The sequence below is a fragment of the Pelotomaculum schinkii genome (assembly GCF_004369205.1).
Lineage (GTDB): Bacteria > Bacillota > Desulfotomaculia > Desulfotomaculales > Pelotomaculaceae > Pelotomaculum_C > Pelotomaculum_C schinkii.
Map to the genome: position 1 here is coordinate 1,672,473 of NZ_QFGA01000001.1, position 230,686 is coordinate 1,903,158.

A 230,686-nucleotide genomic window follows, 5' to 3' on the forward strand; every position below is an offset into this window, starting at 1 on the left:
TCTCGGCGCTGTTTAGGCCGGCCGCGGGTTCATCCAGTAAAAGCAGCTTGGGGCCGGAGGCAAGCGCCCTGGCAATTTCCAGGAGACGCTGCTTGCCGAAAGGAAGGGCCGCGGCAGGTGTGTCCTGATATTCCGACAGTCCCACCTCGCCCAAAAGAGTGATGGCGTCAAGCCTGGTCTTTTGTTCTTCAGCGGCAGAACCGGGCCAGCGTGCCAGACACTTTAAAAACCCGGTACGTCCCTTCAAATGAGCGCCTGCCATTACATTTTCCAGCGCCGACATGCTGCCGAAGAGCTGAAGATTCTGAAAGGTCCTGGCTATCCCGGCGGCGGCGATGCGGTGGGGCTTCAGGCCGGATATAGGCCGTCCGTCAAAAATGACCCTACCCTCGTCCGGCGCCAACATGCCGGTTATCAGGTTGAAAAGGGTAGTCTTACCCGCCCCGTTAGGACCGATCAGAGCAAAAATCTCCGCCTGGCATACCATAAAGTTTATATCTTTTACGGCAGCGACGCCACCGAAATATTTTGTAAGGCCGGCTACTTCCATCAGCATTGACTAACCCCCCTTTGTTTAAATCCGGAACGAAAAATCATCACCAATACCAGGATGATTCCATAAAATATGATCTGATACTCCCCGCCGGCCCCTGGTATGGCCAACGGGATCGCCCAGCGCAGCGCTTCCCCCAGGACAACCACCAGTCCCGCCCCCAGGAGCGGCCCCCACATCGTCCCCAAACCACCTACCACCGCCATAAGCACAAATTGTACAGAGGTTTGAAAACCAAAAGGGGATGGGCTTACAAAGGTTACGTAAAAAGCGTACAGTCCCCCCGCCAGGCCGGCCAGCACAGCGCTGAAGATAAAAGCTTGAAGTTTCAGGCCGGCTGTATTGATACCGGAGGTTTCAGCGGCATGCTCACTTTCCCGGATGGCCCGCATGGCCCTTCCCACCCTTGAGCCAATCAGGTTCCTGGCTCCGAGCAAAACAAGCGTTAGAACGGCCAGCGTCAGGTAGTAGAATTTGATATCCCGGTCAAAAACCAGACCTCCCAGGGAAAAGTAAGGAATTCCGGTTAGGCCGGATGGCCCCCCGGTCAAGGACTTAAGTTCGTTAAATAGAATATGTACCAAAATACCGAAAGCCAGGGTGGCCAGGACCAGGTGCAGTTCCTTCAGTTTTAAGGTGGGGGCGCCAATCAGGGCGGCAACCAGCCCGGGCAGTACCAGCGCAACCAGGAGGGCGAGCGGGGTGGGCCAGTGCCAGGCCGTGGTCAGCACTGCCACGGTATAACCACCCATCCCAAAAAACGCGGCATGGCCGAACGAAACCTGGCCGGCGTAACCCATCAGGAGACCCAGCCCCGTGACAACAATGGCGTACAGTCCGGTAACGATTAGAATGCCCAGGATGTAATTGCTTTTCAGCAAGAATGGCAGCAATAGAAGCAGCACAAGCCCCGCTAACATCAGCAGGTTTTTTCTTTTCATCTTTATTCTCCCGTAATAATTTTGGACGTGAGACGTGAGACGTGAGACGTGTGACGTGGGACGTGTGATACAGGTATTCCTTTCGGGTCAAAGATTAAGCTTATCGATGAATTAACGCTTCTCACATTTTACGTCAAATTATTAGCCTTTTTTATGCAGAATCGCACTTGCACTGCGAAGCAGTGCAATAGCCCTTATACAGCGTTTTCTTGGGGACGATGTGCGAATTAATTCGCATATCGTCTCACGTCTCACGTCTATACTTTTCTGACGGCGGGGCTGAACAGGCCTTCCGGTCTCATCAGCAGCACGGCCAGCAGGACCAAAAGAGCCAGAGCATCTTTCAGCCCGGAGGATACCAGGCCCGCCCCGTAAGCTTCCAGGAGCCCGAGGAGGAGGCCGCCCAGTACCGCTCCCCCCACATTCTGCATGCCGCCGAGAACAGCCGCGACAAAGCCCTTGACACCCAGTAAAAATCCCATATCATAGGTTGCCAGGGTGACCGGAGTGATAAAAATACCTGCTGCCGCTCCCAGGGCGCCGCTGGCGATGAAAGCGGCGAACGACATGGCGGACGGGTTAATACCCACCAGCCTGGCGGCGGTCCGGTTGATTACACAGGCCCGCACAGCCTTGCCGGCATAGGTCAGCTCAAAGAAAGCGTAGAGTCCGGCCAGGGCTGCCGCCAGCAGGCCTACTATCCATAAGCTCTGCAGGTTGATCGCGGCCCCCCCGGCCACCAGTGGTCCTCCCTCAGAAAAAGCCGGGAGCGAGACGGGATCAGTTCCCCAGATCAGGAGGGCCAGACCCCGCAGGGATATGGAAATGCCAACGGTGATCACCACCAGGGTCAACACCGAAGACTGTATAGCCGGCTTAACAGCCACCCGTTCCAGCAATCCGGCAAGTACCGCGACTGCCGCTACAGCAATCAAAAATGCCGCGGCAAGAGGGAGTCCGGCCGCATAAAGACTGGCGGCCAGCAGGGCGCCCAGGGCCAAAAACTCACCCAGAGCCAGATTGAGCACTCCCGTAATATTAAAGGTTAAAACCAGGGCCAGGGCAGTCAGCGCATAGATGCTGCCCATGGTAAGCCCTGAAATAAACAGCTGGAGCAGTTGACTGGATAAAGTCAATTTCAAAAGCCCCCGATCCGTAAATTATTCATAGATTAGAACTTTCATGTTGCACGTAGAACAAATTTAAAAGTTTTTGGCTAGTCGAGGCATTTGGACGTGAGACGTGAGACGTGGGTCGTGGGACGTGGGATCCTGGTATTTCTAACGGGTCAAAATGACATCTATTAAAGCTTGTTTTGATGGAGGTGCGATTTCAATCGCACAAGACCTGCTAAACAGTAGGTGTTGCATTCCTTTGGGGTCTTGTGCGAATGAATTCGCACCTACATACTTTAGACCTGGGTCGTGGGATCCTGGCTTTCTTATGAGTTCAAATACCTGTAGCCTTCTTACACCCACTTCTCACATCTCATTTCTCACGTCCCACGTCCCACGTCCCACGTCTCACTCCATCAGTTTCCACTGACCATTCTGGATCCGTACCAGGACCATGGAGTCTTCATCGAGGCCATTATGGTCGGTTGGCGTCAGGTTGAAGATCCCGGAGACTCCGGTGAAGTTGCTGGTTTTTTCCAACTGGTCGCGGATACCCGCCCGGTCCGGGCCTGCTGTTTCAATGGCATTCACCAGCAGGTAAAAGGCGTCCCAGGCATACCCGCCGAAAGAGTTGGGAGGAGAGTTATAACGCTTGCTGTAGTCGGCGATGTAGTCGTCGAGAACCTTCTTCTGCGGGTCGCTGTCAGGAATTTGCCCGCTCACGGTCAGTTTGCCGATTGGCAGCCGTACTCCGTCCGCCGCTCCCTGGGCCAGCTCAATAAAATTCTGGTTCCCTACACCATGGCTGTGCAGGAGCGGAATTTCCAGGCTCAGATCCCTGTAATTTTTAGTGATAATCGAGGCCGATGGCGGAATAGCCCATACAACCGTTGCCTGTGCCCCACTGGTTTTGACTCTGGTAAGCTGCGGGGTCATATCCTTGTCGGTCGCTTCAAATTTTTCTTCCGCCACTATTTCCAGGCCGCCTGCTCCGGCCGCCGCCTTAAAAGCGTTCCTTCCGTTGTCGCCGTACGAGTTGTTCATGTAGAGGAAAGCCACCCTGGTAAGGTTGTTTTCCTTCAGGTAATCTATCAGCCTGTTGACCACAACCAGGTCACTCTGGGCAGTTTTAAAGACCCACTTTCTTTCCTGTACCGGTTCTACAATGGCGCTGGCCGCGGCCATGGAGATCATGGGCACCTGCTCTTTTTGCACGGTATCAATCATCGACATGGAGGTTCCGCTGGCGCTGCACCCGATTACCGCCAGCACCTTTTGCTGGTCGATTAGCTTTTTAACTGCAAGTACGGCTTCAGTTTCGTCGCTCTTATTGTCAAGGATGGTTAACTCTAACGGATGGCCGTTAATTCCACCGCTTTCATTGACCTTGTCAGCCAGCATCTGGAGCGTATTTCGCTCGGGTACCCCCAATGATGAGGACGGGCCGCTAATGTCTACAACAGCTCCAATTTTATATGGTTCCTTTACCGCGCCGGCATTGCTGCCGGTAGAACTGCTGCCGGAACACCCGCCAAGCAGCAATAACACAACGGCCAAAACGCCTGCCAGCGCTGTAACCACGATCAACCTTGCCTTCGGCAACGCCTTTTCCCCCTTAATCATATTCATCTCATTTTCCTTAAGGTTTGTTGGGTAAATAAGCTGTATAAAGAAAGCGGCTCACCCCCTTTACGTAAAATATGCACAAAAAAACCGCAGCCTTCGCGGGGACGAAAGCTGCGGACTTCCGCGGTACCACCCCGGTTGGTTGTTATAGAACCCACTTCAAAAGGTACAGGTTATCCCATTACCTGCAGGCTTAATGTAAAATAAAAAAACTTTCCGCCCGATAGGGACGAAAAGAATTTCGCGTTACCACCCTAGTTGGCTCACAAAAAGAGCCCACTCCTTGCAGGGTACGGGAACAAATTCCTTATACCCCCTTCCTTTTAACGGTAGAAGTCTCCGTACGGGCCTACTTTCCTTCATGGTTTCAGTCCGTCAACTCGGGGGAGAACTTCAACGGCTCATACTGTAGAAGCGCTTTCAGTCGCGACGCTTCCTCCCTGAAAAGCTGTGTCCCGTCTACTTTTCCCCTTCATCGCTTTTGGCGATATATCCTTAGTGCTAATAATAGAGGAACCCCTCTCACAAGTCAAGAAGAAAATGGCGCAATGCCTGTCCTTTTTCATATGACTCCCAACAGGATTAAAACACCGAACACGGTGATAACCAGTCCGGAGATCTGGGTGATCCTGTGGAGGACATGACTGTTCAATTTTTTGCGCAGAAAGCTCGCTATCGAACTGATTGTAAACCACCAGATAATAGATCCGAGAAAAACACCGGTGACTACCAGGAACGCAAAGGCGTGTCCCTCGTCCGGGTTGATTAAGTCAAACCCAGCAAAAGCAGCGGCAAAAGCCAGGATGGTAATGGGGTTGGTTAAAGTGAGAAAAAAGCTCGAAATAAAGGCCTGGAAGCCTCCCCTACCGCGTCCTCCGTTCTTCTTTTCGGGCTTCCCGGATTCGTGTGAGAGCATGGACATCACGCCCAAAACGCATATAAAGATTCCGCCTCCAAATTGGAGCCATTTTTCCTCCTGGACATAGAAATTAGTAATGAAACTTAATCCAAAGGCTGCGGCAAAGGCGAAAAAAGTATCCGCCACGGCTGCTCCAAGCCCGGATATAAAACCAATAATCCTGCCTCCGAGCAGGGTCCTGCGGATACACAGTAAATTTACCGGCCCAATCGGTACGGCCAGAAAAAAACCAATAACAACTGCCTTTAGGAAAAGGATCTCCTTCACTTACAGTCCCTCGAAAACATTTCCCCACATACCACTGTGGACAAACAGCGTAAATGATAGGATTTTGTAGATATATAATAGCTCATTTTACCATGAAACTTGATTCTATTGCTAGATGGACCGGACTTTGTTATCAGGGGTTACAATAAAAAAACACAGGCAATTAAAACCTTAAATTAAAAAGCATCCTTAAACCCCTATCTTACGGTTTCAGACGCTTCTTTTATTACGCGCCGGCTTACGAATCCAACTCTTTTTTAGTCGCCTCTTGCACTTTAGGCTCTACTGTCACGGCTGCCGGCTGCTGGTTTTTCAAAGTTTTAATTTCCGCCTCCAACTGGCGTATATACATAGCTTTTTTAATCTGCCACCAAAAGCCTAAAAACATAACCATCACTGCGCCAACTGCCGCCGAGGCGAGGATTACGAGGACCTTGGAAATGCCCTGGTACTGCCAGAATAAAAATTTTATACTGATGCTCTCCGTGTTTTGGATAGCAAAGACTGCTACGCTGAGAGCAAATAAAAGAGCCACAATAAAGTATATTTGGGCTTTACTCACATTCGTAACCCTCCTTTAAGATAATGGTATCCAATGCAAGTATACCATTGTTTAGTTGTCAGGTTAACCACAACTAAAAAAATTGTCCACCTGCGTCCCCTTGTCAACCACCCACAAAAAAACAAAACCCCGCTTGGGGGGTTCGTATCAAAGCAAATCGTTAGCTCGTTCTCCTGCTTTCGGCCTTGGCCGGCAGGTACAGGTTTGGCAGGTTTTCGTGCTTGATGTTGCGGATGTGCAGGGTATGGGACCACTCTTTGTTCTTGCGCATGGCGAAACCGATGTAGGCGATGGGGATCCAGGTCAGGGCAAAGATTGGGTAAAACACCAGCCACCAGTATACTTTAAACCTGACCCGTTCCAGATATAGACCCAGGCCGAAGTAGAAAAACTGGGCAAAGAAACCGATATAGCCCCAAGCTGAATGTTCCAGCAGCAGCTCCGGACCAAGATATAAAACATTTACAATCACGCTCAGACCGATAAGCATCTGAAAAAAGGGCTGAATCAAATACAGGGCGCCGTCAATCATGGCAAAGTTCCTGGTGCGAATCCCCTCCCGCAACAACTTGCCCATATAGCGGCCGGCAACATTGGTGTGTCCCTGCATCCAGCGCCTGCGCTGGTTCCAGGACTGCCCCAGGGTCAGGGGCTTCTCGTCATAGACCTTGGCTTCATGAGCCCAGCAAACCTTGACGTTGTTCAATAGAGCCTTGGTCTGAAATTCCAGGTCTTCGGTGAGGGAAGTCATACCCCACCCATACTTTTTCAGCAGATCCACTGAAATGCACATACCGGTACCGCCCAAAGCACAGGTAAGGCCCAGGTTATACTTAGAAAGCTGCCAAAGGCGATTGGTTAGTGTGTAGCCGATATAAATAGACTTGGTAATCCAGGTATCGCTGGCGTTCTTGGTATCCAAATAGCCCTGGACGATTCTTTCTCCCTTGAGCAGGTGCGCGTTCATGATCCTTAAAAAATCATTGTCGACCAGGTTGTCCGCATCAAAGACAACCACCGCGTCGTAAGAAACGTTGCCCGCAAAAATTTGGTTGAAGGCATACTCAAGGGCATAGCCTTTGCCTATCTCTTTCTTGTTAAAACGCTCGATTACCTGAGCGCCATGCTCTCTTGCGATAGCGGCGGTACGATCGGTGCAATTGTCAGCGATAACATAGATGTCATAAAGCTCTTTCGGGTAGTTTAGTTCATGGAGGTTCCGGATTAATTCCCCAATAACCTTCTCTTCGTTGTGCGCAGCGCTCACTATAGCAAAACGGGAACTGGGCGGCAAAGAATAGTCTTCCGGCTTACGGAAGAACCCAAACAGAGAAATCACAAAGTAATAAAACGTAAAGCCAGTCAGGAAAATTTGGACACCGTAAAAAAGTACCTCCATGGCTATCCCCTTTGCAAACGTTAAAGTCTCATAAAAAAGTACACCAGAAGAATTTTCTGCTAAGAAAGCAAAAGTCCTTCTTTTTTTATAGTGAAAGGCCAAAAGAAAATATCTTTTGAAAAGATGCAATATTAAGGGGGCGTCCCTATACTAACCCGCATCTGGCGATTTTATACTCTTATCCAAGGTCCGGCCCCAACAGCTGCGGGCTGATAAATTCCGGAAATCATGCTCCCATCTCCCCCTGCTCCACTTCTTATTTAAATGTCATTATGTATATGCCGGTGGCGCTGCAAAGCTTACCGGAACTACTAGACATTATGACCCAGAACAAGAAAATATTACTAAAATATTGAGATTTACGCCTATTCACCTCCGCAGCTCAGTGCATTGCCAGGCATTTTTTCACAGGCAAGGTCGTGAACACATACCCGCTATAAAAAAACCTATCGTTCACAACGACAGGCTTTTTCATACCAGCGTGAGCAAGCTCATTCATTCCGGGCCGGTTCATTCAATCACTGAGTTATTTCTACGATGTCGCGATCCTGCAGCACGTAGTCGCGCATGACTGATTGACCCTCAAAACGGGCGGAACCCCAGATTCTGGCATTTTTCATCAGGCGCGGCAGATCCCGGTGGATAGACACGGCCAATTCCTGAATTGTGCTGCCCTGCTGCAATATAAACGGAGTTTTCAGATCAGGCTCTTTGCCGGGAACCTTGGTATAGACGCGAATGATCCCCAGTATCGTGAAAATCTTTTCCTTCAGCGCTTCCAGACCTACACCGGTGACAGCTGAAACAGGGTAAATCTCCAGACCGGCGGGGCCCAGTTCCCGCATGATCTCAATATTGTCACTGCTGTTCGGCATATCCGCGCGGGTGGCCAGCACCAGGCGCCGGCCGGGTGGTATCCCGCGAGTGTTGAGAGCCGCATCGTCCCGGACGATCTTTTTATCATTTAAATACTTCAAACAAAACTCCAACTGCTCGAGGCATTCGTCTGAGCCCGCATCGACCAGGACCAGCAACGCGTCTGCGTTGCGCAGGGCGCCGGCCAACCCGGGTGGTACAATCTCTTGCGTAATGGGTGGAGTATCAACCAGCTGGATGTAAATATCCTCGTAAGGCATCATACCGGCCAGAGGCACGGTAGTGGAAAAAGGATATCCGGCAATCTTCGGCCTGGCCCTGGTTACAGCGCCCACGAGGGCCGACTTGCCGGTATTCGGAAATCCAACCAGAGCCACCTGCCCGGCCCCCTGCTTCTCAATAAAGAAAGGGTCGATCCGGGCGGTTTTGCTTTTCTTTTGACCTTCCTCCCGAAGTTTGGAAAGACGCTTCTTTAAATCGGCCTGCATCTTTTCGGTACCCTTGTGCTTGGGAATAACCGCGAGCATCTCTTCTAAGGCGGCGATTTTTTCCTCAACAGTTACCGCTTTCTTGTAGGACTCTTCCGCGTCATAATACTGGGGTGTAAGATTGGCAGGCAAAAAATTGCACCCCCTAATGTTTTTTTTATACTATAAAACTAACACAAACGACAGCTAAAAGAAATCTCAAAAAAGAACCGGCCGGTATATCGGTAAAGAAGGTTATAATAATGTCGAGGGCTTGACCTGAAAAAGCAAGTCGTAGGTCGTAAGGCGTAGGGCGTAAAAAGTGGGATGTAAATTCCGGAATAAATGTTAAATTTGGCGGCAAGGGATGTAATTATGAAAATTATTGTTGACGCGGACGCCACGCCGAAGAAGGCGCTGGAAACCTGCAGGGCGGCTGCCGCAGAATTTGCAGTAAACCTGGTGACAGTGGCAAGCTTCAATCACCGGATTGAATCCGACCACCACATCACTGTGGGAAACGCGCCCCAGGAAGCCGACCTGCAAGTGGTCAACCTGACCGGTAAAGGAGACATTGTGGTCACCCAGGACTGGGGCCTGGCCGCTATCGTCCTCGGCAAGGGGGCCGCCGCTCTTTCTCCGGCCGGCCGGATTTTCCGGAAGGAGACAATTGACTTCCTATTGGAGGAGCGGGAGCTAAAGGCGAAATTCAGAAGAAGCGGGGGTAGAACCAGAGGACCCAGAAAAAGAACGGCCGCGGACGACGATCACTTTAAGAAATCCCTGTACCGGCTGCTGGAACAAAGATAATTAATATTTGATTGCATGAAAAAAGCGTCCCCCTCTACGACAATGGCGACGCTTTTTGCGTATTTCAGCTTTGTATGTAAAATTTCTACCACCTGTGGCCGGCGCCGGAGGCGATGACCAGGGAAAGAACCACTACCAGGCTGTATATCCAACGCATCTGTTTTTCCTCCTTTAGGTTTTAAAAGATTATCTTCACCATTTTGGTTTGTGACTGCTTTAAGCTCCTACCACCTGTGGCCGGCGCCGGAGGCGATAACCAGGGAAAGAACTACTACCAGGCTGTATATCCAACGCATCTGTTTTTCCTCCTTCAGATTTTAAAAGATTATCTTCACCATTTTGGTTTGTGACTGCTTTAAGCTCCTACCACCTGTGGCCGGCGCCGGAGGCGATGACCAGGGAGAGAACCACTACCAGGCTGTATATCCAACGCATCTGTTTTTCCTCCTTCAGATTTTAAAAGATTATCTTCACCATTTTGGTTTGTGACTGCTTTAAGCTCCTACCACCTGTGGCCAGCGCCGGAGGCGATGACCAGGGAGAGAACCACTACCAGGCTGTATACCCAACGCATCTGTTTTTCCTCCTTCCTGCAAACTTTTTAAATTATATCACAGATCTCAACATAGTAACGATAAATACCTCATAGTACACCGATGATACAATTATAAGCATCTTTAAATCCCATATTCTGATTACATTTATTATATATCAACATTAGCGACTTGTCTACAAAAACATTTCAATTTTTTTCAACAATTTGCAGCAAATCTTCACTTGCCACCCCTCTCATATTAAGATATCAAAAAAAGCAACAAAAAACTAAACCTACTACCCATTAGAGGTCTTTTTACTGAGCTTTACAGATATAGTGTCTTTTTTTATTAGCCAACACAGAGTATTTAGGCAATTTTACTTATTTGACCCTGACACCTTCCGCAACGATCAATTTTTCGGTGTAATCATCAAGACTTTGCTCCTGGCCCACATACCAGAAGTCTGTTTGCCGGCCTTCCCGCAGAGCCATAATTTTATGGCACAGCTTCAGCAGAGTCCTGGGTTCGTGACTTATGATGATAAACGCGACGCCGTTTTTCTTATTTAACTCAACCAATATTTGTTCCATCCTGGCCCTGCTCGATATATCCAGCGCTGAAAAAGGCTCGTCGCAGATAATCAACTTTGGCCTGGTGGTGATGGCGCGGGCCAGGCAAATACGCTGGAGTTGGCCAAGGCTGAACTGGTCGGGGTAATCATACCAACGGCCGTATTCCAGTCCCACCAACTTCAGCGCCTCAGCTGCCAGAGCCTCTCTGGTCCCCTTGTGGAATCCGCGGTAAGACAGCGGCTCGGCAACAATATCGAAGATGTTCCTGTACCTGTTGACCGAACTCCTGGGGTTTTGAAAAAGGTACTGGATACTGCGCCGGTACTCCCGGTAGTTTTTACTTTGAGCTATACTTAAGCTTCTAAATAAGACACGACCTGAAACGGGTCTTTCAAAGCCTGCCAGGACGAGGGACAGAGAGGTTTTTCCCGAGCCGCTTTCACCCAGTATCCCCAATATCTCCCCATCGTCCAAATTGAGGTTGATGTCCTGCAAAATCCTGCGCGCCGAACCCGGGTAGGAAAATGAAAGCTCCCTCGCAGCCAGCAGTGATCCCGTTCTCACTGGTTTTCGCCCCCATCGTAAAGCCAGCATGCCACCTGGCCGGTCCCTATCCGAATAAGAACCGGCTCTTGTACTTCGCATGCCGTTATACGCTCGCGGCAGCAGGCAAAATAACGGCAACCCGGCGCCCGGTCGTTGAGAACCGGCGGTTCGCCATGAAATAATGCGCTCTCCCGCCCCTTCATCTCATTAAAAAAGCAGCCAAACAGGTTTTTAGAATAGGGATGCCGGGGATAAAAACACAATTCCCTGGTGTCACCCATCTCCACCAGTCGACCACTGTAAAGAACAGCCAGTGTATTACAATATTTCAGAGCTATACCTAAGTCGTGGGTCACCAGGACCATGGCAAAATTGTATTCTTTCTGAGCTTTCCCCAGCAGTGTCATAATTTCGATTTTTGACAACAGATCCAGAGATGATGTAGGCTCATCCGCCAGTATGACTTCGGGCCTGCCTGCGATCGCCATGGCCACAGCAATTCGCTGGCACATACCCCCGCTCAACTGGTGAGGGAACATCCTTAAGATCCGGCCGGGCTCACTGAAGCCAACCTTAACCAGCAGTTCCGCGGCATAATTTGCCGCCTCTTTCCGCCGCAAACCGGTTGTTACGGCAATCACTTCTTGCATTTGGGCTTCTATCTTTCGCGTGGGGGTCAGCGACCCTTGCGGGTTCTGGGGAACATACCCGATTTTCTGACGCCTTAGTTGGCGAATTTCCTTCCGGCCGGCCTTGAGAAGGTTGCGGCAGCCACACACCGCTATATTTCCCTCCAGGCCGGCCGTATGGTTCAACAACCCCAGTAAGGTATAGGTGACCAGGCTTTTACCGCTGCCCGATTCACCGATAATACCCAAAGTTTCCCCCGGTCCCAGGCTGAAACTGACATCTTTCAGCAGAGGGATAACCGCCTTATCTTTACGAATGCTGACGCTAAGATCCGCTACGTCAATCATGTTCGAGCAATCCCTTCGCCTTGGAACTGTATGCCTCATGCAACGCGTCACCCAGTATGTTGAAACATAGCACAAGCATGGTCAGGGTCAGGACCGGAAAAAACCACTGCCACGGGTAAACTCTGAATGACTGTAGTCCGTCGGAAATCAATACGCCCAAGCTGGCGTTTGGCGCCTGTACGCCTAAGCCGACGATACTTAAAAAAGCTTCCGCCATAATCGCGTCCGGGATCGAAAAAGCTGCGGTGGTAAGAAGGACCGGAATGCAGTTGGGGAGAATGTGGCGAGCCATAATCTGAAAACTACCCGCCCCGTTCAGCCTGGCAAATTTGATAAAAGGCGAGTTTCTGATAACGCGGACTTCACCCCTGATCATCCTGGCGGTCGGTATCCACAATACCAGGCCCAGGGCGATAAAAATGTTCTTTATCCCCGGCTCCAGAACTACGGTAAGCATTACCACAATTAAGAAGGGCGGGATGCACCAAAAAATGTCAACCATACCAATAAGCAAGCGGTCAGCCAGTCCTCCCAGCAGGCCTGAAACGCTGCCCACCAGAAATCCGACTGTGATGTTGATAAGCGTGGCAAAGAAAGCAATCGTAAGTGAAATCCTGATTCCGTAGACGATCCTGGCCAGCAGGTCCCGGCCCAGGTAGTCGGTTCCCAGCCAATGGACGGCGCCGGGCCCGGTATTGGCCTGGAGCAAATCCTGGCTGTTGGGTTCATATTGAAAAAATAGCGTACCCCCGATGGATACGACCGCGTACAGCCCGATCAGGATTAAGCAGGCCAACACCAGCCTGTTTTTCAAGGTCTCGATGAGCATCATGTTACCTCATCCCTGACCCGGCTTTGGGGGTTAATTAAAAAAATCAGGACGTCTGCCAGAAAGGTTGAAACCAGCAATACAAAAGTATAAAAAATGGTTACCCCGGCCACCAGGTTATAATCACGGTTGCCCACGGACGTGACGTAGTACTGGCCGAGTCCCGGCAGGGCAAATATTTTCTCGACAATAAAACTTCCCGTCAGGAGGGTCGCAGCCAGCGGGCTCAAGTAATGGACCATACCGGAAAGGGCATTGGGCAGGGCATGTCTGAAAAGCACCGAGCAGGAGTTCAGTCCCCTGGCCCGGGCGGCGACAATATAGTCCCTATCCAGCGCCTCAATCATTTCCGTCCTTACCAGGCGTACGATTATAGCCGCCGGCAAAGCTGCGAGGGTAAGCGCCGGCAGAACCAGTCCTACGGGGCTGGTGGACATTGCTGCCGGCAGCCAACGGAGTTTCAGAGCAAAAATATAAATTAGGCCGGCTCCCAGGGCAAAATTAGGCACAGACATCCCCAGCGTCGCCAATACCAGCACCAAACGGTCCGGCCATTTGTTCCTGAGCGCCGCTGAGGCGACTCCCAGGCTCACACCCAGTACGATCGACAGCAATAGGGCCAGGAGGCCTACCGTTGCCGAAACGGGGAACGATTCCTTGATAATGTCATTGACCGAGCGCCCCGGATACTTAAGTGAAGGACCCAGGTCCAATCTGGCCAAATTGTAAAGGTAGCCGGTATACTGGGTCACCAGAGGCTGGTTTAGTCCATACCTGGCAAGGATATTATCCTTAATTTCGGGCGCAACCCGCCTGGTTGTAAAAGGATCCCCCGGCAATAGGCGCATCAGGAAGAAGGTGAGAGTCACCACCACAAACATGACTCCCAGGTTGAAAACAGCTCTTTTTAGTATATAGCCGGCCATTTAATTAACGGAAGCCCACTTAAAATCCGCGAAGAACGCAAAGCTGGGATGGATAACGCCCTGTATGTTGTCATTTTCCAGATAAGGATTGGTGTAGTAGTAAACAGGCATAACCGGCTGCTCATCCATAAGGATTTTTTCCGCCCTTAAAAAGGCGTCCATACGGGCCCCGGGGTCTTTGGCCAATCTGGCCTCTTCCAGCAAACGGTCATATTCTTCGTTGCTCCAGTCCGCCTGGTTATTGGGGCCGTCTGTCTCCCACAGGTCCAGGAAGGTCATGGGGTCATTGTAATCAGCGTTCCAGCCCACCCGGGCAACCTGGTAGTCCCTTTCGTCGAGGGTTCTGAAGTAGACTTTATACTCCTGCTCAATAATCTCCGCTTCGATGCCCAGGGTCTCCTTCCACATTCCCGTAAGGGCCTCGGCTACGGGCCTGTGGTTCTGGTTGTTGCTAAGAAGAAGTTTGACCTTGGGAAAACCACGGCCTTCGGGGTAACCCGCTTCTGCCAGCAGCTTCCTGGCTTCAGCCGGGTTGAACCCTGCGATCAGCTTTTCATCCAGGCTCCTGAATTCCTGGCCCGGGGCAGGCCCGTTTACTCCCGGAGGGACAAAGGCATAGGCAGCCTTTTCCCCGCCCATGGTCACTTTGCTGACCAGGGCTTCGCGGTCGATAGCCAAAGACAGCGCCTGGCGGACTCTGACATCGTCAAAGGGGGGTAGATTGGTATTGAACATGTAGAATTCATTGGAAAGGTCCGGGCTCAGCTTGAGCAGGTTGCTCTTGGCCAACCGCTCCACCTCGCGGTAGGGTGGCGTCTCGGCAATGTCTATCTGCCCGCTCTCAAACATGGCCAACTCGGTGTTGGAGTCGTCGACCAGGGTAACCACCAGGCTTTTCAGCCTCACGCTTTCCTGGTCCCAATAGCGCTCATTTTTCTCAAGTATAAATTGCTTATTGTGCTCCCATGCGGTCAATTTGAAAGGCCCGTTGCCGGTAAATGTAGCGGGATTTTGAGCCCAGCCTGCGCCGTCCTTATCAACAGCCTTTTTGTTGACGGGAAACAGGGTGGGAAACGCTGTTAACGATAGAAAATAGGGTACAGGCTCCGTTAGGGTGACGATCAGCTTGTCTTTTCCCTCGGCGCGGACACCAACTTCAGCCGGGTCTTTGACTTTGCCGGCGTTGAAGGCTTCGCCGTTGACCAGGTAATAAAGCTGATAGGCATAAGGTGAAGCGGTTTCCGGATCCAGCACCCGCCGCCAGGAGTAGACAAAGTCCTCGGCTGTAAGCGGCTCCCCGTCAGTCCAGGTGGACTCTCTCAGGGTAAAGATATAAGTCTTGCCGTCCTCTGAAACCTCCCAGCTCTTGGCTATGCCCGGGGAAGGGTTACCGTCGCGGTCCATCCGTACCAGACCTTCCAACAGGGCGTTCTCCAAAGTTTGCTCCGTAACTCCGTTAGAAAGGGCCGGGTCGAGAGTGGCCGGCTCGGCGCCGATGTTGTACCTGATGGTCTGCCGGACAGTCTGGTTTGGTGCGGGTTTCGAGGGGGAACAGCCGGCGGCCAGGACCACCAAGAAAATATAAATAAACAGCCTTGTAAGCTTGTTCAAAACCCTATACCCCCTGTATACGTTGTCCTTATTAAACTGGTTATTTCTCCATATTTTTGATAATTCCCTCCCGCATGAAGAAAATTTTTAAATATGATGTCGTTTGGGAAGGGATTTGCACATTTTGTCAGAAATATTCTCCTCGACCTACGTTAAAAGGAAGTAACATAATGTCAGTCGACAGCGTCAAAAAACATAAGTATTCGGGATTAATAAATCCTGCTGGCATATTTCAGTTCATTATCAATCTTTTAGGTTTATACCTTATCTTTAAAGCCGCCTTGGTCTGGAACACCGACATGCTTTGGGTTTATATCTTTTGGCTGCTGTTTAGTACGGCTACAGAACTTAAACCCATCTCCATGCCGAATAATGATCAGCTGACAGTATCATTCGCAGTCCATATTTCAGCCCTGATATTGTTTGGAGTTCCCATAGCCATCCTGTCTTCCACCGTCGCCAATATTATCACCGACATCGTCGGCCGCCGCGGTTGGAAAAAGATGCTGTTTAACGTCAACCAGTACGCTGTAACTATTTATTGTTCCTGGTTTATCTATCATCTTGTGCGATCGGGCTCCGGCCCCCTTGAATTAAAAGCGGATTTTCTTGCTATGGTCTTGAGCTGCCTGACTTATGTTGTCGTCAACTTCCTGCTGGTATCTACGGTAATTTCATTAAGCCAGGGGACCAGGTGGCTTCGTCAGTTGACCAACGACGTCAAGCTGGAGATGATCCATTTTGTCACTTTAGTCCCGGTAAGTCTTTTGATTGTCATCCTGTACAACTATGAACCACTTTCGATCATAATCCTGCTGCTTCCTTTGGCTATGGCTCATTTCAGTTTCGACAATTATATGACTTTGCGCACCGAAACCAAGAATACCATCGAAGTCCTGGCCGACATTATTGACAAAAGAGACGCCTATACCGCTCAGCACTCTTACCGGGTGGCCAATTACTGTGAAGCAATTGCCCACAAGCTAAAACTTAATCAAAGCGATTATGAAACCCTGATTACCGCGGCAAGGGTGCATGACCTGGGAAAGATTTCCGTGCCGGACTCAATCCTTTTGAAAAACCAGCGTCTTCAACCTGAAGAAAGAAACTTAATTATCGACCATGCCATGATCGGCTTTACAATTCTCAGCAACCTGCGATTTTACAAATCCGGCGCCAAGTTTGTCTTCCACCACCACGAAAGGTACGACGGGACAGGCTATCCGCACGGGCTAAAGGGGGATCAGATACCTCTGGGGGCAAGAATTATGGCTGTCGCGGACAGTTACGACGCCATGACTTCCGACCGCCCGTACCGTAAAGCAATGAGCGTTGAGGAAGCCCTTACAGAAATTATCAACAATTCAGGCACCCAGTTTGATCCCAGCATTGTAGAGGTCTTTGTGCAAATCGTCAGAAATGAGCTTGGAGTGAAATTAAAGAGTGATGCTATTTAGAGGAGGAAATATATGGCTTTTGTAATCGTGGTACTTTTAGCTGCTGCTGTCGCCTTGCTCACCGGCGGCAGGTTGAGCAACTTGAAAAACATACAGTTCAGGTTTCCATGGCTCGTTCTGGCGGCCGTAGCCCTAAAGATCGTTACGAATTCCAACCTGCGTTACACACTGGGCATCTCCGACCTGCTGGCTCCCAAATTATATATGCTCTCCTTAGGTCTGGTCGTTCTTTTTGTTATCCTCAACATAGGGCTGAGAGGGCTCGCCTTAATCGGCCTGGGCCTTTTAAGCAACCTGGCCGCGATATTTTTTAACGGCGGCTACATGCCCTTAAAGCGTGAATATTTCATGCTGATCGCTTCTGCCGAGGAACTGGAAAAAATCAACCAGGGGCTGCCGGCCTATAACTATATCGCCACCGGGCCGCAAACTAAGCTCTACTACCTGTCTGATATTTTTCTCATGCCGCACTGGATTTTTATAACCAAGGTGTTCAGCGTCGGGGATGTCCTGATTACCATTGGCGGCTGCATCTTCGTCTGGTTCTTTCTCAAGACTCCTGTTAAAAGGAAAAACGGTATCCTCACCAGCATCGGATACCGCAACAGCAACAACCCTTGATTAAGACAGACAATGGGACGGTCCTATGTCTTGTGTTCTCGAAAAGCCTCTGGGGTAGTGGTCAGGGGGTTGTCCTCCGCTCTCTTCGCAATTCTACATTTGTGTAAATAGAACATCATACCACCCGCATCTATAGACTGACCCCCGGCACCTACGCGCTATTTAAGCTTTTCTGCATGCAACGCACGCGCTAAGGACCGCATCCAAGTGCTCCGTTCACTCCGGACAACCCCCTGCCCGCTAGTCAAGCCTTTTCGAGAACACTCTTTGTGACAATGAAACAGGGGAAGGTTCTCTCTGTCCGTCGTTCTCGAAAAGCCTCTGGGGTAGTGGGTTTGGGGTTATCCTCCGCTCTCTTTGCAATTCTACATTTGTGCACCTAGAACATCATACCGCCCGCATCTACAGACAGCCCCCCGGCACCTACGCGCTATTTGAGCTTTTCTGCATGCAACGCACGCGCTAAGGAACGCATCCAGGTGCTCCGTTCGCTCCGGATAACCCCAAACCCGCAAGTCAAGCCTTTTCGAGAACACTCTTTGCGATCAGCGAAACAGACCGCCCCAAAACTTCTCTCACGCCGACCCCACAGAAATGCCTGCATCCTACGCCCTGCGACTCAGCTACGCAGTGCCAGAACCCATATCTCCTACGTCCCCGGTCCTCACGTCCCACGTCCCACGTCCCACGTCCCACGTCCCACGTCTCACTTCTCAAAATCCCGGCGCCCATTTGACCAGGGGCAGTTCCGTGTACGGAAAATCCGGGCTTGCCGGCCTCACCCGCACGGTATAGCCCAGGCCTCCCTGAGGGAGGACCAGGCTCCCGCTGAAACGATGCACACCGGAGCCGATCTCTTCAATATGGTCCAGGACAACCCTTTTGATACGCTTTAACCCGTAGTCCACGGCATTCCCGCAAACCAGTTCCACCGCGACGCTGCCGTGGTCAAGCTGCCCCAGGTCTATATCGACCTTGACTTCCAACTTTTGCCCGGTGTACATCTTGGGGGCGCCGTTGGTTTCGATCCGGACGAATTTGACCTGGTCCCAGTGCTCCCTGAGCAGCTGTTTTAAGCGGCTAACTCTTTCACCCTGCTCATAATTGTTGTTTCTGAAATCGTTCCCTCTGTGGGCGGCCGGGATATAAAACTTATTGGTGTATTCAGCCACCATCCGGTGGGTATTGAAAACCGGGACAATGGTCTTGATACTGTGTTTCATCATCCTGACCCACTCCCGGGGCAACCCGGCTTCCCTGCGGTAATACATCGGGATCAGCTTTTCTTCCAGGGTAACGAAGAGGGAATGGCAGTCCTCCTGGTCCTGGGTCTCTTCATTAAGGTAATTACATTCCGTCCCGACGGCAAAGCCGTTGTTGCCGTCGTAGGCTTCCGGCCACCATCCGTCCAGGGTACTGATATTTATGAGGCCGTTTAAGGCGGCCTTTTGGCCGCTGGTGCCGCTGGCCTCCATGGGCCGCCGCGGGGTATTCATCCACACATCGACGCCCTGCAGGAGGTGGCGGGCCATATGGATATCATAGTCCTCCAGGAGCAAAACCTTACCCCTGAAATCCGCTTCGTTGGATAAATCGTATATTCTCTTAATAAGGTCCTGGCCGGCCATGTCGGCCGGGTGCGCCTTGCCCGCGAAGACAAACCGCACGGGCCGCTCCGGATGGTTGATCAGCTGTTTTAGCCTTCCGGGATCGCGAAACAATAGCGCAGCCCTTTTATAGGTGGCAAAACGCCGGGCAAAACCAATTGTCAGCACATCCGGGCTTAAGTACTCGTCAACCTCGTGGATCCTCTTGGACAGCTCGTAATTGCGCATGCGTTGTCTTTTTAAAGAGGAGCGCGCGAAGTCAATCATTTGCACTTTGAGGAAACGGTGCACCCTCCAAAGCTCCTCGTCGGGTATATTTTCCACCTTTTCCCAGATTTCCGGCCCGACTTTTTCCACACATTCCTTACCAAGGTAGCGAAAGTACAAGTCCCTCAATTCTTTGGCCAGCCAGGTCTCAAGGTGCACTCCGTTGGTAATGGCGGTAATGGGTATTTCCTCCGGGTGCAGGCCGTCGTAATGCCCCAGGAACATTTTCCTGCTAACCTTGCCATGCAGCCGGCTAACCCCGTTGCAGAGGCAGGAATTGTTCAAGGCCAGCAGGGTCATATTAAAACCCTCCCGCTCACGATCCCAGGCCAGTTCCAGCAAGGTTTCCAGTTCAACGCCCATATCTTTTGCGGCCGGGGCGAAGAAATTTTCAATGGTTTCTTTGCTGAACACATCGTGACCGGCCGGTACCGGAGTGTGGGTGGTGAAAATGGTCGAGGCCCGCACCACTTCCCTGGCGGTGTTGAAGGTAAGCCCTTTGGCCACCAGTTCCCTGATCCGCTGCAGGATCAGGAAGGCCGCGTGACCTTCATTGATGTGCCAGACACGCGGCAATACGCCCATTTCATACAGGGCTTTGACCCCGCCGACCCCCAGCAGGATTTCCTGAGCAATACGGTATTGGTGGTCCCCCCCATAGAGCGTCCCGGTCAACCGGCGGTCATCGCCCGTGTTTTTGGGAGTGTCGGCATCCAAAAGGTAAATCCAGATCCTGCCCACTTTCACCTTCCATACCAGGATAAAAATATCCCGGCCCGGCAATTCCAATTTGACCGTGAGGTGGCCACCTTTTGCATCATACACAGGGGTAATGGGCAGTTCAATAAAATTCAGGTGGGGGTAAACCGCCTCCTGCCGCCCTTCAGCATTAATTTTCTGGGTAAAATAACCGTGTTTATACAAAAGTCCGACTCCCACGAAAGGGAGACCCAGATCGCTGGCCGATTTGCAATGATCCCCGGCCAGCAGCCCCAACCCCCCGGAATAAATCGGGTGGGACTCGTGCAGCCCAAATTCAGCGCTAAAATAGGCGACGACATCTTCCTTGTGCTCCGGGTAGTGTTCGGCAAACCAGGTTTCTTCCGACTTATAGCGGTCATAAAGCTCAAAAACCCGCCGGTACATGGCCAGGTAGTCATCGTCCCGCGCGACCCTTTCCAGGTCTTCGCTTGACACTTTGATCAGAAACCTGGCCGGGTTATGGCCTGCCTCGCGCCACAGGTCGGGCTTAACCGTCCTGAATAATTCAATAGCCTCCGGTTTCCAGGAAAACCAGAAATCATAAGCCAATTCTTTTAGCCTGCAGATTGACGCGGGCAGCTTGGGAGTCACGGAGACAACACGAAAAGGAAACATACGGCAACCTCCCTACAACTTAACAGCACACTATTCTTCCCTTCAGCTCATATTCCTTCTTAATATTTATATTTCGACAACATTTAAGACGCTCCGGGGTAAGGTAATAAATGGCGCACAAGAAAAAGCCCCCTACTTGGGAGCTGAGGATAACCCCTTCCCACTGCCCCAGAGGCTTTTAGGACGCATGACAACGAGAACCGTCCCCATTGTCACTAAGTCTAAGTTCGAAAAGGCTTGACTTGCGGGTCTGGGGTTTTCCGGAGCGAGCGGAGCACCTGGGTGCGTTCCTTAGCGCGTGCAGGCATGCAGCAAAGCCTAAATAGCGCGTAGCTGCCGGGCGGCCGTCTGTAGATGCGGTGGGCATGATGCTCTAGTTGCACAAAAGTAGAATTGGGTAGCGAGCGGAGGAAATCCCCGGACCCCCTACCCCAGAGACTTTTCGAACGCTTCTCAAGAGAAAGCGTGACAACGAGAACCGTCCCCATTGTCACTCATTGCCAAAGAATTTATTGTAACTCAACTCTTCTATTTTGGCATTTAAATAGTGGCGTTGATTTGCTCTCCTCCCGGCGGCTGCCTTTAGCTCCTCAATTAAATAAAACCATATCGCATCATGATCAAGTTTAGTCATGCTTCCGCCGCCGGGCAGCAAAGCCTCGTAAGCCCGGATCAGTGAGTTGCAAATTCTGTACTTCCAATTTTCAAACATTGGGTGGTTGTTTAATATGAACGCACATATTCCTCCCAGATCTCTCTCCGGGGGATAAAAACAAACGCTTTCAAAATCCAGGCCATAAAACTTTCGACCGTCAAAAATAAAATTACGCAAGTTTAAGTCAGACATGCACAAACATACCTGACTGGATATATTCATATACCCGTGCAACTTACGCAACCATTTCGCAAGCTCGCCAATCCATAACTCCTCTTCTATTTCGATGTCTATCAGTAAATCGACCAACAAAACGCCTTGAATATATGGCATAATAATGATGTTGTTATCATGCCATATAACGTCCGGCACATTGATCCCCTGTTTATTCAAAGCATTTAAAATAAATACCTCATTTCCTGTTGACGAGTTAACATGTTCCTTGATGATATACCGCTGGGTTACATTTGTTGCGGTAACCGCTTCAACAAAAAAAACATTATTGCGCCTGCTGAATCTCTTTTCACTGTATACAACCTTTACTCCCAGAGCTTGTTCCAGCTTATTGACGCTATCCTCCATTATCACTACTTCCTTATTGATATTTTTATTTGCTCGCTGAGATCGTAGTTATTCAATTTAGAAAAAAGAACCTCCAGAAAGGCCTCCAGTTTAGCCTGCAGCAATGAGTCAACCGCTATTTCCCTTTGACCGACAACGACGGTTGCCCTGTCCTTCACAAAGGCACACTCTTCCCGGGCCGCCTCACCTTTTAGGACCTTCGCAACAAAGTCCTTGCAATTGCTGCCGCAGGCGCCGCATTGTTCCAGCCCGTTGACAAACGGTATTATATCAGTAACTTTTTCCTCAATCAAGTCAACTAGTTTAGCCGCGTCAGACAATGTGTTTATCACCGGGACACCGTGATATGCCGATGTCTGATCGGAAATACGGCCTGAAATCGCAAAAACCAAATCATTCAACCGCTCGTCGATTTCCTCAGCGCTGCCGGCACAGAGTATTTTCGGCAGAATGGTATCGGCTACCCCCTCAATAACAACGTAATCGTGATCGAAATAGCGCAATATCTTGTCTATCCCCAAATGCCGCGGGATAAGGATATCTGTCTCCTTAAAGCCTCTTGCCACAATCATCTCCGAGCCCGCCTGTTTATGCCGCCAGGTGTTGCTCCCCGCCACATCAAGGATAAAGTCCTCATAATGAATATTTTTCACCGAACCTACACTATAACCTCTTTCTTTTAATTCTGCAATAATATTTTCAATAGTTGTCGTTTTACCGGACTGGGTAACCCCAAAAACTGAAAAAGCTTTCATGCAATTCTTCCTTTCCTAAGGTATTCCGTAACCCCCTATGTTCCTGTCATACAAGGACTTGTATACATACTTTGTTAACAGGCCGACATTGTATCCGGTTATCACAGCGGATATCATTAATACGGGCAGAAGAATGTAAATATGAAAATCCTGAGCCAGTACACTTGCTACAAATAATTGACCTATGTTATGGCATATAGCGCCAATCACGCTGATATTGACAATACTGACATATTTTTTTAGATAGCGCCACATGACGGACATGACCAGCGTGCTCAGCATACCTCCGGTAATACTAAATAAAAAACCGACCGGGTTGCCCCCCAATAAAGACCCCAAAATACACCTGACAGCGACAACAAAAAAGGCATCTTTGTACCCCAAAACTAATATTGACAATAAAGTTACGATATTGGCCAGTCCCAGCTTCACCCCGGGAGGTACACCGGGAATAATAACGGACCTTTCCACTATGCTAATAACCGTTGCCAATGCGACAAACATGGCAATCGTTACAATACGTTTTGTGCTAAACACCGGCAGTCCACCTTTACACTGAAGATTATCATTGCTTTATATACTGAATTTCTTACCGGTCAGTCATAGGGCGTAGGCTCATACTGATTTGTATCTGGGTCAGGCGTAGGGCGTAAGATTGTTTAAAAAGGTAGGGGGATAATCCCCTGCTATTATTTGTTACGCCTTGCGCCCTATGGCCTACGACCAAGCTCAGTAGGAAGTGGCGTCCACACCTGTAGACTTTCCTTTGATAACAACTTTCAGATTGTTTGGGGCACAAAAGGATATTTGACCGGGCTTGCTCAACCAGCCTGTCTTAACACAAATTTGATTGGGGCAATCGGCTTCTTGAACCCTGACCCGGCCGTCTTTTATCTCCACCACGTTATAATGTCCGTCTGAATCCGTAACCTTAATTTCCTCATCGGTGGCCTCAGACAGCGGTATTTGCCGGTACAACTGACCAAATTTGTATATTTCTACAGTTAAGCCTTCTCCCGCCGGTTGGCGCTGCGACAGGTACAAAAACACGAAACTAATCAGAGCCAGGGCTAAGAGGGCGGCAGTTATATAACGATTAAGGTTTTGCATTGTTATCTCCAAAGTTCATAGATGCTGAACTAGTATTTATTTTTTAAACAGCTTTATTTTATCTTGCAGCTTATTTGGACCCATTTTTTCAAGGTATTGTTAAATTGCTCAAACAGCTCCAGAGGTTTACCATGTGCTACTTTTTTATTAATATTATTAAATTAATGTTTTTTTATTTTGTTTCCACGCTTTAAAATTAATCGTAAAGCAAAGTCAGTCTTAAAGCAATCTTTTTTGGCAGGTCAAATAAAGGAAAAGGGTATCCCTCATATTTCACTTCCGGGATACCCCTTACATTTTCATTAGTTAGCGCAGTTTGTGCTGTATTTCTTTGTGGTCAATCGCGAATGAATTCGCGCAAAATTAAGGTTCGAGACGGGGAGCCTCTTTTTTGGGTTTCTTTAGCAGCAGGCTGTTCAGGGACCTTGACAACACCGCGAGAACAATGCCGATCCCCAGCGTCACCCCTGCCGCCGGCAGGTGGCCCAGGAAATACCAGAGCAACAGGTAGCCGGTGGAAATCGCGATGGACATCAGCATCAGGGGGAAGGCCAGTTTGAAAAATTCAATAAAGGTGACGCGGACGCCCCTCTTCTCCGCCATACCGATAACCACCACGTTGGCGGAGGCGCCGATGATGGTCCCGTTGCCACCCAGGCAGGCGCCCAGCGACAGCGCCCACCAGAGCAGGTTCAGGTCCGCAATACCGCCGAGGCGCCCCATGTCCTGGATAAGCGGGATCATGGTCGCGACAAAGGGGATATTGTCGACAAAGGCCGAGGCTATCGCCGACAGCCAGAGGATCAGCATGCCGGTCGGCAGCATGTTGCCGCCGGTCGTTTCCAGTGCCCACTTGGCCACTATCTCAATGACACCGACTTCTTCCAGAGCGCCGATGATTACAAACAGGCCGATGAAAAAGAACAAAACCGGCCACTCCACCACCTGCAGGGCGTGTTCGACATCTTCGCGGGTAACCAATAAGAGGAAACTCGCGCCCGCCAGGGCGATGACCGAGGATTCAAGGTGGACGTACTGGTGCAGGACAAAGCCCAAAATGGTCAACCCAAGGATAACCAGACACTTTTTAAGGAGGACGGCGTCCTTGATCTCATCCTGCTCGTTCATTTGCATAATATTTTCCTTCAGCTCTTCCGGCGTGTCCAGTTGATCCCGGTAGATGAACTGTAGTAAAAAGACCGTCACCACATATACAACGACAACAACCGGAGTCAGGTTAAGAACAAAGTCCATGAAGCCAAGTCCGGTGGCGCTGCCGATCATGATGTTCGGCGGGTCCCCGATCAGGGTGGAAGTGCCGCCGATGTTGGACGCTAAAATTTCGGTAAACAGGAACGGCCACGGGCTGATTTTGAGTTGGCTGGTGATGGCGAAGGTAACCGGTACAATTAAGAGGACGGTGGTCACATTGTCCAGTAACGCCGACAGGACCGCTGTAACCAGGGCGAGAGCGGCGAGGATCTTCAGCGGTTCGCCCCCGGACGCTCTGGCCGCCTTGATCGCCAGGTATTCAAATACACCGGTTTTTCTGGTGACGCCGACAATGATCATCATGCCCACCAGGAGGCCGATGGTGTTAAAGTCGATAGCATGCACCGCTGTCTCCAAGGAGAGTATCCCCAGCAAGATCACCACCATTGCCCCTACCAGGGCTATCACCGTACGGTGGATTTTTTCGGAGACGATGATCGCGTAGGTTATTAGAAAAACTGCTATGGCTACTATTGACTGGTACTGTTCGGGCATTAGATCACCTCATGTAAATGTTTTACGAATAAATATAAAAATAGCATACTCATCACAATGTGAGTGCAAATTCATTCGCACGAAGACCCCAAAGGAATGAACAAATCCCTTAAGCAGCTGCGCAGCTTTTATGCGATTAAAATCGCGTCCACATTGTTGGGGGAATAAAAAAAGATGGTGAAATCAGAAAAAACTGACTTCCCACCCCAGAAGCCTTAGGTTCCTTGAAAACGGATTTTGAGATCCGTCCAACACGTTAACACACGTTATGCGATTACCGGCAAATTTGATCATACACCCCCTATAGTCTATAGTAACATTTGCAGTCTGGTCAAGACGGTACCGGAAAAAATTTTTACAGTATTGCAGAGAAATGTACCTGCCGGTAGAGAAATAAGGTTACTATAACTATAGGTGTATGGTCTGAGCAAAAAATCTGATAGCTTACGGCAACCATATCATCTGTTGCGGATCCTGAGCTGCGCAGTAGCTGGAAAGGAAAATATTTAGTGATTAATGTTTTCAATTCTATTTCTATTTATCATGAAAGTCAATCGTAAAGCAATCTTTTGGCAGGTCAAAAAAAAGAAGAGGGTATCACGGAAATTTTGCTTCCGGGATACCCTCTTCTTTTTCAGTAATTATCCGGCGGTATACACTGCTTTCTTTGGAGTCAATGTCCGTATGAATTCACTCCTGTATTTATAACTCAACGGGCTGGGTGGCCTCTTTTTTGCCCCCCTTTAGCAGCAAGCCGTTCAGGGACCTTGACAGAACCAACAGGACTATTCCCAGACCCAGCGCCACTCCTGCCGCTACCAGGTGGCCGAAGAAATAAAAGAGCAGCAGGTAGCCGGTACAGATCAAGATGGACAACAGCATCAGGGGGAAGGCCACTTTCATAAATTCAACAAAGGTAACGCGGACGCCCCTCTTTTCCGCCATGCCGACGACTACCACGTTGGCGGAGGCGCCGATGAGGGTCCCGTTGCCGCCCAGGCAGGCGCCCAGCGACAGCGCCCACCAGAGAAAGTTCAGGTCCGCAATCCCACCCAGGCGTCCCATGTCCTGGATGAGCGGGATCATGGTCGCGACGAAGGGGATATTGTCAACAAAGGCCGATGCTATCGCCGATAACCAGAGGATCAACATGCCGGTCGGCAGCATGTTGCCGCCGGTTGTTTCCAGGGCCCACTTGGCCACCATCTCAATGACACCGACTTCTTCCAGCGCGCCGATGATTACGAACAGGCCGATGAAAAAGAACAGCACGGGCCACTCCACCGCCTGCAGGGCGTGTTCGACGTCTTCTCCGGAAATTAATAAGAGGAGGCTCGCGCCGGCCAGGGCGATGACCGAGGATTCAAGGTGGACGTACTGGTGCAGGACAAAGCCCAAAATGGTCAGCGCCAGGACCACCAGGCATTTTTTGAGGAGGACAGCATCCTTGATCTCATCCCGCTCGTTCATAAGCATAATATTTGCTTTCAGCTGTTCCGGCGCGTACAGTTTATCCCGGTAGAGGAACTGGAGCAAAAAGATCGTCGTAACATATACGACTATAATAACCGGGGTCAGGTTAAAAGCAAAGTCCATAAAGCCAAGTCCGGTGGCGCTGCCGATCATGATGTTCGGCGGGTCCCCGATCAGGGTGGCGGTGCCGCCGATGTTGGACGCTAAGATTTCGGTAAACAGAAACGGCCACGGGCTGATTTTGAGTTGGCTGGTGATGGCGAAGGTGACCGGTACAATTAAGAGGACGGTGGTCACATTATCCAGGAAAGCCGACAGGACTGCCGTGACCAGGGCGAGAGCCGCGAGGATCTTCAGCGGCGCTCCCCCGGACGCTTTGGCCGCCTTGATCGCCAGGTATTCAAAAACACCGGTTTTCCTGGTGACGCCGACAATGATCATCATGCCCACCAGGAGGCCGATGGTGTTAAAATCAATGGCCTCCACCGCTGTTTCCAAGTGGAGAATCCCCAGCAAAATCACCATTACCGCCCCTAGCAGGGCTATCACTGTACGGTGGATTTTTTCGGAAACGATGATCGCGTAGGTTATTAGAAAAATTGCTACGGCTATAACTGGCTGGTACTGTTCGGGCATTGTGTTCACCTCATAATGTAAAATTATTATATCTTAAGCTGCTCGTGAAAGCTTTTGTACGATTGAAATCGCACCAGCATTTGTTGGGGAATGAAACAAGGCAGTGAAATAAAAAATCTGACTTCATACCCCACCTTAAAAAGCCCAGGTTCCTTTTAAAAGGCGGTGAAATCAGAAAGCTGACTTCCCACCCCAGAAGCCTTAAGTTCCTTGAAAACGGACCCTCCAGGTCCGTCCAACACGTTAACACCCGTTATGCGCTTACCACGGTATACGCTATCATATTGCACTGCTATGGTTCGTTCATTGTGCTCACCTCTTGTAACAATTTAAATACCTAAAATCGCACCCATATTTACGGGAAATAAAACAAGATGGTAAAAATAAAAAATCTGATTCATACCCCACCTTAAAAAGCCCAGGTTCCTTTTAAAGGTGGTGAAATCAGAAAACTGACTTCCCACCCCAGAAGCCTTAGGTTCCTTGAAAACGGACCTTTCAGGTCCGTCCAACACGTTGCAACCCGTTATGCACTTACCACGATATACCTGATCATATGGCTCTGCTATACTTCAGTCATTGTACTCACCCATGTAAAAGTTCAAATACCTTAAGCCGCTGCGAAGCTTTTGTGCGATTGAAACGGCGCCCATATGCCGGGGGGGGTTATAACAGGGTGATAAAATAAAAAATCCGATTTCATATCCCCCCTAAAAAAGCCCTCAAGCCCCTTTAAAAGGCGGTGAAATCAGAAGCTGACCTCCCACCCCAGAAGCCTTGAGTTCCTTGAAAACGGACCTTTCAGGTCCGTCCAACACGTTAACAACCGATATGCGCTTAGTACGGTACACTTTATCATATATCTCCTATAGTCTATAGTAACATTTGTGGTCAGGTCAAGACATTACCGGAAAAAATTTTTAACATCTTGCAGGAAAATGTACCTGTCGGCAGCGAAATTAAAATTACTATGGACTATAGGAGGTGAGCAACATTGATCAAAAAAATTCTGGTCGCTTACGACAACGGAAGCAAGGCCAAAAAAGCCCTGGAAACCGCCATCGAGATTGCCAAGGGGAACAAGGCAGGGATTTACCTGCTGACTTCGGCAAAGATGACTGATTTTATTTCATCTGTTGCCAGTCCTGAGATGCTTAAGGATCTGGAAGAGAAAAGCCGCGATTATTTTGTGGAGGCGCTGAAGGAGCCGGTGGAAAGAGTTAAAAAAGAGGGTATCCCGGTCTTTTCTGTCATCCTGCAGGAGCGTCCCGGCGAGGCTATTGTCCGCTATGCTGACGAGGAAGGCATGGACCTGATCGTCATGGGTTCGGCCAACCGGGGTACCGTGGAAAGGTTCCTGCTGGGTCTGGGCAGCGTATCCAACTATGTCCTCCAACAAGCCCGGCAGCCGGTGCTGATCACCAAGGAATAGGGCGAATAAATTCACATCTTTATTGCTGTTTGCTGTATTTATAATTTATACTATATAAAATCATTATAAATAACTATCAAATTGCAAAATCGCAAACAACGGCTGGAGTGAATGGAAACCCCTGGTATGGGCTGCAAAGGTTAATCGTAATAGCACTTACCGGTAGTCAATGCCAATAAACTCAACAACTTCTTAATAAGAAGGCAGAAATCAGCTACCACAACAAATTCAAGAAATACTTGCTCTTTAGGTTGTTTTTCCATGCCCGATTTAAAGTTTTTGCTCTTCTCTTTCACATCTTTTGTGATATAATAGCGACGTGTCAAATATCGATTTTTTATGATCCGCTCACCCCGAACACGTTTAACTGTTTGGCGTGGCGGGTCAAAAATCGTAAGGAGAGAGGGAACGAATGAGCATTTTCAGCAAACATCTCCCGGCGATCCATGTAGAGCATTATAAGTATACCGCGGAAAGCCCTACGGAAAAAATGCCGGTGCCCGATAAGGTGTACATTTCCATGGTACAGCATATCGGCGCTCCCTGCCAGCCCAAGGTGGAGGTGGGAGATCTCGTCAAGGTGGGCCAGGTTATCGGCGACACCGATGCCTTTGTCAGCGCCCCCATTCATTCCAGTGTTTCAGGTAAAGTGACGGCCATCGACAAAAGCCTGACCATGTCAGGCGTCTGGGATCTGATCGTAACGATCACGACGGACAAAAAACAGGAAGTTCTGGAAGGACTCGCTCCCCCGCAAATCGACGACAAGGACAGCTTTATCAAGGCGGTCCGCGCTTCCGGCCTGGTAGGTCTGGGCGGCGCCGCTTTCCCAACGCACATCAAGTTCAACCCCAAGAACCTCGATGAAGTGGACAGCTTCATCATCAACGGCGCCGAATGTGAGCCTTACCTCACCGCCGACTACCGGACCATGATGGAAAACTCGGAACTGCTGATCAACGGCCTGAAAAACACGCTGAAATACCTCAAGATCAAGCGCGGAATCATCGGCATCGAATCCAACAAGGCTCCGGCGATCAACAAGCTGCGGGCAATGGTCAAGGATAACCCGGAGATCGAGGTAATGGAGCTCAGATCCGTTTATCCCCAGGGCGGGGAACGTGTTTTAATCTACGAGACCACAGGAAGAGAGATCCCGATAGGCAAGCTTCCCGCGGACATAGGCGCGATTGTTTCGAATATCAGCTCCGTGGTCGCTTTGCAGAACTTTATTGAAACAGGAATGCCTCTGGTCTCAAAGAAGGTCACAGTGAGCGGCAACGCCATCCGTATTCCCAAGAACGTGGAGGCTCCGATCGGAACGCCCATCAGTCAATTGATAACATTCTGCGGCGGATACAAAAGAACTCCCAAAAAGATCATCATGGGCGGGCCGATGATGGGGGCAGCCGTCTACGACGACGGGATGACCGTGAACAAGAACACCAGCGGCATCCTGACTTTTGACGAGGAATTAGCCACATTGCCTAAAGAAACACCCTGTATCAGCTGCGGCCGCTGTATCAAGGCCTGTCCAATGCTGCTCATGCCTACCCTGCTGGCAAAAGCCTACGACGCCAAGGATGTTGAGCAGCTGCAGAAGCTGAACGTGAATCTTTGTATGGAATGCGGCTGCTGCTCTTATGTCTGCCCCGCGAAAAAACAGCTGGCTTTCACCAATAAACTGGGCAAACGACTAGTTATGGAAGGAGGTAAAAAATAATGGGCCGTTATAATCAAGGAACTCTTATTGTATCTTCCTCCCCGCATATCGTGGACAATGTAACCACGACAAGAATTATGTTGGACGTATTGATCGCTCTCATTCCTGCCTTTATCATGTCCGGCGTCATCTTCGGCTCCAGAGCCATCCTTCTAACGGTCACCTGTGTCGCAGCCTGCGTCCTGTTCGAGGCCGGCTTCCAATATATCACCAAAAAGGACAGCACTATCACAGATTTAAGCGCCGTGGTGACCGGTGTGCTGCTTGGCTTCAATCTTCCGTCGTCTTTACCTTTTTGGATGGCGGTGGTCGGTTCCTTTGTGGCTATCGTGGTTGTCAAGCAAATCTTTGGAGGGATCGGCCAAAACTTTGCTAACCCGGCCATTACCGCCCGCGTCGTCCTGCTGGTATCGTTTGCAACTCCCATGACGACATGGCCCTTGCCCAGTAACCTCCTGGGAACTACCGACGCAGTGACCGGAGCGACACCCCTTGGTATTTTGAATATGGGGACAGATCTTAGCTCCCTGCCCTCCAATATGGACCTCTTCCTCGGATTTGTCGGCGGCTCTTTAGGTGAAACCAGCGCAATCGCGCTTTTAATTGGCGGCATCTATCTCTTATGGCGAAAAGTCATCGAGCCGTGGATCCCGCTGGCTTTTATCGGCACGGTATTCATCTTTGCCTTGTTGGCGGGTCAGGACCCGATCTTCCACATCTGCGCCGGCGGCGTGATGTTGGGCGCATTCTTTATGGCAACGGATTATACGACTTCTCCGCACCTCACAACGGGCAAAATCGTTTTCGGCATCGGCTGCGGTCTTATGACTATGATTATCCGGCTCTACGGCTCCTATCCGGAGGGCGTATCCTTTGCGATCCTGCTCATGAACATACTGACACCTCAAATCGACATGCTGTTTAGAAGAAAGACTTACGGAGGTGTGAAGATATGAAAACCGAAGATATGAAAGCTGAAGCCGTGCAGGTTGTGGCTGTAAAGACATCGAGTTTCGAAGAACTGATCAAGCCCTCACTGGTCCTGCTGCTCATCTGCCTGGTCGTAACCGCCGCCCTGGCGTTTACCTATCAGGTTACGGCGCCGGTCATAGCGGACATCAATACTCGCAACGCCAACATCGCCAGAGGTGAGGTACTGCCGCAAGGGCAAGGTTCCTTCTCTCAAGTAAATGCCCAGCTCCCGGAAAACGTGGCTGAGGTCTATAAGGCCGACAACGGCGCCGGTATGGTGTTTACCACGCTGGACAAAGGTTTCGGCGGACAGGTTACAGTCATGGTCGGGATCGACAGCGAGGGCGCCATCACGGGCGTTAAAGTGACCAAACACAGTGAAACTCCCGGTCTCGGCACCAAGGCCATGACCCCCGAATATCTCTCGCAATATAAGGGACAAAAAGCTATTACCAGGTCCGGTGAACCAAACGAGACCGAAATTGACGCTATTACCGGCGCAACGATCACATCCAATGCTGTATTCCGTGCGACGGAGACAGCCCTGGCCCAATACAAATCGTTAGGGGGTGCTAAATAATGAACAAGCTGAGCTTAATAACAAACGGAATCATTAAAGAAAACCCGGTGTTGATCCTGCTTTTGGGTACCTGCCCCACCCTGGCGGTTACCACTTCGGCCATCAACGGTCTGGGAATGGGCTTTTCTACCATGGCGGTCCTGGTTTCTTCCAACATCGTGATCGCTCTTTTGAAAAACATTATTCCGGACAAGGTCCGGATCCCCAGCTTTATCGTAGTCATCGCGGGTTTCGTCACCATAGTCGGCTTGCTGCTGCAGGCCTACGCCCCGGAGATCAATGAGGCCCTGGGCTTGTTCATACCTCTAATTGTAGTGAACTGTATCATCCTGGGACGGGCTGAAATGTTCGCAAGTAAGAATAAGGTCATTGACTCAGCTTTCGATGGTATTGGCATGGGCCTTGGATTCACTTTTGCTTTGTTTTTGATGGGTTCCATTCGTGAGTTCCTCGGTTCAGGCGCATGGATGGGCCTCAAGCTGACTGCCAATCTGTACGACCCTATTTCGGTCTTCATGCTGGCTCCCGGCGCTTTCTTTACCTATGGTTGCCTGGTGGCATTGATAAATTATGTTTCCAAAGGCAAAGCCATCAAGAAAACAGACTTCGGCTGCGAGGGCTGTCCTTCTGCCGCCGGCTGTCAGCAAATCGGAATGTCGGCAGATTGTAATAGGGGGTTGTAAGTAATGCAAGAAATGATGATCATTATATTAAGCGCCATACTGGTCAACAATTTCGTACTGGTCAAGTTCCTCGGCATTTGCCCCTTCCTGGGCGTTTCCAAGAAACTGGATTCCGCCGTCGGCATGAGTCTCGCGGTCATTTTCGTCATGGTCCTGGCCACGGCAGTGACCTATCCGATTCAGATGGGCCTGCTGGTGCCGCTGCAAATCGGCTACCTGCAGACCATCGTATTTATCCTGGTCATCGCCGCTTTGGTCCAGCTGGTGGAAATTTCCCTGAAAAAATATGTGCCTTCGCTGCACCAATCACTGGGCGTATATCTTCCTTTGATCACGACCAACTGCGCCGTCCTCGGCGTTACGATCCTCAACATCGACGAAAAATATACATTTTTTCAGTCACTGTTAAATTCCTTTGGCGCCGGTGTTGGCTTCCTGCTTGCCATGGTCCTTTTCTCCGGGATCCGGCAGCGCATAGAGAACAACGACTTTCCGGCAGCCTTCAAGGGTATCCCGGCAGTCCTCATCGCCGCTTCAATCGTTTCACTGTCTTTCATGGGCTTTTCCGGCGTGATTGACGGATTGTTCGGGCACTAAGAAAGGAGAATTAGACTATGCAATTCATCATACCGGTCGGCATTGTTACGGCTATGGGGCTCCTGGCAGGAGGCATTCTGACCATCGCCGACAAGTTTATGGCGGTCCAGATGGACGAGACCGCCGCAAAGGTCCTGGCCGCGCTCCCCGGAGCCAACTGCGGAGCCTGCGGCTTCGCCGGCTGCGCAGACTATGCCAATGCGCTGGCCAAGGACGAGGAACACGCCATCAAAGCCAATCTCTGTACCCCCGGAGGCGATGCTGTGGCGATGGAGGTCAGCAGCATTCTCGGGGTGGAGTTCGAGGGCGCTTCCAGCAAGATCGCCATCATGAAATGCTCCGGTTCCCGGGACAGGACCAGCTATGCTATGGATTATCAAGGCCACCAGACCTGTAAAGCGAACAAACTGTTCTTCCGGGGCAGGGGCGCATGTGAAATGGCCTGCCTGGGCTTCGGAGACTGTGTCAATGTGTGCGCATATGACGCGATCAGGATTGAAAACGGTCTCGCCGTGATCAACAAGTATAAATGCGTCGGTTGCGGGCTTTGCGCCAAGGCCTGCCCAAACGCCCTGATCGAGATTGTGCCGGACAAGACCCGTGTCGTGGTCGGGTGCAGTTCCGTCGATCCGGGAAAAGTTACCCGGGAAATCTGCGCCATCGGCTGCATCGCCTGCAAGCTCTGCGAAAAGACTTGCAAATTCGATGCAATCCATGTAATCAATAACCACGCGGTCATTGATTACACCAAGTGCAAAAATTGCACGGCATGCGCCAAGAAGTGTCCCACCAACGTCATCCATGTCTTTCCAAGGCCGGTCAGCGCGCCTCAGCAAAAGCCCAAACCGGTAGCTGCAGAAACGGCGCAGGTAGAGGCGCCTGCCCAGTAAACTTAGAAAAGACAGGACTCCTAAACGCGTGATGGGGGAACAGACGCAGTTTCCGGCACGGTTAAGAGGACTGGTAAGACGTTTACGCCGGGCAGGCTTGCCTTTCGCAAGCTGCCCGGCGTTTTTATAAGCTGATGAACAGGTATTGTTTTATAAGCGAAACTGGTGAGAATGAAAGCAAAACCTTATGGCAGACCCAAAACCGGGTTATAATGATTTAGACGTGTTTATAAAATACTTAAGGTGGTGATTAAACATATTTAAGTATATGGTTCTGCTTATTAGTTTTTGTATTACCCTGTTTAGTATGGGATGTGTGCAAAAGCCTGCCGCCATGCAGGGATTTTCAGGTGAAAAATTCATTATGGATACCTTGATCCAAATAACTGTATATAGTGAGGATAAAGAGAAAGGACAGCAGGCTTTGGAGCAAGCTTTCGGCGCTTTTGAAAGGATTCATCGTTTAACTGATAGATTTCAAAAGCAGGAACAAACCATAACCTCAAACGATGTAGTTAAGATCAACGAAAATGCCGGCACAAAACCCGTTGCGGTCAGCGCCGATACAATAAACATGATCGAGCGTTCACATTATTTTGCCAGTGCAACCGGCGGAGCTTTTGATGTTACCATAGGGCCGGTAATGGACCTGTGGGGTTTTGGAAAAAGTGAGCAGCATGTTCCGGCTGATCAGGAAATAAAAAGGGGACTAAGCCTGGTTGACTATAACAAAGTCCAGGTTGACCCTGATAATATGACGGTCTTTCTTGCGCAACCAGGGATGAGTTTAGATTTGGGCGGTGTGGCCAAAGGCTATGCCACAGATGAGGCGGTCAAGGCTCTTAGAGATATGGGGATACAACATGCCATTATTAATGCCGGGGGCAACGTTTACGCCCTTGGCGATAAGCCGGACGGCTCGCCCTGGCGGGTCGGCGTGCAGGACCCGCGCGGCGCCAAGGGCATCATCGGGATCTTGTACGTAAAGGATAGAGCTGTAGTAACATCAGGTGATTACCAGCGCTACTTTGAGCAGGACGGAGTCCGCTACCACCACATTGTAGATCCATCTACCGGAAAGCAAGCCAGGGGCGTAATGCAAGCCACAGTGGTTGCAGATTCAGCCACGGATGCGGATATTTTATCTACAACGCTGTTTGTGCTAGGGGCTCAAAAAGGCATGGGCTTTGTGCAGGAGCTGCCCGACACCGGGGCCATCTTTATCGATACGGACAAGCAAGTGTCCTACACTGAAAATCTGCATGGACAGCTGGAATTCACTGGTGACGGCGACTACCAGATTAAACAAAACTGATAAATGTGACAACGAGAAAGTCCCCATTGTTCAATATGTGACAATGGGGACTTTTCTTGTTGTTACTCTCTTTCTATGGTAGCAATGAGAAAAAAGCAGAGAATCGTCTCATGTGCAGACTGATAAAGACCCGACTTGCGGGTGTGGGGTTATCCGAAAGCGATGAGGAGCACCTGGGTGCGTTCCTTAGCGCGTGCGTTGCATGCAGCAAAGCCTGAATAGCGCGTAGGTTATGGGTGGCAGTCTGTAGATGCGGTCGTTATGATGTTCTTAGTACACAAATGGAGAATTGCGAAGAGAGCGGAGGATAACCCCACGCCCACTACCCAAGAGGCTTTTGAATTATCGATTGAGCGTTTTAGTTTTTATTTACAGCGGCAAACAATATTTTCTCGCCGGCCTCCAGTACTTCACTTGCACCTGAGTAGATATGATCATTGAGCCAGATTTCTGCTTCACTGTCTTTACCTGCAAGCTTCAGTTTCCACTGTCCCGGCGATGTATTGAGTTCTTCAAAAATCATATTGCCCCGCAAAACACTGCACCCGGTAGCTCCCTCTATTCCCTGGGCAAAGAAATGTCCGCCGGACACTTCCGCTCTGGCCGCTTCGCCGCGGCTGATACCCAAGGCCTGTAACGCCCTGGCGCCCGTCCTGAGCCCCAGAGCGAGCCCGACGTTGATGGTATCCCAGTGCAAACGCCGGGAGGTGGCGCTCAGTTCATTCCTCATACAACAATTTAATGGTGTTTCTGCTAATGGAAACGCGTCATAATGGGGAATATAGATTTTAATGTCCAGGACGGGAGTGCCGTCCAGGGCATCCAAACCCCTGACATAAAGACGGTTCTCTTCACATTTGATGAGCTCAACAACGCACGACCCCATCGCTGAAGGACGGGACGGAGACCGGGTGGAGTATACGCCCCGGCAGACCGGTTCGCCGGCGACAGGTAATGTTATTGGCGGCTGCTCCTTTTTCCATTCAACCAGTTCCAGCCAGTCTTGCCTGCGATGCTGGTGATAGATCACATGGATATGGGAAAAGTATTCGATCCCGATGAGAGCGTCCGTGAGATCTTCCCTCATATAAATTACGCTTTCTCTGTGATAATCATAAGTGCGGCTAACTTTTTTAAAGTCGGAAACAACAACGCCAACCGGCTGAATGGAAACCGGTTCCTTCGGAACTAAGACCACGCTTATCAGCCTCCCGTAAATCATAAATATTGGCCCTGACGCCGCCAACATTGCACCGGAGACGGATGAAAATCTATTTCAACCGGCCTGTTTCAAAAACAGCCTAACCCACATTGCGTTATCCTGTAGCCCAGTTCATCGCATACACTGCCGACCAGAAACAAACTAACCCCCAACTCCCCGGCCATTCTGTGGGCTGATGTACAGCTTATTTGCAGCTCCGGATGCCGTGAATTCAATATATCTTTGATTCTATTCCTTTTTTTTATATAATCAGCAAACAAAACCTCCAGGCTGACTTTTAGGTCATTCGACAAGCCTTCCTGGACCTTTTCTGAAAAAATGGGGATATCCGGACGAATTGTTTTCATTCCAGTTGCAAAATCCCTGGCTGCTTCACTTTCCGAATCAAGCAAAACAATGATATCCGCTTTTCGTATCCATTCCAGATCCTGCTCTAAAACCTTTACCGGCAGCTGAATCACAACGATTTGCACGGCCCACGGAAAGTCGGTTATGCCATCGCATCCTTCCAGTAAAACTTTTTCAAACTTCTTTTCCTCGTCGAAAAAAAACATATAACGCACCATTCTTTGCAGTTTAACCTTTGGGCCCCGGAGTTCCAGCAAGGATTGTGATGCGTTCCAGGACTTCTGAATATTCTTCAACAGATCTCCATACCCCTCAGGTTGACATAGTTGCAGCCGTCCTTCCTCTAAATCGCCACAGGGACTGAGCTTAACCACCATAAAATCATCGAATGACTTCATAAAAACAGGCCCAAATTTTTGCTCGTCTGTTAATCCCAGATAACTTGTCGCTACTGCCAGCATATTCATCAACTCACCTTTTCATTTGTTTAACCCATTATCCCTGTCAGCAATGGGGATTTCAACCGCACCCAGCGCGTCAGCCCCGGATTGCGGGGTATGCGCAACATTCGTTTTTAAGGAAAAAATGGTCCACCTGTACAATACTTTATCATGTATATTTCCTTTCGCCTTCCCCTATGCCATTTATTACAAAGCGCTCATATACGCTTAAGCCCGCTAATTAGCGGGCTTAAGCGCAATAGGTAGCAGCATTCATGATGAGTTAATCGGCTTTATACTCCAACGCGTTCACAATGACCGTCACAGCCTCAGCCCTGGTGGCGTTGCCCAAGGGCTTGACGGTATTGTCGGGGTATCCCTTCATGATCCCGCTCTCCGTCGCGGCGGCAATAGCTTCCCTGGCCCAACCGGAAATGCTGCCGTTGTCGGCAAACTGGGGCTCTCCTGCAACTGCTGGAAGCTTCGCGGCCTTTACAATCATCACAGCCATCTGCTCGCGGGTGATCAGGTCGTCCGGACCAAATGTACCGGAGTCATAGCCGTTGACTACCCCATTGGCCGCCGCCGCGGCAATGTAGTCCTTGGCCCAGTGCGCTGCGGTGTCGGCAAAAACTCCGCCGCCCTTGTTCTCGAGCTTGAACGCCTTAACCAGCACAGCAGCAAATTCGGCCCGGGTAATACTGTTGTCAGGCTTGAAAGTACCGTCGGGATAGCCGCTGATGGCGCCCAGGGCCACCAGTTGGTTGATGTTGTCCATTGCCCAGTGGCCGGTGATGTCTTTTAATGCCGCAGGGACTTGCCCTGACGGTACGGCTTCCGCTTTCCCGGCAATCATTACGGCAAACTTGGTGAAGTGGTCCACCTGCACGGTCACGGTATTGCCTGAGACAGTGCCGCCCAGGCTGACCCACTGGCCGGACGCCTCGTCGTAGTAGAATATTTCCGGTTTTTCACCGGGAGCCAGCGCTGACGGGTCGAAGCTCAGTGTTATGACCACGTCCTTGTTAAAGTTATAGCTGTTCTTGCCGTCCACACTGAACTCGTATACGCTGCCGGCCAGTTTGAAGCCTGCCGGAACGGCGGGAGGCGTGGTTACTTTCTGTACCTTTACTTCCACTGCGCTGCTTCCGGTCAGCGCGTTGGCCGGCACTTTAATGGTGGCTTCGCTGCCGAGGCTGATTTTGCCGCCGGCGCCGGGTTTGACTGTCGCTCTCCCGGTGGTGGAGGTAACTGCCTGCGACGATGAGCCACCGCCGCCGCTGCTACCGGTGGAATTTGAGCTTACCAACTCGATACTTACAATCTTTGATATCGATGTTGACCCGGTGACAGCCGCTCCAACAAGCCTGAGCGGCCAGTTATCATCGGACTCGGGTATCGGGGCGCCGTTCAGGGAATTGGCGATAATGTAGTTGCTGTTCCGGATGATATCCGCGCTATTGATAGTTACCGAATGGCCGTCGGAGGCGGTAATCACAACCTGGTACCCGTCCTCAGCCAGCGCATCGTTAAAGGCGTTATCGGTATGCTGGTCAGCGTCATCGACGAATCCTGCGAGGAACCACAGGGGCATGCCTTCCCAGACCTGTTCTTCAGAATCCGTGTAGGTTGCCTTGTGGTTGGCGCCGAACTGACAGGCGAGAGCCTGCTCAAAATAGGTTTTGCTTACATCATAGTTCAAACCACCGATATCCCGGCCATCGAGCTCCAGTGTCCAATCGCCCACAGGCAAGGAGTACATCTTGATGGTTTCAATAAGTTTTGATGATAAGCCGGCACAAGAAGGATACTGGATACCTCCATCGTAATAGTAGTGCCAGTAATTTGACGGAAGCGTCTCGTGCATATCCCACTGGCCGTAGACGTGGTCGTCCGGAGTAAAGAATAAACGGATACCATCTTTATAATTGGGAACGTATTCCCCGTCACCCCACCAGGCCAGAATGGCGTCTCCCTGGCGCGCCTGCACCGCAGGGTCGGTATATATGGAGGAATAGGGAAGCGTAGTCTCATAACCGTCTTTTGCAACCAGTACAATTTCAGTACCTGCTCCCATGCCGCCCACAAGCTCACAAAGATCTCTGATGCGTGTTCCCTTCACGGCATTTTCTATCTTGTAACCGCCGGGATATTCCTCGTCAGCATCCCATAAATCATTCGGGTCGTTGGTGATTCCCTCGTAGCGGTATACCGTTGTCCCGTCTCCAATCACTTCGAGGTTTTCCTGCGTCCATAGATAATCGACCGTGATCTCGTCAAGGATGGTGGTATGATCTTCAGCGTACTTGATGACACGGAGTTCGGGTATGGGTTGAGCAGTCGCAAAAGACGTTAATTCAATCTCCTCAATATTCCCAACGCTGGTACCGCTAAGGGCGCCTTCAGCGCTGGCGACACCGGCGCCGACCAGCCGCAGCGGCCATGCATCGGTAAGCGGCGCATCGTTGCATTTATTCGCAATGATATAGTCGTTGCTCCAGGCTACGTCCGCGCTGGCAAAATCCTTGGTGTAGCCGTCTCCGGCTTTCACCAGGATTGTGTAACCGGCAGTTGCCTGATTGGCGTCATAATCGTGTGGCTGCCGGTCGTCCACCCAGCCGGTCAGGAACCAGAGAGGTATACCTGACCAGACATTGCCGTCACCGTCAGTCCATTCTTGGAGGTGGCCCGAATTTGGGCAGGCCAGAGCGGCCTCAAACTCAGCCTGCGAAATAACATCACTGATCTTGCCGTTCAGAGCAAGGTTCCAGCTTCCGGGATCAGCCGGCGGCGTCTGCAGCTCGGGGATCTCTATCTTTACGATGTTACCGACAGCAGAGCCCCCGAGGGAGCCATCATCTTTGGTAACACCGGCCCCAACCAGGCGCAGTGGTCCTGCCTCGGTAAGCGGGGCGCCGTTGCATTTGTTTGCAACGATATAGTCGTTGCTCCCGGCTACATCCGCGCTATCAAAAGTCTTGTAAAAATCATCTCCGGCAACTACTTTCACAGTATAACCGTCTGCAGCTAATGCATCATTGAAAGTCCAGTGGCTGCCTGTCTCGATGTCGTCCACCGCGCCCAGGAGCACCCACAGGGGCACGCCGGACCAGACGTTATTTTCAATATCGATCCATTCCCTGTTGTGGCCTGAACCCGTGCAGGCAAGCCCGGCTTCAAACTCCTCCTGGGTGATGGTATCCCCTACCTCTCCGATCATCTCCAGGGTCCATCCTTCGGGTGGTTCAGGCAGACCCGACAGCTCGATCCGGACGATGTTGCCTACCTGTTGTCCGCCAAAAACAGCCGGACCTTTCAGATAGAGCGGCCAGCAGGCTTTTCCCGATTCGGTCTCGAGCGGAAGCGGTTCTCCGTTCAGTGTGTTGGCGACGATATATCCATCGTCGCGGGCGATTGCGGCGCTGTCAAGGGTTGCCGACCAATCGCCGGCTATAACATTCACTTCATAGTTCTGGGCGGCGAGGTCGTCGTTGAAGTTGAAGTGGTAAGGGCCAACATCCGGGTCGTCGTCAACCATGGCGACGAGCAGCCATAGCGGCACGCCTCCCCAGACATTACCGTCACCGTCGGTCCAGGTCACCTGGTGACCTGATGACGGGCAGGCAAGGGCATCCTCGAAGTAGGCCTTGGTTACGGAAGCATTCTTTGCCCCGGAGAGCTGAAGAGTCCAGTCCGTCGGCGCAATACCTGTAGCCACAACGGTTTTCACCGCGGCGGTAGCCGCTGCCTTAACAGCATCGAGGTCAGCCGGGGCAGCAATACCAGCGGCGTAGTAGTACTCAACCTTATCCCCGTCTACAAGCTCGATCAGGTTCAAGGCGTCATCGCCATTGTTGTAGCCGTCTTTATAGACGTCGTTTACGTATGCATACCACTTGCTACCCCCCTTTACATAAGGGTAGTCTCCTACATTGTCCAAAAGGAGAGCGCCCGACGCTGCGTAATTCTTGTCGGTGACGTCATAGGTGAAGCCACTGACAGTTGCGGCTGCCTGAAGCGCTCCAAGCGGTGTGTTCTTTTTGACAGTATACTCTTCCCCTGAGTTATAGGCGGTCACGCTAAAGGTCTCGCCGGGTGTCAAAACAACCGTCCCATCGTAGAGGACGTCAACTGCCGGCGTCCCTGCGTCCGCTTCTGTCGGGGTGAATACTACGGGCAGCATTGCCAGCAATGTTACCAGTAGAATTCCCAGCCCACGCTTCATCAGTCTCTTCATAAACATTTATCCCCGGAGCCTCCTTTAATTAATTAATAATGTGATCTACAAATCATTCTTACTGCTACAATTCAAAGCAAAGTCACATCACCATAATACTCACCTTCGTAGGATTTTCTCTAAAATTTCAAGGTTTCATCTTACTGGTCAGTTGACCAGTATAGGTCCAGTAAGAAAAAGAATATCTTGCAGAGTAAAAATGGAGAGTCTTTCCTTCCGCACATTACTGCAAAATAACAGGATTGACACCGGTGTCATTGGTCAAATTATCAACAATGTAGACCTTGATCACATCGCCCGGCTGTACATTAAAACCGGCCTGGGCGATTTCAACCTGGTCAAAATCAGCTCTGGTGGCGTTAAGTGCAAGTTGGCTGCCGTTTCTAAAATGAGTAAAGACTACTGTTTCATTACCGCTATGGGAGATCACCGGCGTAATGCTGACCGCGAAGTATTTAAACCCGGTCACACCGTCATCAACGGTCATGGTATTGATACCGTCCGGGGTTGTCCCGGCAGTATAAGCAGGATCAGGCTGGGAAGAAAGCCTGTAGACAGGTCCCGGCTCTGTGATGTCGCCTTTGTTGATCATGTATCTTTCAATCAGTTCACCGGTTGATTGTTCTGATGTCAGGGTCAAGACATCACCCTCAATATCAATAACCTGGTAGTTGCTGCCGGTCTGTTCCACAGCGATGTAGGGAAATTCTCCGCCCCCGCCGTAAGTCTTGGAACCGGCATTACCCATCACATAGACAATCCCGTACGAGGGTTCAGTCTGGACCTCCTCCTGGTAAATTGGATGGGTCCTCATATACTCATGCTGGTGCCCGACAAAAACCATATCCACCCGGTTCTGTTCCAGAACCGGCACCCAATTGGCCCGGATGGACTTATCTATCCCCTTATAATCATAAGTGGCTGGATACGCGGGAATGTGAAAAACAACAAACTTCCACTTTTTTGTTGTGCCTTGCAGATCATTTTGCAGCCATTGTTTTGCTCCCTCGTCAGTATTTTTATTGCTGTTGAGCACCACGAAATGAGCATTGCCGTAATCGAAGGAGTAAAACTCCTGCTTCAAACCTTCGGGACCGTTATCCGGCAAGGCAAAAAAATCTAAGTACATGTCTCCGTCGTGGTTGCCCATAGCCGGCATCACCGGGATCCTGGAGAACAAAACTGTGGCAGCAGCAAGAAACTGTCCCCACTCTTCTTCATCGCTGTCGTTATCCGTCAAATCCCCGCCTAAAAGGGCAAACTTGATTTGGGGATAGGACTGATAAACCGCATCCAGCGTACTGCCCCATTCAGCATATCCGGACTGCACGTCGCCCATATACAGAAATGAGAATTCTTGCGTGTCCGAGGCAGTTGTAAAGGATAAGGGCCCGCTCCAGGCCTCTTCCCGCCCTACCTGGTAAACATATTTTGTCTCCGGGGTCAATCCAGTTATATTTACTTTGAACCTGTAATGGGTACTGTCAAATGCCGAGCATTCTGCATTCATTTCCTGGGCGGCGTCAAAATTACCGGCAAATTCATCTGCGCTGATGTACTGCACCCGGGCCGGCGAATTATCCGGCGTTAACCAGGTAATGGTCTGAGATGCAGCCGGATCAAGCGTCCAGGTCAGAATAATTTGCTCCGGCGCTGCGCTTTCCTCAGCAAGGGCAACCGGAGACAGAAACCAGCAGAAAAAAACCGCTAATACCATTAAGACTGGACACATAATCTTGCTTCTTACTGCCATATTTCTTTGGGAGTATCCAAATCCAGGGCTCATATCAGCGTACTCCTTTTATCCCACAATTTTAGGACAACTTTGCGCATGGTTCTCATCTGTGAATTCCAGGGATAGCGGAAAAGGGTTTGACTTACTCCCCTTTCCGCTAAAGCCCCCGTTTTTAACTCCCTGTCCGCAAGTCCCAAGCATTCATTACTGTTTCTTATCGGTTCAGCGCATTGACTATAACTGTAACAGCTTCCGCCCTGGTGGCGTTACCCTGTGGCTGAATGGTGTTATCAGGATACCCTTTCATGATCCCGTTTTCCGTCACGGTGGCAATAGCCTCTCTGGCCCAGCCGGAAATGCTGCCGCTGTCGGAGAACTGAAGCTCTCCCGCAGCCGGGGCAAGTTTCGCGGCCTTGGCAATCATAACAGCCATCTGCTCGCGGGTAATCATATCATCCGGCCCGAAGGTATTGGAGTCATAGCCGTTGACCACGCCCGCAGCTGCCGCGGCCGCAATGTAATCTTTAGCCCAGTGCCCGGCTGTATCCGCAAATGTTTTACCGTCTTGAGACGTCAGTTGGAACGCTTTAACCAGCACAGTGGCAAATTCGGCCCGGGTTATCGCGTTGTCAGGCTTGAAGTTGCCGTCGCTATAACCGCTGATAGCGCCGAGCCTAACCAATTGATTGATATTGTTCTCAGCCCAGTGACCGGCGATATCATTTAATGTGGGCTGCAGCGTGGGCTGCTCCTCCTGCTTGCTGGAAGCCAGTACGGCAAATTTGGTGAAGTGGTCCACCTGCACGGTTATGGTATTGCCGGATACGGCGCCGCCGATGTTTACCCATTTGCCAAGGGTTTCGTCGTAGTAATGGACCGCCGGGGTCTCGCCCGGACTTAAGGAAGCTGGATCGAAAGTAAAAGTCAGGGTGACCGGCTTGTTGAAAGTATAAGTTTCATTGCCGTCTACTTTAAATTCGTAGACGGAGCCAAGCAGCTTGAAGCCTGCAGGAGTAGCTTGCGGGCTACTAACCTTCTGAATAGTAATGTCTACTTTAGCTGTGCCTGTTAAGGCGTTGGCCGGAATATTTACTGAAACATCACTGCCCAGGCTGATTTTTCCACCGGCACCCGGGCTTACAGAGGCTTCTCCGGTAGTGCTGTTAACCGGTTGCGGAGTAGTAGATCCACCACCAGAACCACCAGAACTACTGCTGCTGGCGCCTACGTTAAGTCTCTTGTTGTCTACGTTGTCGCCTTCACCGGCAACAACTGTTAATGTGCCTGCAGCGCCTCCCGGGACGATGAAGTCTATGCTGTAATTTCCGGTTGCATCTGATTTTGTTGTATCAAAATATACGATGTTTTTTGCCGCGTCTACTACTTTGAGGGGAACCCATGCGTTTGGTTCGGTTGTGCCTGAAGCTGTGACGCTTTTGTTAACTGACGCCGTAGTTTTACTTAACGACAGGGTGGTGTTTGGCGTGTTTGCCAGCGCCATAGCAGGAACACACATCAGCAGCATTAACGCTATTTGGAGATATGCTACTATTCTGAGCTTCATTTTCATCACTCCTTTTTACTTAAGCCTGTGCCGGGATAAGGCTAAGGGAAGTATCCAGCAAATCAACCAGCCGGCAATCCTCTTCGCCGTCACGAACACACGTGATTCGTTCTTTCATTAAATACTGTTCTTAAAATACTGTTCTTAAGGCTTTTTAAAGCCAATGGGTTTTTATCCAATTCTAAGACGGACACTTTTACAGTGGGAGCTTTTCCACGGTGAGGGCAGAGTCGTCCCCCACCGTGGTCTTGATGTCCAGTTTTAGCTGGACAAGTTCACTTGTTCTTTCTATAAACCGTTTTGCAGCTTATATATTTTTGCAAAGGAGCTCATTTTTTGACTACAATATCCCATAACAGGTATTTATTGTAAAATAATCGGGTTTAAGTCAATTGCGTTGGTTAAATTATCAACAATGTAAGCTTTGATCACGTCGCCCGATTGGACATTAAAACCGGCCTGGGCAATTTCAACCTGGTCAAAATCAGCTCTGGTGGCGTTAAGCCCGAGCTGGCTGCCGTTTCTAAAATGAGTAAAGATCACTGTTTCATTACCGCTATGGGAGACTACCGGCGCAATATTGACCGTGAAGTATTTAAACCCGGTCACACCGTCATTAACGGTCATGGTATTGATGCCTTCCTGGGTCGTCCCCGCGGTATATGCATCATCAGCCTCAGGTGTAACTGTGTAGACCGGATTTGGTCCAGACGTTTCCTCTATCGTCTGCACTACGGCAGCGTCTTCGTACCCTGCAGCCTTAACCACAACAGTGTAGTCTTTGGCTTCGGTAAACACATCTGCGGCAATGGTAATCACACCGGCAGAAACAGTATATTTACCGTCAGCCAGGGTTGCGCCGTCCACAGTGATTTCTGTGATGGCGCTACGCCAGTCAGCATCATCGGTAAAGGTGATATCTACCGCCTGGCCAACTGTATTGTCGCTGGTATCTGCCTTTAAGACAGGCGCGGCAGGCTCTCCTCCAGTATCTACCGTATAGGTAAAACTGACAACATCGCTATCTGCTCGGCCTGGCCCAATAGCAATGGCCTTGATGGTAGTGTCCGCGGTTATTTTAATCGGCACATTTAATTCAGGCTGGTAATAGCTGGCGCTCTTGTTATACATGTTGCTGTTTACATCCGGGGTACTGCCATCCAGGGTATAGTAAATCTTAACTCCATCAAAAGCTGTATGTCCCAGTGTAACCTCGGTTCCCGGTGCAACCACGCCTTCTGCTACATCTGCCGTAACATTATCCCACTTCAGGGGTTGTTCTGTGAAAACAATAATCTCATTAACTTTTTTTACAAACCACGGTTTATTCTGTTCGGTAACAGCCCGCTGACCCATGATCAACCGCAATCCGTTACTTTCCAGTGTATCCGTGGAGAGGATCGCCGGCACCAATACTTTACCGTTTGAAGAACCTTCCATCAAACCCGGGAAATAGTAACGGGGTTGTGCAAGCAGCTCATCTCTGGTAAAAGTCTTGGTAAGGCCGTCGGAGGCCTTGATGGTTATTAGTTTGGCTTCACCTTTTATTTGGGCCAGGTCCAGAATATCCTGCAGCTTTACTCCTTTAACATCAACAAACCCATTATCTTCAGCGGGATAGTTATTGATAGCGCTATAGCTGTGGGACACCTCCGGCAGCGCCAGGACCTGGCTTAGAGTAAGCTCAACGGCGGCAGGCACCCCATCACCGGTAATAGTAATAGCTAGCGCTTCTGCTGCGCCAATTGTCTGAGTCACTGTGGCATCATTGTATCCGGTGGCGCTGACCGTGATTTCGTAGTCTTCAGCCGCGGTGAACACGTCAGCGGTGATATTGATATTCCCTTCCGTAACCGTATACTGGTCGCTGGTTAAGGCACTACCGTTAACAGTGATACCGGTAATCGCCGCCCGCCAGGCCGCATCATCGGTGAAGGTCAGGTCGATGGAATTGCCTGCCTTGTTGTCGGTGGTGTCGGCTGCCAATACCGGCGGCGCCTCGGGCTGGCCTTGGACTTGCATAGTTACCACCGAATCCGCGTAGCCCGCAGCTTTGAACGTAATGTCAAATTCCCCGGCTGCGGAAAGAACGCCGGCTGCGATGGTAATCTTTCCTTCACCAACTGTATAATCGAACTCTGTGAGACTCTTATTGCCCACAATCACGCTGGTAATTGACTCTCTCCAGCCCGCAAAATCGGCAAAAGTCAGGTCTAAAGCTTCACCCGGGGCTATCACTCCGGCTGCCGGGGTAAGCGTCACGGGCGCCCGCTTAACCTGCGTGGGAACCAGCCTCTCAGAAGTTGTCCCATCGCCAAGTTTGCCTTTCGAATTATTCCCCCAGGCCCATGCGGTACCATCGGTCTTTAAAGCCTGCGAGTAGTTGGAACCGGCATTTAACATGGCAATACCGGCCTCTGGCCCGTAGAGCTTAATAGGTACTTTACTACCGTTATCATACCCCATCTTGCCGTTACCGAGTTGACCTTGACTATTGTTGCCCCAGACCCATAACGATCCGTCGGTCTGCAGGGCCATCGTGTGGTTATCCCCGGCCGTAATTGCTTTCACATCTGTTAGATCAGAAGCTTGAACCGGCACAAGACTTCTCATTATTTTAGTCAGGTCCAGATCTTTATTACCTAACTGTCCACTCGAAGCGAAGCCCCAGCCCCAGACCGTACCGTCCTCTTTAATTGCTAAAGAAAATCCGCTTCCGGCGGCAATGGCCTTGAAGACACCGGTAAGGCCGGTAGCCTGAACGGGCTTATTGCTATTCGTTTGGGTACCGTCACCCAATTGTCCTTCGCTATTTTTGCCCCAGGCCCAGACCGTGCCGTCGTTTTTAAGGGCCAGAGCATGCTCCTTACCGGCTGCAATAGCCTGGACATCAGTCAGGCCGTAGACCTGCTCCGCAACAGTTCTTGAACCTCCGGCGCCGATACCCAACTGTCCATAGCTATTTTTGCCCCAGGCCCAGACCGTACCGTCGTTTTTAAGGGCCAGAGAAAAACCGTCCCCGGCTGCAATAGCCTGGACCCCGGTCAATCCGTAAACCTGTTCCGGGACAGTCCTGGTTCCGGATGTACCGCTGACACCGTTGCCCAGCTGTCCATACAAATTATAGCCCCAGGCCCAAACCGTACCGTCGTCCTTCAGGGCCAAAGTATGGTTGTAACCGGGCGCCGCCGCCGTGACCTCCGTTAAGCTGGAGACCTGCACCGGTGTGTATTTAGTTTCAGTACTGCCGTCACCAAGCTTGCCCTGGGCGCCGTCACCCCAGGCCCAGACCGTACCGTCGTTCTTGATCGCGACAGTATGCCGATCTTTCCCGGCCACGTAAACCATGTCGCCTGCGCCGGCGGAGCCGAACGGGACCAGGTATTCTTTAGTGACGATCTCGCTGTCCGACCGGCCGGGACCGATGACGACGGCTTTGATGGTGGTGTCGCTGTTAAGGGGGCCGATTTTGTGGTTTATTTCGTCCAAATCATCGCTTCGCGACGACCACCAACGCATGGCAATCCAGTTATACATGGGGCTGTCTATGGTCGGGTCGCTGCCGTCCAGGGTGTAATGAACCTTGTCTTCATCGTCGAAGGGACTGTGCATTTCCACCATGGTCCCTGCGGGTACCTCTCCAGGCGCCGGATTGACCGTGGGATTATCCCATTTGGGCACGGGATCGGTGAGCACCTCGATTTTTACTACCAATTTGGCAAACCTGGCGTTGGTCTGCTGGGTTACCGCCCGCTGCCCGTACAGCAAATGGTTTGCGTCCGAACGGCTAAAGTTGTCCGCAACCAGGATATCGTTATAACTTTGAGCAGAGAAACTTCTGTGCGCGATGATGGTATCCACTAATACTTTACCCGACGGGTCACCGGGAAGATGGCCGGGAAGGCCGCTGCTCATAAAATTAGGGAAACGATACCGGGGGGCGTTTAATAACTCCTCCACCGTAAAGGTAACTCTAAAATTGTCTCCGGAAGTAAATCTGATCTGTGTGGCTTCCGGCTTGAGTCCCCCGGCTAAATCAAGCAGGTCGGTCAGTTTGACGCCCTGCCCCCTGTACCAGCTCTTGGTGGGCCAGGTGTTAATAGTGCTGTAGATTACGTCTTGTTGTTGTAAATAAACCCCTTCTGATACTGACTCCGTACCCCGGAGCTGGTTTTGGGTAATGGTTACGGGCACGGGGCCGTTCAGCCCGGGCCCCGATATTATAATGTCACCCCCGGCGGCCAGGGCGTCCGCGGGCGCCATCAGACTAACCGTACCGGCAAGCAACAGCACGCTGAAGACGGTCAGAAAAAGCTTAAATACCCAACTGCTCCTTATACGCATGGAATTCCCTCCTTGTTTCAACAAATAATAGTCACACTGCTGAGAAACATTTACAACAAACCACTTCTCCTCTCTCAACTCGCACATCAGAGTAGCCCCAAAGACTTAATAGTTTTCAGCCTCCGTTACACCATCTGCCATATGGCATCAGTCCAGCATTCTCAACACCCCCTTCGTCAAATGGCCTGTCGGCGCTGAACCCCTGTACTTTGGAGAAAAAACCGGTCACCTCCTGCTTGTCCCGGCTACGGGTAGCCGGAAAGATTTGTAAAGCAAAAAAGCTTTGTCCCATTGGTTGAAAGGGACAAAGCTTTAAAGTCCGGCAGCTTATGTTTCCTTTCCTCAATGGGAGGCACGGCAGTTTCCCGGCGTACCCTGTGAGGCCGATAACCATAGTCTCCCTTAGGTCATGCGGCTCGGAAAAACATACTTATTTTTGTGAACTCAGTCATGCATATTTACTTCTACTGCAGTTCCAGGCTTGTGAGAAAATTGGTAAAGCGCTGTCCGAACTCATCCTGGTAAATAATGATGCGCATAGCGCCCTCCCCGCCGGTCTTGGTTTTTAACGGTTCACCGTGGTCGGCGTAAACAATGAACACATTATTCGGCCGCAGGACTTCAGACATGTTCACCCCGGAGGTGTAGTTGTCGATGCCTCTGGTTATGATCCTGGTACATTTTTGGGACAGACCCGGATCGATGCTGTTTAAGGCGTCCAGCAGCGGGGCGCCTGTAAACTCATGTTTGGTCATGCCGGAGGTGGACTGAATCACCATTTTCTTCTGCGCCGCCGGCAGTTTCTGAAGATCGGCAACTGTCAGGACGCCGATAACATTATCTCCTGTCTTAACTAAGATTTGGCCTTCCTGCAGGTTTTCATCGCCGCGGTTCAAAAACGCAAATACCACAATAATAATGACCAGTAATGCAATCACCGCATAGAGGATCTTCTTTTGGTCAACAGCCTTACTCTCCATCAACAATACCCTCCCAAGCATAGCCGGTTTTGGCCGGATGAGACAGGAGAACCATCCCCTTGCCTGTCTTAAACCTTTGGTTACATCCTGAAGCCTTTATTCTGGTCCAGCTTTTTCTTTAGCCTAAGCGTTTTTTCGCCAATACCTGCCTTGATGCCCAACAGGCCGTCCCGGCAACCCGCAAAACACTGCATGCAGCGGACGCATTCCGGACTATTGGGGTTGTTGTATATGTCTATCCCCAACTCACATTGCTCTTGACAGCCTCCGCACTTTTTGCAGTTATCCCTATTGATTTCGAACCTCAGCAGGCTTAGCCGGTTCAGGAGGGCATAGACCGCTCCGAGCGGGCAAATAAACCTGCAAAAAGGCCTGAAGATGATCATGGACGGCAAAACCGCGACGGCAAGCAAAACCAGCTTCCACTTGAACAAGACACCTGCCGTTGTCATCAGGGAAGGTTGTAACGCCATTAAGGGCAGGTACGCTTCCAGCGTCTCCACCGGGCATAAATACTTGCAGAAGGTCGAGCCGCTCAAATAAGTCAGACCAAGGGCCGGGAACAGGAGCACAAACAGGACCAGCACGACGTATTTTAAATAGACGAGTTTTATTAACTTCCGGCCGGGCCGGTACTTGGGCAGCGGTATTTTATATAACAGTTCCTGCATGAAGCCAAAGGGACAGAGCCAGCCGCAAAGGAACCTGCCCAGCAGTCCCCCCAGCAAAAGCAGCAGCCCGGAGGTAACCATAAGGAGCAGATAATTGCCGAATATAAGCGAGCTCTGGATCAGTCCCAGCGGACACGAGCTAAAAGCGCCGGGGCAGGAAGTGCAGTTCAGTACCGGCACACAGAGCCTTTTCAGAGGCCCGTTGTACGCCGTACCCTGCAGAAAACCGGCAATATGTCCGTTTATAAGCGCCGCTGTAATGGTCTGGACAACCCTTCTTTTCAATCATCACACTCCCGGATTACGTGGTAGCGGTATCCTTCCCCTACTGTATTTCCGTGACAAACCCTTCTACCTTCAGGGGTACCGGCTCAGCTTCCTCCCCCAGGAGCAACTCGCGGTAGGTCCCCATTGCGGCGTTGACCCCGTTGATCACTGCCTGGGAGCTTACTGTAGCGCAGGTAATCTGGATAATATCATTTGGCCGGGACGGCTCCAGAACCACTCTGTTTAAATAGGCGCCGGCGCTTTTGTTGTTAAACCGGTCCAAAAACCATTCTTTGGTCAGACTATCTCCTCCGTACAAGGGTGTCTCATCATGCTGCAATACTCTGATCCCCAGCAACTCGTTTTTTTCGCCATCTATTAAAACAAATAGGTCTATCGCGCTCCTGTAGCCCAGAGGACTTGATAAAAAAGCATAATTTTTCTGCTCGCCGCAAGTTATTTCGTAAGCATTTTTTACGGCAGGAAACTTTTCTTTAACTTCCTCCGTCAGTTCGATGCCCTTTATAGCTTCGTCTGCGATTTCCTGCTCGCTTCCCAGCAACTCCTGCAGGGCTTCCTTCTGGGGAGGCGTCATTTTTTTTGAATTACCGGAAGAGCACCCGGTCACGGTTAAAACCAGGATAGCTGCAGCAGCAAACAGCAAGACTACGCATTTTCGCACGCTTTCACAACTCCCATCTGATACCTGAGTTTCGCGTCCTTGCTTCCTAGGGTGGTATACAGCTCTACCGATATGTACTTCTGCTCACCGGCTTACCCTTGATCGCCGCTCCCTTAGTTGGAGATACACCTGGCAAAATAGGTCTCCTACCCTGAGGTGCGAATTCATTCGCCCAAATGCAACATTGGCTGCCACAAGTGCGGCGCTGGCGCGCCGTGTGCGATTGAAATGGCGCCTACATCGGCTGGTATTTTCATGATACGTGGCGCCACTCTAGCGGCAGGTATATGCCCCTTTTCCGCTCATTCCACATCGTAATTAAATATTGCTACCTGGCTGTTGTGTTTCCCGAAACCAATTGCAATAGCTTTAATGGTAACAGTCTGGTTAACCTGAATTGGCTTATTCAATTCCGGCCGGAAGTAGGAAGTGCTGGGATTATAAAGCAAACTCTTCGCATCCGGCTCACTCCCGTCAAGGGTGTAATATATCTTGACGAGATCCTGTTCAGGATGGCTTAAAACGACCCCTGTGCCCGGCTTTACCTTCCCGGGCGCAGGTTCGGCCCGGACCGCGCCCCACTGGCCCGGCGGCGTTGTCAATACTTCGATGGTGGTCACACCTTTGACGAAAGCGGCGGTGGCCGCATCGTTCAATCCTGTCTGGCCAAAAAGCAGGCGAAGTTTACCACTGGCCGCCTCACTCAAATTACTGGTGTCCTCCTGATACCCCCAGGCCAGGATCATAGGAACTTCCACTGCTCCCTCCGCACTGCCTTTCAACAGATCCGGATAGCAAAAACGCTTTTCCTCCAGCTGCTCTCTGGTAAAACTGGCGTTATAACCGTCCGCGGCCTTGAAGATGATTGTTTGCGCATCCTCTTTGATCCCGGCCTTTTGCAGCAGGTGGGTGAGCTTCACACCCTTACCGACAATAAATTTTTTGGCCGGCCAGTTGTTTACGGCCGAGTAGCAGGCGCCGGCCAGAGCGTCTTCCATGCTCTTCAGTTCGTCGGGGGTAAATTTGGTTTCACGCTCTACACCGTTTCCCGTAATCGTCAGCATGTCCGGTTCACCGCCGGGGTTGCCGGTTTCAAGGCCGGTACTGCCCGGCGCTATACCGGCCGTCTGCGGGGTCGTTTCCCGCTTCTGGTCCTGACAGCCTGTGATCAGGCTTAAGCATGCGATCAGCAAAACCGCCGCGAATCCTATTGTTTTAAGCAGCCTATTCATCCATAGCACTGTCATCTCTCCTGAGGCAGTATTTTGGGGGAACTTTCTCGTGCGCATTTCATCTGGGACATTCTCTAATTGGGGACATTCCCCGGCAGAGGTGTGTCCCCTTCCCGCTGGCGGAGGTGTGTTCTTTTGTTGCGAAGAATGATGCTGCTACTATGTGAATTGTTCTTCTGACGTCTAAGGTCCGGCGTCCGAAACGTATCTTCTTTCCTTAAACAGAACGGATGCGCATCAAGTTATCAATGAGGCTCAGCCCTTCCCCTTCCGTCCAGACTACCGGATAGGAGCCGTCATCTTGGGTAAGCAGAATTCCTTTGTTAAGGTCCTGCCCGCTTACCTTAACGCTATTGCCGTCTGTACCTACTAGCTCGAACTGCTTATTGTCAATATCCGTCAGTCCGACTTCCTCCAGAATTGCCCGTAAAGAAATCCCTTTTTGAGCTTCTATCTGCTGTTGCCCGGTTAATTCCACTATTTCCTCAGGGAAAAATGCCGCGTCCGCATTGGTGGAAAACCAGGCGATATGCATGACGTTCATACCCAGCTTAATATTGGGCGCCATGTTCATCGGCGCGCCCTCACCTGTAACTTTGATGTAATAGCGCTGGCTGACCATGTTTATGGCTTCATTCTTCTTGAAGCCATCCGATGATTTCATCGTAAAGAAGGCCTTGCTGTTGACATTGTCAAAGCGGGAAAAGATCTGCGCCAGTTCAATGGCGTCGTCTTTACTGCCGTAATACTCATACTGGTAAGGTTCAATCCCTTCCGCTAGGTTTTTAAAAACCCAAACGGAATTGATATCTTTCTCCGGAATCTCTTTGTACAAAATAATCCTGTCGACCATCTTCACCCAGTAGGGGCCGAACTCCCCCTGCACGCAGAGCCGCGCGGGGCGCAATTCGTCCGGCAGTTCACTTTGCCCGTCGATGGTTAAAGCCAGGATCAGCTGGCGTTCAGCCATGATCTCCGGCGTTACCAGACAATAATAATCATCCTTTCCGGCAAAGCCGATGCCCTTATAATCCTGATAATTGATGCCCGCGTGTTCCAGCACATCCTTGACCTCAGGACCGGTTGCTTTAAACTCTTCCAGAAGCCCGGTGGTACGGGTGAGACTGGCGTCAAGTTTTTGTTGGGGAAGCGCCCGCATTTCTCCTACAGTGATCTCTTTAGGCTGGTCTATGTCGCCCTCGACGATAACATTCTGGCTTTCATATTCCGGATTGCGGGTAGGAGTGTTCTGCTGGGCGCATCCGGTCAGGGTGATCCATATCAGGAGCAAAACCAGATAAAGATATATACCCTTTCCGCTCTTAAGCAACACATTACCCCCCCTTTACGACTCTGAAAATATTGTTGGGCTGCAAGTTTTCCTCCTTTTGCCGGCGTCGTACTGAGCGGCAGCGAAGGGGTTCACACCAAGATTCTTCATTATCGTTCAGAATGACATTGAAAAATGGCTTTTATCCTCTAATGGCGCCGTGATAGCGGCATCGCTGTCTATTGAATTCTGTATCGAAACTCAGCTATATCACTGTCATATTTGCCGAAACCCTTAACTAAAACCTTGATGGTCGTGTCCCGCTCGATTTTGATGGGCTTGTTCAATTCAGGCTGGTATGTGCTGGGATTATAGAGCGTGCTTTGTTCGGTCGGCGTGGAGCCGTCCAGCGTATAATACATCTTCACCTTGCCGGTTTCCTTATGCTGCAGTTTTACCGTATCCCCGGCGGCAACATATTCCGTCTGGGGAAAGACGGTAGCTTTCTCCCATTTTCCGGGGTCTTCCACAGTCACCAGGATCTCCCTGACGCCTTTGACAAAAGTGTGATTGGCCTGCTCGTTAACACATGCCTGCGGCATGATCAGGCATAAATCGTCCGCCCTGGCCTCGCTTAGATTATCGCTGTTTTCCACGTACTCATAAGCGATAACCGGCTCAACCGGCTGGGCGCCGGCCGGATCTCCCGCCATTACTTCCGGAAAATAATACCGCGGGGTATCCAACAACTGCTCCCGTGTAAAGGACCACTCGAAATCGTCTTTGCCCTTAACCGTAATGCATTTTGCCTCATCTTTAATGCCGGCGGCTTGCAGTACTGCCGCTAATTTGACTCCCCTGACCGCATACTTCTTTGCTGCCGGCCAGTTGTTGATGGTGGAATAGACGTGATCAAAGCGGGCGCCCGGCAACTTCAGCATCTCTTCCAGAGTCAGCCGGGGTTCTTTCGTCACACCGTTGCCGGTAACCACAACCGCCTTGTCGCTCTCATTGCTGCTGACCTTATCCTGCTGCGCACCCCCATTATTGCAGGCGGCAGTCAGGAGAATGCACAGCATGAGAAGAAGGCCAACCGGAAGGTAAATTTTTTTAGAGAGAAAACTTTTCACTTTCATTGATTTCACTTCCCGTCACGCCATAATAAAGCTGCAGAATGATAAGCGCCGGCATACGTTTGAGGACATTCTTCAACTATTTATTCAACGCATTTATAATTACCGTCACAGCCTCGGCTCTCGTCGCACTGCCTCCGGGCCGGATGGTGTTATCCGAGTAACCCTTCATAATCCCGTTTTCAGTAGCGGCGGCAATGGCCTCCCCGGCCCATGCGGAAATACTGCCGCTGTCGGCAAACCGGGGCGCTTCCGCGGCCGGCGCCAATTTGGCGGCCTTCACGATCATCACGGCCATCTGTTCGCGGGTAATCAGGTCGTCCGGACCAAAAGCACCATTGGCATAACCATTGACAAGACTGTTTGCCGCTGCCGAGGCAATGTAGTCCTTGGCCCAGTGCGCCGCTGTATCAGTAAAAGTCTTGCCGTCATTATCCTCGAGCTTGAACGCCTTCACCAGCACGGCGGCGAACTCGGCCCTGGTAATGGTGCTGTCGGGCTTGAAACTGCCGTCGGGATAGCCGCTGATGCAGCCCTGCGCCACCAGCTTATGAATGTTGTCCAGGGCCCAGTGGCCTGCGACGTCATTTAAGTTTACTGTCTGCTGCGGCTCTTCTTCTTTATTTTGCTCTCCTGTACCGGGTGCGGGTCCTTCTGTTCCGGGTTCAGACTCAGCCCCTGCGACCTGATAGGTGAAGGTGACGACATCGCTGTCGTACTTACCGGGACCAATCGTTATTGCCTTGATGACTGTATCTTCATTAATAGGTCCTACCGGGCAATTCACTTTGCCCAAATCATCCGCCCGCGCCGACCACCACCGTCTGGCAATCCAGTTATACATCGGGCTGTTCAAGGTCGGGGTGCTGCCGTCCGTGGTGTAATAAACCTTATCGTCATCCATGTGGGCGTTGCTCAGCGCTATCATAGAACCTGCGGGCGCCTCTCCACTAACCGGATTCGCCTGCGGAGCGTCCCATTTTTCCGGTTCTGCTGTGAGCACCTCGATCTTATTGACATATTTGCTGAACAAATTACCATTCTGCTCGGTAACTGCCCGCTGCCCCAGCATCAGCAGCAGTGCATTCAAGTCGTTCATATAGTCCGGGTTATCACTGCCTTCAACACTTTCCAGAGCGAGTATAGGCTCCACCTCTTTTGGGTTCGCTGCAGAGCCGGGAATATGCCCGTCGCCATCTTTTGCGGTATTACCCTTAAGGCCAGGGAAATAGTACCTTTTATCCTCCAGTAATTCTTTTACGGTCAGGTTTACTACGTAACCGTCGCTCGAAGTAAATCTAATCAGCCTGGCCTCCTCGGTCATACCCGCCTGCTTAAACAGGTCTCTCAACTTGACTCCCTTCCCGACATACCATTTCTTGGTAGGCCAGGTGTTGATGGCGCTGTACACATGCTGGTATTGTTTCATTGACTCAAGCTGTTCCCTGGTTAAGGTCAAAGGCGTGGTTACACCATCGCCCGTGATTTCGAGGGTATCCGTACCGGCGGCCAGGGCCGTTGCGGGCGTCATCATGTTAGCCATACAGAAAAGTAAAAGACCCAGTATGATTATTAAACAACCATAAAACCAATTCTTCCGCTGCAGACTTATAGCTTGCACTGTTAAACTCTCCTTTCTGTTGTATGCCAGCAAGATCCCGGGCGGTTACATCACGAATACGGACGAACCGGATTATTCACCGGTCAGCATAAACAGCTGCCCCGTAGCGGGATCCTTGTAAACCGTGCCCATCTTTTCGTAAAGTTTGCCCTCCCCTTGCGTTTCGATCAAATCGTCCCTGATCTCCGGTGTCCCGGTCACCTCCTGACCGCGATTAAGGTTGATGCGCTCCCCTACCCGGCTCAGGTCTACGTTCCAGTGTATGACCAGAGAAAGCATCAGACCGCAGGCAAAAACCAGCATGGCATCTACAATATTGATGGCGCCCTCGAGGGGACTGACATCTTCAGGTACTCTGCGTCTACTGCTCCTCAATCCGCCGTCCACGGGCAAACACCTCCAGCAAGCTTTCCATCAAGGCCTCAAGAGAACTCAAGTATCCCTCATACCATCTTTTCCGCAGCCGGGAGACGGCATAGGCGACGCCGGCGGCTGCCAGGCCGATCACGGTCGCGTCAAAGGCGGTGAGCAGTGATTCCGCCAGGGTCTTGGTGTCGCCCTGGCCCAGGGCGATCATACCGGGTCCCAGTGGAATCAGAGTAGCCATCAACCCCAACATGGGTCCCAACCGCGCCACCAGGTCAGTTCTGTTGGTGATCCTGGCATAATGCAGCTCCTCGGCGGCAAGCAGCTTGCGGGCCAGCGCCTGCAAGGAAGCGGCCGGTAAACTGCCGTGCCTGATTAGCTCGCCGAGAGCTGCTTTCTGTCGCCTGAACAGGCCGCTGCTCTCAATACCGCGCATGATCGCCCCGGCATCCTTACCCTGGAAGAATTCCACCATCTCCGGCACATTGACCTTCATCTTGCGCCGCTCGGTGAGGACCTCCACCAGCAGGCCGCCCAACTCTATTACCGAAACCGCCAACAACAATAGCAGAATGACAATGGCAGGCGCCAGTAAACCGGACGAAATAGTATGCATCGTATCTCTGAGCGGCGTCAACATATCAAGGGTCACATTTCAACCTCCCTCGCGTATTCCAGGTACCTTCTGCTTGCTCCGAAAAGAAACAGGAAAGCAAACACCCCTGCTGTATAAATGTCCATGTCATTATGCTCCAACTGCAGCTGCGCGGGTCCGGCATCGACCGACATCTCGTACACCTGAACAGGCTGGCTGTCCGGCGGCGCCGCAGAGACCTCCGGAGTTGTTGAAGCGGCGGCTAAAGCCTCCTTCTCCGCCAGATACTGCCCGTTTTCGACCGGCTTCTCCGGCTCGTCAGGCTCTTTCGGTTCAACAGGCTCCTCCTGGATTTCGTCGGCGCTTTTTGGCTCAGCTGCGGCCATATCCGTTTCCGCCGGAGCTTGCTCAACCGGCCCGGCCTGTTCCTCCTGCGCTTCAGGCTCTTCCTCAAGCGCAACAATCTGCCCATTACCAGCCTGCTCCTGGTTTGGCCCATTCACAACGCAGCTGGCCGTCAAGCCCCCAACTACCGTCTTTACGGTGATGACGGCCGTGCCCGGCCCGACAACCGTCACCAGGCCGGTGTTATCCACCGTGGCCACACTGGTGTCGCTGGAACTCCAGAGCACGCTCTTGTCGACGGCATTGCTGGGGCCTACGGTCGCCGACAGCTCGTAGGTGCTGCCGATTTTGAGGTTGACTGCGTTCTGATCCAGGGTCACCCCGGTGGGCGGTCCGCCGGGCAGCTTAGCCCGCTCGGCGGCCCGGCCCGTGAAATCAGCTTTGTAGGTGAAGGTGACGACGTCGCTGTTCAGCTTGCCGGGCCCAATGGTTATGGCCTTGATAATTGTGTCCTCGTTAATTTCTATCGGTTTGTTGACGCGGTCCAAATCATCCCGCAGCGGCCACCACCGGCTGGCGCTCGCGTTAAACACGGGACTGTTCAAGGTCGGGGTGCTGCCGTCCGTGGTGTAATAAATCTTATCCATGTCATTACGCTTGGTGCTCAGTCTGATCAAGGCGCCTGCGGGCACTTCCCCTTCGTCTGTATCCGCCTTTGGATTCTCCCATTTTGGGGGAGGAGCGGTGAGTACTTCGATTCTATTGACATATTTTAAAAATAAAGGATTCGTCTGCTCGGTTACTACCCTCTGACCGAGCACCAGAAGCAATGAGTCCCTGTCGTTCATAGCGGCCGGATCGTTATTATCCTCGGCGCTGACCAGGGCGAGGATCGGCTCCACCTCTTCCGCATCCGCCGGAGAACCGGGAATACTCCCGTCAGTGGGGTGATGATCCATTAAGTATGGAAAATAATATCGCTTATCGCTTAACAGCTCCTGTACCGTAAGCGCCACTTCGAAACCGTCGTTCGATAGAAAGTTGACCAGCGCGGCATCTTCTTTGAGTCCCGCTAAATCAAACAGAGTCCGCAATTTGACCCCTTCCGCAACATACCATTTCTTGGTGGGCCAGGTATTTATCACACTATATACATGCTGGTATTGTTCCATTGCCTGAAGTTGTTCAAGGGTTAACGTTACGGGATTCGTTACCCCTTCGCCGGTAATTTCAACCGATTTCGACGGTTCAGCAAGGGCAACACCGGGCGCAGCTATGTGAAGCAAAGCGGCAAGCAGCAGTGAACCCAGGAAAGTCAGCAAAAGTTGGCAATATCTCTTTATTAAGCGGGGAGATACGGTGTGTCTTCTTTCCGCCACCGGTTTATCTCCTTTCCTTTTATCAGCCTGCATGTTACCCCCCTTTCACTACGCTGCCCTGATCAGCCGGCGTTTGCCATCCAATCACATAACGGCAGTCACAGCTTGATGCGGCGATACTCTATCAACTATTTGACGAGCTTATATTCAACGCATCTATAATAACCGTCACAGCCTCAGCCCTGGTTGCGTTGCCCTGAGGCCGGATGGTGTTATCGGGATACCCCTTCATAATTCCGCTCCCGGCCGCGGTGTTAACAGCTTCTGCGGCCCACCCGGAAATGCTGTCGCTGTCGTCAAACGAAGGATTTTCTGCTGCCGGAGCGATTTTGGCTGCTTTGACGATCATCACGGCCATCTGCTCGCGGGTAATCAGCTCGTCCGGACCAAAATTACCGCCGTCATAACCGTTTACTATCCCGCAGGCTGTGGCCGTAGCGATATATTCTTCGGCCCAGTGCCCGGCCGTGTCGGCAAAGCTTTTGCCTTTCTTATGCTCCAACCCGAACGCCTTCACCAGCACAGTGATAAATTCAGCCCTGGATATGGGGTTATCAGGCCTGAAAGTTCCGTCAGGATACCCTCCGATGGATCCCGTGGCCAGCAGCTTGTTGATGCTGTCAAAAGCCCAGTGGCCGGCAATATCTGTCAGAGCCGGTTCCTGCACGACGACCATTACGGCAAACATGGTGAAGTGGTCCACCTGGACTGTTATGCTATTGCCGGATACTTCACCACCGAGGTTTACCCACTGCTCCGACTTTTCGTCGTAGCAGTAGATGGCCGGAGTCTCGCCCCCGTTGATAGTATCGGGATCGAAGCTGAGCTTGATGGTTACGCTCTTGGCAAAGCTGTAGCTGCTCTTGCCGTCCACACTGAACGCATACGCACTGCCCGCCGGCTTGAACCCTGCGGGCGCGGCGGGCGGGGCGGCAACTTTCTCAATTTTTACCTCTACCGCACTGGATCCGGTCAGCGCGCCGGCCGGTATTTCTATGGCGGCTTCGCTGCCAAGACTTACGGTACCGCCTTCACCGGGCGTGATTAGCCCGGTCGCGACCCCGGGCTCACCGGCCACCATTACGGCAAACTTGGTGAAATGGTCCACCTGGATTGTTATGGTATTGCCGGATACTTCACCTCCGAGGTTCACCCACTGCTCCAATTCCTCGTCGTAGTAGTAGATGGACGGAATCTCACCCTCGCCTAGAGCGCCGGGATCGAAGTGAAGCGTGATGGTTACACTCTGAGCAAAGCTGTAGCTTTTCTCGCCGTCCACAAGGAACTCGTAAACACTTCCCAGCAGCTTGAAACCTGAAGGTACGGCAGGCGGGTTGCTTACTTTCCGAATGCCGACCTCCGCATCAGAGTTTGTCAGCGCTCCAGGCGGTATTTCAATGAGGGCTTCGCCGCTGCCGAACTCTACAGCGCCCCCTTGACTGGATGAAATTTTACTGCTCTCGGTTGGGTCTTCCTTCACCTTGTAGGTAAAAGTGACGACATTGCTGTTTCTCTTACCGGGACCAATCGTTACTGCCTTGATAGTCGTATCTTCTGTAATTTCGATCGGGTGATTAATACTGTCCACTTCACTCTCTCTTGACGACCACCACCGGCTGGCAATCCAGTTGTACATCGGGCTGTCTATGGTCGGGGGACTGCCGTCCGTGGTGTAATGGATTTTATCATCATCGTTTATCTCACTGCTCAGTTTTACCAGGGTCCCCGGGGCCACCTCGCCGCTATCCGGCTCCGCCTCCGGCTCATCCCACTTGTCCGGCGCTTCGGTCGAAACCTCAATTTTTACTACATACTTAAGAAACAATTGTAAATTTTGTTCGGTGACAGCCCGCTGCCCCAGCATCAGCAGCAAGGCGTTGATACCGTTCATATCGCCGGGAGCGACACTGCCTTCGGCACTTTCCAGAGCGAGGATAGGCTCTACCTCTTGCCTGCCTGCGGAAGAACCGGGTACCTGCCCGCCGTTTTCATCATTATCCTTTAATCCCGGGAAATAATAACGCCTGTCTTTAAGCAACTCCTGTACCGTAAGGGTCCTTGTAACGCCATCGCTGGCAGTAAATTTAATCAGGCTGGCGCTGCTTTTCATCCCCGCCTCATTGAGCAGGGTTCTCAATTTGACACCTTTTCCCACACACCATCTCTTACTGGGCCAGGTGTTGATTGCGCTGTACACCTGCTCATATTGGTCCATTGCCTGCAGCTGGGCCAGGGTATACGTCTTTTCAGCCGCCACCCCGTCCCCGGTGATTGTCAGTTTTACATCTCCGTCAGGATTGCCGCCACTGCCCGCCTTGATTGTCTGCGTCACGCAGGCGTCCTCGTACCCGGTTGCCTTAACCACAACAGTGTAATCTTTCGCTTTTGTAAATACAGTTGCGGCAATGGTAATCTTCCCGGCAGAAACCGTATATCCGCCGTCAACCAGGTCTGCGCCGTCCACGCTCACGCCGGTGATCGCCGCCCGCCAGGCCGCATCGTCCGTAAAGGTCAGCTCCACCGGCTGCCCCACTACGTTATCTGTAACATCAGCCGTCAGCAACGCAGAGTCAGGCACCTGGTAGGAAAAAGTGACGATGTCGCTGTCCGACCGGCCGGGACCGATGACAACGGCTTTGACGGTGGTGTCGCGGTTAAGGGGGCCGATTTTGTGGTTTATTTCGGCCAAATCATCAGGTCGTGACGACCACCACCGTTTGGCAATCCAGTTATACATGGGGCTGTCTATGGTCGGGTCGCTGCCGTCCAGGGTGTAGTGAACCTTATCTTCGTCGTCGAAGGGACTGTGCATTTCCACCATGGTCCCCGCGGGTACCACGCCAGGCGCCGGAGTGACCGTGGGATTGTCCCATTTGGGCACGGGATCGGTGAGTACCTCAATTTGTACTACCCATTTGGAAAACCTGGAATTGGTCTGCTGGGTTACCGCCCGCTGCCCGTACAGCAGAAGATTGGCGTCCGAACGGTTAAAGTTTTCCGCATCCAGGATATCGTCATAACTTTGCGCAGAGAAACTTCTATGGGCGATGATGGTATCTACCAATACTTTACCCGACGGGTTACCGGGGAGATGGCCGGGAAGGCCGCTGCTCATGAAATTAGGGAAACGATACTGGGGGGCGTTTAATAACTCATCCACCGTAAAGGTAACTTTAAACTTGTCTCCGGAAGTAAATCTGATCTGTGTGGCTTCCGGTTTGAGTCCCCCGGCTAAATCAAGCAGGTCGGTCAGTTTGACGCCCTGCCCCCTGTACCAGCTCTTGGTGGGCCAAGTGTTAATCGTGCTGTAGATTACATCTTGCTGTTGTAAATAAACCCCTTCTGATACTGACTCCGTACCCCGGAGCTGGTTTTGGGTAATGGTCACGGGCCCGGGGCCGTTCAGTCCGGGACCCGATATTGTAATGTCGCTCCCGGCGGCCAGGGCGTCCGCGGGCGCCGTCAGACTAACCGTACCAACAAGCATCAGCAAAACCAGGACAAGCATCAAGAGCTTATAGCGCCATTTCTTTTGCTTCATCGGTTACCTACCTCCATACCTCTGATATTTATTGGCCGGAGCTTATTACAGCTATCCGACAGCCTTTAATAAAGGAAATCCTGCGCCAGCACCGCGATCGTTGCTATAACAAAGAAACCCATTACCACATAGTCTGCGACTCTGTACTGTAAAAGGCGCAGGTAAGTCCGCCGCCGGTATACTCTAAACGCCCTCGCTTCCATAGTGATAGCCAGCTGGTAGGCCTTGAGCATCACGCTGGAGAGCAGGGGAGCAAAGAGATGCGTGTAAAATTTTATCTTGTGCCTCCATGGTATTCTTTGCAGGTCAACCCCCCGGAGCTGCATCGCCACGAGAGTGTCTTTGATTTCTTCTATAAAAACAGGCAGGAAGCGAAGCGCCACCAGGACCATAAAAGCTATTTCGTAAGGGATTTTTAACTGCACCAGGGCAAGGACATAGTCTTTGGAGTTGCTGGTCAGGATGATCATGGCCGAACTGAAAAAAGTAAGCAGCCTGAATAAAATAGAAAGAGAGGAATGAATACCGTTGGTCGTAAGGATATTAACGCCCTGAAAAGAAAGCATCACTTCACCGCCTGCTGTAAAAACGCTTTGAATTATCAGCATCAATAGGAGCAAAGGCAGCAATTTTTTAAACCGCATAACCATACGGAAAAAATTGATACGCATCAGTAATAAAACGACCAGCGTAAAAACGAACAATAAAAGCAACGGCCGGGGTTCATTAAGAAAAACAGCCAGCGTTGAAAGACAAATAATAATCACTATTTTGGTCCTGGGGTCAAGGCCGGTCATGCTGTATATCCCCTATTCTTCGATGAACTGTCCGTCCCGGAGCCCGATTAACCGGGTGGCGTACCTGTTTATAAATTTTTGATCATGGCTGATGAGCACGACTCCCCTGCCGGCGCCGAGCACCTTATCCAGGTAATCACCCAGTACTTTTTTGCGATAGGGATCCAGGCCCGTTGTCGGTTCATCAAGCAACAGTAACCCGGGCTCCAGCGCAAAGACGGCTGCGAGAGCCAGACGTCTTTTTTCCCCGGCGCTGAGGCTAAGGGGATAAGCTTGCGCGTGCCGGGTCAATTCAAAGTAGTCCATCACCTCTCTGACTTTTTGCGCCGCCTGGTCCGGCGGCAAACCCAGATTACGCACACCGAAGTCAATCTCTTCCTCCACTGTCTCACAGAACAACTGTTTATCAGGGTTTTGAAAAACATACCCGATTTGGCGGCCGATTTGGGCCAGAGTCAGGGAGGTCAATAACTGTCCGTTTAATTTGATCCGTCCTTTTGTCGGAGTCAATATCCCTGTAAGTAGTTTTGAAAAGGTCGTTTTACCGCTGCCGTTCGCTCCGGTAATCGCGGTAACACCTTTATTAAAGATGCTTAAATTGATCTCTCGTAAAACGGGCCTGCTTTGGCCAGGATAACAAAAAGAAACATTTTCCAACTCTATATAAGCCATTAGACCAGCCTCGGCTATGCTGAAAATACATACGGACTAGGCAACGCAATCAGCCTGGTTTCTAAGCTTTACAGGCAAATTAGCACCGGAGCATAGATTCCCATTCACCCACTACAGTTACAGCCCTATCATCCTCGATCAGGCGCCCGTCTTCCAACACCAGCACACGGTCCGCGATGGAGACTGTTTCCGGATCATGCTCAACAATTAAGATTGTTTTACCACGCCGGCGCAAGTCAGCCAGGATGCCGTTGATTCTCTTTTTGCCTGCCGGGTCCAGTTGAGCCATTACTTCGTCAAGCACAAGAATGGCGGGATCCAGCGCTAAAACCGCTCCCATGGCGACCAGGTGTTTCTGCCCCCCGGACAAGTGGCTTGGGTTTGCTTTCCTTAAGGCGCTTATGCCTAAAGTATCCAGTACTTGACTTACCCGCATGCCTACCTCTTCCGCCGGCAGGCACAGGTTTTCCGGAGCAAAAGCGATTTCATCCTCCACAGTTGGTGCGAATAGCTGCGTGTCGGGCTCCTGAAAAACCAGACCCACCTCAAGCGCCAGTTGCGCAACTCTGTATTCTCTGGTATCCTTTCCGTTTACCAGTACCTGCCCGGTCAGCTCGCCTCCCAGATAATGGGGGATAATACCACCAAGACACAGACACAGGGTACTCTTGCCGCAGCCGCTCAATCCAATCAAGGCCACGATCTCCCCCGGAGCGACTTTAAAACTGATGTTTTTCAGTATTTGCCCTCCTGCCGCTTGATATCTGTAACTGAGCCGGTCGACCACGATGGCGTCCACATCAGTTTGCCTCCAATGAACTTATGTACTTTACAGGATAGCCACATGGTTCATACGTCTTTACCATCCCCATGACAACCTTTTCCCCACGTTCTATGTTTATTAACTACTTGTATTACTTTATAAGCAATAATACCACCCAGCCCCCCTGATAAGGCCGATACGGCCAGAGCAAGCGTCAGCGGCACAAAAGGCAGCCGGAAATATATTATGTTTACCATAGACGAGCCTGAGACATTGGCTACCAAACCTGCCAGGAAGGCGCAGAGCAGGCAGCATACCCTGTGTTTAATCAAATACAGGATCAGGTCGACGGCAAGGCCGGGCAAAGTGTAACTAAGCAAGGTCATGGCTCCATGTGAACCGAAAACCCCCGTTCCGAACACCAGCAACGCCTGCACAACCCCTATCAAAGCGGCCGCGCCGGGTTTGCCCACTATGCCCGCCCCCAGGACAATCCACAACATGTAAAAGCCGCCCGCCACAACCCCGCCGGGAATCAACAGCGGCCCGGTGATGATATGGCTAAGAGGTACAATAAGGGGTTTGCTGGCGATACCCAGCGCGGATATCATGGCAATGATTATTAAGTCGAATACCGAAAATTTATCAAGCATTTTCTGCAATATTTGCAAAACCTATCATGCGCCTCCGTCAGCAGGGATGAACACGAAAGCCGGCCTGCCCCCCTGGAGATGCTCCGCCTGGTATGGCCTTTCCTGATTGGCCGTACTTTGCCCGGGACCTACACCATCGGGGCATTTCCAATAACACCCAGATTAAAAGATTACGCTCCTTTGGGAAACACCCCGCCAGGGGATCCTGCCTTTAAGTTACTCAAAAGCTTTCTTTAAGATACCTGCTGCCGGGGAAGATAAACCATTCCTCCCCCGGTATTCTTCACCGTCCCAATTACCCAAGGACTGCCGGATTAGAATTGATATCATTATAGCTATGAGTTTGTTGTTAGCATTCCGCTTATCAGCGCAAGCGGATCTTTGAGCCAAAAAACAATAAAGATTATGATAAATAGAACTATTACCCGAAAAACAACCACATCTTTTAATCACTGCTCTTTGGGTACACCCGACCCGACTATTTCATAACCACCAGTCCCGGTGAATTCAATTTGGTTAGTCAAATCATCAGTGAATGACACTTGGCTGTCCGAACCGACAATGACGCCCCCGGTACCCGACGGCTGCTCATACCGCGCTGCGGTCCCATCACAAACAATGCTGTAGATAATTCGGACAAATGTTGCATTGGCCCAAGTTTTCATTTCCTGCCGGCGCCGCTTAAAGCATGGGGATCCGGCTCAAATAAGAAAAATACCGGACAGCCTGCGAAAAACAAGCTGTCCGGCGTCAAGGCCATCCCAGTTCTCCTTTTCGCAATGGAAGGCGCAATAGTTTTCCAGCGCACCCAAACGACCGTCAGCCCTAGCTGTGACGCTTTAGGCAAAGCCAGCTCGGAGATTCATTTCAGAGATTTATTTCAGAGATTTATTTCAGAGATTTATTTCAGAGATTTATTTCAGATCGTACTTGCATTGCCAGGTTTTAATTCTCTGTCGCCGCGTCGGCGACCGGTTTACGTTACTTACCGAGATCCTCTACTTTTTTGCCGGAGTCAGGGGTGAATAGCGCCTGACCGTATTGATCTTTGCCAAATTCACCGATGGTCTTCTGGGTATCGGGGTCGACCATGAAATCAACAAATGCTTTTGCTCCATCCTTGTTGACAGTACTGAATTTTTCCGGGTTAACCTGCATCACATGGTAGATGTTCAGGAGCGACGCATCCCCTTCCGACAGGATTTCAAGGTTGATATTTTTCTTTTGGGCCAGGTATGTCGCCCGGTCGGTCAGAGTGTAGGCCTGCTTTTCATTGGCGATGTTTAAGGTCTGCCCCATCCCGGCGCCGCTCTGCTGGTACCAGTTGCCCTCCGGAGTGATTTTGACTTCCGCCCAGATTGCTTTTTCTTTACTGTGGGTGCCTGAATTGTCTCCTCTCGAAACGAAAACAGCCTTATTCTCCGCTATTTTTTTAAAGGCGTCGCCTGCTTTAGTCCCTTTGATACCGGCAGGGTCCCCAGCGGGGCCGATGATGATGAAGTCGTTATGCATCACGAGCTGGTAGTTTACAACTGCGCCACTGTCCACAATCTTTTTCTCGGCCGCGGGAGAGTGCACCAGGAGGACGTCGGCCTCTCCCTTTTCACCCATGGTGATAGCGGCGCCGCTGCCTACAGAGACAGTTTTAACGTTATATCCGGTCTTCTGTTCAAAAATCGGGATCAGCGCGTCTAAGAGCCCGCTGTCCTGGGTGCTGGTGGTGGTGGCGAGGATCACATCTTTCACTTGCGGTTTGCCGCACCCTGCGAAAACGACCAAAAGCATTGTTACCATGAGGATCATAAGGGGCGCTAAAAAGTTCTTTTTACTCAAAGTTAGTCCTCCTCCAAATATTTTACTTGAAATAACGTACTGAGTTGTCTTTATAAATGTAGGTGCGAATTCATTCGCACAAATGCAACATTGACTGCCATAAGTGCGGCGCTGGCGCGCCGTGTGCGATTGAAATCGCACCTCGCTGAGCTTTTATTCTCGCTGATACCAAAAAACGAAACTGCGAACTACATTTTCATATTAGTGTTTAATTTATTTATTGACCCAATAGGAATGCAGTATATACCTACGCCATACGACCTATGACTTACGACCTACTTGGGCAGGTTTTTCCCCTCGGTGGAATTGGGGAAAAACAATGGCTCACCGTATTTATCCTTGCCGAAATCCCTGATGATCGTCTGTCCCTCGATTGATGTGCAAAAATCAATAAACTGCTGGGCCAACTCGTCTTTAACTTCCGGGAACTTCTGGGCGTTGACGGGGATCAGGGAAATGTAGTTAAGCAGGGCCTCGTCTTTTTCCACCAGCACTTTCAATTTGACCTGGTCTTTCACGGTCAGGTATGTAGCCCGATCGATAATAGTATAAGCGTTCTGCTCATCGGTATACTTTAAGGTCTTGACGTTGCCTTCCGAACCTTTTTCATATACGTGGTACCAGTCGCCCGCCGGCTTCAGCCCGGCAGCCTTCCACTGGGCCTTTTCCGCAACATCCGTACCGGAGTTGTCCCCGCGACTAATAAAAAGGGATTTTGTATCCATAATTTTCTTCAGCGCCTCAGCCGGTGTTTTTAGTCCCTTGATTTGAGCCGGATCCGATTCCGGCCCGACAATTACAAAATCGTTGTACATCAGGTCAATGCGCTTGGTCCCGTATCCGTCGGCAACAAACTTTTCCTCCAGATCCTTGGCATGCACCATTACGACATCAAAATTGCCGCTTTTCGCCATTTCCAGGGCAGCGCCCGTACCGGCGCCCACATGTCTGACCCGTATCCCGGTCTTTTTCTCAAAACTCTCTTCCAGCGCCGCCACAATCCCGGCGTCAATCGGACCAATGGTGGAGGCCAGCAGGATTTGGCCGGCGACAGCCGGCGCTGGCGGCGCAGTCGCTTGCTGTTTAGCGCAGCCGGATAGTACAAACAAGAGAACCGTAAGAATAACAATAGCCAGGGAAACCATTTTAACTTTGTCCTGCAACGTAATTCCCTCCATAATTTGTTTGCCAATCGTCACTACAACCGGATTTACCACCTCCAAAAATAAAAATGCCGGACAGCTTGCGAAAAATAAAGCCGGCCCGGCGTCAGCGCCATTGCAGTCTCCTTTTCGCATTGGAAGGCACGACGGTTTCCCGTCACACCCTAACGGCCGGCAGTCATAGCTATAATGCCTTAGGCAAATCCGGCTCGGAGATTTTAAGTTTTAAAGTACTATATTTTAAACTATGTTTTAGGCTTTTTATGTTTTCTTGGCATTAACAGCCTTTTCCACATAATTTCTACTAAAAACCCCAAAGTCCTGCTAAATTTTTAAAATAGCTGCAAGCAATAAAATAATAGTACTCTTCAAATAATTATAGGTTATATTGAAAATAAAGGTGAAATATACCCCACGACTTGATAAAACATTGCAATAATTGACATTAAAATGCTACACATCAAATAAATGATATACGTTAAAACATTAAACATAAAATAAATACACTAAACATGAAATTCAGTTATCAGTAGAAACCCTGATCCAAGCCTATTTTGATAGCTGAGCAAGCTCATTTGAACCTTCCTTTTTACTGTGACAACTGCTTCAGGAACATCGTCCGATACAAAAGCGCCAAGATGGCCTTTATACCGCGGACACCATATACACTTTCAAGATTGAAGCGGGTTCATTTTCTATTCTTTTTTCACTTCCATTCTGTGACTGTAAACTGTGACTACTTGAATTGCCCCGTCTTTTTCAATATAGCGTACCCAATAGGTAACATTTCCAATTCGCTGATTGGCTAAGAAACTTGAATCTTCGGGATTAAAAAACCGTTCGCCGGATTCCTGCGCATGTTTTATGACTTTTTCAATGTCTTCCAGAAGAATATACCGTTCGTCCATAATGCGCCATACTTCGCTAGGAATGATTAAATCCTCCATTTTGGTTAATTCCGCCTCCGACTCTTCATTCCATAATTCTCTTAGCAATTTCTTTTTAAGCTGCGCTCTGTTTGCATGTCTTTGTGAAAGATTCGGCATTTTTTTATGCGCTATCTCATCCAAATTCTCCCCAAAAATCAGGTCCAGAATATGATAGGTGCTTTTACCGCCCTCCACAAACAAATCCTTGCATATAGCGCAGTAAACCAAAAAATCTTCATTACTTTCGTTTATTCGGTCTATCACAAAGTCATTTGTCTGTTCACGGTTCGCAAAATAGACAAGTCCGCCGTATCCGCAGCATTTTGTTTTTTCTTTTGCATATTTCAGTTCCTTTATTTCATAACCAAGCTTTACCGCGATATTTCTCAGACTTTCGTGAATATTTTTATTATGCCTTGTAGAGCAGGCATCATGGACATTCAAAATATGGTTCTTCCCATTTTGGGCGGTTTCCGGAAGTCCATAACGTTCAAAGATTTCCCACAAAGATATAAAAGGTATCTCCGGAAGATATTTTTCAAAGATGCCGCAGCAGCTTGAGCACGCCAGAATAAAAGTAGGTTTGCCCATTTCAGCCCATGCGTCTCTTAATCTTTCAATACTATTCTTCATCAAATCCTGTCTACCCGCCCAGTCGGCGGGGGCGCCGCAGCAGCCAAGCATTATTCCAACGCCTTCTTTTATCCTGGATAAAAGGTACTTATAAGCTTTTTCGACATACTCCGGATAGGACGCTGAAAGCTGGCATCCGGGATAAAACAGATAGTCTGCCTGTTCTGTACCTGATTCATCCCCTTTAAAAAGAGATTGCGCGTATTTTGGCGATGGAGACTTAACCAGGAAAAAGTGGCTGCTGTTGCTGAACTCCATATCCTGCAGCGCAAAATCATGTGCAGAAGGAGGCATTTTGCCCTTTTCTACCATACTTTCCCTGGTCTCCTGTATTATATCCTTCATGTTGATGCCCACATGACATTGTTCACCGCACAAACCGCACATTGTACAAGAATTTATCATCTTATTTGCGTACCGTGTACCCAGGATTACATTTTCGTTATGATTAATTTGCCTTGTATAATTTTTCGGACCAATATTGAACTTCTTCATATGACTGCACGAATCAATGCATTTTGTGCACCTGCATTTAAAGCATCGTCCGGCTTCATTTACAGCCTCATCTTCGCTGTATACGTCAGTGGTCCTTACAACCGGCGCTGCAGGTTCAATATCATCCACTTCATATTTAAGAGGTGTTTCAAATGCCCCCTCCCTTTCCCTTGCAGCCGTCATGGAAAGTCTCTTAACGTATCTTTCTACGGAAGCTGCAGCTCTTCTGCCTGAACTTACCGATAAAATAGTAGAGCCATTTTTATATAACAGTCTTCCCCCCGCAAATAGGGATGAATACTGTACTTGAAAAGTCTCAGGATTAATTTGCAGATTCTCATTCCATTCGCCCGTGCCAAGGAAAACCGCATTGTTCTCGTTAATAATCTCTTTTAATTCTTTTTGGCTGATACGTCTGTTAAAAATTACCTCAATATCTAACTTGCTGAATATTTGAAGCTCTTCTTCTATAATAGCCTTTTCAAGGTTTGCACCTTCGTAATCCCATAATCTACCGCCTAGTTTATCCGACTTTTCATAAATTGTGACCTTAAAACCTTTTCTGTCAAGTTCCAATGCGGCCGAAATCCCGCTTAAACCTCCTCCAATCACAGCAACCTTGCCAGCATTCTTAGGAATGGGCAGTGCTTTTTTAGGGGGTGTGTACCCATGCTTTACTGCTGCCTTCTCAAGCTCCGATATCCTTATCGCTCCACCGGCAGCCTCTCTCACACATGCACTTTCACAAGGATGGTCGCAAATCATGCCAAGCACTCTTGTAAAAGGCATTCGTTTCTCCAATATTTTATAAGCTTTATTAAAATTGCCTTTTCCCATCTCCGCCACAAATGCTGCCACATCCATGTGAATAGGGCACCATGCCGTACAAGCTGCAGGTTCATCATAAATACACCTGTCACCCGTTTTCAGCAGCTTTTCATTGTCCATTGAGAATACCTCCATTATAATAAACGGATAAATCAATAACATCAAAACCCAAATTTTATTGGTTTACCCGTTTACAATTCGCTACGCTCCATACTTCTCAGGTGAAGCTTTTTATGAAATCTAGAAATTGCAAGGCTTTGAAGCGAACTTTCCTGGATTATTAAAATATGGAATTGGAGTTTTTCCATATACTCCAATTCCATATTTATTAGTTTAGTTTACTAACATGTAATATATCAACTAACTTTAAAGGTTTTTCAAGCCCTCCAGAACCTTTTCCGGATATGCCGGCAGCTTAGTTATACGTACTCCGGTGGCATTGTAAATTGCATTGACAATCGCTGCATGCGGAGCTGAGAGAGGCATTTCTCCAGCGCCTGCCGCACCATAATAGCTAAGTGGTCTTGGAGTCTCCTGGTGAATAAGAACTATATTGTCAGGAACATCCTTAATTTCCGGGATCCCACAGCCTATAAGGGTCGTATGCTTTTTCAAATCTTCAAAGTCTTCGCTAAGCGCAAGACCTATTCCCTGTGCCAGACCACCATAAAGCTGACCTTCAAGTACCAATTTATTAATTATCGTACCGCAGTCCGATACCATCGTTAGTTTATCAACTTTAGTTTTGCCTGTTGTAGTATCAACCTCAACTTCTGCTAAAAGTACACCATACATGTAGATTGGGAATGGATTTCCTTGCCCTGTAGCTACATCACATGCAGTACATGGTGCAGTCCATTTTCCAGCATATTTTACCGGCAGTTTTTTATTAATCATTTCATTGTATGTTCTGAAAGTACCATCCGGTTTTCTCAGAGCATCCAAGAGATTTCTACATGCAACTGTTGTAGCATTACCTGTAAAAACGTTTGAACGGCTTCCACCTGCAGCTCCGCTGTCCGGTGTATATCTCATATCATTCATAACCAGTTTTATTTGTTCAAGCTTTATTCCCAATGGCCTTAATGTTTCATATGCAAAGCTCAGTGTTCCCATATCTGCGCCCTGGCCATGGTCTTCCCATGAATTTCCTACTGTAACTCCCTCTGGTGTTATCTCTGCCCATGCTTCCGAGGAATCTGCACCGTCAAGTCCGCAGCCATACTCAAGCAGTGATACGCCTACGCCATATTTGATATCTCCACTTCGTGCATTCTTGGCTGCAGCATTTTTCTTAGCCTCCTGGTAAAGAGGTCTTATTTTATCAATTGCCTGTGGGAAAGCAATTACATCAGGTTTACAACCAGTTGGTGTGGTATCGCCTTCTCTATATACATTTATATATCTTAACTCTAATGGATCCATTCCAATTTTTTCTGCCAGTTCATCCATCAATACTTCTGATGAGAACAAGCTTTGCGGTGAACCATAACCTCTGAAAGCCGAGCCCCATGCATGGTTTGTAGCAACTGTTCTACCTTCGCCTCTGATATTTGGGATATTGTAACCGGCGCCAATGAACTGGTGGCCTCTCATTGTAAGAAGATCACCAAATTCCATGTATGGACCATGGTCTACCGTCCAGTCTGATTCCATAGCAACAAGTTTTCCATCCTTATTAGCTCCCAGCTTGAGATTGATAAAGAATGGTGATCTTTTTCCTGTATAAGTTATCTGCTGGAACATGTTGAATTCGAGGTATACAGGTCTCTTTGTAACAAGTGCAGCAACACCAAGCAGACCTTCCATTGTCGGACTGAATTTATATCCAAAAGTTCCTCCTGCATTATTCTGTACAATAAATAATTTTTCTAAAGGAATTCCAATACCTTCTGCAACCATCAAAGCATGACAATGGATAGCTACACTCTTTGAATGAACCATTAAATTTCCTTTTTCATCAAGGTATGCAAACCCCACATCCGGCTCAAGAGGAAGGTGCGGCTGTCTTCCAACATAAAAATCATCCTCAACCACATGTGGCAGGCTTTTCATTAAAGGTGCGGTGTCGTTACCTTTAGCTATCTGGGTTTCGAAATATACATTTGGAGTACCGGGATGTATTTCAATTGCATCTGCAGCCATAGCTGCAGGCGCGCTCAGATATGCCGGCAGTTCTTCCAATTCAACCTTAACTTTTGCTGCTGCCCGTTCTGCCTGGTAAGGAGTATCTGCAAGGACCATAGCAACGGCGTCCCCAAACTGGAATACCTTCTTATCATTAAGAATTGGTCTTTCTTTACCGTCCCCTTTGTTCTGTGGAAACGCCAGACCATTGATTCTGTTTGTTCCAGGAACGTCCTTATAGGTTAAAACCTTGAATACTCCCGGCATTTTCTCAGCTTCTGAAGTATCTATGGAAAGAATATTTGCATGAGACACTGTCGCTTGTACAAGCTTGATATGCAGAGTATTTTTAGGAAGTTCTTTTATTTCCAAATCTGCTCCAAAATCCCAGGTTCCTGTAACTTTTGCAGCAGCGGATGGACGGATTACTTTTGACCCAAGTATACTGTCGCCGTCCTTCAGTTTAAACCACAAATTTTCTTTTTGAATTTCACCTCTCATTAGCCTGGCAGCATCCATAACTGCATCCACTAATGGTTTGTATCCTGTACATCTGCAGAGGTTTCTGTTTTTCTGGAACCAATCTCTTACATCTTCTCTAGTAGGATTTGGGTTTTGATCCAACAAAGCTTTAGCAGAAACAATAAATCCTGGAGTACAGAAACCGCACTGTGCTGATCCGTGAACCATCCAAGCAAGCTGAAGCGGGTGCAGGTTATCTTTTGTGCCTACGCCTTCGATTGTAATAATCTGAGCATTATCCGGTATTCTTTCCATTGTATAGAGACAAGACCTCACAGGCATACCGTCCCATATAACCGTACATGCACCGCATTCTCCTTCCCCACCACAGCCAACCTTGGTTCCTGTGAGCAAGAGTTGATTTCTTAATACACTTGCGAGGGATTCTTCATGATCCACCGTGAGATGTTTTTTAACTCCATTTATTAATAAGGTTTTTTTAATCATGTGATTTTCTCCTTTTTTATTCTTTACTATTTAGAAACTACCTACCTGAACCTAATCTATACTTGTACTGCAGCATTGTCCGTAGCTGCATCTTAATACTCTTATAATATCTTTCCTATTCAGCCATTTATTAATTTTACGCCTCTTCAAACAGATCTATAAATTTTGATGCAATTGCCCTTTTCTTGTTTATATTGGAGATGGTACCATCTACATACTCTATTGCTCTTGTAGGACAGTATTTTGCGCATGCGGGATTACAGTCGCACAGATTGCACTTCATTATTTTCTTTTGACTGAAGCTGTAGTGAATATTTCCCATAGGGCAAGCGCTAATACACATTTTGCATCCAATACACTTATTCGGATCTACTACAACCGCGTCGTTTTCATCTCTCGAAATAGCCCTATTGGGACACACCTTCATACACGCAGCATCTTCACACTGCATACACATTACAGGTACTGAAGCTCTCACTTCTTCAAAAGTAATCACATTTACAGCAGAATTTGAGCAAACCGCCTCACAGGTTTTGCAGTTATTACATTTCTTGGGAGAAATCAGTAAAATTTTGCTCATGATACCCTGGTTACCGCACTTGCGATACCAGTTGCACCTCCTTAAATTCAATTAGTTAATTTTGTTGTTGGCCTTTAGAACTGCTTTCAACGACTTGACCTTACATGATAAGCAGACAGTATCCTCTCGCCGGCTATAACGGCGTTGTCGTTGAGCTTTTTGTCTTCCTCGTAAAATCGCCCCACCCGCCTCGAACGTGGCGGTTTAAGATATGGTATATGCCGACCCAATCGATCTGGTTCTTTTCAATCAACGAACTAATGCCGCGTGTCATAACGACTTGCCCAAGATTAAACATTACTTCACCTCCTTGTATGATATGACCAACGGTACAATTTCCAGTTGGTCATATTAATTTTTCATAATAGTAATTGACCTTTGGGTTATCCCCTGGGACAATCACGGTAGAACCGATGGCGGGGCAGTTCATTACCTCCTGCACTTTAAGTGCTTTTAAAGACGGCTCCCCGGGCCTGGTGGCAACCGCTTACGCGCGGGTTGCACGCCCCAAGAGGTTCTCCCTTCAGCAAGGAGCATTACACCAATCTCTTTGGGTGAGTGCTCATCGGCAAGGTTGCTGTTACACCAGGTTCCCAGGGATACCCCAAAATTTTGGTTTCTTTAAGTTCATCTGAAAGGAGGTGTTGATACATGGGCCGTACTCTTTTTGTCGGCATTGATATAGGGGCCGACACCAATGTAGTTAGAATCCTTGATGACACCGGCAAAGATGTCTGCGGATTCTCTGTCTCCAACGACCTCCCTGGAACGGAAAGATTTGTTGAAAAAGTGGTTGATGCAGCTGATAACTTACCCGCCGAAAAGGTCAAGATTGGCATGGAGGCCACCAACCTTTACTGGTGGCATCTGTCCCAGGCCCTTCATGATGACCCTCAGTTAACAGCTCTGGAAACTGAAATCGCTGTGATTAATCCTAAGGTCATTGATGGGTTTAAGAGTATCTACACAGATATGCCCAAGACAGATGCCCTAGACGCCAGGGTTATTGCTGATTGCTTGCGGTTTGGACGAGTCCGTCCAACACCACCTCCCGACATGAGGTATGCACCTTTGCAACGGCTAACCCGGTTTCGCTATCACATGGTGAATAACCTGACCAGGGAAAAAAACAGGGTCTTGAACCTGATTTTTCTTAAGTTCTCCACATATAAGAAGGACTGTCCTTTCTCGAACCTGTTTGGTCAGGCTTCTTCAGCGGTGATTGGAAACTTAACACCTGACCAGATCGCTGCGATGCCTGTGGAAGAACTGGTAGATATGATGCTGCAACACGGAAACCAGCGGTTAAAGGATGTTCCTGAAATGGCCAAGACTATCAAAAGAGCAGCCCGCAACTCCTACCGTTTAAACCCGAAAATGCAAGAGTCTGTGGACATTACTCTGGCCATGTCCCTTGAGACCATTCGGTTTTTTGAGAGCCAACAAAAGAAAATCGACCAGGCCATCACCAAAGAAATAAAGGCCATTCCACACACATTGGAAACCATTCCGGGCATCGGACCGGTTTACGCAGCCGGCATAGTTGCTGAAATCGGTGACATATCAAGGTTTGACAATCATAATGCTCTTGCCAAATTTGCGGGCTTAACCTGGCGTCAGAATCAGTCAAGTAAGTTCAACGCACAGGATATTCCCCTGACCAGGTCCGGTAACTATTACCTACGGTACTACTTTGTTGAAGCGGCCAACTCCGTCCGGGTGTGGGAACCGGAGTATGCTGAGTTCTACCGTAGAAAATTTACCGAGGCCAGGCACCATAACCATAAACGTGCTGTAGTCCTTACGGCCCGCAAACTCGTTCGCATGGTCTTCACGCTGCTGAGTGATGGCCAAATCTACCAGCAAAGGAGGCTTTCTTAACCAATACTTTACAATTCTCATCTTCTTGCAGAACTGGAAGTCCCTTGCGATTGCTGGTAAGGATACTTATAGCCTTTTTTACATAACAGCTTAAAAAATTTCCAATTCAGAGACTTGACATTTTACCGCGGGTCTTTATAAGCTTGCAGACGCATATTCACTCACCCTCTCCCTTGTCCTCGTTGCGATTATTGATTTTGGATAATGTTTCAAGGTATTTCAATGTTTGTAGTTAACCGGCCCTCCCCTCCTAATCGGGTGTGAAGTTAGATTACTCATAATCTCCCACACCGGTATTATCCCCTAAATAAAAACGCCGGATTGGCCAAGGGCACACTCCGGCATTATGTTAATATTGCTGAAACCCTAAAGGGTATAGTCCAGCAATTACATGCTTTGCAGCCAATCCCCTTTCCGCCATGGGAGGTTTACCCGTTTCCAGATAAGCCCTATGGACCTGGCGCCATAGTTTTAACCGTAGGTCGCCAGGTTCGGAGATACTTATTAAATTTTTTCTTAAACATATCTAAGGCAATTTACGTGCCAATTATTTTTTAATATCACCTTAAACTTCATATAATTGTGTTATGCAGACAGAAGTCATGACCACTGGTGAAAAATATTTGAGCAAAATTCGTGCCAACAAAAAAACCCCGTAAAAGCACGGGATATTCTGAATATAATTAATGTATTTTAAGAATAGTTCCGTTATAGAACAGAAATTATCGTAATTATGTGTTACAAATAGGAACACTACTCTGTTTCAGAGTATTTAATTCCGTAACTCCGGGCACAAAGAAATTATCATAATAATTTGTTTCAAACAGGAACACTGCTCTGTTTCGGAATATTTTTGTATAGTTTTGGAAATACGCAATTACTCTTCTTTTTTCATACATTTCGCGAAATTGGTCTTTATATAATCTATTGTCTGGTTTTCCATTACCCATATTAATTTCCTCAAATGGAAGTGTATTTAAAAAAATAAGTATTTTCGAATACCTCCGTACTTTACGGGGGGGTTTTTCGTTGGCGCAAATTTTGCTTATTCTATAGTTGTTAAAATCGTTTACAGCCACAGAATGGAAATAGTAAAGGAGTAGAGCAATGAAAGAGGAAAATGAACATAACATGCCGTGGATATGTGGTAAATGCGAGAAAAAATTGGTACTTCGAAAGGTAAAGGTATCCTACCTGGGAGGAAATTTTGAAGTGGATCTGATGAAGTGCCCTCAGTGTAATAATGTATTTATCGGAGAGGATCTGGCCCTGGGTAAGATGTTGGAGGTCGAAAAAGGACTGGAGGATAAATAATGTGAGTTTTATAAACACGGGTATTTAACTCGTGTATTTTATGATGGTTACCAGAAAAGGAGGGACAGAGCATGGATGATACGGCTTTTAAAATGTTTAAGCTATTCAATGGAGGTTATTGCTGTACTCAAATTATGGTGAAAATGGCACTGGATGAAGAAGAAAAAGAGAATGAAGATTTATTAAGAGCTTTAAATGGTTTCTGCATAGGTATTGGCAGTACTCCGAAGATATGTGGAGTGCTGACAGCGGGAATTGCGATCCTGGGTCTTTATGCAGGAAAAGGGAATAGCATTGAATATCCAAAACAAGGGTACTCCAGTATGGTTGATGAATATACAGAATGGTTTGAATCAGAGTTTGGAGGTACGGAATGCAGGGATCTTATAGGTGTAGTCAGTGTAACAGATTGGAATACCAATCAAGAATATGTATTAAAATGTGGTAATATACTGATAAAAAGTTATGAAAAGGTACAAGAAATACTTGGCAATCATGGTTTTGAATTCGGAAGCAGGGAATAAACGATTATTATTGAATAGTACATTTTCAGGTATTCAAAAATATCAATATATTTAATGCTATTGAGGAGTTATGATGAATAAATTTACGAGTGTGATCCATATAACTGAAAGTTTATGTCCAGTATGTTTGAAAAGAATTCCCGCAAGACATGTTTTGGTAGACGAAGATATTTACATGCAGAAAACATGCGAAAAGCATGGAGATTTTTCTACAATCATCTGGCGAGGACAAAGTGAACCATATTATACTTCATGGAAAAAGAATAAATGGCCGGTACACCTTCAAAGGTGTCTGACTGAGGTAGAAAAGGGATGCCCTTTTGATTGTGGTTTATGTGCTGAACATAGACAGCAAACGTGTTGCGCGTTGCTGGAGGTAACCCAGCGTTGTAATTTGAATTGCAACTTTTGCTTTGCCAGCAGTGGAGGAAATATTGCAGATCCATCCTTTGATAAGATCAGGGAGTGGCTTAAAATCCTTGTCGAAGCTGGAAAACCTTTTATTCATATTTCAGGGGGAGAACCGACAGTAAGAAATGATTTACCTGAAATAATTAGAATGATAAATGAGATGGGCTTTCCATACATACAATTAAATACAAACGGACTTCGTTTATCACGAGAACCGGAATATGTAAAAATACTGAAGCAAGCTGGCTTATCTTCAGTATTTATGCAGTTTGACGGAACAAAAGATGAGATACATCAACAGCTTCGGGGACGAAATCTTCTTGCTGAAAAAGAAAATGCTATAAAAAACTGTGGTGACAATAATCTTGGCATTGTGCTGGTACCTACAATAGTTCCAGGAGTTAATATGGACAATATTGGAGAGATAATACGTTTTGGATTGTCAAAAGTTCCTGATGTTAGAGGAATCCATTTTCAACCTGTAAGTTATTTCGGCAGATATCCATCCCCCCCTCTAGACAATCAACGTATAACTTTGCCCGAGGTATTAAGGGAAATTGAAAATCAGACAGGAGGTAAATTCCAGGTTGACCATTTTGCGCCATCGGGTTGTGACCACGCACGCTGTGGTTTTCATGGGGATTTTGTAGTAATGCCTGATGGAAGTATTAAACAGTTAACAATAAAAAATGAGGAAGGATGCTGTTGCAACAAAAAAACCGATTCTTCCGGGGTTGAAAAAAACAGGAATTTTGTTGCACGAAGATGGGTAAGAGAAAGTTCTCAAAATAATCAAAGGTTGAATAAACTTGACTATGAACTGGATGAATTGGATATCTTTATTGCCCGAGTTAAATCTCATGGCTTTACCATCACTGGAATGACTTTTCAGGATTGCTGGAACGTTGATCTTGAGAGGCTGCATGAGTGCAGTTTACATGTATTAAGTCCTGAGGGTAAGATTATTCCGTTTTGTGCATACAATATCAGCAGTATAGAGGGCAAATCACTTTACAGAAAAAATGTTCTGGCCCCCCCGTTCAAGTAACTTCTGCTTTAACTTTTCTGACATAGGAACACCTATTTCTTGCCGGCGGAGCAACAAAAAGCCCAGGAAAAGGGTGTATCCGGATTCTATGTAAAGTCCAAATAGATGTAAAAGATGTAAAATAAGTCGGTAATTTGGAGGGGCAGTGGGAGTGTACCATGTTTTGTGTAAATGGGTAAAGCCACCAAATATCGGATAAACGCCCTCACATTTTTGGAGCATTCTTTTGGATTCAGGTATTTTCAGGGCAGATGGAAATTGGAAATTAGCCTGTAAAGCAAAGAGGAAGGTTCTACTGGGTAAGCTCAGTTGGACCTTCCTCTTTCTAGACACTCCTCTATGACTACGGTTTCAATTTGTCACTACACCTTGGGCGGGCAAAACCTTCTGAAACAACTCTTCCAGATATCCAATAGTTTCAAAAACCTCCGTACTTAATATTTCACCAAAGCCGGTGGACCTGGGCTGAATGCCCAAGAGAAAAACGTCTGCGCCGGTTTCAGCCTGCAGGAAGCGCATAAATAAATCCAAACCCAGCTGGTGCGAGCTTAAACTCTTACCCTTTATATCTTCAATTTCAATAATTGCCGCCGTCCCCGGCGCAGCCTTAAGTTCAGCCGCGTCAATCAACACAATCGTATCGGGATGCCGGCCGGTAATCCGGCCAAGGTAGCTTTCGGGGACCTCCCCGGCGTCCAGGAGGTCCGCTTCCACTTTTCCTCCCAGCCGTTCAATCAATTCCGGGCCGGCGGCATCGTCGCTCCGGAGGGTGTTGCCGATGCCCACCAGAAACACCCGCCCTTTGAGCCGCTCACTCAAGGTTTTCAGCATGCCCTGTTTCCCCCTCCTGGTAGAAATAGGGCTCCACTTTTTTATCCACCAGGCCTAAAGCCAGGGCGACGCCGTAAATGATCGCCTCCGGCCGGGGCGGGCAGCCGGGAATAAAGTAGTCCACCGGGAAGACCTTGTCCACGCCCCCGACCACGTTATAGCTGTCAAACCAGATGCCGCCGCCGATGGCGCACGAGCCGCAGGCAATCACCAGCTTGGGGTCCGGCACGGCTTCGTACAACCGCCTGAGGCGCGGCTCCACCTGCCGGGTGACCGGACCGGAAACCAGCAGGATATCGGCGTGGCGCGGCGAGGCGACCAGCTTCAAGCCAAACCGCTCAGCGTCATAGTACGGGGTAAAGACGTTGATTTCCTCAATATCACAGCCATTGCAGGCGCCTGCGTTGGCATGATAGACCCAGAGGGACTTTTTGAAGGATTTGGCAAACAAAGATTGAATACGTTCAAGCATTGTTTTAACCTCCTACCGCGATGTACATAATGGACTGCACCGCCGGTGCAATTAACTGGTTGACCAGATTCGGGGACAAACCGATGAGTACACTCAAAGCCGCCAGCGCCGCCATCATCCCCAGCATCGACCAGGGCAGTGCAACTGCCGGTTGATTTTGGGTGTTCTCGCAAGCTGCAGCCGGTTCCTCATGCTCATCCTCACGCTCCAGGAATACCTTGTAGGCAGCACGAACCAGGCAGGTGAGCGTAAGCAAGCTGGTGAAAACCGCCACGCCGGTAGCCCACCACATACCAGACTGGGCGGCGGCTAAAAAGATGGTAAACTTGCTCCAAAAGCCGTTCAACGGGGGCATGCCGCCGATGCCCAGAGCTCCAATAAAGAAACAGATTGCCGTTAAGGCGCTCTTGCCCTTTTGCCCCTTAAGCTCGGATATCAGAGTCGTCCCGGAGGTATAGACCAGCGCCCCGACACAGAGAAAGAGCATCGATTTTAATAGGGCATGGTTTAAAAAATGGTATAAGGCCCCGAAATACCCAAGTGACGATCCCAACCCCAGGCCCATCATCACGTAACCAATCTGGCTCACGCTGCTGAAGGCCAGCATCCGTTTCAAATCGTCCTGGGCAAAAGCGAACACAATCCCGGACAGCATGGTCACCATGCCCAGCGCCACCACCAGGAGCCCAATGCCGCTGTATTCCGGGTAAAAGATGGTCAGGACCCTGGCCAGGGCATAGGCCGCCACCTTGATGCCGACCGACAAAAACGCGGCAAAAGCGCTGGGCGCCTGGGAGTAGGCATCGGGAAGCCAGGAGTGAAACGGAACCAGGCCTGCCTTGGTGCCGAAGCCCACCACGAGAAAAGCCAACGCCAGGAGGGTCAGTTCTCTGGGAAATTTATCCACCACCGGGGCCAGGGCCGTAATGAGCATAGCCTGATGCCCCCCCAGGTACGGGGAAGCCGCGGCGTAAATCAAAACGCAGCCAAGCAAGGCAAAGGTGATGCCTACGGTGCAGAGCAGCAGGTATTTAAACCCAGCCTCTAAAGACTCGCGCTTCCAGTAAAAGGTCACCAGCAAGGCTGAAGCCAGCGTAGTGGCTTCCACCACCACGTACAGCATGATCAGGTTGTTCGTCAGCGACGCCCAGAGCATGGTGCACATAAACAGGGCGTCCAGGCTGAAGTAGAGCGGCAAACGCCCCACCGCGGTTTTTCCGGCGGCAACAGCGCCCCGCAAGGCCCGGTAGCTAAAGACAGTGGCGGCAAGCCCCACGATGCTGATCACCAGGACCACCAGGGCACTAAGCCCGTCCGCATAGAGCTGCCCGCTCCAGGCCATCAATTTTTCCCCCTGGACAACCTGCCACACCAGAACCAGGACCAGTCCCAGGGTGATGGCGGCGCCCACAATGGCAGCCAGGCCGGCTGACTGCGGCCTTTTGCGCCCCATTAGAGCCTCCAAACCTGCGGCCAGAGCTGGTATTATAATGATAAGCCAGAGCAAAATCGAATTGCTCTCCATATTCTAACCTCCTAGCCCCATAGTTTTGCCATTTCACGAATATCCGACGAGCCCACCTGTTCATACATCCCTTTAATAATTATCAGGAGGATCCAGACAGACAGCACGACGTCGGTAACCACCCCGATCATGGCTGTTTCCGGCAACCCCGGGGCGAGGCTGACCAGGCTTAAGTGGACGGCGTTTTCAATCAGGCAGACCCCCATTACCGCCTTCAAGGTATCACGACGGGACAGCAGGGCGTAAAGACCGAAGGCCAAAATGGTAAAAGCAACGCTCAGGTTGGTTCCGTAGGGTTCCCCCGCCAGCTGCGGTACCGGCGCCAGCCAGGTCATGTGGCCGTCAACCAACCAGTAGAATCCCGCCAGTACAGCCACCCCGATCACCAGAGATATGCCAAAACCCAGCGCGTTAGGTGTTTCCATTGGCGCCATGCGTTTCAGGTAATGCCATAAAAGCAGTGGAATAATGCCGGCCTTACTGATCAGAACGGTGACGCTCCATAAATAAAGGGCATGGTTCGGCAAGAGCGTAGCGTAACCAACAAGTATCGCCACCAAGAGCAGTCCCTGGACAAAGTAAGCCAAAGCCGCATATTTTAAGTGCCTTACTTCTACCACCAACAGTGAGGTTACCACGAGGGCCAGGCTTAAGCCCACGATTACAGAGTAATGTTCAGACATGCTCTGTTCCCTCCATTCCCAACAGGGATTTGGCCAGCCTGGTTTTCCGGCATTCAGGGCACCAGAACAGCCACTCCTGCGCCTGTTGACCAAACTCATCGCCGGTTAATTTTTCCACCGTTTTCTTCAACAGCCGCTCAGGGGTAAAGAACCGGCCGCACGAGGAGCATTTGGCCATTTTCAAACTTACCGTCACGGATAAATCCTCCTTTTTACCGGTAGCCAGTTCAAACCTGTTATTTAAGCGAATGGCCCCTTCCGGGCAAACATCCGCGCAGCGGGCGCAGTAAGTGCAGCGGCTGTAATCAAGCTTAAACACACGGGAAGCTCCGTCATCAACCAGAGTTATTGAGCGAGGTGGGCAAACGCCGGCACATGTCCCGCAGCCAAGACACCTCGTGCCGTCCACTTCAGGCTGGCCGCGAAAACCGTCCTTCGTTTCCAGCGGGACAAAGGGGTAAGGCATGGTCACCCGGCCCGCCCTAAGGCAAATCAGGGCCTCCTTCAACTTACTGATAAACAATTAGTCCGCCTCCTCACATGCCCATAAGGGCAAAGGCTAGTCCGATAAGAGCCAGGACCGCCACACCCTTGAAATAGTTGATCGCCTGGTCAATCTTAAGGCGCGGGTTAACCAGCTCGATTAATTCCACCAGCCCCACAACGATGAAAACTTTGACCAGGTTTATCAAAAGGTCCGCTACCAGGATGCCGGTTTTGGGTCCTGGCAGAAATACTTCGAGAAACAGCGATACATAGATGACCACCTTGGCGTAGATAGCCCATTTGAAGAGGGCCAGCTTCGGGCCGCTGTATTCCACAAAGGGTCCCTCCATGATTTCCGTTTCCGCCTCGGCCAGGTCAAAGGGAAGCTTGGCCAGTTCCGACTGCAGGGCCAGGAGTAAAGCCAGACCGGCTATTACCAGTGAAATACTCCAGCCGTGGGACACCGACCAGCCGGTAATATCTGCAAGGACCAGGGAGTTGGCCTTGATTCCGGCGGTGAAAAGGGTGATGAAGAGTACCGGCTCCACCGTTAAAACCAGCATCATCTCACGGCTGGCGCCCAGCATGGCGTACGGGCTGCCGCTCGACATGGCCCCCAGCATGATCGCGATACCGGGGATACTCAAAAGGTAGACCAGTAAAATCAGGTCCCCGCCAAACCCCAGGGGAGCCGGGCCGCCCATGGGAGTAAACAGGGCCGCGAGCAGCACCGCGCCCAGACAGACGACCGGCGTCAGCCGGAAAACCAGATCGCTCGTTACCTCCCGGTCTTCCTTGCTGAAAAGTTTGAACAGATCGTAATAAGTCTGTAGTAAGGGCGGACCCTGTCTGGAATGCACCACCGCCTTGATCCGGCGCATAAAACCGTCCAAAAGCGGGGCCAGCGCCAGTGCTGCTGCAAGGTTAAAGAGCGCAATGAAAATTATCTTAAGCACGGCTGTCACCATCCAGGCGTCCAGATTGGCAGGCTTCCATAAGCTCCGCCTTGGTGTATACTTTTAACCGGCGTGATTTTACGTCTACTGTCTCCAACCGTTCGGTGCAGGAGAAGCACGGGTCGATGCTGCCGATAATGATCGGGGCGTCAGCCACCGTCTGGTTGTTAAACATGACCGGCACCGCCTGCAGCTGCGGGTAGGTTGAAGCACGTACCCGCCACCGTTCCGGCCGGTCCGTTCCGGTTATGACATAATGACAGCACTCACCCCGGGGGGCCTCAACCACGGACACTCCTTCCCGACCAGGCGGCACCACCGGATCCTCGGCCATGATTGGCCCGTCGGGCATTTTTTCAAGCGCCTGCCGCACCAGGTCAATAGAGACGAACAGCTCGTCCAGCCGTACCAGCGTCCGATCCCAGGAGTCCCCGTTTTTGTATACCGGTACGGTCAACTGCAGATCCGGATAGGCGGCATAAGGGTGGTCCCGGCGGCTGTCTATATCAACCCCTGAAGCACGGGCAGTGGGACCTACCACGCATATTAAACGGGCGTCCTCAGCTGACAGGCATCCAACATTCTGCAAGCGCATCAACAGGGTGGTATCACCGGAAATGGCATCCACCACCTGACGGCTCTCGGCCTCGATTTTAGCCAGCACCTCTTTGATTTTTTGCTGCAGATCGACGGTGATATCCCTCCGTACGCCACCCACCAGGTTCATACCGTACGTTTTACGGTTGCCTGTAATTTGTTCCGTCAGCCACATTAACCGTTCCCGGATACGCCACGACTGCATCAGAACCGTGTCAAAACCGATAATATGCCCTGCCAGGCCCAACCACAAGAGGTGGCTGTGAATACGCTCCAGCTCCAGCATAATGGTGCGGATGTATTTAGCCCGGGCCGGCGCCTCAATTTCCGCCGCAGCCTCCACGGCCTGGCAGTAACAGCAGGAATGGACAAAGCCGCAGATGCCGCAAATACGTTCGGCGAGGAAGGGAACCCGGTTGTAGTCAAGCACTTTGTCAGCCAGCTTTTCGATCCCGCGGTGGCTGTAGAACCCCCGGTAGTCGCTGCCTACAATCCGCTCTCCTTCTACGAATAATCGAAAATAAGCGGGCTCCTCCAGGGTGGGGAAAAATGGTCCCACGGTCATCACAGAGGTATTTTCCGGCTTTTCTTTTAACTGCGGCCGTGCGTTTTCCACCTTTGGCGGTTGGTAATCAAACGGAAAATCCTGCCTCATCGGGTAAACTTCTTCCGGCCAGTCATCGGAGAGGACCAGCCGCCGCGGGTCGGGATGGTTTTCAGGCTGCACACCGATTAAGTCCCGGACCTCCCGCTCCGCCCAATCGGCCCCGGGTATAATGGGGGTAACCGACTCAATAACCGGATTGGCCGGGTCTACTTCCACCTTGATCACCAGCAGCAAATTATCACGGTCAAAAGAAAAGATATAAGATACCTCATATTTACCGGTTACCGGGGTCCGGTCGGTTCCAACAGTGGTGATCAGACGTGCACCCAGCTGGTTGAACACATAGTCAACTGAAGTGGACAGATCTTTCTCTGCGACAACAACAAACAGCTGTTTACCGGACCCGGAGGTTGTCAGTTTTACTTTACCCAGGCGTTCTATCAGCTTTAAGCTTAACTCTTCACGTGTCACCATACCTACCCCCTTATCACCAGGAATACTGCCGCCAGCACCACGACCAACCCCGCTACCTGCCACAAGAGGTACCATCGCGGCCCGCCGGTATGGATCCGGCTGATCCAGCGGCTGAATTTAACGAATTGATTGCCCAACGGCAAATAGAGACGATCCAGGTCCAGCCAGACTGCCAGGTTCGGCAATCGCAAAGACGGCCAGGGCCAACTGCGGTACAGGGCGGCGAAGTGTTCTCTAAACGGCAGGTAAAAACTGTCTGCCCGGTAGAGGACTTCTGCTTGGGGTTCCAATTCACCGCAGTTCCAAAGCTCTGCCGGTCGTACGGGAGCTGCAGCCAGCCGGTAAATCCCGTAAGCAACCAGGCATCCCACCGCCAGTCCGAAAAGTATGATCAGCGGCGCTACTTGCCCCAACACACCGGCTAGGTTGACTTTAACAGCGCCCCACGGGGCAAAAGCCAAAAGGCTGCTGTTCCCGGCCACTGCGGCCAGTGATGAACCGTCCAGGGAGCCTGCAGCCAGGGCCAGCGGCCAGGCCGGGATAATACCGAGGACCAGGCAACCTACAGCCAGGCAGCCTTCGGTACAACGCATGGACAAGGGGACATTATGCCCTTTCTCAAGCGAAGCCGGGAGCGGCCCCAAAAAGGCCGAGCCAAAAAACTTGATGTAGCCGGCCAGGCTCACCGTGCTGATAAAAACGGCCACCACACCGTACAGCATCAATACCGGCCAGGTTTTCCCGCCGGCCACTGCCGCCTGGTAGAGCATCCACTTGCTCATAAAGCCGTTTAAAGGCGGTACCCCGGCAATGGCCAGAGAACCCACCAGAGCCGCCGCGGTGGTCAGCGGAATGAGCTTAATCAGGCCGCTCACTTTATTGAGGTCGCGCTGGCCGCTGGTGTACTCGATTGAACCTGCGTTTAAAAACAACAGTGACTTGAAACAAGAGTCGTTGATCACGTGGTAAAGGGCGCCAACCATCCCCAAAAGGCTCAACCAGGGATTGGTGGCCAGAAACATAAAGCTTACACCTAAGCCCAGCCAGACGTAACCCATCTGTCCGATGGTGCTCTGGGCTACCAGGCGTTTAGCGTCTTTTTCACTCAAAGTCCTTAAGTTACCTACAATCATTGAAACCACACCGGCAGTTGCAATGACCAGTCCCCAGCTTGTAGTCATATCGGAGGCCGGCAGCATCCAGTAGGTAAGCCTTAATAGCCCGTATACCGCAACCTTGTTCATGACCCCTGAGAGCATGGCGCTGGTACCGGCGGGGGCCGCCGGGTGAGCCTCGGGAAACCAGAAGCCCAGGGGGTAAATACCGGCCTTGGTGGCAAAGCAAACCACCAGTAAGCCAATAATCACGTTTAACATCACCGGATTGGCGGTAGCCAGCTGGCGGTAAACTTCGGGCATGGCGGTAAAGGCCATGGAACCTGACCAGCCTCCAAACAGGATTACCACCAGGATCAGGCCCGCCGAAGTGACGTGCGTCACGAAAAAGTAAAGAAAGCCGGCCTCCAGGTTTTTCTTATTATCCCGCTGGTAGACTACCAGGAAATACGAGGTGAGCGTCATGAACTCCCAGAACAACAGAAAATAGAAAAGGTCGGCGACCGTCACTACCGCCATCATCCCCAGAATAAACAGGAGAAAAGGGAAGTAATAGCGGCGCGGGTCCTCTCTTTTGATATGCGGCAAATAGCCCTGGGTATACAACACCGAAGCTGTGCTTAAAGCCCCGATCATACCCAGAAATAACGCGCTCAGCCGGTCAATGGTAAACACGGGCACAGCGGGGAAACCGGCAATGGCCAGGCTGTCGATACTGGCGGTTACCGGGCCGTTCAGAAAGACCTCTACCGAGACAAATACCGTCAGAAGCCCCGCCGCAACCATAGATACAAGAGCCAGCGGGCCGGTTACCTCGTGCCGCCTGCTAATCAGGCACAGGAAGCTGCCGATAAGAAGTATGGCAAAAGCCAGCCAGAGACAGGTAAACAGGTACATATCCTTTAACCTCCCATAATCCCGGTAGTAATGGCCAGACCGAATAAAGGCGATATGAGGCTTAAGACCATCAGGACCAGGAGCGGAATCAGCATCGAAAGCGGTGGGTCAACGGCTTTAGCCGCAGCGGGAGAAGGCTCTCCAAAAAACACCCGGTGTATGACGATCAGGAACCAGGCAAAACCGGCCAGGCTTTCCACTATAGCCAACAACCCTGCGGTCCAACCCCAGGGGGTGCCAAGCTGGATCGCTCCCGCTATGATATAGAACTTGCTCCAGAAAATACCGAAAGGCGGCACGCCGCTGATGGACATCGCCCCGACAATAAATGCCGCTGTGGTTACTGGCATCTTTCTGCCCAGGCCGCTCAGCGCTTTCATACTTCTCGTGCCGGCAGCGCAGGAAACCGCCCCCACCGCCAAAAACAGAAGAGTTTTGGTAAAGGCGTGGTTAATGAGGTGCAATAGTCCCCCTTGCAGAGCCAGCGGGGAGCCGATTACCCCCAGCGACAGGCCCAGGAACATGTAGCCCAGATGAGCTATGGTTGAGTAGGCCAGAAGGCGCTTGAGATCGTCCTGAAAGAAATACAGAATCAGTGCGAAGAACATGGTTGCCACGGCCAATCCGCCCATAAGGTAACCGACCGATACCGGTACCGCCTGGGAGGAAACAACGATCCGGGCGGTTAAATAGACACCGGCCTTGACCATTGCCGCGGCGTGCAGGTAGGCGCTGGCCGGGGTGGGCGCTTCCATGGCCGTCGGCAGCCAGGAGGAAAAGGGCAGCTGGGCCGCCTTGCCCCAGGCTCCGATTAAGAGAAAAATGACAGCTAAAAGGCGAAGATCAGGAGTCAACTGTCCCAGGGCGCTAAATTCAAAAGATCCCGTATTGGCGTACATGATTAAGAGGGCTGCTATAAAGAACAACCCGGCGCCGGCGGTAATAGCCAGGGCTTTGAAGCCGGCCCGGACCGCGATGGTGGTCCTTTTATGTGAGATCAGCCCCCAGGAACATATGGTGGTCAATTCCCAGAACACAAATATTTGAAAGAAATTGCGCGATAATACCAGACCGGTCATTGCGCCTACAAATAAAAGCGTGAAAAAATAATACCGGCCCTTTTCCGCCTGGGTGGGATGCTCCTTGTTAAACTCACTGTAGTAATCTGCCGAATACAGAACAATGAGAAAGCCCACCACGGTAATGGGAATCAGCAATAAACTGCTTAAGGGGTCAATCTGGATCCCAAAAAGCGGGACGGGCGCGTCTAACCAGGGCAGGTTGGCCAGCGGGTAGTCGAGGTGCCGGCCGCCTGACCGGATAATGGCCCAGATCGCCATCAACATGACTGCCCCTGCAGCGATAATGGCGGTTAAATCCGCTTTCTTTCGTTGTAACGGGGCAACTGCCAGCGCCCCGGCAAAAGGCATGAACAGCAATATTACAAGTAACGTAAGCACTGTTACTCTCCTTTTCCTTTTTAACTGCATTTCTTACCGGTCAGTCGTAGGGCGTAGGCTTATATTGATTTGTATCTGGGTCAGACCTACGCCCTACGCCTTACGGCTTACGACCTAATTGACAGCTGCTGTAATTTTTCCTTGGTCGGCACCCCGTTGTTGTCCCAACCGCGCTCTTTATAGTACTCGGGCAGCATCACACTCAGCTTGGAAACCTGTCCCTTGTTGGGGCCGACCTTGACCGGCTCCTTCAAGAACCTGGGCGGCAGCGTATCGTCAGCCTTGGTGAAACCGTTCTTCATGTTAAACACTCGCTCCAGGTTCCAGATCCGCTCGCCGGCCAGCAACAACTCTTCCACGGTATAGTTAAACCCTGTGGCTGTCGTTAGCTGCTCAGCCAGTTCGGGAGCGCCTATACCGAAGGTGGTGAACAGGCAGATCCCTGAAGAATCCACAGCAGCTGTTAGGTCCTGGAAGAGCTTGACCCAGCCCGCCTTGCCTTCCGTCGCCAGGCTGTCCAGTTTCTCCGGGATCCCCAGGATTTCCGGCGATGTCATATAACCACGGACGTGGCAGCCGCCACGGTTATTGGTGGCATAATTCAGACCCATCCCCTGCAGGACGCGCGGGTCGTAGGCAGGCAGTTCCTGCTTTTTAACGCTCATGGATAACTCGGGATGGCCGTATTTACTTGCCAACCGGTAGGACCCTTCCGCCAATTCGTTGCCGAAGCCCTGGCGGTAAGCAGTCTTGTAAGTCAGGTCAACAATGGCGTCCATATTGCCGAAGTTTAAAAAACAGCCCGTTTCCTTGGCGGTGATATAACCGTTTTCAAACAGCTCCATGGCACAGGCAATAGTGGTAGGCATGGTAATGGAGTCCATCCCCAGCTCATTACACAGGTTGTTGGCCTTGAGAATCGGTTCCAGGTTGTCGATACCGCAGTCTACACCGTAAGCCCAGGCGGCTTCGTATTCCGGACCTTCACCAAAGGTTTTGTACTTGCCGGATTCAACCTCGGAGATCCGCCCGCAGCCGATGGAACAGGCCATGCAGCCCTTGTTCCGTACCAAATATTTCTCCGCCAGGCTCTCCCCGCCGGTTTCATTGGCGGTAGGATAAGAGCCGGAATCCCGGAAATTCCGTACCGGCAGGCCGCCGCTCTGGTCCAGAATGTTGACCAGGATATTGGTTCCGTAAGCTTTCAAACCTTGTCCGGTAACCGGATGATCTTTGAGCATCTGGCGGGCCCTGGAGATAGACGCCATAAACCCATCGGGATCGGCCACCCGTACTCCGCCGGTTCCTTTAACAGCAATGGCCTTCAGGTTCTTGGCGCCCATCACCGCGCCCACGCCGGAGCGGCCGGCGGCCCGGGTATAGTCATTCATGATGCAGGCAAACTTAACTTTGTTTTCACCAGCCGGCCCGATGCAGGCAACTTTGGCATCCTCATCGGTGGCTTCTTTAATCATGTCGGTGGTTTCATAAACCGTTGAGCCCCATAGACTTACCGCGCTCCTGAGCTCTACCTCGGCGTCATTAATCCAGAGATAGACCGGTTCTTGAGCCTTGCCTTCAAAAATGATGGCGTCATAGCCAGCATATTTTAATTCCGGGCCCCAGTAGCCGCCCGAGTTGGAAGCCGCCATCGCGCCGGTGAGCGGCGCTTTACACACTACTTCATAACGTCCGCCGCTGGTGGCAAGGGTACCTGTCAGAGGGCCGGTTATAAAGATCAGGTTATTTTTGTCGCTTAAGGGGTCAACCTTGGGATCAACTTCTTTCATCCACAGGCGGGTCCCAAGCCCACGGGCGCCGATATAATTTTTGGCCTCCACCGGATCAAGGGCTTCCTTTGCTATAGTTCCGTTGGTGAGGTTAACTCTCAAAACCTGTCCTACGTAACCGTACATTATTCACCCACCTCCTGGACCAGTTCCTTAAATTTGGCCGCATATGCCTTTTTCTTCTTCATGGTTGCCGCTGTGGCCTCTTTATAGGTGATTGCTTCATTGGGACAGAACTTCACACAGGCCGGATCCCCCTGGCACAGGTCACACTTGATGATTTTTTCACTGATTCCGTCGTAGGTGGTATTGCCGAAAGGGCATGCGATCAAGCACATCTTACATTTAATACAGCGGTTCTCATTAACTACCATTGCGCCCTTATCGGATTTGGTGATGGCCCCCACCGGGCAGACTTTCACGCAGGCCGCGCTGTCGCACTGCAGGCACATCATGGGCACGGAAACGCCAACCAATTCCCAGGCAAAGACCGCAACCCGCGAAGCCGTCGGCCGAAACTCCTGATCATGCTGAAAAGAACAAGCTAATTCACAGGTGCGGCAGCTGGAGCACTTCTCCGGCGCCAAAGCTAAAATTTTTGCCATACTGGACCCGCCCTATTACAGGACAGGTTCCTTCACCCCCACTCCTTTAGATTTGGACCTTCAAGTTAAAAACCGAGTCAATCCCACTAACCCAGTCATTTACCCCCCTTCTGCACGATACCGCTTGAAGAATACTATGTCATAGGGTTCATGCAAACCTCATGCCAATCATTTTGTAGGAAGCATGAGGAGGTTCCAGTGAGGATTACTGTCAGCAAGCCAGGAGTGGTAATACCGGTGATATAGCATAATTAAAAAGTACAAAAATTTACTGTTGTTTTATCAAGACTGCTTTCTGCGGCTGTGAGTATGTGATATCAGCCTGTAATTTTGCCGGAAGCTACAGATTGTGTCCTAAAATGTATTTATGCAGGGCTTCAATTTACCTGAAAACAATGTATTAGCACCGAATTTGCAAGGATATTCCATTAAGATGTATTTGAGTCTATATTGTGCTTTTGTAACTTCCCGCAGCAAACATTGTGTAAAAGGGTTGGTTTTTGTTTTTACGGCCTTGCCGGACTCCAAACTGTATCATTATCGTACTCTATAAAGAGATTCTGTTCTGGAATGGAACAGTTTATTGTCTAAAAAGCACTTTAAAATCCACAAAACTGTTGTTGCACTTGTTTTCGAGGCTGATTACAATTGAGGTGAGGGACTATATCGAAATTTGTTCGATCATGAAACACAATAACCTGTAAGACCTATCTGCATTCCCCAGAGTAAAAAATCCTTCCCCATCATTTGTAACATACCCCCAAATTAAAGCACCGTATAGATATTCATTCTACACGGTGCCTTGTAAATATTGCTGATTTTGTTATTTCTTAGTTTACTTTGTCAACAGGTCCAACCCTTCACCTGTCTCTATAATTTTCTATTTTAGTAATACTTTACCCATTGGAAACTTAATTCCGGCACTATTCAGAATTAAACCACCGGCCATAATCACACCAAAAAATCCAGTTACAAATAAACCCCACGCACTTGTCAATACTACAGCTTTGCTTGAGTAACCTAAGTAAACCAGGGCGAGGGCACACACTCCGATATCAGCTCCTATAAGAGCAATCGTTCCCGAAGCAGGAGCAAATTTAAGAAACACTGGGGTGGTAAAAATCAGCATTACGCCTAATATCGCCCACTCATATCCAAGGATTTTTGGATCAATTACCCAATGGTATATTGGCGCAAAGAAATTTAAAGCATATGTTAAACCGTTGGCGAAGCCGAAAAACGAAGCAAAGTACAGCCAGGTGACTCCTCCCACTAAATCCCCAAGTTTAACCAGACTGACACCTGCGCTCAAGTAGGAAATAGTACAGCCAAAAGACACTAGCGCCATGGGAAGAAGCGCTTTGCTATCTACAAACCCGCATAAATAAGCCCAAGCCATAAAGCACACTATTGAGTTAGCAATCCAACCAGCCGCACCAGCGTCAGCTATTTTAGTTTCGGTATCTGCCAAGAAAATTACCTCCTTATAGTAATGTACTGTTTAAAATCCCTAAAGCAGCTGAACTCTTTGAAAATACAGGCTCTCTTAGCCTTAACCTATTATCACCTTAAGCCCGTAAGATTCAATAATATCTTTGCATAAATTCATATGTTCTTTACCAGGTGGTTTAAGATCCTCCAAATAATATTTTTTCCCCAGCCTGTCATACTTTCCAGAACCCAATCGATGGTACGGAAGAATCTGAACCAGCTTTACTGCTGAACCCAAACTTGAGCAAAATTGGCCTGTCGCCCGGATATTTTCCTCTGAATCGTTATAACCTGGAATTATAGGAATTCTGATTTGCATAGCCGCGCCTGCCTTTGCCAAGTTACAAGCATTTTCCAGGATTAACTCATTTGGCTCGCCGATTAATCTCTTCGATTGCAACGTGTCCATATGCTTTAAATCGTAAAGAAAAAGATCCACAAACTCCAGAACCTCTTTGTAATGCTCCCATTTTGCGTATCCGCTCGTATCCAGACATACATGCAATCTCCTGCTTTTACATTCCTTTAATAACTCTTTGACAAACTTGTACTGTACCATCGGTTCACCACCGGATACTGTAACCCCTCCATTTGAGCACCGGTAGAATAATCTGTCCTTTTCTATTATTTCCATAATCTCATCAACACTGATATCTTTTCCGGTTAAGTACAACGCTTTTGATGGGCAGACCTGGGTACATAAACCACATTTGTTGCATTTGTTTCTATTAAAATCAATAACCTGAATTTCTTTTTTTTCAAATTTTGAAAAAATCTTAGGCCCTTTTGTCAAAGCTCCGGTTGGACAAACCTGCAGACACCTTCCACAATTAGCCAGACCTATGCATTTTATTTCAAACCAGGCGATTTCATCTTCAAGGGCCTGTGATTCCGGGCTGTGACACCATAGACACCTCAGGGGGCATCCTTTCAAGAAAACCCCTGTTCTAATCCCGGGTCCGTCATGCACCGTGTATCTTTGGATATCAATAATTTTTCCTATTTTCTCGTTGTCCATAAAATTGCCTCCCCGAATTATCAGGCGAATTCTCCCTGGAAGAAGGATAATATAAGGCTTGTCAGTACACTGAGAGCCCCATTCTCAGTGTACTGACTTGCAATTGCAAGGTGCGCTTGGCTCGCGTACCAGCGCCATGTTTGCCTCACATAGAAATTGTTTAAACCAGTTCAGTATACTCGGTTCTTTCTATGATATCTTCCTGGATCGCCGGGTCCAATCCTACAAAGAGGGCGCTATAACCCGCTACCCGTACCACTAATCCCCTGTATTTATCCGGGTTCTTCTGCGCATCACGCAGTGTTTTTGAGCTAACAACGTTGAACTGGAGGTGCAGTCCCTTATTGTCAAAGAAAGTCTTAATTGCTGATATTAGATTTCTTGTACCGCTGTCGCCTTCGACTGCAGTTGGGTGGAACTTCAGATTCAGCAAGGTTCCGTTAGAGTTAATGAGATGGTCCACAGCCGCGGCAGAATTGAGTATAGCTGTCGGGCCGTTTTTATCTTTGCCGTGAACGGGAGAAATCCCGTCAGCCAGCGGTTCACCAGCCCTTCTTCCATCTAAAGAGGCTGCCCGCCAATAACCCATGTAAATATGGGCAACTACCGGATAGAATCCGGGACTGTATGGTCCCCTTGGCCCTGAACATTCTTCCGTGAGTTTACAATAAACGCCTGCCGCCCACCTGGCCAAATCATCGACATAAGCGTCATTATTGCCGTAACTGGGAGCACTAGTTATAATCTCGTTGCGTAAAGCCTCCTGTCCTTCCCAATTCGACCTTAAAGCGCTTAAAAGTACAGCACCACTATATTTCTTTTCGTCAAACACAAACTTCTTGATTGCAGATAATGCATCTGCTACGTTGCTGACCCCCACTCCCGCAGTGCCCGTGCAATTATATTTTGCTCCACCAGCGGTTACATCCACACCGCGGTTGACGCAAGGTTCCATGGCACAGGAGAGAATCGGCAGCGGAACTAGTTGCATATGTGCCAGATCACCAACATTCGTGATTACCGCAAAATGATCTACAAAATATTGGATCTGCTTAACATAAGCCTCTTTAACCTCATCAAAGGAGCTAAAACTTGCCAGATCCCCGGTCGCAGGGCCTGACTTAACACCAGTGAGCATATTTACACCATTGTTGATCGCCAGTTCCAAACATGCCGGCAAACTGAAAAATGGCGCATCGCCGGTGCCACCGGACCACCCGTACTCAAATCCCTGACAACCGGGCTCAACACACCCAACTATGGCGTAATCACGCGCGTCCTCTAACTCTCTGCCCCTGTTTAATAACGCCGGAATGATCACTTCATCGTTGTGAAATGCTGGCATCCCCAGTCCCTGTTTCGTCACTTCGATTGATTTAAACCATAACTCGTCAGGTGTCCCATTCCATATTCTTACCGAAATAGAAGGTTGATGCAGCTTGACATTCATTGTCGCATCCAGGCACATATAGGAGAGTTCGTTTGTTGCATCCCGGCCATCCCTGGTCTGGCCTCCTACACAGAGATTCTGGAACATTGGATATCCTGCAGAGCCTTTGATAGGGCCACTTGGGCGAATTTTGTTAATCTCCGAAAGTTTAATCCACAAACATTCGATCAGTTCTTGGGCACCATCTTTAGTAATATTTCCCGCAGCTATATCTTTTTGATAGTAGGGGTACATGTACTGGTCAAATCTTCCTGGTGAAATTGAGTGTCCGCTGGATTCAAGCTGGAGAACCAATTGCAGGAACCAAACTGACTGGCATGCTTCCCAGAATGTCCTGGCCGGGTTTTCAGGAACCCAGTCACAGTTACTGGCTATTTGCAACAGCTCAATTTTTCTAGTTTTATTAGTTTCTTTATCCGCTAATTCCCGTGCCAGATTAGCGTACCTTTTCGCAAAATCTGCCACAGCATCACAAACCATAATTATCGCATTCCAGAAATGATATTTTTCAATGTCCCGGCCATCCCTGGGTATACCAAGCTGTTCAAGCTGCTTGAGGGCATCTTTTTTAACCCCTGAAAACCCTTTTTCCAGAATGGTTTTATAATTCGGGCTGTAATGACCCACACCCGCGATAGCAACTTCCGGAATACCGAAGGCAAACACTCCGGAAGTCTCTATTGCTTTCTTGGATTCTTCGGGCAGCATATTCAAAACTAAATCATTAACTTTTTTACCCTTCCAATATTCATAGAGACCTCTGAGGATTTGTTTGGTCTCCTCATCGATTAAAAACCTGTCCGCGGTTCCTTCTTCAAAAGGTTCATTGTTCATCTCTTCAATAATCCAGTCATAGGAGAACTCTGGGAAGACCGGCGCAGACCTAGCTACTTTAGCCTGGTTGCCAACGATCAGTTCATCATCAGCAATCCAGATGGTCATTTCATTTAACAGCTTTTTCATAGCTTTGGCCCTTCTCATGATCATGGGCTCCCCTTCCGTCTCCTGGTACGATCTGGTAATGATCACGGCCCGCTCTGCATCTATCGCCGGGGCGGTAGCTAAATACTTTTCTTGCAACCGATGAACCCTCTCAGTGATACCGTTCACAAGATCATCTCCTTTAAATATTCGCAATTGATTTAGTCCACGAAAAAATTATCAACCTGCATTATCCGCACCTCATTTTTGATTGTTTTGCCATTTTAGTGATATTGTAAGGCTCAATATCGTATTGATGATATTCTAAAGTTTATGATCATGGTATTTTCTTAGTCAATGCATAAAATATGCTAATTCGCAGGTGCGGCAACTATTGCACTTCTCCGGCGCCAAAGCTAATATTTTTGTCTGCTGGACCTGTCCTTTTACTAGACAGGTTCCCACACCTCCTAAAATTTAAAATAATCTTAAAGTCAAATCTACTACCCCGGCCATTTGCCCCCCTTCAATATCCGTATAATGATCCAGGCTGCCGTGAGAAGAATGCTGCCATTTGGTAATGCAAGTCTCGTGCCAGATTTTAAATTTTTTAATGTAGTTGAACTCATTCGAAAAACGTGCATTAGCACTGAATTTGCATGGATATTCCAATAGTAACGCATTGGTTATTTACATACTACTAATGTTATTGGCCGTTATAAACATTACGATAAGCTTGTCCCAGTACCTATATACCGTAGAAGTTGTATCATAATTGTACTAAATCAGGCAATTTTGTTCTGGAATGGAACAACAAAAGGCACATAAAGCGCTAGAAAATTCAAAAGAATTGATGTTGCGCGTGATTCCAGGGCTGGTTATAATTTAGATAGGGAAATGTCGAAATGTGTTCGATCCTGAAACACTATTACCCGTAAGACCTATCTGCAACACACCAAGGCAAAACAAAATTTGTCCAATGATAGGAGGGAACACAATGGATGGATTAAACCTTTCCGTTACTTCTCCCGCTTGGCAACAATTCGTCGAAAAAAGGCAGGTTGATCCTGCGACCGTTTCTGAAATTGTATTGGATTCATGGAGAAGGTGTGCCGACTACAACGTTGATCCCTATCATCTTAACAATGAAATTTTGGGCCAGCGCGCCTTGCGGGAAAGACTCCGGGAAAATAAACAGCTGTTGGAAATTGCTAACCCGATCATAAATAAGCTGTACGTATTACTGAAAGAGTCCGGATATACGGTTTTTCTTGCCGACAACCAGGGATATATCCTGGTCAGCCAGGGTGATCCGGGCTTTACCGCCAAAGCGCAAAAAATACTTCTCTCGGTGGGGGCCAACTGGCATGAGTCAGTGCGTGGCACCAACGCTATCGGCACCACCCTGGCTCTCAAACAACCGGTCCATATCAACAGCTGGGAGCATTACTGCCGTGAAAATCATTTAATAGATTGTTCCGCCGCCCCAATTTGGGGACCGAACGGGGAACTGCTCGGGGTCCTTGATGTAACCGGCGATTACCAGCATGCCCATCCCCACACCCTGGCCCTGGTTGTTTCTGCGGTTTCTTTAATTCAGCATCGCCTGGCACTTAGTGATTCCAACCGCAAACTTGTTATCGCCGACCTGTATACCGATACCATAATGGAGTCCTCAGGCGAAGGGTATGTTTGCATAGACGGCAGCGATAAGATCACGCGGGTAAACCGCCGTTTTGCCCAGACTTTCGGTTTGCTGCCGGAGCAATGCATGGGTCAGCCGCTAGCGTCGGTTTTAAACGAGGACGGTTCCGCCTGGACGGAACTCCTGGACGGCCCCGGCCGCCTTGAGAGATTGTTCAGGCAGGCGTCTTTAAGGCATGGTTTCACCTACTCCATCCGTTCAATTTGGGGTAAAAAGCAGCACTGGCTAGGCGCGGTGGCATCAATTAAAAATGTTAAACAACCCAGGCAGCAAACACCGGCTATAGCCAATGCCACCCATTATACCTTTGCCGACATTATCGGACGCAGCCATCGCCTGCAAAACGCTAAACGGCTGGCCGAACTGGCATCCCGGATCGATTCCACCGTTTTACTGCAGGGGGAGACAGGGACCGGTAAAGAAATGTTTGCCCAGTCGATCCACCACGCCAGTAACAGGAGAGAAGGGCCATTTGTTGCTGTAAACTGTGGCTCACTGCCAAAAACCCTGATCGAAAGTGAACTGTTTGGCTATGAAGAAGGGTCCTTTACCGGGGCCAGGCGCGGCGGCAGGCAGGGTAAATTCGAACTGGCCAACGGCGGGACGATTTTTCTGGACGAAATCGGCGACATGCCCCTTGATATCCAGGCCAGTTTGCTGCGTGTTCTAGAAGAGCACAAGGTCGTTCGCGTCGGCGGACAACGCCCGGTTTCGGTTGATATCAGGATAATTGCCGCAACCAACAAAAATTTGGCGGAGGAGGCGGCCAGGGGCAATTTCCGGCCTGACCTTTTCTACCGTTTGAACGTGCTCAGTATCGACATTCCCAGCCTGCACGACCGGGAAGACGATATAATGGAGCTGGCCGAATACTTCATGAAAACAATCAGCCACCGGCTCGGCAAAGTCGTTAATCAAATATCCTACGGGGTTAAGGTCCTCTTCCAGAGCTATAACTGGCCCGGCAACGTCCGGGAACTGGAGAATATAATTGAACGCGCCATCAGTTTTTGCGAGGGAACGAGCATCACCGTTGAAGACCTCCCCGAATATCTGAAGCAGAAACAGCCTGTGGCGGACAGTAACTCCATTCCGGATTTGAACCTGCGGCAGTTGGAGGAACAGGCCATCTCCGAGGCGCTGAATAAATTCGACTATAACATTTCGAAAGTGGCGAATGCCCTGGGCATCGGGAGGAATACCCTGTACCGGAAAATGAAGGAGTATGACATCAAGGGAGCCAGGCAGGCTTGATTATTGAGAAGACAGTTAAAGCCCCGTCCGGGAGAATTAACCGGACAGGGCTTTATTCTTTAAGAGGCTTTTTGCGGAACGGCTTAATCACATCGACACTCTTTCCGTATGGCTGTAGACAGTCAGTCTTTCTCCCCGGGCAAAGCCCACGAGGGTGATGTTAAACTCATCGGCCAGTTCCACGGCCAAGAAGGTGGGCGCGGAACGCGACACCACGACCGGTATGCCGTTATGAGCCGCCTTGATCAGTATCTCTGAGGATATGCGCCCGCTTAAGAGCAGGCATTTGTCCGCCGGATTAAGCCTGTTTAAAAAAGCGTGTCCCATAACCTTGTCGACCGCGTTATGGCGGCCGATATCCTCGTGCATCACCAGCATGCCCTGGCTGTCGCCCAGCGCCGCGCTGTGCACGCCCCCTGTCTTGCGAAAGGTGGCTGACCCCTCCTCCAGCAAGCCGATTAGGCGCAACAGGTGGCCGGCTGCAAACACACAGGAAGACTGTACAGGTTTTAATTTGCGGGCGTCATTTATATAATATAACGCGGCCCTGCCTTTGCCGCAGCAGCTGGCAATCTGCCGGCGCAAAAAATTTTCCATTTGCGGGACCGGCTCGGTGGTTTCCACCCACAGAAGACCGTCCTGTTCGTTAAAGGTTATATCTTTAATGTCTGTGAGATCCTGCAGCAGCCCTTCGCTCAATAAAAACCCCACCGCCAGTTCCTTGTGGCCGCCGGGGGAACAGATCAAAGTAGCCAGCTCAGTATCGTTTACATAGACAGTAATGGGTATTTCCAGCACAACCGGAACACTGGCAGATTGCGTGTTCCCATGGTCGTAAGTTTTAACAGCGCGTTCCCTATAAAGCGGCGATTGAGTCATAGGTAAACACCGTTCCTTTCAAAATATGCCGGCAAAGAGATCCTTACTGCCAGTATGCGGCAAAAAAGAATGAAAATCAAGAGGGTGAGCGCCCCCAGGATTATCATCACTATTCTGCAGCCAGGGAAGCGCTCCTTCCAAATACACTATCAAGACATCAATATTGAAGTGCGGCGGCAAATACATGCTGCATTTCTCAGGGGTCCTGGCGCGCATGGATTCGCACCCACTTTTGTTTTACCGGGATATTAGCCCGCAGGTTTTTTTTCATTTTCAGGATGACCCGCTCAAGCAAATCAGCTACCCCGGCGGCGTCGTCGAGACTGAAGTGCGGCGCAGCGGAGCCGGAGGATACATCACTGATCTCGGCCAGGAGGTCCTCCGGGTCAATTGCCGGACGCTCGGTTACTCCATGGCGAAAAATTGCAAGCTTCGGCCACCTGCCCTGTTTGTACCCTTCAATAAGGATGAGGTCCACCCCGTCAAGCATGGAGATAACTTTTTCCGGCGGGGGCTCAGTCTCAAACTCCCTGAACATGAAGGCGCCATCCGGCGCGGCCAGGACCTCAACCGCGGCGCCGGCCGGGTTGGGCCGCCGGGTGTCTTTATGATGAGTGTGTTTGATGACACCCAGACGATAGCCCCGCCGTTTCAGCTCAGTGATTAATTTTTCCAAAAAGGTGGTCTTACCCGAACCCGAGTAACCAGCCAGCCCGATCACAGGAATAGGCTTTTCCATACCCGCCTCCGTAAGGAAGCAGGGGGACGGTTCTTTTGCTTCCTTTTTTTCGAAAAAGGAAGCAAAAGAACCGTCCCCCTGCTTCCTAATATTTGCATATATAACTTAACGCCTTTTTCTTTCTGCCGATTTCATACGCGTGAAATAATAATTTTTTTAGATCATGCGACAGCTCATTATATTGCTTCCAATAGGACAATTTAGCTTCCTTAATTATTCTGCTCTGCGACATGTTTAATTTACTGATAGATATGCCGAGGATTTCAAAAGCTTTTTCAGTACTTGTGATCTTTGCATTAAGATAGCTTTCGTATATACGATAAAAAGCACAGAATAATAGTTGCTCTTCATAGCTTACCGGAGGATCCAGGGACGATAATTTCCAGAACAGCATACTGATGGCTTCTGAGTCCGTGCAACCTTTCAGCAGGGAATCAAGCGCAATACCTTCAATAATAGCGCGACGCTGTTGATTGACCATGGATATCACTTCCCATGATTGTCTTAAGGAAGCAGGGGGACGGTTCTTTTGCTTCCTTTGGGAAGCAAAAGAACCGTCCCCCTGCTTCCTTAAGAGTATAGTAGGATAATGGACACTTCTTGGTCTTTTTCCACTGGCGGGCTGCCCGCCGGGAGGTCAATTAAAGCGTTTGATCTAGTTAGCGCCTGGAGCATGCTTGACTTCTGGCCCGGCAATATGGTTACGCTCCACCCCTTGTCATCACACACCGCATACCCCTGCAGAAACCGGCGGGGACCTCCCTCTTTATGAAAAGAGTTGGTACATGTTGCAGATAAAACCTTCGGATATGGCGGCAGCTCCTGCAGGGCACGTAAGACAGGGCCGGCGAGCAGGTGGTAGCCGGCCGCGCAAGCTGCCGGGTTGCCGGAGAGCGCAATAATAATTTTGTTGTTGACTATGGCCGCTCCGCTGTGGCTGCCCGGTTTTATTTTTATTCCCCAGAAAAGCAAATGAGCTCCTATATTCTTCAGCATATAGGTAGCCTGGTCGTCATCCCCTGATGCGGCTCCCCCGGTGGTAATTACCAGATCGGCTTGCTGCATCAGGTTTTCCAGGTGCTCCTTGAGGCATGCGGCGCTCTCGCCGCCGCTCACCTCCACATTGGTCACCTGTCCCCCGTCCTCCAGCGCCAGCGCGGCTATAAGGGGACCGTTGCTGTCCCTGAGCTGGCCTGGTTCGGGTATATTGTGGTAAGACACGACGCCACCGCCCAGACTGAGCACCGCGACCTTGGGCCGCCGGAAAACCGTGACATTGCTCTTCCCGAATGCCGCCAGCACGCTGGTGAGGCCGGGGCTGAGGCGAGTACCGCGCGATACCAGCAGGGAGCCGGCCTGGAAATCCTCTCCCGGCTCTCTGATGTTATCGCCCTGCAGGACTTCTTCCGTGAAAACAACCCGCTCTCCCGAAAGCCTCGCAATTTCATGCGGGACAACGGCTGTGGTACCGGCCGGCAAAGCGCATCCTGTCGCAACATATGCGGCCTGGCCTGAACTCAGAGGGGAGGTCGCTGTTTTGCCGGGACTCAGACGCTCTTTAACCACATAGCCCCCACCCCCACAGCTGTTAACGCCGGCGCACACCGCGTAGCCGTCCACCACCGCCTGCGGGCAGGGAGGCAAGCTTTGATCGGCATACAAGTCCCGGGCGGCGACACGCCCCAGGGCCTGCAGCAGGGGAACCGTCTCCCCCGGTAAAGGAGCTGTGAGGCTCAGTAAGATATCCTGAGCCTCTTCAAGTTTCACATTTCGCAGCACAAAAACTCCTCCCCGCGGCGCTGCCTTCAGGTAGCCTTGCCGAAAGAGCAGGCCGGGTATCTACAAGCCTCGCATTCCTCACACAGGCCGCCGTGTCCCAGCGCCACGATTTCGGGGCGGCTGATGCGTTCGCCGGCGAAAATGCGCGGCAGGATGAGATCAAAGATGGTAGAGTTGTTGAACATGACGCAGCCGGGCAGGCCGCATACCGGCACATGTCCCAGGTAAGCCAGCATAAACATGGCGCCGGGCAGCGACGGAGCCCCGTAGGTGACGACCTCGGCTCCGCTGGCCCTGATCCCGGCGGGAGTCACGTCGTCCGGATCTACCGACATCCCGCCGGTAACCATAACCAGCCCCGCTCCATCAGCTATCAACATGCGGATTTCCTTGGAAATCACATCCGGATCGTCCGGCACAATAATCTGACCGAGCAGCCTGGCGCCGAAAGGAGCGATCTTCTTCTTGATAACGCTGCAAAAGCCATCTTGAATGCGCCCTGAATAAACCTCGCTGCCCGTTGTGACAATCCCCACCCAAAGTGGTTGAAAGGGCTTTACAGATAAGAGCGGGCCGGGCTCGCTGCAGATTTTTTCGGCCTCCTCCAGGATCTGACGCCGGACTGCCAGCGGTATGACCCTGGTACCGGCAACGACCTGCTCTTTGCACACAACCCTGTTGTTGTGCAAAGTAGCCATGACAATATCCTCCAGGCTGTTGGCCCTATATAAACGGCTCGCCTGTACTTTTAAGAGACCCTCACGCGCCGCACGGATATTGACCCGGCCCTGATTTGGCTGATCCCAGTAGAGGCCCGGCCCGGCGGCATGCCGCGCCAGACTCAAGGCGGCCTCATCCTCGTGGACAAGGTCGTCCTCCGGCTCCCATACATAGATGTGTTTCTTGCCCAGATCCAGGAGTTTGGGGATATCCTCGGTCGTTACAACCTGGCCTTTTTGGTATGCGCGTCCCTTTTCGCAGCCGGGAACAATTTTTGTAATGTCATGACACAGGATCATGCCAACCGCTTCCGTCACCGGCACCTTCCGCATGCAATAACCTCCTAGATCTTCTCTATTCTTGCGGCAGCGACCTTATACTCACCGGTTTTCGTAATGGGGTCCAAACCGTGGCTGGTCAGAGCGTTCGCCGGGCTTGCCGTGTAGTGGAACGACATCCAGATCATTCCCGGCGGCACCCGGTCCGTAACTTTAATTTTCGTGGTAAGCTGCCCCCGGCGGGAAAATACCTTGACTTTATCGCCGGTTGTCACCTGCAGCCGCGCGGCGTCCTGCGGATGCAGTTCGGATTGCTCTTCCGACCACATGCTGTGAATGCCGGTTGAATAAGGAGTGGTCACGTTATAGTGCTGCAGGATCCGGCCGGTGGAGAGCAGGAAAGGATATTCTTCATCCGGCATTTCGGCGGGCGGAATATGATCGATGCCCTGGAAGATCCCCTTGCCGTGGCTGAACGTCGTACCGTGCAGGACAGGTGTGCCCGGATGCTCGAGCGACGGACAGGGCCACTGGATGCCGCGTTCTTCCAGCCGCTCATAAGTGATCCCGGCCATGGACGGCGAGAGGGATGCCATTTCCATCCATATTTCTTCCGGGCTGTTGTAACCCATGGGATAGCCCATCTTGGCGCTCAGGGCCATGATGGTCTGCCAGTTCGTCTGTCCCGGCACGGGTTTGATCGCCTTGCGGACCCTTTGCACCCGGCGTTCGGTGCTGGTAAAAGTCCCGTCGGTTTCGGCAAAACTTGCCGCCGGGAGGATGACATCGGCATATTCCGCCGTTTCAGTCAGGAAAAGCTCCTGGACCACCAGAAAGTCAAGCTTCTCCAGGGCGGCGCGGATTTCGTTGCTGTTGGGATCGGTCAGGACGGGGTTCTCACCAAGGATATACATGGCTTTGACTTTCCCTTCGTGGGCCTTCTCAAACATTTCCGGAATCATCAGGCCCACTTTGCCGGGCAGCTCCACGCCCCAGGCCTTTTCGAACTTGGCCCTGACAGCGGGGTCGATTACCTTTTGGTAGCCGGAGAAGACGTTCGGGAGCGCTCCCATGTCGCAGGCGCCCTGCACGTTGTTCTGGCCCCTGATCGGGTTTACCCCGGTGCCGGGCCGGCCCAGGTGTCCGGTCAACATGGCCAAGTTGGCCACACTCATCACGTTGTGGGTGCCGCAGATGTGCTCCGTAATCCCCAGCGTATAGAACAGCATCGCCCTATCCGTTGTAGCGTAAAGGCGCGCCACCGCGTACAGGTCTTCCACCGTTATGCCGGTAAGGCTGGAAACATACTCGGGCGGGTAGTTTTTGACGGTTTCCTTAAGCACTTCAAAGTTCTCGGTCCGATTGGCGATGAATTCCTTATCGTGCAGGTCCTCGTTAATAATGATATGCATGAGTCCGTTTAAAAAGGGAATGTCTGTACCCGGCTTAATGCGCAGCCAGTAGTCGGCTTCCTCCGCCAGGTCGATACGCCGCGGGTCAACCACGATCAGCTTCGCGCCTTTGCGCGCCGCCTGCCTCATTTTATACCCTATAATCGGGTGCGCTTCGGTAGTATTGGTCCCTATCAGCATCAATAACTGGGCATGGTTGGTAATATCATGAATAGAATTGGTCATGGCGCCACTGCCAAACGTTGTGGCCAAACCGGCCACGGTGGGGGCGTGTCAGGTACGGGCACAGTGGTCGACGTTGTTTGTGCCCATCACCGTCCTCGTAAATTTTTGCACCAGGTAGTTTTCCTCATTGGTACACCTGGCGGAACTTAAGGCCGCAAAAGAGTCCGGACCGTATTTCTCTTTGATGCCGGCAAGGCGGGTAGAAATCAGGTCCAGCGCCTCATCCCAGGAGGCGGGGACAAATTCGCCGTCTTTTTTCACCAGCGGCGTGGTGAGACGCTTTTCGTTTTTCACGAAATCCCAGCCAAACCTCCCCTTGACGCAGAGAGCCTTGCCGTTTACCACACTGCTGGGGTTGGAGCTTACGCCTATCACTTCACCGTCCTTTACGCAAAGGTCAAAGTTACAGCCGGTGCCGCAGAACGGACAGGTCGTTTTGACTCTTTGGAACTCCCAGCGGCGGCCTTTGCCGTGCATTTGTTTTTCGGTCAGCGCCCCGGTCGGACAGACGGAAACACACTGGCCGCAGAAAACACAGTCCGACTCCACCAGTTCATCTTCAAAAGCAGTGGTCGTTTTGGCATTGAAGCCCCTGTAGGCAAAATCCAGGGTGTTTTGACCGGTGACCTCGTCACAGGCCCGGACACACTTGCCGCACAAAATACACTTGTTCATATCACGAACGATAAAGGGATTGGTCGTTTCAAGCAGGTAAGCGTGCTTTTCTCCCTTGAAGGTGCTTTCCTTGACCCCATATTCATAGCAATAATCCGCCAGCTTGCATTCGCCGGCTTTTTCGCAGGTAAGGCAATCCAGCGGGTGGTTGGCAATCAGCAAATCGAGGATGGTCCGCCTTGCCTCCATCACATCAGGTGAATGCGTTTCCACCACCATGCCAGGGGCCACGGCTGCCGCACACGAGGCCACCAGACTGCGCGCTCCTTTCACTTCCACGACACACAACCGGCACGCCCCAACCGAACTCAAGCCATCCTCAAAACAAAGATGCGGGATGTCTATCCCCATTTGTTGGGCGGCTTTGAGGATCGTGGTACCTGCCGGAACTTCAACTTCATTTCCATTGATACTTAGCTTGACAAGCTCCAATATTACCCCTCCTCTCAGATTCCAACCTGCACAATTACAATTGCAACATCTACATATCTGCACCACTTACAACCAGGCGACCGTGTTGTTTTCGCTGAACATCAGTTAAAATTTAGCATTAAATTATAGCACCACCCTCTCCCCAACATAATAAAAAGCTTTGTCCCCATCTGAAAAGGGCAAAGCTTTAGAGTGAAAATAAAGCTATGTTCTCCTTTTCGCAACGGAAGGCGCGCCAATTTCTCAGAGCGCCCTAACGGCCAATAACCATGGCTTTACAGCTGTAGGTTAGGTGGCTAGGAGAGCAATTTTAAAAGAAGCAGTCATGCGCGGCAATGTGCGGCCGCTATAAACAAGAAAAAAGCCCTGTCCCATTTGTAAAAAGGACAAAGCTTTACGGCAAATAAAGCCATTTTCTCCTTTCCACAATGGGAGGCGCATCAGTTTCCCAATGCACCCTAACGGCCTGACAACCATACCTGCGGCTAAGGCTTACAGACTCGGAGATTAACTATGCAAATTTTCTACAGTTAATATTAGAATTCCTGCAAGATTCAATAAATTTATTTAAGTTAGTGGTTATTTTTTATTTTATATAACCAACTCATGGTCTTCCTGCGCTGAATAAATTTACAAACACGGTAAACAATACTTAAAAAGTAGAAATGGAGTGATGAAAGAGTGCAGATGAACATGTATCAGCCATCCAACCAGTTTCAACAAAGTCAGTTTCAGCAAAACCAGTTTCAGCAAGCGCAAGTAATGCCGGAACCCCCAAAAGTCATCTCAACCAAAGACAGCCTGTACCTGCAGGACGCCATGACCTGGGAATTGACCTCCATGAAGAAGTGCTTCCATTTTTCCAGAGAGGCCGTGGACCCCGAAATCAAGGCTGCTTTAGATCGAGTGGGGCAGCTCCATATGCACCACTATCTGAGGCTTTTGAACCATGTTAATCCGGCTAATACGGCAAATCGCTAAGAAAGGGTGAAGTGAATCCATGAACCAGCAAAATAAAATACAAAATCCCCAGGCCAATATGGCCCAGCCTAAAGGGCCGCAAATGAACGACCGCGACATGCTCAACGATACTCTGTCAAGCTTAAAATACCTGACTGACAACTTCAACGTTTTCAGCCGGGAAGCCAGCCACCATGCGCTGCACCAGGACGTTGTGAATATGCTTATTGAAACCCACGCCCATACCAGAGACATGTACAATCTTATGTTTCGCAAGGGCTGGTACTCGCTTGAAATAGAGCAGCCGCAAAAGTTGCAGCAGACTCACCAGCAGTTCGCAGGTTACCAGAACCAGTTCCCTTACGGCGGCATGGTGATGCAGTAAGGTCGGCTAAGACACCTGGCAGCCGCCAGGTGTCTTAGTATTTGGATTAAAACAGACCTTAATTAATTGATAAGTAATTGATAAGTTGGTTCCCTGCCAGATCATGCGCCGGCACAAGCACTCTCAGGAATAAGCTGGAAACTGAATTTATATTATGGTATTTGCAGGAAAATCCTTTGCCGTAAACGAAATTTATAGATTTGACATGAGGGGTATCACGACCACAGGAGAGTATCTGAAGTATCGAAAGGAGGCTATTTTGTGGATAATGATAAATTTCAAGAACTGGTCTTACAACAACTGCAGGCTCTTACCGGAAGCGTTCAAGCCGTTGGAGAAGGACAAAAGGCATTAGAAAAACGACAAACAGCATTAGAAGAAAGACAAAGCTCACTGGAAAATGGACAAAGGTCACTGGAAGAAAGGCAAAGGTCGCTGGAAGAAAGACAAAGATATCTGGAAGATGGACAAAGGTCGCTGGAAGATGGACAAATAGCGTTAGCGGAAGGACAAAAGATATTAGCAGAAGGACAGCAGTCATTGCATGATCGCCTGGACCGGGTAGAACAAAGCCAAATACGATTAGAGCAGGGACAGCGTAAATTAAGACACGATGTCGGCGAGATCAAAAAAGAAGTGAGCTATATTTGGGGCGACATAAAAAAAATCGATGCCCGCTTAACTGCACATGACAAACTGCTGGCTACAAAGGACCCGGCAAGGATTAAGTAAAATAGTAAGTTTTCATGATACGTGGCGCCGCTTGCGGCATGGGCAACGAAGTTATTAAGTTATACCTTTAATCCGGATTTCCCTACCGCAGCGGCGGCAGTTTTTGCCGTCCAGGCCTGAGAGCTTCGTGCTGTAGCCAAATCTCTCAATCAGTTTCTCACCGCAGTCCGGGCATACCGTGTCGCTCGCGCCCAGGTTTGGGGCATTGCCGATGTATACATACGACAGCTTCTCTAAGGCTGTCTCCCGTGCCCGCTCCAAGGTCTCCAGGGGGGTGGGCGGCAGGTCCACCTCAAAGTTGGGGAAGTAGCGGGAGAAATGCAGCGGGATCTCCCGGTCAAGGGAGGCTACCCAGTCCACCAGGCGGCTGATTTCCTCCGGAGTGTCATTTAACCCGGTTACCAGCAGGGTGGTCAGCTCGACATGGCACTTGCCATGCGCGATTTCCACCGTGCGCAGGACCGGCTCCAGCCTTCCCGCACAATTCTTACGGTAATAGTGGTCCGTAAAGCCCTTAACGTCGATATTCATGGCGTCAATATGGGGAAGGATTTCCCGCAGAGGCGCCTCGCTGACATAGCCGTTGGTCACCAGGACGTTTTTCAAACCGGCTTGATGCGCCAGCGGGGCAGTGTCCGCAATAAACTCGTACCACATAAAGGGCTCATTGTAAGTGTAGGCAATACCGATATTGGGGTAGTCCCGGTCCAGCTCCTGCCGGGCCATGTCCACCGCCTGCCGCGGGGTAAACTCCCTCGCCGGCGGGTCGCCGTGGGCAATGGTCCAGTTCTGGCAGAAGCCGCAACGCAGGTTGCAACCGAAGGACCCAAAAGACAGTATATAAGAGCCGGGGTAAAAGTGGTAAAGCGGTTTCTTTTCAACCGGGTCCAGGCCGCCGGAGGTTACCCGGCCGTAATTTACCGCGTAAAGGACGCCTCCGTGGTTTTCCCGGACCCGGCAGAAACCGGCTCTTCCCTCCGGAATGGAGCATATTTTGGGGCAGACCTGGCAGGTGACCAGGCCTTTTTCTTTTTTCTCGTAGAACATTACTTCCCGCACCGGCAGCGCCTCACCTTAAAGAGGTTTTTCGAAAAGCAGTTGGTAACGTATGCAATAGGGACGATCCTCTTTGCACAGGGTAACGGACTTAGACACCCATGCTGCTGACGCAGCTCCAGCAGCAAATGGTGCGAATGAACCAGCCAATGAAAATGCACACCAGGGAGTGATAATGGGGGACATATGTCTTGTCATCTGCCCCACCTGTCTCAAAAACTTTGCTCGAAAAGGCTTGACTTGCGGGCTTGGGGGCTAAAAAATAGTCGTAGGCCGTAAGGCGTAAGGCGTAAAAAAATGGCTGGGGATCATCCCTCACCTTTTGTAATAACCTTACGCCCTACGCCTGACCCGGATACAATTCAGTATAAGCCTATGCCTTACGACTGACCGGTAAGAAAATGCAGTATAAGTCTGCACCTGGGTGCGTTCCTTAGCGCGTGCGTTGCATGCAGAAAAGCTTCAATAGCGCGCAGCTACCGGATGGCTGTCTGTAGAGGCGGTCGGCACGATGCTATTATTGCACAAATGTTACTCAAATTTACATTGGCTGCAAAGCTATGTTTCATATTAATTCGTACCCATATTAAAAAAAGTTATACTGGAGAACCTAGACAGCGGATACCCAAGTGATTCCCTAATGAAACAAAAACCGTCCCTATCGCATTACTTGTAGCGGACTACTTCAAATCTTTCCAGCCGGACTTCCTCATGCGGGCCAATCCCGGCCTTTTGGCGGGCTATCTCGACCTGCTCCTCAGGGGTCTCAATCCCCTCCAGGTTGGGCAGCAGCAAACCGCTCCTGTGGCCGGAACGCACGATTACCCCGTATTTCGCCGGCTCCAGTTCGCCCAGTCCTTGAATTGGCTCAGGCGGCTGGAGCACATCCACGGAGTATACCAGATCCTTAAGCTCTTCACGCCGGACGGGCTGAAAGCGGGGGTCCCCGAGCCCTGCGCTGATGGCATTGGCCATCACCTCTTCAACAATACTGTCCTGCTGCGGCTCAATCGTCCCGATACAGCCACGCAGGTTGCCCTGTTTTTTGATCGAAACAAAAACACCGGCTCTTTTTTTGAATTCTTCCGGCACATCACCGGCTTGCGGCCGCGGCGACCCGGACAAGTGGTTTTCCAGGGTCTTTCGTGCCAACCCGGTCAGGTAACTCTCAAGGGAACGGAGCATTTCCATTTCAGCCTGTTTTTTACCCTGTAGTTTGGCCAGCAGGGATTTTTGCGGGTTTTCTGAAACAGGGTCAAGGGTGGCGACCAGGTAGCCCACCCCGAAAGGCCCCTCGTAAAAGAGCACTCTGGATCTGACATCGTACCCGTCCAGCGCGCCGAGCATCATGACGATGGAACGGTAGCCGCACTCCCCGGCCTCCCGGACCAGTGCTTGGTCCATCCCCACGATCCCTTCCAAATCGGCGGCTTCCAGCAGTCTTTTTAACTCCAGGTCGAATTCTTCGCCCCGCTTGTTGTAACCGCCCGGCGCATCCGCCGTCAAACAGTGGGAGAGATCGCCGCTGGCCAGCAGGGCCACCTTGCGTCCCAATACTTCCGACGCCTGCCTTACCGCCAGGCCAAAGCGGTATAATTGTTCGGGCGGAGCCACGGACATGGCCACGTGGACCAGCGGCAGCACCACACCTATCTCTTCCATGAAGAAGAGGGGAACGGTTACCCCGTGGTCCAGGTCCAGGCTGAGGCCGTACCGCCTTTCAACATCATCATTGAGTTCAAGCACCTGCAGGTCCAGGCCGGCGGCCTGTTTCTTGATCTCCGCCACCAGCGGCAGGTCGTTTTCCAGCTCATATCTTAGATAACCAGCCCCGAATTTATCAAAATCACCCTTGAGGACGGGTTTCATATTGATCCCTACCACGTCCTGAAAGATCGGGGCGTGCGGTGATATAATGACCACTGTATCCGCGCCTGAATCTTTGATCCGCCCGGCCAGTTCAACCATGGCATACTGGGTTTCCTTCACCTTTTCCGATTCCATCTGGCCAATCCACGGTATCATGATTGGCGGGTGCGGACAAATGCCGCATAATACTATTGACATCCTATGAGGCTCCCCCTTTTTGGTGTCGGACGTCAGACATGAGGAGTCCGACGTTACTATCTATGTATATCACTCAAAGCTTGGCAGTCAAACCGTAATAAAGGAAATAGACGCCGAGTCCGATCAGGAAAACTCCGCACACAACCAGGACGCCCCTGTAAATATGGTCGGTGATAAACCTCCTGCCGCCGGCTATCGCCGCTGCCACCAGACCGTACCAGGCAAGGTCCGCCAGGATATGGCCGGTGAAAAAGGACGCCAGGCCGGCATAGCCGCTTTTTAAGGACAGGGTGATAAAACCCAGCCCGATGGTGGCCCACCACAGGCTCCAGTAAGGGTTAGCCAGGCTGACCAGGATGCCGGCGGCAACCGGGTGAAGCCCCCCGCTCCCCGGTAAAGCTCCCGGCCGGGATGCAGCCGGGCCCGGCGCATCGCCTTCTGCCGGGGTGTCCCCGGCAGAAGCGCCCTGCTTCATCGGCAACGAGACTCTGCCGGTATAGGCATCCCTGGCCATACCCCAGCCCATGTAGACGAGAAAAGCCCCGCCGAGTACAGCTATGGCCTGGGCCACCCCGCCACTGGTCAGAAAAATTGACAGGCCGCCGGCCAGGGCCAGGACCAGAGCCAATTCCAGGATAGCGTGTCCCAGTGTAATTAAAGGTCCGGCTATAAAACCCCGCCGCGTGCTCTCGCTGATGGTAACAGTCAAAAGCGGTCCCGGCATCATCGCCCCGGAGAATCCAAGTATAAAAGCGCTTGTGGCAATCCCAAACAAATCCAATAGGCTCCACCACCTAAATATTCTCCCCAAAAAACTTCATGACTTTCAATAATTCTTTTAATCTTAGCAAATACCTGCAAGTAAGGAAGCAGGGGGACGGTTCTTTTGCTTCCTTTCCTTCGGGTGTGACAGGGGGGTATGACACTTTCTTTATAATTTCAGCGGGGCAAGCGTTTTTTGCATTTCGTCAATACCGTCTTCCAACTGTTTGACCGCATCTGTAAAACCTTGCACCAGGTTGGCCTGTTCCCATGCTGAAACGTCCAGGCCGGCGATACCCTCGGAAATATGCCGCGTGTACACGCCAACCTCGCCCGCCATTTTGACCAGGTTTTCGATGTCAACGATAATCACCTTTAAGGACTCTGAAACCTCGTTGGCGGCGCTGTATCCTTCCGAAACCACCTGCCGGTCCTTTTCCAGGGCTATCGCGGCCTGGGCGGCACGCTTGCGGGCATTGTCAAACAGGCTAGCCAGGCCCTTGGTAGCCCCCGCCGCATCTTTAGCCCTCCTGTCGATTTCACTGGCCAGGGTTAAAAAATTACATCCCGCACAAGAAATGCCTGCCGCTTCCGTAACCGTTTTCCCTGCCAACAGACTGGCCTGTTCGGAAATCTGGGAAATGTACAACAATATTTCTCCTACCTTTTCTATATGCGACTCAAGCTCCTTGAGCGATTCGCCCGCGCGGGTCATAATCAGGCTGCCCGACTTCATCTGGTTTAAAAACATGGAGGAAGTTTCTTCAGCCCTGGCCAGGCTTTGCATGGTCCTTTCCGAAGCCTTGACGACCTCCCCGGCGCCGCTTTCCATCTTTTTCATCGTTTCAGAAAGCTCGCTCATTTTAGCTGCGGCAGAGCTGGAAGTATAGGTAGCCTGTTGCATGCTGTCCTTTAGCCGGTCCGTGTAATTTTTTACCTGCCCTGTGGACCGGCTGGTTTTGTCCACAAGCTGGCGAAGCCTGTCAGCCATATTACGGAGGGATCGGGTCAGCCGGCCCACTTCATCCTGGGACTTTTCCAGGTCCTCCAGGCCGGATCCGGTCAGGTCGCCGCCGGCGATCTGGTCGGCTGCCTGCTCCAGGCTTTTGACACGGCTGGTAATCAAGTTGGATATATATATGATAAGGATAACCAGGGCTGCGACAAGGGCGGCGCCCCCGGTGACGGTCTGGTTTCTGAGCGCAGCGATTTGCCGGTTGGTTTCCGCGATAGAGAAACCGACACGGAATCCCCCCCAGTGGCTTCCATTGACGTAAATCGGGGCGGAAATATCCCAAATCACTTCACCGGTGTCCCGTTTGTATTCCTGAAACAGGTATGTCTCCTCGTTACGGACCGCGGCCAGGCCTACCGGATCGTCAAAAATACGCTTGGAGCGGTTGGCGTTGTCACCGTAGCCAATTTTCGAGATGGAGTTGTGGGTGGGCGCATAGCCGTTGACGTCCAGGGCCACAGCATAAATAATAATGTCGTCCATCAGATAGGAATCCTGTACCCGGGTAAGGTTTTTGTCCGTGTAAGCGTCATAAGAGGTATGGTATCTCTGGGGATTGGTATTGGGGATAGGCTGGTAGTTGGTATCAAATAACTGCTCTTCGGATAGGCCTCCGCTTACGGCTCCGTCGGACAGGATCTTACCAGCCGTTTCGGCCCCGGTGATAGCCAGGATGATGCCTCTTTCCGTCAGCGCCCGGCGCATGGAAACAGACTGCCGGTATAAATCATAAGCTAAAAAGCCGACAATTAAGGGGACCATCACCGCGATCATAATCAGACTGTTTTTAATTTTTAGAGATCTTAAAACAAATTGCACCGGTAGCCCCTCCCCCCTGCTTTATGTTGTATTGCAAAATATTCGCTTTTTTTGTCATTTTACCTTCCCTGTGTTAGCTTGAATCCAATATAGAAAATTTTGGAATTTATGTGGAGGAAAAATAATAATACATCAAGAAAAATATACTAAGTGAAAGGAAAGAGGGGAGTATAGTGTATAAAAAAATCCTTGTAGCGGTTGACGGTTCCGAGCAGGCGGCCAAGGCTGCCTTGCACGGAGCTGAGTTGGCTGCAAAATTGGGAGCAGACTTGATCCTCTTTCATGTCGTCCCTGCGCTCCCATCCTATGCCAGCATATCCCCCGACCAGTTGGGTATCGTACACCAGGATGTGGCGAAAGAGTTTTATAAGCAGGGCCGGGAAATATTGAACCAGGCCATGTCCGAACTTGCTGATTATAACATTAATATTTCGAAGGAAATAAGCGTGGGGCATCCAGCCGATGAAATCTGCAAAATGGTTGCCAACTGCGGTTGTGACCTGCTGATTATGGGCAGCAGGGGTCTGGGGCAGTTTAAAGGGTACCTGATGGGCAGCGTCAGCAACCGTGTCTGCCGCCTTGCCGGGTGCCCCGTCCTGATCATGCGGTGATGTGGGACGTGGGAGGGAAGCAGGGGGACGGTTCTTTTGCTTCCAAATTTGGAAGCAAAAGAACCGTCCCCCTGCTTCCCAAGTCAAGCCTTTCGAGCGATATTCTTGAGACAGGTGAGTCAAATGACGTGAAATATGTCTACCAATTTGTCACTCCCCAGTGTGCGTTTTCATTGGTAGTTTGTGATTGAAAAATCATGGCCGGTTCATTCGCACACGACTCCAGAGGCGGACAAAACTCCGGTATCCGAGGAACGCACGTAAGCCCACGTCTCACATCTCACGTCATAAAAGGAAGCAGGAGAACCGTCCCCCTGCTTCCTGCATACCCACGTCTCACGTGCCAACCTATATACCCAGATAGGCTTCCTTGATATGCGCGTTACTCAGCAATTCCTTGCCGCTGCCCTGCAGGATAATCCTGCCGTTTTCGAGCACGTAGGCACGGTGGCAGAGGTTCAGGGTCTGGTTGACATTCTGCTCAACAAGGAGTACGGTAACGCCCTGGTTGTTGATGTCCTTGACGATCTCAAAAATCTGTTTGACCAGTACGGGCGACAGGCCCAACGAAGGCTCATCCATGATCAACAGCTTCGGCAGGGCCATCAGCCCCCGGCCTAGAGCCAGCATCTGCTGCTGCCCCCCGCTTAAGGTCCCGGCTTCCTGGTTCTGCCTTTCCTCCAGGATGGGAAACTGTTCAAACACTTTTTTCATGGTCTCTTTACGTTTGGTTTTAGCTTCACCCAGGAGGGAGCCCATTTCCAGGTTTTCACGGACCGACATTTCCGGGAAGAGGCGCCTGCCTTCCGGCACATGCACGATACCCAGCTCGGCGATTTTGTAGCCCGGCAGTTTGGATATATCTTTGCCGTCAAACTCGACCGTTCCCTTGCCAAGCGGCAGCAGGCCGGAAATAGCGTTTAAGGTGGTGGTCTTGCCGGCGCCGTTGGCGCCCAAAAGGACCACCAGTTCACCCGGATGGACCTCAAAGGATACATCCCAGAGCACCTGTACGTCTTTGTAGCTCACGTCAATTCCTTTTACTTTAAGCATAGGCGTCACCCAAATAAGCTTTGACCACCTCAGGATGGTTCGATACTTCCTGCGGGCTGCCAAAAGCTATCATTTTCCCAAAATTTATGGCCAGAATGCGATCCGAAATACCCATCATCACCTTCATGATGTGCTCGACGATGATAATGGTCATGCCGGCGTCGCGGATCTTTTGGATCAGTTCGATGGCCGCCTCGGACTCCTTGGGATTTAAACCCGCGCAGGTCTCGTCCAAAAGCAGCAGTTCCGGCTCGGTAGCCAGCGCCCTGGCAATTTCCAGCCTTTTGCGCAGCGGTATGGGCAGGCTCTTGGCCTCGCGGTGCCTGTACTTGTCAAGGCTGCAGAATTCGATGATCTCACCGGCCTTCTGCCTGGCGCGGGCCATGCTCGACGTGCGCAGGAAGGCTCCGGCCATCACATTTTCCTCAACGCTCATGCGCCTTAAGGGCTTAACTACCTGAAAGGTCCTGCCGATACCCAGCTCGCAAATTTTGTGGGCCGGCAGCTGGTCGATCCTTTTGTCTTTAAAATACAACTCGCCTGCAGTAAGCGGGAAAAAGCGGCTGATGCAGTTAAAAACCGTCGTCTTGCCGGAGCCGTTAGGCCCGATGACCCCCAGGATCTCCCCTTTCTCAACAGTAAAACTCAAATTGGACACGGCCGCCAGGCCGCCGAATTTCTTGGTAATGTCCTTCGCCTCTAATAAACTCAAACCTTAACACCCCCCGCGGCGCCCTCTTTTTTCCGCGCCAAAACTCCGCGCAGCATATCTATTTCACCGACGATCCCGTTGGGCAGGAACAGGATAATCAGGCAGACCAGGACACCAAACACCAGGACGTTGGCCGAACCCAGCGTGGTCCGGAACACTTCGCCCAGGACAATATAAATAGCCGCCCCGACGGTGGGGCCCCAGGTCGTGGCGACGCCCCCGAGCATCACCACCATAATCACCATTACCGAGACGTTGGTAAGGTTGAACACAATATTGGGGTCGATAAAAGCAACGTAGTTCATGTAAAGGGCTCCCGCCAACCCGGTGAAAAAGGCGCTGGGCAGTAAAGCATAGTTCTTGTACAGGGTGGTGGGTATGCCCAGAGAGGTGGCGGCGTCCTGGTCTTCCCTGATCGAAACCAGGTAATATCCTATTTTCGAGTGTACAATGTAGTAAGTAACCCCGACGGTCAGCAGCAGGGAGGCCAGTCCCACGTAGTAGTAAAACATCTTCGTGGTTATAGCGGGCATGATCAGTATGCCCTTGGCGCCGTTGGTAAAGGGCAGGTTGATGAACAACAACCTGAAAATCTCACCCAGCGCCAGCATGGCCAGCGCAAAATAAGGGCCTCTCAAGCGGAAAGCAATCACACCAATGGGCAGGGAAACAACCACTGCGGCAATAGGACCGAGCAGCATGCCCCACCAGGGGGAAACGCCCATATGGAACTGCAGCAGCCCTGCCGCGTAGGCCCCCACCCCGAAGAAGGCGGCGTGGCCGAAGGAAACCTGGCCGGCATAACCGCCCAAAAGGTTCCAGGAGGTCCCGATAATCGCCCAGATAAAAATCAGGATGATTATGTGCAGTTGGTAAGGGGCTTTGATTACCAGCGGAAGGATAACAACTATAACCAACAACAGCAATTTCAGCAATAGGTTAACGTTTTTCATTGATCATAACCTCCTTGCCAAACTGCGGAAGCCGCCCGGCAGGAACAGGAGCACCAGCAGGAATATGACCAGTCCCACGAGGTCCTTGTAGCCCATAGAAATGTAGGTGGCTCCCAGCGATTCGGCAATCCCCAGGATTAGCCCGCCGATGGCCGCCCCCATCGTGCTGCCCATGCCGCCCAGGATCGTAATAATAAAGGACTTGGCGGTGAACAGGTGGCCGATGTCAGGCCACAGGTAAAAAAGCGGCAGTAAAAGCGACCCGCCGGCCGCGGCAAGGGCCGCGCCGATGCCAAAGGTCAACATGGTTATCCTCGAAGAATTTACCCCCATATAGACAGCAGCGTCGCGATCCTGGGCAGTGGCCCTGATGGACTTGCCGATATCGGTTTTGGTCAGGAAAAGGTGCAAGAGCAAGGTGAAGCCCATAGCTATAAAGAAACCGATAACCATCGCCACGCTGATAGACATGCCGCCTAAATAGACCGTATCAGTGGAATAACCGGTGGTAACGGAACGGTAATCCGATTTAAACATAAGCCGCATGACCTCTGTCAACACCAGCATGATGCCGACCGTCAGCAGGACCTGGTTCTCGGGAAGGATAGATTCAACCTCCACCAGGCGGTTGATCATATATTTTTGAATTAGGCATCCAATCAAAAACAGGACAGGCATTGCAATGAACATGCCGATATAGGGATCAATGCCATAATTGGTAAAGCAGACATAAGTAACGTACATGCCCACCATCACCAAAGCGCCGTGGGCCAGGTTGATAATTTTCATAACCCCCATGATCAGGGTCATGCCGATGGCAATCAGAGCGTACATCCCGCCCAGCAGGATACCGCATATGACTGTCTGACCAAATAGTTCCATAAGCTTACCTGGTTTCAAGGACCTAAACAAACTGGCTTTATTTAGATGCTTCTCCTGCCGACTAAACAGGAGTCAGTGTCACCCCAGGCTACAAGCCGCGTGTTCTGCCCGGAAGGGGGCGCCGCTGCCCGCCGCCAGGTTTTCACACCTGAAAAGCGCGGCTTTAACCGCGTGTCCTTGCGGAGCAATACCTGATGTGACGACCAAGAAACCCTTTCCTTTTACTTGTTTTTGTCAATATTCATATACACCGGATCCGGGAGCAAAGCGAAAGGAGTTTAAGCCGCCCGAATAAACCAACCATATCCAAACAATCAATGAAAATGTTTAGGATTCATACTGCATTCCTCCGGGGCCTGTGGGAATGAATTGGCGCCCACATCGGGAGGATGTAAAACGAGGTTTTGGTAAGGTTGCGCCTGATCATGCAACCTTACCTCAACCTGTTTATCCGGCAGCTTAAAGAAGATGTTTTCCTTCCTCTTTACGCAAGCGCGGGCTAGCGCTCCCGCCACTTGGGTACGGGGTAAGTGTAGTCGGAGGACTTCACGTTTTCCGGCCAGATGACCTCCAGGTTTCCTTTCTTCCATTGCACGACGTAGGTAATAGGCTTGTTCTGGTTGGTATAGCCTTCCCAGTCTTCAAACTTGATCGGACCCATGATGGTCTCGATATCTGTTTCCTTGAGGGCTTTTTGGATGCCGGTGTTGGTAAGTTCCTGGGCCCGGCTCAGGGCGTCCGCGATCACGTACATGGTGGCGTAGGCCTGGGCGCCGTGATAATCCGGCTCCTTGCCGTACTTCTGCTTGTAGTTCGTAAAATAATCGCCCGCGCCCGGCCAGGTTACGCTGGGCACCCACAGGGTTGTCGAGGAGATATACTCCGAAGCGTCACCGGCATTCTCTTTGAATTCGGGCATGGTGTAGCCGGCTCCGCCGCCGACAAAGAGGTTGGTGTTGAAATCAAGCTCTTTCATCTGCTTGACGATCATGGCCGCGTCCATAACGTACGACACGGCGAAGACCATTTCCGGATTGGTGTTTCTCATGTTGGCCAGCATCGGCTTGAAGTCGATCGCGCCATGCTCGTAGGCCTGGTCAAAGACGATGTTGATGCCCCTCTTCTGACAATCTTCCCTGAATCCTTTAGCCGAGGAGAGGCCGAAATCGGTGTTTTCATAAATAATAGCCACATTTTTGGGCTTGACCACTTGTTCGAGCATTTCCCACAGGGCGCCGGTATATTTGCTGGCAAGCGCTGCGGTGCCTCTAAAAACGTACTGCCAGCCTTGTTTGGTAATTTCATCGGAAGAGCCTGTCACAGCCAGGAAGGGCGTGGTCATAGCCTGGGCGGACCCGGCAATAACGTTGGTGCAGGCGCTGCTGTAACCACCGCTGAGCATGACGACCTTATCCTGGTTGATCAGCTTCTCGGTCGCCGATTTGGCTACATCCTGCTTGCCCTGGTCGTCTTCAAACAAGAGCTGAATTTGTTTTCCGTTTACCGTGGTCTTGCCGGCAGCCTTCAGCTCCTCGTAAGCCATTTCGAAGGAGTTCTTTTCCATGGTGCCGAACATGGCCTCACTGCCGGTTATGGGCAGCACAATCCCTACCTTAATGGCATCCGCGCTCTGTGCGCCGCCTCCGTCGCCACAGCCGGCCAATAAAGCCAAACCCATAATTAAAACTAAAGTCAGCAAAAACCATCTTGCTTTTTTCAAACGCTAATACCTCCTCATAATAAAATCATGTAATTTTTTCATTTTAGTCTACTTTTTCCACTTCACCTCCACCAGTTTTTTCCAACAATATAAATCACACTGTCCGGGATATTCCCGGCAGTATAAGCAGGCCTGCATTAAGAAAACCGACAACAACCGCCAAAAGCCCGTCAACGAATCAGTCAACCGGAAATTATGTAAGAATTTGTCTTTTGTTTTTAATGAAATTGGAAAAAGGTTTTTTAATTATAACATAATAAATATTCGATATATATATGATTATTAAAATCTTTCGTATTTTCTGTGTATTTTGAATATCATTATACTGTATACGTGATACACTAATACCTCCACAACAGGCGTTAAGTGTTTGGCTATATCTTACAAAGCTGTTTATATTATAAATAATATGGGTTTTGGCCGGAAGAATATGCTCATAAAGTTACACAGTTTTTTTAATGTTTTGTGTATTCAGAATAATAAATACAACACCGCAAGGAAGCAGGGGGACGGTTCTTTTGCTTCCTTTTGAGGCGCGAAGCTATGCGCGAAAGCCGTATCCACTTGCCAAACAGTCTGTACAAATGCTATTTTATTCTAAGACGACCATTTTGCCGACCCGGCAAAAGCAAAGAGTTCACCAACAACTTCAGGAGCGATCCCCATCGCACACCGCGCGTTAGCCGGACTGTTTAATCCATAATGCTGAAGGGAACCGCGGTTCATCCTGATTTGCACAAATTAATTTACGTGGCCTTTATTATGAAAATGGGGGCGGTTAAATGACGGCAAGGCGAAGGAGCGCCCATCGTAAGCAGATGGAGGGCTCCGGTATACACGGGGGTAATAAGCGGCAACAAGACCTGCCTGGCAGGGACTCCTGCCTTGAGAGCGGCAGTGGCCCCTCGCCAACCGGGGGGACGTCAAAGAGCCGGGGGAGCCTGCCGGTTGCGGTTGTATTGGAGATAATCGCCCGGGAGTATAGCGGAAACGCCCGGGAAGAGGCCTTATGCCGGGTGGCGTTGCGTGTAGCCGAGGAAAGCGGTCAAATCGAGTCTTACCGGGCACGCTGGGACGAAGAAGAAAGCGCCCCGGCCGGTATCAGGTCGTCACTGCTCTTTGACCGTAACCAGTGCCTGGAATTAATCAACTATTATAAAAGCAGCGGCCGTATGGAAAAGCTGCAGCAGGAAAAAGAGAAGCTGGCGCAGATAGAAGGACGGCTGTTGCTGGGAGGAGGCTCTCCAACGCGGATTACCAATGAAGATCTGAACAAGCTGGAGGAATTCATCAAAGAGTCCGGCTTCTAAAAAGAAGGAAGCAGGGGGACGGTTCTTTTGCTTCCTTTTTCGAAAAAGGAAGCAAAAGAACCGTCCCCCTGCTTCCTTACGGTAAGCGCCTTTAACGCTTATATTTCCACTCCAGACTGCTCGATTAATGAAACTATGCCGACTACTTTGTCAACATCAATTACAAAACCGATACCGGTCCCCGGTTTTTGCAGTTGTCCTGCTTCAACTATTGCTTTTAGAACATCATTGGTTTTATCCTTATGGATTAACGTTAGAATAATATCCTTTTCCGGCTCAATAGGTAAACCCAGCACTTTCTTCTGCTCGTGCACACCGACACCGCGCCCGTGCAAAATCGTACCGCCTCTGGCTCCGGCGGCTTTTGCCGCCTTCACGATTCTTTCCGCCCAGCCTCTTTTAACAATGGTTACGATTAATTCATGATCCCTGCCGATCATCATCTTCCGATCTCTTCCTTCCCAGGAAAAATCCCAGTAATAATACTGACAATATTGGCGCAAGAGCAACCAGAGCAACCAAACCAAACCCATCCAACATCGGATCCCGGCCCTCGATTCCGGTAGCTACCCCTACAGCCATGGCCAGGATGAAAGTCACCGTCATGGGGCCTGTAGCCACACCACCGGAGTCAAAAGCCATTGAAATAAAGGTCTCTGACGTAAACCGGGTCATCAAAAGCGTAATTGCATATCCCGGAATTAGCATGTGCATCAGAGGTATACCATATACAATCCGGGCCATCGCCAGGCCGATGGAAACTGCCACTCCTATCGATAAGGTGTACAGCAACACTTTCTGGCTGACATATCCGCCGGAAACCTGCTCTACTTCATAGGTCAGCACCCGGACAGCCGGTTCCGCAATAACAGTGACGAAGCCCAGCAACAGTCCAATAGGAATGACCACCCAGTTAGCGCCTTGCATATATGAAAAAAAGGTTCTCGTTGTCACCAGGATGGCAACGAGAACCTTCCCCTCTGTTCTTTACTCTGTTACTTTAGCCTTTCGTGATCAACACCGGGCGCTTGGCGTGCTGGAGGACGTAGTTGGAAACGCTGCCCAAGCCCAGCAGCAATCTTTCCAGTTTCCCCCGGTTGGCCGAACCCATAACAATGATGTCCATGTCTTCCTTTTCAGAATAGCGGACAATAGCCTCGCCGGGTGGCTCCTGAAGGATTACAGAAAATACCGGGAGCCCTTCTTTTCTGACCCTTTCCTCCGGCTCTTTCAGTATCTCCGTAAAATATTCGCGACTTTTATCTTCCAGGTCCTTAAGCATATCCGGAGTTGCGACAGTTGAAATAAAATCGGGCATCTTTACCGAAACCAGCAGGTGAATCTCCGCTTTACTCCCGCCGGCAATCTCGATGGCGGTTTCCAAGGCCTTTTTAGCCTTGTTTCCGTTGTCATAAGCCACCAGAATTTTTTTAATCACAATTTCCCAACTCCTCCTTGTTATAGCCATAAAAGCCTTACTTCACTAGTCAGGTATTTATTCCTCCAAAATTGCGACATTTTTCTTGACCATCATCAGGTTCCTGTGTTAAGGTTTAAAATGTGAATTGTATAGCCCTTAACTGTGTTGGACGGACATCATGTTCGTTTTCAAGGAACCGGAAGGCTTCTGGGGTGGGGAGTCGGAATTTTTCGACTTTGCCATCCCTTTTTTATTTCTATTTTTTTTAATAATATACCAAAACCATGACGCTGACAAGGCGCCGGCAGGGAATGAACCCTTTGTCGTACCCACCTTTTAAAGACAGCCCGAAAACGTTGTTTTCGGGGCGGTTTTAAATATATCTGCCAAATTTTTATAAGAGGTGAGCACAATGACAGGGCAGTACCAGGTAATAGTAGCCATAGCAGTGTTTCTAATAACTTACGCGATCATCGTTTCCGAAAAAATTCACCGGACGGTGGCAGCCCTGGCGGGGGCGGCAGTGGTGGTATTAACGGGGATAATCTTCTCGGAGAAAGCGCTGCATGCCATTGACTTCAACACCATCGGCCTGTTGGTAGGCATGATGATTATTGTCGGCGTCACCAGGAAAACCGGTGTTTTTGAATACCTGGCAATCAAAGCGGCCAAAGCGTCCGGGGGCGAACCGCTTAAGATTATTGCCGCTCTCTCCCTGGTCACAGCAGTCCTGTCGGCGCTGTTGGACAACGTGACAACCGTGCTCTTAATAGTGCCGGTCACCTTCGCCATCGCCAAGCAGCTCAAGATCAACCCGCTGCCGTTCCTGTTCGCCGAAATTATCTCGTCCAACGTCGGCGGGACCGCGACACTGATCGGGGATCCGCCCAACATTATGATCGGGAGCGCCACCGGGCTCGGCTTCATGGACTTTGCTTTGACCCTGACCCCGGTCGTTGTGGTAATATACGTGATAACGATTTTCTGGCTCCGGCTCCTCTACCGCGGCCAACTTGCCGCGCGTGAAGAGATGCGGACAAGCATCATGCAGTTGGACAAAAACGAGCAGATCAAGGACGTCGCGCTCCTTAAAAAGAGCCTTTTGGTCCTGGGGCTGACCATTTTGGGCTTTGTCCTGCACCAGTATGTCCACCTTGAATCGTCGGTAATCGCCCTGTCGGGCGCCAGCCTCCTCCTGCTGATTACCGGCGAGGACGTTGAACACGCCCTGCAGGTTGTGGAATGGCCGGTAATCTTCTTTTTTATGGGTCTATTTGTGGTGGTCGGCGCGCTGGAAGAAGTGGGCGTCATCGAAATGGTGGCCCGGTGGGCGCTGGAGGCGACCGGGGGCGACATGCTGCCGACCGGCATGTTGATCCTCTGGCTGTCGGCTATTGCCTCGGCCTTTGTCGATAATATCCCCTTCGTCGCCACCATGATCCCGCTCATCCAGGATATGGGCCGCCTCGGAGGCATTGCGGACCTGAACCTGCTCTGGTGGTCACTGTCGCTGGGCGCCTGCCTGGGCGGCAACGGGACCATCATCGGCGCCTCCGCCAACGTGGTGGTCGTAGGCATGGCGGAAAAGAGAGGCGTTCGCATCAGCTTTATAGATTTTCTAAAAACAGCCTTCCCCTTGATGCTGATGTCCATCGTGATCTCCACCGGCTACCTGCTGTTCTGGCACCTGTACGGACACCTGCCGGCGGCATTGGCAACGCTGGGCATCGGCATTGTTCTGGCCGTGATATCGAAGCCCCTGACCACGATGCTGCTCGGGAAAGCGCCAAAAGAGGAAGTACAGTCTTAAACAGCCATGGGGACGGTTCCCGAAGGGGCCAAACCGGAAGTTTTGCAAAAAAAGCACACCCGGCGGGTATCAGCTGCCGGGTGTGTTTTAAGCCGCCCGTTCCTGATGGAACTAAACCTATGCGGGTACAATTTCCACGCACTTATACTGCGAAGCAGTTCTACAAGCCGCTATCACGGCGCCACGTATCATGGGAAATGTATTCCTAGCAGCCCGCCGCTATGATCGTATCAGTAGAGAATGAGCTTAAGCAGTGTAGGTGCGATTTCAATCGCACACGGCGCGTCAGCGCCGGATTTGCAGGATAACGCTCTTATTTGAACAGAGCAGTTTTAGGGAGCCTATACTAATCTTCGCATACAAGCATTCCTCCGGGGTCATGTACGAATGAACCGGCTATGCCAGAGGCAGGCGGACGGTAAAGGTACTGCCCTCTCCCAGCCTGCTTTCCACATTGATAGCTCCTCCGTGCTGGGCAACAATCCACCTGGCGATGGCCAGGCCGAGACCTGTGCCGGAGCTCTGTCTGCACTTGTCCGCGCGGTAAAAGCGGTCGAAAATCTTCGGCAGGTCCTCTTCGGCAATACCGCTCCCGCTGTCGCACACTGCCACCTCGGCCCAGCCGTCCTGCTGTCTGCCCTCTATCCTAACGACGCCACCGGGTCCGGTGTACAGGAAAGCATTATCCAACAGGATCAGGAACAGCTGTTTCAGATAGTCGGTGTTGCCGTTTACCAGGGTACCCTGCAGGGCGGCCGCACCGTCCGCTGCAAACTCCACGTCCCCTGCCAGGATACCTGCCTGCCGGGAGATTTCCTCAAGCAGCGCCCCCAGGTCCACCGGGCCCATAGCCGGTGTAAAACCGGCGTCGGCCCTGGCCAGGGCCAACAGGTCCGCAACCAGCCTGGACATCCTCTCCGCCTCGCCCGCTATGTCGCCCAGGGCTTCGGCGCGGGTCTCGGGATCGGTGTCCCCCATTTTTTTCAACAGTTCAACGTTGCCCCGGATGGTGGTCAGCGGGGTACGCAGTTCGTGGGAGGCGTCCGATACGAAGCGCCGCTGGACCGCCCCGGCTTCCTCCAGTTCCCGGTAGGCCCGGTGCAGCCGCTCCAGCATACGGTTGAACGTTTCGGCCAGGCGGCCCACCTCGTCACGCGGGCCGATGTAGCTGATCCGCCTGGTCAAGTCCCGGGCCTGCTGGATGGCCGCCGCCGCCTCAGTGATGCGGTCGATGGGCTTCAAGGCCTGACCGGCCATAAACCAGCTGAGCGTGGCGGTGCACAGCAGGGTTATCCCGCTCCCGAAAAGCAGCAGGAACCTCAGTCTGGTTAAAGCAGAATAGATCGGCCCGAGCGAACGCCCCACCTGCAGCACCCCGATCACCTGGTTGTCCAGAATCAAGGGCTGGTTATAGATGCGGAGGCTCTGGCTGCCGGACATCACCGTCTCATAAAAGCCGACGCCCCTGGCTACCTGGCGCAGGGTCTCTTCGCTCAAAGGCATGCTCTGGCCGCCCAGGTTCACGGACTGGCCTGCCACAAGGCCGTGCCGGTCCACTACCTGGATGTAGGTATTGGGCGTGGCAAAAACGTCGACGTTGGGCAGCACAATCTGGCGCAATGACAGGGTCTCCACAATTTTTGTGTTACGGAGCAGGTCCTCGGCAATTCTCACCACCGCGCGGTCTGTTTCAGCAGCCAGGTTGCGCTCCAGGAAGAAGTAAACCAGACTGCCGAAAACCAGGAGGATCAGCGCCAGGACCCCGGTGTATAAAAAGGTCAGCTTCAGGTGCAGGGACATGGCCCTCACCCTGTCCAAACAGCTACTTAAAGACGTAACCGACCCCCCTAACCGTGTGGATCAGCCTCGGCTCGCCGCCCTCCTCCAGCTTTTGCCTGAGCATGCCGATATACACCTCCAGGACGTTGGATTCACCGCTGAAGTCAAACCCCCACACCCGCTCCATAATCAAGTCCCTGGTCAGGACCTGGCGAGGGTGCTCCATAAAAAGCGACAGCAGCTCAAATTCCTTGACGGTAAGCTGAATATCCCGCTGCCCGCGCCTCACCTCGCGCGTGGTATGGTCAAGAGTCAAATTCTCAAAAACCAGGGCCTGAACAGATGCTTCCTCGCGCCCTTTGCGCCGCAACAGGGCCCTGACGCGGGCCATCAGTTCTTCCAGGGCAAAAGGCTTGACCAGGTAATCGTCGGCGCCCAGGTCCAGCCCTTTTACCCGGTCGGCTACCTCATCCCGCGCGGTCAGCATCAGGACGGGCAACCCCGGACCTGCGCCGCGCAGCCTGCGGCATACTTCCCAGCCGTCCATGCCGGGCATCAGCACATCTAAAAGGACCAGGTCGGGCTGCCACGACGCGGCCAGCCTCAAGCCCTCCTCGCCACTCCCCGCCACCTGGACGTCATAGCCTTCAAAAACCAGGGAGCGACGCAGGAACGCGGTAATTTTTTTATCGTCGTCAATAACCAGCACCTTCGCAGCCATGATACCACCCCCAAATGAAGCGTCTGGTATTAGGATTCTCCCTGCCGAGAAAAAAAACCTGCTGTTGGGCAGGCAAAGCGCAGGGCACTGGGCATAGGGAGTAGGGCATAGGGCCGTAGGTATATGCTGTATTTCTATAGGGTCTTTGTGCGAATGAATTTGCACCTGCATTTTTTGGGTAGTTTCACACGCCGCTATCGCGGCGCCGCGTATCAGGAAGCAGGGGGACGGTTCTTTTGCTTCCTTTTTTCGAAAAAGGAAGCAAAAGAACCGTCCCCCTGCTTCCCCGCTGCTTGCTTCAGCTATCAATTGCTGCTTTTGGCTTCAATGGTAACCACCACGCTCTGGGTTTGCCCGTCCCGGATAAAGCGGATTTCAACCTGGCTTCCCACCGGTGTCGCGGTGACCTGGTCTGTGAGACTATTGGGGTTGGTTATATCGACGCCATTGTACTGAGTGATTACATCACCACGCTGCAGACCCGCCTTGCTGGCCGGACCGCCGCTGACCGTTGAGGCGACAACGGCACCGGTTTGTTCGCCCAGCCCATAATACTGGGCGATGTCCTTGGTAACAGACTGCAGGTAGACACCCAGCCAGGGGTGCGTCACCCCTCCCTTGCTGACCAATTCGTCATAGACATCCTTGACGGTGTTGCTTGGGATGGCAAAGCCGATGCCCTGCGCTTCAGCGTTAATGGCCGTGTTGATACCAATTACTTCGCCGTTGAGGTTAAGCAGGGGACCGCCGCTATTGCCGGGGTTAATCGACGCGTCAGTCTGCAGGAGGTTCCGGTACTGGCGGTCCTCAACCGTGATGGGGCGCCCTTTGGCGCTGATCACACCCACCGTGACCGTGTGGTCCAAACCGTAGGGGTTGCCGATAGCGATGGCCCAGTCCCCCACCCTGATACTGTCGGAATCACCCAGCGCTATGGTTGGAAGGTTGCCGTCAGGCTCAATTTTCAACACCGCCAGGTCAAGATCGTGGTCGGACCCCACCAGCTTGGCCGGATATGATTTTTCGCGGGTGGATACCGTCACCTCGATGCTGCTAGCCCCGCTGATAACGTGCTCGTTGGTGAGGATATAGCCGTCCGCGGATATGATGAACCCTGAACCCATACCCTGGCTCTCCTGTGGCTGGGACGGAGTACGGAACTGGTCGCCGAAGAACTGTCTAAAGAACGGATCGTTGAAGAACGGGTCGGATCGGCTGCTGCTTTGTACGGTAGTGGTATCAACCCGGACTACCGCCGGGCTGGTGTTTGCCGCTATATCCGGGATGGTATCGGTTCCCGGCGTTCCAGCCGACGCCTGGCCCGCTTTTTCCGGCCAGGTGACCTGCGGGAAACCGTACCAACTGCCGGCGAAAAACACCGTCACTACCACCAGGGCGGCTATCAGGAAAGCGCCCAATACCTTCACCCTGGGGTGAGCAAAAAATTCTTTCATCAATATCCCTCCCTGCAAGAGATTTTAGCAGAAATTTTTTTCTACGTCCATATTGCCTCAGGAGGCTGAAAATAAGCTGAAAAGAGTTTTAAAGTTAACTTAAAAATAAGGGAAGGAAGCAGGGGGACGGTTCTTTTGCTTCCTTTTTTGAAAAAAGGAAGCAAAAGAACCGTCCCCCTGCTTCCCTGTTTCCCCTCAATTAAGCTAAAAGTTCGTAGACGCCTATGGCAATCAGAGCCAGGCCGGCGATAACGGCGGATCTCTCGCCGATCCACCTGGAGAGACAAGTTTGGCCTAACTTAAGGCCGGTTACAAAGAACAGGAGGCTGGTCACCAGGGCTAAAAGCGCGGTAAGCCCAGGGTTGAGGCCGATCATACCGCCTCCCAGGCCTCCGGCCAGGTTGTTTAAAGTCAGCGCAAGGCCCAGGACACAGGCCTCCCTGAAGTCGATGGCGCCGGAACAGTCTTTGTCTACAGCGACCGGCTCCTTCAGGATCCGGATCAGCAAACCAAGGGCCTTGATTTCAAAAGTTACCAGCGGGACACATTCACTTTCTCCGGGAAGCAGGGGGACGGTTCTCTCGCTTCCCTCGCCGGAGGAAGCAAGAGAACCGTCCCCCTGCTTCCCCCTGGACTGGAGGATAATCCAAACCCCCGCTCCGGCCATCACGCCTGAACTGATATATGACGCCCATACCGGGGGTATTAGAGTGAAGATACAGGCGCCGGCTTTCATTGCCCCAAAGGTGCCCAGGCCGGTCAAAAACGCAATCAGGAAGTTTGACGACCACGGCAGCCTGATCTTCCGCAAGCCGTAGACAATTCCGACCGCAAGACTGTCCAGGCTGGTGGACAGCGCCAGCAGCACGATCGACAGTATATGCAAACAATTCACCTCACCCGGAAGTTATTCCTGAGAGAGTATTATATGTTTGCAACCGGAAGATGGTGCCTGGCTTTGACGGAAGCAGGGGGACGGTTCTTTTGCTTCCTTTTTTCAAAAAAAGGAAGCAAAAGAACCGTCCCCCTGCTTCCTCCCTTGCTTCCTTATTGGAAAAGGCCCTGGTAGATGGAGACGCCCACCAGCAGCGCGGTCAGGACAATCATGATTACGGTGATAAGCCAGGAGATTGCATTGAAAAACTTTGAATTGACGTGTTCGCCCATCAGGTCCGGATCGTTGATCAGGTCCAGCATGAAGATCAGCACGAGCGGCAGCAGTATGCCGTTGATGACCTGCGACCAGAGCATGATCGGGATCAAGGGCACATTGGGAAGCAGGATAACTCCGGCGCCTATGACAACCAGGAAAGTGTACAGGCCATAGAACACCGGCGCCTCCCCCCAGGTCTTGTCCACCCCGGCCTCAAAGCCCAGGGCCTCGCAGATAAGGTAGGCCGTGGAAAGCGGCAGGATGGAAGCAGCAAACAGGGAAGCGTTGAAGAGGCCAAAGGCAAACAGCTCGGAGGCCCAGCTGCCGGCCAGGGGCGCCAGGGCGCTGGCCGCGTCCTGGGCGGTCTCGATGGCGACGCCGTTCTTGTGCAGTGTCGCTGCGCAGGCCACCACGATGAAGGCCGCCACCACGTTGACCATGACCACCCCAACCGCCACGTCCAGGCGTGAAAGCCGGTACTCCTTCACGGTAATGCCTTTTTCCACCACGGCCGACTGGATATAAAACTGCATCCACGGCGCGATGGTGGTACCGACCAGGCCGATCAGCATAGCCATGTAGCCGCTTTCAAACTGAAAGTGGGGAGTAACCATTTCAGCGGCCACAGTGCCCCAGGGCGGTTCCGCCAGCACACCGGAAATGATATAGGAAAAATAAAGCAATGACGCCACCAGGAAAATCTTCTCCACCCGCTGGTAGGTCCCCTTGACCACCAACCACCACACGGCCAGCGCGGAAACCGGCACGGAGATGTATTTGCTCACACCAAATATCTCCACACTGGCAGCCACACCGGCGAACTCGGCCACCGTGTTGCCCAACGCCGACAGGATAAGGCCCAGCATGGCAAAGAGGATCAGGCGGACACCGTACTTCTCCCGGATCAGGTCGGCCAGTCCTTTGCCTGTAACCGCCCCCATGCGCACGCCCATTTCCTGGACAACAAAAAGGGCCACCACCATCGGGATAAAAACCCACAGCATCTGGTAGCCAAAGGTAGCGCCGGCCACAGAATAGGTGGTGATACCCCCGGCGTCATTGTCGACATTGGCGGTAATTATACCGGGCCCCAGGATCGCGAAAAACATTATGATGCTTCTTTTCAAGTTGGTCAGTTTCATCGAATTCACCTACCCTGAAAATAAGGGAACAGCGCACGAAGGGAAGCAGGGGGACGGTTCTTTTGCTTCCTTTTTCGAAAAAGGAAGCAAAAGAACCGTCCCCCTGCTTCCCTTCTTTAGCGTCTGTTGCGGCCGAAGGCTTTGCGCATTATAAAATAGGAGAAACTCTCCAGGCTTTTGCGGTCCGGGATGATGGAATCCATGGCGTCGTCCACGGTCACGATGCCCACCATGCGGCCGGTCTTGTTGGTGACCGGGACGGCAATCAGGTCATACTTCATGATCGCTTCCAGGATATCACGAGGGTCGTCACCAGTCATGACGCTGATAACCCGGTCCTGCATGATCTCACCCAGGGGGGTGGGCGGCCTGGCGATAATCAGGTCGCGCAGCGATACCACGCCCAAGAGCTTCTCATCATCGTCCAGGACATACATATAATAGATAATCTCGGCTGAGGGCGCCACTTCCCGCAGCTTGTCGATAGCTTCCTGAGCGGTCATGTTGAACTGAAAGGCGATAAACTCGGTCGTCATGAGGGCGCCGGCGGTGCCGTCCTCGTATTCCATAAGTTCCCGGACGTCTTCCGCTTCCTCCGGCTCCATCAGGTTTAAGAGTTCGTCCGACTTTTCCCGGGTCAGTTCGCCCAACAGGTCGGCTGCCTCGTCCGGCGCCATTTCCTCCAGGATCCTCGACGCCCGTTCGCTGTCCATGGTTTCAATAATGTCGACCTGGGTTTCCAGATCCACTTCGCCCAAAGCCTCGGCGGCGGTCTGGTCGTCCAGGGTATTGATGAAGTCCGGACGTTCGTATTGGTCCAGGTCCTCAATGATTTCGGCAATATCGGCCGGGTGCAGCTTGCTGAATTTATCGTTGGCCTTCGCCAGTTTGATATTGGCGGTACGGGATCGGATCGGTTCCAGGTACTGCCAGCCGACCAGGTTGGAGGGAATCCGCTCCGTCTTGGGCTCCAAACCGGTGATCCTGCGGATCAGGCCGCGCACGCCGACGTCCACCGCAGTCAGCATCAGCGCGATGTCTACCTTGTGCTGGACCCAGGACAGCTTGATATCGTTGATCCGGACCAGTTTCGAACCCTTCATGTCGACGATCTGCTTGTCAAGGAGCCACTTTTTGACCAGGATTTCGTCTTCCTGCAGGGTGTGCAGGGTGTTCTCGCCAAACGGAGCCTTTAAGGTCAGCCCTTTGCTGCTGATCTCGGCGACATCGGAGACGCGAATGAGCTCCTGGATACCCTTGCCGTACTTGATCCCGGTAACCCGGGGACAGACCGCGTCCCAACGCACCGCCAGGTCCCGCACAGTCCCCACCTTGTGGCCGGTGACGTCAGAAATCTTCCGGCCCAGGATCGAACTTATAAAAAACTCTCCCAGTATGGTGATATCGCTCATTCACGGTCACCCCCTCATCATATATTACCCAGATTTCCTGAAATGAGTGTTTACAAAAAGCAAACTTCCCCGCGAGTAGGGAAGTTTTTGTCATAAAATAAAAAGACCCATATTGTCCCCACCCGTTTGAGCTTTGGCACGTACATAGCTAGAGGAACCACCCTCAGCCACATTAAGTAAAGCCTTAATCCGGCAGTACCTGTTAACCCGTAGGCGTCTCTCGACATTTCCGGGCAGTGGCGTGTGATCTATGCAGAAGCCTCACCTAACGAGGAATATTCTTTGTATACAGTATAAATCCACAAAGCATGTGGAGTCAACCCGACAGTGGAAAAAGTTTACCCTTTAAGGCTAACTCCTCTTAAAACCTGGAGCTAACACACCATACTTGCATGTTTCCATTCTTTGCTGCGCTGCTTTAACGAATGAATTTTAACTTCTATGATGATTAATAAGAAATATTTCCTTTCTCGTACAGGATTACTTCAATTTACCTCGAATAACATCATAATGACAGTATTAAGGAATTCAACTGAATTGACTTGGAGCAAATTTTTGCATTTTAATTTATATTTGTTAAAATAAATATGTATTATGGTTCTAAGCACTAATCAGGACTACAAAGGGAGTAGGCATAAACATGAAATTTCCACAGCTAAAAATCGGCAACCTGATTCCACGCTATCCTATTATACAAGGCGGCATGGCCATACGGGTCTCCACGGCCCCCCTGGCGGCGGCAGTTGCCAACGCCGGCGGGATCGGGATCATAGCAGCGACCGGGATGTCGGTGGCGGAATTAAAAAACGAAATCAGGCAGGCCAGGCGGCTGACCAAGGGTATTATCGGGATCAACATCATGTTTGCCGTCCGGCAATTTGCGACTCTGGTGCATGAAGCCATAGATGAAAAAATAGACCTTATCATAACCGGCGCAGGCTTCTCGCGCGATATTTTCAAATGGGGCGCGGACGCCGGAGTGCCGATTGTATCGATAGTTTCTTCCAGCAAGCTGGCTAAAATAGCCGAAAAGTCCGGGGCCTCGGCGGTGGTGGCCGAAGGAGCCGAGGCCGGCGGTCACCTGGGCACCGACCGCTCCATCTTTGAAATCCTGCCGGAAATTGTCGCCAACGTGAAGCTTCCGGTGATTGCCGCCGGCGGTATTATAGACGGCAGCGGCATTGCCAGGGTCATGCGGATGGGCGCCAGCGGTGTCCAAATGGCCACGCGCTTCGTCTTGAGCCTGGAATGCGCGGTGTCGGACGCGTTTAAACAAATGTACCTGAAGGCCCACCCGGAAGATGTAATGATTATCCGGAGCCCGGTCGGCATGCCAGGCCGGGCGTTGCGCAATCCCTTTGTGAGCGATGTGATGGGCGGCTGCCCCGCCCCGATCCAGGGATGTGAACTGTGCCTGAAGGATTGTTCCAGGGAGTACTGCATTATCCAGGCGCTGGAGAACGCGCGACTGGGCATGATTGACAAAGGCGTGGTCTTCGCCGGCAAAAACGTGAGCCAGATCAAAGATATCCTGCCGGTGCAGAGGATATTCGATAATCTAATAACGCAGTACGAGGCTGAGCCCGATTAAGGGAGCGCCGCATTAAGTTGCGCAAAGGCAAGGCCGGCTGTTCAGCAGCCGGCCGTTTTGTTGTATAACGAAAACCACCTGCTGGCAGGTGCTCATGATTTGAAAAAGAGGGCCACGGGCGCCGGTTTATCAACAAGGTTAAAGACTTCATCAACTCCTCATCCCTAAATGCGGGTGCGAATTTATTCGCACCTGATTTGAGCAACATTGTAGCGGCCGAAATGTTTTCAGGGTGAAGCCAAATTACCGGATTTTTTAATCTTCCTCGACATTTTTACAAGAAATTCAACCTGCGCCCGTGTATAATTAGGTGGGGTGATCATCAGTTGCAGGAGTTTTACAGGAAACACTTGAACGCTATTATTAATATCGGCTTATTCATCACCACCCTGTTGATCGCTGTAATTGCCTTTAAACTGGTTATCCCCTATTTGCTCCCGTTTCTTCTGGGCCTTATTCTCGCCGTGATTATGGAGCCATTGGTAAACCTGTTATTGCGGCTGAAGTTGCCGCGCTGGGCGGCCACGGCTATAGCCATGCTGGTCACGGTCGGTTCTCTTGTGACTGTCACCACCCTGGCCATTGCCAAAATAGTAGTTGAGTTGACCAAGTTTCTGTACAACTTACCCCGAGTTATAGAGAGAGGGGCACAGGTTTGTTAATATCTAAAGAATGGCGCGGCTTGCTTTTGATAGTCCTGGCGGCGTCCCTGTGGGGCGTCTCTGGTTCGGTCGCCAAGCACATCTTCAACCAGCAGGTTAGTCCTTTTGATCTTACCGCAATCAGGCTTTTCTTTTCCTTTGTCCTTTTATTTCTCTACCTAGCCGCGACAAACCGCTCCCTGCTGCGGATATCACTGTCGGATATTCCCTACTTCCTTACTTTCGGGTGTTTCGGCGTGGCTCTGGTACAGTTTGCTTATCTTTTCACCATCAGCCAGACCAACGTGGCCACCGCGGTATTTCTCGAATACCTGGCCCCGGTCCTGGCTGCCCTGTACGGTATGGTCTTTTTGAAGGAACGGCCCCACTTTTTTAAGGTCCTCGCCCTCTTCCTGGCCGTCTGCGGCGGTATGTTTATTGTAAACGGAAGCCCGGGCGGCGGCCTGACGGTCAACCGGGCCGGGCTCATCAGCGGTTTGGTCTCGGCTTGCGGCTTCGCCTTTTACAGCATCTACAGCAAAAAAGGTCTGGCCCGCCACAACTCCTGGACAGTCTTGACCTACGGGTCGGCGGCAGGGTCCCTGTTGTGGAGCTTTTACCTGCCCGCCTGGCAGGCTATGGCCGGGCATTCCATTACAAACTGGTTGTTTTTTCTGTACATCGTCGTTTTTGCCACCATCCTGCCTTACGGCTTTTTCATCCTCGGTTTAAAATACCTGGACCCCGTCAAGGCCGGCATCATCAGCACGCTGGAGCCGGTCATCGCAGCGGTGGTAGCCTGGCTTTTCCTGCGCGAGGCCCTCTTTCCCCTGCAGGTGCTGGGCGGCGCGCTGGTATGCGCCGCCGTAATCATGGTCCAGGCGGCAGGGACGGTTGATAGAGTTCCACAATGAGCTTGCCTTCTTCGGAACGGATATCTGTGAGGCGGTAGCCCCGCGTGCGATCACCCAGGTCAACGGACAGGCTCTGCTCTGAAGCTATATATTTCAGCACTTCACTGGTTACCGGCAGTCCCGCGAGCAGCACGCGAGCCGGCTGAAAGCGGACCTTACCGTCCCCGTCCAGCACAAAGGCGCCTTCCATCCTGAAATCGGTACCAGCGGCTTCAGCGCGGCCGGAGATGGCAAACAACCCACTGGAAGAGCGCACGGAAAGCGAAGCCAGGTTCGGGTCATCCTGTCCAAAAAAAACCTTATTTATTTCCTGGTCCGCGAACTCTATCCGCAGACCTCTCCCGCTCAGCGAAAATTTTTCCGGAGACAAGCTGTTCCAGGGCAGCGAGTTCAGGTGAGACAGCAGGTAGCGCAGAGAAGTAATTGACTGATAAAGGACAGTTTCAGACTGGAGCACCTCGTCGGCCAAGCCCGTGGACTGCTGCCTGAGATCCGCCAGAAAAGCTTCCCGCCCGGCCCGGTCACGGTCCATTTCGACAAGCTTTTGAGACAGGGCCGTGATTTTGGCCGTAAGTCCGGCCTGCGCCTGCCGCAGGGTTTCCGCCTGCTCCTCCTGGTGGCGCTGCAGGTCCCTGACCTCTTCGAGCAACCTTACCTGACCGATAATGATGGTCTTTACTGATTCCGCCCTTGCTACAAAATCGTTAAAATCCACCGCACTCAGGATCACCTCCAGGTAGGCAACGGGACCGTAGCGGTACAGAAAGTTGACCCACTGGCCAAGCCTGTCCCGGCCCGCGCGCAACTGCTCGCGGGTCACTTGCAAACCGGCCTCGGAATCCGCCAGGGCCTGCCGCACCACCGGGATTTCACCGGTGAGCCGCTCGTGTTCCTGCCGCGCGGCCTCTATCCTGACATCCCAATCCAGGAGTTCCGCTACCAGCGCTCTTTCTTGCTCATTCAGCCCCGCCAGCCTGTTTACGGCCTCATTGCGCCCTTCCAGCGCCGCAGGTCCAGCAACCGGGTTAGCTGCCCGGCTGCCGTCAAAGGCGGCCAGGAGACCGACCGCGATGGTTAATACAACAAAAAGGCCGCGCCTCACTGCCCTGTTCACTTTTCAAAGCCCTGGGGGTGACTGAGATGCCAGCGCCAGGCAGTTTCAATTATGTCTTTCAGTCGTGGATATAGAGGCTGCCAGCCCAGTTCGCTCTTAATCTTGTCCGATCCGGCCACCAGCATGGCCGGGTCACCGGGCCGCCTGGCCGTAAATTTGACAGGCAGGGTCCTGCCCACCACTTCCCCGGCTGTCCTGATAACGTCCAGGACCGTATAGCCGTTGCCGTTGCCCAGGTTGTAAGCGCTGGAAGGGGCTCCGCCGGCCAGCGCGTCCAGGGCCAGGATATGGGCCTGGGCCAGGTCGTTGACGTGGATATAGTCGCGCACGCAGGTACCGTCGGGCGTGGGGTAATCATTACCGTAAACCTCGAGGTGGGGCATCTGCCCCAGGGCAACCTTAAGCACCAGCGGAATCAGGTGCGTCTCGGGCGTGTGGTCTTCCCCGATATCTCCCTCCGGATCGGCGCCCGCAGCGTTGAAATAGCGCAGAGAGGCCCAGCGCAGGCCGTAGGCGTCGCCGTACCAGCGCATAGCGCCCTCCAGCGCCAGCTTGGTTGCCCCGTAGGGGTTGGTAGGGTTGGCGGGATGGGACTCCGGTATGGGGACCTCCCGCGGTTCCCCGTAAACCGCCGCCGTAGAGGAGAAAACCAGATAGCGGACCTCCGACTCAACCATAGCGTCCAGAAGGTTCAGGCCTTTGACCACGTTGTTGTGGTAGTAGTCCGACGGAAGCCGGACCGACTCGCCGACCTGGCTGCTGGCCGCGAAATGCATGACGGCATCCACCTCGAACTCCGCAAAGAGCTGCTTCAAAAGAGCTCTGTCGGAAGTGTCCCCTTTTACCAGGAATCCTTCCTTTACGGCAGCCTGGTGTCCCCTGGTGAGGTTGTCCAACACTACCACCTGGTGACCCCTGTTAACAAGCTCGCGAACGGTGTGACTGCCGATATAGCCGGCCCCCCCGGTAACCAGTATATTCATTGTTCTACTCCTTTTCATTGTTATAAAATTATTTCATGCGAAACATCACTTTTCCGGGATAACAAATCCCTGATTGGAAGAATAAGGATTACTCTGATGTTGTGCTCAAATTATACCATACGCTTCCTGGCCGGACAATTTTACATTTAATGGAAAATATGACCGGGATCGCTATGATCCTCCAACCGTAGGGCGGCCTCGACTTTCTATGAAAGGGGGCCGCCGCCCTTAACGCTGTAAACGCGCGGCTTATCCCCCGGCGGGACAGGCTAAAAACAACAAAAAAAACGAGTCCTACCCTGAAAATAACTGTACCGCTGTTCAGCTCACAGAGCGAATCCCCCAAAATGTAGGTGCGAATTCATTCGCACAAATGTTACATCAGCTACAACAAGTTCGGCGCCGGCGCGCCGTGTGCGATTGAAATCGCACCTACATCGGCTGGTATTTTCATGATACGTGGCGCCGCGATAGCGGCGTGTGGAACGACTCTGAAAACAAGAGTCAGACATACGAACCGATCCCCCAAAATGCAGGTGCGAATTTATTCGCACAAAGGTTACCTTAGATCACCAAGTGCGGCGCGACGCGCTTTTGTGCGATGGTTGACAGGCCATGCAGACGCAGAGCCGCTGTCCCTTACCGGAGACAGCGGCTCTGTTCTTCATCATGCTCATGCGGCTGCTTGCGTGTTAATTCATTTGAGGCGCTACCGGGCTCTTCCTTTGAAACCGCACAACAAAAATTGATCCCCCGGAGTCGGTTTTCACCTCAATCTTGGCCTTGTGTCTGGTCGCAATACTGTAACACACCGCCAGCCCCAGGCCTGTGCCTTTATCCTTGGTGGTAAAGAAGGGCGTCCCAAGTTTTTTAAGCGCGTCAGGGGCGATACCCTGTCCCTTGTCCTGCACCTCCAAAACGACCTTGTCGGCGTCGCTATACGTCCTGATTGTGAGAGTGCCGCCGGACGCCATGGCTTCCAGCCCATTGCGGGCAAGGTTTAAGATCAATTGCCGGATCTCTTTTTCATCCAGGGGTAAAGCCGGTATATCCCCCAACACCAATGCGACATATTTGTCGGCCAGCATGGCGTCGGCCTGTATGATCGGGAATAAGCTTTTCACGATAAAATTAAGGTTTTGCTCCTTAAGCTCGATGTTTTTGTTTTTGGCCAGGGACAGGTATTCCGTGATAATGGCGTTCGCCCTGTCCAGTTCTTCAATCATCAGGTCAAAAAAGTCCTTATACCCGGCGCACGCCTTCTTAGCCCCCAGAAACTGCAGAAAACCCCGCACGGTGGTCATCGGGTTCCTGATTTCATGTCCGATGCCGGCCGCCATTTCGCCGATCAGGTTCAGTCGGTCCAGCCGCAGCATCTCTTCCTTCAACTGCTTGAGTTCGGAAATATCGATAGACATAGTTAAAGCCAGCGGAGTCCCGTCAATATCATGAATGGGATACCCGTATAACTGGTAGGGGCGGCCGTTATGGACCTGCTCCCATTTACATGAAACCCGTTCCTGAAAAATCTTATCTATCCGGCAGGCCTCACACGGTGTTTCTCTCCCATAAAGAGCCTCATAACAGTACTTGCCGGAGGAATCACCAAAACTCTCACAGAAGCAGTTGTTGGCAAAACGGACGGAATAGTCCTGTTCTACAAGCGCAATGTTGGCAGGCAGATTGTGCAGGACGGTAAACAACCTCCGGCGTTCTACTTCTATAGCCGCTTCCGCCCGTTTTTGTTCAGTAATGTCATTGATCGCTACAAACATGCAAGGCTCACTGTTCAGTTCAATTACCTCCGCCGACACGAGCCCGATGCGGACTTCACCTGTTTTCGTCAAGAAACGGCCCTCGAGATTATGCACCGTTTCCTTTCCCTGCAGCAGGCCGGTTATACTGTTGCGAGTATTTTTTTCTTCCACCCAAAACGGTAAATCTGTAACCGTACGCCCTACGAACTCTGCGCGGCTATACCCGGCAGCCTCTAAAAGGCTGTTATTCGCGTCAACAAACCTGTCATCCGCAAGCCTGTATATAGCCATCATGCTTGGGCTGGCATTAAAGGCTTTGGAGAACCTTTCCGCAGACAACTGCAGCGCTTTTTCAGCCTTTTTTCTGCCGGTGACGTCAGAAAGAGTAGCTATATATCCCAGGACTCTGTGGTCTTCGGCCAGAAAGGGCGCAATTTGTCCGATCACCCAGACTACTTCACCATCCTTGCGCAACAACCGGAAACTAGTTCCAAGAGTGTCCCGGTTGGCATTGCACTTTTTCCATTTGGCAACAACTCTATGCCGATCTTCCGGGTGGATGGCCTTCACCCACCCCATACCCAGCATTTCCTCTGAAGAATAGCCCGTAATACTGCTGGTCTGTTCATTTGAATATACACATAACCCTGCCGGGCTGATCTGGCAAAAGCCACTCATAATGCTCAATCCAGATCCCACCATGCCTTTCTGCCGCTATCGACGTTATACTGCTTTAAATAACAAATTATTTATTTCACAAGCAGGCCATAAATTCCTTCCTAATGCTAATACAAAATATTCTACAAAATACTACAAAATACATCAATTATTTTAATTTACAATTAACCTGTATGGGACGGCTCGTTTTTCTTGCCTTTTTTCTATAATCTTTCTTTAAATATGACGGAAATAAGCCATAATTATAGTATAGATAGACATCCCCTAATTGCCGGAGGGTATATGGAAGATAAGAAGTGGTATTTCCTTGAGGCTCAAGAAGCCTGCGATGCGCTCGGGACCAACCCCGGACAAGGGCTTTCGGCCATCGAAGCTGCTGAACGTTTGCGGGTCCACGGACCCAATGCCCTGAAAAAAAAGCCTCCCCGCGGCCTGTTATCCATGTTTGCCGCCCAGATGAAGGAGATCCTGGTGTTGATCCTGCTCGCCGCGGCAGTCATCTCGGGCGTCCTCGGCGAATGGGAGGACGCCGTCGTAATCCTGATCATCGTCATCCTTAACGCCATCATCGGCGTCATTCAGGAAAACAAAGCCGAACATGCCCTCAAAGCGTTGAAGGACTTGACCAAGCCGTCCACCAAAGTGGTGCGGGACGGCAAGGTTATCCAGATGAACGCCGAGGAATTGGTCCCAGGTGATTTGGTATTACTGGACGCGGGTGATTCGGTCCCGGCCGACTTGCGGCTGATCGAGGCCGCCTCCCTGCGCGCCAACGAATCAGCCCTGACCGGAGAGTCCGTGCCGGTGGAAAAAGATCCGGAAGTTATTAAGGCCGGGCAGGTCTCCTTAGGGGACCGGAAGAACATGCTGTTCATGGGCGCCACCATAACCGGCGGGCGGGCCAAAGCGGTTGCAGTGGAAACAGGCATGAAGACCCAGCTGGGACGGATCGCCCGGCTGCTTGACGAGGCGGAGATAGAACCAACTCCTTTGCAGCAGCGTTTGGCCAAGCTGGGTAAAATATTGGGGCTTGCCGCGGGGGCTATCGTGGTGATGGTATTCTCGATCGGGCTTTGGCGCGGCGAAAATTTGCTGGAAATGTTTATGGTGGCCATCAGCCTCGCCGTAGCGGCAGTCCCCGAGGGGCTGCCCGCGGTCGTAACCATTGTGCTGGCCCTGGGTGTGACCAGGATGAGCCGCCAGAGGGCGATTATCAGAAAGCTCCCCGCTGTCGAGACCCTGGGCACGGCGACCGTGATTTGCTCCGACAAAACCGGTACCCTGACGAAAAATGAAATGACTGTTACCTCTGTCTACGCGGACGGCAGGATGTTTCAAATAACCGGAACCGGCTACGCGCCTGAAGGGGAGCTGCTGGACCAGGACGGCTCCGGGGTCTCGCCCGCGGCCGGCGGCAGCCTGAATTTGGCCCTGCTTGGCGGCCTTTTAAACAGTGACGCCCAAGTAGAGGCTACGGAAAAAGGTTATCAGGTAATTGGAGATCCCACCGAAGGGGCGCTGGTGGTAGCCGCGGCTAAAGCAGGCTTGACCAGAGCGGCGTCGCGTCAAACAAGCCCCCGGGTCGCCGAGATCCCCTTTGATTCGGACCGCAAGATGATGACGACCTTCCACCGCATGGAGGGGTTTATCCGGTCCTTTACCAAAGGGGCGCCGGATGTGGTTATCCAACGCTGCACGCACGTGCTGCTGCGGGAGGACACTATCGTACTTGATGAGGGAAAACGCAGGGAGCTTTTAGAAATCAATTCCCGGTTGGCCTCACAGGGGCGGCGTGTACTGGCGCTCGCCACCCGGCGGTGGCAGGAAGTCCCCTGGAGCCTGGCGCCGGAAAATGCGGAGCGGGAGTTGACTCTCATCGGCTTCTTCGCCCTGCAGGACCCCCCTCGCCCTGAAGCCAAAGAAGCGGTGGCGAGGTGCCGCAGGGCAGGCATCCGCACGATCATGATCACCGGCGACCACAGGGATACAGCCGCGGCCATCGCCGCAGAACTGGGGATGCTGCAGCCGGGTCACGGCAGCCTGACCGGCGACCAACTGGAACAAATGAATGAAGAACAATTAAAAGGAGCGGTAAACCGGGTTGCAGTCTTCGCCAGGGTATCCCCCGAACACAAGCTGCGTATCGTGGAGGCGTTGAAATACCACGGCCATGTTGTAGCGATGACCGGCGACGGGGTCAACGACGCCCCGGCGCTAAAAAGGGCCGATATCGGCGCCGCCATGGGGATCAGCGGCACTGAGGTGGCCAAGGAAGCCTCGGACATAGTCCTGCAGGACGATAATTTTGCCACTATTGTACAGGCTGTGGAGGAAGGCCGGACCATCTATAACAATATCCGCGGTTCCATACAGTACCTGCTTTCCTGCAATACCGGAGAAATCGCCGCCATTTTTGCGAGCCTGCTGCTTGGTTTGGGGAGCCCTTTAAGCCCGATCCAGATCCTCTGGCTGAACCTGGTTACCGATGGGCCTCCCGCCCTCGCCCTTGGTCTGGAACCGCCCCAAAAGGGGATCATGGAGAGGCCTCCCCGGAATCCCAAAGAGGGTATATTTTCCGGGGGTGTAGGCGCCATGATCTTATGGCAGGGCCTTATGATCGGGGTCCTCTCCCTGGCGGCTTACTGGCTCGCTCTGCGCTGGGGCCGGACCCTGCAGGAAGCGCACACCATGGCCTTTGTTACCATGGCCATGTCGCAGCTGGCGCATTCCTTTAACGTCCGGAGTGCGGAGCAGTCTCTGTTTACCTTAGGGTTAGGCAGCAACCGCAGTATGATCTATGCGTTCGTGGTATCAGCCGCGGCGCTGTTCATCGTGATCCTGACACCGTTTCTGAGAAGCGTATTTGACACCGCCATGCTCCGGCCCTCCGACTGGGCGTTTGTCCTTGGCTTAAGTTTAATCCCGCTGGTCCTCGTTGAAATAAGCAAGCTGCGGCTCAGGCGCACCACCGTACCCGGGGCCTGAGTTATCAGGGCAAAAAAAGATCCCACCCCAAAAGGCAGGAGGAAAGAGAATAAATGGCAAAAACATTACTGCATTATCATATTATCGCAAACAGGCAAACATTTCTATTGACGCAAACTCATAAATAAATAATGTTTTTGTGCATTATTTTATACATACTACACAAACCTCATTTGTCATTCCGCAGACACCACACAGTTTCGCCCGTTTGCCTTGGAATCATAAAGCGCCCGGTCCGTCCGCGCCAGCAGCTCTTCCAAAAAGTCCTCAGGGCTGCCGAATATCCCGGCGCCGGCCTTGACGCTGACAAGGCCGACGCTGACAGTTACGCGCAAATCCCCTCTGGAGGAACTGATCCATTGGTTCTCTATGGCGCTTCTCACTTTTTCGGCAAGGATAACAGCGCCCTTCCTATCCGTGTTCGGCACATATATGATAAATTCATCCCCTCCGAACCTGGCCAGAATATCCGAACGGCGGAGCTTGCTTTTTATAGCCTCAACGACACTGCGCAGGACATTATCTCCGATCAGGTGTCCGTACGCGTCGTTGATAAGCTTAAAATTATCTACATCTATAAGCAAGATTGAAAATGGAATATTATAACGCTGAGAAACCAAAATCTCGTACGCCACCTGCTGCATCAAGTATCGCTTGTTGTAACAATCAGTCAAATCGTCTGTTATCGTAGCCTTTTCAAGTTTCTGATTAACGTCGTAAAGCTCTTCCTGGATCCGCAATAATTCCTCGTTTTGCTGCCGGAGGATCGCATTATTTTCATTATTCTGCTCGAGCAAACTACGCAATTCGGTAACGTCATTCAAAGTTATGATCCGTCCCAAAAGATTTTTTTTGCCGTCAAGCACCGGAGACACATGGATGGATACATGCACAGTTTGCTCACCTATGATTTTCACTTCGGCTTGCAGACTTTTTAATTTGTTGGTATTATACTCCTCCAAAAAAATACTATCGGGGCCGTCTGCTTCAGAAAGCTGTAAGAGGCCCTTCATCTCGAAATTCCGGCCTGCCTGCGTCTTTAAAAATCTCGTTGCGCTCTTGTTAAGATCAAGAATTATTCCGTCTTTATCTATGACGAACATGCCTATAGCCATGCTGTCTATAACCTCACGCTGGGCGATGTTTACAATCCGGAACAAGTCGTACCTATTGATTGCGATTACAAAACAAACGGCCGACAATACAATCCCGCAGGAAGTCAAACCGGGGACAACCCCGAAAAGCGGGAAAAACGCCACGTTGAAAAGAATATCCAATTGAGAAAATATTATTAAGATTACAACGCCCCACATGCAAAGAGATACCTGCTTTTTCATGTTGCCTTCAGCCGCATTTACAGCAGTCTTAAATATCAAGACGGTGGAAACTAATAAATAGCCCAAACCGGAGATAAAAAAGAACCAGAATAAAGAGCCGTATGTACGGACCGCCCATCCGCCGCCGCTTGATTGCGTAAACATGAAATGCCATGGGTTGGTTGTCGCCAGTATTGAGCACAGGACGGCAGGCGCTGCCGACAGGTAAAAAAAGGACCTTTTCAAACCGTAAAATTTCCTGGTCAACACCAAAGAGAACATCAGCCAGCCGAAGCCCAAAAAACTAAGGCCAATGAACGCCACATTCAGAAAAAACCACTGCAGCTGCTGATCAGGGGTTATGTTAATGATGAAATTACAGCTCGGCCACAGCATCATCAAAGAGTGAAAGGCTAAATATGCTTTGTGCAGGGTTGTGATGTTGTTTACCGTTAGCGCATAAATGAAAAGCGCCAACAATATGCAGAAAAGATAAAAATCCATCCACACAGGCAGCATCTGGTTCACTTCTTTCACTGTTTTGGTATGGCCCTGAGCCTGTCGTTAATTTTTGCAGAAAATGAGCGTGAAAGGACTGGAAAGCATATAAAACATTGTTTTTTTTGTCGATAGATAAGTTCTTTGTAAAACACACTAATTGTTTATTCAATATGCCAGATAAATTATCCTTTTTTGGCGGATTGACTAAAATATGATACATCCAGCTTAATATCGACAAAGTTTTTGAATTTGCCATACTAAAGAATAATACCTTGAAAAAAATTTTAGGGCAGGTAAAATGTTTAAAACACTTTGTCCCTGCCCCCAAACAAATATTTGCGGTCCATACAACCTTTTATTTTTAGATACGAACAGGCAGCCGTCTTTGCAGGTGTCAAAAGTATGCTAAAATATGAATATGTGAATCCGATTAAACTGGCGCCTGCATCGGCTGGTGTTTTCATGATACGCGGCGCCGCGACAGCGCGTGGCAACTACCTTGAAAAGAATTGAGGGCTTCTTGATGATGAAAAGAAAACTGCTGATCACGGTCCTTATCTTGATTACCGCTGCCTCTCTAGGCGCCGCAGTGTTTTTTTACAACCAGGCGAAGCACCAGCAGCAAAGCCCTCCCGGCACGCAGACATCCGCTCCGGGCGGAAGCGGAACAAGCGACGGCGGGGACCCGGCGTCCTCAACAGGCGGAGCTTCCGGCGGCAGCGAGGGCGGGGAAACGTCCGGACCACAGACTTCCCCTGCGCAAAATCCCCTGCAGGCCCAAATCGAACAGAAATACACAGCAAGGCTGCAGTCCACCGGCTCCAGCTACGAAAGCAGGTTAAACAGCCTGCTCGCGTCCGCCGCCGGCGATTACCAGGCGGCCAAAAAAGCCGACCCCAATGCCGGTATCACACCGCTGACCAACAAGTATTACGCCGCCGGCCAAGCCCTCGAGGCCGAGTGTGACGCAAAGATGTACGCCATCCTGGACGCCTTCGAGAACGAGCTGCGGGCAAACTCCTTGCCGGTGGACGCGGCCGTCAGGGCCAGAGCCGCATATGACGCCGCAAAGAGCGACCGTGCCGGCCAAATCCTCTCCGCCAAGCCCTGATTTCCGAAGGAGGGAAGCAGGGGGACGGTTCTTTTGCTTCCTTTTTTCGAGAAAAAAGGAAGCAAAAGAACCGTCCCCCTGCTTCCTCTTTCTCTTTTACTTAATAATTACGCTTTCTGCGGACTGCGCTCTCGGGGCGGCATTATTGTCGTAGAGTGTCAGCACAAAGCGGTAGGTCCCGTTTTCGCAGCCGGCGGGGACGGTCAGGGTGGCGCCGCCGCCGGTTATGCTCACCGGCAGGTCCGTCTGGCCGGCCATATTGACATAAGACGCTCCGTATTTGCGCTGCAGGGTCGACTTTACAGCGCCGGAACCCAGCGTCTCTATGTTAAAAACGACCGGGACGGCGGCAGCCGATTTGTCAAAGACTCTTGCCGCGGCCCTTGCTCTTATGGCGTATTGGCCGGGCGCCGCCACCGCCAGGGTGGTCCCGCCGCCTGCCAGCAGATAGCCGTCGCGGGGAGTCGCAGCAGCTGTACAGGCATAGGCCTTCATCCGGAGATCATAGCTCCCCGGGGCAAACGGAGCCGCACAACCAGACATATCAATGGAAACGTTATTATCGCCAAACGCCGCCGCCGTAAAGACATAAGGCAGGGTTGAGGTAACGGCGGCTCCATTGATCTTCGCGCCTATAGGAAAGGGCACCGTTACTCCGCCCCGTTCCAACTGTAATTCACAAGCGTAACTCTTCCCGTCGGTCTTATAGTCATAGCCTTCAACCGGCGTCCTGGAAAGGTTGATATGAACCGAGCCGTTTTCCCCGCTTGCGGTGAGCGAATAGGCGTTGACGCCCGCCACCGTGACAGACGGCATAGCGCCCGCAGAAGTACCGGCGGCGGTCAGGAGCTCCACTTTGTAGGCGCCGGAGGCGATGCCAGGCGCTGTTTTTGAAAAATCAAAGATAAACAGGTATTCCTTTTCAGTTCCAGCCGGTACCGGTTCTGCAGGCGCATAGTTTTCCGTTGCGCTGCCCATCTTTATAAATTCACCCAGCGCCAGCCTTGTTCCCAATTCCGCCGCAAGGTTTTTATAATAGTACACACCGTCAACCAGCATAATAATCGAGGTATTGGCCGGCAGCGGGACCACCGTCCCTTCATTTGCCAGGCCAATGGTTTGGGTTTCCAGGTGATAGGTTTCGTTATAACGCATGCTGAAGGCCGCCGTAAAAACACTGTCCGAAGTGACGGCCGCCGACGTGCCGGTTCCCAGCAGCGCGGCGGTATAATGCCTGCCTTCTTTTATGTTTGCGTTTACAATTTCCACCGCATCGTGCGGCACAAATATTCCGGGCACCGGGATACCGTTCTCATCCTCCGACCATACGTCATCGCCCGCAGGGTTGTTACTGTTCAACCGATCGACAACTTCTTCCCAGGACATATCACCGATGGGAACCGCGCCGTCCTCTTCCGGGACATCGCCGCCTCCTGTTCCAGCCGGAGCGTTGATGTAATAGTTGTTCCAGGCGTCATCGGGATCTAAGGGCGCCTGCGAGGAGCCGACTATCCCCCCCACATTGGTGCTGCCTGTCACACTGCCCGTACTTAAATTGTTGTGTATGGTGGATTCATCGCCGGTCCAGTTCCCGGCTCCCGCTATTCCGCCTATTGAGTCACGTCCGGCTACCGCCCCTTCATTAAAGCAATTGCTCACGGTGTTGCTGCTGTCCGCGTATCCGACCACGCCGCCTATGTAGCCCTCAATCCCTGTCACCGCGCCACTGTTGACGCAAACCGTGATCAGGCCGTCTGTGTAGCCCGCCACGCCGCCTATGAAATACCTTCCCGATACGGTTCCGGAAGCGTAGGAGTTGCTCACTTCGCTGTCCGTGTCGGCATACCCCGCCACGCCGCCTATGTAATTCTCAATCCCCGTCACCGTGCAATCGCTGCTGCACCCCGTTACAGTCTCATCCGTCCTGCCGGCCACGCCGCCCACATAATATCTGCCCGATACGGAGCCTGAAGCAGAGGAGTCACTCACTACACTCTGGTCGGCGGCATATCCGGCCACGCCTCCCGCGTAATTCTCCTGTGCTTTCACCGTGCCGCCGACGCTGCATCCTGTTATATCTCCTCCCTCTATGCGGCCAACCACGCCTCCGACATAATATCTTCCCTGGACAGTTCCTGAAACAGTGCAGTTAGTTATTTCATTATCAGCGCCGGCAGCATATCCGGCTATGCCCCCCGCATAATTCTCCAATGCCGTCACTGTACCGTCCACGGTACAGTCCGTTATACTCACATCTGTCCGGCCGGCCACACCGCCAACATAATATCTTCCCTGCACGGTTCCTGAAACGGTGCAGTCGGTTATTTCGCTGTTAACCGCGGCATATCCGGCGATACCCCCCGCATAGCTCTCTCCGCCGGTCACCGCGGCATTGACGGCGCACCCGGCAATCACTCCGTTGGTGTAGCCGGCCACACCTCCCGTATAATTTCTCCCTTTTACACTTCCCGATATACTTACGTTCCGGATCACGCTTCCGTCGCCGGCATAGCCAAACAGCCCCCAGTAGTCGGGCCAGGATTCGTTGACATACAGACCGGTTACTTCGTTGCCGTACCCGTCAAAATAGCCCTGAAAACGCTTGTTCGAGGTCCCGATACTCTGGAATTTTTTTGGCTTCTTGGACACAAAGGAGCCGTCGGCGTTCATCTCGTTTAAGAGAATATCCTGGGTAAGCCTGATATATTGGCCGGCATAGGTTGTACCGCTATTGACGCATTGCGAAAAATAGGCAAGCTGCGCGCCGTCGCTGATTAAATAGGGGTCCGCCTCGGTTCCCGTCCCGCCGGCGAAGCTTGTAGCAACAGTCCCGTCCCATAAAGGGCCGGCGGCCAGGGCGGTCATATTTTTATACACCGGAACAGGCGTCACGGGCGAAAGAAGCCAGACGCAGCACAAAAGGACAGCCATTATTTTGTTCTTCAGTTTTTTATTCATAGTTATACTCCTGTCGCCGTTACACCGGTATAATTGTCCTCCGCGCTGTCCTTAAAAAAAACCAGTTCATAGAGCGCCGCCGTATTGAGAGAAGTCGTAAGAGTTTTATTTGCCAAATCGATACTTGTGGCGTTGAGCACGATGGGGTTGGTCATGTCGGGAGCGGCGCCGTCCTGCCAGGTAATGGTTACCGCCCGGGCCTGCTGCGCGCTTTGGGCCAGTGTAATTTTCAGGGCGGCCACAGGCGAGCCTGTGTTTTCCGCCACAGTATAGGAAACCGCAGGGGAGATGATAAACCTGCCTCGCAGCGTTTTGGCATAGGGATAAGACGAGGCTGCGGTCACCAGCACTTCCAGGGGCGCGCCCGTGTTGGCCGGCGCAGGCACAGTCAGGCTGACTGCCTGGCTCTGTCCCACCGCACCGGCCGGGTCAATTGCGCCGTTAACACTGCTGCCCGACGGCGCCGCCGCGGCGATATATGTGATCTGTCGATCCGAAACATTGAGCTGATTTTCATAATTCCTGAGCTCAAAGCTGATCGTCGCCGCCGTATGCCAGTCGTGCGTGATATGATACACCGGTACGTCCGCCGCGTCTGTCAAAAGGTCGCTGGTGAAATAAAAGTCGCCCTCGGTGGTGGCGATATATGTTTTCATAACGGCCGAGTAAATATAGCTCGCCCACGAAATCGTGTAAAAGGAACCGATCAACAAAGCCGCGGCGATGGCAACAACCGTTAATTTCAGCTTTTTTGCCCGGTAAACCTTTGCCGGATCAAATCGCTTGCTGCGCATGATTTATCCACCTTTTTTATGCCTGCACGGCTGTAAGCTTCAGTACGATATAATCTATCTCGTTTCTGTACCGGTAATGATTGCTCCCGCCCGGCCAGGAGACCGTCAGTACATAAGCCTTTGTTTCTTCCACGTTGGCCGTGAACGACTGGCTCTCACTGACATAACGGTTGCCGAGACGGTTGAAGGCAACGGCGGCTCCCCCCTCTTTTTGCAGCGTGTAGTTTAAAGGAAGGTTGCCGGTGGTTTTCAGTTCCAGGGTAACGTCCTGGTTATAGCCGCTGACCGTTCCGGAGCTGTTCTTGTTGCTTATCCATATCGCAATAGTTTTTGTATCTCCGGGCGCCATGTCGTTGAAATAAAACGTGGCGGCTTCATAATCGATGGCCCATGTTGAAAACTCAATATCCGGCGTCGTCGAACCCGAACCCGGATCACTGCTGTTTTCAGCGCCTGTATTGTTTATCACCGAGCTGAAGCGTGAAAATGAAACACCTGTAACCACAAGCGACACGATAAACAGGTATATAAAACAGTAATACAACTGCTTTAACCTTATATTCAGCTTCAGTCTCTTTTCCCGCTTTGCTCTCATTTCCGGCGCGCCTTTCAATTATCTAATTATCTATCATGGGTGGTTTGTTATTGAGGCGCTACTTGCTCCCCGCTGACGCGGAACAGCACCTTAACCGATTCCCTGGCCTGCAGGGCGTTGACGGCAAAAGTATCGTAATCGTCATAGGCTGCCAAAAGCGAGGTCTGGCAGGCGGTCAAAGCCTCGTTGGCAGCCAGAATCAGCCCATGGTATTGCGCAAAGTGCTCGGCATCCGACAGGGTGCAGGGCGTATCCGCAGCAATATCATGCGGGGGCCAGGTCCCGTCGGCGTTCGGGCTTCCGTGGACCGCCAAATAGTCTTCGACCGCGTTTGCCGCGGCATTGTACCGGTCCAGCAGGCCTCCCGGGCCGTAATATTCATCATATGCATCCTGATAGTAGGGCAGATATCTGCCGGCAATCTCCGTGGAAGGATCCGCCGGCACCACATGGGGCGCCGTCACTGCGGCAATATTTGTATCATTGATATAATAGGACGTGTTCCACTGCCAGTAAACAGTGATTGTAACCTCGTCGTTGCTGCCCGCGGAAAAGTTGGGCGTTCCCGAAAAAATACTGAAATATCCGTCCTCATCGGCAGTGACGTCCTTTGGCCTGAACCAACCCGTGCCATAATATGGAGACGAGCCGGTATATGGAGAAAACACAGTGGGCACAGTGTCGGTCGCGCCGTCGCTTATTTCAGCCGTAATTTTGAAAATAAAGGGCGCGAAGACATCCTGGCCTGCTTCGGTGGCGATAGTAGCTTTGGTCTCCGCGGTAGTCAGCTGCATCAAGTCGGCCGCGTTCATTTTCACATCATAAGTCATGGCGACATCGGAGCCGCCGCCTCTGAAGGTAAAAGATTTTTCACCGAAATCCATCGGTTTAATACTTTGTCCATTAAATAAATCAAAGGTAAACCCCTTGTTGTAGAACTCGCCGTCAATATCATCTTCGCCTCTTGCTCCGAGATTCCATTTGGCAATCAGCGCCGCATCGCCGCCGGAATACACATCGGTATATCTTGCCATGGTCGATGATACTATATTTGAAGACGTAATTACTACAGCCACCAAAAGCGCCATCAGTATTTTACTGATCTTCATATATCATCACCTCATTTTTGTTGCATTCTTACCCGGGCTTTTCGATACAAGTCCCCGCCATAAACGCCAAGGACCAAAAGCAAAACCAGCGCCGCCATGCCTGCCGGTTTTTTGGAGACGACAACGGCCAGGCCGATTTTGGGGATCCGCAAGACCATTTTACCCGCAAACTTATCTGCTGTTAAAAATTCATCGGCGGCATTGTTGTTATCGCCTTTCAAGGTAAACACGCCGTTTTCCTCGCTGACAATGCGGTGGGTAAAAGCGTTTGTCCCGTGTAAATAGGTGACGACATCGCCGACCTTGTATTGATCGGCAGCCTGCTCGCGGATAACTATGACATCGCCGGGATATATGGCTGGCTCCATGGAGCCGGATAAAACAACAAGTTGCGAAAAGCCAAAAATCTTCGGCGCCGGAGCATGGGTTACGGCTTTATTGACACCCAGGCAGAGGTTTATCAGGATCAGCAGCGCCAATAACCCGAGCGGCAGATACTTTACACAGTTAACCAACATCTCTTTGTGCTTTGGTCTCAATAAGTTTAGGCCTCCTGTTACCCGGCTTGCGCTGTGACTTTGATCATAAGGCTGTAAGAATAGGCCGGATTGCCGCCATAGGCGGCATAATCGTTATCATTAGGGCCATCCGGCCAATTCCATTCCAGCGTGTATTTCACATTCCTGCCGCCCGCCACGGCCGTGTCCTGATAAAGCTCTTCCGGCGCACACCATGCCGTCTCATTTCCGGCGACGTATACGTCGCCTGCTTTCAGGCGAAAGCGCATGGGGATTTTGTGCGCCGCGGGAAGCGTGTCGGCCGCTGTAAAGGTTAGATCATAAAAGGTTGCGTACCTGTTGCCCGTGTTATCCACCGTGAACTTATAGCTGCCGCTCATGCCGGGGGCTATGCGCTTGTTGGCGCCGAATATATTGACGCTTACCGCGCCGGCCGTACCGTATGAGGCGGTCGTAGCCGTGTCCAAAACGTCAAAATCGAAAGGTGAAGGCGTCGATCCGCCACCACCGCCATCTCCACCACTGCCACCGCCGCCGGCAGGAACAGGGGTGTCCGGTTGCACAGGCGGGTTGACAGGATTGTAAGGATTGACTTGATTGACTGGATTCTCAAGATCGGCTGGGTTGGCCGGGTTGATTGACTGCGGCGTTCCCGCGGGAGCAGCTCCCAGCTCGATCCGGTCAATACCTGTGACCTTTCCGTCCTCCCCCTTTTTAAGATAAATGGTGATCTCCAGCACCTTGACATGCACCGCCACTTGAAAGACAATGGTACCGTCGGGGAGACGGACGAGTTCCGCGTCCTCGGTCCCGGCCGTCCTTTCAATATCGACCTTGCAGCTTGCAAGCACGTTGCCGGCTTCGTCAAGGACGCTGATGGTATGGGAACCCTCGTCGACGTCAATAAAGATGAAGTAGCCCTGGCTGTCTGTCCTGGTATAGCGCGGGTCGCTGCGGAACTCAATGAGCCCGTAGGCAAAGGGTGTCCCGTCGGTGTAGACGACCCGGCCCATTAAATCAATGCGCTGCTCAACAGGGACCGTAACCTCCTCCTGCGGGGAAAAAAAGTGATACAGCCTGCCGATAAACCCCAGGACGGGGCGTTTCACCTGCACATCGGGCAGGTTTGATCTCAAAACAAAAACATGCCCGCCCGTGCTGATGTCACGGATGATCCCGTAGGTCGGCACGGCGGCGTACACCACGATGATGGTGATGATGACCGCCAGGATGAAGTTTTTGCGCCTTCGCTCCGCATTCTCGCTATTCATCGCCTGATCCACGATATCACCCCGGTTTCCGGTGCAGAGTTAAGGCTGGCAGAATTAATCTTATATGACTCCCTTCCGGAAGAAATGCAGGTGCGGATTCATTCGCACTCTTTTAGCGCAGATCCATACAAGTCCGGCGCTGCCGCGCCGTGTGCGATTGAAATCGCACCTACATGGCCGGTTCCTGTTGCAGAGTTAGGCTGCAGCGCTATGCTCATATAACTCTCTTGCGGAAGACGCAAATGCGCGCGCTTTGCGTCTTCCGCAAGAGAGCCGAAGGCTCTCCTTATAGGTGGATAGGTGTATCTACTAAAGATTAGGATTAATTTGTGTTGCTTTCACGGTAATAGTTAGTTTGTATTCTGTACGGTCATCTATGGCAGAATTAGTGCCCAGAGTGGTGTCATTTACATCTGTAGAATCAGTATATACAGTCGTGGAGGCTTCATACGGCCATCTCCAATACACTGTCGCTTTCGCCTTGCCATTTGTTTGGGGTACATTACTCATCGGGCTAAAACCTTCTCCTGCTGAAGCTGCATTTTTAAGTCTGTCTTTAAGATCATATAGATTGCACCAGTCATCATTCCCTGTTAGAGAATACTCAATAGGAGGAACATCTGCAATTGTTATCTCATTATCAGTAACTGAAACGTCATTAACCGCAAAATCGAAAGTCATCTCAGCTGCGACATCACCTGTGTTTGCAATGTTGAGAACAAAATCGCCATCAACGCCGGGTGCGATGATAGGGTGTCCATCTTCCCTCAGCATATGATTCTTTGTGTGGGAAAATAAATCAAGGTCAGCGTCACCGAGGTCGTATGTTATTGTATTTTCTCCTGCTCCTCTGATCACAGTGGGTGTCAGTGTCCAGTTGGCAATCAGAGCCATATCCTCCCCATCATACTCACTGGTATACTTGGCGAAGGTGCCGCCCATCATTGCTGTGGAAATCATGCAGAGCACCAGCAGCAGTACGGCGGCTCTGACGGTTTTGCCCGGGTTTTTCATTGGTTTATCATTCCTTCCCTCATTTATTTTTTTAGGCCGTTTCTTTGGATAAATTCCTTCCGTGCTAGATGAGTGCATTTTGCCGCTTTGACCTTGGCGCCGCTCATCACTCCTCTCAATTCATCAATTAATTAAATTTTTAGTGTATTTAAAAAAACGGCCGGGTTGCTACATTTCAGCAACCCGGCCGCCATAGCTGATTTGCTTTAGGCCCGTCGGTTTTGCGCCCCCGCCTTTCGGCGGGTTAGCCCTTAAAAATAAATAGGGGTTAACATTTTACTATAATTCAATTTTTTTATCTCCGCCCTTTGCCGCCCGCAGCGCCGCCAGTTCCGCTTCCAGCTGAGCTTCGCGATCCGCTTTTTTCCTGTTGCGCCTGTTGCGCGACGTTATATCGTAAACGATAAACAAGCAGAGAGGTGTTATAACAAAAAGCAGCATTCCGAGAGGCGTCTGCAGGAACATGGCAAACCTGCCGACCCCGGCGGCGCGCCAGAGGTAGATGCCCTCCAGGTCCGCCACGCTCACCGCCTTGGCGTCAGCGCCGGTGTTAGCGTCGCCCTTGGTGAGAAAGGTTAAACCGTCCTCAGTCCGGACGTCGGTCACTCTGTGGGTAACGACCGTGTTCTGCGCGGCGCGGAAGGCGATAATATCGTCTTTGACAATTTGCTCCGGCGCTACTACCTTGGTCACAATAAGGTCTCCCGCCAGAATTGTCGGCTCCATGGAACCGGAGAGGACGATAAAGGGCTTATACCCAAAAAAATCAGGGACCTTATCCGGATATATGTATGACCTTACAATAAACGTTACATTAACGATCAAAACCAACACAAGAAATGCACAAACAGTGACGCCAATAACGGATATTGCTTTCCCCAAAGCTGTTTTCGGCACCTTTTCCTCTCCCACTGCCAATGACCCCCTGTTAATATTTTAGATTGTAAATTATTTTATCATAATTATCCATCTCCTACATAAAATGTTTTTCTTTTCAACAATAAAAAGCCGGATTGCAAAATGATTATCAGCAACCCGGCCGCCTTAGCTCGCATGCTTTAGGCCCGTCGGCTTTGCGCCCCCGCCTTTCGGCGGGTTAGCCCTATTATTAGTTTATGTATATTATTTATGAAAAAGGCTTCTTTTTCTGGCTCACTGGTCAAATAAAAACGGCTAAGTTGCTGCAACCTTTATTAGCAACCCAGCCACCCTAGCTTCCATGCTTTAGGTCCGTTGGCTTTGCGCCCCCACCTTTCGGTGGGTTAGCCCTGCAAAAAAATATACTGCTATATTGCCGATGTCATTTTACTATAATCATCCTCATTATGCAATATTTTTTTACTAAAAAAATATATCAAAAAACAGTAAAAAAGCACTTAGCTAACCAGGCTGCCGTCCACCAAGCGCAGAACCCTGCCGCAGGCGTCCGCCACCCGCTGGTCGTGGCTGGCCACCAGCACCGTCTTCCCCGTTTCATGCAAACTTTTCAGCAGTTCGATGATGCCGGCGCCGTTGGCCGAGTCCAGGTTCCCCGTGGGCTCGTCCGCCAGGATCAGCTCCGGGTCCAACAGCAGCGCCCTGGCGATGGCCACCCGCTGCTGTTCACCGCCGGAGAGCTCGCCTGGCAGGCGCTTTTCGGCGCCATTCAGGCCCACCCGGCGCAGGAGCTCCCGCGCGCGGTCGCGTGCGCGACGGCCGTATCCTTCAGGTATTGACGGGGCCAGCACATTCGAAAGCGCGCTCAAGGTGGGCAGCAGGCAGTAGGATTGAAAAACAAACCCCACCTTTTCCCGCCGGTAGCGGCAGAGCGCCGCCTCGCCCAGACCCGCGATATCCTTGCCGGCGACCATGACGCGGCCGCGGCTGGGCCGGTCCAACGCCCCCAGCAAATTTAACAAGGTAGTCTTGCCGCCCCCGGACGGGCCGGTCACGGCCACAAAGTCTCCCCGGTCAATATCCAGCCGGTCTACAGACAGCGCCCTGACCGCGGAAGATCCCCGCCCGTAAATACGCTCCACATTTCTAAGCGATATCAATATATCCGCCATCGAAAGACTCCTCCCGTCTAAAAGCCGTCCCCATGGTCACCCGCGCAGGATTTCCGCCGGGGCGGCGCGGTTAGCCCGCCAGGCCGGGTAAAGGCCACCCGCCGCGCCGACCAGAACGCCGCAGGCGCAAACCAGCGCGGCCACCCTTAAGCCCGGCGCGCCGATGTCGATGGCCAGGTACTCCTTGACCGCAATCAGTCCGCCGTACCCCAGGGCAACCCCGATCCCCGCGCCGAGCAGGCTTAAAGTTATGGACTCCACCAACACCATGCAGGCTATGTCCCACGGAGTCCAGCCGAGGGCCTTGAGAATGCCGAACTCGCGCCTGCGCTCGACCACCGACAGCAGCATCACCACCATAATCGTAAGGCTGCCGGCCGCCACCGCCACAGAAGAAACCGCCAGGAAAAACTGCTTCAGGACGCGGAGCACGTTGTTAAGCGGGAGCAGCAGTTCCCGCGGCGCCACGACCTGCACCTCCGGCTTTTTCCCGCTCAGGCGCTCTTCAATCTCCCGGGCGGCCTCCTCGACGTATTCCATGCTCCCGACCTGGGCGCTGATGGCCGATAAACTGCCGGGCTTCAGGCCGCCGATATCCCGGGCCAGTTGCTCCGTGCCGCTGAAACCGCCGTCCAGCAGTTCGTTGCCGGTACGGTAAACGCCGACGACCTTAAGGTTCAGGTTGTCCGCTTCCTTACCGGGGATCTCAAACGTATAAACTCCGCCGATTTGATAGGTAACGTTTAAGAACGCAAGATACTCCAACAGGCTCTTGCCGATTACCACTTCATCGTCACGGGCAGGCGCAGTCCCTTCTATAATTCTCTGAAAAGGACCGATCTCCGTCCTCGTTTCATTCACTCCGTACCCGAACAGCGGCAGAACCATCGTTGCCCCTGCCGGTCGCAGGATGTTTGTAACCTGCCCCGTCACATTATTTACATTGGGCACGTCCTTAATAATATCAATGTAGGAAACCGGAATAGAGGAGGAGCCGATACCCTGCAGCAGGCCGCCGAACATAGAACCCTTTTGGGTAATCGTGATCTGGCCCGCCAGGTTGGAAAACGTCGTTTCCACCCGTTTCTCCATCCCGGTCGTCACGGAAAAGAGGAAGGTCATCAGGGCGCAGCCAAAGGCCACCCCGAGTACCGCCAGGGCGGCCACAGCTTTTTTGCGAAAAGCGTTGCGGATGGAAAACAGCAGCAGGGACAAAGGCAACAACTCCTAAAATTTCTTTCTTCTCCGGTTTTTCGGGCAGGATCCGACTGTGAAAACAAGAATATACATTTTCAATAATTTACTGAAACGGATGCTACTATTTTATCATGATCCGCAAAAAGAAAAAGAAAAATCTCTATAGAAGGGCAAAAACGAGGATCAATAATTTCCTGTATAAAAACCGCCTTAACCTCAACGTGGCTTTTGCCTGCCTGCTGATTTTGGCGGCAATTGCTTTCGTGCTGGAAATGATGAATTAAAAAAGCCCTTCAATCACAAAGGGCGTTAATCTTCTTTCAGCAGGGTTTCAAGTTGTGTGGCCCAGCTTCTGTACTTTTGCAGCGCCTTTTGTTCAGCCTGCAAAGGGTCCATTGAGCCTACTTCTATAAAATAATTAAACTGCAGCAGCCAATCGTCCATTATCTCTTTAAAGAGTTTTTTTATTTCAACCTTAACCTCATTATTCATCTTAGTTTGATCACCATTTAGAAGGTTTTTTATCATCATCCAAGATCTTCTTATTCCATATTTATATTGTCGCTATCACACATTATTCCCCACAAGAAAAAATTGACCCGGTTTATTGGGAGTTATAAACCGGATCGAGTTTTGAGAGGAGCTCAAAACAAAAACCTGAAAAACAAATAATTCGCCTGGTATGAGTACGGTACAATAGAAGGCACTACGTCCACGGGCCAGCCATCGCCTTGACCAACCCCTTGAATGGACTAAAGCGGAAAAATGGAGTCGATTATAAGTTAGCAATATTAAAGCTGATTGTCTATGCTTATTGTCAAAAAATAGTAGAATCGCGTCTAACTATTACAAAATCTTGTCTGGATTTTCCATTGACTAAAAGTAAGCGTTTTTAGTACTGCGTTCTGACCCTAAAAGAAGAACAGTCGCTTCAACAATGATTAGCACAGGAATTAACTTCGGAGGAGGTGCGGAAGATAATGGAAATCACAACATCCTGGCACGAAAAAGGTAGACAGGAAGGTAGGTTGGAAGGACGACAAGAAATATTTGTAAAGTTAGCCGAAAAACGTTTTGGCGCTTTGCCACATGATATTTTAGGAAGAATAAAAGAACTTTCGGTTGACCAAATTGATATACTGGCAGAACATCTCCTCGATGTCGCATCGCTGGATGAACTACGTCATGAAGTCACTTCACTGAACTAAACACGAAAGGGCGGTCAAAGTAACCGCCCTTAAATTGTCTTAAGGGGAAAAATGAAGAGAGTGAATTCGCATGATGCATGAGAAGAGAAACCCTCTTCTACATTCTTTCGGCAGCTCATCCTGAGCTTTGCCCCGCTAAAATAGACGGAGGCTCCGTCAGCTTTAACAGCGAGAACCGTTCCCATTGTCATATCTATTAACTTATGACAACAACTCCGTCCCCTTGACAGCCCCTGATACATAGCAACAGGAACAAATTCGATATATTAACATATTATGTAATTAACCATGTATCAGGGAGTGAACTCAGATGAGCGAAGATTTTTCAAATATTAATGAGGGGAGCAGCAGAGGAAAGGCCGTGGATTTGAACATTAATATGCTGGCATCATGCGAAATTGGGCCGGCCTCCGCACGGCAGCGCCAGCAAGAGGCGTTTCAAGTCCGCCAGGAAGCGGCCCTTTTTCAAAAGGACCTTCCCCTCCCGGGCCATCCATGCAACGGTGATGAAATTGTTTTTCCAAACAAAATCGGCAACTATTCCAAGGGGTTGCCGCACAATCAGTTGGGTGAGGTTAACCTCAATGCCTATCAGGACTTCATCAGGGCTTTAAGCACCGGTAACCCGGACGATTTTGAATTTATACCCCTGGGAGGCGTTGTCAAGCTCACCAACCCCCAGGCCGCTTATGCCTTTGAGATGGCGGGACCTGATTCCCACCATTTGGGTATGATTGCGCCGCCGGCCTTCAGCAGCGCCTGGCTTGCAGGTGAAATGGCCGAACTTTACTGGCAGGCGCTAACCCGGGATGTGCCTTTCAATGCTTACGACACCGATCCGCTCACTATCGCGGCTGCTACTGATCTATCGAAATTCTCGGATTTTCGCGGGCCTAAAATCAATGGCGCCGTTACCACGGGGACCTTGTTCCGCGGGAATACGCCCGGTGACCTGGTGGGGCCCTATATTTCCCAGTTCCTGTGGAAGGACTTTGTCCTGGGGTCTACGCCCTTCGTCCAGCGGTATCGCACTACGGTGGCCGGCGATGACCACCTGACCGGGTATGAGGAATGGTTGAACATCCAGAACGGACTTGCTCCGGCAACTATGAATCAATTCGACCCCAGGCCCCGCTACATCCGCAACGGCCGCGATCTGGGCGAATATGTACACCGGGATTTTCCCTTCCAGAGTACTCTCGTCGCTTGTTTGATCCTGCTCGGCCTTGGACAGGTCGCCCTGGCCCAAACCAACCCCTATCTACGTTCGGCAACCCAGATTGGTTTTGTCACCTTCGGCGCCCCAAATATTCTGGATTTTGTGGCCCGGGCAGGGCGGGCATCCCAGGTGGCGGCCTGGTTCCAGAAATTCCTGGTCCATCGCCGGCTGCGTCCCGAGGAGTTCGGAGGGCGCGTCCAAAACCGTCTGACGGGCGCCGCCAACTACCCGATTAATCCGGAGCTGCTCAATTCGCAAGCGGTTTCCGAAATCTTCGACAAGTTTGGCTCCTACCTGCTGCCCCAGGCCTATGCGGAAGGCTGCCCGACTCATCCGGCCTATCCCGCCGGTCACGCCTGCTTTGCCGGAGCCGGGATCACGATGTTGAAGGCGTTCTTCAAAGAATCCTTTATTATCCCCAACCCGGTTGTGGCCAGTGATGATGGTCTCACACTGTTGCCTTACGCAGGGCCGCCTTTGACGGTAGGCGGGGAATTGAACAAACTGGCCGCCAATATCGCCATTGGCCGCGATACCGCAGGCATCCACTGGCGTTCTGACGCCAGTGAAGGCCTCAAACTAGGTGAAGCGGTGGCTATCGGGATCCTGCAGGATTACAGAAGGACCTTCAATGAGGATTTTAGCGGCTTCTCCTTCACCAAGTTTGACGGCGCCACCGTAATCATCTAAGTCCAAGGGGTCAGGCTTGAACAAAGTATAGCCTGACCCCCATTCCTAAAGAGCGTATTTGCGTGTTATGAGACAACCCATTTGCTAAACGTGGCGGCACGAATTTTAGTTCGAGTTCATACTGTTTTGCCTTTTTTGGAGTTCTATGAGGCCAAGCACTTTTAAAGCCTGATACTCTTCCGGGGTTAAACGTGACATTAAAGCAGATTTTATTTGGTTCTTTTCTGCGGTGGTAACGCCCCCGTCAGCCATCTTAATAAAACCATTCAGTTCAGACATGGAAAATTTAGTCAATAAAAATTTTAAAGCTTCTTCTGGCGTAGCAAAAACAAGCTGACTATTTGTGCCGGTTTGGGGAAGGTTGCTCGCATCGGGAGCATTGGGAACAGCATCGGGAACAGTACCGTTGTTGGACTGTTCCTTCCTCAAATTTTGCAGGGCTCCGGCTCCCAATTGCTCCTCAATGGTTTTTTGGACTTTGGGGTCTTCAATCAATTGATCTATCTCGTCCTTCGACAACACCTGATTGGCTATCTTATCAATTACTACTTCCGAGCCATACTGCATGCCAATCTTATACACTCCTGCAATCACAATAAGAATTATGATTAACGCAAACAATAACTTTTTCATGACATTCATCCCCCCAGTCTCTATCATACCCTGGTTTTTTTATGTTCGCTTTTCAGTTTACCCGTACTCTGTTTCTGATAAAGTATTACTGCGAGTCTCCTCGCATTGCTAATTAGGTTATTTTATCATGTGCAAGGAAGTCCTGTATAGAGAAAATAAAAATTGCAGAGAACGTGCCATTGCAGCAGCAGAGCGGTTTAACGCTGCCGGACATGATTCTGAAACTGTATATGCGCTGTCGTTGATACCATATATTGGTCGTTCATGCACAGAGTATACTAAAGCCGGTTTCATTCTGATATAGTAATTTTATGGAGCTTCTCCACGGAAAAATCCGCTACGATAATACTATAGCAGTTTGATGGGCTTCTCCGGAGCGGGAAACTCCGCATACTAAAAAAAGGAGTGAGGATATGGCACTCACAGGCGGCTGGAAAATTCTCGATATCAAGGCATGCGATCTGCCCGAAAAGGTGGCATCGGGATTCAGCGAGGTATTCGGTGGAATGGTCGGCGCGACCTACATTCCTGTTGTGTATTGCGCAACCCAGGTGGTAGCCGGCATCAACCACATGATCCTCTGCAAGCAGACCCTGGCGACCAAGGATGCCAGCGAGGCGATTGTCAAGGTCATTCTCCACGAGCAGCTTCCCGTCGACGGCGGCAAGTTCTCCCTGCTAAACATCGAGAATATTGTAAAAGGATATTAATCCACGGTGGAATTCACGGTTGGGTGTAACAAAAGGTTAATGGCAGCATACATAATCCCATAATGACAAAAAAGTATCCCGTATCACTATCAAAATTGGTACGGGATTGTTATTTGCATCATTGTTTTGGAGTCATTGCGGGGTAAATAAATCTTAAAAAAATTTATGTCTATTAACCTGTGCCGCAACGCGTGTCAACAACCCCGTCCCCCTTACATTTCCGTAAAAACCGCAAAATCGTCAATGCATATTTTTTCAAAAGAAAATATACTGAAGGCGTATGCAATATGCGCAGGCGAACCGTCCCCCTGCGCGTCAATCTCTTGTTATGTAGGCTGTTTCCACAACACGCAGGTTTTTTGCATGATGCAGAAGATCGTCAGGGGTAACGAACAGAGCATTGATAGGAATATCCTGTTCTGTCTCCCGCAGGATTTGTTCCACAAGTTCAAGAAATTTTTGGACAACGGGCAGCAGCGCACGCATATCTGCGCCGGCGGGCATTTCATTGGGGTCGGATTCGGTCAACGCGGCGTACAGCTCTCGGGCCAATTGCTGGGGATCCGAACAAATGCCGCTTTCTTCCGGGCTGTGCATATCCACAAGGTTTGTATTGATGGGACCGGATTGCTCCAGCAGATCAATCAGGCGGATATTTTCATTGGTATCCCCCATATTCATGCCGTTTTGCAAATCGCCTCCCTGCAAGTGAATTTGATAATCCTCGCCGCAATCACGGTAGCACTGGTATACAAACTGGGAGCAAACCATTACCTTTTGCGCATGGCCGCGCTGTCGCAGCCTGTTAATGAACACGTCGAGTCCCTTGCAAACAGACCGCAGCACAAGATCTGTGAGTTGCTGCAGCTTTGGAGTGGGGCGTATGGCGCGGTAGATAAGAAGGCCTGCCAGCAAAAACAAAGCGGGGAAGTCGAAAGCAACCCCTTCCCGCAGGTAGGCTTCCGCTGCCTGCAGCAATGGCTGGGCCGGACGGCCGGGCTCCAGCCGCAGCAGGTAAACCTTTCTGCCTTTTTCATCTGCGTGTACGCCCGGGGACACAATCCCATGCGGCCCCATTTCCACAATCCGAAATTCCTCTAAAGCCATTGCCGAGTGACTGACGGTGGATTTGGTCAGAAATGCGATGCTCTTGCCGATCCAGTCGTCCCCGGCTTCGAAAACTAAGACATCTCCCGGTTGCATATTTAACTTCATGTCGATCCTCCTTTCTTTTGGTTATATTATGCTATAATCATAGTATAATTGTAAATACTTGCCATGGTCAGTGTTACCTACGTTTTTCAGGAGACATCGCCTTGCTGAACTACAAACAGAAGACAAACGATCACAGATTACCCGCCGCAATCCTTGCGCAAACCCTTCTGGCGCTAATAGCCGCATGTATAGTTTTGCTCTATTTGAGTCAATATGCCCGGCCCTATAGGACGGACAATATTTTCTTGCTGAGCGAAGGATGGCAATTACAAAAAGGTCCCGGCAGTATTTGGAGCAATTTGGAGCATTACCCGGCGGACATTTCTCTAAAAGCAGATGAAGCGCTGCAAATACGCCGCACGCTTTCGGAGAAGCACGCGGTGCGAGACGGCGCGCTGATGCTTGTAAGCATTCACCAGCGCATACAGGTGTTCCTGGATGAGACGCTGCTGTTTGATAATCTGGACCGGCCCCTTGAGACCGATCCGGGGGTAAGCCTGCATTTCGTGGCGTTGCCGGAGCAAGCCGCGGGGAAAAACCTGCTAATCAAAATCTGGTCGCCTTATGCTATTTTCGCCAGTTCTCTGCAGCCTGTTTATTTGGGAAACTTGTCGTCACTGCATGTGTTTGCCGTAAAGAAGTCCATATTGTACATGTTTCTTTCATTGGTATGCGTTTTAGGAGGATTCGTTTGTGCGGTATTTTCCGCGCTGCCGATGCGCTCCTATGTAAACCGCCGGGCAAATTTATTTTTCGGCCTATTCTGCATCCTGTGGGGGATTTACAGTGTTGGCCGGACTTATATTGCCTATCTGCTGTTTCCGCCTGACATCAATTCTTTTATGCGCAGTTTTACCTACACATTATATCCTGTTTTTATTATTGCGTATTTGCGCATTCGGATGGTTCACTACAAGCGGGCGACCGATCTGGTGCTGGGCGGATTTCTGGCAACAGCCTTTCTCGCGCTGGTGCTGCCGCCGGCTTTTCACCTGGATTATTACAGGTTGCTTTCCGTCATAAATCCGCTTTACCAGCTTCTGTTTTTGATTATGGTTGTCCTGCTGCTATTGGAGCTGCGGCGCGGCAATGTATTTCTGCGCTTTATTTCACCCTGTGTCGCAGCTGCGAGTATCGCCTGCTTGTGTACGATTATCGCTCAAACAATGAGATACGACGTGCTCTATAATGTGTATGTAGTTTCATTTTTCGGCATAATTTTAACCATATGGTTTTATAACCTCTACGAATTCCTGCAACAGCGCGCAAAGGATCAGGAGGAAATCCGGATCATGAAGCTTAAAAACGCGTTGACTCTGGAATATTGCGAAGCCACGGTAGAAAACTTACAACAAATCAAACTGCTGCGCCATGAAATCAACAACCATGCCTCGGCCTTGCAAATCCTTTGCGAGGAAGGCGATGTAGATAAAATATCCGCATATGTGCAGGGAATTTCCCGGTGGGAGGCCATCACTTCCCCTGTGGTGTATTCGAACCATTTTCTTCTCAACTGTATTCTTACCAACCGGTTTGCCCGGGCATATAAGCAGGGCATTAGAATAGACTACGAGGTAATGGTTCCCAAGGATGTGCCTATCCCCGACAACGATCTGAGCAGTCTGTTTTTAAACTTGCTTAACAATGCCATTGAAGCCTGTATGGGTGTGCCGGAAAACAAAAGGTGGATCCAACTGTATGTTAAAATGAAAAACGACTTTTTGCTCATTCGATGCAGCAATTCGAAAGAAAATGCGCTGACTGAAAACGGCGCAGGCTTTCTCACCACCAAGCAGGAAAAAGGCGCCCACGGCTACGGCATTCTGGTAATAAAGGCCATCGTGGAAAAATACGGCAGCCTTCTTGATATCTCCTACGACGACCGCAGCTTCACGCTCAAAACCATGCTGCCGGTTCCGCCCGGCGCCGCAAATGCTCCCCCAAAACAGGCTTAGGATGTCTCAGCCGCCATGAAAATGCGCGATCATCTTCTGCAGTGATTCCTGCCGGTAGGCCCTTCCGATGGGGACGGTGACTCCCGATAACAGGCGGAACCCGTCAGGAGACAATCCCTGAATTTTATTGATGTTAACGGCAAAACTTTTGTGGCAGCGCAAAAACACGCCCTGCGGAAGGCGCGGTTCCAGCCTTTTCAGCGTTCCGGGAATCGAAACATCGCCCTTTGCCAGGTGAAAAATAACGGTTCTGTTGAGCAGTTCGATATAGTGAATATCGTCCGCCAAAAGGATTTGGCAGCCTCCGCTCAGGGGCAGAACAATCTTTTTCGCGCGGAAATTTTGCCGGTAATCCTTTATGAGCACCTCGGCCAGCTGCTTTTTTTGCACCGGCTTGGTCAGATAATGGATGGGGAAAACGCTGTAGCCTTCCAATGAATACTCTTTGGCGCTTGTTACAAAAACGATGCCGACCTCGTGATGGCCTTTTCCGCGAAGTTCTTTGGCAAATTGCACCCCGTTCTGGTCCATCAGTATGTCCAGCAGCAGAATTTGATAGCGCGAAGGGTCGGCATCCAGTGTCTGCATCAGTGCTTTTGCGGTTGAAAACGTGTCAATTTGAAATTCGATGCCAAGCTCATTAAAAATTTCCTGTACCAGGTTTTGCATTTTGGCCAGAAAGATCTCTTCATCATCACAAATTGCAACACGATACAACACCATCCCGCCCTTCACCTGTCGCTATAAATTAGTATAGCACAAATAAAAAAACGTCCAGACGCGTAAACGAAGTCGTTTAGGCGTATTTTTGGTTGTTTGCGCATAAATCATTTTCAAAAAGAAACTGCTGAAAGAAGCCCCGCTTTCCTCATCTCATCTACGGCTTCCAAATATTGATGTTCTTCGATGAGTTTTGAGGTTGATTTTGTCCTGGCATATTGCGCCGGACGGGAGTATAATACCTTTGTCATGTAGAGGGAATTTTGGGTTGCGGATTGCATAGGGATACCTCCTTGGTAATAGGATATATATAAAACCGCCAGATGTGCGCAATCTGGCGGTTTTAGTAGGAAAAGGACTTCGTTTGCAGGGTGATAAGTCATTCCATTTCATGCTACTGTGTGTTATTATTAATATGGAAAGATGTGGCAAAGGAAGTGATTGCAATTGGAACGAATAACAGTTCTTGAAAACGACATGCCACAAATCGGTCTGTTTACAAGAACCATAACACAAGGTGATGAATATGAACTTGTAAAACAGTTTGTTGAGTATTATTGTCATCAATTTCAACGCAATAATAAAAAATTAAATCTCGCAGTATTTATAGAACCTCGGGTTTCATCTGGATTCCCAGATATTGTGCTTGCATCATACCTTCCATCAATAGTAAACAACTGGTCGGATGAACGAAAAAACCTTACAGTAAACGACTTAAAGATACTTTCTCACTTGCTGTTGACCCGTGGTGTGAACGGCTCCCATTTGATTTCAAGCTTGAAGTTGCCGGAAAAACAAACATTAACCTCGCTTGAAAAATTGCTTGATGCCAAGTTGATTTCGTATAGAAACAAATGCTGGCGTCCACGTGAGTTGCGTGATGTTTTTAGCATAATCAAGCTTATTTCAGTCGAAGCAAAAATCAACAATATTAACCGAGTTGTGGAGCAATCTTTAATTAATACATGGTTTGCGTCACATTCTTATGCACTTACAAATGTTTCAAAGCCACAAAATGAAACATTGAAAGCGTTTTCTCAACATGGTATTGGCCTTTACTGTAAGAAAAAGAGTTTTCAAAAAATCCTCGAAGCTAAACAAATAACCTTGCCATCCAGCTATCAATCACTACAGTTTAATGAGTGGATTGGCAATAATCTTGCCGTATGAGGGAGAATTGTATGAAAAGCTTTGATAAATTACGAGCTCCCTTTACAAATGTCTCTTTACTTGCAAGAGGTGTTGGTGAGATTATCGATGTAAATTGGGCTGCAATTGCCGCTCATGACATGGCATATCAGTACCCACTTTCACAAGAATGGGGTTCATTATAATGTTGTCAACAAACCCGTCCTTCTGACACCTTCTTTATTGTATCATTTTTCTCTCAAATTCTGGAGGGCTCCGGCTCGTCACAAGGTTGAGCAACAAGGCTACAAGGCTTGCATGGCACTTTTGAAACTAGCCGACAAGTATTCCATTGAGCGACTGGACGCTGCTTGCGCCAAAGCGTTATCTTATACAGAACAGGCAATACTTAAATCAGGCCGGGATAAGATTCAAGAAGAATCCTATGTATTTCCTTCCTCCTCCGAATATGGTCTTACTCGTGGAGCCGACTACTTCAGCAAGAGGATGCGTTATTCTCCGATATCCCCGAATAGTATGCGAAGGTAATCCTGCCTTCCATTGATGATTCGGGCTACGGAGATATATCCGTTCTCAACGCGGTAAAAAGCCAGATGTTTTTCGCATACAAGAAAGCGCAGGTCTGTTTTGCAGCCCGTCTTCACCTGAACAGAAGGTCCCAAAAAAGGTTGCTCCTTAAGGCGGCCACAAGAATCAAGAATACTTTTTTTGATCCTTGCCGCCGCCTGTGGATTATAAAGAACGTTTGAGATGTAGTCGCTCATCTCCTGCAAATCGTTCAACGCCTCGGGGGTATACCTGACCTTCATTTTTCAACTCCCAAACGGCTGTACATATCATCCTCCGGGATCCAGTCGGCATCGGTCTTAACGGACTGCCACCCCTTTTCAACCTCACTTACAAGCTGCTTCATCGCTTTTGCCTTAAGGTATTCGGCGTTTTCTTGCGAGACAAGGAACGGAAGACCCCCGGCATTGAGTGATTGTTGGATAAATATATTGACGGCGTTTGTCAGCGTCAGGCCATATTTTGCAAAAATCATCTCCGCTTTCTGCTTGATCTCGGGATTAATCCGCATTTGGAAGCTGGAGGTCTTGGCCGCATTCGTCACGTTAGGGGTGTTATATTCGCTCATATCTATCAGCTCCTTCATCTCTATTATACCCAAACCAGGGCCAATGTAAATACATTATCACTACATATCAGCCGGATGATCAATAAATGCCTATACACAGCCGAACGCATTGCACTCTCTCCGCGCTGCTTCACGTATTCTGTCAAGTCCGCTCAATGCTTTACCGGCGCTTTCACCCCGTCCCCCTGACACGTCCCAATATTCCGGCTAAAGAGTTGATATTGCAATGCAATTAGCATATAATATATATGCATTGAATTGCGAAAGGAGTTGATTACCGTGGCCAATACAACAAATTTCAGCGTCCGTATGGACAGCGACGTTAAAAAACAGTGCGAGATGCTTTACGGAGAGCTTGGCATGAACCTAACGACGGCCATTAATGTGTTTTTAAGACAGTCGCTTCGGGTCGGTGGTTTCCCGTTTGAGGTAAAACTGGGCACGCCGAACAACGCTACCGTCGCCGCCATGAAGGAAGCCGAACGCATTGCCGTCGCCCCCGACGCAAAACGATACAGCGATGTAGAGGAAGCGCTGAGGGAGCTTAAAGTATGACACTGGACATTGTTTACGACACAATTCAAGCAGGACTACAAGCTGGCGATGAAACGTGGGCTTGATATCGAATTGCTGGATAACATCATCCGACTGCTCGCCAGGGGAGAACCACTGCCGGAAAAGAACCGTGACCATGCGCTGACCGGGAATTGGGCAGGGCACCGGGAATGCCACGTTCAAAGCGACTGGCTGCTAGTGTACCGCGCCGATAACGGCGTTCTTGTTCTGACACTGACGCGTACGGGCTCTCATAGCGATTTATTCGGTAAGTAAAGTACGTGCACTCCCCGGCAGCTATAAACCGGCTGCTTTCAGTTTAAACCTGGAGTTTCTTCTTTATGATAAACTGAACTAAATGGAGGTGTTACTTGTGAGTTTACTAAAGCGAATAACTACCGACCCGGAAGTTTGTCACGGAGCAGCTTGTATAGCCGGGACCAGAATCCCCGTTTCAGTTATTTTAGATAACCTCGCAGCCGGCTCAAGCCGGGAGGAAATTCTGAAAAATTATCCGTCTTTATCCCCCGCCGACATAGATGCCACCCTGGCTTATGCCGCCTTACTGGCCAAAGAAGAACATTTAGCCCTTTGACCGGAGATAAGTCATGAAAATAAAAATTGACTAGAACCTCCCCATTGCAGCAGCTGAGCGGTTTAACGCTGCAGGACATGATTCTGAAACGGTATATTCTGAAGGAATAGAAAGCTGCTCTGAACTGTCGATTTAAATTCCAGGTGCAAAATGTGGTGAATGATCTAATTGCATGTATTATATTTTCTAAAATTAGCATACTATGTATTGACATTGTAAGTGATTTATCTTACAATATAAAGTCAGAAAGGAGCTGATACTATGGCAACTACAAGTGTAACAATCCGTATGGACGAAAACCTTAAAAAGCAGGCCGAAACACTTTTTGATGAAATGGGCTTGAACATGACCACAGCTATAAATATTTTTGCAAAAGCCGTTGTCAGGCAAGGTAAAATACCTTTTGAAATCGCCGCAGACCCGTTTTTGAGCGAGGTCAACCAAGCGCGTATAAGAGAAAGCCTTGAGCAGTTGAAAAGTGGGCAGGTGATGGTCAAGACAATGGAAGAATTAGAGACTATGGCCGATGAGTAAATCATTGACTTTTGCACAGAACGCATGGGAGGACTATTTATATTGGCAAACGCAGGACAAGAAAACGTTACGCCGTATCAACCAGTTGTTGCAAGATATCCAGCGCAATAACTTTGAGGGAATAGGCAAGCCGGAACCGCTCAAAGGCGATAAAACGGGATTATGGAGCCGCCGAATTGACGAAACTAACCGAATTTTATACCGCGTTACCGACACCACAATTGAGATTGTACAATGCCACACCCATTACGGCGACAAATGACGCACAAGGCATGCTCAACCTGATCAGCCTGTCGGGAGCGATAATGTCATAACCAATTTCAGGTACGGGATAACTTGGAAATAGCTCAACCCTACGTGCTGGATCCGGCGCTGTACTGGACACCTACACCTGAATCTGGATGGCTGTCAGAAAACTTCTAATATCTATATTGGAAATGTTGTCAACAACCCCGTCCCCGTGACCGACGTGACCGACCGATGTAATTAGCTCAAATAATGATTTTCCTTTAATATTTCCAGATATTGAGATAATTGCGAGTTATTAAATTTTGTGCCTTTAATCCTTTTAACACCGTTAATTATATCAATATCACTTTTTCCTTCGCTACCAACCAAGTTGCATGCAACATAATCTAAAGTTGCAATTCCCTCTAATTCAAAGGCTGTCTTATTGCCAAATCTACTTATCACATACTCAACAGTTTTCTTGTCCTCAGAAGAAAGCTCTTCCCCCTCACACCTAGAGGAATCCATAACACTAATAGTATGGGTTCGCCCTGTAGTATCTATTTCTATTACCTCATCACTTTCCAATCTATGCAAAATATTATCAAGCTTAGCGCTATAAGGTCCAAAAAAGTGTATATTATACCCTAAATCAAACTCGACGCCTTTTCTCTCAATTAAGTACATTAATTTCTGGACTGCCTTTTTACCAAGTTTCCTATCTTCGCAGATACTTTCCAAAGTTTTAATATAACGCCTCAGATTATTCACCATATTCCCCCTCTCAAAGAGTTTCAATTAATACTTTTTAAATATTCGATTGCATCATTACCTTTTTCCTCGCACACATAAAGTCTTTCTATATTTATTTTTTCGGTCAAATTTGAAATAATATGCGACTCATCAGAAATCGTACTTGGCTGATCAATTTTCTTGTTTACTATCACAATAGCCTTTTCGTTTTCTATGTCAACTTTCATTGGAATTTTATGCGGCATCTTATCGGCAGAATAATCCTCAATAAAAAATTCAGCGCCAAATTCTTTGAACAACAGCTTTTTCTGACTTTCAAAATACCGCTTATCTCCCGATTGAGGATGAGGCTTTGTTTCTAATATAGCAGGAAAAACTGACCGCTGGATTATTCTCTTGCAATCAACAACATCATTAAAATGTTCCTTCATTAGTTGAAAGACTCTACTGTCATCCCATTTAATATATTCGTCAACAGAATCAGGATATGTACCATTAGGTAGTATTTGTTCTAATGCACGCGCAAAAATAATATCAAAAAATCTTCTGGTTCTATGAAAATATACTTGCACAAACATAAAGTATCTTGCTAAAACGAATTCCTCAAACGCTTGAACTCCACCATGTTCAATCGCCAAACGTGGAATTCCTTCCTGCAAAAAAACCGTTAAACAAGAAACCAATCGCTCGACATCAAATTTGCCGTAATTAACCCCACAATACAATGAATCTCTTAACAAATAATCCATTTTGTCACAATCCAATTCACTGTCCATAAAGCTATTTAAAAATACAAACTCTGAGTTTTCGCCAGCATCTCTACCATTATATATGCCACAAATTAGTTCTGGAGTAATATCATATTTTTCTCCATACTGTTGAGCATATTCTTTTCCGATCTCCCGAATATAATCTGCTATACATGTTTCTTTAATTATTTTTTCTGTGAAATCCTCATGTTTTAATTTACCAGGAAAGACCACTTCAGATGCATGTGAGAATGGTGCATGCCCCAAATCATGAGTCAATGCAATGACCCTTAATATTTGTTCATACCAAGCTATCTTTTCCTTCGATAAAAAATCTGGATTTTTACTTACAACCGAGCGAAACGCTTTCGTTACTAAATGCATTACTCCCAAAGAATGACCAAAACGAGTATGCTCAGCTCCATGGTAAACTAAGTTGGTTAAAGCAAGTTGCTTAATATTTCTTAATCTTTGAAATGGAGCAGAATCAATTATTTTATTTTCAAGAGGTTTTACCTCAATAAATGCATGCACCGGGTCTCTATATCTACTAAGGCTCAAAAAACCACCTCCGCGTTCGCATACATACGCTTTAATTATAACACATGACGTTGCAAAAAGGTTATTTAATCCAACAGAAAGAGGGCCTGCTGTTAGAAATTTGGAGCACCTCAAGATCCTTGCATATGTCAGTCAAGCTCTTCATCCCCCTGGCGGCGCTTTGCGCTGCGGCGTTTTGCGCCAATAGTCCCAGCACAAGAAACACCACCCCGTGCATGTACGCGCGGGCCACGGAGTTGATGCGCTCGATCAGCTCCAGCTTCTCCGGTTCCGTGATTTTCGCTTTGGTAAGCTTTATACAGCTTATGCTGAGCATCCGGCATGGTGAGTACGGGAGAGTTTTCGATCAAAGGCAGATTAACAATTTCCTGTATAAATCAAAATCCTGTTATTAACTATTTTGATTGTCTTAACCCCTTCAGGCAGCAGCGCAGGTAATGCGTTTTGCTGAAAAGCAAATGACCATTGGTAAGCTGTAACAAAGGGATTTCCCCTTTGAATCGTCAGGTTAAAGCTGTCATAAAAATCCTGACCCAGATTAGAAAAATTTTTTCTGCTATACATTATACTTTCCATGGAAGGTGAAGTAATGTGGACATTTTTTGCCCTTCTTATATATTCGGTAATCTTAAATATTAATTCATCTCCGCAGTCACAGTACACATTATGGAGCAGTCCAACCGTTGTAAACACAATAAGAATCTCTGGAATATCTTCTAACAATCGCTCTTTGCCAAGATGAAACAGAGCATATATAGCTGGCGCATCAATAACAATCGATTCATTTTTAGGGATAAGAATTTCTGTGTTTTTACTTATTGCTTCGAGTGCAATATTTTTAATATGATTTGTTTTGACGTTGCCATTAACTTCAGTTCTCTTCTGAAGAATATCTAGTTTTCCCTCCACCTTTTGCACTAAGATATTGGATTGCTGATCCACGTGTCCGTTAGCCTTATACAAATTTAGATAATATCTAGCTTTTTCTAAATCATTATAATGGAGATATGCAACAGAGGCATAATATGCGTATATTGTTTCACCATAATAACGATATTTTTCATATATATCCAGCGCACTCCCTATAATTCCACTGAAATCATTTAGTCTTACCTTTAAATCAACTTCTATAACCTTACGAATATCCGATCCGCACTTGTATTTTACCTTATTTGAATATAGCCAATATGCTCTATCAATGTTATTAATTTTCATCAAATAATCATGGTAAGCAAGATAAAAGCTATCCGGATCTTGATTCACAAGTTCCGGCTTGTCCTTAAGGACTTCCTCATATATATTGCCTATAGAATGAACTTGCCCTGTCCTCCGATAAAAGGTTATCAAGATATTGTAGTTTATAACCGATGGCTCTTGGTTAATGATATCCCGGATCGTCTTTTCTGCTTCTGCGTATTCTCCATTCACTTCATAATAAAAGCTTTTAATTATCTGCATCTTATCGCTATGGTTCCAATATTCTGAATACTTCACAAAATAATCATTAAACCGATCCTTTGCTTTAGCATTCAAAAGAGTGGCTAGAAATTGAATAAGAATATCCTCATTATCTTTATAGATTTTATCCACAACTGGTTTCAAAGCCTGAATTGCATGCTCAGTCATACCACGCATGTTGTAAAACTCGCTGGAAATTAAAGCTTTATCCGTTTCATTTAGCATATTGATATCATTGACACTACTCTTATTCAATTGAATATTATTAATTGCCTTCATCCGGCTTATTTCATATAAGTCATCGCCACAATACTCTATGAGTTGATCGTACATCCGATCAAAATCCATGGTTCTCCTCAAGTAAAACAAACTTCTCAAATAAGGGATTGCAACTCTTGAATGGATTCCCCGCCGTACACTTCCTTTGGCTCTGGCAAATCCAGCTTCAAAATATTCTACTGCTTTACTTAAATCATTTAGATTGACGGCATTTATCTTAATCGTAATACCGTCATCCGCTTCTCCAATAGCCTTAAAGTAGGTTGCTATTCCCAGGTCCTCAATATTAAAAATATTATCATCAATTTCATATGCTCTTCGCAGTAGCCGAAGCGCATCGCCATACATTTTGTAATGCAGCGCAATTTCTCCAGTCAAACGGTAAATAAACTGACGTTGATCGTCGTCTTCAGTATTAACAATCAAATCCATATCCTCATTCAAAAGCATATCAAAAGCTCTTTCATAAGGAATTTCAGTACAAATGTTTTCAGTATAAACCTTTAAGCCAAGGAGCAGGGGATCCTCAGGAGCCATTTCATACCACTCATTAGCCGTTTTATAAGCCGATTCAAAATCACCAATATTAAATTGATAATCAACGATGCAGGATAGAAGATCTATATCATCTTTGCATTTTGGCAATTTCATGGCAGATTCAACCAAAGAAGCCGCAGAAGGGTAATCCCGAATCAGGATATAACAATAAAGCATCCCCTTTATAAGCATCTTCTTATCCTCAGTTGAGAGAGGTTCAAAAATACTCCCCTGCAGAATTCGGTTGTATTCAGCAATTGCTTCGTCTATCTGACCATTTTTCTGCAGCTTTTTGATCTCTTTTACTTTATCGTATATAGTAGAATCCTTGGAAGGAAGAGATTCAGTTGGATCTACAAGTGTCAGACACTCAGTTTTCACACTCATCATACTTTGAGGCTGATAAATTGTTCTCTGATCACTGCCTTTCAAAATCTGACTTTGTGCTTCTTGCTCATCTATTTGATCACTTACACTTATAATCTCATTGAGTATTTCACGAATACCTTTTATGTGGTCCCCGTTATCAGTGGAATATCTTAAGATCTTTACATCATATCGCTTCTCCATTTCAAGGCGTTTTTCCACCGATATATTAGCTAGTAGTATAAAATGTCTAGCTCTCAATCTTTCACTGCTTACTTCTAACACTTGCTGTATATATTCATCGTCCAAAGAGACCCCAATAAAAAGCAATACGTATCTTTCTCTAAAATGCTCAAGCACCGTTTGAAACTCTATGCTATTCTGATATAAATTATTATACGATTCCCTGGAAAGAACAATCGTTGAAGGCTTCGTATAATCTCCGTGCAGATTATATACAGCCCCATCGTGAATCACATCGTCCCACTCGTTGCTGAATTCTTTGAATAAATGTGAAATATCACTGGGACCTTTACCAACATACTCGGATAAATAGTTGTCATAGTTTGTAGTCAGATACTTGGTGCAGTTCATTTTAGCCAAATCCTTATAGATATTATCAGGCGGTTCTTCAACCTCTTTTTGTCTTTTGCGCTGGATTGCTCCGCAAATTGAGGCCTTCAAATCCTCTTCCCCGATGCCCGCTTTCCTCATCTCATCTACGGCTTCCAAATATCGATGTTCTTCGATGAGTTTTGAAATTTCTTCTCTATGCTCAGTAAGGAATTCATAATCAAATTTTCCACAAACATCATCAAGAAGTGTACCCCATCCGGGCATTTCGAAAGGAAACGACAAACCAGCTCCGACAAATGGTACGAGCTGATGCCTTCTATAAGCTTGTTTTAGTATATTCATATACTCTTTTGCCGGATGGGCCATTTCACCACTTCCTTAGATAATCGCATAATGAGAAATTTGTTGGACGGGTATGTAAGACCGGTGTCTACAAGAGCCGCATAGCTCCCACCCTTGACCTCCGGTAATCTGTGAAAACAGTTCACATGCTGGGCTCCACGCATGGATGGGCTGCCTATCACAGCCTTTATCTCTGATTTCTATTTACTGTGTTTGAAAATAGTCCTGCCAACTTCAATGATCATTTTGATTTCGTTCTGTGTCCTTCCTCTAAACGCAGCAGCCAGTTCATCTAAAGCAGAATCATATTTTGCCCGGGGATCACTCTGTAAAAGATAGTCAAAACTGGCCCCCAAGATGTTCCCAATTTGTACTAAAGTCTCAACACTTAATTTTCTTTCGCCCCGTTCAATTTGGCCAATATATGAGGGTGTTAAATTGGTTTTTTCCGCTAAGGCTTCTTGCGTTAACCCTTTATTCCGGCGTAGTCTTTTAATCTTTTCTCCCAACAACCGGTAATTCACAGCCTCAACTCCTTTACAGTTAACTATAAAGGCTGACAGCGGCCAATATAATATGCCATAAGCTTAGTTAGGTATTGCCATAAGCTCAGTAATGACTTAAAATATAGTGTATCAGAGCATTTCGGATAGACCCTGCCTGTTTATATACAGATTTAATCAAACATTACATTAGTAAAGAGGTAGTATCTGAATGGCTAATAAAATGGAATGCCATATTGTTTATGCCAAGACTCGTGCAGAGGCCGATATCATAGCCGTATACTTTAATCACCAAGGGATTCCAACAGAAGTAAAGAAGGACAATATCTTTGGTTATACAATTCTTACAAACAAAGAACATCAATTCAAAGCTCAACTGATATATCTTTCACGTTTAAACGCTAAATAATCCAGGAAAAAACCTCCGGTACGGTTAAGTATCAGAGGCTTTTCCTTTTGTTCAGTGAGCGTGCCGGTATTTATGTTTTACAGGATTCCAGCTTATATTCGCTAGCCTGCCTGGCCATTGACAACATGTGTCGCACCAAAAATTAGCATAGGAATTACTCCGGAGATGGTACATCTCCTACTTTATGCCCGGTTTATCCCGGCGCTTTCGAACCGTCCCTCTGTGCCTTCCGCTGTCGTTTATACCATATATCGGTCATTCATGCACAGAGTATCCTAAAGCCGGTTTCATTCTGATATAGTAGTTTCATGGAGCTTGTCCGGGAGCGGGAAACTCCACTACTAAAAAGGGGTGAGGCATATATGCGTTGGAAAATCTCTTGTGGCCGCGGCCGGCGGCGCTTAATCACTTCATAACTATGAAAATTATTGAAGAATGCAAATGTGCAATTCAAACGGCAAATGGATGTTTTCTCACTGCTGTAAACAAAGGTGGGATGGATGAACCTGCCAATCGACTCCCCATTCACACAGACGCAACAAAGATTGACATCTGGGAAATGTTTGAGGTCAGGGAACTACATAACGGCAGTTAACAACGGCGGAATGTCTGACAGTTCTGGAAAATCCGCTATATGCACAGATTCAACAACAGTAGGTGAGAATGAGAAATTCAAACTGATTTTCTTCTGATCCTCAACTTCAAAACAGCAAGCCGGAGGTTGGCCTCCGGTTTAATTTTTCTACACCATGGTGTCGACCGCGCGGGTCGCGATGCCTTTGCTGCTGGCATTGGAAAAGCCGGCCAGCTGCGCGGAAAGCATATATATGGCCTAAATAGTGCTGCCAAACTTCCCCGCCGGCATGGATGCCACCCCGGCTTATGCTGCCTTACCGGCCAAAGAAGAACATTTAGCCCTTTGACCGCCCTTCCCCCAGTCTCCGTGATATACTGCTTTTTTTATGTTCGCTTTTCAGTTTACCCGTACTCTGTTCCTTATTCTGTTTCTTATACAGTATACGAGCCCGATGCCCATCATGCTGCCAACAGCATCCATGGCGATATCGCTGACTTGAAAAGCCCTGCCGGGCACATAGAGCTGGTGGATTTCATCGGTTACGGCATAGGCGACACATATGGCCAGGGAGATCGCAATCGCTTTCATCCCCCTGGCGCCGCTTTGCGCTGCAGCGTTTTGCGCCAACAGTCCCAGCACAAGAAACACCACCCCGTGCATGTACTCGCGGGCCACGGAGTTGATGCGCTCGATCAGTTCCAGCTTCTGCGGTTCCGTGATTTTCGCTTTGGTAAGCTTTACCGTGGTGTCGACCACGCGGGTTACGATGCCCTTGCTGTTGGCATTGGATAAGCCGGCCGGCTGCGCGGAAAGGAGATAGATGGCCAGCATCCAGAGAAGCACGGCGAGCCAGGACAGGGTTTGTATAAGCGGGCGGTTTATATTCATTTACTCATCCTTTGTGATAGTTTCCGGACAATGTCGCTTCCCGCGACACCATCGGCATTTGCAACAACCCAATGTAGGTGCGATTTCAATCGCACACGGCGCCCCGGTGACGGACTTATTCATAAGTCTAGCTATTTGCCTGTCCCTTACTTATCATTTCACATCACCTTTTGCTTCAAGAAAGCAAGAGAATTCATCTATTTCCTTTTTTAAACGATTAAATACTTTCGGCAACTTATTTACTAATGGCGCCATTTTGGCACTAGATAGCTGAAAACTATATATATTTCTTACAATATGGCGAAAACCCCTGTATTCATCTAAATAGTTTCTTGTTTCCCTTGAAATAACGGAAGGCCTTATCAGCTCAATTTCAGTAGCCATTTGGCGTAATAGTTCTTGGTGCCAGTTTTCTCCTTTTGGTCTTGTTTGATCTACGTTTGCAGAAACCAACTCAAAGATTCTTTCAAGTGCTGTATAAAAACTATGGAGGTTTAAAGCCACGCTATCCAGATAAAATTCATCTCCTGTTCGCTTTACACGTTCCCAACCAGCCTGCGTGCGGTCAACAATTTGCTTAAGCTCATTGATTTCTTCACGAACCCTGCTCGCAAGAGTTAAATATTCTTTGTTCATACTTCAATTCCCTCGGCTTCAATGGCTCTACGCAAGGTATCACGGCAGGTTTGAGCATCAACTAAATCAACCTTGAAATCTGTAGTTAGGCCAGTTGCTACACCCACCGCTGCATAAAATTGTTCATCAGGGATGCCCCATGCAGCCAAATCAACATCGGACCAGCGTGTAAATAATGAACGTTTGGCTAAAGAACCAAACACCACTACCTTTTTGGCCCCAAAACTTTCTTTTAAAAGGGATGCGGCTCTCCTGGCCAATAGCCATGCTTCATCATAACGTTTTGATAAAGCTACATCAGCTACAGAAGTATCTTCTGTAATAGTTAAAGAATATTTATAAGTTGAGTAAGAAATCAAGTCATCGGGTTTTGTACTCATTTCAATTCCCCTCGTATAATAGTATTAGAACCACCGGACAACCAAAATTCCAATTGAGGGAAATATGGGTAATCCAGATAGGTTCGGGAACCGGTTCCCAAAGTACGGGTACCGAGACCAACAAAAATCATTTGCCTATTCCACAGCGGGTATGGTCCTGGTACCGGTCAGTCGCGCGACTACTGTATTGTGGAAATAGCCATTGAAGTGGTTGGTCAACAGTACCTGAAATATGGTGGTGATACTAAGACATTAAATAATCATACAATATCAACAATCCAAGCTCTGAACGCCATTGTGCGAATGGGCAGTGAAGTCCTCTTAGATGGGTATGGGTTGTTATGATGATAATAGCTTTTATGCCGGCCCCCCAGGTCACTGTTTAGCAGCTACCTTGGCCGGGCCGGTTTTCTGTTACCTTTTTTAGTGCATTGTTTTTCAAAATAATGATAAAATCCATCTTTGCGCGAAGGATGCGTAGCATCCGTAGAGCGCACGAATTAGTTTCGGTTATTTGTCAAGCAGTGTCTGGACATGGGCGCCTTTTTACGGGACAATGTGACCAACAAGTTGGTATGGGGATATTTCTTCTTCCCCTCGTGGAGCCTTTAGGGTTACTACTTCGTGAAGCCTGTTACCCTTGGTCCGCCGTCCTTTTCTAACCGCTGGTTGTACCCCCGGCTTTATGGTGATGGGATTTTGCAGCTTCCCATTCATGCACCCACCTGACCGGGTGAGTACTTATTACGAGGCTGAGTAAGGCGGTTCCCAAGGGCGCCCAGGTCCTGTACCTTGCTTGATTTCTTTTGGAGTGGAGGTGATCTTTTGAGCAAACTTTTTGTCGGTATTGATGTTAGCCTGCGCAAAAACAATGTTCGCTGTATTAACAGCAATGGTGATACTGTACGTAAGTTTAACGTGCCCAATACTTTATCTGGAGCCCAAGCGCTGGTAGATCATGTTGCACAGGCTGCAGTACTCAACTCCTCGCAAGAGGTGGTGCTGGGCTTGGAGGCCACCTCCAATTATGGCTACCACCTGGCCTCTTTCTTTAAAAGCTCGGATAAGATGGCCCCGTTTTCACCACAGGTCCATGTGCTAAATGCCCGTGTCGTACATCAGTTCAAGAAGTCTTATAACGACCTCCCAAAAAACGACGACGTGGATGCCTGGGTTATTGCGGATAAGTTGCGCTTTGGTCGCCTCCCACAGGAGGTCTTTATGGATGAGCGTTTCCTTGCTTTACAACGGTTAACCCGTTCTAGATTTCACCTGGCGATGATGATTTCACGGGAGAAGACTTATTTTCTTAATAACCTTTTCTTGAAGTTCAGCTCTTTACGCCAGGAGAAAATTTTTTCTGACCAGTTTGGCGCTACGGCTATAGCAGTCGTGCAGGAATTTTTATCCCCGGATGAACTCGCCGCTATGCCACTGGAGAAACTGGTGTCCTTTCTGGAAGAGAAGAGCAAAAACCGTCTGGTAGACTCGGAAGGAGTAGCCAAGGCCCTGCAAAAGGCGGCCCGATCTTCCTACCGTCTGAGCAAGTCTTTAGCTGACCCGGTAAATGCTTCTCTGGCCACCAGTATCAGTGTAATCAAGGCCATGCAGTCTGAGCTTAAAAAGTTGGACAAGCTGATTGCCAAACATCTGGAGGCGCTTCCTCAAACATTGAATTCCATCAAGGGTATCGGCCCAGTTTATGCCGCCGGTATCCTGGCTGAAGTTGGCGATATCAAACGCTTTAAAAATCATAAGTCCCTGGCCAAATTTGCCGGGCTGGTATGGAATGAACAACAGTCGGGTGAGTGGAAGGCCGAGGATATCCGGCGTGTCCGCTCTGGCAACAAGTACTTGCGCTATTATCTTGTAGAGGCCGCTAACCTGATTCGGTTGCATGATCAGGAATATGGCTGTTTCTACCGGGTCAAGTACGATGAAGCCCATACTCATAAACATAAAAGAGCCCTCGTCCTTACCGCAAGAAAATTGGTCCGGCTGGTTTATGCTTTGCTGCGCACGAACCAGCTTTATACTCCCAGAAAGAGGGGTGATTAATCGCCTCCCTTAGCTGGACCACCCTCTCAGACCCAGATATTGTAATTTTCTGGGCTTAGTTTGTTATATTCTTTTGTCTCGCATAATGAAATATTTTTTCCAATTCTTTTTTAAAGTGGGCTTGACATTTTACCGCTGGGCTTTTCAGTTGCGCCATAGGCGACACATATGGCCAGGGAGATCGCATTGGTAAGCTTTACCGTGGTGTCGACCACGCGGGTTACGATGCCTTTGCTATTGGCCTTGGAAAAGCCGGCCGGCTGCGCGGAAAGAAGATATATCGCCAGCATGCAGAAAAGCACGGCAAGCCAGGACAGGGTTTGTACGAGCGAGTGGTTTATATTCATTTATTCATGATCCTTTATACGACAAAACTTCCGATTGATCCCTTTGAGAACTGTCCCCGTGGCAGTCACAGAAAGGCCGGGGCTTATACACTTCCCGGTCTCTCTTGGTGAGCGTTAACTTTCTTTTTCTTGCCAATCGTTTATAGAAATACTGCTTATCGGTTTCATACTTCAGCCACCACTGCATTAAGGTCAATCTTACCAACTTTGGGAAGAGGATCGCGGTCGAGAAGTTTTAAAATAAGCCATTCTTCAAGGACTTCTCGCAATACTTCCCTACAACTCTCCAGCGTTTCTTTATTAGCCCACACGCCCGGGCAGGACTGTATTTCCCCCCAAAAAGTACCGTCCTCAAGAATTTTATATTTAGCTTCATGCATTGCTGCTTCTGTAAAAGCAGTTAAGATAGGCATAATAATTATCACCCCTGACGATATTATACCCCAGGGGCAGGGAATCTTTCCAGCGGAACTTCCTCAATGCTAGAATTATGCGTTGCCGTCTCAGCTTATGTCAAGAACCCCGTCCCCGTGACACACCCTAGTTAGCATTGTCGCGCTGCTCATCACTTGTCACCTGCACATTTTTGGCAGTCAATTGATCGATTGCAGCCGTTGCCGGTGAGCCCTCGCTGAGATCAAGCAGGTTGCCGGACAAGTTGAGAGAATCCCCCTCGCCGAGACCGCCGTTTTGGCTGTTTTGAACCAGTGGCGCGATATCTTCGATATTATTGTTGCTCAGGTTGAGATAGGTCAGGTCCGTAAGCCCCGCCAGCGGAGCTATATCCTTGATCTGGTTGTTATTCAAAGTAAGTTTCTGCAGATTGACCCGTTCAGCCAGCCCAGCCAGATCCGTGATTTTATTGCCGCCCAGGTTCAGTTCCCGGAGGTAGCTCAGCTCAGGCAAAAAGTCCATGCCGGAAAGCCGGCTGCCGGCCAAAGACAGCTTCTGCAGCCCGCCCAGCTGCTCCAGGATGGAAAAGTCATCGCTTTTGTTGGCGCCCATATTCAATTCCTGCAGGCCCGTCAGGCCCGCAAGAGGAGCAAAGCTGGTGATCTCATTGTTGTTAATGGAGAGTTTGAGCAGCTTTGTCATATTCCCCAAGACCTTTATATCAGAAATCTTATTGACGCCAAGGTTCAAGTCCTGCAGGTCATCCATGCCGGCCAGCACGGCAATGTCCGCAACCTGGTTGCTGTTGATATACAATTTCTGCAGCCTTTTTAAACCCGCAAGCAGCGAAATGTCCGTAACCTTATTGCCGCCCAGGTTCAACTCCTGCAGTCCGGTCAGTCCGGAAAGCGCCGAAATGTCTGCTATTTGATTGCTGTTAACCGCCAGCTTCTGCAGCTTGCCAAACTGGCCCAGGAGGGATATATCCGTAATCTTGTTGCCGCCAAGATACAGCTCCTGCAGATCCCCCAGGCCGCCAAGCGCGGCGATATCCGTAATCAGGTTACCGGTAAGATAGAGTTTTTGCAGCTTGGCAAGTCCCGCCAGGGCCGATATGCCGGCAATCTTGTTGGCTCCCAGATTCAGCTCCTGCAGGTCCGTCAGACCACCCAGCACGGCAATGTCCTCGATCTGGTTGTTGTTGAGGGTGAGCCTTTGCAGCTTGTCCAGCTTTTCCAGCGCGGCCAGATCGGTAATATTGTTGCCGCCCAGATTCAAATTCTGCAGGTTGCCAAGCCCGCCAAGAACGGTGATATCCGCGACCTGGTTATTGTTTAGATACAGTGTTTGCAGTCCGGTGAGCATTTTCAGGAAAGAGAGGTCGCTTATTTTGTTGCCGCCCATGCTCAAGCTTTTCAAATTTACAGCATACTGAAGGCCTTCCGGGTCGGAGATGCCCAGGTTGGTTAAAGTAAGGCTGGTCAGGGAAGTCATACCTTTCACCGTAACCGGTCCTTCTGACCGTTTTAAAGCCTTGCGCACGGCTGATTCGAGGTTGGCGTCATGAAAAGAAACCGTATCGTCCATTGTTAAACCATCAGGGACCTGATCGGCTGTGAAGGTGTATCTCATAGTCTCTTTTCTGCCGACCTTGTCTAATCTTGCAGCTGTAGTTATTGAGTCGACACTGTTGCGGGTAATGTCCAACTGCTGCAGTGACGTCAAGGTCGAGAGAACACCCGCGTCATAAATAACATTATAACTGAGGTTCAATTTTTGCAAATCCTGCATACCTTTCAGGCTTTTTATATTATAAATATGGTTTTTGCTGAGGTTGAGTTCCAGCAGCGATTTCAGATTGGACAAAGCGTCTATATCTGAAATATGGTTGCTGTTGAGTAAAAGCTTCTGCAGATTGACGAGCCCCGACAGAGCGTCAAGATCGCTTACCTGGTTGCCGCCCAAATTTAATTCGATCAGCCCGGTCATGCCCCTGATGGACGAAATGTCAGAAATCTGGTTATTGCTGAGATAGAGCTTCTGCAGGCCCGTTAACCTGGAAAGAGCTGCGACGTCCCTAATTGCGTTGTCGCTAAGGTTTAGCTCCTTCAGGCCGGTCATTCCCGCCAGCGGGGCAATGTCTCTAATTTGATTCTTGTTGAGGTGCAATTTTTGGAGCTTGACAAGCTTGTCCAAAGCCTTGATATTATCAAGCTTATTGTTGGTGAGGGTCAGCTCCTGCAGGTCACCGAGTTTGCCCAGGCTGGAAATACTGCTGACCATATTGTTGTTGAGATACAGCTTCTGAAGTGTGGTTATACCGGCCAGTGTCGCAATGCTGGTAATATTGTTGTCGTTTAGGTTTAGACTTCTGAGGTTGGCGGCGGCTGCGAGGCCGTCAAGACTGCTGATACCGAGACCGCGCAGGTCAAGGGTGGTCAATTGGGCCATATCCGCCCCGGTTATGGAACCGGAGGGCTTTTGCAGGGCTGCCCTGACAGCGCTTTCAAGTTTACTGTCCTTAAAGCTTATTGTATTACCTGAAGCCTCTGCCGCCAGACCTTCCTTCACGCCGGGGACAAAGAAAAATGTTGGTACGAGCAGGACAACCATCATCATTATCGCCGTTAAACGCACTGCGTCAAATCCGCCATTTCTTTTTTTAAGCACGCTTAAACCCACTCCTTTTGTTTTTTTTCGAGTGTACACCTCATTAGCTTTTTCCCTATGTATGGTAAAATTCTTTATACCACGCCACAAACCTGCCGATGCCTTCATAGATACTGGTGCTTGGCTTAAAACCGACGTCCCTCACTAAATCCGTCACGTCAGCGTAGGTTTGATACACATCGCCCGGCTGCATGGGGTAAAACTCCTTGACCGCCTTTTTGCCCACGGCGTTTTCAATGGCCCCGATGAAATCCATCAGTTTCTCCGGCTTGTTGTTGCCGATGTTATACAGCTTATACGGGGCATCCGGCATGGTGAGCACGGGGGAGTTCTCGATCAAAGGCAGGATCCCGCCGACAACGTCGTCGATATAGGTAAAATCCCTGTACATGTCACCGTTGTTAAACACCCGGATCGGCCTATCCTCCAGGATCGCTTTGGTAAACGAAAAATACGCCATGTCCGGCCTGCCGTACGGCCCGTAGACGGTGAAAAACCGCAGGCCCGTGGCGGGTATCCGGTAGAGGTGGCTGTAGGTGTAGGCCATCAGCTCATTGGATTTCTTGGTGGCCGCGTAGAGGCTGACCGGGTTATCAACGGGATCGTCCGTGGCAAAAGGGACTTTTTTGTTGTTGCCGTAGACAGAGCTGGACGACGCGTACAAAAGATGCCGCACCGGGTGGCGCCTGCAGCATTCCAGGATATTAAAAAACCCCACGATGTTGGACCGGATGTAGGCTTGCGGGTGTTCAATGCTGTATCGCACGCCGGCCTGCGCCGCCAGGTTGATGACCACGTCGATGCTGTTCTCAGTGAACAGGGTCTCAAGAGTGTCCTTTTCAGACAGATCTATTTTGTAAAAGGTGAATTGATTATACTGCTTGAGAATATCCAACCTGGCATATTTCAGCCGGACGTCGTAATAGTCATTCAAATTATCCAGGCCGATGACGGCGCAGCCCAGCTCCAAAAGCCTTTGCGAGAGATGCATACCGATAAACCCGGCCACTCCCGTCACCAAGTATGTCTTTTTATCATCTACTGATTTTAGCTTCTTCATTAAACACCTACGCCATAGTATTTGAAGCCCTTTTCGACCATGCTCTTTTTATCATAAATATTCCTCAAATCAAAGAAATAGTCGCCGGCGCCGATTTCCTTAAATTTATCAAAATCTAGGTTCCTGAATTCATTCCACTCGGTCAGGATCACCGTGGCGTCAGTATGCGCCAGGGCTTCATAAGCATTGTCACACCAGGTGAGGCTGTCCTTGATCCCTGCAAAACGCCAGTTCCCCTCTTTACGGCCCGCAGGGTCATACACCTTGAGCTTTGCGCCGCGTTTTACCAGTTCCGGCAGGATCACCAGCGACGGCGCCTCCCGCATGTCGTCCGTGTTCGGCTTGAAGGTCACGCCGAGCACGGCCAGGGTTTTATCGTTCAGCTCCCCCAAAGCTCCTGCAATTTTATCCACCATTTTCAGCTTCTGGCGGTCATTGGCAGCGACTGTCGCTTCCACGAGGGATATGGACTCCCCGCAGTCCCGGGCTATTTTCACCAGAGCCCTGGTGTCTTTGGGAAAGCAGCTCCCGCCGAAACCGGGGCCGGCGTGCAGGAACTTCGGGGAAATGCGCCCGTCCCGCCCCATCGCCTTGGCTACCTTCTGCACGTCCGCGCCGACCTTTTCACAGACGTTGGCTACTTCATTGATGAACGTGATCTTCATGGCCAGGAAGGCGTTTGACGCGTACTTGATCATCTCCGCGGTTTCGATGTTGGTCTCAACAAAGGGGGTTTCGTTGAGATAAAGGACCCGGTAAACTTCCTTCATGACGCTGATGGCCCGGTCGCTTTCAGCGCCGAGGATAACCCGGTCGGGATGCATGAAGTCCTGGACAGCGGAGCCTTCCCGCAGGAATTCAGGATTGGACACCACATCAAAGGCATAGTCTACCCTTCTTTCAGTAAGGATAGCCTGCACCGCCGCCTTGACCTTTTGGCCGGCGCCCACCGGCACGGTGGACTTGTTCACGATGACCTTGTAGCCGTCCATATGGGTGGCAATGTCTTTTGCCACAGCGAGCACATACTGCAAGTCCGCGCTGCCGTCGTCCGCCGGGGGAGTGCCGACGGCGATGAAAATAACGTCGTTGTTCTGGACGGCGGACTGGATGTCCGTGGTAAAGTCAAGGCGTTTGTAGTAGTAGTTGTTCTTGACTATGCGCTCAAGCCCCGGCTCAAAGATGGGGATGACGCCTTCTTTTAGGCCGTTGATCTTATTTTCGTCGACGTCTACGCAGGTTACATTGTGGCCGAAGTCGGAGAGGATTGCGCCGGAGACGAGGCCGACGTAGCCGGCGCCGATTACCGCTATTTGGGGCATGGTTTGGACACCTCAATTTGTCATTTAGCATACTAATCTTCAATAAAATCATCCTGTAAATAGGCTTCAATTTTATTATTTCTCAAGAGCAACTTCTTCGCAATCAGGTAACAACCCAACTATTTCTAAGCTATTGCGAGCAGCCCTCTATGTTCCAGGCGGTATTGTTTCACCCTTATGGGTTGCGACCACGGCGAAGCGGCCGGGGTCTTTAAAATGGCGGAGAAAACTGTGGTTGCCTTTTTTGCGGTGGGACATAGATAGGAACTTTTTTCGTTTATGAGTCTGTTGGGCTACCCTTCTGTGTTCATTAATTCTCCTCGTAATGTTTTATCCACTCAAGAGCATCCTTGTCCCACTGGCCGAAAAACTCCTTATCGCCCAGCACACATTCATAAATAGGTAAAAGAAATATTTTAATCAGCAAAACTATGCTACCAAAGCTGGCATCAATTTTAGTTCCAATTCTGCGTTTAAAAGCATTCCATTGCATTTGTTTATCTTTAAGTGTCTGGAAGCTTTCAGAAAACACCGTCGGCGTTTTGGAGAGAGGTGTCCCACGTCGTTGTATCGTCTGATTTATGGCTTCATATAACACCCGTCCATCAAAGTCAAAGGTTCTGCAAAGCATGTAAACATCATAAAAATCCTTCATTCGGCTGTTGGCTTCAGCCAAATAAAGCATCGCCTCAAACTTTTCTGCGATTACTGACTCCATGGAATAAGCTTTAATTCTTGGGAGATCCATATCAAGAAGAGAAGGATACTCCATATCAACTGCTTTGGGCACGATTACGTCTCCGAACCCAATGTCAAACTGCAAAATCTTTTTTGACTTGTCCAAAAAAGCGGTAACTTTTATTCTAACACCTTCATAGTCGGCATCCTCTTTAATGCGTTCCGCACTGATTGTTTCCGTGTCGAAGTAAATTGCATCATCGGCTTCGATGCTGCAGATTTCTTTAAAAATTTGTTGAAGACCATCCAATGTACTTGCCAATTCCTTTGCGAGCAGATCAATATCCTTTGTAGCTCTTGCCTTGTCATCAAGGATAGTATAAAGGAGCAAACCTCCCTTTAAAACAAAAATATCCCCATACTTTGAGATGGATAGGCGATATAAGATCCGCTCAATAAAATACAGCATCAAAAGATAATCAAATTGTTCTTGCTTTGCAATAGCAAGATTTTTAAGCCTTGCTTTAATGCTATCCGCCTTGCTCATAGCATTGCCTCCAGATAAGGTCTGATTTTTGTTTTTATGCGAAGCCTGGCTGCATACTCCATGAGTTTTTGCAGATTTTTATTTTTGCGTGCCATGTAGTTTTTTAGCACCTCAAAAGCCACATCTTCGCCCAACTGATACCTTAATCTAAAAAAGTCACAAACAGTTCTTTCCCGATCATAAATTCTGATTTTCGTATAGGAAAGCTGCTCCGAGGTTTCCCCCAGAGAAAAGAATGTTTTGCTAAAAACATACAGTTCAATTGGCGGATACTCCGGCAATTGAGGTTTAACGGTGCTGGATGGAACGGCAACACTTACTATGGTAGGGTTTATTGTAGTGAACTCGTGATGGACTGCCGCAGAGTAAAGGCAAATCACTCCGTTTGGAACCAGACTTGATGCCAGTTCAATATCCGACATGTTATAGTCAGAGCTAGCCCATGAATAAAAACCAGTCCTGTGTTTTTTAACAAAACCTGCTTCTATAAGTTCTGTGATATCTCTGCTGCAAAGCTTGTTTTCTCGGAGAATGGACGCCTTGACAATAGGACCGTTATCATCAAATATCTTTTTAATTTTTTTACGCCTTGTCTCAGTCATGATTATCACCAAATCAATAGGCATTAAGATTTATTTTCTGTTTTTTTGTGCATATTTATTTTACAATATTTTCTAAGTAGTTGTCAATATAAAACTTATCTTTAAAAAAATCAGGAACGCAGCTGGTATATGATGCTCTCTTTGGAGTCACGAAATAATCAGGCCCCCAGGACACTGGGCAACCTTTTTTATATATGCTGCGATGAGATGCAGGACATCAGCTTTACTCAGGCAGTCTTGCTGATAATTGACCTTCTAAGGCAGTCTTTGGTTGATTTCTTATTTTTGTCGGAACAGCAGGTCAATGCGTTCTTGAACCATTTTTGTGCTTCTCTATCCTTGATATTTAAAAAACGCCTGAAATTTTCAATATGCGAAAGTTGAGTTAGTTGACAGGCGCCGTAGATTTTTATTTAGTTTTTGAAGGGGACAACCCAGACAATCCTTCTTGCCACCCAAGAATATCAACTGCATAAGCAAGAAATTCCTTTAACGTGTTATCACGCTGTTCTTCGAATTCCTGAAAATACGCTGAACTTAATGACGCCAATGCATGTATCAACTGTGGAAATTTGTTTATGAGAATTGTTTTATCTAATGCCTTATTTTGTAAACGCTGCCTTGTTTTTATTTTTCTATAATTTTTTTCCTTTCGCTCAAATCTTGGTTTTGAAGCTTTATGAATAACCATTTCCTGCAATTTATCAATCATATTCTGGTATTCGTTATTTAGAACTATGGAAAGATGCAGAAAATAATATTCACTAATCTGATTTATATCCTCAGTGGTTGCAATTTTAACTTCTTTTCTGTCTTCATTATTTTCTTCTCGTCTATTATCTCCTAAGATTTTCTTTCTGATATTTTTCTTATTTTCATAATATCCACGCAGAAGGATGGAAAACATATTAAGATTCATGATATATATTTTGATTTGTAAAAGCATGCCGAGAACATCATCATCTAAGATATATAAACCGTTCATTGTAAGATTTTCAAGTTTAACAAGAGCCTGAATAATTTTCTGCTCAGTTGCTATTCCTTGACTGGAATAACAGTTTTCATTATCCTTTAAAGATAAACCGCTTATCTCAAAGTTGTTTTTCACGGCATCAATGTTTTCCGGAAATGCAGCCGTCTTGCTCTGGTCTTCAACAAATGACCTAATAGCATCATATTGTTCAAGGCGCAAATCTAGTACCCGCGCTTTAACCTTTTGTATTTCTCTTTTCTTGTCAACAAATAATGTTGAAAATATTGCAACAAGAACCGACGCGAATAAGACACCCAGTAGTTCTATAAGGTTTCCTACCATAAAATCCGGTAATTTATTCAGCAATGCTGAAAATTCCGAAGCCGCATGTGAAAACCAACCAAATATGTATTCAAATAAAACCTTCATTGCCACACCTCCTGATCATGGAGGAATGGTGTCACCACATACTCATTTGCTTTGAAATGCTTACATAATATATCAAATGAAGTACCGGTTTTCTCTGCAATTATATCTATTAGCATCCGAAAGAGCCCTATCTCATTCACAGCATATAATGTTTCGCGAAATTTTCCATAAAAGAACCTGACTTTTTCCTCTTCATTTTTAAACGGAGGTTTGCTGCAGGATCTTAAATTATACAGTTCACCAACTAAAGCACGCTCAAAATCGGCTTGCATTTTTACCATATCGAAGTCTATTACCATACCGACTTTTGGAAGAAACTCTTTTAAAATCTCATCGGTGGTTGACTCATCTAAAAGCGTCCCATCAGGCATTGGTGTAGTCATTAAATATTTGTAGTATCCATCAAGCTTTGACAGATACAGATAAACATATATAAATTGCTTATAAGATTTAGGACCTACCAAATGGAGCTTGTTGGTATAAAAACTGTCAAGTGACTTAACAATAGTTTGAAGTTTTTCTCTGCCCTCAAGGAAAGGAGGATACTCTACTGCAGGTCTATCCTTAAGTGTCGCAACCCCATACTTATCTAATTCACTACGGATATCCAATTCAGTATCCAGAACAATGGTTCTTTCGTTGATTCTTGCCATTGAATCCAGTATTTCAAGATAAGCGGTTATTCGGTCATTAAGAATTTTCCCTTCACGTTCATTCAAAGCTTCTTGCTTTGACAACCAATGAATTGTAATAAACCCTACAGCTCCTGCAACGATAATTGTAGAAAGGAAACCGAAGATGCCCTGCCATATACTTTCTGATAACCCAAGAAAAACTGTCTGGTCAATCAACTGTGGCCTCCTCCCTCGTATACCACGCCACAAACCTGCCGATGCCTTCATAGATACTGGTGCTTGGCTTAAAACCGACGTCCCTCACTAAATCCGTCACGTCAGCGTAGGTTTGATACACATCGCCCGGCTGCATGGGGTAAAACTCCTTGACCGCCTTTTTGCCCACGGCGTTTTCAATGGCCCCGATGAAATCCATCAGTTTCTCCGGCTTGTTGTTGCCGATGTTATACAGCTTATACGGGGCATCCGGCATGGTGAGCACGGGGGAGTTCTCGATCAAAGGCAGGATCCCGCCGACAACGTCGTCGATATAGGTAAAATCCCTGTACATGTCACCGTTGTTAAACACCCGGATCGGCCTATCCTCCAGGATCGCTTTGGTAAACGAAAAATACGCCATGTCCGGCCTGCCGTACGGCCCGTAGACGGTGAAAAACCGCAGGCCCGTGGCGGGTATCCGGTAGAGGTGGCTGTAGGTGTAGGCCATCAGCTCATTGGATTTCTTGGTGGCCGCGTAGAGGCTGACCGGGTTATCAACGGGATCGTCCGTGGCAAAAGGGACTTTTTTGTTGTTGCCGTAGACAGAGCTGGACGACGCGTACAAAAGATGCCGCACCGGGTGGCGCCTGCAGCATTCCAGGATATTAAAAAACCCCACGATGTTGGACCGGATGTAGGCTTGCGGGTTTTCAACGCTGTAGCGCACGCCGGCCTGCGCCGCCAGGTTGATGACCACGTCGATGCTGTTCTCAGTGAACAGGGTCTCAAGAGTTTCCTTTTCAGACAGATCTATTTTGTAAAAGGTGAATTGATCATACTGCTTGAGAATATCCAACCTGGCATATTTCAGCCGGACGTCGTAATAATCATTCAAATTATCCAGGCCGATAACGGCGCAGCCCTGTTCCAAAAGCCTTTGTGAGAGATGCATACCGATAAACCCGGCCGCGCCCGTCACCAAATATGTCTTTTTAGCATCAACTGATTTTAGCTTCTTCATTAAACACCTACGCCATAGTATTTGAAGCCCTTTTCGACCATGCTCTTTTTATCGTAAATGTTCCTCAAATCAAAGAAATAGGCGCCGGCGCCGATTTCCTTAAATTTATCAAAATCTAGGTTCCTGAATTCATTCCACTCGGTCAGGATCACCGTGGCGTCGGTATGCGCCAGGGCTTCATAAGCATTGCCGCACCAGGTGAGGCTGTCCTTGATCCCTGCAAAACGCCAGTCCCCCTCTTTACGGCCCGCAGGGTCATATACCTTGAGCTTTGCGCCGCGTTTTACCAGTTCCGGCAGGATCACCAGCGACGGCGCCTCCCGCATGTCGTCCGTGTTCGGTTTGAAGGTCACGCCGAGCACAGCCAGGGTTTTATCGTTCAGCTCCCCCAAAGCGCCTGCAATTTTATCCACCATTTTCAGCTTCTGGCGGTCATTGGCAGCGACTGTCGCTTCCACGAGAGATATGGACTCCCCGCAGTCCCGGGCTATTTTCACCAGAGCCCTGGTGTCTTTGGGGAAGCAGCTCCCGCCAAAACCGGGGCCGGCGTGCAGGAACTTCGGGGAAATGCGCCCGTCCCGCCCCATCGCCTTGGCTACCTTCTGCACGTCCGCGCCGACCTTTTCACAGACGTTGGCTACTTCATTGATGAACGTGATCTTCATGGCCAGGAAGGCGTTCGACGCGTACTTGATCATCTCCGCGGTTTCGATGTTGGTCTCAACAAAAGGGGTTTCGTTGAGATAAAGGACCCGGTAAACTTCCTTCATGACGCTGATGGCCCGGTCGCTTTCAGCGCCGAGGATAACCCGGTCGGGATGCATGAAGTCCTGGACAGCGGAGCCTTCGCGCAGGAATTCAGGATTGGACACCACGTCAAAGGCATAGTCAGCCCCCCGCTCAGCAAGGATAGCCTGCACCGCCGCCTTGACCTTTTGGCCGGCGCCCACCGGCACGGTGGACTTGTTCACGATGACCTTGTAGCCGTCCATATGGGTGGCAATGTCCTTTGCCACAGCGAGCACATACTGCAAGTCCGCGCTGCCGTCGTCCGCCGGGGGAGTGCCGACGGCGATGAAGATAACGTCGTTGTTTTGGACGGCGGACTGGATGTCCGTGGTAAAGTCAAGGCGTTTGTAGTAGTAGTTGTTCTTGACTATGCGCTCAAGCCCCGGCTCGAAGATGGGGATGATACCGTTTTTTAAGCTGTTGATCTTGTCCTCGTCAATGTCAACACATGTTACATTGTGGCCGAAGTCTGAAAGAATTGCGCCGGATACAAGGCCGACGTAGCCGGCGCCTATTACTGCTATTTGGGGCATGGTGTGATCACCTCAATTTTTCATTTAGCACGGATAACAAATTGGACATTGTATTTACAATCTCCTCAAGTGAATTATAATATATATGCTTTAATCGCATCACACACGGCATCAACATCCTCTTCACTTAAATAAGGATGCATCGGCAGAGAAAGAACAACATCACAAAGTTCATTTGTCACTTCGTAATTATTCTCATCAAACTCTAAATCCGCAAACGCCCCTTGTTTATGCATCGGCTTAATATAATAAATCATGCTCGGAATACCCTGCTCTTTTAGCCTGGTCTGCAGACCATCACGCTGCTCTTTATCTTTCAACTTGATGGTATACTGAGCAAAGCTTGAATAGAACCCATCCGGTATTACAGGTATTTCAACAACACCTTTGAGTCTTTCGTTGTAAAGCCGGTATATCCTGTTCACATCTTCCAGTTCATGGTCAATGAAGGCTTTCAATTTCACTTTTAATATGGCGGCTTGAATAGTATCCAATCTTGAATTAACGCCAATTCTCACATTGTCATATTTATTATCGCCTTTGCCGTGGACCTTGAGGGATTTGATAAGCTGTGCCAGCTTGTCATTATTGGTAAACACAGCTCCGCCGTCTCCATAGCATCCCAGCGGTTTTGCTGGGAAGAACGAAGTAGTCGCTGCTTCGCCAAAGCTGCAGGCCCTCCGTCCATTAATATTGCCACCGAAACCCTGAGCGCCGTCTTCCAGCACCCACAGATTATACTTCTTCGCTACTTTCTCTATTTCAGGAAAGTTTGCGGGTAGGCCGAATAAATCGACAGGAATAATTACTTTTGGTGTTAATTTTCCTTCCGCTATTGTCTTCTGAATTGCTTTCTCCAGTTTTGCCGTGTCTAAGTTGAAAGTGCCTCTGTCTACATCCACAAATATTGGAGTCGCTCCTTCAAAAGAAACGATCTCCCCCGTGGAGAAGAACGTAAAGTCGGGTACGAAAACCGCGTCTCCTTCTTTAATACCCCATGCCATCGCCACAAGTGTCATTGCCTCGGTTCCGTTGGCACAGGAGATGCAGTGTTTAACGCCAACATAGTCTGCCAATTGCGATTCCAATTCACCAACATCTTTGCCGCCGATGAAGTTGGCATTTAATAACACTTCCTGTATTGCAGAATCAATCTTAGCTTTATATTCCTGGTATTGCGCTTTTAAATCTCTAAATTGCATTTTAGTTGGTCCTCACCTTTTATGATTTGGTGCTTTATCTTATTGGGGTGTTATTATGACGCCGATTTTATTGAAATATGTTCAAACCAACGTATTCTTTTTACACGATTTCATTCTCCTCCAGATTGCCATTCACCAATACATACTCTCTAGTGCAATCCTTGCATTTAAGCCCATCTTTCAGCGGCATGCCGCATTCACATACCCAACATATCTGTTTGGCCGGCACCCCTGCCATCAAAGCATAGTCCGGCACATCCTTAGTCACAACCGCACCGGAAGCAATCATCGCCCACCTGCCGACAGTATGACCGCAAACAATAGTGGCATTGGCGCCGATTGAAGCGCCATATTTAATCAGCGTCTTTTTGTACCCGGCGCTGCCTTTGGGGTATTTACTTCTCGGCGTCAAGTCATTGGTGAACACACAAGACGGCCCACAGAATACGTAGTCCTCCAGTTCAACGCCTTCGTATACAGAAACGTTGTTCTGGATTTTCACGCCGTTACCGATCCTCACGTTATTCGACACATTCACGTTCTGACCAAGAGAACATTTCTCGCCTATTTGCGTTCCTTTTTGGATGTGGCAAAAATGCCATATCTTTGTGCCATTGCCTATAGATACACCTTCATCTATATAACTGCTTTCATGTACAAAATACTCTGCCATTGCTTCTTACTCCTATCTCATTCATTTTTACTTATTAACTCTTGTACTGTTTCCAGTACTTTGACCACTTCGTGCCCGGTTTTTCCACTGGCAAATTCAATTTTTTGATCAAGGTTGTTAACAAAGTATTTCAGCTCTTCAGTCAATGGCATCGCTTTATCATAAACGATGATTTCATCGGGCTGCTCTACTTTAACCGGTTTACCTTCTACCCAATCAATGTGTTTGTTATAATACAGAATGTTCTTGTCCAAAGAAGAATCATCAAAAGATACCATTCCCTGGCTGCCCACCACAACTAGTCTTTGTTCCTTGAAGGGATGTAACCAGGAAACAAAGATATGCGCATGCACATTGCCCGGGTAAGTAAACTGAGCTATTGTCACATCATAGATTTTATCCTGGAGGAATTTTGCTCCTTTAGCTTCTATCTTAGTGGCGGGGCGCCCGATGAAATAATCCAAGATCGAAATGTCATGAGGCGCAAACGACCAAAAAACATTCTCCTCAGTTCTGACTGTCCCCAAGTTTAACCTGGTTGAGTATATATAGTAAAGCCGGCCAATTTTGCCGCTTTTGATGACCTCTTTGATTTTTTTAATGGCCGGATGGAAAAGTAAGAGATGCCCCACCATAAGCCTGGCCCCTGTTTGCCCTGCAAGCTCAACAAGATGACGGGAATGCTCTGAGGAAAGGGCCATTGGTTTTTCAATAAGTACGTTCAAGCCCTTTTCAAGTAGCTTTTTTCCCACAGGATAATGGGTCTCAGCAGGAGTGGCCAATATGTATCCGTCAAAACCTTGCTGGATTGCATCATCAAGTTCGGTGAAACCCTTTACTGGATATGGCTCTAACAGTTCTTCCAGTCTCTGCTGGTTGGTTTCCACAATGCCCGCCAGGTTACCAATTTGAAAAAGAGTTCTGATGTGGTTTTGTCCCCAACGTCCCCCTCCGATTACGCATATTTTTTTCCCCACAGTTAAATGCTCCTTAATTATTTTTCTGGTGTTTATCCCTTCTGGTTATTAGTCATTTATAACACTTCTATATTTTCTCTGTTTTTTATTTCCTTCATTACATTCTTTGTATCGAAAATTATTTTCGCATGCTTCTGAACAAAGTCGTAATCGACGCTGGAATGCGCTGTTGTAATCACAATCAAATCCACACTTTCTATCAGGGCTGTGGTCAACTCCGGTTCACCTTTTACAACTTTTCCATGCTCACGATACTCCGGTATGTAAGGATCAAAATAAACAACCTCAGCGCCCTCTTTTTCTAGTTCGTCAATCACTCTGATAGCAGGGCTTTCTCGATAATCGTCAATATCTTGCTTATAAGCTACGCCAAGCACCAATACTTTTGAGCCGTTCATCGCTTTCTTGTATCTGTTGAGTATCTTGCTTGCCCTCTCCACACAGTATTCCGGCATACGGTCATTTACCATCATGGAGGCTTCAATCATTGATGTATGAAAGCCATATTCGCGGGCTTTCCATGATAAATAGTAGGGATCAAGTGGGATGCAGTGACCACCTAAACCGGGTCCCGGATAGAATGCCTGGAATCCATATGGTTTTGATTTTGCGGCATCTATGACTTCCCAGATGCTAATACCCATTTTATTGCATAGGATGGCAAGTTCATTGACAAGGCCAATATTAATATTTCGGTAAGTATTCTCCAATATCTTTTCCATCTCAGCAACGGCAGGGGTAGATACACGGTGAATAGGCGCTTCCAGAATACTCTCGTATAAAGTAGCAGCTATATCAGTACACGCTGGGGTTATACCTCCCACGACTTTTGGTGTGTTCTTAGTCTTATAGATGAGATTACCAGGGTCAACACGTTCCGGTGAAAAAGCGAGATAAAAATCCTCCCCGCATTTTAAACCGGACTTTTCAAGTATCGGCTTAAGCAACTCCTCTGTGGTTCCTGGATATGTAGTTGATTCCAACACTATCAGCATATCCTTATGCATGTATGGAACGATGCTCTCAGCAGATGCCCTAACATAACTGATATCTGGTTGTTGATGGGCATCCAATGGTGTTGGTACGCATATACAAATGCAGTCAGCTTTAGCTACCTGGGCAAAGTCGGTAGTAGCCGAAAGGAAGCCTGAATCAACGATAGCTTCAAGGTCTTCGTTTACTACATCGCCAATGTAGTTCTTGCCTGCGTTGACCATATCAACCTTGGCTTCTTGCACGTCAAAACCAATTGTTCTATAGCCAGCCTTAGCTTTCTCCACTGCTAATGGTAGACCAACGTAACCTAAACCAATAACACCTAGAGTTGCTGTTTTATTTAACAGCTTTTGTTTTAAGTTGCTCATTAAAATTTTCCTCCATTTACTATAGCCTGGTAAATATATTTTGCTGCGTGACCATCACCAAACAAAGAAGGTTGTGGATACTTTTGGCAGTCAAGTGGCCGATTTGCACATTTAATTATGCTATCGGCATATATTGGTGTTAAGACATTCCATCCATTTTCCAACGTCTCAACCCATTCTGTCTGGTCACGAAGTGTCGTACATGGAGTTTTAAGAAAATATGCTTCCTTTTGAAGGCCGCCTGAATCGGTAAGCACCATATAGGCATTAGCTGTAAGATACAACATCAGCAAATAACCAACTGGCTGAATAATAATTATATTGCTTATTAATATATCCAGCTCATCTAGCAACTTACGTGTACGAGGATGAAGCGGCAGCAAAACAGGCTTGTCCAGTTTTTCAAAGGCATTGAAAATTTCACGTAATTTATTGGGATTATCAGTATTTTCTGCTCGATGGATAGTTGCTAAATAAAAGTTTTTATCCTTAAGGCTTGATATATATGGGTTTTCGTTGCGCAACTCCGCAAGCCAGGCTCCACTGGCATAACGCTGTTTGGATATGGTAATATTTTGTAGAACAGCATCATACATAATATCACCTGTGTTATAAACACCTTTCGTGATACCCTCTTTACGAAGATTCTCAACTGCCGTTTTTGTTGGGCATAGCAGCAATGTTGAAATATGGTCGGTTAGTACACGGTTCTGTTCCTCCGGCATACGCATGTTGTAGCTACGCAGACCAGCTTCTACATGAAACACGGGAATATGAATCTTGCTCGCTGCCAAAGCCCCGGCCAAGGTAGAATTGGTATCTCCGTATACAAGCACACCATCCGGGTTTTCTTTAAGGAGCAGCTCTTCTATTTTCTCCAGCATGCGTCCAGTTTGTGCTCCATGCATACCGGATCCTACTCCTAGATTATAATCTGGTTTGGGGATGCCCAACTCAGCAAAAAATATGTCTGACATATTAGTATCGTAATGTTGCCCTGTGTGGACGAGAATTTCTTTGTGCTGTTGTCTGAAAACAGTTGAAAACGGTGCAGCTTTTATGAATTGCGGTCGGGCGCCAATGATTGTTAGTAATTTCAAGTGGAGTATCATCCTTTCTTCGTGGTTAATTATTCAAAAGCGTTTTAAACAACACTCATTATTCTCCTAATAGCTTAAATTAATAGCTCTTTAAAACTTTCCATTTTGTTTTAATCGTTTTCAACATTATAAGAAAATAAATAATCCCCCAGGCAATTCCAAGTACAATAGATTCCATAATTTCGCCAGTAAAAGTTTCTAATTGTATTACCTCTTTAACAAGAGTAAAAGACACACCAAAAAAAATATTTATCATTGTAATAATTGCAAGGAACTTCCATGGAAATATATTAATAAAGGAAATAGAAATACTCTTTGATGAAACTATGAGTTGGCACATATTCACTGCCGCTATAGATATAAAAGTTGCAATTGCAGGACCAATGAAACCGAACATGAGATAGAATAGATAGCTTAATATTACATTTAACCCTAGTGATGCTATTGAGCTATAAAATATAAATTTTGTTTTACCTATAGAATTCAATATCATACCAAAATAAGTACATCGCAGCAACAGAACAACATTAAATACACGAAATACTGCAACTCCTGATAAATATTTATCTGAATATAACAGTGAAATAAATTCTGATGCAAAAACAAATAAACCCGTGGCAAAGAAACATATACAAATGTAAGATAGGGTTATGGCATGTTTCCATAATGTAATCGCTTCATCGTTTTTATTATTTTTCAAAAGCTTTACAAGTTCCGGCATAATTACAGCCGTGAGCGATGATGATATTATTGTAACAGGCATTTCTCTGGCAGCGTTCGTATATATTGCAAGTTGCTCAGTATTAAAAAAGTAACCTATAACGAGCTTATCCAATTGTATACTTAATGTTCCAACCGTTGTAGCTAAACCAATTGGAAGAGAAAATTTTAATATGCTTTTTACTAAATCTTTCTCGACATAAATTCTAATTTTTCCTGTGAGATTGCCCACTATAATATAAACAATTATTGCAAATACAGCTTCTCCGGTTACAAAAATAGCCATATATGCTGCAAAACTTAATCCTAAAATTTGCACAACGATGATAGCAAATAATAAAAATAAACTATTGAGAATAGTAAAAAGCATTAAACTGGAAACCTTCTTGCAAACTACCAATATATTTCCTATACTTGCAATAATTATTTTTGTCCACGGATAAACAGCCAATACATACCAAAAACTTTTTATAAGTTCATTTTTGAAGTATTGTGCTATTAGAGGAGTAGCCGCTACTAAAACCAGGCCAGTTATAAAACTCAATAAGGTATTTAATGTGTAGTAAGTTGATATGAACTTTTCTTTTTCTTCATCGCTTTCCGCTCTTGCTAAAAAGAAATTAATGCTATTGGGTAACCCTAACATAAAAATAGTGGTAACAATGTTAACAACTAAGAGAAGTTGAGAATACGTACCATACTCTTCTAATGTGCGAAAGCGTGATAACAGCATTGCTGTTATCATTGATATAATCATGGTAATAATTTTTGACGTGGTTAATTTTAAAGCATCATTCGCAATTGAAGACTTCAAAAATGCCTCCCTCTATAATCTAAGGTTTTCTTAAAATATCTCGTATCTTAGATTTTCACATTTCCAATAATGAGCCTCATGGACGGGATTTGAATTATTGCATTATTATGGATGGTCATGTGTATCTCAATGAAACTGCGTTATTTTCGAGTATTGCGGCCATTGGAATCCACATTTCTCCGGTAGCGTACCCTCCCATGTCTCACAGGGTCATATTGCCCTAAATTCCTTCGTCCTGCCTGCCCAGGAGGTGGATGTCAGTCATGCTCCTAAACGGGGGCTTCGCCCTCATGGTGATTATTCAACCTGACTAATCCCGGCTCATTTTGTCAATGTGCGATCAAATGTCATGAACCCTCTGTTTTATTGGTATTCTCCGGTTGAACAACCGTCGCCAGGTCGCAGTATTACCTATGGCGACGTGTTAATATTTTTGTACAGTTACCCTTATGCCGCCTGGATTTCAGGCCTTTTTATGTCCCTCATCATTTTTTCCGGATCATATGCGACCTTCTTTGTCATGAGGGTGAAGAATATCCTGATCAGCTTACAACACAGTAGTATCAACGACTGCTTCTTCTTTAAAGGGTTGTTAGCCCTTGTGTTGTAGTACTGGTGCAGTTCGCTGAACTCATTGTTCTTGGCTACTATGGGCATTATCCCCTGGAACAGTATGGCTCTTAGCCGCCTTCTTCCCCGCTTGCTGATGGTGGTTTTGCCCTTGTGCTTGCCGGAGCTGTTTTCCTTGAGGTTCAGTCCTGCAAGTTTCTGCAACTGCCTTGGGTGCTTGAACCTTGTTATGTCTCCACCTCGGCTACGAACCCTGCGGCAATTATCAGCCCGACTCCTTTTATCTTCAGCATTTCCTCTACGCCAGGCACCTGCATGGCCAGTTCTTCAATCAGGGCCATTGTAGTTTCATATTGCCGCATCAACAGCTCATATTCTTCCAACAGGGATTTGAGATCGTTTTCCGCTGCTCGAAGTCCCTGGCGTATACCTACAGTGCCTTTGGCAGCCTCAATCAGTCTTTTTGCGCGCTTTACTCCAACCGCCCGGCTGATTTCCCTTCTCCAGCTGGCTACGATCCCTTCCAGGCCCAATTCAAGTATCCTGGCGGGGGTGGGGAATTCCTTCAGGGCCATCAAGGCGGCTTTGCCTTCCCATTTCCCGAACACCTGGTTAAACTCGGGAAAGTAGATGCTTATCCAGCGTTTAACCCGGTTCCGGATGCTGTTTAGCCCTTTTACCAGCCTCCAGCGGGTATCCATTGCGTTGCGCAGTTCGCTGTATATTCCTTCAGGCATGTACGGCTCCATATATCTGCCGTCTTTGACCAGCATGGCGATGGTCTTGGGGTCTTTGCGGTCATTCTTGGTGGGATTGTTGTCATCCAGTTCCTTGCTCCGCTTTACATGAAACGGATTCACCAGCACTATTTTTGTCCGGTGATCCTTAAGATGTTGGGCAAATGTGAACCAGTAATGACCTGTGGGCTCCATCCCAACTATGATATGATCTTTGCTGTGAGCTGCCCTCAGCTTTCCAATCCACTCAACGAATGCGGCAAACCCATCCCCATCATTGCTAAACTTCAACAGCCGGCCATACTCAATTCCTCTGAAATCGAAAGCTCTGGCGTAATGGAGCTCACTGGCAACATCAACTCCTATCACCAATGTGTTTTCCGTGATTTGCATTATTTTGGCGTTTTGGGTATACTTCATTTTGGGTACCTCCTTGGTTAGTCTTATTAATTAGGGGTAAACTTTCCAGAAGCTTTACACCCTGTATTCTAACCGGAGGTGCCTTTCTTTTTCAAAGCTCATTTTGTTTTATTACAGGAATGCTCCTAATTAATGTTTAATTCTTCAGGATTCGGGATTAACTTTACATTAGTCCCTGGCAAAGGCACTTCCTTCAAGTGCCATAATTACCATTCAGTTTTCGTTTAATTATTTAGGGATCATATGTTTGCCCACACATTCTATCGTAGAACCAACTTTTCTTAACTAATTTCTATACTTGTTACTTTTGTATCAACAACAGCTTCATGGAACCAATTTTCCCTCAATTTATTAACAACAGCAAGCTCGGCATTCATTCTTTCATTCCAACTCCAAAAGTTTTGTTTTGCATATTCTTGTGCATTGCAGCCAAGATATTTTCTTAGTTTCTCATCTGACAGCAAATACACAATAGTTGCTGCAATTCTGTCAGATTTATTTACAGGTAACAGAATACCATTGAATTCATTTTTAATTACTTTATATGTATCACCAATATCAAGTGTTATGATAGCTTTTCCGTATCGCATTGCTTCTATCAAGGGGTTTCCTACATTGCTTAAATCATATAAAGAAAGAAATATATCTGCTATGGCATAATATTTCCAAACATCTTTCTGTTTAACTGCGCCTGTAAAGATTACACTTTTCTCTATTCCGAGCTGCTTTGCTAACGATTGTAACTTATCCCGTTCAGTACCATCACCAACAATCATTAATACGCAATTTGGAAAGCTCTTTAATACATCAGGCATAGCGCTTATAGCACGATCAACTCTTTTCCAGCCAGCTAGTCTTGATACAGTCAGCAGAATAGGTACAGTATGGGCAATGTTTAACTTATCTCGGAGGGCATACCTTGTTTCTGAATAAGAAACATCAGAATCGTGAGCTTGCCCCATTAAAATAGACATAGAAAATGGCGGATTATCTTCTGTTTTCACAGATTTTCAATTTTAGGCTGGGAATGAGGCTTAGCAAATTCTTTCTCATGTTCGACCAAGTATCGAATAAGAGCCGTGGCCGCCCTTGACATGGAGCCTCGCACCCGTGTTGCCAAGGACCAAGGGGCCAGTATCGCTTTGCTTATGGCCCTTGCCAATCAAGGCTAACACGGGCATTCTCCATGTAAAGGGTCTTCGCTTCGCTACGATGAACGGCCACTTACGCTGCTGTTTTAAAGGATTGTTCGTATTCGACTGGCGACATATATCCAAGGGCTGAATGCAGCCGAACCCGGTTGTAAAAGACTTCAATATATTCAAAGATGGCTTGACGGGCTTCAGCTCTTGTTTTAAATCGGGTACCATAAATCAGTTCCCTCTTCAGGGTTCCAAAAAACGATTCCATACAGGCGTTGTCATAACAATTACCTTTGCGGCTCATACTGGCGTTCATTTCGTAGTCCTTTAAAGCTTGCTGGTATTCATGACTGGCATATTGACTCCCGCGGTCTGAGTGATGAATAAGTCCTGCTGATGGCCGATACCGCCAAACTGCCTGTCTGAGAGCATCCAGGACCAACTGGCGAGTCATTGTACTGTCCATAGCCCAGCCCACAATCTTTCTTTGGAACAGGTCTTCAATAGCTGCAAGGTATAACCACCCTTCATCCGTTGCGACATATGTAATATCAGCAACCCAGACCTGATTAGGATGGCTGGCAGTAAAGTTCTGATTAACAATGTTTTCAGCAACCGGATAATGGTGCTTTGAGTTAGTGGTAGCCTTAAATTTTCTCCTTGTCTTGGCGGCTATATCGTTCTCCCGCATCAGGCGGGCCACCCGGTTCCGGCTGCAAGTAATGCCTTGTTTCTTCAAGGTCCTGGTTATTCTCGGACTACCATAAGTACCCCGGGAAATCTGATGAACCTTACGGATCTTTTTAATTAGTTCTTTATTCCGGATTTTTCGCCGGCTTTCCGGCCTTTTCAGCCAAGCATAGTAACCGCTTCGAGAGACTCCAAAAACCTGGCACATCTTCTCCACCCGAAATTTGAAGCGGTGCTGATTAATAAACTTATAAGCTATTTCTGGTGTCTTGCGAAGATGGCCGTGGCCTTTTTTAGAATGGCGTTTTCCTCTTGTAAATCAGCTATCATTTTTTTTAAACGCCTGGTTTCTGCGTCCTCTGGCAGTAGATTGCCGCTGCCTGGAAAAGCGTTTTCCTTATGTTCTTTATACTGACTAACCCATTTGTGCAGGGTGTTCTCATGGATACCGAGTTCTTTGGCCACCGTTGCCACGGATCGCCCCAACTCTACTACCAGGCGGACCGCTTCTTCTTTAAAATGCTTATCGTAACGTTTCATGATGGACACCTCCACTGGTTTTATTGTACCAGCCATTTACCGTGTCCATCAAATCGGGTCAGGTTTATCGTATACATTATGGCCGTTTTTCCAGAAATATATATTTTTAGTAGGGTTTCCTAATCCCTTTAGCACTTTATCACCTTCTGTACCGTCGTCAGTCATGATAATCATATCACTCTTCTGCTCCAAAGCATGAAAATGTGGGTACATTTTTAATCTATTTAACCATGTATTTTCATATTCTTTTAATACTGTTCCTTGAAACCTCGTAATCAAAGGTAAGCCAAATTTCTTGCTCAGATTTTTACCAGCCTGTACCGCATGAACTTCATATGCATATATCACACATTCACTAACACTCTTTTTAAGCAGTTTGCAAGCAAGATTGTAAAATTTGAAGGTGCAATAATGAGCAGAAATAATCCTGGCAATAAAACTCACTTTTTTTATGCTGCATAGCTTCTCTAGAAATGTATTGTTAAACTTAATCATCTTACAGCCCTCAACGTTGCAAGACGGTCTCATCGTGCTAGTTGGTTGGATTAGAGTTATATCCCAACCATTATCAACATAAGCCTTCACAGTATTATAAAACGATGGAGCTCCTTGCCCTTCACCAATAGACCATATATCCAAATATGACATCATTATCATTTTCTTATTCACGACATATAAGCCCCTTTTTCAATATGTTTGGATTAAGTTTCTTTATTGTTTACATGGTCTACTTTAACACATTAGCGCTCTCTTTCTTATACAAACTTATCGCCAGATACATAATAGTTATTAAAATCCAAGTAGTCCTAATTCTATTAGCTCCGCTGGATGAAACACCTATGAGAACAAATGCTGGAGTAAAAGACAATATGCAAAGGGTTAAGAGTTTAGGTAATTTCCACCTATATGCTCTAAGAAGATATATGAATATCATAAGGATTCCGCTTATTATTATGATGCCGTATTCACACATAATTTCTAAAAAAAAGTTATGTACATTGGTACCCAATAGTACTATACTTTGACCTGGGCCTATACCTAAAAAAAAGGAATTAAAAAACAATTGAAGAGCTTCTCCCATGAGACTTAACCTAAATAAATCACTGCTTTCATTACCCGGTGAGCTTATCATTAACACCAAGTCTATTAATGTATAATTTGAAAGCACGATAAATCCTATTATTACACATACTACACATAACAAATATAACACAATACTAAAGGAAGCTTTACTAATGCTATATAGCTTTATCAATATACAAAAAAAGGCAAAACATAATCCGTAAACTATCATGCCGTATAACGCACCTCTTGCACCAATTCTGATAATAATATACATTGATGCAGTAATTATAATAAGTGCTGGCACCTTGTTTTTGTTAGTAAATGCATATTGCAATAACACTGCTATAATGCCAAAACAAATGAATGTTGCTAAATCATTTCCGTTCCCGAATACGCCAAGAGCTTTATCAGAATAGTATAACATATTTCGTTCATTTAATAAGACCAAGTGGTTACCCGTAAACAACTCCCAATAAGCAATAAGTAGATTTATTATCAATCCAAGAACAAGCCCTTTATTGAGAAAGATTATATCTTTTTTACTTTGAATGTTAAGTGTCAACATTGTTATTGTAAACAAATTTACCAATAATGATATATAATTAGATACAGCGTAATCGTTTTTCAATATAAAAGCAGTTTGAACCGTTGCGTAAACACCCCAAATAATAAAAAAATAGAAAAATAGTTTTATGTCATAAGTTGGTATTTTGATTTTTAAACTGTTATGCTCTCCTATAAAAAAAACTATCGTCAATAAAGCCATAATCCAACTTAGTTTTATACCATAGATATTGATTACTTCACCTAAGCAGCATGCTACTATCAATCCAAATAAAGCGTATTGTGTTTTGGTGTGCCTATTAATTTTTTCGGTTGTTCTACATTTAATTGAATAATTATTCTTGGTATAAACACCTATTGTCATTCCTGAATACACCTTTCGTATATACCATTCAGCTTTTTAACAACTGAGATTTCTGAGTATTGACTAATCGTTTCTTTGCTTATATCTTCTTTTCTGTAATTTTTATAGCGTGTTATCATACGCTTCATAGCTTGTACTAACTGCTCTTTATTATCAACATCAATTAAGATACCATTGTTTTTATTTATAATCCAGTCGGCTCCACCATTACGTGTTCCAATAACAGGCTTACCGCAGGCCATTGCTTCAATATACACAACTCCGAAAGTCTCATATGCACTTACAAGAATAAAAGCATCGCAATCTTGCATCTGCTGTGCCGTTTCTTCTCTTGATAATGCACCTAATAAAGTTATTTGCTTACTCATGTTAGATTTATCTATTTGATTCTTTAGTTCATCATAAAGCGGACCACCGCCAACTATTTTCAATTTGACATTTTCGTTGCCTTTAAAAGCTTCTATGAAAGCATCTATGGTCATCCCAAATCTTTTTCTTGCTGTCAAGTTACCGACAGCAAGAAAAAGAAAGTTTTTTGCTTGCTTACTTTTCTCTTTGTATTTAAATAACGGTGACACCATGTTTGGTATTACATGAATCATCTTATTAGTTTTCGTGAGCTCAATAACTCTTTTTTTTAATCCTTCACCCACGCAAATAAAACTCGCGGTTCCATCTACACATTTTTTAAGCAAATTAATTTCAAAAGGTGAAATATTTTTGTTAATGACCCCACTCGAATGCTCAGTAACAACAACGGGTATATCATAAACTTTGCCTAATTTATAAGCACCATATCCTGCCGGCATAAATGAATGTGCGTGAATTATGTTAATCTTTTCTCCGTCTGCAATTATTCGATGATATATTCTTCTTATACGCCTAAAAAAGTTCCAGCACATCAATCTTTTTGCTCTAACAATCCCAAACGAAGGTGTGACGTAGGAGTATACTTTAACACCTTCATCGTTTAATATTTTCAACTTGAAATTGTCCGAATCAAAATAACTGCTTTTTCTCTGATAAGTTGCATTTAGGATAATTACATGATGCCCGGCTCTTTGTAAAGCAATAGCTTGTTCCCGAAAAAAAGAACCTATATGCGGATTGCTTTTGCTCGGATACCAGGAAGGTATAATTAAAATATTCATGACTTTCCCACCGATTTATTTATATGTCACCATAAATAATAACCATGCTGGTTAGAAGAACCGTACAAATCAGTTGTATTGTTACATAGATGTAGGTATTATTTTTGTATCATAAATAACGATATTAAGATTATTTGCAAACTTCCCCGCTACTTTACTAAGTGTTTCACAAATTTCGCATTCTTATTTAGTATAATTGAAAATCGAACAATTTACATCTTACATTACCTGCCCTTTAATAATAATCATATACTTTTCATACAATTTGCTGTAATTATATTTTGTTTGTATGTACTTTACAGCATTATTAGCATATAACTCAAACTGTTCTTTTGGTGTTCGAACTAACCTTAATATTTTATCACGAAAATCTCGTATATTTCCTTGCTTGAAACAAAATGCCCCCCCGTGTGTGGTTCTTTTTATATTAATTTCATTATCCTCAAACAATACAGGCAAACCACACGCTTGAACGTCATAAAAGCTAAGACTGCACTGTTTAGGGAAGAGAGCCATATCTGCACATTGATAATACCGATTTATTTTTTTATATGGTTGAGTAGGTAACCGTTTAATCTTATTTTGTGATCTACTAAAGAGACTCTCTATTTCATCTCCGTAAACGCCGCTCGTGTTTCCAATAATCAAAAATACTATTTCTTTGTGCACAGAAAATTTTTCAAATATGGCATTTGCTAAAAACATCCCCCCTTTAGATTCATCCAATTTACCTGCGTACAATATAACGAAAGCTTCATTACTTATTCCTAGCTCCTTCCGTACATAATATCGAGCATTTTTATCAGGATGAAAAACAAGAGTGTCACTGCCCATTCCAACAATAGGGGATAAATTCTCTGGCACTCCGAACCTTCGTTGAATATAATCTGAATCAACTGTCCTGATAACAGGTATTTGATGTTTTTTAATTATAGGAGTGCAAATATTTCTATAGAAAAAGTAAAATAACTTACGTAATTTGTTTTTGGAAGCCATATCAAGCATATGATTATCTAAGACTATGTGATAATTAAGTTTCCTTGCTTGAATGATATACCTAATTGCAATATATGTATCACTTCCATGTACATAAAGAATATCTGGCTCTAATTTTTCTACTATCCGAAAGATATCATTTTTGTAAATTGAGCGTCCAGATATATAACATTTCAGTGGAACTCTAATGATCTTAACGCCAGTTTCTTGAAAGAAAAACTCATCTTTTTTTTTCAAATCATTAGTACCAAAAAAAACTGTTAATTGCTTTGGCATTTTTTTTAATTCGCTAGTCACCACAAAAACTTCATGACCGTCTAATGCCATATATTTAGATAATATATTCACCTGGTATCCCGCATCAGGATGAAAAAAATCCTCTATATGTACTATTCGCAATATACTCACTTCCTATTATAAAAAATTATATTGTGAAAAATCATCGATTCTGTTACCATGCATTCGCTCATAATAATCCCGATAATCCCTTAAAGGATATTACCATCCACGAACGATTATCTAGATATCATTTAATAGTCAATATAATTCCATCAACAAAACTTGTAGATGGTAACATATCCCAACTCGCTTTTTGTCTTTTTTGTTCTGATGGCATAACGTAAAGCATGTCCAAGAGGAGCCACTACGAATGATATTAATCTACCAGTTTTCCCTAATATTAAGGATCATTTTAACTACTCCGATATTAGAACGTTCATTGTGGCAACCAATTTTTATACATCACAAACATTTCCAGCTCTCATTACCTGATTAATAGCGAAACATTAATCTTTAACATACATCCAATTAAGGATATTCGCTCCTTTACCGTAGATAGGAAGTGGTTGCTCATTCAGTGTGCGAATTATAATGAGAGAAATTATTTTTCAGGGAAATGGTAGGGAAAATAATTAGTAGAGCAGATTGTTATTGTTACTAGCAATTGATATGCGCAATGGTAGATAACACCAATAAATCTATAACTGTTTTACTTGCTGAGTATAGCGAAGAGCAGCAAATTACATTGCATGATTGTCAATAAAATCAATGATTGCTTTTTCTATAACAATCATCGTATATATCTTGGTATCTGGATAACATCTTACTCCTATCAAACAATTTTGCTCTTTCTAAACAGAAATTAGTTGAATAATTATAATTTATCTGCTTGATAGCATCAAATAGCGAGGTTACCTCCCTTTTATCAACAACAATTCCGCAGCATTCATCAATACTTTCAATACCACCACCAGTATTAAAGGTTATCAAAGGGGTTCCACAAGCTAGACTTTCCAAGTTAGTTGTTGGAAAGTTATCCTCAAGTGTAGGGTTTATAAACACATCTGCAGCTGAATAAATTTTAGCAAGTTCTTTCACTTTAATAATTTTTGTTATTCCAACAATATTTTTTGGCAATCTTTCTTTTTGCTTTTTCGTTAATCCAACAAGTACTATCCTGAAGCTATCATCCAATATGTCAGCAAGTTCCAGGAAATACTGATATCCTTTACGTTTACCCCATCCATTGGCTACACCTAATATGATGAATTTATCCTGTAAACAATTTGTTTTTCTAAAATCACTTTCAGTAGGTTTAAACACATTTAGGTCAATACCATTAGGAATCACTTTTACCGGATATTTATTTAAATATGATTCCTGTATCAGATTGGCCAACCAATTACTCGGGGTCACAATTGTCATGTTACTAAGGGATGTAAACAATTCCCTTTTACTATCGAAATTCTGTTTTGAGCGATCAAATATAAGGCTTCCTGGGTAACCTCTTTTCTGAGGACAATCATTACAACCCCATTTCCATTTATCACATTGCACATAACTAAAATACGCACAATGCCCAGTAAAGCTCCAGCAATCATGCAGCGTCCAAACAACTGGTTTTCCTGATTCCTTTAAATAATCAAAAAGAATCTTTATATTGATATAATAGCCATGCAGATTATGTAAATGTATAACATCCGGGTCTATCTCTTTAACTTTCTTTATAAACTCGCGTGTTGCTCTTGCAGAACCCCAAAGTGCATGGGTGTCAAAAATCCTTGTGAGACCTCCGTGTATGAAATAATCGGGTTTGGTCCCTATTTTAATAATATGATCTCCAACAACAGAAGTCTCCCTGCCATATGCAATATAACTTTCGATATTGTTACTTTTTAAAATCGAATGAATATCGGTTACTATTCTTCCAGTGCTACCGACACCACATACTGAATTAATTTGTAGTACTTTCATTCATTCTTTCTCCAAATAACCTCATTCACTATCTTCGTATAACTCTGAATTATTTTTACAACCTTGACCGATACATTATCATCTTTGTAATCCGGAGCCAACACAGTTCGCTCAGCATTATCCTGCATAGCCTTGGCCAACTCTATGGCCTGCTCTATATCAATGCCTTTAATACCACCTATTATGACTGTACCTTTATCCAATACTTCCGGGCGCTCGGTGGAAGTCCTCAATAATACTCCCGCAAAACCCAGGATGGCGCTTTCTTCAGAAAGGGTGCCGCTGTCGGATAACACACAGAAGGCATTCTTCTGGAGCTTGTTGTAATCCAAAAAGCCAAAGGGCTGTATACTCTGCACCATTGGATGGAACTGAAAATTACGTTGCTCGATAATTTTCTTACTCCTCGGGTGTGTTGAATAGATAACTGGCATCTGATAGCGCTCAGCAATATTATTAATCGCAGTCATTAGGGACATGAAGTTGGTTTCGTTATCAATATTCTCTTCTCTATGGGCGGAAACCAATATATACTTTCCTGCCTGAAGCTCCAATCTCTCTAAAACCTTGCTGGCATTGATTTTCTGCATATGCTCCTGCAAAACCTCCTGCATAGGTGACCCTGTAACAAATATGTGCTCTTTTCTAAAACCTTCAGCTAACAGATACCGTCTCGAATGTTCCGTATATGGCAGATTAATATCGGAAATATGGTCCACAATCTTGCGATTGATTTCTTCAGGAACATTCTGGTCAAAACAGCGGTTCCCCGCTTCCATATGGAAAATAGGCACTTTCAGCCTTTTAGCCGAAATTGCAGAAAGTGCGGAATTTGTATCGCCAAGTATAAGCAATGCATCAGGCTTTTCCTTTTGCAACACCTCATATGACTTAGCAATAATATTTCCCATTGTCTCACCGAGGTTTTTGCCTGCGCTGTCCAGATAATAATCCGGCGCTCTTAATCCCAAATCATCAAAGAAAACCTGGTTTAGCGTATAGTCCCAGTTTTGTCCAGTATGGACTAGGATATGGTTAAAATATTTATCGCATGCCTTGATACAAGCTGAGAGTCTGATAATCTCCGGCCTTGTCCCTAAAATTGTCATTACCTTTAATTTGCTCACAACTAAACCTCCAAGAAATACGTATCCGGCTTTTCCGGATTATATGGTTCATTCGCCCACATTATCGTCACCAAATCTGTATCGCCAGTGTTTTCAATATTGTGGGTGTAACCAGGTGGGATATCAACAGTTTCCATTTTATCTCCGCTGACGTGGTACTCGAGCACCTCATCTGCCCCAACTTTTCTAAATCTAATCACGCCGGTCCCGCTTACCACCAGGAACTTCTCGTTCTTGCTGTGGTGCCAGTGATTGCCCTTCGTAATACCAGGCTTTGTAATGTTGACTGACACCTGCCCGCGCTCCGGGGTACGGATGATTTCAGTAAAGCTGCCTCTATTGTCCACATTCATTTTAAGCGGGTAACTGAAAGCATCTTCCGGCAGGAAACTCAAATACGTGCTGTATAGATTCTTCACCAATGGGTTCGACATATCAGCAATGAAGAGGTCATTTCTGCTCTCTTTAAAGCTGCGTATGGTGTCAGCTAAAGCACCAACCGTGATGGGATGGCTAACCGGTACAATGCAGTGATCTCCTTGCACTGTTGGATTACCTTCCAGCGCCCTCAAGAATTCCTCCACAACGTCGTCTATATAACAGAGGTTAATCTCCGCATCCGAATTGTCGATTTTAATTGGCAGGTCTCTGGCTATGTTATGGCAAAAGGTTGCTACCACTGAATTATAATCCGGCCTGCTCCACTTGCCGTAAATATTAGTCAGCCTGTAGATATATACCGGAGCGCCAGTTTTGGCATATTCCAAAAGGGCTTGCTCTCCAAGCTTTTTACTCTGTCCATATGGATTATCCCTATCCACCTGGATACTGGAGGTATACACGATGGGAACTTTACGGTTATTTTCTTTTAATATCTGCACTAACTGGGCCGTAAAGTCAGCATTTACTTCGAAGAACTCCTTTTCATCTTGCGGCCTGTTAACCCCGGCAAGATGAAAGATAAAATCACATTCTTTAAGGTAACCGTATAATACCTCAGTAGTTGTTTTGCGTGTCACTTTTAACAATTGATACTCACCCTGCTGCTGCAGGGTAGCGCAGAGGTTTTTGCCTATAAAACCATTAGCCCCGGTAACCACTACCGTCTTCATATTTTAACCTCTCCAGTCCTCAAGTTCATGCCTGATATAACCAAGCGTAAGTAGCAACTCCTTGACCTGTTCTACATTCAGCCGCTCAGTATTATGGGAAGTATACTCCCAGCCATAGCTTATCTGTTCATCGCCTTTAACAAAATATTTATCGTAGTTCAGGCTGCGGGTATCGGCGGGGATACGATAATAACGTCCCAGATCCTCTGCGTGTGCCATTTCCTCACGTGTGAGCAAGGTTTCATATAATTTCTCACCGTGGCGTGTACCTATAATCCTTATCTCATTGTCGGCATGGAAAAGCTCCTTTATAGCCTGGGCCAGGTCGCCAATCGTCGAAGCTGGCGCCTTTTGCACAAATATATCGCCCTGGTTGGCGTTTTTGAACGCAAATACGACCAGTTCCACTGCATCGTCTAATGACATAAGGTAACGGGTCATATTGGGATCGGTTACGGTTAACGGTTGACCCGATTTAATCTGCTGGACAAAAAGCGGTATGACCGAACCGCGTGAAGCCATGACATTGCCGTAGCGCGTGCAGCATATGGTAGTCTTTTCCGGATCTACAGTACGTGACTTGGCAACTGTGACCTTTTCCAGCATTGCTTTAGAGATGCCCATCGCGTTTATCGGATAAACTGCCTTATCAGTTGACAGACAAATTACCTTTTTTACCCCGTAGGCTATAGCCGCATTAAGCACGTTGTCAGTGCCGATTATATTGGTCTTGACCGCCTCCATAGGGAAAAATTCGCAAGACGGCACCTGTTTTAAGGCCGCAGCGTGAAATATGTAATCGACACCATACATAGCAGAGGCTATACTATTGTAGTCCCGCACATCTCCGATGTAAAACTTGACTTTGTCATCTTGGAGCGCTTTGCGCATATCATCTTGTTTCTTTTCATCCCGAGAGAAAATGCGGATTTCACCGATGTCGGTTTCAAGAAAACAATTTAGTACGGCATTTCCGAAAGAGCCAGTACCACCGGTTATTAATAATGTTTTTCCTGTGAACATAGCCTCGCTACCTCGTTAATTAGTCTAATTGAAATGCTTCTCTAATATTTCAACTGATCGTTTCACGTTAAAATTATTTTCCAAATATCTCCGTCCTTTGGCTCCCATGTTATGAAGCTCTTGAGTTATAGCGATCTCTTTTACCATGCTGACAAAACCTTCCGTATCCCCTGACCACACCCATTTACCACACTGAGCTTCTTCTATTAAATCTTTAATATCTGTGACTTCGTCTGTGGCTGCTAATACGGGTTTTGCGTATTCCATGTATGACAGAATACGTGATGGGTAATTCGGTATTGTAAATCTTGGATCAAGTACGATTAAACCCACATCACATTCTTGTGTAATCTTTTCATACTTCTCACGTGGTAGATCTTCAACTACGAGAGCGTTAGTAATATTGTTTTCTTTAACTGTCTGTTCCAATTTATATCTATCTGTTCCCCTGCCAATAAACAAGAAAAATATGCTGGGGCTATCTTTACATCTCTTAATTGCCTCGCAAAGCAGGTCAATGTACTGAGGTTTCCCCATATTGCCGCCAAATAGAAAGACACATGCTTCCTGGGGAATACCAAGTTGTTCTCTCATTGACACCCCAAAAGGTTTTATGTTATTAGATAACTTTTTAGTATTCGGGAAGATCTCCACTTTTTGAGGATTTAGCCAAGGGTTATGCTCTAAGACATACTGCCGGTTAGCCGGTGACATGCAACCTATATAGTCTGGTATTTGATATAACTTCTTCTCTTGCATTGAGAAATAATGAAAGAATAGACTATTCTTTTTCAGGATTCCTAAGTCAACTGCATTTTGAGGAAAGATATCTTTAAGCATTAAGTATGCCGGACAATTAAATTGCCTTTTTGCCCACGCCACCAATCCTGCGTTTGTAACCGGTGGGGCTTCAAATAAAATGAAGTCAAAATCCTTTTTGCTCAGATACTTTTTAATTGCTTGACGCATTAATACGGGAATTCTTAAAGTAGTTATCCCCTTTTCGAGAAATCCAACATCATAATAGTTGCCGGTGACGATCCTCAAAACATCAAAACCGCGTTCCTTTTTCATTTCAGACAGCTGCATATTCCTGGGCTGTTCGGAAACAGCTACAGTTATTTCATGGCCTGCTTCATGCAATGCCTCAGCCAAATCTGTATATATCGTCTCCCCTATTGAGGGCTCAGGAAATGATGTCGCAATATATAGCACTCTCAAAACAATCTTCCTCGTTTTCAGCACACGTTATCCCCTATGATCGTCTATTATAAATTCCAAAGATGGTAAACCTGGTGGCAACCCACCTGCTTGCAACCGCATTTTTGGTAGAAGTTTATGGCACCCATATTCCGCAACTGAGTTCCGACTTTAAGTTCATCACACCCGCGTTGACTAGCTGCGTATTCTACAGCCTTCATTAAGCTCGAGCCGATGCCGCCTTTAGCCAGTTTACTTGAAACGCCAATCAACTCAACGGTGCAGGTTTTATCTAAATAGGAGTGCAGTAAGTACCCATTGAGCTGACCATCACTTCCCTTAGCTACAGCGTAGAATTTGTCAGCCTTCCCAAATGCATTTATCAGCCACTGGCGGTAAACTTCTGCTCCATCCCTCCTGGCAAGCTTAGGATCTTCTGTGAACTTCGAGAACGGGAAGTCTGCCATATCAACGATTCGTTCATCCCGCTCCATTGCTTGATATATCTTAATGCCTTCCGGCATAGTAGAAGGAGCGTCAATCTTTTTTTTAAACTGAATATTAACATCAGCCAGGAACGCCGTTGTCTCTCTTCCAATAAGTTGGGCATTGATAGGCTCTGAATTGCGATTCTCAATAGATATGAACTGGTAGTTTCCAAACCTTTCTCTTAAGCAATCCCATTCTAATCTCGTGACCGGCTTATGTAATATCGCTTTAGCACAGGTTACACTAAAAAAATCTGTATCCCATTGCAAATCATGGAAGGTGACCGCACTCTCTATAACCTCATCTTTCATAGGTATTTCAACCCCTCTACATTCCAACTCCGACGCTATCTTTAGTCACTCCCGCCTCAACACCACACGAAGGTGCTACATAGATATCTTCACGCTTCAGAACTGATACAGCCGTCTTGCAAAATATCTTTATATCAAGCCACAAGGACAGATGATCAATATAGTAAATGTCGTGCTGGATGCGCTCTTTCCAAGGTATTGTGTTCCGGTAATACGCCTGGTTGTACCCTGAAACCCCAGGTCTAACCTCCAGTTTACGTTCTTCATTTCCCTCATATAGCTCACGATGCTCCGGCAAATCCGGTCTGGGTCCGATAATGCTCATATCCCCTTTGATGATATTAAGTAGCTGAGGTGTCTCATCAAGGCTGGCCTTACGAATAAACTTTCCTATCTTGGTCAGTCTTGGGTCGTCCTCTGAATTAAATGTTGAGCCATCCTCATTTCTGATGTCCGGCGAATTCATCTTCATAGAACGAAACTTGTACATCTTAAATACTTTCCCGTCCTTACCCAGTCGTGGCGCGTTATAAAAGATTGAGCCTTTGTCCTGGAAATAGATGATTGGGCCGATGACAACCAATATAATGAACCAGAATGGCAGTGCAATTAAGGCTAACATCACATCAAATAATCTCTTAAAAAAGTATCTGTACATTTATAACACCTTGTAGTTTGTTTATAATACATCTGCCAGAGTAGTTTTAAATGTCTCTATCACATACCCCACATCCTCATCACTAAGCAACGTATGAAGCGGCAGAGTTATCTCATTCTCATACTGGTTATAAGCATTCGGATAATCACCTATATCAAACCCCAGCTCCTTATAAGCAGTCATCATCGGCAGCGGCTTGTAATGCACGTTTGCTGACACTCCGGCTTCAGCCATTTTTACTATCAATGCATTACGCTGTTCCTCTCCTATTCCTGGGATCCTAGCTAAATAGAGGTGGCCGCTAGACCTGCCGTCTTCATAATGTCTTATCGATTTTACGCCCAGCGGCAGCAATGCCCGATCATATCTCTCAACAATCTCACGCCTGCGTTTTAGCATCCCATCGTACCGCTCCAGCTGTGCCAATCCGAACGCAGCCATGATATCCGTCATGTTGCATTTATAGCCTAGATGTACAATGTCGTACTCCCACGCGCCAATCTTGTTCTTGGCCAGAGCGTCCTTGGACTGCCCGTGCAGGGAGTAGACCATGTACTGGTTGTAGAGCTTATCGTTCTCAAGGTCAGGGACGTCTCTCCATACCACAGCGCCGCCTTCTGCCGTTGTCAGGTTCTTCACGGCATGAAATGAGAAACAGGTAAAGTCCGCGGCCACGCCGCTCTTCTTTCCTTGACGCTCCGCGCCAAAACCGTGGGCGGAATCAGCCACGACAATAACACGGTTGAAAATTTCCTGGAGCAGGCTGTTGGCGCGGAAAAGCTCCCGCTTGCTTTCCACGGCCTCGAATATCTTATCGTAATCACACATCTTGCCGGCAATATCCACCGGGATGATCGCTTTGGTTTTTTCCGTTATGGCATCGGCCAGCTTGTCATAGTCCATCTCAAATGACTCAGGCGCAGTGTCCACAAGTACAATCTTTGCGCCAACATGGTTTATAACAGATGCGGATGCGGTATATGTATAAGCGCTTGTGATGACCTCGTCACCAGCGCCGATCCCCAGGATGCGTAGGGTAAGCTCCATTGCCGCCGTAGCCGAACTCAAGGCTGCGGCTTTAGACGTGCCGGTGTACGCAGCTATCTTTTGCTCAAAAAGCTTCGTCCTCGGCCCTGTGGTAATCCAGCCGGACTTCATTGCTTTTGCTACTTCCTCTATCTCAGCGTCAGTAATATCCGGCGGTGAGAACGGGATGTTCCTGATTTTGGTGTTTTCCATTACAGCGGCACTCTCCCACAAAACTATACTGTAACATTAGGACTACGTAAGTTCGGCGCCGGCGCGCCGTGTGCGATTGAAATGGCGGCTACATTGCTGGGTTCCACTTTCTGCTGGTGTGTGAGCAGCATGATCGTCTAAGGTTTTGAAAATCAGATAACCAAATATAGACAATCCATCCCCCTACCAAAAAAGACTGCCGCAAGCCCCAAGCCACATACAGTCCAATCAGCCTTTGAAATTACAACAAAGCACTCTTCCCATGCATGTCCCGGGAACCTATCCAGCCTGCACTTTCCTGTAGCTCCTGAACCTCGGTATAATAGCCCCCAGCGCGTTGAAGATGTCCTCGGCGGTGCACTGCAGCCCCTTGCGGGAGAGGTTGACCAGCTCGCTCTCCAGCGCTTCCACGTCGACGAGTGAAGGCCGCACGGTAAAGATGCGCTTGTGCTCGGTGGCGCTGGAGCCTTCCTCGGCGGTCAGCAGTTCTTCAAAAAGCTTTTCTCCCGGCCGTACGCCGGTGAACTTGATTTGGATATCCTTGTCGGGCTCCAGGCCCGACAGCTTGATCATATCACGGGCCATGTCCACGATCTTCACCGGCTCGCCCATGTCCAGGACAAAGACCTCCCCGCCCCTGGCCATGGCCCCGGCCTGGATCACCAGCTGCACGGCCTCGGGTATGGTCATGAAGTAGCGCTTCATCTCGGGGTGGGTGACGGTGACCGGGCCGCCCCTGGCGATCTGCTTCTTGAAAAGCGGCGCCACGCTGCCGCTGCTGCCCAGCACGTTGCCGAAGCGCACGGCGGTGAATATTGTTATGCCGGCCATATTTTCCCGGGCGATGATCAGTTCGGCCATGCGCTTGGTCGCGCCCATGACGCTGGACGGGTTCACCGCCTTGTCGGTGGAGATCAGGAGGAACCCGCTCGCCCCAAAGCGGACGGCTGCCTGCGCCAGGTTGCGGGTGCCGAAAACATTTGTCTTCACCGCTTCGGCGGGGTGCAGCTCCATCAGGGGCACGTGCTTGTGCGCCGCGGCATGGAAGACCACGTCGGGGCGGTGTGTTTGGAATACGTCTTCGACTCTGGGCTTGTCCCTGATATCCGCTATCTCGATCGCCAGGGCGACGCCGGGAAATTTCTCCTCCAGCTCCAGCCAGATGCTGTGGACGCTGTTTTCACCGTGGCCCAGGAGCACCAGTTTTCTGGGGCCGACGGCGGCCACCTGGCGGCACAGCTCGGAGCCGATGGAGCCTCCGGCGCCGGTGATCAGGACGGTCTTGCCCCCCAGGTAGCCCGCGATTTCCTTCAAGTCCACCCGCACCGGCTCGCGGCGCAGCAGGTCCTCCAGCTGCACCGGCCGCAGGTGGTTCACGGAGACCTGGCCGTCGATGATCTGGTACATGCCGGGCAATATCCTCAGCTCGGCCTTGGTGCCGCGGCAGATCTCCACGATATCCCGGACGACGGAAGCTTCCACCGAGGGCATGGCGATGACCACCAGGCTGATCTTGAGCCGCGCTACCACCTCTGGTATTTGCTCCCGCGTGCCCAGCACGGGCAGGCCCAGCACGGTGACGTTGCGTTTCATGGGGTCGTCGTCGATGAAGCCGACCGGGATAAAGCTGCTCTTGCTGCCCTTCAGCTCCCTGGCCACCATCGCCCCGCCGTCGCCGGCGCCGATGATCAAGGCCCGCCGGCTCGGCTTGTGTCCGTTGGTTTTCAGGTGTTCCACGGCGTATCGCCACAGCAGCCGGGAGCCCCCCATCAACAATATGGCGAAGGCCCAGTGCATGGCCACGATGCTGCGCGGCAGCGGCGCGTGGGCGAAGAAGGATATCGCGATGGCCGCCAGGCTGCCGAGCGTGACCGCCTGGATCACCGCGAACAGCTCGCCCGTGCTGGCGTAGGCCCAGATCCGGTTGTAGAGCTTGAAAACGTAGAATATGGCGATGAAGGTTATTGTTATCCATGGGGCGAGGCTTATATAGGAGCGCAGGTACTGGCTGACGCCGTCGTTTTCGTAAAAGCGCAGCACGAAAGGGATGGCCATGGCCAGGTTGATGATGGCGGCGTCGCAGAGCATTAGGAGTATTGTTCTCATGCCGGTTTTCAGAGGTGATCACTCCAGTGCTGTAAGGTAACAGATTCTACAAAGAAAGCTTGGTTAAAGGGCTTGGGCGCTGACGCGCCCTGTGCGAATGAATTATTGTTAATTTTGCGCTCATATTTTTGCGCAGGTTCAGGGCTCTGCGGCCTGTTTTTCCTCGGAGGGGGCGTCTTTGGCGCCGTAGTAATAATAGTAGTTGCCGTCGCCGTGCATACGGGCTTCGTTCAGCACCACGCCGATGCTTTTGGCGTTGGCTTTCTGCAGCTGGTCCCTGGCCGCCCGGGCCATTTCGATGCGCGATGAGCCGGACTTGAGCACCAGGAGCACGCTGTCGGCCATGGGCGCCAGCAGGGCGGCGTCGGTCACGGCGATCACCGGCGGCGCGTCAAGCAGAGCCACGTCGTACTCCGCCGATACCCGGGCCAGGATCTCGGCCATTTTGGCGGAGCCCAGCAGCTCCGACGGATTGGGCGGGATCGGGCCGCTGGTGATCACGTGGAGCCCTTCCACCCCGGTGGCGTTGACGGCCTCGTCCAAAGCCAGGTCCTGGACCAGCAGGTTGGTGAGCCCGACGCGGTTGTCCAGGTCAAAATACTTGTGCATCACAGGTTTTCGCAGGTCGCAGTCGACGATCAGGACGCGGCTTTCGGCCTGCGCTATAACCACCCCCAGGTTGGAGGTAACCGTGGACTTGCCGTCCTCCGGGCCGGGGCTGGTGACCAGGATCGTCCTGTTCAGTCCACTGGAAGAGGAAAAAGATATATTGGTCCGCAGGGTCCGGAACGCCTCCGCTATTGCCGATTTGGGCCGGATATGCGAGAAAAGCTTTCTTTCCTTCCCGTCGCTTCTAGACATTGCTGCACCTCGTTGTTTAGTCGCTGCCGTAATAGGTCCTGGCGCGGCTGTCCGCGGACGGGATCGTCCCCATCACGGGCAGGTCCAGGTGCCTGGCCACGTCCTCGGGGTTTTTGATCGTGTTGTCCAGGAACTCCAGCGCGAAAGCCAGAGCCACCGCGGCCAGCAGGCCCAGCAAAAAGGCCACGGCTATGTTCATCTGCTTGTTGGGCTTGACCCGGACCGCCGCCATGGCCGGTGAGACGATCACCACGCTGGTGCTGCCCAGGTCGAAGGAACGGGTGATCTGCGTCTTGGTGATGCCCTCGGACAACAGCGTCAGCATGCCCTGCAGGCGGTCGCGCTCGGACTGCGTCGTGGCGGCGTCCAGTTCCTTCCGCACCTCCTCCATCTGCTGCTGCAGGAACGCCACGGAGCGGTCCATCACTTCCTGGTTCCTCTCCGTAATCGACCCGATAAATTCCTTGCTCAGCGTATTGGCGATGTCCACGGCCAGCTGCGGGTCGTGGTTGCTGACGCTCACTTCGAGCAGGTAGGAGTCCTTGGCGGACGAGGCCTTGACCTGCTGAGCCAGACTGCGGGGCGTAAAACCGTAGGGCTCCAGGCCCATTTGCTCGATGACCCGCCTCATCAGCTCGTCGCTCTTGACCTGGCCGACGTAGGTGTTCATGGTCAGCACGGGGATGCGGGAGACGGTATTGAGCAGATCGTCCGGGTCATTGCTCCGGGTCGTCGTCTGCAGCTTGTCCGCCGCCTGGGTGACCAGGAGGACGGTCTTGGCCTCGTAGACGGGCTTCAGCACAAAGAAGCTCAAAATGGCGCTTACAAGCGCCGCCAGCAGGGGGAGCAGGACGACCAGGGCGCGGCGCTTTTTCAGGAGTTGTATGTACACGCGCAGGTCTATTTCCTGCCCGTCGATACCGGCCGGGGTGTTTTGATTGGGCAAACGCTTCTTACCTCCAGTATTGCCGCGTTAAAGCATATGGGAAAAAACAAAAAACCAGCAGAAGGAGCTGCCGGTTGCGTCACTGGCTCAAACTGGTTTCAGACGCCCAAAATAAGATACCAGCTTCATCACCTTCAGCCTGCATATGATATTGTTCTTTTTCCTCAATTGTTATATTTCGACATGGCTTTGTCTACTCCTTCAAGGGTAACAAAAAAAGGTAACAAAAAAAGGTAACAAAAAAAAGAAATTACCAGATAAAAAAAATTTATCATCTCTCGGCAGAAGACCCCCACTTCCAAAGCGGGGATGAATGCCGGTTCCTGTTCCAGAACATATGTTCCAATCGCTGGCATTTTGTGGTACAATGAAAGTGGTCGATACGCGATAAAAAGAGGTGAAAAGCTATGATACGCGTTCTTAAGACCACTTTCCGGACATCAAAACACGAGATGGACAGATTGTTTGCCTGCAACCGGGAATCGGCAAAAGCATGGAACGACTGCCTCAACTATGCCAGGGAATACCACAAAACCAACGGTAAGTGGATCGGCAAGAATGACTTGCAAAAACTTACTAAGGGTCGGTATCATCTGCATAGCCAGAGTATCCAAGCTGTGCAGGAACGCTACCTGGATGCCAGGACCAACGCCAACAGAGCCAAACAAGCAGGGCATGGACATGTCCGCTACCCATGGCGGCAGAAAAAGAATTACCCGACCCGGTGGAAAAAAGACGGTTTCACCATCCAGCCTAACGGCAAGATCGAGCTATCCATGGGCATCCACAACGGTAAACGGGAGAAACCTATCATTGTTCATGTCCACCGCATCCCTCCATGAAAAGTCAAAGAGATTGAACTTGTCTGGGACCGCAAGCTGACACTGGCGATAAGCTACGATGATGGTACCCAGCCCCGGGAAAACCTCAATCGAGGCATCGCCGCCATCGATATGGGCGAAATTCATGGGATTGCCGCTGTAGCCGACACGGGTGAGGCGTTGGTTGTCACATCCCGGAAACTGCGCAGTGTCAAACGGCTGCGCAACAAGAAATTCAAGGAAATATACCAAAAGCGCAGCCGGTGCAAAAAAGGCAGCCGGAAGTGGAAGAAATACACCTGTGCCATTGCTCGCATAGGCAGCAAGACGGACAACCAGCAGCGGGACATTTTGCACAAGATGAGCCACAAGTTTGTCGCCTGGGCCAACGACCAGGGGGTCAAAACAACCGTAGTCGGCGACGTAGAGGGCGTGCAAAGGAACACGTCCAGGCGCAATAAGAAAAACCTTAAGCAGAAACGTCATTCCCGCGGCTTAAACCAAAAGATGAGCCAATGGCCATTCGGGTTGTTGCTGGCTTACCTTACATACAAGCTGGCTGCTCTTGGTATCGACCTGATCAAGATTGATGAGAGTTACACTACGCAGACATGCCCTGTCTGCGGTCGGAAGAAGAAGCCTTCCGGCAGGATGTATCAGTGTCATTGCGGGTACACATGCCACCGGGATGTGCATGGCGCAAGGAATATCTACGCCAAGCACAAATATGGCGAGATTCGCGCACTGGATTGGAGTATCGAAAACATCAAGTATCTACGGCCTGCTTCATGAGAAGTAGAAAGTAGTAGAAGCCTGGAACCGGGCCCGATGGGAGGCAAAAGCCGTTTGTACCATTGTTGTCGGGAGAATCGGCAGGAAGGAAAGCATCCTTTGTGGATGAGGCTACCTGAACAGGTTGCTGCCAGAAATTCTTACCGGTAAGCTCCCTGAAGCCCCCACTTCTACAAGCGGGGGAGGTTCACACTACTTTGGAAGGTATTTTCTGAAAAAGCTAAAAATGCCTCGCCCGGCTGGACGCAAATCCTTGATTTCACCGGTCTCGATCCGCTCGCCCCGGATCGCCCGGCGCGGGTTGCCGGTTACAAGGCTTATGCCTTCCTCCTCGCCTGCCAGCCGCGCCGCCTCCCTGGAGGCGGTCGAAAGGACGGGCGCCCGGTCACTGCTGGCGTGCGCGTCGGTCGCTATAAAGTGGACGCAGCCCTGCCTGAGGAAAGCCCTGGCGTTGGCCGCGGCCGCGGAGCCCAGGAGGCCGGTCAGGCTGCCGGCGGTAATCTGGACCAGGGCGCCGTGTGAGACCAGCTCGTGGAGGAGGCCGTGGTCGCGGGCAAAACCCTCGTTTCGCTCGGGATGGGCGATGATGGGCGTCAAGCCCTGCAGCTGGAGCTCGTAGAACACCTGGCCGGTATAGTCGGGCACGAGGGCTGCGGGCATTTCCACCAGCAGGTAGCGCCCGCCGTCGTTGACGGTCAGGAGTTCGCCCCGCGCCATCCGCTTAGGTAAGTCGGGCTCCAGGCGGTACTCCGCTCCGGGCAGGATTGGCAGGTCTATGCCGTTGTCCTCAAAAACCCTTTGCAGCTGCTCTACCGCGGAAAGGATGGTCTCCCTGCCGTTGGGGTACAGGCCTGTTATCACATGGGGTGTGGCCACCATCATCCGGATGCCGTCGGCGGCGGCGCGCCGGGCCATGGCCAGGGACTCCTCCACGCTGCCGGCGCCGTCGTCCAGCCCCGGCAGGATGTGGCTGTGGATGTCGATCATCGAAGGGATCCTCTTTAAGCTGGTTTTTGTGTGCCGGAGTTGAGTTTTTCTACATGCCCCCTTGATTTTCCTCTTTATGCAAAAAAAAACCGCGCCTTTTCGCGCGGCAATAAGTTCAACGCGGCTAATTGACGGCTCTCTTTTCGTCTTCGCCGCCGTAATAATAGTAGTAACCGCCCCCCCGGTTCAGCCTGGCTCCGTTCAACACCACGCCGATGCTTTTGGCGTTGGCCTTGACCAGCTGGTCCCTGGCGTCCCTGGCCATTTCGATGCGTGACGAGCCGGCCTTGAGCACCAGGAGGACCCTGTCTACCAGGGGCGCCAGCAGGGCGGCGTCTGTTACGGCAATGACCGGGGGCGCGTCAAGCAGCACCACGTCGTACTGCTCCGCCACCCTGTCGAGAAACCCGGCCATTTTGGCTGAGCCCAGCAATTCCGACGGGTTGGGCGGGATCGGGCCGCTGGGGATCACGTAGAGCCCCGCCACCTCTGTCGGGCTGACGACCTCGCCGGGGTCCAGGTCCCGGGCCAGCACGTTGGTCAGCCCGCTGTCCCTGTCCAGGTTGAAACAGCTGTGCATCACGGGTTTTCGCAAATCACAGTCGACGATCAGGACCCTGCTTTGCGCCTGCGCCAGGACCACCCCCAGGTTGGAGACGACCGTCGACTTGCCGTCTTCCGGGATAGGGCTGGTGATCAGGATCGTCCTGTTCCGCCCGGCAGGGGAGGAAAAAGCTATGTTCGTGCGCAGTGTCCGGAACGACTCCGCGACGGCGGATTTCGGCATGATATGGGAGAAGAGCTTCCTGTCTTTTTTATAGCGTCCAGCCATTTGAGCACCTCGCTTGTCTTCATTACTCTCCGTAATAGGTCTCGTCCCGGCTGTCCGCCGCCGGGATCATCCCCATCACGGGCAGGTCCAGGTAACGGGACACGTCCTCCGGGTTTTTGATCGTGTTGTCCAGGAATTCCAGCACCAAGGCGAGCGCCACCGACGCCATCAGGCCCAGCAAAAAGCCGACGGCAATGTTCAACTGCTTATTGGGCTTGACCTGGACGGCTGCTATGGCCGGTGATACGACGACCAGGCTGGTGCTGCCCAGGTCAAAGGAACGGGCGATCTGCGTCCTGGTGATACCCTCGGACAACAGCGTGAGTATGCCCTGCAGGCGGTCGCGCTCGGACTGTGTCGCGGCGGCGTCCAGTTCTTTTCTTACTTGCGCCATCTGCTCCTGCAGAAACGCCACGGACCGGTCCATTACTTCCTGGTTCCTCTCGGTAATCGACTGGATAAATTCCTGGCTCAGGGTATTGGCGATGTCCATGGCCAACTGCCGGTCGTTGTTGCTGACGGTCAATTCGAGCAGGTACGAGTCCTTGGCGGCCGAGGCCTTGACCTGCGCGGCCAGCCCACGGGGCGTGACGCCGCGGGGCTCCAGGTCCAGGCGCTCGATGACCCGCATCATCAGTTCGTCGCTCTTGACCTGGTTGACGTAGGTGTTCATGGTCAGCACGGGGATGCGGGTCATGCCGTTGACAATATTGTCCAAACCGTCCTTCTGGCTTGACACCTGCAGCTTGTCCGCCGCCTGGGTAACCAGCAGGACGGTCTTGGCCTCATAGACGGGCCGCACCACAAAAAAGCTCAGGATGACGCTGGCAAGCACCGAGAACAGCGTAACCAGGGCTATCAGGACGCGGCGTTTTTTTAAGATCTGCACGTATACTCGCAGGTCTATGGCCTGATCGTCGATATCAGCCGGGGTGTTTCGACTGTTCAGAACCTCACCTCCAGTACTTTTGCACACGGCAAAAAAAATAGACAAAAAAAACTCTGAAAAGGATAGCCGGTTGCGTCACTGGCTCCTGCTGGCTTCAGACGCCCAAGTAAGAAGCCGGATTCATCGCCTCGTCTTTCCAGCGGTTTAAAAGTCCATTAACCACCAGATCATATGTGATTTTGATATTCAACATATTTTTACCTACCGTTATATTTTAATAGAAATATAGATAAATTACAACATTTAAATACATTGAGCCTCTGGCAAAGTCCCCCATCGGCCGCCGCGCCGGCGGATGAGGGCATCCGAGGGAAAAGAAAAAACCGCCGAAAGCTGAGGCGGTCATCAAAAAGGAGAATGGTTTCTCCGATGAGTATGGCAAAATTATTTTACCATAATTTAAAAGAATATACTATAGGTAATAGTACTATCATGTAAAATAGTTTTTAGAAATTTAAAAAAATGCCTGCCTTACGAAGGCGGGCAACACAGAAAAGGAGGTTCCATTATTAAGTTGTGGGACTTGCATATATGCAATCCGGCCAATAGCCGGTGATTGTCCTTTGATTGTATTTTAACCCGCTATTCTTAAATCAACCTGAGGAAAAGATGAATATTTGCTGAATGTATCTATGAAAATTTAAAACCCGCCTTAAAAAGGCGGGTCACAAAAGGAAGGAAAAGGAGGTTAGGAGGATGGTCCTGGTATATAATCCGGCGGCAGCCGGTTATTGTCCTGCTTAAAAAAGCGGTGCGACTCTGGATTGGTTGTATTGTAACCTTATTTCCTTAAATTAAGCTGAAGAATATATTAAATTTTCGTTAAAACCGCCAATCAACAAGACTGGCGGTTTATGAAATAGGGATCTATCAGATTTCTATTCAACCCCGGTAATTATTTGTAAGATATATTGACTAATACGTAATATACGTATATCATATTAAGTATAGGGAGGGTGGCAATGAAAGGTAATAGGAGTGATTTTATCATGTTAACAATTTATCCAGCTGTTTTCCATCAAGAAGACGGAGCGTTTTGGGTTGATTTTCCGGATCTTGAGGGTTGCCAGACCTATGGGGAGACATTGCAAGAGACAATGGCCTTGGCACAAGAGGCATTGGGGCTTTATCTTGCGTCCCTGGAGGAAGCAGGAACCACAGCGCCAACAGCAACAGAAATCAAGAAAATTATTACTCCAGAGAATGCTTTTGCGACCCTTGTATCTTGTAACGTTGATCATTATCGGCGCAAAACCAAGGCGATAAAGAAAACTCTTTCAATTCCCGAATGGCTGAACGAAGAAGCGGAAAAAAGGCATATTAATTTTTCATCTGTACTCCAGAACGCATTAAAACAGGAATTGGCAAAATAGTGAACGTGGGGCAAAAAAGTTTAGAAAAGTCGCCGGCTGGTGAAGCCGGCGACTTTTTCTTTCTACAGTTATTTTTCTACTCCTGCCGCCGCTCACCGGCTACCGCTTCGGCCAACCTGGCAATGCTGGCGGCCAGGGCCTCCAGTTTGCTCTCGATGCGCACCAGCAGGTACGCGGCCACGGCTATGGGAAACCCGACATTGCCCACCGCCTGCAGGATTAAATCCAGTGGTATCACTCCTCATTTAGTTAGTGAGCGGGGGGGGGCTGCCCCCCCGTCTTATACAGTTGACAGATTATGCTGCATTGGGACGTATCCCTCTGGGCAGCGGGAACCATTCCGACAATGAGAAGTCAATTTGGAAGCAAAAGAACCGTCCCCCTGCTTCCTAGGCGGGGTCGTAGAGGTCGTCGGTGGTGCTGTCGATGATGCGGATGTCCTGCTTGGACACCAGGTCCCCGCCTGAACTGGTAAAAATGTTGCGGGCGATCACCAGGTCCATGGCCGCTTCGATCTCGGCGGGGGTCACGTCACTCCTGGGGCTGTCCAGTGAAATGGTGACGTTTTTACCTGCCTGGTT

198 protein-coding genes, 2 pseudogenes, 10 riboswitches and 6 other annotated features (2 of these 216 only partly in view) are annotated in these 230,686 nt (G+C 49.3%); of the genes and pseudogenes, 44 read left to right on the top strand and 156 right to left on the bottom strand.

Features of this window, described 5'->3' with window-relative positions:
- The 9 genes and pseudogenes from Psch_RS07835 to Psch_RS07870 all read right to left on the bottom strand — a co-directional run.
- Positions 1–556, bottom strand: the 5' portion of a protein-coding gene (locus tag Psch_RS07835; protein ID WP_190239784.1) for an ABC transporter ATP-binding protein. Its footprint begins 212 nt before the window's first position; only the first 556 of its 768 coding nucleotides appear in the window; the start codon lies at positions 554–556; its stop codon lies off the left edge, out of view.
- Complete coding sequence (locus Psch_RS07840) at positions 550–1,494, bottom strand: branched-chain amino acid ABC transporter permease (RefSeq protein ID WP_190239785.1); 945 nt, start codon at positions 1,492–1,494, stop codon at positions 550–552. Before Psch_RS07840 ends, Psch_RS07835 begins: the two co-directional genes overlap by 7 nt.
- 257 nt (positions 1,495–1,751) lie before the next feature.
- Positions 1,752–2,612, bottom strand: coding sequence for a branched-chain amino acid ABC transporter permease (locus Psch_RS07845; RefSeq protein ID WP_427910093.1), 861 nt, complete (start codon positions 2,610–2,612; stop codon positions 1,752–1,754).
- Positions 2,581–2,658: pseudogene (locus tag Psch_RS21655) on the bottom strand (hypothetical protein); the annotation flags it as partial. The gene Psch_RS07845 and the pseudogene Psch_RS21655, both read right to left, overlap by 32 nt.
- 359 nt (positions 2,659–3,017) lie before the next feature.
- Positions 3,018–4,211 (bottom strand): ABC transporter substrate-binding protein, encoded by a 1,194-nt coding sequence (locus tag Psch_RS07850; RefSeq protein ID WP_243123982.1) that lies wholly within the window; start codon positions 4,209–4,211, stop codon positions 3,018–3,020.
- Between the two features lie 246 nt (positions 4,212–4,457).
- Positions 4,458–4,720: a binding site (T-box leader), on the bottom strand.
- Between the two features lie 77 nt (positions 4,721–4,797).
- Positions 4,798–5,421, bottom strand: a complete 624-nt coding sequence (locus Psch_RS07855) for a LysE family translocator (protein ID WP_190239787.1) — start codon at positions 5,419–5,421, stop codon at positions 4,798–4,800.
- Between the two features lie 238 nt (positions 5,422–5,659).
- The gene (locus tag Psch_RS07860) at positions 5,660–5,983 is read right to left on the bottom strand and encodes a LapA family protein (protein WP_134219962.1); all 324 of its coding nucleotides are present in this window, start codon (positions 5,981–5,983) and stop codon (positions 5,660–5,662) included.
- Between the two features lie 160 nt (positions 5,984–6,143).
- Entirely contained in the window at positions 6,144–7,382 is a 1,239-nt protein-coding gene (locus tag Psch_RS07865) for a glycosyltransferase family 2 protein (protein WP_134219961.1), read from the bottom strand.
- A gap of 518 nt (positions 7,383–7,900) precedes the next feature.
- Positions 7,901–8,878, bottom strand: a complete 978-nt coding sequence (locus Psch_RS07870; protein ID WP_190239788.1) for a GTPase — start codon at positions 8,876–8,878, stop codon at positions 7,901–7,903.
- Positions 8,879–9,100: 222 nt separating this feature from the next.
- Between Psch_RS07870 and Psch_RS07875 the strand changes: the two genes are divergently transcribed.
- The gene (locus Psch_RS07875; protein WP_134219959.1) at positions 9,101–9,535 is read left to right on the top strand and encodes a YaiI/YqxD family protein; all 435 of its coding nucleotides are present in this window, start codon (positions 9,101–9,103) and stop codon (positions 9,533–9,535) included.
- A 916-nt stretch (positions 9,536–10,451) separates the two neighbouring features.
- On the opposite strand, the gene Psch_RS07880 is transcribed toward Psch_RS07875, so the two are convergent.
- Genes Psch_RS07880 through Psch_RS07900 form a run of 5 tightly spaced genes read right to left on the bottom strand, consistent with a single transcriptional unit; the run spans position 10,452 to position 15,532 of the window.
- Positions 10,452–11,207, bottom strand: coding sequence for an ATP-binding cassette domain-containing protein (locus Psch_RS07880; protein WP_190239789.1), 756 nt, complete (start codon positions 11,205–11,207; stop codon positions 10,452–10,454).
- Positions 11,204–12,166, bottom strand: a complete 963-nt coding sequence (locus tag Psch_RS07885) for an ABC transporter ATP-binding protein (protein WP_190239790.1) — start codon at positions 12,164–12,166, stop codon at positions 11,204–11,206. Before Psch_RS07885 ends, Psch_RS07880 begins: the two co-directional genes overlap by 4 nt.
- Positions 12,159–12,998, bottom strand: coding sequence for an ABC transporter permease (locus Psch_RS07890; RefSeq protein WP_134219441.1), 840 nt, complete (start codon positions 12,996–12,998; stop codon positions 12,159–12,161). The genes Psch_RS07885 and Psch_RS07890 overlap by 8 nt, the downstream gene beginning before the upstream one ends.
- The gene (locus Psch_RS07895) at positions 12,995–13,921 is read right to left on the bottom strand and encodes an ABC transporter permease (RefSeq protein WP_190239791.1); all 927 of its coding nucleotides are present in this window, start codon (positions 13,919–13,921) and stop codon (positions 12,995–12,997) included. Before Psch_RS07895 ends, Psch_RS07890 begins: the two co-directional genes overlap by 4 nt.
- A complete protein-coding gene (locus Psch_RS07900; RefSeq protein ID WP_190239792.1) occupies positions 13,922–15,532 on the bottom strand; it encodes a peptide ABC transporter substrate-binding protein in 1,611 nt (536 codons plus the stop codon).
- Between the two features lie 170 nt (positions 15,533–15,702).
- Between Psch_RS07900 and Psch_RS07905 the strand changes: the two genes are divergently transcribed.
- Both Psch_RS07905 and Psch_RS07910 read left to right on the top strand, forming a co-directional pair.
- A complete protein-coding gene (locus tag Psch_RS07905; protein ID WP_190239793.1) occupies positions 15,703–16,989 on the top strand; it encodes an HD-GYP domain-containing protein in 1,287 nt (428 codons plus the stop codon).
- A 12-nt stretch (positions 16,990–17,001) separates the two neighbouring features.
- Complete coding sequence (locus Psch_RS07910) at positions 17,002–17,610, top strand: DUF5317 family protein (RefSeq protein WP_190239794.1); 609 nt, start codon at positions 17,002–17,004, stop codon at positions 17,608–17,610.
- Positions 17,611–18,323: 713 nt separating this feature from the next.
- Here Psch_RS07910 and glgP read toward each other — a convergent pair.
- The 7 genes from glgP to Psch_RS07945 form a co-directional block, all read right to left on the bottom strand.
- The gene (gene glgP / locus Psch_RS07915) at positions 18,324–20,861 is read right to left on the bottom strand and encodes an alpha-glucan family phosphorylase (RefSeq protein WP_190239795.1); all 2,538 of its coding nucleotides are present in this window, start codon (positions 20,859–20,861) and stop codon (positions 18,324–18,326) included.
- 490 nt (positions 20,862–21,351) lie between these two features.
- Positions 21,352–22,098: a phosphotransferase gene (locus tag Psch_RS07920; RefSeq protein ID WP_190239796.1), complete on the bottom strand. Its 747-nt coding sequence runs from the start codon at positions 22,096–22,098 to the stop codon at positions 21,352–21,354.
- A 5-nt stretch (positions 22,099–22,103) separates the two neighbouring features.
- Positions 22,104–22,853 (bottom strand): molybdopterin-guanine dinucleotide biosynthesis protein B, encoded by a 750-nt coding sequence (mobB, locus tag Psch_RS07925; protein ID WP_190239797.1) that lies wholly within the window; start codon positions 22,851–22,853, stop codon positions 22,104–22,106.
- Between the two features lie 15 nt (positions 22,854–22,868).
- The gene (locus Psch_RS07930) at positions 22,869–23,390 is read right to left on the bottom strand and encodes a Gx transporter family protein (RefSeq protein ID WP_206663736.1); all 522 of its coding nucleotides are present in this window, start codon (positions 23,388–23,390) and stop codon (positions 22,869–22,871) included.
- Positions 23,391–23,582: 192 nt separating this feature from the next.
- The gene (locus Psch_RS07935) at positions 23,583–23,963 is read right to left on the bottom strand and encodes a NusG domain II-containing protein (RefSeq protein ID WP_190239798.1); all 381 of its coding nucleotides are present in this window, start codon (positions 23,961–23,963) and stop codon (positions 23,583–23,585) included.
- 363 nt (positions 23,964–24,326) lie between these two features.
- Complete coding sequence (locus Psch_RS07940; protein ID WP_190239799.1) at positions 24,327–25,730, bottom strand: ArsB/NhaD family transporter; 1,404 nt, start codon at positions 25,728–25,730, stop codon at positions 24,327–24,329.
- Positions 25,731–25,925: 195 nt separating this feature from the next.
- Positions 25,926–25,984 (bottom strand) — a sequence feature (sodium ion sensor (DUF1646 type); this cis-regulatory element may regulate processes involved in with the transportation of sodium ions).
- A gap of 448 nt (positions 25,985–26,432) precedes the next feature.
- Positions 26,433–27,839 carry an ArsB/NhaD family transporter gene (locus Psch_RS07945; protein ID WP_190239800.1) on the bottom strand — a complete coding sequence of 469 codons (1,407 nt, stop codon included), beginning with the start codon at positions 27,837–27,839 and terminating at the stop codon, positions 26,433–26,435.
- A gap of 181 nt (positions 27,840–28,020) precedes the next feature.
- Positions 28,021–28,080, bottom strand: a sequence feature (sodium ion sensor (DUF1646 type); this cis-regulatory element may regulate processes involved in with the transportation of sodium ions).
- A 213-nt stretch (positions 28,081–28,293) separates the two neighbouring features.
- Positions 28,294–28,353 (bottom strand) — a sequence feature (sodium ion sensor (DUF1646 type); this cis-regulatory element may regulate processes involved in with the transportation of sodium ions).
- A 243-nt stretch (positions 28,354–28,596) separates the two neighbouring features.
- Positions 28,597–28,656: a sequence feature (sodium ion sensor (DUF1646 type); this cis-regulatory element may regulate processes involved in with the transportation of sodium ions), on the bottom strand.
- 177 nt (positions 28,657–28,833) lie between these two features.
- Here Psch_RS07945 and Psch_RS07950 point away from each other — a divergent pair.
- The 8 genes from Psch_RS07950 (at position 28,834) to Psch_RS07985 (ending at position 36,031) form a co-directional block, all read left to right on the top strand.
- Entirely contained in the window at positions 28,834–29,271 is a 438-nt protein-coding gene (locus Psch_RS07950) for a universal stress protein (RefSeq protein ID WP_190239801.1), read from the top strand.
- Between the two features lie 412 nt (positions 29,272–29,683).
- Positions 29,684–30,994: an electron transport complex subunit RsxC gene (gene rsxC / locus Psch_RS07955; protein WP_190239802.1), complete on the top strand. Its 1,311-nt coding sequence runs from the start codon at positions 29,684–29,686 to the stop codon at positions 30,992–30,994.
- Positions 30,994–31,950 carry an RnfABCDGE type electron transport complex subunit D gene (locus Psch_RS07960; protein WP_190239803.1) on the top strand — a complete coding sequence of 319 codons (957 nt, stop codon included), beginning with the start codon at positions 30,994–30,996 and terminating at the stop codon, positions 31,948–31,950. Before rsxC ends, Psch_RS07960 begins: the two co-directional genes overlap by 1 nt.
- Positions 31,947–32,546 carry an RnfABCDGE type electron transport complex subunit G gene (locus Psch_RS07965; RefSeq protein ID WP_190239804.1) on the top strand — a complete coding sequence of 200 codons (600 nt, stop codon included), beginning with the start codon at positions 31,947–31,949 and terminating at the stop codon, positions 32,544–32,546. The genes Psch_RS07960 and Psch_RS07965 overlap by 4 nt, the downstream gene beginning before the upstream one ends.
- Positions 32,546–33,229, top strand: coding sequence for an electron transport complex subunit RsxE (rsxE, locus tag Psch_RS07970; RefSeq protein WP_190239805.1), 684 nt, complete (start codon positions 32,546–32,548; stop codon positions 33,227–33,229). The genes Psch_RS07965 and rsxE overlap by 1 nt, the downstream gene beginning before the upstream one ends.
- Before the next feature lie 3 nt (positions 33,230–33,232).
- Positions 33,233–33,826 carry an electron transport complex subunit RsxA gene (gene rsxA, locus Psch_RS07975; protein ID WP_190239806.1) on the top strand — a complete coding sequence of 198 codons (594 nt, stop codon included), beginning with the start codon at positions 33,233–33,235 and terminating at the stop codon, positions 33,824–33,826.
- 17 nt (positions 33,827–33,843) lie between these two features.
- Positions 33,844–34,716, top strand: coding sequence for an RnfABCDGE type electron transport complex subunit B (locus Psch_RS07980; RefSeq protein ID WP_190239807.1), 873 nt, complete (start codon positions 33,844–33,846; stop codon positions 34,714–34,716).
- 364 nt (positions 34,717–35,080) lie between these two features.
- The gene (locus tag Psch_RS07985) at positions 35,081–36,031 is read left to right on the top strand and encodes an FAD:protein FMN transferase (RefSeq protein ID WP_243123983.1); all 951 of its coding nucleotides are present in this window, start codon (positions 35,081–35,083) and stop codon (positions 36,029–36,031) included.
- A gap of 358 nt (positions 36,032–36,389) precedes the next feature.
- Here Psch_RS07985 and tsaA read toward each other — a convergent pair whose 3' ends face one another.
- The 27 genes from tsaA to Psch_RS08120 all read right to left on the bottom strand — a co-directional run bounded on the left by tsaA (position 36,390) and on the right by Psch_RS08120 (position 76,445).
- A complete protein-coding gene (gene tsaA, locus Psch_RS07990; RefSeq protein WP_206663738.1) occupies positions 36,390–37,229 on the bottom strand; it encodes a tRNA (N6-threonylcarbamoyladenosine(37)-N6)-methyltransferase TrmO in 840 nt (279 codons plus the stop codon).
- 92 nt (positions 37,230–37,321) lie between these two features.
- Complete coding sequence (locus Psch_RS07995) at positions 37,322–38,062, bottom strand: hypothetical protein (RefSeq protein WP_190240306.1); 741 nt, start codon at positions 38,060–38,062, stop codon at positions 37,322–37,324.
- Between the two features lie 262 nt (positions 38,063–38,324).
- Positions 38,325–42,284: an S-layer homology domain-containing protein gene (locus tag Psch_RS08000; protein WP_190239809.1), complete on the bottom strand. Its 3,960-nt coding sequence runs from the start codon at positions 42,282–42,284 to the stop codon at positions 38,325–38,327.
- A 217-nt stretch (positions 42,285–42,501) separates the two neighbouring features.
- Positions 42,502–44,064, bottom strand: coding sequence for a purple acid phosphatase family protein (locus Psch_RS08005; protein ID WP_190239810.1), 1,563 nt, complete (start codon positions 44,062–44,064; stop codon positions 42,502–42,504).
- Between the two features lie 163 nt (positions 44,065–44,227).
- Positions 44,228–45,577 carry an S-layer homology domain-containing protein gene (locus Psch_RS08010; RefSeq protein ID WP_190239811.1) on the bottom strand — a complete coding sequence of 450 codons (1,350 nt, stop codon included), beginning with the start codon at positions 45,575–45,577 and terminating at the stop codon, positions 44,228–44,230.
- A 363-nt stretch (positions 45,578–45,940) separates the two neighbouring features.
- The gene (locus Psch_RS08015; RefSeq protein ID WP_190239812.1) at positions 45,941–49,921 is read right to left on the bottom strand and encodes an RCC1 domain-containing protein; all 3,981 of its coding nucleotides are present in this window, start codon (positions 49,919–49,921) and stop codon (positions 45,941–45,943) included.
- A 317-nt stretch (positions 49,922–50,238) separates the two neighbouring features.
- Positions 50,239–50,355, bottom strand: a riboswitch (molybdenum cofactor riboswitch).
- A gap of 30 nt (positions 50,356–50,385) precedes the next feature.
- On the bottom strand, positions 50,386–50,901 hold the full coding sequence (locus Psch_RS08020) for a molybdopterin-dependent oxidoreductase (RefSeq protein WP_134218231.1): 516 nt from the start codon (positions 50,899–50,901) through the stop codon (positions 50,386–50,388).
- A gap of 80 nt (positions 50,902–50,981) precedes the next feature.
- A complete protein-coding gene (locus Psch_RS08025) occupies positions 50,982–51,857 on the bottom strand; it encodes a 4Fe-4S binding protein (RefSeq protein WP_134218232.1) in 876 nt (291 codons plus the stop codon).
- Between the two features lie 40 nt (positions 51,858–51,897).
- Positions 51,898–52,521: an RnfABCDGE type electron transport complex subunit G gene (locus Psch_RS08030; RefSeq protein WP_134218233.1), complete on the bottom strand. Its 624-nt coding sequence runs from the start codon at positions 52,519–52,521 to the stop codon at positions 51,898–51,900.
- Between the two features lie 302 nt (positions 52,522–52,823).
- The gene (locus Psch_RS08035; RefSeq protein ID WP_243120559.1) at positions 52,824–53,753 is read right to left on the bottom strand and encodes a chitobiase/beta-hexosaminidase C-terminal domain-containing protein; all 930 of its coding nucleotides are present in this window, start codon (positions 53,751–53,753) and stop codon (positions 52,824–52,826) included.
- A 217-nt stretch (positions 53,754–53,970) separates the two neighbouring features.
- A complete protein-coding gene (locus Psch_RS08040; protein WP_190239814.1) occupies positions 53,971–55,083 on the bottom strand; it encodes a molybdopterin-dependent oxidoreductase in 1,113 nt (370 codons plus the stop codon).
- A gap of 179 nt (positions 55,084–55,262) precedes the next feature.
- Positions 55,263–56,159 carry an FN3 associated domain-containing protein gene (locus Psch_RS08045; protein ID WP_190239815.1) on the bottom strand — a complete coding sequence of 299 codons (897 nt, stop codon included), beginning with the start codon at positions 56,157–56,159 and terminating at the stop codon, positions 55,263–55,265.
- A gap of 76 nt (positions 56,160–56,235) precedes the next feature.
- The gene (locus tag Psch_RS08050) at positions 56,236–57,777 is read right to left on the bottom strand and encodes an S-layer homology domain-containing protein (protein WP_190239816.1); all 1,542 of its coding nucleotides are present in this window, start codon (positions 57,775–57,777) and stop codon (positions 56,236–56,238) included.
- Between the two features lie 72 nt (positions 57,778–57,849).
- Positions 57,850–58,164 carry a DUF2149 domain-containing protein gene (locus Psch_RS08055; protein WP_190239817.1) on the bottom strand — a complete coding sequence of 105 codons (315 nt, stop codon included), beginning with the start codon at positions 58,162–58,164 and terminating at the stop codon, positions 57,850–57,852.
- Positions 58,139–58,795, bottom strand: a complete 657-nt coding sequence (locus tag Psch_RS08060; protein ID WP_243123984.1) for a MotA/TolQ/ExbB proton channel family protein — start codon at positions 58,793–58,795, stop codon at positions 58,139–58,141. The genes Psch_RS08055 and Psch_RS08060 overlap by 26 nt, the downstream gene beginning before the upstream one ends.
- Entirely contained in the window at positions 58,792–60,495 is a 1,704-nt protein-coding gene (locus tag Psch_RS08065) for an FN3 associated domain-containing protein (RefSeq protein WP_190239818.1), read from the bottom strand. Before Psch_RS08065 ends, Psch_RS08060 begins: the two co-directional genes overlap by 4 nt.
- A gap of 91 nt (positions 60,496–60,586) precedes the next feature.
- Entirely contained in the window at positions 60,587–64,003 is a 3,417-nt protein-coding gene (locus tag Psch_RS08070; protein WP_190239819.1) for an S-layer homology domain-containing protein, read from the bottom strand.
- A 65-nt stretch (positions 64,004–64,068) separates the two neighbouring features.
- Positions 64,069–64,800: an energy-coupling factor transporter transmembrane component T family protein gene (locus Psch_RS08075; protein WP_134218241.1), complete on the bottom strand. Its 732-nt coding sequence runs from the start codon at positions 64,798–64,800 to the stop codon at positions 64,069–64,071.
- Between the two features lie 12 nt (positions 64,801–64,812).
- Entirely contained in the window at positions 64,813–65,472 is a 660-nt protein-coding gene (locus Psch_RS08080) for an energy-coupling factor ABC transporter ATP-binding protein (protein ID WP_134218242.1), read from the bottom strand.
- Positions 65,473–65,551: 79 nt separating this feature from the next.
- Positions 65,552–66,271: an energy-coupling factor ABC transporter ATP-binding protein gene (locus Psch_RS08085; RefSeq protein ID WP_134218243.1), complete on the bottom strand. Its 720-nt coding sequence runs from the start codon at positions 66,269–66,271 to the stop codon at positions 65,552–65,554.
- Between the two features lie 50 nt (positions 66,272–66,321).
- On the bottom strand, positions 66,322–66,906 hold the full coding sequence (locus Psch_RS08090; RefSeq protein WP_206663739.1) for an ECF transporter S component: 585 nt from the start codon (positions 66,904–66,906) through the stop codon (positions 66,322–66,324).
- 431 nt (positions 66,907–67,337) lie between these two features.
- Complete coding sequence (locus Psch_RS08095) at positions 67,338–67,553, bottom strand: hypothetical protein (protein WP_134218244.1); 216 nt, start codon at positions 67,551–67,553, stop codon at positions 67,338–67,340.
- Positions 67,554–67,639: 86 nt separating this feature from the next.
- A riboswitch (molybdenum cofactor riboswitch) is annotated at positions 67,640–67,760 on the bottom strand.
- Positions 67,761–67,869: 109 nt separating this feature from the next.
- Positions 67,870–68,691: an ABC transporter substrate-binding protein gene (locus Psch_RS08100; RefSeq protein ID WP_134218279.1), complete on the bottom strand. Its 822-nt coding sequence runs from the start codon at positions 68,689–68,691 to the stop codon at positions 67,870–67,872.
- 305 nt (positions 68,692–68,996) lie between these two features.
- Positions 68,997–69,884, bottom strand: a complete 888-nt coding sequence (locus tag Psch_RS08105; protein WP_243123985.1) for an ABC transporter substrate-binding protein — start codon at positions 69,882–69,884, stop codon at positions 68,997–68,999.
- A 106-nt stretch (positions 69,885–69,990) separates the two neighbouring features.
- Positions 69,991–70,111: riboswitch (molybdenum cofactor riboswitch) on the bottom strand.
- A gap of 468 nt (positions 70,112–70,579) precedes the next feature.
- On the bottom strand, positions 70,580–72,889 hold the full coding sequence (locus tag Psch_RS08110) for a pyridine nucleotide-disulfide oxidoreductase/dicluster-binding protein (RefSeq protein ID WP_134218245.1): 2,310 nt from the start codon (positions 72,887–72,889) through the stop codon (positions 70,580–70,582).
- A gap of 246 nt (positions 72,890–73,135) precedes the next feature.
- Entirely contained in the window at positions 73,136–75,865 is a 2,730-nt protein-coding gene (locus Psch_RS08115) for a molybdopterin-dependent aldehyde oxidoreductase (protein WP_134218246.1), read from the bottom strand.
- Between the two features lie 136 nt (positions 75,866–76,001).
- Complete coding sequence (locus tag Psch_RS08120; protein WP_134218247.1) at positions 76,002–76,445, bottom strand: 4Fe-4S dicluster domain-containing protein; 444 nt, start codon at positions 76,443–76,445, stop codon at positions 76,002–76,004.
- A gap of 651 nt (positions 76,446–77,096) precedes the next feature.
- On the opposite strand from Psch_RS08120, the gene Psch_RS08125 reads away from it, so the two are divergent.
- The 4 genes from Psch_RS08125 (at position 77,097) to trsS (ending at position 81,623) form a co-directional block, all read left to right on the top strand.
- Entirely contained in the window at positions 77,097–78,326 is a 1,230-nt protein-coding gene (locus Psch_RS08125; protein WP_190239820.1) for an IS110 family RNA-guided transposase, read from the top strand.
- A gap of 391 nt (positions 78,327–78,717) precedes the next feature.
- A riboswitch (molybdenum cofactor riboswitch) is annotated at positions 78,718–78,835 on the bottom strand.
- 598 nt (positions 78,836–79,433) lie between these two features.
- Complete coding sequence (locus Psch_RS08130; RefSeq protein WP_134218248.1) at positions 79,434–79,640, top strand: DVU_1557 family redox protein; 207 nt, start codon at positions 79,434–79,436, stop codon at positions 79,638–79,640.
- Between the two features lie 71 nt (positions 79,641–79,711).
- On the top strand, positions 79,712–80,164 hold the full coding sequence (locus Psch_RS08135; protein ID WP_190239821.1) for a DVU_1555 family C-GCAxxG-C-C protein: 453 nt from the start codon (positions 79,712–79,714) through the stop codon (positions 80,162–80,164).
- Between the two features lie 73 nt (positions 80,165–80,237).
- Positions 80,238–81,623, top strand: coding sequence for a radical SAM (seleno)protein TrsS (trsS, locus tag Psch_RS08140; protein ID WP_206663764.1), 1,386 nt, complete (start codon positions 80,238–80,240; stop codon positions 81,621–81,623).
- A gap of 351 nt (positions 81,624–81,974) precedes the next feature.
- Here the strand turns inward: trsS and Psch_RS08145 are convergent, their stop codons facing one another.
- From Psch_RS08145 to Psch_RS08210, 14 genes are all read right to left on the bottom strand, one after another.
- Positions 81,975–82,454, bottom strand: coding sequence for a hydrogenase 3 maturation endopeptidase HyCI (locus tag Psch_RS08145; RefSeq protein WP_190239823.1), 480 nt, complete (start codon positions 82,452–82,454; stop codon positions 81,975–81,977).
- Complete coding sequence (locus Psch_RS08150; RefSeq protein WP_134218251.1) at positions 82,435–82,926, bottom strand: NADH-quinone oxidoreductase subunit B family protein; 492 nt, start codon at positions 82,924–82,926, stop codon at positions 82,435–82,437. Before Psch_RS08150 ends, Psch_RS08145 begins: the two co-directional genes overlap by 20 nt.
- A gap of 4 nt (positions 82,927–82,930) precedes the next feature.
- Entirely contained in the window at positions 82,931–84,451 is a 1,521-nt protein-coding gene (locus Psch_RS08155; protein WP_190239824.1) for a complex I subunit 5 family protein, read from the bottom strand.
- 11 nt (positions 84,452–84,462) lie between these two features.
- Positions 84,463–85,134 carry an NADH-quinone oxidoreductase subunit K gene (locus Psch_RS08160; RefSeq protein WP_190239825.1) on the bottom strand — a complete coding sequence of 224 codons (672 nt, stop codon included), beginning with the start codon at positions 85,132–85,134 and terminating at the stop codon, positions 84,463–84,465.
- On the bottom strand, positions 85,127–85,657 hold the full coding sequence (locus tag Psch_RS08165) for a 4Fe-4S dicluster domain-containing protein (protein ID WP_134218254.1): 531 nt from the start codon (positions 85,655–85,657) through the stop codon (positions 85,127–85,129). Before Psch_RS08165 ends, Psch_RS08160 begins: the two co-directional genes overlap by 8 nt.
- A 13-nt stretch (positions 85,658–85,670) precedes the next feature.
- Positions 85,671–86,576: a respiratory chain complex I subunit 1 family protein gene (locus Psch_RS08170; RefSeq protein ID WP_190239826.1), complete on the bottom strand. Its 906-nt coding sequence runs from the start codon at positions 86,574–86,576 to the stop codon at positions 85,671–85,673.
- Complete coding sequence (locus tag Psch_RS08175) at positions 86,569–88,254, bottom strand: hydrogenase large subunit (protein ID WP_134218256.1); 1,686 nt, start codon at positions 88,252–88,254, stop codon at positions 86,569–86,571. The genes Psch_RS08170 and Psch_RS08175 overlap by 8 nt, the downstream gene beginning before the upstream one ends.
- A 2-nt stretch (positions 88,255–88,256) precedes the next feature.
- Positions 88,257–90,266 (bottom strand): proton-conducting transporter transmembrane domain-containing protein, encoded by a 2,010-nt coding sequence (locus tag Psch_RS08180; RefSeq protein WP_190239827.1) that lies wholly within the window; start codon positions 90,264–90,266, stop codon positions 88,257–88,259.
- Positions 90,267–90,271: 5 nt separating this feature from the next.
- Positions 90,272–91,726, bottom strand: a complete 1,455-nt coding sequence (locus tag Psch_RS08185; protein ID WP_190239828.1) for a hydrogenase 4 subunit D — start codon at positions 91,724–91,726, stop codon at positions 90,272–90,274.
- A gap of 107 nt (positions 91,727–91,833) precedes the next feature.
- Positions 91,834–93,642: an aldehyde ferredoxin oxidoreductase family protein gene (locus Psch_RS08190; protein ID WP_190239829.1), complete on the bottom strand. Its 1,809-nt coding sequence runs from the start codon at positions 93,640–93,642 to the stop codon at positions 91,834–91,836.
- A complete protein-coding gene (locus Psch_RS08195; RefSeq protein WP_190239830.1) occupies positions 93,642–94,121 on the bottom strand; it encodes a 4Fe-4S dicluster domain-containing protein in 480 nt (159 codons plus the stop codon). Before Psch_RS08195 ends, Psch_RS08190 begins: the two co-directional genes overlap by 1 nt.
- 880 nt (positions 94,122–95,001) lie before the next feature.
- Positions 95,002–95,592, bottom strand: a complete 591-nt coding sequence (locus Psch_RS08200; RefSeq protein ID WP_190239831.1) for a hypothetical protein — start codon at positions 95,590–95,592, stop codon at positions 95,002–95,004.
- 81 nt (positions 95,593–95,673) lie between these two features.
- Complete coding sequence (locus Psch_RS08205; protein ID WP_190239832.1) at positions 95,674–96,630, bottom strand: glycyl-radical enzyme activating protein; 957 nt, start codon at positions 96,628–96,630, stop codon at positions 95,674–95,676.
- A 160-nt stretch (positions 96,631–96,790) separates the two neighbouring features.
- Positions 96,791–99,190 carry a glycyl radical protein gene (locus Psch_RS08210; protein ID WP_243123986.1) on the bottom strand — a complete coding sequence of 800 codons (2,400 nt, stop codon included), beginning with the start codon at positions 99,188–99,190 and terminating at the stop codon, positions 96,791–96,793.
- Between the two features lie 808 nt (positions 99,191–99,998).
- Between Psch_RS08210 and Psch_RS08215 the strand changes: the two genes are divergently transcribed.
- The gene (locus Psch_RS08215; RefSeq protein ID WP_190239833.1) at positions 99,999–101,960 is read left to right on the top strand and encodes a sigma-54-dependent Fis family transcriptional regulator; all 1,962 of its coding nucleotides are present in this window, start codon (positions 99,999–100,001) and stop codon (positions 101,958–101,960) included.
- Between the two features lie 87 nt (positions 101,961–102,047).
- On the opposite strand, the gene fdhD is transcribed toward Psch_RS08215, so the two are convergent.
- The 6 genes from fdhD to fdhF form a co-directional block, all read right to left on the bottom strand.
- Complete coding sequence (gene fdhD / locus Psch_RS08220; RefSeq protein ID WP_190239834.1) at positions 102,048–102,839, bottom strand: formate dehydrogenase accessory sulfurtransferase FdhD; 792 nt, start codon at positions 102,837–102,839, stop codon at positions 102,048–102,050.
- Positions 102,840–103,035: 196 nt separating this feature from the next.
- Complete coding sequence (gene mobB, locus Psch_RS08225) at positions 103,036–103,578, bottom strand: molybdopterin-guanine dinucleotide biosynthesis protein B (RefSeq protein WP_190239835.1); 543 nt, start codon at positions 103,576–103,578, stop codon at positions 103,036–103,038.
- Between the two features lie 85 nt (positions 103,579–103,663).
- Entirely contained in the window at positions 103,664–104,059 is a 396-nt protein-coding gene (locus tag Psch_RS08230; protein ID WP_190239836.1) for a hypothetical protein, read from the bottom strand.
- An 89-nt stretch (positions 104,060–104,148) separates the two neighbouring features.
- Entirely contained in the window at positions 104,149–105,357 is a 1,209-nt protein-coding gene (locus tag Psch_RS08235) for a molybdopterin molybdotransferase MoeA (RefSeq protein WP_190239837.1), read from the bottom strand.
- Positions 105,358–105,383: 26 nt separating this feature from the next.
- Positions 105,384–106,409 carry a molybdopterin-binding protein gene (locus Psch_RS08240; RefSeq protein WP_190239838.1) on the bottom strand — a complete coding sequence of 342 codons (1,026 nt, stop codon included), beginning with the start codon at positions 106,407–106,409 and terminating at the stop codon, positions 105,384–105,386.
- Positions 106,410–106,420: 11 nt separating this feature from the next.
- Positions 106,421–109,099 (bottom strand): formate dehydrogenase subunit alpha, encoded by a 2,679-nt coding sequence (gene fdhF, locus Psch_RS08245; protein WP_134218267.1) that lies wholly within the window; start codon positions 109,097–109,099, stop codon positions 106,421–106,423.
- A gap of 195 nt (positions 109,100–109,294) precedes the next feature.
- Positions 109,295–109,414: riboswitch (molybdenum cofactor riboswitch) on the bottom strand.
- An 85-nt stretch (positions 109,415–109,499) separates the two neighbouring features.
- A riboswitch (molybdenum cofactor riboswitch) is annotated at positions 109,500–109,617 on the bottom strand.
- A gap of 169 nt (positions 109,618–109,786) precedes the next feature.
- Here fdhF and Psch_RS08250 point away from each other — a divergent pair.
- The 3 genes from Psch_RS08250 to Psch_RS08260 all read left to right on the top strand — a co-directional run bounded on the left by Psch_RS08250 (position 109,787) and on the right by Psch_RS08260 (position 111,176).
- Positions 109,787–110,080 carry a hypothetical protein gene (locus tag Psch_RS08250; protein WP_243124044.1) on the top strand — a complete coding sequence of 98 codons (294 nt, stop codon included), beginning with the start codon at positions 109,787–109,789 and terminating at the stop codon, positions 110,078–110,080.
- A gap of 19 nt (positions 110,081–110,099) precedes the next feature.
- On the top strand, positions 110,100–110,444 hold the full coding sequence (locus Psch_RS08255) for a spore coat protein (protein WP_134218268.1): 345 nt from the start codon (positions 110,100–110,102) through the stop codon (positions 110,442–110,444).
- Between the two features lie 261 nt (positions 110,445–110,705).
- Positions 110,706–111,176: a hydrolase gene (locus Psch_RS08260; protein WP_190239839.1), complete on the top strand. Its 471-nt coding sequence runs from the start codon at positions 110,706–110,708 to the stop codon at positions 111,174–111,176.
- 54 nt (positions 111,177–111,230) lie between these two features.
- On the opposite strand, the gene amrS is transcribed toward Psch_RS08260, so the two are convergent.
- From amrS to Psch_RS08280, 4 genes are all read right to left on the bottom strand, one after another.
- Complete coding sequence (amrS, locus tag Psch_RS08265; protein ID WP_190239840.1) at positions 111,231–112,235, bottom strand: AmmeMemoRadiSam system radical SAM enzyme; 1,005 nt, start codon at positions 112,233–112,235, stop codon at positions 111,231–111,233.
- 663 nt (positions 112,236–112,898) lie between these two features.
- The gene (amrA, locus tag Psch_RS08270; RefSeq protein WP_190239841.1) at positions 112,899–114,299 is read right to left on the bottom strand and encodes an AmmeMemoRadiSam system protein A; all 1,401 of its coding nucleotides are present in this window, start codon (positions 114,297–114,299) and stop codon (positions 112,899–112,901) included.
- 73 nt (positions 114,300–114,372) lie between these two features.
- Entirely contained in the window at positions 114,373–115,080 is a 708-nt protein-coding gene (locus Psch_RS08275; protein ID WP_190239842.1) for a LysE family transporter, read from the bottom strand.
- A gap of 150 nt (positions 115,081–115,230) precedes the next feature.
- On the bottom strand, positions 115,231–116,895 hold the full coding sequence (locus tag Psch_RS08280; RefSeq protein WP_190239843.1) for a methyl-accepting chemotaxis protein: 1,665 nt from the start codon (positions 116,893–116,895) through the stop codon (positions 115,231–115,233).
- Positions 116,896–117,068: 173 nt separating this feature from the next.
- Here Psch_RS08280 and Psch_RS08285 point away from each other — a divergent pair, with 173 nt between their 5' ends.
- The gene (locus Psch_RS08285) at positions 117,069–117,506 is read left to right on the top strand and encodes a universal stress protein (RefSeq protein WP_190239844.1); all 438 of its coding nucleotides are present in this window, start codon (positions 117,069–117,071) and stop codon (positions 117,504–117,506) included.
- A 348-nt stretch (positions 117,507–117,854) separates the two neighbouring features.
- Here Psch_RS08285 and Psch_RS08290 read toward each other — a convergent pair whose 3' ends face one another.
- The 6 genes from Psch_RS08290 to Psch_RS08310 all read right to left on the bottom strand — a co-directional run bounded on the left by Psch_RS08290 (position 117,855) and on the right by Psch_RS08310 (position 122,826).
- Positions 117,855–118,559, bottom strand: coding sequence for an ABC transporter ATP-binding protein (locus tag Psch_RS08290; protein ID WP_190239845.1), 705 nt, complete (start codon positions 118,557–118,559; stop codon positions 117,855–117,857).
- Entirely contained in the window at positions 118,552–119,271 is a 720-nt protein-coding gene (locus Psch_RS08295; protein ID WP_190239846.1) for an ABC transporter ATP-binding protein, read from the bottom strand. Before Psch_RS08295 ends, Psch_RS08290 begins: the two co-directional genes overlap by 8 nt.
- Complete coding sequence (locus Psch_RS08300) at positions 119,268–120,224, bottom strand: branched-chain amino acid ABC transporter permease (protein ID WP_190239847.1); 957 nt, start codon at positions 120,222–120,224, stop codon at positions 119,268–119,270. The genes Psch_RS08295 and Psch_RS08300 overlap by 4 nt, the downstream gene beginning before the upstream one ends.
- 3 nt (positions 120,225–120,227) lie before the next feature.
- A complete protein-coding gene (locus Psch_RS08305; protein WP_134218734.1) occupies positions 120,228–121,106 on the bottom strand; it encodes a branched-chain amino acid ABC transporter permease in 879 nt (292 codons plus the stop codon).
- A gap of 78 nt (positions 121,107–121,184) precedes the next feature.
- Positions 121,185–121,313, bottom strand: coding sequence for a hypothetical protein (locus tag Psch_RS21385; protein WP_282432439.1), 129 nt, complete (start codon positions 121,311–121,313; stop codon positions 121,185–121,187).
- A 292-nt stretch (positions 121,314–121,605) separates the two neighbouring features.
- Entirely contained in the window at positions 121,606–122,826 is a 1,221-nt protein-coding gene (locus Psch_RS08310) for an ABC transporter substrate-binding protein (RefSeq protein ID WP_190239848.1), read from the bottom strand.
- A 782-nt stretch (positions 122,827–123,608) separates the two neighbouring features.
- On the opposite strand from Psch_RS08310, the gene Psch_RS08315 reads away from it, so the two are divergent.
- A complete protein-coding gene (locus Psch_RS08315) occupies positions 123,609–124,136 on the top strand; it encodes a hypothetical protein (RefSeq protein ID WP_190239849.1) in 528 nt (175 codons plus the stop codon).
- Positions 124,137–124,234: 98 nt separating this feature from the next.
- On the opposite strand, the gene Psch_RS08320 is transcribed toward Psch_RS08315, so the two are convergent.
- The 3 genes from Psch_RS08320 to Psch_RS08330 all read right to left on the bottom strand — a co-directional run bounded on the left by Psch_RS08320 (position 124,235) and on the right by Psch_RS08330 (position 125,574).
- A complete protein-coding gene (locus Psch_RS08320) occupies positions 124,235–124,579 on the bottom strand; it encodes a P-II family nitrogen regulator (RefSeq protein WP_190239850.1) in 345 nt (114 codons plus the stop codon).
- A complete protein-coding gene (locus Psch_RS08325) occupies positions 124,557–125,045 on the bottom strand; it encodes a DUF1538 domain-containing protein (protein WP_243123987.1) in 489 nt (162 codons plus the stop codon). The genes Psch_RS08320 and Psch_RS08325 overlap by 23 nt, the downstream gene beginning before the upstream one ends.
- A 91-nt stretch (positions 125,046–125,136) precedes the next feature.
- Positions 125,137–125,574 carry a universal stress protein gene (locus Psch_RS08330; protein ID WP_190239852.1) on the bottom strand — a complete coding sequence of 146 codons (438 nt, stop codon included), beginning with the start codon at positions 125,572–125,574 and terminating at the stop codon, positions 125,137–125,139.
- A 145-nt stretch (positions 125,575–125,719) separates the two neighbouring features.
- Positions 125,720–125,778: a sequence feature (sodium ion sensor (DUF1646 type); this cis-regulatory element may regulate processes involved in with the transportation of sodium ions), on the top strand.
- Between the two features lie 190 nt (positions 125,779–125,968).
- On the opposite strand from Psch_RS08330, the gene Psch_RS08335 reads away from it, so the two are divergent.
- Positions 125,969–127,366: an ArsB/NhaD family transporter gene (locus tag Psch_RS08335; RefSeq protein ID WP_190239853.1), complete on the top strand. Its 1,398-nt coding sequence runs from the start codon at positions 125,969–125,971 to the stop codon at positions 127,364–127,366.
- 396 nt (positions 127,367–127,762) lie between these two features.
- Here the strand turns inward: Psch_RS08335 and Psch_RS08340 are convergent, their stop codons facing one another.
- The 6 genes from Psch_RS08340 to Psch_RS08365 all read right to left on the bottom strand — a co-directional run bounded on the left by Psch_RS08340 (position 127,763) and on the right by Psch_RS08365 (position 135,027).
- Complete coding sequence (locus Psch_RS08340; protein WP_190239854.1) at positions 127,763–129,166, bottom strand: sensor histidine kinase; 1,404 nt, start codon at positions 129,164–129,166, stop codon at positions 127,763–127,765.
- Between the two features lie 22 nt (positions 129,167–129,188).
- Entirely contained in the window at positions 129,189–129,866 is a 678-nt protein-coding gene (locus Psch_RS08345) for a response regulator transcription factor (RefSeq protein WP_190239855.1), read from the bottom strand.
- 305 nt (positions 129,867–130,171) lie between these two features.
- Positions 130,172–131,320 carry a S1C family serine protease gene (locus tag Psch_RS08350; protein WP_190239856.1) on the bottom strand — a complete coding sequence of 383 codons (1,149 nt, stop codon included), beginning with the start codon at positions 131,318–131,320 and terminating at the stop codon, positions 130,172–130,174.
- Positions 131,321–131,519: 199 nt separating this feature from the next.
- Complete coding sequence (ytaF, locus tag Psch_RS08355) at positions 131,520–132,206, bottom strand: sporulation membrane protein YtaF (protein ID WP_190239857.1); 687 nt, start codon at positions 132,204–132,206, stop codon at positions 131,520–131,522.
- A gap of 161 nt (positions 132,207–132,367) precedes the next feature.
- Positions 132,368–133,615, bottom strand: coding sequence for an Nramp family divalent metal transporter (locus Psch_RS08360; protein WP_190239858.1), 1,248 nt, complete (start codon positions 133,613–133,615; stop codon positions 132,368–132,370).
- 116 nt (positions 133,616–133,731) lie between these two features.
- Positions 133,732–135,027: a magnesium transporter MgtE N-terminal domain-containing protein gene (locus Psch_RS08365; protein WP_134218747.1), complete on the bottom strand. Its 1,296-nt coding sequence runs from the start codon at positions 135,025–135,027 to the stop codon at positions 133,732–133,734.
- Positions 135,028–135,137: 110 nt separating this feature from the next.
- Positions 135,138–135,307, bottom strand: a riboswitch (M-box (ykoK) riboswitch).
- Between the two features lie 360 nt (positions 135,308–135,667).
- Here Psch_RS08365 and Psch_RS08370 point away from each other — a divergent pair.
- The 3 genes from Psch_RS08370 (at position 135,668) to Psch_RS08380 (ending at position 138,173) form a co-directional block, all read left to right on the top strand.
- Positions 135,668–136,618 (top strand): NAD(P)H-dependent flavin oxidoreductase, encoded by a 951-nt coding sequence (locus Psch_RS08370; protein ID WP_134218748.1) that lies wholly within the window; start codon positions 135,668–135,670, stop codon positions 136,616–136,618.
- 350 nt (positions 136,619–136,968) lie between these two features.
- A complete protein-coding gene (locus Psch_RS08375) occupies positions 136,969–137,280 on the top strand; it encodes an AI-2E family transporter (RefSeq protein WP_190239859.1) in 312 nt (103 codons plus the stop codon).
- Complete coding sequence (locus tag Psch_RS08380; protein WP_243123988.1) at positions 137,274–138,173, top strand: DMT family transporter; 900 nt, start codon at positions 137,274–137,276, stop codon at positions 138,171–138,173. The genes Psch_RS08375 and Psch_RS08380 overlap by 7 nt, the downstream gene beginning before the upstream one ends.
- On the opposite strand, the gene Psch_RS08385 is transcribed toward Psch_RS08380, so the two are convergent.
- The 3 genes from Psch_RS08385 to Psch_RS08395 form a co-directional block, all read right to left on the bottom strand.
- Positions 138,130–139,287 (bottom strand): coiled-coil domain-containing protein, encoded by a 1,158-nt coding sequence (locus tag Psch_RS08385; RefSeq protein ID WP_190239860.1) that lies wholly within the window; start codon positions 139,285–139,287, stop codon positions 138,130–138,132. The two genes, Psch_RS08380 and Psch_RS08385, sit on opposite strands and share 44 nt — an antisense overlap.
- Positions 139,284–140,270: a UDP-glucose 4-epimerase GalE gene (gene galE / locus Psch_RS08390; RefSeq protein ID WP_190239861.1), complete on the bottom strand. Its 987-nt coding sequence runs from the start codon at positions 140,268–140,270 to the stop codon at positions 139,284–139,286. Before galE ends, Psch_RS08385 begins: the two co-directional genes overlap by 4 nt.
- Positions 140,271–140,962: 692 nt before the next feature.
- Positions 140,963–142,705: a PAS domain S-box protein gene (locus Psch_RS08395; RefSeq protein ID WP_243124045.1), complete on the bottom strand. Its 1,743-nt coding sequence runs from the start codon at positions 142,703–142,705 to the stop codon at positions 140,963–140,965.
- A 282-nt stretch (positions 142,706–142,987) separates the two neighbouring features.
- Between Psch_RS08395 and Psch_RS08400 the strand changes: the two genes are divergently transcribed.
- Positions 142,988–145,690 (top strand): calcium-translocating P-type ATPase, SERCA-type, encoded by a 2,703-nt coding sequence (locus Psch_RS08400; protein ID WP_190239863.1) that lies wholly within the window; start codon positions 142,988–142,990, stop codon positions 145,688–145,690.
- 176 nt (positions 145,691–145,866) lie between these two features.
- Here the strand turns inward: Psch_RS08400 and Psch_RS08405 are convergent, their stop codons facing one another.
- Both Psch_RS08405 and Psch_RS21110 read right to left on the bottom strand, forming a co-directional pair.
- Positions 145,867–147,486, bottom strand: coding sequence for a histidine kinase N-terminal 7TM domain-containing diguanylate cyclase (locus Psch_RS08405; protein ID WP_243124046.1), 1,620 nt, complete (start codon positions 147,484–147,486; stop codon positions 145,867–145,869).
- The gene (locus Psch_RS21110; protein WP_243124051.1) at positions 147,383–147,763 is read right to left on the bottom strand and encodes a hypothetical protein; all 381 of its coding nucleotides are present in this window, start codon (positions 147,761–147,763) and stop codon (positions 147,383–147,385) included. Before Psch_RS21110 ends, Psch_RS08405 begins: the two co-directional genes overlap by 104 nt.
- Positions 147,764–148,006: 243 nt before the next feature.
- Here Psch_RS21110 and Psch_RS08410 point away from each other — a divergent pair, with 243 nt between their 5' ends.
- Positions 148,007–148,618 (top strand): hypothetical protein, encoded by a 612-nt coding sequence (locus Psch_RS08410; protein WP_190239865.1) that lies wholly within the window; start codon positions 148,007–148,009, stop codon positions 148,616–148,618.
- 96 nt (positions 148,619–148,714) lie between these two features.
- On the opposite strand, the gene Psch_RS08415 is transcribed toward Psch_RS08410, so the two are convergent.
- The 10 genes from Psch_RS08415 to Psch_RS08460 form a co-directional block, all read right to left on the bottom strand.
- A complete protein-coding gene (locus tag Psch_RS08415) occupies positions 148,715–151,576 on the bottom strand; it encodes a GLUG motif-containing protein (RefSeq protein WP_190239866.1) in 2,862 nt (953 codons plus the stop codon).
- Positions 151,577–151,578: 2 nt separating this feature from the next.
- Positions 151,579–152,370, bottom strand: a complete 792-nt coding sequence (locus Psch_RS08420; RefSeq protein ID WP_190239867.1) for a hypothetical protein — start codon at positions 152,368–152,370, stop codon at positions 151,579–151,581.
- Between the two features lie 16 nt (positions 152,371–152,386).
- A complete protein-coding gene (locus Psch_RS08425; protein ID WP_190239868.1) occupies positions 152,387–152,965 on the bottom strand; it encodes a hypothetical protein in 579 nt (192 codons plus the stop codon).
- A 47-nt stretch (positions 152,966–153,012) separates the two neighbouring features.
- The gene (locus Psch_RS08430) at positions 153,013–154,074 is read right to left on the bottom strand and encodes a hypothetical protein (protein ID WP_190239869.1); all 1,062 of its coding nucleotides are present in this window, start codon (positions 154,072–154,074) and stop codon (positions 153,013–153,015) included.
- An 11-nt stretch (positions 154,075–154,085) separates the two neighbouring features.
- Positions 154,086–154,613: a signal peptidase I gene (locus Psch_RS08435; RefSeq protein WP_190239870.1), complete on the bottom strand. Its 528-nt coding sequence runs from the start codon at positions 154,611–154,613 to the stop codon at positions 154,086–154,088.
- 17 nt (positions 154,614–154,630) lie between these two features.
- On the bottom strand, positions 154,631–155,875 hold the full coding sequence (locus tag Psch_RS08440) for a hypothetical protein (protein WP_190239871.1): 1,245 nt from the start codon (positions 155,873–155,875) through the stop codon (positions 154,631–154,633).
- A gap of 297 nt (positions 155,876–156,172) precedes the next feature.
- Entirely contained in the window at positions 156,173–156,877 is a 705-nt protein-coding gene (locus Psch_RS08445; RefSeq protein ID WP_190239872.1) for a hypothetical protein, read from the bottom strand.
- Positions 156,878–157,051: 174 nt separating this feature from the next.
- Positions 157,052–157,137: riboswitch (cyclic di-GMP riboswitch) on the bottom strand.
- 19 nt (positions 157,138–157,156) lie between these two features.
- Positions 157,157–157,789: a signal peptidase I gene (locus Psch_RS08450; protein WP_243123989.1), complete on the bottom strand. Its 633-nt coding sequence runs from the start codon at positions 157,787–157,789 to the stop codon at positions 157,157–157,159.
- Positions 157,790–157,903: 114 nt separating this feature from the next.
- Positions 157,904–157,989, bottom strand: a riboswitch (cyclic di-GMP riboswitch).
- An 80-nt stretch (positions 157,990–158,069) separates the two neighbouring features.
- A riboswitch (cyclic di-GMP riboswitch) is annotated at positions 158,070–158,155 on the bottom strand.
- 98 nt (positions 158,156–158,253) lie between these two features.
- A complete protein-coding gene (locus Psch_RS08455) occupies positions 158,254–158,925 on the bottom strand; it encodes an ABC transporter ATP-binding protein (protein WP_190239873.1) in 672 nt (223 codons plus the stop codon).
- A 36-nt stretch (positions 158,926–158,961) separates the two neighbouring features.
- A complete protein-coding gene (locus Psch_RS08460; RefSeq protein ID WP_190239874.1) occupies positions 158,962–160,140 on the bottom strand; it encodes an ABC transporter permease in 1,179 nt (392 codons plus the stop codon).
- Between the two features lie 113 nt (positions 160,141–160,253).
- Between Psch_RS08460 and Psch_RS08465 the strand changes: the two genes are divergently transcribed.
- Complete coding sequence (locus Psch_RS08465; RefSeq protein WP_190239875.1) at positions 160,254–160,406, top strand: hypothetical protein; 153 nt, start codon at positions 160,254–160,256, stop codon at positions 160,404–160,406.
- Positions 160,407–160,431: 25 nt separating this feature from the next.
- Here Psch_RS08465 and Psch_RS08470 read toward each other — a convergent pair whose 3' ends face one another.
- A complete protein-coding gene (locus tag Psch_RS08470) occupies positions 160,432–160,653 on the bottom strand; it encodes a hypothetical protein (protein WP_190239876.1) in 222 nt (73 codons plus the stop codon).
- 449 nt (positions 160,654–161,102) lie between these two features.
- On the opposite strand from Psch_RS08470, the gene Psch_RS08475 reads away from it, so the two are divergent.
- Both Psch_RS08475 and Psch_RS08480 read left to right on the top strand, forming a co-directional pair.
- On the top strand, positions 161,103–161,330 hold the full coding sequence (locus Psch_RS08475; protein WP_190239877.1) for a DUF4351 domain-containing protein: 228 nt from the start codon (positions 161,103–161,105) through the stop codon (positions 161,328–161,330).
- Between the two features lie 379 nt (positions 161,331–161,709).
- Positions 161,710–163,239 carry a vanadium-dependent haloperoxidase gene (locus tag Psch_RS08480; RefSeq protein WP_345789071.1) on the top strand — a complete coding sequence of 510 codons (1,530 nt, stop codon included), beginning with the start codon at positions 161,710–161,712 and terminating at the stop codon, positions 163,237–163,239.
- Between the two features lie 105 nt (positions 163,240–163,344).
- Here the strand turns inward: Psch_RS08480 and Psch_RS08485 are convergent, their stop codons facing one another.
- A complete protein-coding gene (locus Psch_RS08485) occupies positions 163,345–163,881 on the bottom strand; it encodes a hypothetical protein (protein WP_190239879.1) in 537 nt (178 codons plus the stop codon).
- Positions 163,882–164,285: 404 nt separating this feature from the next.
- Here Psch_RS08485 and Psch_RS08490 point away from each other — a divergent pair, with 404 nt between their 5' ends.
- On the top strand, positions 164,286–164,582 hold the full coding sequence (locus Psch_RS08490; RefSeq protein WP_190239880.1) for a hypothetical protein: 297 nt from the start codon (positions 164,286–164,288) through the stop codon (positions 164,580–164,582).
- A 315-nt stretch (positions 164,583–164,897) separates the two neighbouring features.
- Here Psch_RS08490 and Psch_RS08495 read toward each other — a convergent pair whose 3' ends face one another.
- Entirely contained in the window at positions 164,898–165,797 is a 900-nt protein-coding gene (locus tag Psch_RS08495; RefSeq protein WP_190239881.1) for a hypothetical protein, read from the bottom strand.
- 101 nt (positions 165,798–165,898) lie between these two features.
- On the opposite strand from Psch_RS08495, the gene Psch_RS08500 reads away from it, so the two are divergent.
- Positions 165,899–167,752: an ATP-binding protein gene (locus tag Psch_RS08500; protein WP_190239882.1), complete on the top strand. Its 1,854-nt coding sequence runs from the start codon at positions 165,899–165,901 to the stop codon at positions 167,750–167,752.
- Positions 167,753–167,758: 6 nt separating this feature from the next.
- Here the strand turns inward: Psch_RS08500 and Psch_RS08505 are convergent, their stop codons facing one another.
- Entirely contained in the window at positions 167,759–168,475 is a 717-nt protein-coding gene (locus Psch_RS08505) for a LytR/AlgR family response regulator transcription factor (protein WP_134218772.1), read from the bottom strand.
- Positions 168,476–168,919: 444 nt separating this feature from the next.
- Here Psch_RS08505 and Psch_RS08510 point away from each other — a divergent pair, with 444 nt between their 5' ends.
- Both Psch_RS08510 and Psch_RS08515 read left to right on the top strand, forming a co-directional pair.
- Positions 168,920–169,642, top strand: coding sequence for a hypothetical protein (locus tag Psch_RS08510; protein ID WP_134218773.1), 723 nt, complete (start codon positions 168,920–168,922; stop codon positions 169,640–169,642).
- An 11-nt stretch (positions 169,643–169,653) separates the two neighbouring features.
- On the top strand, positions 169,654–169,806 hold the full coding sequence (locus Psch_RS08515) for a hypothetical protein (protein ID WP_190239883.1): 153 nt from the start codon (positions 169,654–169,656) through the stop codon (positions 169,804–169,806).
- A gap of 306 nt (positions 169,807–170,112) precedes the next feature.
- Here the strand turns inward: Psch_RS08515 and Psch_RS08520 are convergent, their stop codons facing one another.
- Together Psch_RS08520 and Psch_RS08525 are read right to left on the bottom strand one after the other, a co-directional pair.
- Entirely contained in the window at positions 170,113–170,430 is a 318-nt protein-coding gene (locus Psch_RS08520) for a type II toxin-antitoxin system RelE/ParE family toxin (RefSeq protein ID WP_134218774.1), read from the bottom strand.
- Positions 170,427–170,756 carry a type II toxin-antitoxin system RelB/DinJ family antitoxin gene (locus tag Psch_RS08525; RefSeq protein ID WP_134218775.1) on the bottom strand — a complete coding sequence of 110 codons (330 nt, stop codon included), beginning with the start codon at positions 170,754–170,756 and terminating at the stop codon, positions 170,427–170,429. The genes Psch_RS08520 and Psch_RS08525 overlap by 4 nt, the downstream gene beginning before the upstream one ends.
- 279 nt (positions 170,757–171,035) lie before the next feature.
- On the opposite strand from Psch_RS08525, the gene Psch_RS08530 reads away from it, so the two are divergent.
- The 5 genes from Psch_RS08530 to Psch_RS08550 all read left to right on the top strand — a co-directional run bounded on the left by Psch_RS08530 (position 171,036) and on the right by Psch_RS08550 (position 172,702).
- Positions 171,036–171,311 carry a type II toxin-antitoxin system RelB/DinJ family antitoxin gene (locus tag Psch_RS08530; protein WP_134218776.1) on the top strand — a complete coding sequence of 92 codons (276 nt, stop codon included), beginning with the start codon at positions 171,036–171,038 and terminating at the stop codon, positions 171,309–171,311.
- 48 nt (positions 171,312–171,359) lie between these two features.
- The gene (locus Psch_RS08535; protein WP_134218782.1) at positions 171,360–171,587 is read left to right on the top strand and encodes a type II toxin-antitoxin system YafQ family toxin; all 228 of its coding nucleotides are present in this window, start codon (positions 171,360–171,362) and stop codon (positions 171,585–171,587) included.
- Between the two features lie 97 nt (positions 171,588–171,684).
- Complete coding sequence (locus Psch_RS08540; protein ID WP_243120604.1) at positions 171,685–171,906, top strand: DUF433 domain-containing protein; 222 nt, start codon at positions 171,685–171,687, stop codon at positions 171,904–171,906.
- A 261-nt stretch (positions 171,907–172,167) separates the two neighbouring features.
- Positions 172,168–172,440: a type II toxin-antitoxin system RelB/DinJ family antitoxin gene (locus Psch_RS08545; RefSeq protein ID WP_134218778.1), complete on the top strand. Its 273-nt coding sequence runs from the start codon at positions 172,168–172,170 to the stop codon at positions 172,438–172,440.
- Positions 172,433–172,702 (top strand): Txe/YoeB family addiction module toxin, encoded by a 270-nt coding sequence (locus tag Psch_RS08550; protein ID WP_134218779.1) that lies wholly within the window; start codon positions 172,433–172,435, stop codon positions 172,700–172,702. Before Psch_RS08545 ends, Psch_RS08550 begins: the two co-directional genes overlap by 8 nt.
- A gap of 224 nt (positions 172,703–172,926) precedes the next feature.
- Here Psch_RS08550 and Psch_RS08555 read toward each other — a convergent pair whose 3' ends face one another.
- From Psch_RS08555 to Psch_RS08575, 5 genes are all read right to left on the bottom strand, one after another.
- Positions 172,927–173,442 carry a type II toxin-antitoxin system antitoxin SocA domain-containing protein gene (locus tag Psch_RS08555; RefSeq protein WP_134219355.1) on the bottom strand — a complete coding sequence of 172 codons (516 nt, stop codon included), beginning with the start codon at positions 173,440–173,442 and terminating at the stop codon, positions 172,927–172,929.
- 20 nt (positions 173,443–173,462) lie between these two features.
- Positions 173,463–174,731, bottom strand: a complete 1,269-nt coding sequence (locus tag Psch_RS08560; protein WP_134219356.1) for an HD domain-containing protein — start codon at positions 174,729–174,731, stop codon at positions 173,463–173,465.
- Between the two features lie 61 nt (positions 174,732–174,792).
- Positions 174,793–175,047, bottom strand: coding sequence for a hypothetical protein (locus tag Psch_RS08565; protein ID WP_190239884.1), 255 nt, complete (start codon positions 175,045–175,047; stop codon positions 174,793–174,795).
- 41 nt (positions 175,048–175,088) lie between these two features.
- Complete coding sequence (locus Psch_RS08570) at positions 175,089–178,313, bottom strand: SIR2 family protein (RefSeq protein WP_190239885.1); 3,225 nt, start codon at positions 178,311–178,313, stop codon at positions 175,089–175,091.
- A 176-nt stretch (positions 178,314–178,489) separates the two neighbouring features.
- Complete coding sequence (locus Psch_RS08575; RefSeq protein WP_190239886.1) at positions 178,490–178,813, bottom strand: helix-turn-helix domain-containing protein; 324 nt, start codon at positions 178,811–178,813, stop codon at positions 178,490–178,492.
- A 190-nt stretch (positions 178,814–179,003) separates the two neighbouring features.
- Between Psch_RS08575 and Psch_RS08580 the strand changes: the two genes are divergently transcribed.
- On the top strand, positions 179,004–179,201 hold the full coding sequence (locus Psch_RS08580; protein WP_134219360.1) for a hypothetical protein: 198 nt from the start codon (positions 179,004–179,006) through the stop codon (positions 179,199–179,201).
- Positions 179,202–180,174: 973 nt separating this feature from the next.
- Here the strand turns inward: Psch_RS08580 and Psch_RS08585 are convergent.
- From Psch_RS08585 to Psch_RS08595, 3 genes are all read right to left on the bottom strand, one after another.
- Complete coding sequence (locus Psch_RS08585) at positions 180,175–180,666, bottom strand: VanZ family protein (protein ID WP_134219361.1); 492 nt, start codon at positions 180,664–180,666, stop codon at positions 180,175–180,177.
- A gap of 153 nt (positions 180,667–180,819) precedes the next feature.
- Positions 180,820–181,302 (bottom strand): ribonuclease toxin HepT-like protein, encoded by a 483-nt coding sequence (locus Psch_RS08590; RefSeq protein WP_134219362.1) that lies wholly within the window; start codon positions 181,300–181,302, stop codon positions 180,820–180,822.
- The gene (locus tag Psch_RS08595; RefSeq protein ID WP_134219363.1) at positions 181,299–181,682 is read right to left on the bottom strand and encodes a nucleotidyltransferase family protein; all 384 of its coding nucleotides are present in this window, start codon (positions 181,680–181,682) and stop codon (positions 181,299–181,301) included. The genes Psch_RS08590 and Psch_RS08595 overlap by 4 nt, the downstream gene beginning before the upstream one ends.
- A gap of 825 nt (positions 181,683–182,507) precedes the next feature.
- On the opposite strand from Psch_RS08595, the gene Psch_RS08600 reads away from it, so the two are divergent.
- Positions 182,508–183,740, top strand: a complete 1,233-nt coding sequence (locus Psch_RS08600) for an IS110 family RNA-guided transposase (protein WP_134220441.1) — start codon at positions 182,508–182,510, stop codon at positions 183,738–183,740.
- 110 nt (positions 183,741–183,850) lie between these two features.
- On the opposite strand, the gene Psch_RS08605 is transcribed toward Psch_RS08600, so the two are convergent.
- The 35 genes and pseudogenes from Psch_RS08605 to Psch_RS08775 all read right to left on the bottom strand — a co-directional run bounded on the left by Psch_RS08605 (position 183,851) and on the right by Psch_RS08775 (position 224,351).
- Positions 183,851–184,087: a hypothetical protein gene (locus tag Psch_RS08605; RefSeq protein ID WP_190239887.1), complete on the bottom strand. Its 237-nt coding sequence runs from the start codon at positions 184,085–184,087 to the stop codon at positions 183,851–183,853.
- A gap of 164 nt (positions 184,088–184,251) precedes the next feature.
- Complete coding sequence (locus Psch_RS08610) at positions 184,252–184,500, bottom strand: type II toxin-antitoxin system HicB family antitoxin (RefSeq protein ID WP_190239888.1); 249 nt, start codon at positions 184,498–184,500, stop codon at positions 184,252–184,254.
- Between the two features lie 127 nt (positions 184,501–184,627).
- Positions 184,628–187,150: a leucine-rich repeat domain-containing protein gene (locus Psch_RS08615; RefSeq protein WP_190239889.1), complete on the bottom strand. Its 2,523-nt coding sequence runs from the start codon at positions 187,148–187,150 to the stop codon at positions 184,628–184,630.
- Positions 187,151–187,205: 55 nt separating this feature from the next.
- Positions 187,206–188,210: an NAD-dependent epimerase gene (locus Psch_RS08620; RefSeq protein WP_190239890.1), complete on the bottom strand. Its 1,005-nt coding sequence runs from the start codon at positions 188,208–188,210 to the stop codon at positions 187,206–187,208.
- Positions 188,210–189,532 (bottom strand): UDP-glucose dehydrogenase family protein, encoded by a 1,323-nt coding sequence (locus Psch_RS08625; protein WP_190239891.1) that lies wholly within the window; start codon positions 189,530–189,532, stop codon positions 188,210–188,212. Before Psch_RS08625 ends, Psch_RS08620 begins: the two co-directional genes overlap by 1 nt.
- A 310-nt stretch (positions 189,533–189,842) precedes the next feature.
- Positions 189,843–190,757, bottom strand: coding sequence for a nucleotidyl transferase AbiEii/AbiGii toxin family protein (locus Psch_RS08630; RefSeq protein ID WP_134219368.1), 915 nt, complete (start codon positions 190,755–190,757; stop codon positions 189,843–189,845).
- Positions 190,754–191,359, bottom strand: coding sequence for a type IV toxin-antitoxin system AbiEi family antitoxin domain-containing protein (locus Psch_RS08635; protein WP_153189542.1), 606 nt, complete (start codon positions 191,357–191,359; stop codon positions 190,754–190,756). Before Psch_RS08635 ends, Psch_RS08630 begins: the two co-directional genes overlap by 4 nt.
- 409 nt (positions 191,360–191,768) lie before the next feature.
- Positions 191,769–192,761 carry a hypothetical protein gene (locus Psch_RS08640; protein ID WP_134219370.1) on the bottom strand — a complete coding sequence of 331 codons (993 nt, stop codon included), beginning with the start codon at positions 192,759–192,761 and terminating at the stop codon, positions 191,769–191,771.
- Complete coding sequence (locus tag Psch_RS08645; RefSeq protein ID WP_134219371.1) at positions 192,758–193,612, bottom strand: hypothetical protein; 855 nt, start codon at positions 193,610–193,612, stop codon at positions 192,758–192,760. The genes Psch_RS08640 and Psch_RS08645 overlap by 4 nt, the downstream gene beginning before the upstream one ends.
- A complete protein-coding gene (locus Psch_RS08650; protein WP_190239892.1) occupies positions 193,605–194,615 on the bottom strand; it encodes an NAD-dependent epimerase in 1,011 nt (336 codons plus the stop codon). Before Psch_RS08650 ends, Psch_RS08645 begins: the two co-directional genes overlap by 8 nt.
- Positions 194,615–195,937 carry a UDP-glucose dehydrogenase family protein gene (locus tag Psch_RS08655; RefSeq protein WP_190239893.1) on the bottom strand — a complete coding sequence of 441 codons (1,323 nt, stop codon included), beginning with the start codon at positions 195,935–195,937 and terminating at the stop codon, positions 194,615–194,617. The genes Psch_RS08650 and Psch_RS08655 overlap by 1 nt, the downstream gene beginning before the upstream one ends.
- 74 nt (positions 195,938–196,011) lie before the next feature.
- A complete protein-coding gene (locus tag Psch_RS08660) occupies positions 196,012–197,139 on the bottom strand; it encodes a DegT/DnrJ/EryC1/StrS family aminotransferase (RefSeq protein ID WP_190239894.1) in 1,128 nt (375 codons plus the stop codon).
- Positions 197,140–197,239: 100 nt separating this feature from the next.
- Positions 197,240–197,812, bottom strand: coding sequence for an acyltransferase (locus Psch_RS08665; RefSeq protein WP_190239895.1), 573 nt, complete (start codon positions 197,810–197,812; stop codon positions 197,240–197,242).
- Positions 197,813–197,829: 17 nt separating this feature from the next.
- Positions 197,830–198,789, bottom strand: coding sequence for a Gfo/Idh/MocA family protein (locus Psch_RS08670; protein WP_190239896.1), 960 nt, complete (start codon positions 198,787–198,789; stop codon positions 197,830–197,832).
- 56 nt (positions 198,790–198,845) lie between these two features.
- On the bottom strand, positions 198,846–200,153 hold the full coding sequence (locus Psch_RS08675) for a nucleotide sugar dehydrogenase (RefSeq protein WP_190239897.1): 1,308 nt from the start codon (positions 200,151–200,153) through the stop codon (positions 198,846–198,848).
- Complete coding sequence (wecB, locus tag Psch_RS08680; protein ID WP_190239898.1) at positions 200,153–201,253, bottom strand: non-hydrolyzing UDP-N-acetylglucosamine 2-epimerase; 1,101 nt, start codon at positions 201,251–201,253, stop codon at positions 200,153–200,155. The genes Psch_RS08675 and wecB (Psch_RS08680) overlap by 1 nt, the downstream gene beginning before the upstream one ends.
- Before the next feature lie 79 nt (positions 201,254–201,332).
- Positions 201,333–202,787, bottom strand: a complete 1,455-nt coding sequence (locus Psch_RS08685) for an oligosaccharide flippase family protein (RefSeq protein ID WP_190239899.1) — start codon at positions 202,785–202,787, stop codon at positions 201,333–201,335.
- Positions 202,788–203,234: 447 nt separating this feature from the next.
- Positions 203,235–204,514 (bottom strand): annotated as a pseudogene (locus tag Psch_RS08690) (IS110 family RNA-guided transposase).
- A gap of 281 nt (positions 204,515–204,795) precedes the next feature.
- Positions 204,796–205,518: a glycosyltransferase gene (locus tag Psch_RS08695; RefSeq protein ID WP_190239900.1), complete on the bottom strand. Its 723-nt coding sequence runs from the start codon at positions 205,516–205,518 to the stop codon at positions 204,796–204,798.
- Positions 205,519–205,738: 220 nt separating this feature from the next.
- A protein-coding gene (locus Psch_RS08700) for an IS3 family transposase (RefSeq protein ID WP_243123975.1) occupies positions 205,739–206,886 on the bottom strand; the annotation gives its coding sequence in 2 pieces (ribosomal slippage) (positions 205,739–206,634 and positions 206,634–206,886; 1,149 coding nt in all).
- 48 nt (positions 206,887–206,934) lie between these two features.
- Positions 206,935–207,555 carry a hypothetical protein gene (locus tag Psch_RS08705; RefSeq protein ID WP_190239901.1) on the bottom strand — a complete coding sequence of 207 codons (621 nt, stop codon included), beginning with the start codon at positions 207,553–207,555 and terminating at the stop codon, positions 206,935–206,937.
- Between the two features lie 58 nt (positions 207,556–207,613).
- The gene (locus Psch_RS08710; protein WP_190239902.1) at positions 207,614–208,879 is read right to left on the bottom strand and encodes an O-antigen ligase family protein; all 1,266 of its coding nucleotides are present in this window, start codon (positions 208,877–208,879) and stop codon (positions 207,614–207,616) included.
- Entirely contained in the window at positions 208,876–210,030 is a 1,155-nt protein-coding gene (locus Psch_RS08715) for a glycosyltransferase (RefSeq protein ID WP_190239903.1), read from the bottom strand. Before Psch_RS08715 ends, Psch_RS08710 begins: the two co-directional genes overlap by 4 nt.
- A gap of 219 nt (positions 210,031–210,249) precedes the next feature.
- Positions 210,250–211,425 (bottom strand): glycosyltransferase, encoded by a 1,176-nt coding sequence (locus tag Psch_RS08720; protein WP_190239904.1) that lies wholly within the window; start codon positions 211,423–211,425, stop codon positions 210,250–210,252.
- A 645-nt stretch (positions 211,426–212,070) separates the two neighbouring features.
- A complete protein-coding gene (locus Psch_RS08725; protein ID WP_190239905.1) occupies positions 212,071–213,279 on the bottom strand; it encodes a glycosyltransferase in 1,209 nt (402 codons plus the stop codon).
- The gene (gene wecB / locus Psch_RS08730; RefSeq protein WP_190239906.1) at positions 213,276–214,406 is read right to left on the bottom strand and encodes a non-hydrolyzing UDP-N-acetylglucosamine 2-epimerase; all 1,131 of its coding nucleotides are present in this window, start codon (positions 214,404–214,406) and stop codon (positions 213,276–213,278) included. The genes Psch_RS08725 and wecB (Psch_RS08730) overlap by 4 nt, the downstream gene beginning before the upstream one ends.
- Before the next feature lie 2 nt (positions 214,407–214,408).
- Positions 214,409–215,518, bottom strand: a complete 1,110-nt coding sequence (locus Psch_RS08735; RefSeq protein WP_190239907.1) for a polysaccharide biosynthesis C-terminal domain-containing protein — start codon at positions 215,516–215,518, stop codon at positions 214,409–214,411.
- A 3-nt stretch (positions 215,519–215,521) separates the two neighbouring features.
- The gene (locus tag Psch_RS08740) at positions 215,522–216,541 is read right to left on the bottom strand and encodes a nucleoside-diphosphate sugar epimerase/dehydratase (protein WP_190239908.1); all 1,020 of its coding nucleotides are present in this window, start codon (positions 216,539–216,541) and stop codon (positions 215,522–215,524) included.
- Positions 216,542–216,565: 24 nt separating this feature from the next.
- Positions 216,566–217,786, bottom strand: a complete 1,221-nt coding sequence (locus Psch_RS08745; protein WP_190239909.1) for a glycosyltransferase family 4 protein — start codon at positions 217,784–217,786, stop codon at positions 216,566–216,568.
- A 23-nt stretch (positions 217,787–217,809) separates the two neighbouring features.
- Positions 217,810–218,541, bottom strand: a complete 732-nt coding sequence (locus Psch_RS08750) for a GNAT family N-acetyltransferase (RefSeq protein ID WP_190239910.1) — start codon at positions 218,539–218,541, stop codon at positions 217,810–217,812.
- A 16-nt stretch (positions 218,542–218,557) separates the two neighbouring features.
- Positions 218,558–219,199 carry a sugar transferase gene (locus Psch_RS08755; RefSeq protein ID WP_190239911.1) on the bottom strand — a complete coding sequence of 214 codons (642 nt, stop codon included), beginning with the start codon at positions 219,197–219,199 and terminating at the stop codon, positions 218,558–218,560.
- A 21-nt stretch (positions 219,200–219,220) separates the two neighbouring features.
- Complete coding sequence (locus Psch_RS08760) at positions 219,221–220,438, bottom strand: DegT/DnrJ/EryC1/StrS family aminotransferase (protein WP_190239912.1); 1,218 nt, start codon at positions 220,436–220,438, stop codon at positions 219,221–219,223.
- Positions 220,439–220,717: 279 nt separating this feature from the next.
- Entirely contained in the window at positions 220,718–222,526 is a 1,809-nt protein-coding gene (locus Psch_RS08765; protein WP_243123990.1) for a polysaccharide biosynthesis protein, read from the bottom strand.
- 156 nt (positions 222,527–222,682) lie between these two features.
- Positions 222,683–223,405, bottom strand: a complete 723-nt coding sequence (locus Psch_RS08770) for a CpsD/CapB family tyrosine-protein kinase (RefSeq protein WP_190239914.1) — start codon at positions 223,403–223,405, stop codon at positions 222,683–222,685.
- A gap of 16 nt (positions 223,406–223,421) precedes the next feature.
- Positions 223,422–224,351: a Wzz/FepE/Etk N-terminal domain-containing protein gene (locus tag Psch_RS08775; protein ID WP_190239915.1), complete on the bottom strand. Its 930-nt coding sequence runs from the start codon at positions 224,349–224,351 to the stop codon at positions 223,422–223,424.
- Positions 224,352–224,758: 407 nt separating this feature from the next.
- Between Psch_RS08775 and Psch_RS21120 the strand changes: the two genes are divergently transcribed.
- Both Psch_RS21120 and Psch_RS21125 read left to right on the top strand, forming a co-directional pair.
- A complete protein-coding gene (locus Psch_RS21120) occupies positions 224,759–225,193 on the top strand; it encodes a hypothetical protein (protein WP_243123991.1) in 435 nt (144 codons plus the stop codon).
- A gap of 42 nt (positions 225,194–225,235) precedes the next feature.
- Positions 225,236–225,964, top strand: coding sequence for an RNA-guided endonuclease InsQ/TnpB family protein (locus tag Psch_RS21125; RefSeq protein WP_282432454.1), 729 nt, complete (start codon positions 225,236–225,238; stop codon positions 225,962–225,964).
- A 192-nt stretch (positions 225,965–226,156) separates the two neighbouring features.
- Here the strand turns inward: Psch_RS21125 and Psch_RS08785 are convergent, their stop codons facing one another.
- From Psch_RS08785 to Psch_RS08795, 3 genes are all read right to left on the bottom strand, one after another.
- Complete coding sequence (locus Psch_RS08785; RefSeq protein WP_190239916.1) at positions 226,157–226,951, bottom strand: tyrosine-protein phosphatase; 795 nt, start codon at positions 226,949–226,951, stop codon at positions 226,157–226,159.
- Between the two features lie 124 nt (positions 226,952–227,075).
- Positions 227,076–227,783 carry a CpsD/CapB family tyrosine-protein kinase gene (locus Psch_RS08790; protein ID WP_190239917.1) on the bottom strand — a complete coding sequence of 236 codons (708 nt, stop codon included), beginning with the start codon at positions 227,781–227,783 and terminating at the stop codon, positions 227,076–227,078.
- Between the two features lie 22 nt (positions 227,784–227,805).
- Complete coding sequence (locus tag Psch_RS08795; protein WP_243123992.1) at positions 227,806–228,777, bottom strand: YveK family protein; 972 nt, start codon at positions 228,775–228,777, stop codon at positions 227,806–227,808.
- 917 nt (positions 228,778–229,694) lie between these two features.
- Here Psch_RS08795 and Psch_RS08800 point away from each other — a divergent pair.
- Positions 229,695–230,105 carry a type II toxin-antitoxin system HicB family antitoxin gene (locus tag Psch_RS08800; protein WP_243123993.1) on the top strand — a complete coding sequence of 137 codons (411 nt, stop codon included), beginning with the start codon at positions 229,695–229,697 and terminating at the stop codon, positions 230,103–230,105.
- A 76-nt stretch (positions 230,106–230,181) separates the two neighbouring features.
- Here Psch_RS08800 and Psch_RS08805 read toward each other — a convergent pair whose 3' ends face one another.
- Both Psch_RS08805 and Psch_RS08810 read right to left on the bottom strand, forming a co-directional pair.
- A complete protein-coding gene (locus Psch_RS08805; RefSeq protein WP_427910079.1) occupies positions 230,182–230,343 on the bottom strand; it encodes a YvrJ family protein in 162 nt (53 codons plus the stop codon).
- Between the two features lie 151 nt (positions 230,344–230,494).
- On the bottom strand, positions 230,495–230,686 hold the 3' portion of the coding sequence (locus tag Psch_RS08810; RefSeq protein ID WP_190239918.1) for a DUF2922 domain-containing protein. Its footprint extends 39 nt past the window's final position; 192 of the gene's 231 nt are visible here — the last part of the coding sequence; the start codon falls outside the window, past its right edge — the gene reads right to left on this strand; it ends in the stop codon at positions 230,495–230,497.

Coding starts and splice junctions, on each gene's coding strand:
- Psch_RS07840 (WP_190239785.1), bottom strand. CDS start 1,494: ATGAAAAGAAAAAACCTGCTGATGTTAGCGGGGCTTGTGCTGCTTCTA.
- Psch_RS07865 (WP_134219961.1), bottom strand. CDS start 7,382: ATGGAGGTACTTTTTTACGGTGTCCAAATTTTCCTGACTGGCTTTACG.
- Psch_RS07875 (WP_134219959.1), top strand. CDS start 9,101: ATGAAAATTATTGTTGACGCGGACGCCACGCCGAAGAAGGCGCTGGAA.
- Psch_RS07885 (WP_190239790.1), bottom strand. CDS start 12,166: ATGATTGACGTAGCGGATCTTAGCGTCAGCATTCGTAAAGATAAGGCG.
- Psch_RS07890 (WP_134219441.1), bottom strand. CDS start 12,998: ATGATGCTCATCGAGACCTTGAAAAACAGGCTGGTGTTGGCCTGCTTA.
- Psch_RS07895 (WP_190239791.1), bottom strand. CDS start 13,921: ATGGCCGGCTATATACTAAAAAGAGCTGTTTTCAACCTGGGAGTCATG.
- Psch_RS07905 (WP_190239793.1), top strand. CDS start 15,703: ATGTCAGTCGACAGCGTCAAAAAACATAAGTATTCGGGATTAATAAAT.
- Psch_RS07910 (WP_190239794.1), top strand. CDS start 17,002: ATGGCTTTTGTAATCGTGGTACTTTTAGCTGCTGCTGTCGCCTTGCTC.
- glgP (WP_190239795.1), bottom strand. CDS start 20,861: ATGTTTCCTTTTCGTGTTGTCTCCGTGACTCCCAAGCTGCCCGCGTCA.
- Psch_RS07920 (WP_190239796.1), bottom strand. CDS start 22,098: ATGGAGGATAGCGTCAATAAGCTGGAACAAGCTCTGGGAGTAAAGGTT.
- mobB (WP_190239797.1), bottom strand. CDS start 22,853: ATGAAAGCTTTTTCAGTTTTTGGGGTTACCCAGTCCGGTAAAACGACA.
- Psch_RS07935 (WP_190239798.1), bottom strand. CDS start 23,963: ATGCAAAACCTTAATCGTTATATAACTGCCGCCCTCTTAGCCCTGGCT.
- Psch_RS07940 (WP_190239799.1), bottom strand. CDS start 25,730: ATGCCCGAACAGTACCAGTCAATAGTAGCCATAGCAGTTTTTCTAATA.
- Psch_RS07945 (WP_190239800.1), bottom strand. CDS start 27,839: ATGCCCGAACAGTACCAGCCAGTTATAGCCGTAGCAATTTTTCTAATA.
- rsxC (WP_190239802.1), top strand. CDS start 29,684: ATGAGCATTTTCAGCAAACATCTCCCGGCGATCCATGTAGAGCATTAT.
- Psch_RS07960 (WP_190239803.1), top strand. CDS start 30,994: ATGGGCCGTTATAATCAAGGAACTCTTATTGTATCTTCCTCCCCGCAT.
- Psch_RS07965 (WP_190239804.1), top strand. CDS start 31,947: ATGAAAACCGAAGATATGAAAGCTGAAGCCGTGCAGGTTGTGGCTGTA.
- rsxE (WP_190239805.1), top strand. CDS start 32,546: ATGAACAAGCTGAGCTTAATAACAAACGGAATCATTAAAGAAAACCCG.
- rsxA (WP_190239806.1), top strand. CDS start 33,233: ATGCAAGAAATGATGATCATTATATTAAGCGCCATACTGGTCAACAAT.
- Psch_RS07980 (WP_190239807.1), top strand. CDS start 33,844: ATGCAATTCATCATACCGGTCGGCATTGTTACGGCTATGGGGCTCCTG.
- Psch_RS07985 (WP_243123983.1), top strand. CDS start 35,081: ATGGATACCTTGATCCAAATAACTGTATATAGTGAGGATAAAGAGAAA.
- Psch_RS07995 (WP_190240306.1), bottom strand. CDS start 38,062: ATGCTGGCAGTAGCGACAAGTTATCTGGGATTAACAGACGAGCAAAAA.
- Psch_RS08000 (WP_190239809.1), bottom strand. CDS start 42,284: ATGTTTATGAAGAGACTGATGAAGCGTGGGCTGGGAATTCTACTGGTA.
- Psch_RS08005 (WP_190239810.1), bottom strand. CDS start 44,064: ATGAGCCCTGGATTTGGATACTCCCAAAGAAATATGGCAGTAAGAAGC.
- Psch_RS08010 (WP_190239811.1), bottom strand. CDS start 45,577: ATGAAGCTCAGAATAGTAGCATATCTCCAAATAGCGTTAATGCTGCTG.
- Psch_RS08015 (WP_190239812.1), bottom strand. CDS start 49,921: ATGCGTATAAGGAGCAGTTGGGTATTTAAGCTTTTTCTGACCGTCTTC.
- Psch_RS08020 (WP_134218231.1), bottom strand. CDS start 50,901: ATGGAGAGTAAGGCTGTTGACCAAAAGAAGATCCTCTATGCGGTGATT.
- Psch_RS08035 (WP_243120559.1), bottom strand. CDS start 53,753: ATGAATAGGCTGCTTAAAACAATAGGATTCGCGGCGGTTTTGCTGATC.
- Psch_RS08045 (WP_190239815.1), bottom strand. CDS start 56,159: ATGAAAGTGAAAAGTTTTCTCTCTAAAAAAATTTACCTTCCGGTTGGC.
- Psch_RS08065 (WP_190239818.1), bottom strand. CDS start 60,495: ATGCAGGCTGATAAAAGGAAAGGAGATAAACCGGTGGCGGAAAGAAGA.
- Psch_RS08070 (WP_190239819.1), bottom strand. CDS start 64,003: ATGAAGCAAAAGAAATGGCGCTATAAGCTCTTGATGCTTGTCCTGGTT.
- Psch_RS08075 (WP_134218241.1), bottom strand. CDS start 64,800: ATGACCGGCCTTGACCCCAGGACCAAAATAGTGATTATTATTTGTCTT.
- Psch_RS08080 (WP_134218242.1), bottom strand. CDS start 65,472: ATGGCTTATATAGAGTTGGAAAATGTTTCTTTTTGTTATCCTGGCCAA.
- Psch_RS08095 (WP_134218244.1), bottom strand. CDS start 67,553: ATGAAAACTTGGGCCAATGCAACATTTGTCCGAATTATCTACAGCATT.
- Psch_RS08100 (WP_134218279.1), bottom strand. CDS start 68,691: ATGATCCTCATGGTAACAATGCTTTTGGTCGTTTTCGCAGGGTGCGGC.
- Psch_RS08110 (WP_134218245.1), bottom strand. CDS start 72,889: ATGGACAATGAAAAGCTGCTGAAAACGGGTGACAGGTGTATTTATGAT.
- Psch_RS08115 (WP_134218246.1), bottom strand. CDS start 75,865: ATGATTAAAAAAACCTTATTAATAAATGGAGTTAAAAAACATCTCACG.
- Psch_RS08120 (WP_134218247.1), bottom strand. CDS start 76,445: ATGAGCAAAATTTTACTGATTTCTCCCAAGAAATGTAATAACTGCAAA.
- Psch_RS08125 (WP_190239820.1), top strand. CDS start 77,097: ATGGGCCGTACTCTTTTTGTCGGCATTGATATAGGGGCCGACACCAAT.
- Psch_RS08130 (WP_134218248.1), top strand. CDS start 79,434: ATGAAAGAGGAAAATGAACATAACATGCCGTGGATATGTGGTAAATGC.
- Psch_RS08135 (WP_190239821.1), top strand. CDS start 79,712: ATGGATGATACGGCTTTTAAAATGTTTAAGCTATTCAATGGAGGTTAT.
- trsS (WP_206663764.1), top strand. CDS start 80,238: ATGAATAAATTTACGAGTGTGATCCATATAACTGAAAGTTTATGTCCA.
- Psch_RS08145 (WP_190239823.1), bottom strand. CDS start 82,454: ATGCTGAAAACCTTGAGTGAGCGGCTCAAAGGGCGGGTGTTTCTGGTG.
- Psch_RS08150 (WP_134218251.1), bottom strand. CDS start 82,926: ATGCTTGAACGTATTCAATCTTTGTTTGCCAAATCCTTCAAAAAGTCC.
- Psch_RS08155 (WP_190239824.1), bottom strand. CDS start 84,451: ATGGAGAGCAATTCGATTTTGCTCTGGCTTATCATTATAATACCAGCT.
- Psch_RS08160 (WP_190239825.1), bottom strand. CDS start 85,134: ATGTCTGAACATTACTCTGTAATCGTGGGCTTAAGCCTGGCCCTCGTG.
- Psch_RS08175 (WP_134218256.1), bottom strand. CDS start 88,254: ATGGTGACACGTGAAGAGTTAAGCTTAAAGCTGATAGAACGCCTGGGT.
- Psch_RS08180 (WP_190239827.1), bottom strand. CDS start 90,266: ATGTACCTGTTTACCTGTCTCTGGCTGGCTTTTGCCATACTTCTTATC.
- Psch_RS08190 (WP_190239829.1), bottom strand. CDS start 93,642: ATGTACGGTTACGTAGGACAGGTTTTGAGAGTTAACCTCACCAACGGA.
- Psch_RS08195 (WP_190239830.1), bottom strand. CDS start 94,121: ATGGCAAAAATTTTAGCTTTGGCGCCGGAGAAGTGCTCCAGCTGCCGC.
- Psch_RS08205 (WP_190239832.1), bottom strand. CDS start 96,630: ATGGACAACGAGAAAATAGGAAAAATTATTGATATCCAAAGATACACG.
- Psch_RS08215 (WP_190239833.1), top strand. CDS start 99,999: ATGGATGGATTAAACCTTTCCGTTACTTCTCCCGCTTGGCAACAATTC.
- fdhD (WP_190239834.1), bottom strand. CDS start 102,839: ATGACTCAATCGCCGCTTTATAGGGAACGCGCTGTTAAAACTTACGAC.
- mobB (WP_190239835.1), bottom strand. CDS start 103,578: ATGGAAAAGCCTATTCCTGTGATCGGGCTGGCTGGTTACTCGGGTTCG.
- Psch_RS08230 (WP_190239836.1), bottom strand. CDS start 104,059: ATGGTCAATCAACAGCGTCGCGCTATTATTGAAGGTATTGCGCTTGAT.
- Psch_RS08240 (WP_190239838.1), bottom strand. CDS start 106,409: ATGCGGAAGGTGCCGGTGACGGAAGCGGTTGGCATGATCCTGTGTCAT.
- Psch_RS08250 (WP_243124044.1), top strand. CDS start 109,787: ATGAACATGTATCAGCCATCCAACCAGTTTCAACAAAGTCAGTTTCAG.
- Psch_RS08255 (WP_134218268.1), top strand. CDS start 110,100: ATGAACCAGCAAAATAAAATACAAAATCCCCAGGCCAATATGGCCCAG.
- amrA (WP_190239841.1), bottom strand. CDS start 114,299: ATGTCAATAGTATTATGCGGCATTTGTCCGCACCCGCCAATCATGATA.
- Psch_RS08290 (WP_190239845.1), bottom strand. CDS start 118,559: ATGCTTAAAGTAAAAGGAATTGACGTGAGCTACAAAGACGTACAGGTG.
- Psch_RS08300 (WP_190239847.1), bottom strand. CDS start 120,224: ATGAAAAACGTTAACCTATTGCTGAAATTGCTGTTGTTGGTTATAGTT.
- Psch_RS08305 (WP_134218734.1), bottom strand. CDS start 121,106: ATGGAACTATTTGGTCAGACAGTCATATGCGGTATCCTGCTGGGCGGG.
- Psch_RS08315 (WP_190239849.1), top strand. CDS start 123,609: ATGACGGCAAGGCGAAGGAGCGCCCATCGTAAGCAGATGGAGGGCTCC.
- Psch_RS08320 (WP_190239850.1), bottom strand. CDS start 124,579: ATGATGATCGGCAGGGATCATGAATTAATCGTAACCATTGTTAAAAGA.
- Psch_RS08335 (WP_190239853.1), top strand. CDS start 125,969: ATGACAGGGCAGTACCAGGTAATAGTAGCCATAGCAGTGTTTCTAATA.
- Psch_RS08340 (WP_190239854.1), bottom strand. CDS start 129,166: ATGTCCCTGCACCTGAAGCTGACCTTTTTATACACCGGGGTCCTGGCG.
- Psch_RS08345 (WP_190239855.1), bottom strand. CDS start 129,866: ATGGCTGCGAAGGTGCTGGTTATTGACGACGATAAAAAAATTACCGCG.
- Psch_RS08350 (WP_190239856.1), bottom strand. CDS start 131,320: ATGAAAGAATTTTTTGCTCACCCCAGGGTGAAGGTATTGGGCGCTTTC.
- Psch_RS08360 (WP_190239858.1), bottom strand. CDS start 133,615: ATGAAACTGACCAACTTGAAAAGAAGCATCATAATGTTTTTCGCGATC.
- Psch_RS08365 (WP_134218747.1), bottom strand. CDS start 135,027: ATGAGCGATATCACCATACTGGGAGAGTTTTTTATAAGTTCGATCCTG.
- Psch_RS08370 (WP_134218748.1), top strand. CDS start 135,668: ATGAAATTTCCACAGCTAAAAATCGGCAACCTGATTCCACGCTATCCT.
- galE (WP_190239861.1), bottom strand. CDS start 140,270: ATGAATATACTGGTTACCGGGGGGGCCGGCTATATCGGCAGTCACACC.
- Psch_RS08395 (WP_243124045.1), bottom strand. CDS start 142,705: ATGAGTGGCTTTTGCCAGATCAGCCCGGCAGGGTTATGTGTATATTCA.
- Psch_RS08400 (WP_190239863.1), top strand. CDS start 142,988: ATGGAAGATAAGAAGTGGTATTTCCTTGAGGCTCAAGAAGCCTGCGAT.
- Psch_RS21110 (WP_243124051.1), bottom strand. CDS start 147,763: ATGGCAAATTCAAAAACTTTGTCGATATTAAGCTGGATGTATCATATT.
- Psch_RS08415 (WP_190239866.1), bottom strand. CDS start 151,576: ATGAATAAAAAACTGAAGAACAAAATAATGGCTGTCCTTTTGTGCTGC.
- Psch_RS08420 (WP_190239867.1), bottom strand. CDS start 152,370: ATGCGCAGCAAGCGATTTGATCCGGCAAAGGTTTACCGGGCAAAAAAG.
- Psch_RS08425 (WP_190239868.1), bottom strand. CDS start 152,965: ATGAGAGCAAAGCGGGAAAAGAGACTGAAGCTGAATATAAGGTTAAAG.
- Psch_RS08430 (WP_190239869.1), bottom strand. CDS start 154,074: ATGAAGATCAGTAAAATACTGATGGCGCTTTTGGTGGCTGTAGTAATT.
- Psch_RS08445 (WP_190239872.1), bottom strand. CDS start 156,877: ATGAAAAACCCGGGCAAAACCGTCAGAGCCGCCGTACTGCTGCTGGTG.
- Psch_RS08455 (WP_190239873.1), bottom strand. CDS start 158,925: ATGGCGGATATATTGATATCGCTTAGAAATGTGGAGCGTATTTACGGG.
- Psch_RS08465 (WP_190239875.1), top strand. CDS start 160,254: ATGATCCGCAAAAAGAAAAAGAAAAATCTCTATAGAAGGGCAAAAACG.
- Psch_RS08470 (WP_190239876.1), bottom strand. CDS start 160,653: ATGATGATAAAAAACCTTCTAAATGGTGATCAAACTAAGATGAATAAT.
- Psch_RS08475 (WP_190239877.1), top strand. CDS start 161,103: ATGGAAATCACAACATCCTGGCACGAAAAAGGTAGACAGGAAGGTAGG.
- Psch_RS08480 (WP_345789071.1), top strand. CDS start 161,710: ATGCTGGCATCATGCGAAATTGGGCCGGCCTCCGCACGGCAGCGCCAG.
- Psch_RS08485 (WP_190239879.1), bottom strand. CDS start 163,881: ATGAATGTCATGAAAAAGTTATTGTTTGCGTTAATCATAATTCTTATT.
- Psch_RS08490 (WP_190239880.1), top strand. CDS start 164,286: ATGGCACTCACAGGCGGCTGGAAAATTCTCGATATCAAGGCATGCGAT.
- Psch_RS08495 (WP_190239881.1), bottom strand. CDS start 165,797: ATGAAGTTAAATATGCAACCGGGAGATGTCTTAGTTTTCGAAGCCGGG.
- Psch_RS08505 (WP_134218772.1), bottom strand. CDS start 168,475: ATGGTGTTGTATCGTGTTGCAATTTGTGATGATGAAGAGATCTTTCTG.
- Psch_RS08515 (WP_190239883.1), top strand. CDS start 169,654: ATGAAAAGCTTTGATAAATTACGAGCTCCCTTTACAAATGTCTCTTTA.
- Psch_RS08520 (WP_134218774.1), bottom strand. CDS start 170,430: ATGAAGGTCAGGTATACCCCCGAGGCGTTGAACGATTTGCAGGAGATG.
- Psch_RS08525 (WP_134218775.1), bottom strand. CDS start 170,756: ATGAGCGAATATAACACCCCTAACGTGACGAATGCGGCCAAGACCTCC.
- Psch_RS08535 (WP_134218782.1), top strand. CDS start 171,360: ATGAAACGTGGGCTTGATATCGAATTGCTGGATAACATCATCCGACTG.
- Psch_RS08545 (WP_134218778.1), top strand. CDS start 172,168: ATGGCAACTACAAGTGTAACAATCCGTATGGACGAAAACCTTAAAAAG.
- Psch_RS08550 (WP_134218779.1), top strand. CDS start 172,433: ATGAGTAAATCATTGACTTTTGCACAGAACGCATGGGAGGACTATTTA.
- Psch_RS08555 (WP_134219355.1), bottom strand. CDS start 173,442: ATGGTGAATAATCTGAGGCGTTATATTAAAACTTTGGAAAGTATCTGC.
- Psch_RS08565 (WP_190239884.1), bottom strand. CDS start 175,047: ATGCTCAGCATAAGCTGTATAAAGCTTACCAAAGCGAAAATCACGGAA.
- Psch_RS08570 (WP_190239885.1), bottom strand. CDS start 178,313: ATGGCCCATCCGGCAAAAGAGTATATGAATATACTAAAACAAGCTTAT.
- Psch_RS08580 (WP_134219360.1), top strand. CDS start 179,004: ATGGCTAATAAAATGGAATGCCATATTGTTTATGCCAAGACTCGTGCA.
- Psch_RS08585 (WP_134219361.1), bottom strand. CDS start 180,666: ATGAATATAAACCGCCCGCTTATACAAACCCTGTCCTGGCTCGCCGTG.
- Psch_RS08590 (WP_134219362.1), bottom strand. CDS start 181,302: ATGAACAAAGAATATTTAACTCTTGCGAGCAGGGTTCGTGAAGAAATC.
- Psch_RS08595 (WP_134219363.1), bottom strand. CDS start 181,682: ATGAGTACAAAACCCGATGACTTGATTTCTTACTCAACTTATAAATAT.
- Psch_RS08605 (WP_190239887.1), bottom strand. CDS start 184,087: ATGAATATAAACCACTCGCTCGTACAAACCCTGTCCTGGCTTGCCGTG.
- Psch_RS08610 (WP_190239888.1), bottom strand. CDS start 184,500: ATGCCTATCTTAACTGCTTTTACAGAAGCAGCAATGCATGAAGCTAAA.
- Psch_RS08620 (WP_190239890.1), bottom strand. CDS start 188,210: ATGAAGAAGCTAAAATCAGTAGATGATAAAAAGACATACTTGGTGACG.
- Psch_RS08625 (WP_190239891.1), bottom strand. CDS start 189,532: ATGCCCCAAATAGCGGTAATCGGCGCCGGCTACGTCGGCCTCGTCTCC.
- Psch_RS08630 (WP_134219368.1), bottom strand. CDS start 190,757: ATGAGCAAGGCGGATAGCATTAAAGCAAGGCTTAAAAATCTTGCTATT.
- Psch_RS08635 (WP_153189542.1), bottom strand. CDS start 191,359: ATGACTGAGACAAGGCGTAAAAAAATTAAAAAGATATTTGATGATAAC.
- Psch_RS08640 (WP_134219370.1), bottom strand. CDS start 192,761: ATGAAGGTTTTATTTGAATACATATTTGGTTGGTTTTCACATGCGGCT.
- Psch_RS08650 (WP_190239892.1), bottom strand. CDS start 194,615: ATGAAGAAGCTAAAATCAGTTGATGCTAAAAAGACATATTTGGTGACG.
- Psch_RS08655 (WP_190239893.1), bottom strand. CDS start 195,937: ATGCCCCAAATAGCAGTAATAGGCGCCGGCTACGTCGGCCTTGTATCC.
- Psch_RS08660 (WP_190239894.1), bottom strand. CDS start 197,139: ATGCAATTTAGAGATTTAAAAGCGCAATACCAGGAATATAAAGCTAAG.
- Psch_RS08665 (WP_190239895.1), bottom strand. CDS start 197,812: ATGGCAGAGTATTTTGTACATGAAAGCAGTTATATAGATGAAGGTGTA.
- Psch_RS08675 (WP_190239897.1), bottom strand. CDS start 200,153: ATGAGCAACTTAAAACAAAAGCTGTTAAATAAAACAGCAACTCTAGGT.
- Psch_RS08710 (WP_190239902.1), bottom strand. CDS start 208,879: ATGACAATAGGTGTTTATACCAAGAATAATTATTCAATTAAATGTAGA.
- Psch_RS08715 (WP_190239903.1), bottom strand. CDS start 210,030: ATGAATATTTTAATTATACCTTCCTGGTATCCGAGCAAAAGCAATCCG.
- Psch_RS08725 (WP_190239905.1), bottom strand. CDS start 213,279: ATGAAAGTACTACAAATTAATTCAGTATGTGGTGTCGGTAGCACTGGA.
- Psch_RS08735 (WP_190239907.1), bottom strand. CDS start 215,518: ATGAAGACGGTAGTGGTTACCGGGGCTAATGGTTTTATAGGCAAAAAC.
- Psch_RS08740 (WP_190239908.1), bottom strand. CDS start 216,541: ATGTTCACAGGAAAAACATTATTAATAACCGGTGGTACTGGCTCTTTC.
- Psch_RS08750 (WP_190239910.1), bottom strand. CDS start 218,541: ATGAAAGATGAGGTTATAGAGAGTGCGGTCACCTTCCATGATTTGCAA.
- Psch_RS08755 (WP_190239911.1), bottom strand. CDS start 219,199: ATGTACAGATACTTTTTTAAGAGATTATTTGATGTGATGTTAGCCTTA.
- Psch_RS08760 (WP_190239912.1), bottom strand. CDS start 220,438: ATGGAAAACACCAAAATCAGGAACATCCCGTTCTCACCGCCGGATATT.
- Psch_RS08765 (WP_243123990.1), bottom strand. CDS start 222,526: ATGCTCTGCGACGCCGCCATCATCAACCTGGCCATGGCCATCCCTTTC.
- Psch_RS08770 (WP_190239914.1), bottom strand. CDS start 223,405: ATGTCTAGAAGCGACGGGAAGGAAAGAAAGCTTTTCTCGCATATCCGG.
- Psch_RS21120 (WP_243123991.1), top strand. CDS start 224,759: ATGATACGCGTTCTTAAGACCACTTTCCGGACATCAAAACACGAGATG.
- Psch_RS08785 (WP_190239916.1), bottom strand. CDS start 226,951: ATGATCGACATCCACAGCCACATCCTGCCGGGGCTGGACGACGGCGCC.
- Psch_RS08790 (WP_190239917.1), bottom strand. CDS start 227,783: ATGGCTGGACGCTATAAAAAAGACAGGAAGCTCTTCTCCCATATCATG.
- Psch_RS08800 (WP_243123993.1), top strand. CDS start 229,695: ATGAAAGGTAATAGGAGTGATTTTATCATGTTAACAATTTATCCAGCT.